At 71.3% G+C, this 228,981-nt stretch carries 208 protein-coding genes, 1 tRNA gene, 2 pseudogenes and 2 riboswitches (2 of these 213 running past the window's edge); of the genes and pseudogenes, 114 read left to right on the top strand and 97 right to left on the bottom strand.

Translation table 11 applies throughout. The features are described from left to right. The 4 genes and pseudogenes from IFU19_RS01790 to IFU19_RS01775 all read right to left on the bottom strand — a co-directional run. Positions 1-976: pseudogene (locus IFU19_RS01790) on the bottom strand (DUF222 domain-containing protein) (its annotated part extends 41 nt beyond the left edge of the window); the annotation flags it as partial. 262 nt (positions 977-1,238) lie between these two features. Next, on the bottom strand, positions 1,239-2,393 hold the full coding sequence (locus IFU19_RS01785) for a Gfo/Idh/MocA family protein (protein ID WP_192012758.1): 1,155 nt from the start codon (positions 2,391-2,393) through the stop codon (positions 1,239-1,241). Then, entirely contained in the window at positions 2,366-3,073 is a 708-nt protein-coding gene (locus tag IFU19_RS01780; RefSeq protein WP_192012757.1) for a ThuA domain-containing protein, read from the bottom strand. Before IFU19_RS01780 ends, IFU19_RS01785 begins: the two co-directional genes overlap by 28 nt. A 190-nt stretch (positions 3,074-3,263) precedes the next feature. Next, on the bottom strand, positions 3,264-3,836 hold the full coding sequence (locus tag IFU19_RS01775) for a hypothetical protein (protein WP_192012756.1): 573 nt from the start codon (positions 3,834-3,836) through the stop codon (positions 3,264-3,266). Between the two features lie 158 nt (positions 3,837-3,994). Between IFU19_RS01775 and IFU19_RS01770 the strand changes: the two genes are divergently transcribed. From IFU19_RS01770 to IFU19_RS01760, 3 genes are all read left to right on the top strand, one after another. Next, the gene (locus IFU19_RS01770) at positions 3,995-4,384 is read left to right on the top strand and encodes an ester cyclase (protein WP_055832614.1); all 390 of its coding nucleotides are present in this window, start codon (positions 3,995-3,997) and stop codon (positions 4,382-4,384) included. Between the two features lie 162 nt (positions 4,385-4,546). Further along, positions 4,547-4,831 (top strand): hypothetical protein, encoded by a 285-nt coding sequence (locus tag IFU19_RS01765; RefSeq protein WP_055832616.1) that lies wholly within the window; start codon positions 4,547-4,549, stop codon positions 4,829-4,831. Next, positions 4,831-5,268 (top strand): BLUF domain-containing protein, encoded by a 438-nt coding sequence (locus IFU19_RS01760; protein WP_191925297.1) that lies wholly within the window; start codon positions 4,831-4,833, stop codon positions 5,266-5,268. Before IFU19_RS01765 ends, IFU19_RS01760 begins: the two co-directional genes overlap by 1 nt. Positions 5,269-5,332: 64 nt before the next feature. On the opposite strand, the pseudogene IFU19_RS01755 reads toward IFU19_RS01760, so the two are convergent. From IFU19_RS01755 to IFU19_RS01750, 3 genes and pseudogenes are all read right to left on the bottom strand, one after another. Further along, positions 5,333-5,872, bottom strand: a pseudogene (locus IFU19_RS01755) (SGNH/GDSL hydrolase family protein); the annotation flags it as partial. A 15-nt stretch (positions 5,873-5,887) separates the two neighbouring features. Then, positions 5,888-6,031 carry a hypothetical protein gene (locus IFU19_RS16530; RefSeq protein WP_249405302.1) on the bottom strand — a complete coding sequence of 48 codons (144 nt, stop codon included), beginning with the start codon at positions 6,029-6,031 and terminating at the stop codon, positions 5,888-5,890. An 82-nt stretch (positions 6,032-6,113) separates the two neighbouring features. Continuing rightward, positions 6,114-6,722 carry a YdeI/OmpD-associated family protein gene (locus tag IFU19_RS01750; RefSeq protein ID WP_192012755.1) on the bottom strand — a complete coding sequence of 203 codons (609 nt, stop codon included), beginning with the start codon at positions 6,720-6,722 and terminating at the stop codon, positions 6,114-6,116. Between the two features lie 160 nt (positions 6,723-6,882). On the opposite strand from IFU19_RS01750, the gene IFU19_RS01745 reads away from it, so the two are divergent. Then, positions 6,883-7,212, top strand: coding sequence for a hypothetical protein (locus IFU19_RS01745; RefSeq protein WP_342343361.1), 330 nt, complete (start codon positions 6,883-6,885; stop codon positions 7,210-7,212). Positions 7,213-7,440: 228 nt separating this feature from the next. Here IFU19_RS01745 and IFU19_RS01740 read toward each other — a convergent pair whose 3' ends face one another. Beyond that, complete coding sequence (locus tag IFU19_RS01740) at positions 7,441-8,004, bottom strand: TetR/AcrR family transcriptional regulator (protein WP_192012753.1); 564 nt, start codon at positions 8,002-8,004, stop codon at positions 7,441-7,443. A gap of 76 nt (positions 8,005-8,080) precedes the next feature. On the opposite strand from IFU19_RS01740, the gene IFU19_RS01735 reads away from it, so the two are divergent. Continuing rightward, positions 8,081-9,220, top strand: a complete 1,140-nt coding sequence (locus IFU19_RS01735; RefSeq protein WP_192012752.1) for a zinc-binding alcohol dehydrogenase family protein — start codon at positions 8,081-8,083, stop codon at positions 9,218-9,220. A gap of 111 nt (positions 9,221-9,331) precedes the next feature. Here the strand turns inward: IFU19_RS01735 and IFU19_RS01730 are convergent. Then, positions 9,332-9,405: transfer RNA gene (locus tag IFU19_RS01730), tRNA-Gly, on the bottom strand. A gap of 105 nt (positions 9,406-9,510) precedes the next feature. Here IFU19_RS01730 and dcd point away from each other — a divergent pair. Then, the gene (dcd, locus tag IFU19_RS01725) at positions 9,511-10,116 is read left to right on the top strand and encodes a dCTP deaminase (protein WP_192012751.1); all 606 of its coding nucleotides are present in this window, start codon (positions 9,511-9,513) and stop codon (positions 10,114-10,116) included. A gap of 60 nt (positions 10,117-10,176) precedes the next feature. Here the strand turns inward: dcd and IFU19_RS01720 are convergent, their stop codons facing one another. Beyond that, complete coding sequence (locus IFU19_RS01720; protein WP_192012750.1) at positions 10,177-10,884, bottom strand: hypothetical protein; 708 nt, start codon at positions 10,882-10,884, stop codon at positions 10,177-10,179. Positions 10,885-10,990: 106 nt separating this feature from the next. Here IFU19_RS01720 and IFU19_RS01715 point away from each other — a divergent pair, with 106 nt between their 5' ends. Continuing rightward, positions 10,991-11,512: a MarR family winged helix-turn-helix transcriptional regulator gene (locus IFU19_RS01715; protein ID WP_070409022.1), complete on the top strand. Its 522-nt coding sequence runs from the start codon at positions 10,991-10,993 to the stop codon at positions 11,510-11,512. Between the two features lie 29 nt (positions 11,513-11,541). On the opposite strand, the gene IFU19_RS01710 is transcribed toward IFU19_RS01715, so the two are convergent. Then, positions 11,542-12,915, bottom strand: coding sequence for an MFS transporter (locus IFU19_RS01710; RefSeq protein ID WP_055832704.1), 1,374 nt, complete (start codon positions 12,913-12,915; stop codon positions 11,542-11,544). A gap of 127 nt (positions 12,916-13,042) precedes the next feature. Between IFU19_RS01710 and IFU19_RS01705 the strand changes: the two genes are divergently transcribed. From IFU19_RS01705 to IFU19_RS01685, 5 genes are all read left to right on the top strand, one after another. After that, a complete protein-coding gene (locus tag IFU19_RS01705) occupies positions 13,043-14,818 on the top strand; it encodes a DEAD/DEAH box helicase (RefSeq protein ID WP_070409023.1) in 1,776 nt (591 codons plus the stop codon). Between the two features lie 445 nt (positions 14,819-15,263). After that, entirely contained in the window at positions 15,264-17,138 is a 1,875-nt protein-coding gene (gene dnaK, locus IFU19_RS01700) for a molecular chaperone DnaK (RefSeq protein ID WP_055832706.1), read from the top strand. A gap of 9 nt (positions 17,139-17,147) precedes the next feature. Then, positions 17,148-17,762 carry a nucleotide exchange factor GrpE gene (locus IFU19_RS01695; RefSeq protein WP_192012749.1) on the top strand — a complete coding sequence of 205 codons (615 nt, stop codon included), beginning with the start codon at positions 17,148-17,150 and terminating at the stop codon, positions 17,760-17,762. Positions 17,763-17,773: 11 nt separating this feature from the next. Continuing rightward, positions 17,774-18,769, top strand: coding sequence for a DnaJ C-terminal domain-containing protein (locus IFU19_RS01690; protein ID WP_055832708.1), 996 nt, complete (start codon positions 17,774-17,776; stop codon positions 18,767-18,769). 96 nt (positions 18,770-18,865) lie between these two features. Then, positions 18,866-19,303 carry a heat shock protein transcriptional repressor HspR gene (locus tag IFU19_RS01685; protein ID WP_055832709.1) on the top strand — a complete coding sequence of 146 codons (438 nt, stop codon included), beginning with the start codon at positions 18,866-18,868 and terminating at the stop codon, positions 19,301-19,303. A gap of 87 nt (positions 19,304-19,390) precedes the next feature. On the opposite strand, the gene IFU19_RS01680 is transcribed toward IFU19_RS01685, so the two are convergent. Then, entirely contained in the window at positions 19,391-19,984 is a 594-nt protein-coding gene (locus IFU19_RS01680; protein ID WP_192012748.1) for a hypothetical protein, read from the bottom strand. Between the two features lie 127 nt (positions 19,985-20,111). On the opposite strand from IFU19_RS01680, the gene IFU19_RS01675 reads away from it, so the two are divergent. The 4 genes from IFU19_RS01675 to IFU19_RS01660 all read left to right on the top strand — a co-directional run bounded on the left by IFU19_RS01675 (position 20,112) and on the right by IFU19_RS01660 (position 26,695). Beyond that, positions 20,112-21,839, top strand: a complete 1,728-nt coding sequence (locus tag IFU19_RS01675) for an ABC transporter ATP-binding protein (protein ID WP_192012747.1) — start codon at positions 20,112-20,114, stop codon at positions 21,837-21,839. Then, positions 21,836-24,013: an ABC transporter ATP-binding protein gene (locus tag IFU19_RS01670; RefSeq protein WP_249405301.1), complete on the top strand. Its 2,178-nt coding sequence runs from the start codon at positions 21,836-21,838 to the stop codon at positions 24,011-24,013. Before IFU19_RS01675 ends, IFU19_RS01670 begins: the two co-directional genes overlap by 4 nt. Before the next feature lie 197 nt (positions 24,014-24,210). Further along, positions 24,211-25,467, top strand: coding sequence for a glycosyltransferase (locus tag IFU19_RS01665; RefSeq protein ID WP_055832712.1), 1,257 nt, complete (start codon positions 24,211-24,213; stop codon positions 25,465-25,467). A 4-nt stretch (positions 25,468-25,471) separates the two neighbouring features. Beyond that, positions 25,472-26,695, top strand: a complete 1,224-nt coding sequence (locus IFU19_RS01660; protein ID WP_192012746.1) for a glycosyltransferase — start codon at positions 25,472-25,474, stop codon at positions 26,693-26,695. Positions 26,696-26,759: 64 nt separating this feature from the next. Here IFU19_RS01660 and IFU19_RS01655 read toward each other — a convergent pair whose 3' ends face one another. Further along, the gene (locus IFU19_RS01655; protein ID WP_192012745.1) at positions 26,760-27,017 is read right to left on the bottom strand and encodes a hypothetical protein; all 258 of its coding nucleotides are present in this window, start codon (positions 27,015-27,017) and stop codon (positions 26,760-26,762) included. Between the two features lie 86 nt (positions 27,018-27,103). Here IFU19_RS01655 and IFU19_RS01650 point away from each other — a divergent pair, with 86 nt between their 5' ends. Continuing rightward, complete coding sequence (locus tag IFU19_RS01650) at positions 27,104-28,117, top strand: GlxA family transcriptional regulator (RefSeq protein WP_192012744.1); 1,014 nt, start codon at positions 27,104-27,106, stop codon at positions 28,115-28,117. A 192-nt stretch (positions 28,118-28,309) separates the two neighbouring features. Further along, positions 28,310-30,508, top strand: coding sequence for an ATP-dependent Clp protease ATP-binding subunit (locus IFU19_RS01645; RefSeq protein ID WP_192012743.1), 2,199 nt, complete (start codon positions 28,310-28,312; stop codon positions 30,506-30,508). A 290-nt stretch (positions 30,509-30,798) separates the two neighbouring features. On the opposite strand, the gene IFU19_RS01640 is transcribed toward IFU19_RS01645, so the two are convergent. Together IFU19_RS01640 and IFU19_RS01635 are read right to left on the bottom strand one after the other, a co-directional pair. Then, a complete protein-coding gene (locus tag IFU19_RS01640) occupies positions 30,799-31,383 on the bottom strand; it encodes a nitroreductase family protein (protein ID WP_192012742.1) in 585 nt (194 codons plus the stop codon). Positions 31,384-31,770: 387 nt separating this feature from the next. Then, complete coding sequence (locus IFU19_RS01635; protein WP_192012741.1) at positions 31,771-33,132, bottom strand: glucose-6-phosphate dehydrogenase; 1,362 nt, start codon at positions 33,130-33,132, stop codon at positions 31,771-31,773. Positions 33,133-33,245: 113 nt separating this feature from the next. On the opposite strand from IFU19_RS01635, the gene IFU19_RS01630 reads away from it, so the two are divergent. From IFU19_RS01630 to IFU19_RS01620, 3 genes are all read left to right on the top strand, one after another. Further along, positions 33,246-35,027 (top strand): glycoside hydrolase family 15 protein, encoded by a 1,782-nt coding sequence (locus IFU19_RS01630; RefSeq protein ID WP_192012740.1) that lies wholly within the window; start codon positions 33,246-33,248, stop codon positions 35,025-35,027. Between the two features lie 119 nt (positions 35,028-35,146). Then, positions 35,147-35,854: a hypothetical protein gene (locus tag IFU19_RS01625; protein WP_192012739.1), complete on the top strand. Its 708-nt coding sequence runs from the start codon at positions 35,147-35,149 to the stop codon at positions 35,852-35,854. Positions 35,855-35,870: 16 nt separating this feature from the next. Beyond that, complete coding sequence (locus tag IFU19_RS01620) at positions 35,871-36,251, top strand: VOC family protein (RefSeq protein WP_192012738.1); 381 nt, start codon at positions 35,871-35,873, stop codon at positions 36,249-36,251. Positions 36,252-36,338: 87 nt separating this feature from the next. Here IFU19_RS01620 and IFU19_RS01615 read toward each other — a convergent pair whose 3' ends face one another. From IFU19_RS01615 to IFU19_RS01600, 4 genes are all read right to left on the bottom strand, one after another. Beyond that, positions 36,339-37,457, bottom strand: coding sequence for an ABC transporter permease (locus IFU19_RS01615; RefSeq protein WP_055832721.1), 1,119 nt, complete (start codon positions 37,455-37,457; stop codon positions 36,339-36,341). Next, complete coding sequence (locus IFU19_RS01610) at positions 37,454-38,338, bottom strand: ATP-binding cassette domain-containing protein (RefSeq protein ID WP_192012737.1); 885 nt, start codon at positions 38,336-38,338, stop codon at positions 37,454-37,456. The genes IFU19_RS01615 and IFU19_RS01610 overlap by 4 nt, the downstream gene beginning before the upstream one ends. A gap of 111 nt (positions 38,339-38,449) precedes the next feature. Beyond that, positions 38,450-39,121, bottom strand: coding sequence for a response regulator (locus IFU19_RS01605; RefSeq protein WP_192012736.1), 672 nt, complete (start codon positions 39,119-39,121; stop codon positions 38,450-38,452). Beyond that, positions 39,114-40,373, bottom strand: a complete 1,260-nt coding sequence (locus IFU19_RS01600) for a sensor histidine kinase (RefSeq protein ID WP_192012735.1) — start codon at positions 40,371-40,373, stop codon at positions 39,114-39,116. The genes IFU19_RS01605 and IFU19_RS01600 overlap by 8 nt, the downstream gene beginning before the upstream one ends. Before the next feature lie 143 nt (positions 40,374-40,516). Here IFU19_RS01600 and IFU19_RS01595 point away from each other — a divergent pair, with 143 nt between their 5' ends. Next, a complete protein-coding gene (locus tag IFU19_RS01595; protein WP_192012734.1) occupies positions 40,517-41,089 on the top strand; it encodes an NAD(P)H-dependent oxidoreductase in 573 nt (190 codons plus the stop codon). Between the two features lie 172 nt (positions 41,090-41,261). On the opposite strand, the gene IFU19_RS01590 is transcribed toward IFU19_RS01595, so the two are convergent. Together IFU19_RS01590 and IFU19_RS01585 are read right to left on the bottom strand one after the other, a co-directional pair. Beyond that, the gene (locus IFU19_RS01590; RefSeq protein WP_191925329.1) at positions 41,262-41,687 is read right to left on the bottom strand and encodes a YciI family protein; all 426 of its coding nucleotides are present in this window, start codon (positions 41,685-41,687) and stop codon (positions 41,262-41,264) included. A 252-nt stretch (positions 41,688-41,939) separates the two neighbouring features. Continuing rightward, the gene (locus IFU19_RS01585) at positions 41,940-42,785 is read right to left on the bottom strand and encodes an exodeoxyribonuclease III (protein WP_055934866.1); all 846 of its coding nucleotides are present in this window, start codon (positions 42,783-42,785) and stop codon (positions 41,940-41,942) included. Positions 42,786-42,902: 117 nt separating this feature from the next. Between IFU19_RS01585 and pyrE the strand changes: the two genes are divergently transcribed. After that, positions 42,903-43,481, top strand: coding sequence for an orotate phosphoribosyltransferase (pyrE, locus tag IFU19_RS01580; RefSeq protein WP_055832727.1), 579 nt, complete (start codon positions 42,903-42,905; stop codon positions 43,479-43,481). A 153-nt stretch (positions 43,482-43,634) separates the two neighbouring features. Here the strand turns inward: pyrE and IFU19_RS01575 are convergent, their stop codons facing one another. The 3 genes from IFU19_RS01575 to IFU19_RS01565 all read right to left on the bottom strand — a co-directional run bounded on the left by IFU19_RS01575 (position 43,635) and on the right by IFU19_RS01565 (position 44,903). Continuing rightward, positions 43,635-43,784: a hypothetical protein gene (locus IFU19_RS01575; RefSeq protein ID WP_156458661.1), complete on the bottom strand. Its 150-nt coding sequence runs from the start codon at positions 43,782-43,784 to the stop codon at positions 43,635-43,637. 25 nt (positions 43,785-43,809) lie between these two features. Further along, positions 43,810-44,640: an HAD-IIA family hydrolase gene (locus IFU19_RS01570; protein ID WP_191916117.1), complete on the bottom strand. Its 831-nt coding sequence runs from the start codon at positions 44,638-44,640 to the stop codon at positions 43,810-43,812. A 92-nt stretch (positions 44,641-44,732) separates the two neighbouring features. Continuing rightward, positions 44,733-44,903, bottom strand: coding sequence for a CsbD family protein (locus IFU19_RS01565; RefSeq protein ID WP_055832729.1), 171 nt, complete (start codon positions 44,901-44,903; stop codon positions 44,733-44,735). A 192-nt stretch (positions 44,904-45,095) separates the two neighbouring features. On the opposite strand from IFU19_RS01565, the gene IFU19_RS01560 reads away from it, so the two are divergent. Both IFU19_RS01560 and IFU19_RS01555 read left to right on the top strand, forming a co-directional pair. Continuing rightward, the gene (locus tag IFU19_RS01560) at positions 45,096-46,043 is read left to right on the top strand and encodes an SDR family NAD(P)-dependent oxidoreductase (RefSeq protein ID WP_055832730.1); all 948 of its coding nucleotides are present in this window, start codon (positions 45,096-45,098) and stop codon (positions 46,041-46,043) included. A 42-nt stretch (positions 46,044-46,085) separates the two neighbouring features. Next, positions 46,086-48,521: an HAD-IC family P-type ATPase gene (locus tag IFU19_RS01555; RefSeq protein ID WP_192012733.1), complete on the top strand. Its 2,436-nt coding sequence runs from the start codon at positions 46,086-46,088 to the stop codon at positions 48,519-48,521. A 9-nt stretch (positions 48,522-48,530) separates the two neighbouring features. Here IFU19_RS01555 and IFU19_RS01550 read toward each other — a convergent pair whose 3' ends face one another. From IFU19_RS01550 to IFU19_RS01540, 3 genes are all read right to left on the bottom strand, one after another. Then, positions 48,531-48,962: a hypothetical protein gene (locus tag IFU19_RS01550; RefSeq protein WP_192012732.1), complete on the bottom strand. Its 432-nt coding sequence runs from the start codon at positions 48,960-48,962 to the stop codon at positions 48,531-48,533. A 68-nt stretch (positions 48,963-49,030) separates the two neighbouring features. Then, positions 49,031-49,666 (bottom strand): iron dependent repressor, metal binding and dimerization domain protein, encoded by a 636-nt coding sequence (locus IFU19_RS01545; RefSeq protein ID WP_192012731.1) that lies wholly within the window; start codon positions 49,664-49,666, stop codon positions 49,031-49,033. A gap of 9 nt (positions 49,667-49,675) precedes the next feature. Next, the gene (locus tag IFU19_RS01540; protein WP_055832734.1) at positions 49,676-50,953 is read right to left on the bottom strand and encodes an Nramp family divalent metal transporter; all 1,278 of its coding nucleotides are present in this window, start codon (positions 50,951-50,953) and stop codon (positions 49,676-49,678) included. A 77-nt stretch (positions 50,954-51,030) separates the two neighbouring features. Between IFU19_RS01540 and IFU19_RS01535 the strand changes: the two genes are divergently transcribed. Both IFU19_RS01535 and IFU19_RS01530 read left to right on the top strand, forming a co-directional pair. Beyond that, complete coding sequence (locus IFU19_RS01535; protein WP_055832735.1) at positions 51,031-51,693, top strand: TrmH family RNA methyltransferase; 663 nt, start codon at positions 51,031-51,033, stop codon at positions 51,691-51,693. A gap of 20 nt (positions 51,694-51,713) precedes the next feature. Continuing rightward, positions 51,714-52,154 (top strand): RidA family protein, encoded by a 441-nt coding sequence (locus tag IFU19_RS01530; protein WP_192012730.1) that lies wholly within the window; start codon positions 51,714-51,716, stop codon positions 52,152-52,154. Positions 52,155-52,228: 74 nt separating this feature from the next. Here IFU19_RS01530 and IFU19_RS01525 read toward each other — a convergent pair whose 3' ends face one another. Then, entirely contained in the window at positions 52,229-53,557 is a 1,329-nt protein-coding gene (locus IFU19_RS01525; protein WP_192012729.1) for an MATE family efflux transporter, read from the bottom strand. 99 nt (positions 53,558-53,656) lie between these two features. On the opposite strand from IFU19_RS01525, the gene IFU19_RS01520 reads away from it, so the two are divergent. The 4 genes from IFU19_RS01520 (at position 53,657) to IFU19_RS01505 (ending at position 57,937) form a co-directional block, all read left to right on the top strand. Next, complete coding sequence (locus IFU19_RS01520) at positions 53,657-55,636, top strand: M13 family metallopeptidase (RefSeq protein WP_192012728.1); 1,980 nt, start codon at positions 53,657-53,659, stop codon at positions 55,634-55,636. A 48-nt stretch (positions 55,637-55,684) separates the two neighbouring features. Continuing rightward, positions 55,685-56,650 carry a serine hydrolase gene (locus IFU19_RS01515; protein ID WP_070409946.1) on the top strand — a complete coding sequence of 322 codons (966 nt, stop codon included), beginning with the start codon at positions 55,685-55,687 and terminating at the stop codon, positions 56,648-56,650. Positions 56,651-56,759: 109 nt separating this feature from the next. Continuing rightward, on the top strand, positions 56,760-57,032 hold the full coding sequence (locus IFU19_RS01510) for a hypothetical protein (RefSeq protein WP_055832739.1): 273 nt from the start codon (positions 56,760-56,762) through the stop codon (positions 57,030-57,032). Positions 57,033-57,046: 14 nt separating this feature from the next. Next, positions 57,047-57,937 carry an FHA domain-containing protein gene (locus IFU19_RS01505; RefSeq protein WP_249405300.1) on the top strand — a complete coding sequence of 297 codons (891 nt, stop codon included), beginning with the start codon at positions 57,047-57,049 and terminating at the stop codon, positions 57,935-57,937. Between the two features lie 159 nt (positions 57,938-58,096). Here the strand turns inward: IFU19_RS01505 and purU are convergent, their stop codons facing one another. Continuing rightward, positions 58,097-58,978 carry a formyltetrahydrofolate deformylase gene (gene purU, locus IFU19_RS01500; protein WP_055833210.1) on the bottom strand — a complete coding sequence of 294 codons (882 nt, stop codon included), beginning with the start codon at positions 58,976-58,978 and terminating at the stop codon, positions 58,097-58,099. Between the two features lie 172 nt (positions 58,979-59,150). On the opposite strand from purU, the gene IFU19_RS01495 reads away from it, so the two are divergent. After that, entirely contained in the window at positions 59,151-60,479 is a 1,329-nt protein-coding gene (locus IFU19_RS01495) for an MFS transporter (RefSeq protein WP_055934829.1), read from the top strand. Positions 60,480-60,520: 41 nt separating this feature from the next. Here IFU19_RS01495 and IFU19_RS01490 read toward each other — a convergent pair whose 3' ends face one another. Beyond that, positions 60,521-60,925: an MFS transporter permease gene (locus tag IFU19_RS01490; RefSeq protein WP_192012727.1), complete on the bottom strand. Its 405-nt coding sequence runs from the start codon at positions 60,923-60,925 to the stop codon at positions 60,521-60,523. A gap of 174 nt (positions 60,926-61,099) precedes the next feature. On the opposite strand from IFU19_RS01490, the gene IFU19_RS01485 reads away from it, so the two are divergent. Next, positions 61,100-61,786: a GNAT family N-acetyltransferase gene (locus tag IFU19_RS01485; RefSeq protein ID WP_192012726.1), complete on the top strand. Its 687-nt coding sequence runs from the start codon at positions 61,100-61,102 to the stop codon at positions 61,784-61,786. A 45-nt stretch (positions 61,787-61,831) separates the two neighbouring features. Here IFU19_RS01485 and IFU19_RS01480 read toward each other — a convergent pair whose 3' ends face one another. From IFU19_RS01480 to IFU19_RS01445, 8 genes are all read right to left on the bottom strand, one after another. Beyond that, positions 61,832-62,041: a hypothetical protein gene (locus IFU19_RS01480; protein WP_055832745.1), complete on the bottom strand. Its 210-nt coding sequence runs from the start codon at positions 62,039-62,041 to the stop codon at positions 61,832-61,834. 5 nt (positions 62,042-62,046) lie between these two features. Beyond that, entirely contained in the window at positions 62,047-62,856 is an 810-nt protein-coding gene (locus tag IFU19_RS01475) for an SDR family oxidoreductase (RefSeq protein ID WP_192012725.1), read from the bottom strand. A gap of 63 nt (positions 62,857-62,919) precedes the next feature. Beyond that, positions 62,920-64,146 carry a hypothetical protein gene (locus IFU19_RS01470; protein ID WP_342343360.1) on the bottom strand — a complete coding sequence of 409 codons (1,227 nt, stop codon included), beginning with the start codon at positions 64,144-64,146 and terminating at the stop codon, positions 62,920-62,922. Between the two features lie 242 nt (positions 64,147-64,388). Further along, a complete protein-coding gene (locus IFU19_RS01465) occupies positions 64,389-64,778 on the bottom strand; it encodes a PH domain-containing protein (RefSeq protein WP_342343359.1) in 390 nt (129 codons plus the stop codon). 311 nt (positions 64,779-65,089) lie between these two features. After that, entirely contained in the window at positions 65,090-65,626 is a 537-nt protein-coding gene (locus tag IFU19_RS01460; protein WP_249405299.1) for an ABC transporter permease, read from the bottom strand. Between the two features lie 199 nt (positions 65,627-65,825). Further along, positions 65,826-66,761 carry an ABC transporter ATP-binding protein gene (locus IFU19_RS01455; protein WP_192012722.1) on the bottom strand — a complete coding sequence of 312 codons (936 nt, stop codon included), beginning with the start codon at positions 66,759-66,761 and terminating at the stop codon, positions 65,826-65,828. Positions 66,762-66,844: 83 nt separating this feature from the next. Further along, a complete protein-coding gene (locus tag IFU19_RS01450; protein ID WP_083285806.1) occupies positions 66,845-67,039 on the bottom strand; it encodes an aureocin A53 family class IId bacteriocin in 195 nt (64 codons plus the stop codon). 550 nt (positions 67,040-67,589) lie between these two features. Beyond that, positions 67,590-68,252: a response regulator gene (locus IFU19_RS01445; RefSeq protein ID WP_070409066.1), complete on the bottom strand. Its 663-nt coding sequence runs from the start codon at positions 68,250-68,252 to the stop codon at positions 67,590-67,592. Between the two features lie 243 nt (positions 68,253-68,495). Here IFU19_RS01445 and menC point away from each other — a divergent pair, with 243 nt between their 5' ends. From menC to IFU19_RS01425, 4 genes are all read left to right on the top strand, one after another. Then, on the top strand, positions 68,496-69,629 hold the full coding sequence (gene menC / locus IFU19_RS01440; protein ID WP_192012721.1) for an o-succinylbenzoate synthase: 1,134 nt from the start codon (positions 68,496-68,498) through the stop codon (positions 69,627-69,629). Between the two features lie 77 nt (positions 69,630-69,706). Beyond that, positions 69,707-71,095 carry a glycine--tRNA ligase gene (locus tag IFU19_RS01435; protein ID WP_055934809.1) on the top strand — a complete coding sequence of 463 codons (1,389 nt, stop codon included), beginning with the start codon at positions 69,707-69,709 and terminating at the stop codon, positions 71,093-71,095. A 155-nt stretch (positions 71,096-71,250) separates the two neighbouring features. Next, positions 71,251-72,261 (top strand): ATP-binding cassette domain-containing protein, encoded by a 1,011-nt coding sequence (locus IFU19_RS01430; protein ID WP_055934806.1) that lies wholly within the window; start codon positions 71,251-71,253, stop codon positions 72,259-72,261. Further along, positions 72,258-73,061 (top strand): ABC transporter permease, encoded by an 804-nt coding sequence (locus tag IFU19_RS01425; protein WP_055832750.1) that lies wholly within the window; start codon positions 72,258-72,260, stop codon positions 73,059-73,061. Before IFU19_RS01430 ends, IFU19_RS01425 begins: the two co-directional genes overlap by 4 nt. On the opposite strand, the gene IFU19_RS01420 is transcribed toward IFU19_RS01425, so the two are convergent. Then, entirely contained in the window at positions 73,058-75,928 is a 2,871-nt protein-coding gene (locus IFU19_RS01420; RefSeq protein ID WP_192012720.1) for an AAA family ATPase, read from the bottom strand. The two genes, IFU19_RS01425 and IFU19_RS01420, sit on opposite strands and share 4 nt — an antisense overlap. A gap of 203 nt (positions 75,929-76,131) precedes the next feature. Here IFU19_RS01420 and IFU19_RS01415 point away from each other — a divergent pair, with 203 nt between their 5' ends. Then, the gene (locus tag IFU19_RS01415; RefSeq protein ID WP_192012719.1) at positions 76,132-80,673 is read left to right on the top strand and encodes an SCO7613 C-terminal domain-containing membrane protein; all 4,542 of its coding nucleotides are present in this window, start codon (positions 76,132-76,134) and stop codon (positions 80,671-80,673) included. A gap of 46 nt (positions 80,674-80,719) precedes the next feature. Here the strand turns inward: IFU19_RS01415 and IFU19_RS01410 are convergent, their stop codons facing one another. From IFU19_RS01410 to IFU19_RS01380, 7 genes are all read right to left on the bottom strand, one after another. Continuing rightward, complete coding sequence (locus IFU19_RS01410; protein WP_192012718.1) at positions 80,720-81,169, bottom strand: hypothetical protein; 450 nt, start codon at positions 81,167-81,169, stop codon at positions 80,720-80,722. Continuing rightward, positions 81,166-81,879, bottom strand: coding sequence for a hypothetical protein (locus tag IFU19_RS01405; protein WP_191915388.1), 714 nt, complete (start codon positions 81,877-81,879; stop codon positions 81,166-81,168). The genes IFU19_RS01410 and IFU19_RS01405 overlap by 4 nt, the downstream gene beginning before the upstream one ends. Before the next feature lie 43 nt (positions 81,880-81,922). Then, entirely contained in the window at positions 81,923-82,252 is a 330-nt protein-coding gene (locus tag IFU19_RS01400; protein ID WP_192012717.1) for a hypothetical protein, read from the bottom strand. Continuing rightward, positions 82,249-82,974 (bottom strand): hypothetical protein, encoded by a 726-nt coding sequence (locus IFU19_RS01395; protein ID WP_192012716.1) that lies wholly within the window; start codon positions 82,972-82,974, stop codon positions 82,249-82,251. The genes IFU19_RS01400 and IFU19_RS01395 overlap by 4 nt, the downstream gene beginning before the upstream one ends. A gap of 204 nt (positions 82,975-83,178) precedes the next feature. Next, positions 83,179-83,754: an HhH-GPD-type base excision DNA repair protein gene (locus IFU19_RS01390; protein WP_192012715.1), complete on the bottom strand. Its 576-nt coding sequence runs from the start codon at positions 83,752-83,754 to the stop codon at positions 83,179-83,181. A 94-nt stretch (positions 83,755-83,848) separates the two neighbouring features. Further along, positions 83,849-84,130: a hypothetical protein gene (locus tag IFU19_RS01385; protein ID WP_055832758.1), complete on the bottom strand. Its 282-nt coding sequence runs from the start codon at positions 84,128-84,130 to the stop codon at positions 83,849-83,851. 52 nt (positions 84,131-84,182) lie between these two features. Then, positions 84,183-85,526 (bottom strand): glutamyl-tRNA reductase, encoded by a 1,344-nt coding sequence (locus tag IFU19_RS01380; protein ID WP_192012714.1) that lies wholly within the window; start codon positions 85,524-85,526, stop codon positions 84,183-84,185. A 100-nt stretch (positions 85,527-85,626) separates the two neighbouring features. Here IFU19_RS01380 and hemE point away from each other — a divergent pair, with 100 nt between their 5' ends. From hemE to IFU19_RS01355, 5 genes are all read left to right on the top strand, one after another. Then, on the top strand, positions 85,627-86,664 hold the full coding sequence (gene hemE / locus IFU19_RS01375; RefSeq protein WP_192012713.1) for a uroporphyrinogen decarboxylase: 1,038 nt from the start codon (positions 85,627-85,629) through the stop codon (positions 86,662-86,664). Next, positions 86,661-88,172 carry a protoporphyrinogen oxidase gene (gene hemG, locus IFU19_RS01370; RefSeq protein WP_192012712.1) on the top strand — a complete coding sequence of 504 codons (1,512 nt, stop codon included), beginning with the start codon at positions 86,661-86,663 and terminating at the stop codon, positions 88,170-88,172. Before hemE ends, hemG begins: the two co-directional genes overlap by 4 nt. A gap of 111 nt (positions 88,173-88,283) precedes the next feature. After that, positions 88,284-88,685, top strand: a complete 402-nt coding sequence (locus tag IFU19_RS01365; protein ID WP_055832761.1) for a hypothetical protein — start codon at positions 88,284-88,286, stop codon at positions 88,683-88,685. 3 nt (positions 88,686-88,688) lie between these two features. Then, entirely contained in the window at positions 88,689-89,099 is a 411-nt protein-coding gene (locus IFU19_RS01360) for a phage holin family protein (RefSeq protein WP_192012711.1), read from the top strand. After that, positions 89,089-89,367 carry a hypothetical protein gene (locus tag IFU19_RS01355; protein WP_055832763.1) on the top strand — a complete coding sequence of 93 codons (279 nt, stop codon included), beginning with the start codon at positions 89,089-89,091 and terminating at the stop codon, positions 89,365-89,367. The genes IFU19_RS01360 and IFU19_RS01355 overlap by 11 nt, the downstream gene beginning before the upstream one ends. An 85-nt stretch (positions 89,368-89,452) precedes the next feature. On the opposite strand, the gene IFU19_RS01350 is transcribed toward IFU19_RS01355, so the two are convergent. Then, positions 89,453-90,241 (bottom strand): bestrophin-like domain, encoded by a 789-nt coding sequence (locus tag IFU19_RS01350; RefSeq protein WP_055832764.1) that lies wholly within the window; start codon positions 90,239-90,241, stop codon positions 89,453-89,455. A gap of 140 nt (positions 90,242-90,381) precedes the next feature. On the opposite strand from IFU19_RS01350, the gene hemQ reads away from it, so the two are divergent. The 6 genes from hemQ (at position 90,382) to cofD (ending at position 96,531) form a co-directional block, all read left to right on the top strand. After that, on the top strand, positions 90,382-91,053 hold the full coding sequence (gene hemQ / locus IFU19_RS01345; RefSeq protein ID WP_055832765.1) for a hydrogen peroxide-dependent heme synthase: 672 nt from the start codon (positions 90,382-90,384) through the stop codon (positions 91,051-91,053). Further along, a complete protein-coding gene (hemC, locus tag IFU19_RS01340) occupies positions 91,050-92,048 on the top strand; it encodes a hydroxymethylbilane synthase (RefSeq protein ID WP_192012710.1) in 999 nt (332 codons plus the stop codon). Before hemQ ends, hemC begins: the two co-directional genes overlap by 4 nt. Beyond that, complete coding sequence (locus tag IFU19_RS01335; RefSeq protein ID WP_192012709.1) at positions 92,045-92,860, top strand: uroporphyrinogen-III synthase; 816 nt, start codon at positions 92,045-92,047, stop codon at positions 92,858-92,860. Before hemC ends, IFU19_RS01335 begins: the two co-directional genes overlap by 4 nt. Continuing rightward, positions 92,857-93,840 (top strand): porphobilinogen synthase, encoded by a 984-nt coding sequence (hemB, locus tag IFU19_RS01330; RefSeq protein WP_192012708.1) that lies wholly within the window; start codon positions 92,857-92,859, stop codon positions 93,838-93,840. Before IFU19_RS01335 ends, hemB begins: the two co-directional genes overlap by 4 nt. Before the next feature lie 103 nt (positions 93,841-93,943). Beyond that, a complete protein-coding gene (hemL, locus tag IFU19_RS01325; RefSeq protein ID WP_192012707.1) occupies positions 93,944-95,284 on the top strand; it encodes a glutamate-1-semialdehyde 2,1-aminomutase in 1,341 nt (446 codons plus the stop codon). A 281-nt stretch (positions 95,285-95,565) separates the two neighbouring features. Beyond that, a complete protein-coding gene (gene cofD / locus IFU19_RS01320; protein WP_192012706.1) occupies positions 95,566-96,531 on the top strand; it encodes a 2-phospho-L-lactate transferase in 966 nt (321 codons plus the stop codon). 98 nt (positions 96,532-96,629) lie between these two features. Here the strand turns inward: cofD and cofC are convergent, their stop codons facing one another. The 4 genes from cofC to cofG all read right to left on the bottom strand — a co-directional run bounded on the left by cofC (position 96,630) and on the right by cofG (position 102,504). Further along, a complete protein-coding gene (gene cofC, locus IFU19_RS01315) occupies positions 96,630-97,259 on the bottom strand; it encodes a 2-phospho-L-lactate guanylyltransferase (RefSeq protein ID WP_249405298.1) in 630 nt (209 codons plus the stop codon). Between the two features lie 282 nt (positions 97,260-97,541). Next, the gene (gene fgd / locus IFU19_RS01310) at positions 97,542-98,552 is read right to left on the bottom strand and encodes a glucose-6-phosphate dehydrogenase (coenzyme-F420) (protein WP_055832771.1); all 1,011 of its coding nucleotides are present in this window, start codon (positions 98,550-98,552) and stop codon (positions 97,542-97,544) included. Continuing rightward, positions 98,549-100,039 carry an NAD(P)-binding domain-containing protein gene (locus tag IFU19_RS01305; protein WP_192012704.1) on the bottom strand — a complete coding sequence of 497 codons (1,491 nt, stop codon included), beginning with the start codon at positions 100,037-100,039 and terminating at the stop codon, positions 98,549-98,551. The genes fgd and IFU19_RS01305 overlap by 4 nt, the downstream gene beginning before the upstream one ends. Further along, positions 100,036-102,504: a 7,8-didemethyl-8-hydroxy-5-deazariboflavin synthase CofG gene (cofG, locus tag IFU19_RS01300; RefSeq protein ID WP_192012703.1), complete on the bottom strand. Its 2,469-nt coding sequence runs from the start codon at positions 102,502-102,504 to the stop codon at positions 100,036-100,038. The genes IFU19_RS01305 and cofG overlap by 4 nt, the downstream gene beginning before the upstream one ends. Before the next feature lie 141 nt (positions 102,505-102,645). On the opposite strand from cofG, the gene IFU19_RS01295 reads away from it, so the two are divergent. Next, positions 102,646-103,035, top strand: a complete 390-nt coding sequence (locus IFU19_RS01295) for a hypothetical protein (protein WP_055832773.1) — start codon at positions 102,646-102,648, stop codon at positions 103,033-103,035. Between the two features lie 44 nt (positions 103,036-103,079). On the opposite strand, the gene IFU19_RS01290 is transcribed toward IFU19_RS01295, so the two are convergent. From IFU19_RS01290 to IFU19_RS01280, 3 genes are all read right to left on the bottom strand, one after another. After that, entirely contained in the window at positions 103,080-103,898 is an 819-nt protein-coding gene (locus tag IFU19_RS01290) for a sulfite exporter TauE/SafE family protein (protein WP_055832774.1), read from the bottom strand. 104 nt (positions 103,899-104,002) lie between these two features. Further along, positions 104,003-104,821, bottom strand: a complete 819-nt coding sequence (locus tag IFU19_RS01285; RefSeq protein ID WP_070409079.1) for an ABC transporter permease — start codon at positions 104,819-104,821, stop codon at positions 104,003-104,005. Beyond that, a complete protein-coding gene (locus IFU19_RS01280; protein ID WP_192012702.1) occupies positions 104,818-106,095 on the bottom strand; it encodes an ABC transporter ATP-binding protein in 1,278 nt (425 codons plus the stop codon). Before IFU19_RS01280 ends, IFU19_RS01285 begins: the two co-directional genes overlap by 4 nt. Before the next feature lie 87 nt (positions 106,096-106,182). Here IFU19_RS01280 and IFU19_RS01275 point away from each other — a divergent pair, with 87 nt between their 5' ends. The 5 genes from IFU19_RS01275 to IFU19_RS01255 all read left to right on the top strand — a co-directional run bounded on the left by IFU19_RS01275 (position 106,183) and on the right by IFU19_RS01255 (position 110,049). Next, positions 106,183-107,247 carry a 3-hydroxyisobutyryl-CoA hydrolase gene (locus tag IFU19_RS01275; protein WP_191915401.1) on the top strand — a complete coding sequence of 355 codons (1,065 nt, stop codon included), beginning with the start codon at positions 106,183-106,185 and terminating at the stop codon, positions 107,245-107,247. 120 nt (positions 107,248-107,367) lie between these two features. Then, the gene (locus IFU19_RS01270; protein ID WP_191915402.1) at positions 107,368-108,219 is read left to right on the top strand and encodes an LssY C-terminal domain-containing protein; all 852 of its coding nucleotides are present in this window, start codon (positions 107,368-107,370) and stop codon (positions 108,217-108,219) included. Beyond that, entirely contained in the window at positions 108,216-108,743 is a 528-nt protein-coding gene (locus IFU19_RS01265; RefSeq protein WP_055940929.1) for a hypothetical protein, read from the top strand. The genes IFU19_RS01270 and IFU19_RS01265 overlap by 4 nt, the downstream gene beginning before the upstream one ends. Before the next feature lie 87 nt (positions 108,744-108,830). Beyond that, the gene (locus tag IFU19_RS01260; protein ID WP_191915403.1) at positions 108,831-109,757 is read left to right on the top strand and encodes a DnaJ domain-containing protein; all 927 of its coding nucleotides are present in this window, start codon (positions 108,831-108,833) and stop codon (positions 109,755-109,757) included. A gap of 106 nt (positions 109,758-109,863) precedes the next feature. Next, positions 109,864-110,049 carry a DUF5302 domain-containing protein gene (locus IFU19_RS01255; protein ID WP_055832781.1) on the top strand — a complete coding sequence of 62 codons (186 nt, stop codon included), beginning with the start codon at positions 109,864-109,866 and terminating at the stop codon, positions 110,047-110,049. A 40-nt stretch (positions 110,050-110,089) separates the two neighbouring features. Here IFU19_RS01255 and thiD read toward each other — a convergent pair whose 3' ends face one another. From thiD to IFU19_RS16955, 8 genes are all read right to left on the bottom strand, one after another. Beyond that, entirely contained in the window at positions 110,090-111,529 is a 1,440-nt protein-coding gene (thiD, locus tag IFU19_RS01250) for a bifunctional hydroxymethylpyrimidine kinase/phosphomethylpyrimidine kinase (protein ID WP_192012701.1), read from the bottom strand. Continuing rightward, entirely contained in the window at positions 111,526-112,170 is a 645-nt protein-coding gene (gene thiE / locus IFU19_RS01245; RefSeq protein WP_192012700.1) for a thiamine phosphate synthase, read from the bottom strand. Before thiE ends, thiD begins: the two co-directional genes overlap by 4 nt. Continuing rightward, positions 112,167-112,979 (bottom strand): hydroxyethylthiazole kinase, encoded by an 813-nt coding sequence (thiM, locus tag IFU19_RS01240; RefSeq protein WP_192012699.1) that lies wholly within the window; start codon positions 112,977-112,979, stop codon positions 112,167-112,169. Before thiM ends, thiE begins: the two co-directional genes overlap by 4 nt. Continuing rightward, positions 112,971-113,062, bottom strand: a riboswitch (TPP riboswitch). (Overlaps the previous gene by 9 nt.) A gap of 70 nt (positions 113,063-113,132) precedes the next feature. Further along, a complete protein-coding gene (locus tag IFU19_RS01235) occupies positions 113,133-113,798 on the bottom strand; it encodes an SDR family oxidoreductase (RefSeq protein WP_191915407.1) in 666 nt (221 codons plus the stop codon). A 128-nt stretch (positions 113,799-113,926) separates the two neighbouring features. Continuing rightward, positions 113,927-115,258, bottom strand: a complete 1,332-nt coding sequence (locus IFU19_RS01230) for an HNH endonuclease (protein WP_191915408.1) — start codon at positions 115,256-115,258, stop codon at positions 113,927-113,929. A gap of 132 nt (positions 115,259-115,390) precedes the next feature. Then, positions 115,391-115,699, bottom strand: coding sequence for a hypothetical protein (locus tag IFU19_RS01225; protein WP_191915409.1), 309 nt, complete (start codon positions 115,697-115,699; stop codon positions 115,391-115,393). A 227-nt stretch (positions 115,700-115,926) separates the two neighbouring features. Beyond that, positions 115,927-116,283, bottom strand: coding sequence for a GntR family transcriptional regulator (locus IFU19_RS01220; RefSeq protein ID WP_191915410.1), 357 nt, complete (start codon positions 116,281-116,283; stop codon positions 115,927-115,929). 5 nt (positions 116,284-116,288) lie between these two features. Next, positions 116,289-117,902, bottom strand: a complete 1,614-nt coding sequence (locus tag IFU19_RS16955; protein WP_192012698.1) for a D-alanyl-D-alanine carboxypeptidase — start codon at positions 117,900-117,902, stop codon at positions 116,289-116,291. 36 nt (positions 117,903-117,938) lie between these two features. Beyond that, positions 117,939-118,049, top strand: a riboswitch (TPP riboswitch). On the opposite strand from IFU19_RS16955, the gene IFU19_RS01210 reads away from it, so the two are divergent. From IFU19_RS01210 to IFU19_RS01180, 7 genes are all read left to right on the top strand, one after another. Beyond that, entirely contained in the window at positions 118,041-118,682 is a 642-nt protein-coding gene (locus tag IFU19_RS01210; RefSeq protein ID WP_191915412.1) for an ECF transporter S component, read from the top strand. Its footprint overlaps the riboswitch before it by 9 nt. Further along, complete coding sequence (locus tag IFU19_RS01205; RefSeq protein ID WP_192012697.1) at positions 118,682-120,130, top strand: ABC transporter ATP-binding protein; 1,449 nt, start codon at positions 118,682-118,684, stop codon at positions 120,128-120,130. The genes IFU19_RS01210 and IFU19_RS01205 overlap by 1 nt, the downstream gene beginning before the upstream one ends. Continuing rightward, positions 120,127-120,912: an energy-coupling factor transporter transmembrane protein EcfT gene (locus tag IFU19_RS01200; RefSeq protein WP_191915414.1), complete on the top strand. Its 786-nt coding sequence runs from the start codon at positions 120,127-120,129 to the stop codon at positions 120,910-120,912. Before IFU19_RS01205 ends, IFU19_RS01200 begins: the two co-directional genes overlap by 4 nt. A gap of 372 nt (positions 120,913-121,284) precedes the next feature. Further along, a complete protein-coding gene (locus IFU19_RS01195) occupies positions 121,285-122,244 on the top strand; it encodes a hypothetical protein (protein ID WP_192012696.1) in 960 nt (319 codons plus the stop codon). 45 nt (positions 122,245-122,289) lie between these two features. After that, on the top strand, positions 122,290-123,051 hold the full coding sequence (locus tag IFU19_RS01190) for an SDR family NAD(P)-dependent oxidoreductase (protein ID WP_192012695.1): 762 nt from the start codon (positions 122,290-122,292) through the stop codon (positions 123,049-123,051). Next, positions 123,048-123,824: an enoyl-CoA hydratase/isomerase family protein gene (locus IFU19_RS01185; RefSeq protein WP_192012694.1), complete on the top strand. Its 777-nt coding sequence runs from the start codon at positions 123,048-123,050 to the stop codon at positions 123,822-123,824. The genes IFU19_RS01190 and IFU19_RS01185 overlap by 4 nt, the downstream gene beginning before the upstream one ends. Further along, complete coding sequence (locus IFU19_RS01180) at positions 123,821-124,675, top strand: SDR family oxidoreductase (protein ID WP_192012693.1); 855 nt, start codon at positions 123,821-123,823, stop codon at positions 124,673-124,675. Before IFU19_RS01185 ends, IFU19_RS01180 begins: the two co-directional genes overlap by 4 nt. Positions 124,676-125,096: 421 nt before the next feature. Here the strand turns inward: IFU19_RS01180 and IFU19_RS01175 are convergent, their stop codons facing one another. Genes IFU19_RS01175 through IFU19_RS01150 form a run of 6 tightly spaced genes read right to left on the bottom strand, consistent with a single transcriptional unit; the run spans position 125,097 to position 132,321 of the window. Further along, complete coding sequence (locus IFU19_RS01175; protein ID WP_156459345.1) at positions 125,097-126,086, bottom strand: ornithine cyclodeaminase family protein; 990 nt, start codon at positions 126,084-126,086, stop codon at positions 125,097-125,099. Next, on the bottom strand, positions 126,086-127,309 hold the full coding sequence (locus IFU19_RS01170; RefSeq protein WP_192012692.1) for an amidohydrolase family protein: 1,224 nt from the start codon (positions 127,307-127,309) through the stop codon (positions 126,086-126,088). Before IFU19_RS01170 ends, IFU19_RS01175 begins: the two co-directional genes overlap by 1 nt. Then, positions 127,306-128,844 carry an ABC transporter substrate-binding protein gene (locus IFU19_RS01165; protein ID WP_055832797.1) on the bottom strand — a complete coding sequence of 513 codons (1,539 nt, stop codon included), beginning with the start codon at positions 128,842-128,844 and terminating at the stop codon, positions 127,306-127,308. The genes IFU19_RS01170 and IFU19_RS01165 overlap by 4 nt, the downstream gene beginning before the upstream one ends. Then, a complete protein-coding gene (locus IFU19_RS01160; protein WP_192012691.1) occupies positions 128,841-130,511 on the bottom strand; it encodes a dipeptide ABC transporter ATP-binding protein in 1,671 nt (556 codons plus the stop codon). Before IFU19_RS01160 ends, IFU19_RS01165 begins: the two co-directional genes overlap by 4 nt. Further along, positions 130,508-131,407, bottom strand: a complete 900-nt coding sequence (locus tag IFU19_RS01155) for an ABC transporter permease (RefSeq protein WP_055832798.1) — start codon at positions 131,405-131,407, stop codon at positions 130,508-130,510. Before IFU19_RS01155 ends, IFU19_RS01160 begins: the two co-directional genes overlap by 4 nt. Further along, positions 131,404-132,321 carry an ABC transporter permease subunit gene (locus IFU19_RS01150; RefSeq protein WP_192012690.1) on the bottom strand — a complete coding sequence of 306 codons (918 nt, stop codon included), beginning with the start codon at positions 132,319-132,321 and terminating at the stop codon, positions 131,404-131,406. Before IFU19_RS01150 ends, IFU19_RS01155 begins: the two co-directional genes overlap by 4 nt. Before the next feature lie 187 nt (positions 132,322-132,508). Here IFU19_RS01150 and IFU19_RS01145 point away from each other — a divergent pair, with 187 nt between their 5' ends. Beyond that, positions 132,509-133,210, top strand: a complete 702-nt coding sequence (locus tag IFU19_RS01145; protein ID WP_055832800.1) for a GntR family transcriptional regulator — start codon at positions 132,509-132,511, stop codon at positions 133,208-133,210. 159 nt (positions 133,211-133,369) lie between these two features. Here the strand turns inward: IFU19_RS01145 and IFU19_RS01140 are convergent, their stop codons facing one another. The 7 genes from IFU19_RS01140 to IFU19_RS01110 all read right to left on the bottom strand — a co-directional run bounded on the left by IFU19_RS01140 (position 133,370) and on the right by IFU19_RS01110 (position 141,372). Continuing rightward, a complete protein-coding gene (locus IFU19_RS01140) occupies positions 133,370-134,212 on the bottom strand; it encodes an HAD family hydrolase (protein WP_191915423.1) in 843 nt (280 codons plus the stop codon). A 64-nt stretch (positions 134,213-134,276) separates the two neighbouring features. Next, the gene (locus tag IFU19_RS01135; protein WP_192012689.1) at positions 134,277-135,692 is read right to left on the bottom strand and encodes a glycoside hydrolase family 1 protein; all 1,416 of its coding nucleotides are present in this window, start codon (positions 135,690-135,692) and stop codon (positions 134,277-134,279) included. Positions 135,693-135,711: 19 nt separating this feature from the next. Further along, the gene (locus tag IFU19_RS01130) at positions 135,712-137,571 is read right to left on the bottom strand and encodes a beta-glucoside-specific PTS transporter subunit IIABC (protein ID WP_192012688.1); all 1,860 of its coding nucleotides are present in this window, start codon (positions 137,569-137,571) and stop codon (positions 135,712-135,714) included. 190 nt (positions 137,572-137,761) lie between these two features. Then, positions 137,762-138,670 carry a PRD domain-containing protein gene (locus IFU19_RS01125; protein ID WP_191915426.1) on the bottom strand — a complete coding sequence of 303 codons (909 nt, stop codon included), beginning with the start codon at positions 138,668-138,670 and terminating at the stop codon, positions 137,762-137,764. 22 nt (positions 138,671-138,692) lie between these two features. Next, entirely contained in the window at positions 138,693-139,922 is a 1,230-nt protein-coding gene (locus IFU19_RS01120; protein WP_342343358.1) for a type II toxin-antitoxin system HipA family toxin, read from the bottom strand. Positions 139,923-139,933: 11 nt separating this feature from the next. Continuing rightward, complete coding sequence (locus IFU19_RS01115; RefSeq protein ID WP_191915428.1) at positions 139,934-140,221, bottom strand: helix-turn-helix domain-containing protein; 288 nt, start codon at positions 140,219-140,221, stop codon at positions 139,934-139,936. Positions 140,222-140,307: 86 nt separating this feature from the next. Next, positions 140,308-141,372: a hypothetical protein gene (locus IFU19_RS01110; protein ID WP_191915429.1), complete on the bottom strand. Its 1,065-nt coding sequence runs from the start codon at positions 141,370-141,372 to the stop codon at positions 140,308-140,310. Between the two features lie 249 nt (positions 141,373-141,621). On the opposite strand from IFU19_RS01110, the gene rlmN reads away from it, so the two are divergent. The 8 genes from rlmN (at position 141,622) to IFU19_RS01070 (ending at position 150,073) form a co-directional block, all read left to right on the top strand. Beyond that, positions 141,622-142,905 carry a 23S rRNA (adenine(2503)-C(2))-methyltransferase RlmN gene (rlmN, locus tag IFU19_RS01105; protein WP_191915430.1) on the top strand — a complete coding sequence of 428 codons (1,284 nt, stop codon included), beginning with the start codon at positions 141,622-141,624 and terminating at the stop codon, positions 142,903-142,905. Positions 142,906-143,172: 267 nt separating this feature from the next. Then, a complete protein-coding gene (locus tag IFU19_RS01100; RefSeq protein ID WP_192012687.1) occupies positions 143,173-144,048 on the top strand; it encodes an ABC transporter ATP-binding protein in 876 nt (291 codons plus the stop codon). Further along, the gene (locus IFU19_RS01095) at positions 144,045-144,848 is read left to right on the top strand and encodes an ABC transporter permease (protein WP_055832808.1); all 804 of its coding nucleotides are present in this window, start codon (positions 144,045-144,047) and stop codon (positions 144,846-144,848) included. Before IFU19_RS01100 ends, IFU19_RS01095 begins: the two co-directional genes overlap by 4 nt. Next, positions 144,845-146,095: a histidine kinase gene (locus IFU19_RS01090; protein WP_191915433.1), complete on the top strand. Its 1,251-nt coding sequence runs from the start codon at positions 144,845-144,847 to the stop codon at positions 146,093-146,095. Before IFU19_RS01095 ends, IFU19_RS01090 begins: the two co-directional genes overlap by 4 nt. After that, a complete protein-coding gene (locus IFU19_RS01085) occupies positions 146,092-146,724 on the top strand; it encodes a response regulator transcription factor (RefSeq protein ID WP_342030246.1) in 633 nt (210 codons plus the stop codon). The genes IFU19_RS01090 and IFU19_RS01085 overlap by 4 nt, the downstream gene beginning before the upstream one ends. 74 nt (positions 146,725-146,798) lie before the next feature. Beyond that, positions 146,799-147,812 carry an aldo/keto reductase family protein gene (locus IFU19_RS01080; RefSeq protein ID WP_055832810.1) on the top strand — a complete coding sequence of 338 codons (1,014 nt, stop codon included), beginning with the start codon at positions 146,799-146,801 and terminating at the stop codon, positions 147,810-147,812. Positions 147,813-147,935: 123 nt separating this feature from the next. Beyond that, complete coding sequence (locus IFU19_RS01075; RefSeq protein ID WP_192012686.1) at positions 147,936-149,594, top strand: DUF4407 domain-containing protein; 1,659 nt, start codon at positions 147,936-147,938, stop codon at positions 149,592-149,594. Beyond that, positions 149,594-150,073: an NUDIX domain-containing protein gene (locus tag IFU19_RS01070; protein ID WP_192012685.1), complete on the top strand. Its 480-nt coding sequence runs from the start codon at positions 149,594-149,596 to the stop codon at positions 150,071-150,073. Before IFU19_RS01075 ends, IFU19_RS01070 begins: the two co-directional genes overlap by 1 nt. 496 nt (positions 150,074-150,569) lie before the next feature. Here IFU19_RS01070 and IFU19_RS01065 read toward each other — a convergent pair whose 3' ends face one another. Then, positions 150,570-151,544 (bottom strand): zinc-binding dehydrogenase, encoded by a 975-nt coding sequence (locus tag IFU19_RS01065; RefSeq protein ID WP_192012684.1) that lies wholly within the window; start codon positions 151,542-151,544, stop codon positions 150,570-150,572. A gap of 100 nt (positions 151,545-151,644) precedes the next feature. On the opposite strand from IFU19_RS01065, the gene IFU19_RS01060 reads away from it, so the two are divergent. After that, a complete protein-coding gene (locus IFU19_RS01060; RefSeq protein ID WP_055832814.1) occupies positions 151,645-152,232 on the top strand; it encodes a TetR/AcrR family transcriptional regulator in 588 nt (195 codons plus the stop codon). Positions 152,233-152,317: 85 nt separating this feature from the next. Here the strand turns inward: IFU19_RS01060 and IFU19_RS01055 are convergent, their stop codons facing one another. Further along, the gene (locus IFU19_RS01055) at positions 152,318-152,632 is read right to left on the bottom strand and encodes a YbjQ family protein (RefSeq protein ID WP_055832815.1); all 315 of its coding nucleotides are present in this window, start codon (positions 152,630-152,632) and stop codon (positions 152,318-152,320) included. Positions 152,633-152,844: 212 nt separating this feature from the next. Between IFU19_RS01055 and IFU19_RS01050 the strand changes: the two genes are divergently transcribed. The 6 genes from IFU19_RS01050 to IFU19_RS01025 all read left to right on the top strand — a co-directional run bounded on the left by IFU19_RS01050 (position 152,845) and on the right by IFU19_RS01025 (position 159,404). Next, the gene (locus IFU19_RS01050; RefSeq protein ID WP_192012683.1) at positions 152,845-153,474 is read left to right on the top strand and encodes a GntR family transcriptional regulator; all 630 of its coding nucleotides are present in this window, start codon (positions 152,845-152,847) and stop codon (positions 153,472-153,474) included. Beyond that, positions 153,471-154,997, top strand: coding sequence for an MmgE/PrpD family protein (locus IFU19_RS01045; protein ID WP_191915439.1), 1,527 nt, complete (start codon positions 153,471-153,473; stop codon positions 154,995-154,997). The genes IFU19_RS01050 and IFU19_RS01045 overlap by 4 nt, the downstream gene beginning before the upstream one ends. 76 nt (positions 154,998-155,073) lie before the next feature. Beyond that, complete coding sequence (gene prpB, locus IFU19_RS01040) at positions 155,074-155,973, top strand: methylisocitrate lyase (protein ID WP_192012682.1); 900 nt, start codon at positions 155,074-155,076, stop codon at positions 155,971-155,973. A gap of 219 nt (positions 155,974-156,192) precedes the next feature. After that, entirely contained in the window at positions 156,193-157,377 is a 1,185-nt protein-coding gene (locus IFU19_RS01035; protein ID WP_055832819.1) for a bifunctional 2-methylcitrate synthase/citrate synthase, read from the top strand. Next, positions 157,377-158,555, top strand: a complete 1,179-nt coding sequence (locus IFU19_RS01030; RefSeq protein ID WP_192012681.1) for a thiolase family protein — start codon at positions 157,377-157,379, stop codon at positions 158,553-158,555. Before IFU19_RS01035 ends, IFU19_RS01030 begins: the two co-directional genes overlap by 1 nt. Before the next feature lie 132 nt (positions 158,556-158,687). Further along, positions 158,688-159,404, top strand: a complete 717-nt coding sequence (locus IFU19_RS01025) for a Type 1 glutamine amidotransferase-like domain-containing protein (protein ID WP_192012680.1) — start codon at positions 158,688-158,690, stop codon at positions 159,402-159,404. A 106-nt stretch (positions 159,405-159,510) separates the two neighbouring features. Here IFU19_RS01025 and IFU19_RS01020 read toward each other — a convergent pair whose 3' ends face one another. Then, complete coding sequence (locus tag IFU19_RS01020; protein ID WP_192012679.1) at positions 159,511-163,008, bottom strand: choice-of-anchor I family protein; 3,498 nt, start codon at positions 163,006-163,008, stop codon at positions 159,511-159,513. Positions 163,009-163,172: 164 nt separating this feature from the next. On the opposite strand from IFU19_RS01020, the gene IFU19_RS01015 reads away from it, so the two are divergent. From IFU19_RS01015 to IFU19_RS01005, 3 genes are all read left to right on the top strand, one after another. Further along, positions 163,173-163,892 (top strand): VIT1/CCC1 transporter family protein, encoded by a 720-nt coding sequence (locus tag IFU19_RS01015; RefSeq protein WP_192012678.1) that lies wholly within the window; start codon positions 163,173-163,175, stop codon positions 163,890-163,892. Between the two features lie 81 nt (positions 163,893-163,973). Then, positions 163,974-165,152, top strand: coding sequence for an acyl-CoA dehydrogenase family protein (locus IFU19_RS01010; RefSeq protein WP_191915444.1), 1,179 nt, complete (start codon positions 163,974-163,976; stop codon positions 165,150-165,152). Between the two features lie 80 nt (positions 165,153-165,232). Then, positions 165,233-166,021 carry an enoyl-CoA hydratase-related protein gene (locus tag IFU19_RS01005; protein WP_055940711.1) on the top strand — a complete coding sequence of 263 codons (789 nt, stop codon included), beginning with the start codon at positions 165,233-165,235 and terminating at the stop codon, positions 166,019-166,021. Positions 166,022-166,109: 88 nt separating this feature from the next. Here IFU19_RS01005 and IFU19_RS01000 read toward each other — a convergent pair whose 3' ends face one another. Then, positions 166,110-166,637 carry a MarR family winged helix-turn-helix transcriptional regulator gene (locus tag IFU19_RS01000; RefSeq protein ID WP_070409122.1) on the bottom strand — a complete coding sequence of 176 codons (528 nt, stop codon included), beginning with the start codon at positions 166,635-166,637 and terminating at the stop codon, positions 166,110-166,112. A 174-nt stretch (positions 166,638-166,811) separates the two neighbouring features. On the opposite strand from IFU19_RS01000, the gene IFU19_RS00995 reads away from it, so the two are divergent. The 3 genes from IFU19_RS00995 to IFU19_RS00985 are packed head-to-tail and all read left to right on the top strand — an operon-like array spanning position 166,812 to position 170,362. Beyond that, positions 166,812-167,588, top strand: a complete 777-nt coding sequence (locus tag IFU19_RS00995; RefSeq protein WP_192012677.1) for an electron transfer flavoprotein subunit beta/FixA family protein — start codon at positions 166,812-166,814, stop codon at positions 167,586-167,588. Next, positions 167,588-168,553, top strand: a complete 966-nt coding sequence (locus IFU19_RS00990; RefSeq protein ID WP_192012676.1) for an electron transfer flavoprotein subunit alpha/FixB family protein — start codon at positions 167,588-167,590, stop codon at positions 168,551-168,553. Before IFU19_RS00995 ends, IFU19_RS00990 begins: the two co-directional genes overlap by 1 nt. 27 nt (positions 168,554-168,580) lie before the next feature. After that, the gene (locus IFU19_RS00985; protein ID WP_192012675.1) at positions 168,581-170,362 is read left to right on the top strand and encodes a cytochrome b/b6 domain-containing protein; all 1,782 of its coding nucleotides are present in this window, start codon (positions 168,581-168,583) and stop codon (positions 170,360-170,362) included. 164 nt (positions 170,363-170,526) lie between these two features. On the opposite strand, the gene cofE is transcribed toward IFU19_RS00985, so the two are convergent. Both cofE and IFU19_RS00975 read right to left on the bottom strand, forming a co-directional pair. After that, on the bottom strand, positions 170,527-171,303 hold the full coding sequence (gene cofE, locus IFU19_RS00980; protein ID WP_192012674.1) for a coenzyme F420-0:L-glutamate ligase: 777 nt from the start codon (positions 171,301-171,303) through the stop codon (positions 170,527-170,529). A 1-nt stretch (position 171,304) separates the two neighbouring features. Then, positions 171,305-171,811, bottom strand: coding sequence for a GNAT family N-acetyltransferase (locus tag IFU19_RS00975; protein WP_192012673.1), 507 nt, complete (start codon positions 171,809-171,811; stop codon positions 171,305-171,307). Positions 171,812-171,952: 141 nt separating this feature from the next. Between IFU19_RS00975 and IFU19_RS00970 the strand changes: the two genes are divergently transcribed. Further along, complete coding sequence (locus IFU19_RS00970; protein ID WP_055940718.1) at positions 171,953-172,513, top strand: acyl-CoA thioesterase; 561 nt, start codon at positions 171,953-171,955, stop codon at positions 172,511-172,513. 41 nt (positions 172,514-172,554) lie between these two features. Here the strand turns inward: IFU19_RS00970 and IFU19_RS00965 are convergent, their stop codons facing one another. Then, positions 172,555-173,532, bottom strand: coding sequence for an acetylxylan esterase (locus IFU19_RS00965; protein WP_192012672.1), 978 nt, complete (start codon positions 173,530-173,532; stop codon positions 172,555-172,557). A 189-nt stretch (positions 173,533-173,721) separates the two neighbouring features. Between IFU19_RS00965 and IFU19_RS00960 the strand changes: the two genes are divergently transcribed. The 7 genes from IFU19_RS00960 (at position 173,722) to arfA (ending at position 184,881) form a co-directional block, all read left to right on the top strand. Further along, complete coding sequence (locus IFU19_RS00960; protein ID WP_192012671.1) at positions 173,722-177,543, top strand: proline dehydrogenase family protein; 3,822 nt, start codon at positions 173,722-173,724, stop codon at positions 177,541-177,543. A gap of 229 nt (positions 177,544-177,772) precedes the next feature. Next, on the top strand, positions 177,773-178,783 hold the full coding sequence (locus IFU19_RS00955; RefSeq protein WP_192012670.1) for a LacI family DNA-binding transcriptional regulator: 1,011 nt from the start codon (positions 177,773-177,775) through the stop codon (positions 178,781-178,783). Positions 178,784-178,919: 136 nt separating this feature from the next. Further along, positions 178,920-180,179, top strand: a complete 1,260-nt coding sequence (locus IFU19_RS00950; RefSeq protein ID WP_249405297.1) for an ABC transporter substrate-binding protein — start codon at positions 178,920-178,922, stop codon at positions 180,177-180,179. Positions 180,180-180,249: 70 nt separating this feature from the next. Then, on the top strand, positions 180,250-181,212 hold the full coding sequence (locus IFU19_RS00945; protein ID WP_192012669.1) for a carbohydrate ABC transporter permease: 963 nt from the start codon (positions 180,250-180,252) through the stop codon (positions 181,210-181,212). Next, the gene (locus IFU19_RS00940) at positions 181,209-182,102 is read left to right on the top strand and encodes a carbohydrate ABC transporter permease (RefSeq protein WP_055832837.1); all 894 of its coding nucleotides are present in this window, start codon (positions 181,209-181,211) and stop codon (positions 182,100-182,102) included. Before IFU19_RS00945 ends, IFU19_RS00940 begins: the two co-directional genes overlap by 4 nt. Positions 182,103-182,113: 11 nt before the next feature. After that, positions 182,114-183,370 (top strand): family 1 glycosylhydrolase, encoded by a 1,257-nt coding sequence (locus IFU19_RS00935; protein WP_192012668.1) that lies wholly within the window; start codon positions 182,114-182,116, stop codon positions 183,368-183,370. Beyond that, entirely contained in the window at positions 183,367-184,881 is a 1,515-nt protein-coding gene (arfA, locus tag IFU19_RS00930) for an arabinosylfuranosidase ArfA (protein ID WP_192012667.1), read from the top strand. The genes IFU19_RS00935 and arfA overlap by 4 nt, the downstream gene beginning before the upstream one ends. 184 nt (positions 184,882-185,065) lie before the next feature. Here arfA and IFU19_RS00925 read toward each other — a convergent pair whose 3' ends face one another. The 9 genes from IFU19_RS00925 to IFU19_RS00885 are packed head-to-tail and all read right to left on the bottom strand — an operon-like array spanning position 185,066 to position 194,299. Continuing rightward, a complete protein-coding gene (locus IFU19_RS00925; RefSeq protein WP_192012666.1) occupies positions 185,066-185,647 on the bottom strand; it encodes a 1,2-dihydroxy-3-keto-5-methylthiopentene dioxygenase in 582 nt (193 codons plus the stop codon). Between the two features lie 43 nt (positions 185,648-185,690). After that, a complete protein-coding gene (gene mtnB / locus IFU19_RS00920) occupies positions 185,691-186,323 on the bottom strand; it encodes a methylthioribulose 1-phosphate dehydratase (protein ID WP_070409132.1) in 633 nt (210 codons plus the stop codon). Continuing rightward, on the bottom strand, positions 186,320-187,024 hold the full coding sequence (gene mtnC, locus IFU19_RS00915) for an acireductone synthase (RefSeq protein ID WP_055832842.1): 705 nt from the start codon (positions 187,022-187,024) through the stop codon (positions 186,320-186,322). Before mtnC ends, mtnB begins: the two co-directional genes overlap by 4 nt. Next, positions 187,021-187,989 (bottom strand): NAD(P)-dependent oxidoreductase, encoded by a 969-nt coding sequence (locus IFU19_RS00910; RefSeq protein ID WP_192012665.1) that lies wholly within the window; start codon positions 187,987-187,989, stop codon positions 187,021-187,023. Before IFU19_RS00910 ends, mtnC begins: the two co-directional genes overlap by 4 nt. Beyond that, positions 187,986-189,641: an FGGY family carbohydrate kinase gene (locus IFU19_RS16950; protein ID WP_192012664.1), complete on the bottom strand. Its 1,656-nt coding sequence runs from the start codon at positions 189,639-189,641 to the stop codon at positions 187,986-187,988. The genes IFU19_RS00910 and IFU19_RS16950 overlap by 4 nt, the downstream gene beginning before the upstream one ends. After that, a complete protein-coding gene (locus IFU19_RS00900; RefSeq protein ID WP_192012663.1) occupies positions 189,638-190,750 on the bottom strand; it encodes an ABC transporter permease in 1,113 nt (370 codons plus the stop codon). The genes IFU19_RS16950 and IFU19_RS00900 overlap by 4 nt, the downstream gene beginning before the upstream one ends. Beyond that, entirely contained in the window at positions 190,747-191,748 is a 1,002-nt protein-coding gene (locus IFU19_RS00895) for an ABC transporter permease subunit (RefSeq protein ID WP_191915462.1), read from the bottom strand. Before IFU19_RS00895 ends, IFU19_RS00900 begins: the two co-directional genes overlap by 4 nt. After that, positions 191,745-193,289: an ATP-binding cassette domain-containing protein gene (locus tag IFU19_RS00890; RefSeq protein ID WP_199858523.1), complete on the bottom strand. Its 1,545-nt coding sequence runs from the start codon at positions 193,287-193,289 to the stop codon at positions 191,745-191,747. The genes IFU19_RS00895 and IFU19_RS00890 overlap by 4 nt, the downstream gene beginning before the upstream one ends. Further along, positions 193,286-194,299, bottom strand: a complete 1,014-nt coding sequence (locus IFU19_RS00885) for a sugar ABC transporter substrate-binding protein (protein ID WP_198424671.1) — start codon at positions 194,297-194,299, stop codon at positions 193,286-193,288. The genes IFU19_RS00890 and IFU19_RS00885 overlap by 4 nt, the downstream gene beginning before the upstream one ends. Positions 194,300-194,502: 203 nt before the next feature. Between IFU19_RS00885 and IFU19_RS00880 the strand changes: the two genes are divergently transcribed. The 3 genes from IFU19_RS00880 to rocD all read left to right on the top strand — a co-directional run bounded on the left by IFU19_RS00880 (position 194,503) and on the right by rocD (position 197,859). Then, a complete protein-coding gene (locus tag IFU19_RS00880) occupies positions 194,503-195,477 on the top strand; it encodes a carbohydrate kinase family protein (RefSeq protein WP_191915465.1) in 975 nt (324 codons plus the stop codon). Between the two features lie 271 nt (positions 195,478-195,748). Continuing rightward, entirely contained in the window at positions 195,749-196,645 is an 897-nt protein-coding gene (gene ddaH / locus IFU19_RS00875; protein WP_191915466.1) for a dimethylargininase, read from the top strand. Then, positions 196,642-197,859 carry an ornithine--oxo-acid transaminase gene (rocD, locus tag IFU19_RS00870; protein WP_191915467.1) on the top strand — a complete coding sequence of 406 codons (1,218 nt, stop codon included), beginning with the start codon at positions 196,642-196,644 and terminating at the stop codon, positions 197,857-197,859. Before ddaH ends, rocD begins: the two co-directional genes overlap by 4 nt. An 85-nt stretch (positions 197,860-197,944) precedes the next feature. On the opposite strand, the gene IFU19_RS00865 is transcribed toward rocD, so the two are convergent. After that, entirely contained in the window at positions 197,945-199,498 is a 1,554-nt protein-coding gene (locus IFU19_RS00865) for a molybdopterin-dependent oxidoreductase (RefSeq protein WP_191915468.1), read from the bottom strand. A gap of 129 nt (positions 199,499-199,627) precedes the next feature. Here IFU19_RS00865 and IFU19_RS00860 point away from each other — a divergent pair, with 129 nt between their 5' ends. From IFU19_RS00860 to IFU19_RS00790, 15 genes are all read left to right on the top strand, one after another. Then, on the top strand, positions 199,628-200,665 hold the full coding sequence (locus IFU19_RS00860) for a LacI family DNA-binding transcriptional regulator (protein WP_244630593.1): 1,038 nt from the start codon (positions 199,628-199,630) through the stop codon (positions 200,663-200,665). Between the two features lie 100 nt (positions 200,666-200,765). Continuing rightward, on the top strand, positions 200,766-202,013 hold the full coding sequence (locus IFU19_RS00855) for an extracellular solute-binding protein (RefSeq protein ID WP_192012662.1): 1,248 nt from the start codon (positions 200,766-200,768) through the stop codon (positions 202,011-202,013). A 27-nt stretch (positions 202,014-202,040) separates the two neighbouring features. Next, positions 202,041-203,015 (top strand): carbohydrate ABC transporter permease, encoded by a 975-nt coding sequence (locus IFU19_RS00850; protein WP_192012661.1) that lies wholly within the window; start codon positions 202,041-202,043, stop codon positions 203,013-203,015. Beyond that, positions 203,015-203,830 (top strand): carbohydrate ABC transporter permease, encoded by an 816-nt coding sequence (locus IFU19_RS00845; protein WP_191915471.1) that lies wholly within the window; start codon positions 203,015-203,017, stop codon positions 203,828-203,830. Before IFU19_RS00850 ends, IFU19_RS00845 begins: the two co-directional genes overlap by 1 nt. Before the next feature lie 29 nt (positions 203,831-203,859). Next, a complete protein-coding gene (locus IFU19_RS00840) occupies positions 203,860-205,617 on the top strand; it encodes an MGH1-like glycoside hydrolase domain-containing protein (protein WP_191915472.1) in 1,758 nt (585 codons plus the stop codon). Then, positions 205,614-207,671: a glycoside hydrolase family 31 protein gene (locus IFU19_RS00835; RefSeq protein ID WP_191915473.1), complete on the top strand. Its 2,058-nt coding sequence runs from the start codon at positions 205,614-205,616 to the stop codon at positions 207,669-207,671. The genes IFU19_RS00840 and IFU19_RS00835 overlap by 4 nt, the downstream gene beginning before the upstream one ends. Then, positions 207,668-207,940 (top strand): type II toxin-antitoxin system Phd/YefM family antitoxin, encoded by a 273-nt coding sequence (locus IFU19_RS00830; RefSeq protein WP_191915474.1) that lies wholly within the window; start codon positions 207,668-207,670, stop codon positions 207,938-207,940. Before IFU19_RS00835 ends, IFU19_RS00830 begins: the two co-directional genes overlap by 4 nt. 348 nt (positions 207,941-208,288) lie before the next feature. Then, positions 208,289-212,182, top strand: coding sequence for a LamG-like jellyroll fold domain-containing protein (locus IFU19_RS00825; protein WP_197978734.1), 3,894 nt, complete (start codon positions 208,289-208,291; stop codon positions 212,180-212,182). A gap of 99 nt (positions 212,183-212,281) precedes the next feature. Next, on the top strand, positions 212,282-212,905 hold the full coding sequence (locus tag IFU19_RS00820; protein ID WP_191915476.1) for a hypothetical protein: 624 nt from the start codon (positions 212,282-212,284) through the stop codon (positions 212,903-212,905). 55 nt (positions 212,906-212,960) lie between these two features. Continuing rightward, the gene (locus tag IFU19_RS00815; protein WP_191915477.1) at positions 212,961-214,280 is read left to right on the top strand and encodes a COG1470 family protein; all 1,320 of its coding nucleotides are present in this window, start codon (positions 212,961-212,963) and stop codon (positions 214,278-214,280) included. Positions 214,281-214,446: 166 nt separating this feature from the next. After that, on the top strand, positions 214,447-215,616 hold the full coding sequence (locus IFU19_RS00810) for an alpha/beta fold hydrolase (RefSeq protein WP_191915478.1): 1,170 nt from the start codon (positions 214,447-214,449) through the stop codon (positions 215,614-215,616). A gap of 91 nt (positions 215,617-215,707) precedes the next feature. Next, positions 215,708-216,754, top strand: a complete 1,047-nt coding sequence (locus IFU19_RS00805) for an acyl-CoA dehydrogenase (protein WP_342030247.1) — start codon at positions 215,708-215,710, stop codon at positions 216,752-216,754. Further along, complete coding sequence (locus IFU19_RS00800; RefSeq protein WP_191915479.1) at positions 216,748-218,118, top strand: PIG-L family deacetylase; 1,371 nt, start codon at positions 216,748-216,750, stop codon at positions 218,116-218,118. Before IFU19_RS00805 ends, IFU19_RS00800 begins: the two co-directional genes overlap by 7 nt. Then, complete coding sequence (locus IFU19_RS00795; protein ID WP_191915480.1) at positions 218,115-218,834, top strand: glycosyltransferase; 720 nt, start codon at positions 218,115-218,117, stop codon at positions 218,832-218,834. Before IFU19_RS00800 ends, IFU19_RS00795 begins: the two co-directional genes overlap by 4 nt. 86 nt (positions 218,835-218,920) lie before the next feature. Beyond that, complete coding sequence (locus IFU19_RS00790; protein ID WP_055832851.1) at positions 218,921-220,102, top strand: zinc-dependent alcohol dehydrogenase; 1,182 nt, start codon at positions 218,921-218,923, stop codon at positions 220,100-220,102. A gap of 79 nt (positions 220,103-220,181) precedes the next feature. Here the strand turns inward: IFU19_RS00790 and IFU19_RS00785 are convergent, their stop codons facing one another. Continuing rightward, positions 220,182-221,405, bottom strand: a complete 1,224-nt coding sequence (locus IFU19_RS00785; protein WP_055832852.1) for a carbamoyl phosphate synthase large subunit — start codon at positions 221,403-221,405, stop codon at positions 220,182-220,184. 118 nt (positions 221,406-221,523) lie between these two features. Between IFU19_RS00785 and IFU19_RS00780 the strand changes: the two genes are divergently transcribed. The 4 genes from IFU19_RS00780 to IFU19_RS00765 are packed head-to-tail and all read left to right on the top strand — an operon-like array spanning position 221,524 to position 225,712. Beyond that, entirely contained in the window at positions 221,524-223,239 is a 1,716-nt protein-coding gene (locus IFU19_RS00780; RefSeq protein WP_055832853.1) for a circularly permuted type 2 ATP-grasp protein, read from the top strand. Continuing rightward, positions 223,233-224,165, top strand: a complete 933-nt coding sequence (locus IFU19_RS00775) for an alpha-E domain-containing protein (RefSeq protein WP_055832854.1) — start codon at positions 223,233-223,235, stop codon at positions 224,163-224,165. Before IFU19_RS00780 ends, IFU19_RS00775 begins: the two co-directional genes overlap by 7 nt. Further along, on the top strand, positions 224,162-225,007 hold the full coding sequence (locus IFU19_RS00770; protein ID WP_055832855.1) for a transglutaminase family protein: 846 nt from the start codon (positions 224,162-224,164) through the stop codon (positions 225,005-225,007). Before IFU19_RS00775 ends, IFU19_RS00770 begins: the two co-directional genes overlap by 4 nt. Positions 225,008-225,064: 57 nt before the next feature. Continuing rightward, positions 225,065-225,712: a type IV toxin-antitoxin system AbiEi family antitoxin domain-containing protein gene (locus tag IFU19_RS00765; RefSeq protein WP_156784874.1), complete on the top strand. Its 648-nt coding sequence runs from the start codon at positions 225,065-225,067 to the stop codon at positions 225,710-225,712. A gap of 254 nt (positions 225,713-225,966) precedes the next feature. On the opposite strand, the gene IFU19_RS00760 is transcribed toward IFU19_RS00765, so the two are convergent. The 4 genes from IFU19_RS00760 to IFU19_RS00745 all read right to left on the bottom strand — a co-directional run. Beyond that, entirely contained in the window at positions 225,967-226,527 is a 561-nt protein-coding gene (locus IFU19_RS00760; protein ID WP_192012660.1) for a hypothetical protein, read from the bottom strand. A 476-nt stretch (positions 226,528-227,003) separates the two neighbouring features. Then, entirely contained in the window at positions 227,004-227,633 is a 630-nt protein-coding gene (locus tag IFU19_RS00755) for a hypothetical protein (protein ID WP_191915482.1), read from the bottom strand. Between the two features lie 166 nt (positions 227,634-227,799). Beyond that, positions 227,800-228,759, bottom strand: coding sequence for an alpha/beta hydrolase (locus IFU19_RS00750; protein ID WP_070409148.1), 960 nt, complete (start codon positions 228,757-228,759; stop codon positions 227,800-227,802). A 28-nt stretch (positions 228,760-228,787) separates the two neighbouring features. Continuing rightward, positions 228,788-228,981, bottom strand: the 3' end of a protein-coding gene (locus IFU19_RS00745; RefSeq protein ID WP_070409149.1) for a serine hydrolase domain-containing protein. It continues 949 nt past the right edge of the window; 194 of the gene's 1,143 nt are visible here — the last part of the coding sequence; its start codon lies beyond the right edge, outside the window; its stop codon occupies positions 228,788-228,790.

The following is a 228,981-nucleotide window of genomic DNA, read 5'->3' as shown; positions in this document are numbered from 1 at the left end:
CGTGCAGCACGGCCCCGGTGATGGGGTGGGTGATCACGCGGTCCCACGGACGTGTGGTCGACTCGGCCAGCCGGCGAGCGGTGGCGGCGTCGATGGGACCGTGCCCCACCAGCTCGGCGGGGTCGGCGTTCTCTCGGCCGGGGTCGAGCATCGTCAGGGCCGGAACAACGACCTGTACCCGGGCGCGGATGGCTCCGAGGGTCCCCGGCCCGTCGTCGTCGCGGGTCGGGTCGGACAGGGGCGCTGCCGTGAGGAGCAGGTCGGCGAGCAGGTCGGCCCGCACCTGATCAGGCGTGCGCACGTCGGGCGCGGGTGGCGCCTGCGGCGTCCGGCCGCTCACGGGGGCGCCGCCGGCGGGCGCGCGGCTCGCCTCGCCGCTGTCCCGTGTCGCGGTGCCCGGGGGCCGCGCGTCACGGGCGTCGACGAGTGCTCGGCTCTGCTGCATCAGCCGGTCGTAGATCCCGACCGCGAGCACCGTCGGCAGCGTCGCAATGAGATCGGACATGCCGTCGCCGCCCCGGACGACCCGCACGTTCCGCCGCGCGCGACCGGCGCGGTGGCGTTCGGTGAGGGTGGTCGGCTGCAGTTGCTCGGCCAGTGCCGCCAGGCGCGTCCGGAGCAGGCCGGGACTGAGCCCCTCGGCCTCCGAGGCGGCGAGGGCGTCGAACTCCCGGTGCCGTTCCGCGGGCAGCGTCGCGCCGATGTCGGTGATCACGTGGACGTGCGCTCGCGCCAGAGCGCCCGACTGCCAGGCGTCGAGCGTCGCCGGAAAGCTCTCGGCGATCAGCATCGCGTGTCGGATCTGCGCCTGCACGGTGCGATCCGACAGGTGCTCGGCCGCCCCGATCTCGGACGCCACCTCCCGGAGGGCCAGATCGGCCTCCCGCGACGACGCCGGGCGCCCTGCGCGTCCCATGATGGCGAGACGCCCCGCTCGAGCCAACGCGCGCACCCGCCGGGCTTCGACGGATGCCATCGCGGCATCCAGATCGAGCACGTCGGTCACCACCGACGCGAGAGCCGGAGCCCCGTGATCGGGTTCTGGTGACGAGGCCGGCGGTTGCATGTGTGCACGCTAGCGGGGGCCTCCGGCCCCCTGACGAGGTGTGCGGCGAAATCGGGATGGATGACGGGACTCGGCCGATGGGGAGGAGTGGCGGGGTATCACTCGGCGCAAGGAGATGTCGCGCGCACGCCGCGCGATTCGCGAAGGCCCACGGGTTCCGCGGGCGCCTTCGCTACCCGGCCGCGCCGCGCGCAGGGAAGCCCCGCCACACCTCCACCGGCGTCAACGGAACGAGCGGTGGCACCAGAGCCGTGGTCTCGAGCACGATGCGTCGCCCTTCCCTCGCGGACAGCGGCAGTGCCGTCATGATCTCGGTCACGTGCAGCGCCATCGCCCCACTCGCGCGCCCGGGCGAGGACGCGCCACCACTCGCCGCGCCGTCGGGCTCGGCGCCTCCGCACACCATGTCGACCACGCCGATCCCGCGCCCCGCGGCAACGTACCCGGCGGTCGGCGGCAGCTCGACCCAGTCGCGGGCGCCCGGCGCCAGGTGCCGTACGACCCCGTCGAAGTTGTTCGGATCCGGCACCGCCAGCGAACCGGCCTCACCGTGCACTTCGATCGGGCTCGCCGTGGACCCGGCCGCGTCGAAGCTGAAGGTCACCGTCGACAGTGCGCCGGAGGCGTGCCGGAGCGTTCCGGTGACGTGCGTGTCGACCTCGATCGCGATGCTCTCGCCCGCGCGAGGCCCCGATCCGATGACGCGTTCGCTGCGTCCGCGTGAGACGTCGCCGGTGACACAGGCGACGGGCCCCAGCAGGTGCACCAGCGAGGTCAGGTAGTACGGCCCCATGTCGAACAGCGGCCCGCCGCCCTCGCGGTAGTAGAAGTCGGGATTCGGATGCCAGTGCTCATGGCCCGCCGACACCCACGTCGCCGTGGCGGCGGTGGGCGTGCCGATCAGGCCGCTCTCGACCGCGGCGCGCGCCGTCTGGATGCCGGTTCCGAGCACCGTGTCGGGCGCGCTGCCGATCTCGACGCCGGCCGCTTCGGCATCCGCCACGAGCTGTTTCGCGTCGTCGAGGGTCGTCGCGAGAGGCTTCTCTCCGAACACGCGTTTGCCGGCGGCGATCGCCGCGCGGGCGATGTCGGCGTGCGCGGCCGGGATCGTGAGGTTCACGACCACGTCGATGTCGTCGGCGGCGAGCAGCGCGTCGACGCTCAGCGCCCGCGCGTGGCCGAGCGACGCCGCCACCTCGGCGGCGCGTTCCGCCCGCAGATCGGCGACCGCGGCGATGCGCACGGCGGGGTGCTCGCGCAGCGTGTCGAGGTACTGCTCGCTGATGACCCCGAGGCCGATCAGACCGATGCGCGTCGGCTCGCCCACAGCAGCCCCCTCTCGATGATGGTGCGCACGTTGTCGTCGGCCAGCACCGAGGGGTCATGGCCGGGGGTCGCGACGAACACCCGTCCTTCGCCCCAGGCCCGCGTCCACACGGCGGGAGACACGATCGGTCGGTGCCACGGCTCGTCGACGCGAACCGGGTGGGTGGTGGTGGCGAGTACGTCGTTCAGATCGTCGTGCAGCACCCAGTACTGCTCCGTCGTGAGCGAGAAATCGACGATCCCGCTCATGATCTGGTGCGTGCGGCCGAGGTCGGTGAGCTCGATGCGGTGGTCGAGGAACACGTCGGTCCCGTCTCCGACGCGGTCGCCCGGATCCTTGGACGGGTGGGCGGCGAACTGGCCGCCCACCAACTGCAGGTAGTCCGCGTCGTGGCGGTACGAGTCGACGATGCCGCCGTGCCATCCGGCGAGACCGGTTCCGGCGGCCACCGCGCGCCGCAGACCCTGGATGCTCTCGCGATCGGCCTCGCTCATCGTCATGGACTGCACGACGAGATCGACGCCCCGGATCAGGTCGTCGTCGGCGTAGACGCCCGGTCCGTCCTCGATGCGCACGTCGAAGTCGTTGTCGCGCAAGAACGGCACGAACAGGTCGGTCGCCTCGATGGGATGGTGGCCCTCCCACCCCCCGCGCACGATCAGAGCTGTGCGTGACGTCATCGTCGCCCCCTTCGGCATCCGGATGCCATCGACCCGACGACGGCATCGACGGTCACGCTACCGTCGACCCCCGACATCGCCCGCGTGATCTGCGCGAACCGGACACGCTGGCCCGCGCTGCCTGCTCCGCCATCGCGCCTCCGACCCCGGAGCCCTCCGGTGGTTGTCCGCACGGGCGAGCCCGTACCCCTCACTCCGCGCGTTCGACGCCCTCGTCGTCCAGGGGGCGACGCCTCGATCGGGACACGCGCCACCAGCCGTAGTCGACCGAGGCTGCGGCGACGATCACGACGACCACTGTCTCCGGGAGCGTGGGCGGGCCGTCGTCGGTCACGAGCGCGGAGAGCCCCACGACGAGCAGTCCGGCGAGGGCGCCGAAGGCGGTCCAGACCGTGAGTTGCACGCCCGTCGAACCCACCCGGCGCAGGGCGCTCGCGACGAGCCATGCCGGCCCGACCGCCACGGCCGCGACGGCGACGGTCAGTGCGCCCCCGACGAGTCCCACGACCGCGGTCAGAGTGATGGCCAGGGTGGTGAACGCGTGCACCGGGCTGACGCCGAGCGACGGGGCCTGCTCGACGGCCTGCACGCTCGTGTCGATCACGATGACGACCAGCATGGCCAGGAGGAACATCGCGCAGGCTCGCGCCGCCGCCCGCAGGACGTCGCGCCAGCGGGCGCCCGCCCGCGAACCGCCGGCCCGCGAACCGCCCGGTCGCGCGTCGCCCTCGCGACCCGACCGCGTGCGATGTGCGTCATCCATGAGGCGAGCCTAGAGCCGCGCCGCCGCGGTCCTGGCGCCCTCCCCCGCAGGGCAGTACGCCCCGCGCTCCGCCCGCGAGGTGTCGAACCCCTCCCCGCGCCCCGCCTCGAACCCGGCCCGCCGATCCCCGCCCGCCCCACCCCGCCGATAATGGACGGGTGGAATCCTGGGAGACGCGAGAGTGGTTCGCCGACTTCCTCGACGCCCTCAACCGCCACGATCTCGACGACGTGCGGGGCTTCCTCGACCCCGGAGTCCGTCGTGCGCACCTCCCCGCGGGCGCCGACGCGTGGATCGCCGACTACGCCGACCTGCTGCGGGGCTTCCCCGACTGGCAGTGGAAGCGCATCCAGCTGCTCGTCGAAGACGATCGCCTCGCCGTGCACCTGCGCGGGGGCGGGACGCACACCGGCCCGTACGGGCACCTAGCGCCCACGCGTCGGCGCGCCAGCATCGCCGCGTTCGCGATGTACCGGATCGAGCGGGGGCGTGTCGTCGAGGCATCCGGAACCGATGACGCTGCCCAGGTGCGCGCGCTCCTGGGCTGAGGATTCCCACTGCCATCGCCGGAGTGGGCGCGGCGACGGGTCCGGATGCCGCGCCGGCGGCGGACGGGTCGCGGTTCGCCTGTCAAGGGCGCAGCGGTGTCGGAGGTGCCGGGTAGCTTCGCTCATGCCCGGTCATTCAACGGGCAGAAGGAGCGGTGTCCCATGCACGCGACTGAACGCCCCGGCGCGGGCGTCGTGTGGGCTCGTGTCGAAGACGGGTTCCACGTCGGCAGCCGCAACGGCGCCTTCCTCGGGTACATCGATCGCCAGGCCGACGGGGGCTTCCTCGCCTTCGACGGTCGCTCCCGCGTCGTCGGACGCTTCGACGCGCTGACCGCCGCGATGGCGGCCGTCACCAACGGGCAGCCCCCGCAGGACGCCGAGATCACCCTGCAGCAGGTTCGAGTGCCGGCCCCGCGCGGGCTCGGCCAGGGCGGGGTGCGCTGATGGCGGCTCCCCTCGTCTCCGTCTCGTACGTCAGCACCGAGACCGACCCCTTCGACGACGAGCGTCTGGCCGCGCTGCTCGCGCAGAGTCGGCGCTCCAATCACGAGCACGACCTCACGGGCATGTTGCTGCATCGCCGCGGGCGCTTCTTCCAGGTGCTGGAGGGGCCGCAAGACGCGGTGGACGCCCTGATCGCGAAGATCCGTGAGGACGCGCGGCACCACGACATCCGCATCCTGCTCCGTGAAGACCTCGACGACCGCCGCTTCGACGAGTGGACGATGGGCTACGAGCCCATCGGCGTGCCGTCGACGCCGCCCCCCGAGGGGTTCCGCGACACCTTCGACGACCTCGAGTCCGCCGACGACGAGATCAGCTCGCGGGCGGTGCGCGAGTTGACGGTCTGGTTCCGGGCCCGCACGGCGGGCGACCGCTGATCCCTTCGCCGCCGCGACGGCGGTCGAGTCGTTCAGCAGAGCGGGCGGGTGATCGCCTTACCGGTCACAGCGGCGGGTCGAGGGCGCGGAGCGCGGCATCCATCTTCTCGGCCATGACGGCGTATCCGGTGTCGTTCGGGTGCAAGCCGTCCGTCGCCATCCAGCTGTCGGCGTCGTCGGCGTAATGCCCGTCGAGCCAGTGGCTCGCTCCCTCGATGTGGTCGGCGCCGATCCTCTCGGCCGCGTCCTCGACCCACCCGGCGATCACGTCGACCGAGGCGGGGCGTTCCGCGGTGTACCAGAACGGCTCCACGACGACGATGCGCGCTTGCGGCAGACCGTCGTGCAGGCGCTGCAGGTCGTCGTCGATCGTCGCGCGGATCTGGTCGGCCGCGCGGTCGTAACTGAAGTTGTCGTTCAGGCCCATCGTGACGAACACGATGTCGGGCTGGTCGTCGATGACGAGGGCGGGAATGTCGTCGAGACCCGCCCCCATCGTGGCTCGGCGGTTGACGAAGCCGAGGCCGTTCTCGCTGCGGTTGATCTCCTGCCACCCGCGCTCGACCGAGACGATGGTCGACCACCGGTGGTCGGACGAGCTCGCCCCGGTCCCGCGCGTTTACGAGTCGCCGTAGAACGACACGACAGGTCCGTCGCCCGTCGGAGCGGGGACGGGGGCGGGGGAGGTCTGCGCCGAGCAGGCCGTGCCCGCCAGGATCGCGGATGCCACCACCACGAGGCTGAGCAGTCGTCGCGCGCGCATGCTCTCATTGTCGGCGCGGATGCGAGGGGCGGGGCCGTCCAGGGCGAACCGTGCCGGATCGCGCCGGGCGCGTGCCGTCGCGTCATGCGCCGAGCGCGGACCCGCTTTCGGGGGTCTCGGGGTCGTCGGCGGCCGGCGCCGCGAGCCGCGCGACGTGGCGTGCGATGCGCGCCGCGCGCGAGGTCTCGGACGTCGCCGTGACGACGGGGTGCAGCACGGAGTATCGCTCCGACTTGTTCAACGCCGCGAAGCGACGCGCGGCCGCGGGCTCGGCATCCAGTGCCGCCTGCAGCTCGGCGGGGACCTCGATCGCCGCCGACCCCGCGTAGGCGCGCTCCCAGCGGCCGTCGGCCTGTGCGCGCCGGATCTCGGCGGCACCGCGTTCGCGCATTCGCCCCTCGTCGGCGAGGCGGTCGACGATTCCGACGTTGCGCGTCGACCACATCGACCGCGCGCGGCGCGGGGTGAAGTGCTGGCGGAACGTGGCCGCGTCGCGCGACTGCTTCCGCCCGTCGATCCAGCCGCTGCACAGTGCTTCGTCGAGGGCCTCCGCGTATGTGAGCGAGGTCGGAGCGGTGGTGCCCTTCTTGGCGAGCACCAGCCACACGCCGTCGTTCGTGCTCTCGTTCTCGTCGAGCCAGGCCCGCCAGGCGTCGGCGTCGACGACGGTGAGTTCGAGGGGGTCGGTCATGTGGAGTGCCTCCTTCGCGCGGGCCGCACGAGCACGATAACGCGCACCTCCGACACGGCGCCCCTATCGGAGCGGGCACGTGCGAGGCAAGCGGCCCCCGGCGGCCTTCGGCATCCGGTGTCATGGATGCATGCGATGTGTGACCTATGCGGGCGAGACCGTGACCACGACCGACGACGTTGCCGAGGCGCTGGTGCAGCTGACCGCGTCGATCGCCGCCGACGGGCAGGCCGAAGCGGTGAGCATCCCGATCGTCACCGACGACGGCGAGACCGAACAGGCGGAGCTCGTCATCGGTGTGGGCAACGATGTGCTGAGCGCTCCGGCGGCGTGGGAGCGCGAGGAGCCCGACTTCGGCTGGGCCGCCGAGCAGCTCCGTCAGCACCGGCGCTACCCCCAGTCGACCGCCGTCGCCCACGAGCAGACGAGCGACGACACCAATCTCGACGCTTTCTGGGACCCCGACCTCGAGGGGTTCACGCGCGCCTGAGCCCGCACCCGAGGGGGGAGCTCGTCAAGCCCACCCTCGCCGCTGCGCGCCGTCGTAGCGTGAAGCATCCACGCCGACGGCGGCCGGTTTACCGTCCCGGCGTGTGAGCCCCGGACAGTCCGGGCGGCTCCGCCGTTTCGCGGGCGCCGCCCGGACGCCGGGGCGCCTCATGGTCATCGGATGCCGGACGCCCACGTGCTCCGCTGGCATTTCGAGATGTGCGCCCTGTCATCCGGTGAACCATTCCCGCATGTCGGTCCACACCGTCGTCAGGGCATCCTCGAGCGGGAGATCGGCGGAGCCCTGCAGCCACCGGTCCACCGCGAGGTCGAAACAGGTCACGGCGAGGGCTGCCCAGGCGTGCGCAGGCCCGGGGGAGATGCCCCGTTGGTTCAATGATTCTTCGATGGCGCGTGCGAGGTAGTGACTGCGGAGAAGATCGCGCTCGTGCAGCGCCGGTTCGCTCTGGATGATGCTGCGTCGACGTGCGATCTGTTCTCGCCAGCCCTGGATGCCTCGGCATGCGGCGGCGAGACCCTCGCGAACGGTGGCCGCTGCGCCGCGTTCCTGCGGGATGGATGCCATGAAGTCGCTCACCGCCTGCGGGAACTCGCGATCCCGGAGGAACAGCACATCGCGTTTGTCGGCGAAGTGGCGAAAGAACGTCCGCGTGGTCAGCCCCGCCGCCTCGGCGATCTGGGGGACCGTGGTCCCCGCGTACCCCTGGTCGGCGAACAGGGTCATCGCCGCGGCTTCCATCCGCAAGGCAGCATCCGGTGACCATCGAGGCATGGACCCATGATGACACGAACTGTCGTAAGATCGGTCACGATGACACGCAATGTCATCAGAATCGGAGAGCGGAAGAATGAGCGACAACTCGGCGGCGTGGATCGATTCTCCTTATGCAGACCTGACGGTCCGAGCTGCGCCGATGCCGAAGCCGGGGGTGGGGCAGCTGTTGCTCGAGGTCCGCGCGGTGGCGGTGAATCCGCTCGACGCGATCATCCAGTCCAACGGCACCGTCATGTACGGGTGGTTGCGCTACCCGGTGGTCCTGGGGGAGGACGTCGCGGGCGTCGTCGTCGAAACCGGTGCCGGCGTGGACGACTTCGCCGTCGGAGACCGCGTCGTGGCGTACGCGATGGGCCTGGAGAAAGGACGGGACGCCGTCTCCGAGAGCGGTTTCCAGGCCTACGTCGCGGTCGATGCGAGCCTGGCCGCCGTCCTGCCGGCCGCCGTCACCTTCGAGGAGGCCGTCGTCCTGCCTCTGGCGATATCCACCGCGGCGGCCGGCCTGTTCGAGAAGGACCAACTGGGACTGGACTACTCCCGTCTCGGAAACTCGGCGCCTCGCGACGAGGTCGTCGTGATCTGGGGCGGCGCGACGGCGGTCGGAGGCAATGCGATCCAGCTCGCCCGAGCGGCCGGCTATCGGGTCATCACGACAGCCTCGGCGAAGAACCACGAACGGATGAGGCGGCTGGGAGCAGAAGCCGTCTTCGACTACCACGACCCGGACGCTGCGAATCGGATCATCGACGAGGTCGGCGGCTCCGCGGTGGCGGGGATCCTCGCCGTGGCGACGGGGTCGGCCGAGCCCTGTCTGAGGATCGCGCGCGCAACCGGTGCCACGCAGATCGCGATGGCGAGCCCTCCCGTCTCGTTCTACGATCAACCCCGCCGTCGAGGCCTCTCCCTCGCTCGCGTCCGCCTCTTCCTGAAGCTTGGAACGCGGACGGCTCTCCTCCAGGTGCGCAGTCGCGCCCGCGGTATCGGAGCATCGTTCATCTGGGGAAGCGCCATCGCCACGTCTCCCGTCGGCCCGGCCGTCTGGGGCGGGTATCTCCCCGCCGCTCTCGCCTCGGGCAGCCACCACCTCTACCCCGAGGCCCACCTCGCGGGGCACGGCCTTACGGCGATCCAGGGAGCCATCGACACCCTTCGCCTCGGCGTATCGGCGCGGAAACTCGTCGTCACCCTCGACCACGCACCGACGGGATCGTGATCGATCCACGAGGAGGCGTCGGAGCGCGGCGCGGGAACAGCGAGCGCCGGGCGAAAGGGCGTCAGTCTGAAGCGACGCGGGAGAGTCCGGCACAAGTCCGGGAGTCACACATGGAGGGGCTGACGGGAATCGAACCCGCGCTATCTGCTTGGGAAGCAGAAGTTCTGCCATTGAACTACAGCCCCGTGCGCCTTGCGGCAGCCCGGCCAGCATAACAGCGTCCGGTCGTCGTGCTCCCCGTCGTCCGTCACAGACCCCCGCGAAAACGACCCTCGCCCTAGGCTGGGGCCGTGCTGCTCTCCGATCGCGACATCCGAGCCGAACTCGACGCGAAACGCCTCGGGCTCGACCCCTTCGACCCGGCCATGGTGCAGCCCTCGAGCGTCGATGTGCGCCTCGACCGCTACTTCCGGCTGTTCGACAACCACAAGTACCCCTTCATCGATCCCGCCGAGGAGCAGCCCGAGCTGACGCGCCTCATCGAGGTCGCTCCCGACGAGCCGTTCATCCTGCACCCGGGCGAGTTCGCTCTCGGGTCGACCTTCGAGCGGGTGAACCTTCCCGACGACGTCGCCGCGCGCCTCGAAGGCAAGTCGTCTCTCGGCCGCCTGGGGCTGCTGACGCACTCGACCGCGGGGTTCATCGACCCGGGCTTCTCGGGCCACGTCACGCTCGAGCTCTCGAACGTCGCCACGCTGCCGATCAAGCTCTGGCCGGGGATGAAGATCGGGCAGGTCTGCTACTTCCGCTTGACCTCGCCCGCCGAGAACCCGTACGGCTCGGGCCCGTACGGCAACCGCTATCAGGGTCAGCGCGGGCCGACGGCTTCGCGCTCCGCGCTCAACTTCCACCGCACCGACGTCGGCTCGACCGAGGCCGGGTCCGTCGGACGCTGACCCGACGACGAAGCGGCGAGGCCCCCTCGGGAGTCCTCGCCGCTTCGTGATTTTGCGGGATCATTCGGATGCCGACGACTCGCGGCCGCGGCGGAACCCGGCGTCGAAGCCGCGCTCGAACGCGTGCTGCGCGGCCTGGTGACCACGGTGGTGGCCGTGGCCGTCCCGGCCGAAGCCTCGGCCGCCGTGGGTGCGCTCGTCGCCCGCGCACGGCCGATCCGCGGTGTGTCCGCGGTGACCGCCGTGCTCGGCCTCGTGATCGCCGTGGCCGGAACCCCGGCCGAAGCGTGCACCGAACCCGCGCGGGCCGGGGCCGAAACCGGGGCCGAAACCGCCGCGTCCCGGGCCGCGGAAGCCGCGCTCCGGTGACGTCGCGGTCGCGTCGACTCCCAGCGCGTCCGAGAGGGCATCGAGAGCCGTCGCCAGGCGCTCCAGCTGCTCGGCCGGCACGTCGGCCAGCAGGGCCGCGCGGTCGGCATCCACCCGGTCGAGGATCTCGCGACCCCCGGCGGTCAGTCGCCAGCCGTCGTCGCCGCGCTCGATCCAGCCGCGCTCGGCGAGAGCGTCGACGCGCTTGCCGCCGCGGGCGAGACGGTCGTGCACCCAGGGCGCGTCGATCCGTCCGTCGATGGCGCTGAGGATCATCACGGTCTTGGGGTGCAGCTCGCTGTCGCGTAGCTGCGTGAAGAGGCGGTGGTGCAGCGCGTGACCGACCGTCGTGAGGCGGTGGGCGAGGCTGCGGGCATCAGGTGATGTGGAGGTGTTCATGGGGTGTCCTTTCGGGGCGGTCCATCCGCCGATACATGTCATGTGACAACAGATGTACTGTGACATGTATCTCTGATGCTTGTCAAGCGACATGTAAAATTCCCGCATGGCCACTGACCCCGCCGACGAGATCGCCGCCGCTCTCGGGCGCTTGCGCGGACGCCGCCCGCGCCCGCCCTTCGGCGCCGAGGGGCACCATCACCCGCACGTTCACGGCGAACGCGGGGGATTCGGCGGACCCTGGGGGCGCGGCACCCCGCCCTGGGCCGACCCCGCACAGGGGCGCTTCGGCGGACCCGCACGCCTGCGCCTACTCGACGCTCTGATCGCGGCATCCGGATCGCTGTCGGTGAGCGAGATCGCCGAGGCGGTGGGCGTCGACCAGCCCCGCGCCTCGCGGCTGGTTCAGCAGGCGGCGCAGATGGGTCTGGTCGCACGCGAGCCCGACCCCGACGACGCCCGCCGCACGCGCGTGCGCCTCACACCCGAGGGCGAGGGGATGGTCTCGGGTTTCCGCGGTCGACGACGGGATGCCGTGCGCTCCGCGCTGGAGTCGTTCACCGACGACGAGCGCGTCGAGTTCGCCCGCCTGCTCGGCAAGTTCGCCGACGCCTGGCCGCGCGACTGAGCTGACGGCGTGCCGGGCCCCGGCCCGCCTCAGCGGATGACGGCCGGCCGCGCCTTCACCGGAACCATCAGCACCAGCCCGACCGCCAGGATCAGCACGATGCCCACGATGCCGAGGCGGGTGTCGCCGGTGATCCCGACGAACAGGGCGAACAGGCCCGGCGCGAGGAACGAGACCGCTCGGCCCGTTGTGGCGTAAAGGCCGAAGATCTCACCCTCGCGACCCTCCGGAGCCACCCGGGCGAGGAACGACCGGCTGGCCGACTGCACGGGTCCGACGAACAGGCCGAGCCCGAGGCCCGCCACCCAGAACGCCGGCACCGAGGTGCCGATGAAGAGGATGACGCTGCCCAGGACGATCAGGCCGATCAGCGAGACGACGATCACGCGCTTCGGTCCGAAGCGGTCGTCGAGGCGCCCCGAGAAGAACGTGCTGATACCGGCCACCACGTTCGCCGCGACCGCGAAGTAGAGCACCTCCGTCGAGCTGAAGCCGAACACCTGCGCCGCGATGATCGCGCCGAAGGTGAACACGCCGGCGAGGCCGTCGCGGAACACCGCGCTGGCGACCAGGAAGAGCAGCACCTGCCGGCTGTCGCGCCACAGCGAGCGCAACGTGCCCCACAGCACCACGTACGAGCGGAAGAAGCCGACGCGCACCCGGCGCTGCTGCGGCGGGATCTCGGGAACGCGCAGCAGAACGGGAACGGCGAACACGCCGAACCAGACCGCGGATGCCAGGACCGCGAGGCGGATGTTCAGCCCGCCCTCCTTCGGCACGGCGAGAAGCCCCCCGGCATCGGGTGCGCCGAAGCTCTGGATGAACAGCACCAGCAGCAGGAGCAGCAGCACGATGCCGCCCACGTACCCCATGCCCCAGCCGAAGCCCGAGACGCGGCCGATGTTCTCGCGCGTGGAGACCTGCGTGAGCATCGCGTAGTAGTTGACGCTGGCGAATTCGAAGAAGACGTTGCCGACCGCGATGAGGGTGGCGCCGAGCACGAGGAACTCGGGCGTGCCCTCGACGAAGACCATCGCGGCCATCGACAGCACGATGAGGCCGGTGTTGATGCCGAGCCAGAGCTTGCGGCGCCCCGTGCCGTCGGAGCGCTGGCCCAGCACGGGGGCGACGAGCGCCACGACGATGCCGGCGATCATCAGCGCCACGCCGACCAGGCTCGCGTTGTCGGCGAGGGCGCGCACGAGGGCGGGGTCGTCGTCGTTGCCGTTCGCCGCGGCCACCACGGCGGGATCGACGAACAGCGAACTCGCCAGGTAGGTGCTGAACACGAACGTGGTCACGACCGCGTTGAAGGCGGCGGATCCCCAGTCCCACAGGGCCCAGGCGAGCACCGGCCGACGGAGGGTGCTGACGGGGGCGGAGGCGGGCTCGGGAGGGGTCATATGGGTCACGCTAGGCCCCTCCGGTGAACGCCCGGTACCCCCGAGGCGACGCCGCGCCACCCTTGGCGCGCTCATTCAGGCTACCGCCGAGCCCGCACGGCGGCGCGGAGCCGACTACCGTGGAGTCATGGCATCCGAAAACCCCGTCGACTCCGCTGAGGCGGAGACCACCCCCGCCCCGCTCACCTTCTCCGACCTGGGTCTGGATGCCAACGTGCTCAAAGCCCTCAAGGACGTCGGGTATGAGACCCCGTCGGCCATCCAGGCCGCGACCATTCCCGTGCTCCTGCAGGGTCGCGACGTCGTCGGTCTCGCGCAGACCGGTACCGGCAAGACCGCGGCGTTCGCGCTGCCGGTGCTGTCGCAGATGGAGACCGGCCACAAGAACCCGCAGGCCCTCGTGCTCGCCCCCACCCGTGAGCTCGCGCTCCAGGTGTGCGAGGCGTTCGAGAAGTACGCCGCCCACATCAAGGGCGTCTCGGTGCTCCCCGTCTACGGCGGTCAGGGCTACGGCCAGCAGCTGTCGGCGCTGCGCCGCGGCGTCGACATCGTCGTGGGCACCCCGGGTCGCATCATGGACCACCTCGACAAGGGCACCCTCGACCTGAGCGAGCTGAAGTACCTCGTGCTCGACGAGGCCGACGAGATGCTCAAGATGGGCTTCGCCGAAGACGTCGAGACGATCCTCGCCGACACCCCCAAGACGAAGCAGGTCGCGCTGTTCTCGGCGACCATGCCGGCGCAGATCCGCCGCATCTCGGCTCAGTACCTGAACAACCCCGAAGAGATCACGGTCAAGACCAAGACCGCGACCTCGACGAACATCAGCCAGCGGTATCTGATCGTGTCGTACCAGCAGAAGATCGACGCCCTCACGCGCATCCTCGAGGTCGAGAACTTCGAGGGCATGATCGTCTTCACCCGCACGAAGAACGAGACCGAGACGGTCGCCGAGAAGCTGCGTGCCCGCGGGTACACCGCCGCCGCCATCAACGGCGACGTCGCCCAGGTGCAGCGCGAGCGCACGGTCAACCAGCTGAAGTCCGGCAAGCTCGACATCCTCGTCGCCACCGACGTCGCCGCGCGTGGTCTCGACGTGGATCGCATCAGCCACGTGGTCAACTACGACCTGCCGATCGACACCGAGTCGTACGTGCACCGCATCGGCCGAACCGGTCGCGCCGGCCGCACGGGCGACGCGATCAGCTTCGTCACCCCGCGCGAGCGCCGCATGCTCACCGCGATCGAGAAGGCCACGCGCCAGCCGCTGACCGAGATGTCGCTGCCGAGCGTCGACGACGTCAACGCCACGCGCCTCACCCGTTTCGACGACGCGATCACCACCGCCCTCGAGGACACCGCCGCCATCGCGACGTTCCGCGACGTCGTGGCCCACTACGTCGAGCACCACGACGTGCCCGAGGCCGACGTGGCCGCAGCGCTCGCCGTGGTCGCCCAGGGCGACACCCCGCTGCTGCTCGAGGCCGAGGCCTTCCGTCAGCAGCGCTTCGACAGCGAGCGTCCCGCGCGCGACGGCGCTTCCCGCGACGGTGGTTCGCGTGACGGTGGATCGCGCGACAGCGGTCCACGCCGCGACACCTCGGGGCGCTTCTCGACTTACCGCATCGCGGTCGGTCGTCGCCAGCGCGTCGAGCCGCGTCAGATCGTCGGCGCTCTCGCGAACGAGGGTGGGCTGCGTCGCAACGACTTCGGTGCGATCCAGATCCGCCAGGACTTCTCGCTCGTCGAGCTGCCCGCCGACCTGTCGAGCGACACGATCGGCCGCCTCGCCGACACCCGCATCTCGGGCCAGCTGATCGACCTGCGCCTCGACGGTGGCGGACGCTCCGCCAAGCGCAGCGACCGCCCGCAGCGCCGTGAGAGCGACCGCGATCGCGACTGACCCCGCGGCATCCGTCCGACGCCCCCGCTGACCTTCGGGTCGCGGGGGCGTCGTGCGTGCAGCGGGCCCAGGCGCGGCCGCCGCCCGGTGTCGTCCTCACGCCGCGCGCGTGCTGTGGCGCGGGGCATGTCCCACTTCGTGCTGCCTGGGCCCTTCGGGGCTGCACATTTCGGGACACGGTTTGCGCTGCGCGAGACGCTGGGGACGCTGTGGGGCGGGGCATGTCCCACTTCGTGCTGCCTAGACCCCTCGCTGCTGCACATTTCGGGACATGGCCGGCGGCGTGCGACACACGGTATCCAGAAGTTGAGCCAATTCATATCAACTCGGCTTGACCTCGATGCAGAGCCCCGATAACGTTGAGTCATCGGGGCTCAACCCCCGCAGAGACTTCATAAAACCCCGAGTCGTGGCATCCGTCCGGCTCACAAGCAAGGAGACACATATGCCCCGTGCAGTGGGAATCGACCTCGGTACGACCAACTCCGTCGTGAGCGTGCTCGAGGGTGGCGAGCCCAAGGTCATCGCCAACGCCGAGGGTTTCCGCACGACCCCCTCGGTCGTCGCCTTCACGAAGGACGGCGAGGTGCTCGTCGGTGAGACCGCCAAGCGCCAGGCCGTCACGAACGTCGACCGCACCATCTCCAGCGTCAAGCGCCACATGGGCACGACCTGGTCGTTCGACGTCGACGGCAAGAAGTGGACGCCGCAGGAGATCTCGGCCCGCATCCTGCAGAAGCTCAAGCGCGACGCCGAGGAGTACCTGGGCGACACCGTGACCGACGCGGTCATCACGGTCCCCGCGTACTTCAACGACGCCGAGCGTCAGGCCACCAAGGAGGCCGGTGAGATCTCGGGCCTCAACGTGCTGCGCATCATCAACGAGCCCACCGCCGCGGCTCTCGCCTACGGCCTCGACAAGGGCAAGGAAGACGAGCTCATCCTCGTCTTCGACCTCGGTGGCGGAACGTTCGACGTCTCGCTGCTCGAAGTGGGCAAGGACGACGACTTCTCCACCATCCAGGTGCGCTCCACCTCGGGCGACAACCGCCTCGGTGGCGACGACTGGGACCAGCGGGTCGTCGACTACCTCATCAAGCAGTTCAAGGACACGACCGGTGTCGACGTCTCGGGCGACAAGATCGCCCTGCAGCGTCTGAAGGAAGCGGCCGAGCAGGCCAAGAAGGAGCTTTCGAGCTCTACCTCGACCTCCATCAACCTGCCCTACCTGTCGCTCACCGACTCGGGCCCCGTCTCGCTCAGCGAGACCCTCACGCGCGCCAAGTTCGAGGACCTCACCAAGGACCTCCTCGACCGCACGCGCAAGCCCTTCTCCGACGTCATCCGCGAGGCCGGCGTCAAGGTGGAGGACATCGCGCACGTGGTGCTCGTGGGCGGCTCGACCCGCATGCCCGCGGTCGCCGAGCTCGTGAAGAAGGAGACCGGCAAGGACGCCAACAAGGGCGTCAACCCCGACGAGGTCGTGGCCGTGGGCGCAGCCCTGCAGGCCGGTGTCCTCAAGGGTGAGCGCAAGGACGTGCTGCTCATCGACGTCACCCCCCTGAGCCTCGGTATCGAGACCAAGGGCGGCATCATGACCAAGCTCATCGAGCGCAACACGGCCATCCCGACCAAGCGCAGCGAGACCTTCACCACCGCCGACGACAACCAGCCGTCGGTCGCGATCCAGGTCTTCCAGGGCGAGCGCGAGTTCACCCGCGACAACAAGCCGCTCGGCACGTTCGAGCTCACCGGCATCGCCCCGGCTCCCCGTGGCATCCCGCAGGTTGAGGTCACCTTCGACATCGACGCGAACGGCATCGTCCACGTCTCGGCGAAGGACAAGGGCACCGGCAAGGAGCAGTCGATGACGATCACGGGCGGCTCGTCGCTGCCCAAGGAAGACATCGAGCGCATGGTGCGCGAGGCCGAAGAGAACGCGGCCGACGACAAGAAGCGCCGCGAGTCCGCCGAGACCCGCAACCAGGCCGAGACCCTGTCGTACTCGATCGAGAAGCTGATCAAGGAGAACGAGGACAAGCTCCCCGCCGAGGTCAAGACCGAGGTCCAGGGCGATGTCGACGCGCTCAAGACGGCACTCGCCGGCGATGACGACGACGCGGTCAAGACCGCGTTCGACAAGCTGAACGCGAGCCAGGGCAAGCTCGGCGAGGCCATCTACGCCTCGTCGCAGGCCGCGGGCGAGCCCGCCGACCCGAACGTCGGCCAGCCCGGCAACGGTGAGACGCCGAACCCCGAGGAAGACGTCATCGACGCCGAGGTCGTCGACGACGAGCCGACCGACGAGACGAAGAAGTAAGCAGAGACCATGGCACACAAGGACGACGAACAGCCCACGGGCTCGGGCGCCGGTCCTGACGAGACGGGGCCGGAGGAGAACACCTCCGGCCCCGCGCCGTCGGGCGAGCAGTCCGAGACACAGGACCCGGATGCCGAGGGCCTGACCATCGACGACATCCTCGGCGCCGAGCAGACGCCCGAGGCCGCGGCAGAGGGGGCTTCCTCCGACAAGGAGGCCTCACTGCTGATCGACCTCAAGCGGCTGCAGGCCGAGTACGCCAACTACCGTCGGCGCACCGAAGACCAGCGCGAGCGCGAGATCGAGCGGGCCAAGGGCGAAGCCGTGAAGGGCCTGCTGCCCGTCATGGACGACCTCGACCGCGCGGTCAAGCACGGCGACCTCGTCGAGGGCACGCCCTTCGCCGCCATCGGCGACAAGGTGCGGGCCGTGGCCGAGCGCCTCGGCGTGGTGTCGTACGGCGCCGTCGGCGAAGTCTTCGACCCGCAGCAGCACGAGGCCATCTTCCAGGCGCCCACCCCCGGCGTGACCGAGACGACGATCCTCGAGGTCGTCGAGGTCGGTTACCGCCTCGGCTCGATCGAGCTGCGACCGGCCAAGGTCGTCGTCGCCGTGCCGGCCTAAGAGGAGGACACATGGCGAGTCAGGACTGGTTCGACAAGGACTTCTACAAGGTCCTCGGCGTCGACAAGAGCGTCAGCGCGGCCGATCTGAAGAAGACCTACCGCAAGCTCGCGCGCCAGTACCACCCCGACTCGAACCCGGGTGACGCGAAGGCCGAGGCCAAGTTCAAAGAGATCAGCGAGGCCTACTCGGTGCTCAACGATCCGGAGCAGCGCGAGGAGTACGACCAGATCCGGGCCATGGGCTCGGGGGCGCGCTTCTCGGCACCGGGTACCGGCGGCGGGGGCGGTTTCGACGACGTCTTCAGCCGGTTCGGTCAACCGCGCAGTGGCGGCGCCGGGGCCCCTCCGGGGGGCTTCGACGACTTCTTCTCGATGTTCGACCAGCAGGGCGGCGCCGGTTTCGGTTCCGGCCGGTTCGGTCAGACCTCGGGCGGATACCGCGGTTACGGCGGACCGCAGCGCGGATCCGACGTCACGGCGCGCACGACGATCGACTTCGTCACGGCGGCCAAGGGCGAGACGATCACCCTGCAGGGCGAAGACAACGTCCCGTTCAAGGTGAAGATCCCGGCCGGGGTGTCGGACGGGCAGAAGATCCGCCTGCGCGGCCGCGGACGCAAGTCGCCCGACGGCGGCGAGAGCGGCGACATCGTCGTGACCGTCGCGGTGCGTCCGCACCCGGTGTTCACGCGCGACGGCCTCCACCTGCGGGTCACGGTGCCGGTCACCTTCACCGAGGCGGCTCTGGGCGCCACGATCGAGGTCCCGACACTCGGGGGGGAGCCGGTGCGACTGCGCGTCGCCCCCGGCACCCCGTCGGGACGGGTGCTGCGCGTCAAGGGACGCGGGATCGAGTCGACCAAGGGCGTCGGCGACCTGCTCGCCGAGGTCCAGGTCGCGGTGCCCACGCACCTCGACGACGCGGCCCGCGAGGCCCTCGAGCGTTTCCACGAGCTCGAACCGAAAGAGAACCCGCGCGCCGACCTGATGGCCAAGGCGCGCTGACGCATCCCACGCGCGTCGTCGCGGTTCTCGGCATCCGATACGTCAGGATGCCGAGAACCCGGCACTCGCACCCGGCACGACGAAAGAGGTGAAGACGTGTCCGAGAGAGAGATCGACGAAGACGCCCCGATCTTCGCCATCGCCGCCGCCGCCGAGCTGTCGAACATGCACCCGCAGACGCTGCGGCAGTACGACCGGCTCGGTCTCGTCGTGCCCGCGCGCACCCAGGGCGGGTCGCGTCGCTACTCGAGCCGCCACGTGCAGCAGTTGCGCGAGGTCGCCCGCCTGTCGGGGGAAGGCATGAGCCTTCCCGCGATCGCGCGCCTCCTCGCCCTCGAGGAGCGCGTGCACGATCTCGCCCGCCGCGTGAACGACCTCGAGCGGCAGCTCACGATCGAGCGGCAGTCCCGCCCCGGTGCGCGCGTCTTCGCCGCCGGCGCGACCGGCTCGGTCGTGACGCTCCGCCACGGCTCGCGCGTGCGTCGCGCGACCGACATCGTGCTCTGGCGCCCGCGCGACATCCACGACGACTGACACCCCGCCGCCGCCCCGAGGTCCCGAGCTCCTCGAAGGGTCTGCGTGCACGGTGCCCCGACGGCTCGGCCGGAGCGGGGCAGCGGCTCAGGCCGGATCGATCCGCAGCACCGTCGGCGTCTCTCCGACCGAGAGGTCGTCGACGACGCGGAGCGTGCGTGCGATGTCGTCGACCGCGCCGATGACGGTGCCGAACCGCTCGCGGTCGGCGCACACCGCCGTCACCGTGACGAAGTGCGAGCCCGTGTCCCACGTGTAGGTCGCGAACGGGGGAGTCTTCGGATCGATCGGCAGCGGCATCGCGAGCTTCTCGCCGACGCCGAGGTGCGGATTGCGGAACGACTCCGTGTCGTCGTACTCCATCGGCATCATCGCGCGCGCGGTGCGCAGCTGCGCGGTGGCCTCTTGCAGCTGTGCCATCACGACGAGCAGCTCGGGCGCGCTCTTCCACACCCACACCAGAACGCGGCCACCGGCGCGACGCATGAGCAGCGGAGCGGCTTGACTCAGCATCCACGCGAAGGCGCCGCCGCCGGGGCGGGGGGCGGTGCCCGTCGTGCGGGCGGCCTGGCCGAGCAGCATGCCGAGGGCGGCCTTGCGGTGTCGTCGGCCGCGGAGGCCGAGTGAACCGGTCACGGGCACCCAGAGGTCGGCGGCGGCGTCGGCCTGCAGTCGAGACATGGCTCCACCCTACGAGCCGCGACCGAACGGGCGCTGAGTTGCAGAAATGGTTCCCCGGTGTCGGAGGTTGGTGCCAGGCTGGTCTTCGCGGTCACGGCGGCCGCGTCAGACCTGCTCCGGAGGTCCCATGCTCGGCAAGATCCTCGTCCGCTACCTGTCCCGGTACCGCTGGCTCCTCGTGGCGCTGCTGGTGTTCCAGTTCGTCGCGGCGATGGCATCCCTCTATCTGCCGCGCCTGAACGCCGACATCATCGATCGCGGCGTCGCCCAGGGCGACACGGGGTTCATCTGGTCGCAGGGCATGATCATGCTCGGCATCTCGCTCGGGCAGATCGTCGCCTCGGTCGTCGCGACCTACTTCGCCGCGCGCGCCGCCATGGCCGCGGGCCGCGACATCCGGCTCGATCTGTTCGAGAAGGTCAGCGGCTTCTCCGAGCGTGAACTGTCGCAGTTCGGCGCCGGTTCCCTCATCACGCGCAACACGAACGACGTGCAGCAGGTGCAGATGCTCGCGATGATGGGCGCCACCATGCTCGTCAGCGCCCCGCTGCTCGCCCTCGGCGGCATCTTCATGGCGTTGCAGCAAGACGTCGGTCTCAGCTGGCTGCTCGGCGTCGCCGTTCCGATCCTGCTGGTCGCGGTCGCCCTCATCATCGCCCGCATGGTGCCGCTGTTCCGCAGCTACCAGTCCAAGCTCGACGCCGTGAACCGGGTGATGCGCGAGCAGCTGACCGGAGTGCGTGTGGTGCGCGCCTTCGTGCGCGAGCGCATCGAAGAAGAGCGCTTCCGCGAGGCGAACACCGACATCATGGACGTCGGTCGCAAGGTGGGCTCGCTCTTCGTGCTGCTGTTCCCCCTGGCGATGCTGGTGCTCAACGTCACCGTCGTCGGAGTCATCTGGTTCGGCGGCATCCAGGTCGACGCCGGCGGCGTGCAGATCGGTACCCTCTTCGCGTTCATGCAGTACGTGGCGCAGATCCTCATGGGCGTGCTCATGGCGAGCTTCATGACGGTGATGATCCCGCGCGCGGCCGTGTCGGCCGAGCGCATCGGAGAGGTGCTCGACAGTCACTCGACGCTCGAGCGTCCGGCGAACCCGGTGACCGTCTTCCCCTCGGTCGGAACCGTCGAGTTCGACGACGTCGCTTTCGCGTACCCGGGAGCCGAGTCGCCCGTGGTGTCGGGCGTCACGTTCGCGGCCCACCCCGGCGAGACCGTGGCGATCGTCGGATCGACGGGGGCGGGAAAGACGACCCTCGTCTCCCTGCTCCCGCGTCTGTTCGACGTGACGGCGGGTGCCGTCCGCGTCGGCGGCGTCGACGTGCGCGAGGCCGACCTCGACCTGCTGTGGAAGAGCATCGGCCTGGTGCCGCAGCGCCCGTTCCTGTTCAGCGGCACGGTGGCGTCCAACCTGCGTTTCGGTCGCGAAGACGCCACCGACGACGAACTGGGGCACGCGCTCGAGATCGCCCAGGGTCGCGACTTCGTCGAGGCGATGGAGGGCGGCCTCGACGGCAAGATCGCCCAGGGCGGCACCAACGTCTCGGGCGGGCAGCGCCAGCGCCTCGCCATCGCCCGAGCGATCGTGCACCGGCCGGCGGTGCTCGTCTTCGACGACTCGTTCTCGGCCCTCGACCTCAGCACCGACGCCCGATTGCGGCAGGCGTTGTGGCAAGAGCTCCCCGAGGTGACGAAGATCGTCGTCGCGCAGCGCGTCTCGACCATCACCGGCGCCGACCGGATCGTCGTGCTCGAAGACGGACGCATGGCCGGCGTCGGCACGCACGAGGAGCTGCTGCAGTCCAGCACCACCTATCGCGAGATCGTCGAGTCGCAGCTGGGGGTCGAAGCATGAGCACCCCCGACACCCGCACCGAAGAGGAGCGCGCCGAACTCGAGCTCGCCGAACAGGCCCGTCTGAACTCGGGCGACTGGGACAGCGTCGCGCCGGGCAAGGCCTCGGACTTCGGCTCGAGCTTCCGCCGGCTGATCGGACTCCTGCGTCCCCACGCCGGGGCCTTCGGGCTCGTCTCGGTGCTCGGGGCCCTCGGCGTCGTGCTGGCGGTGCTGGCCCCGCGCGTCCTCGGCAACGCCACGAACATCATCTTCGAGGGCGTGGTCTCGCGCGGGCTCGCCGAGCAGTTCCCGGCCGGCACCCCGAAAGACACCGTCGTCGACGCCCTGCGCTCCGCCGGGCAGGGCGACATCGCCAACATCGTCGGCGCGATGGACAACTTCCAGGTCGGCGCGGGCGTCGACTTCGATGCGCTGCGCATCGTGGTCGTGACCGTGCTGGCCATCTACGTCGGCTCGTCGCTGCTGTCGTGGATCCAGGGCTACGTCATCAACATCATCATGGTGCGCACGATGTGGCGCCTGCGTGAAGACGTCGAGGCCAAGGTCAACCGGCTCCCCCTGTCGTACTTCGACAAGGTGCAGCGCGGTGAGCTCATCTCGCGGGTCACGAACGACATCGACAACATCACGCAGACGATGCAGCAGTCGCTCTCGAGCGCTCTCACCTCCGTGCTCACGGTCGTGGGCGTGCTCATCATGATGTTCACCATCTCCTGGCAGCTGGCCCTCGTCGCGCTCATCTCGCTCCCGCTCATGGCGGTCATCTTCGGGGTGATCGGCCCGAAGTCGCAGAAGGCCTTCGGCGAGCAGTGGAAGAAGGTGGGCCGTCTCAACGCCCGCGTCGAGGAGTCGTTCTCGGGTCACGCGCTGGTCAAGGTCTACGGCCGCGAGAAAGACGCCCGCGAGAAGTTCGAGGTCGAGAACGAAGAGCTCTACCAGGCTAGTTTCCGGGCCCAGTTCCTCTCCGGCATGATCATGCCGGGCATGATGTTCGTCGGAAACCTCACCTACGTCGGCATCGCGGTGCTCGGTGGGCTCATGGTGGCCGGCGGGCAGATCCGCCTGGGCGACGTGCAGGCGTTCATCCAGTACTCGCAGCAGTTCACGCAGCCCCTGTCGCAGCTGGGCGGTATGGCCGCGGTCGTGCAGTCTGGTACGGCCTCGGCCGAGCGCGTCTTCGCCCTGCTCGATGCCGACGAGCAAGACCCCGACGCCCCCGACGCCCCGCGCCCGGGCGACGGACGCGGGGTCATCGAGTTCGAGAACGTCCGCTTCGCGTACTCGCCCGATCGCCCGCTCATCCGCGACCTGTCGTTCCGGGTCGAGCCGGGTCAGACGGTCGCCATCGTCGGACCGACGGGGGCCGGCAAGACCACGTTGGTCAACCTGATCATGCGGTTCTACGAGCTCGACGGCGGGCGCATCCTGCTCGACGGTCAGGACATCGCCGAACTGCGCCGCGACGACGTCCGCTCGCGCACCGGCATGGTGTTGCAAGACCCGTGGCTGTTCGCGGGGACGATCCGCGACAACATCCGCTACGGCCGCGAGACCGCCACCGACGACGAGATCCAGCAAGCCGCCGTCGCCACCCGCGTCGACCAGTTCGTGCACTCGCTCCCCGAGGGGTACGACACCGTCCTCGACGAAGACGCCGCGAACGTCTCGGCGGGTGAGAAACAGCTCATCACCATCGCGCGGGCGTTCGTCGCGCGTCCGTCGGTGCTCATCCTCGACGAGGCGACCTCGTCGGTCGACACACGCACCGAGCTGCTGCTGCAGCAGGCCATGGCCGCGCTGCGCGAAGGACGCACGTCGTTCGTGATCGCGCATCGCCTGTCGACGATCCGCGATGCCGATCTCATCCTGGTCATGGAGCACGGCGACATCGTCGAGCAGGGGACGCACGACGAGCTGATCGGCACCGAGGGGGCGTACTACCGGCTCTACCGTTCGCAGTTCGAGCAGGCCACCGCCGACGTCGATCTCGCGGCGGCCGAGGTCCCCCGCGCCGCTGATCCCCGGCAGGCGCCGGCCACCGACGACGCCGTGGTGGTGTCGGCGATGGCGGCCGCGGCATCCGAGGTTGCCGCCCCCGCCGGGACCGACGGGCCGCCGCGCCCCGCGCACGGTGCTCCGTCGCCCGACCCGCGGCTCGACGGTCGGGACTGACTCCGCCCGCGCCGATCCGCCCGCCCGGTGCCGCGCCGGGCGGGCGGTGCCGCGTCCGGCGCGCTTCGGGCGCCCACGCCCCCGTCCTCCACACCGCGAGACGGCTCCGGGTTCGCGAAAACCGCTCGGGTACAGTGGTGCGAGCGCATGAACCGCACCGTGCGACCCGTCCGCCGCATAGATAGGCCTCACCACCCGTGACCACTTCTGCGACGCCCGCCGACCATCCCGTATCCGACGACGCGCACGATCCCGCCGTCTCGCGCGAGACTCCCGCCCCGGCCGAACGTCCGCTCACGGTCCTCATCGGCGCCGACACGTTCCTGCCCCACGTCAACGGGGCCGCCCGCTTCGCCGAGCGCCTCGCCGCCGGTCTCGTCGCCCGCGGTCACGACGTGCACGTCGCCGCGCCCAGCATCGGCCGTGGCCACGCGGGCACGGCGACCGAGGTGATCGAGGGGCAGCCGATGACGCTGCACCGTCTTCCGTCGTACCGCTTCCTTCCGCACGACTGGCTCACGTTCGTATGGCCCTGGCGCGCGAAGCACTACGCGCGACTCATGCTCGACCAGATCCGGCCCGACGTCGTGCACATCCAGTCGCACATCATCATCGGCCGAGGACTCGCCCGCGAGGCGCGCAAGCGCGGCATCCCGGTGATCGCCACCAACCACGTGATGCCCGAGAACATCCTCGATTTCACGACCCTGCCCGACTTCCTCGACCGCATCATGCTCAAGCTGGCCTGGGCCGATGCCAAGCGCACCTTCGTCATGACGCGCGCCGTCACGACGCCCACGCGTCGGGCCGCCGACTTCCTGCAGGCGACGATCGGCATCGAGGGTGTCATCCCGATCTCCTGCGGTATCGACCGCTCGAACTACACGCCCGACCTCGAGCCGCGCGACGCGAACCGCATCCTCTTCGTCGGACGCCTCACCACCGAGAAGGGCATCGACGTCATCCTGCGCGCGATGACCAAGATCGACCCCGCCCTCGACGTGACCTTCGACATCGTCGGTGGCGGCGACCAGCGCCGCAACCTCGAGCAGCTCGCCGAGCAGCTCGGTCTCGCGCACCGCGTGACCTTCCACGGCCACACGTCCGAAGAAGAGCTGCGCGCGCTCTACTCCCGCGCGTCGGTCTTCGCGATCGCCTCGATCGCCGAGCTCCAGTCGATCGCGACGATGGAGGCCATGGCCTCCGGCCTGCCGATCGTCGCCGCCAATGCGGTCGCACTCCCGCACCTCGTGCACGACGGCGAGAACGGGTACCTGTTCGAGCCCGGAAACGCCGACGAGCTCGCGGCCCGGTTGACCGACGTGCTCACCGCCGCCCCCGACGAGCGTCGGCGGATGCAGCAGGCGTCGCTCGACGGCGTGATCGTGCACGACATCGGCCGCACCCTCGACACCTTCGAGGCGCTGTACCGCGGACGACCGCTCCCGGAGTGACCTCGTGCACGTCGTGATGTTCGCCGACCAGCACCTCGAGTCGCTGGGCGGCGCGCAGGTGTCGATGCGGTTGCAGAAGCGCTTCCTCGAGCGCGCGGGCCACGTCGTCACCGTCGTCGCTCCGCGCCTGCACCGCCCTGCGCCCGACGACACCGCCTACCTCGACCTGCCCTCGATCCCCCTCACGCTCGATCGCGAGTACGCGCTCACCTGGCCCGGTGCCCGGACCGACCGGTTCGTGGACTCCGAGATGGGCGCGCGCCTGCCGGTCGACGTCGTGCACGTGCAGGCCGACTTCTGGGGCGCGTACATCGGGCACCGTTTCGCGGCGCGGCACGGCCTGCCCGTCGTGCACACGATGCACAACCGCGTCGACGTGGGCATCGAGGCGACCGCCCCGTTCCCGGGCCTGGTACTGCGCGCGCTGAACGCGTGGGCGCGACGCGCGTTGCCGCGACAGGTCGCCGCGCCGGTGGCGGGACGCGATATCGCACCGGCCGGCAGCGACATCGACGGCTGGGCGTACCTTCGCCGTCTGGCCGCGGTGTCCCGCGCCGTGACCGCCCCCTCGGGTCACTTCGCGCGTCGTCTGGAACGGCACGGTGTCGCCGACGCGGTCGACGTGATCTGGAACGGCATCGACGACGACGCGCTCGACGCCGCCCTCGCGGCCGGACCCACCGAGCGTCGCCCGGGCCGTCCGCGTTTCGTCTGGCTCGGCCGCATGAGCCCCGAGAAGCGCCTGCTCCCCTTCCTCGAGGCGGTCGCCGAGTCGGGGATCGACGCCGAGGTCGAGATCATCGGCGGCGGCGGTCAGCTCCGTGCCGCGCAGCGGCTGATCGAGCGCCGGGCGCCGGTGGCATCCGTCACGTTCGCGGGACGCCTGTCGTACGCCGAGACCCTCCGCCGGCTCGCCGACGCCGACGCCGTGGTGCAGACGTCGATCGGCTTCGAGACGCAGGGCATGACGGTGTTCGAGGCCGCCTCGCTCGGCACCCCCGCCGTCGTCAGCGACCCCGACATCGGCGCCGAGCTCGGCGCCGGGATCTGGACGGTTCCGGATGCCACGGTCGCGGCGCTCTCGCAGACCCTCCGCCGCGCGGCCGCCGACATCGCCGCCGGGTCGCCGGTCACGCCCGACGCGAGCGTCGCGGAGCGGTTCCGGCAGTCGTCGCGCACGGCGGCGATGGTCGCCGTGTACGAGCGGGCGGTCGCCGCGGGGCGCTGACCCGGCGGGTCCCACGCCCGCCGAGCCTCGGCCGTGCCGGGGCGGCGTGTGCCGCGTCGTCGGGTCACTCCGTTCCCACGATGCGCAGCGGAGCGGTGGCCGTCGAGGCCGACGGCAGGGTGACGTGCATGCTCGGGCGTGCGGCTTCGACCGCGGGAGCGGCCTGGATCGTCTTCTCCCGCGAGTGGGTCGAGCGGTGCGATGAGGGGGCGACGCGCGAGGGGTCGGTGGGGATGCGCCCGTACCCGTCGGTCCGCACGAGCCACACGGTGCCGACGATGCCGGCGAGCGAGAGGATGCCGAGGGCGATGAAGTAAGCCATGGCAGAGACGCTACGAGTAGAGGGAAAGTGTCACGAGTGGCATGATGGACGGTGTTCGTCATATTTCTGCCACACCGGAGGTTCGCATGCGCTCGGTCGCCGTCGTCATCCAGCCCGGCTTCGCCCCGTTCGAGTTCGGCCTCGCGTGCGAAGCTTTCGGCCTCGACCGCAGCGACGACGGCATCCCGAATTTCGACTTCCGCATCGTCGCGCCCGAACCCGGGGTCGTGCCCTCGAACATCGGTTTCTCGGTGAACGTCGATCTCGGTCTCGAGGCGGCGTCCGACGTCGACATCCTGGTTCTCGCCCCCATCCCGCGGGATCAGTGGGGCACCGTCGACCCGCGCGTGGTCGAGGTGGTGCGCGCCGCCCATGCCCGCGGCGCCTGGTTGCTGAGCGTGTGCAGCGGGTCGTTCGTCATCGCCGCCGCCGGGGTGCTCGACGGAAAGCGCGCCACGACGCACTGGCGTTACGCCGATGTCATGGCGCGGATGTATCCGGAGATCGAGGTCGACCCCGACGTGCTCTACGTGCAGTCGGGCAACATCGTCACGAGCGCCGGAACCGCAGCGGGACTCGACGCGTGCCTGCACCTGCTGCGCCAGGAGCTCGGTTCGGAGCTCGCCAACCGCATCGCGCGACGCATGGTCGTCGCGCCGCAGCGCGACGGGGGCCAGGCGCAGTTCATCGCCTCGCCGATCCCGATCGACTCGTCGCTCTCGCTGGCTCCGGTGACCGAGTGGATGCTGCAGAACCTGGATGCCGAGCTCTCGGTCGATCGACTCGCGGCACGCGCGCACATGTCACCGCGCACCTTCGCCCGCCGCTTCAAGGCGGATCTCGGCGCCACGCCCGCGGCCTGGCTCGCGCGCCAACGCCTGCTGCACGCGCAGCGGCTGCTCGAAGAGACCGATCTGGGGCTGGACCGCATCGCCGCCGAGTGCGGCTTCGGTTCGGCGGCGGTGCTGCGCCAGAACTTCGCCCGAGCGATGGGACTCACCCCGACCGCTTACCGCACGCGCTTCTCGTGCAACGCCGATGAGCGAGTCGCCTCCGCGACCGTGTCGGCCCCGGCGGCGGCGGAGCCGATCCCGGCCTGAGGGCCGCGCCGCGCCCGCTCTCACACCGCCACCGCTCCCGCGCTGCCCGCGCCCGCGCCCGCGCTCACGCCGCGCCCGCGTCCGCGCTACCGCCTGTGCCGCGGCATCCATTGTTCTCTCGCCGGTGCACTGCTAAACTTGAGTCCACGCAACTCAAGTTTTTGAGACCGCGAACAGATTTTGGGAGAACACATGAACGCCACTCAACAGCCGGGGCAGGAGGACGCGCGCAGCGCCCTCGAGCAGTTCGGCATCAACCTCACCGACCGGGCGCGGCAGGGCAAGCTCGACCCCGTGATTGGGCGCGACGGCGAGATCCGCCGCGTCAGCCAGGTGCTCACCCGCCGCACGAAGAACAACCCCGTGCTCATCGGCGAACCCGGCGTCGGCAAGACGGCCGTCGTCGAGGGACTCGCGCAGCGCATCGTCGCGGGCGACGTGGCCGAGAGCCTCAAGAACAAAGAACTCGTGTCGCTCGACATCTCGGCGCTCGTGGCCGGCGCGATGTACCGCGGGCAGTTCGAGGAGCGCCTGAAGAGCGTGCTCAAAGAGATCACCGAGTCCGATGGGCGGGTCATCACGTTCATCGACGAGCTGCACGTGCTCATGGGCGCGGGTGGCGGCGAGGGCTCGGTCGCGGCCAGCAACATGCTGAAGCCGATGCTGGCCCGCGGCGAACTGCGCCTGATCGGCGCCACCACGCTGGATGAGTACCGCCAGTTCATCGAGAAGGATGCCGCTCTCGAGCGCCGCTTCCAGCAGGTCTACGTCGGCGAGCCCACGGTCGAAGACACCGTGGCGATCCTGCGCGGTCTGAAGGAGCGCTACGAGGCGCACCACAAGGTCGCCATCGCCGATGCGGCGCTGGTCGCGGCGGCGTCGCTGTCGAACCGTTACATCCCCGCGCGCCAGCTGCCCGACAAGGCCATCGACCTGATCGACGAGGCGGCCTCGCGTCTGCGCATGGAGATCGACTCCGCGCCCCTCGAGATCGACGAGCTGCGCCGACACGTCGATCGCCTCAAGCTCGAAGAGCTCGCGCTGAAGAAAGAGAAGGACGCCGCCTCGAAGGAGCGTCTCGCCACGCTCCGCGACACCCTGGCCGGCGAGCAGGCCAAACTCGACGAGCTGCAGGCCCGGTGGGAGCGCGAGCGCGCCTCGCTCAACCGCGTCGGCGACCTGAAGACCCGTCTCGACTCGGCCCGGGTGGATGCCGAGCGCGCCCAGCGCGAGGGCAACCTCGAGCGCGCGTCGCGGTTGCTGTACGCCGAGATCCCGGCGCTCGAACGCGAACTGATGACGGCCGAGCGCGAAGAGCCCGCGGGCGACCGCATGGTCAACGACCAGGTGACCGACGAGGACATCGCGGCGGTCATCGCCGCCTGGACCGGCATTCCGGTCGGGCGCCTGCTGCAGGGCGAGACCGAGAAGCTGCTGCACCTCGAGCGCGAGCTCGGCAAGCGCCTCATCGGGCAGCGGGAAGCCGTGAAGGCCGTCTCCGACGCCGTCCGCCGCTCCCGCGCCGGGATCAGCGACCCGAACCGCCCGGTCGGCTCGTTCCTGTTCCTCGGCCCGACCGGTGTCGGCAAGACCGAGCTGGCGAAGTCGCTCGCCGACTTCCTCTTCGACGACGAGCACGCCATGGTGCGCATCGACATGTCGGAGTACGGCGAGAAGCACTCCGTCTCGCGCCTGGTCGGTGCTCCTCCGGGCTACATCGGGTACGAGGCGGGCGGGCAGCTGACCGAGGCCGTTCGGCGTCGGCCGTACTCGGTCGTCCTGCTCGACGAGGTCGAGAAGGCGCACCCCGCGGTGTTCGACGTGCTGCTCCAGGTGATGGACGACGGTCGCCTGACCGATGGCCAGGGGCGCACGGTCGACTTCACGAACGTCATCCTGATCCTCACCTCGAACCTCGGCTCGCCGATCCTCATCGACCCGACCCTGTCGATCGACACCAAGCGCGAGCAGGTGCAGGCGCTGGTGCGCCAGGCCTTCAAGCCCGAGTTCGTGAACCGCCTCGACGACATCGTCATCTTCCAGGCCCTGAGCCAGGACGACCTGGCGCAGATCGTCGAACTCGCCGTCGACGCCCTGCACAAGCGACTGCGCGAGCGCCGGCTGTCCCTCGCGGTCACGCCCGATGCCCGCTCGTGGCTCGCCGAACGCGGGTACGACCCGGTGTACGGCGCCCGGCCGCTGCGTCGCCTGATCCAGACCGAGATCCAGAACCGCCTCGCAATGGCGATCCTCGCCGGCACGGTGCGCGACGGCGATGTGGTGCGGGTCGACGTGGCGAGCGACGGCGACTCGCTCGTGCTGGCGAGCGCGGGCCCCGCCCAGCCCGAGCCGGGCGACGACGACGTGATCGAGGCGGAGATCGTCGAGTAGTCGAATGCGAGAGGGGGATGCGGCGCGCGGTGCGCGGCATCCCCCTCTCGTGTGCGGTCGGCCGCGCATCGCGCGGTGCCGGTCTCCGCGTCCCGGCCCCTCGCCCATAAACGCTGTTCGTGCGCATAAACGCGCTGGCTGAGCGTTTCTGCGCAGGATGAGCGTTTATGCACATGAGGGCGTCGGCAGAGCGCATCGGCCGAGCGCCGACGCCATGAGGAACGCCCGCCGCACCGGGACGACCCTCAGCGGGGTCCCGGTGCGGCGGGCGTTCGCCGCGGGCGGGCCGCTCAGTCGTCGACGAGCAGCGAGTCCGCCACGGAGCGGCGCTCGCGGGGGGCGAGCTCGCGCTGGCGCAGGCCCTCTTCGGCGGCGTCGATGTCGCCGAGAGCGCCGACCGCGATGACGGTGACGGGGGTGAAGCGCGCCTCGATGTCGAAGGCGGCACGCAGGTCGTCGGCCACGAAGCCGCCCATCTGGTGCGTCGCGAGACCCTCGGCGTGTGCCTGCACGGTGAAGTGCGCGGCGGCCTGGCCGGCGTCGTAGAGCGCCCACGGGCGCGCGTCACTCTCGGCGGTCTCGTGCTCGGCGAGCACGACGAGCAGGGCGCCGGCGGCGGGGGCCCAGGCCTGGTTGAAGCCCATGAGGGCCGACACGATCTTCTCGTGCGCCGCCGAACCGCGACGGGCGAGGATCAGGCGCCAGGGCTGGTGGTTCATGCCCGAGGGTGCCCAGCGGGCGGCCTCGAGGGCGGAGCGCAGCGCGGTCTCGTCGATCGGCGTCTCGGGGTCGAAGACGCGGGTGCTCCAACGCTCGGCGAGCACGCCGAGGATCGGCGCGTCGGTGGGCGCGGTGCGGTCGAGGGTGAGGGACATGGCTACTCCTGAGAACGGGGACAGATCCGGTCGCCATTGACCTCCACCATTGAACACACCCGGCCTCTTTCGTGTTCCCTCGTGACGGTATGGGTCGTCCAGCCTCGGTCCCGGTAGCCGTGCACAACGGCGGGGCCAGGCCGCAACACGCCGGTTCGGGATGCCGGTACCCCGGCGCGTTTGCCCCGGCCCCCGCCGTTGTGCACGCGGCGGCGCAGGCGGCCGTGCATAACGTCGACCCCTCGGCAACCCGTGCACAACGGCGGGGCCAGGCCGCAACACGCCGGTTCGGGATGCCGGTACCCCGGCGCGTCTGCCCGGCCCCCGCCGTTGTGCACGCGGCGGCGCCGCGGCGAGGTGCCCCGACGGGACCTCAGCCCCTCGGCGTCACAGCTTCCAGGACTCGGGGCCCGTGGAACCGGCCGGGTACTCGTCGAGCGGCACCCGGTTCTGGCGCCACGCGTCGATGACGGGCTGCACGATGCGCCAGCACTGCTCGGCCGCGTCGGCGCGCACCGCGAGCATGGCGTCGCCGTCGAGGATGCCCGAGAGCACTTCGCCGTACGCCTTCAGTCCGCCGACGCCGAGGTCGGCGGCCAGCGTCACCCGCTCGAGTTCGAGGGGATCGTCGGCGCCGTTGACGTTGAGCCCGAGGCTCATGGTGTCGGGGCCGAGTGAGAAGACGAGCACCGACGGATCGCTCTCGCCGACGAAGCCGCCCGGAAGGTGCCGCACGGGCTTGAAGGTGACGGTCGCGGCCGGGTCTCCGGCATCCAGCGCCTTGCCCGACCGCAGTGTGATCGGCACCCCCTGCCAGCGGGCGGTGCGCACCTCGACGGTCATCTCGGCCAGTGTCTCGGTGCCGCGCGACGCATCGACGCCCGGCTCGTCGACGTACGAGGGGAAGTGGCGGTCGCCGACGTCGCCCGCCGTGTACCGCGCGCGCCGGGAGTTCTTCACCGGGTCGTCGTCGAGCACGTGGGTCGCCCGCAGCACCGCCGAGGTGGCATCGCGCAGGTCGAGCTGGTCGAGGGTGGAGGGCGGCTCCATCGTGACGAAGGCCATGACCTGCAGCAGGTGGCTCTGGATCATGTCGACGAGCGCGCCGGCGGAGTCGTAATACCCCGCGCGGCCCTCGAGGCCGAGCTTCTCGGGGAAGTCGACGGTGATCGACGCGATGTCGTCGGCCGACCACACGCTCTCGATGATGCGGTTGGCGAAGCGCGCGCCGAGCAGGTTGAGCACCGTGGAACGCCCGAGGAAGTGATCGATGCGGAAGACCTGGTCCTCGGGAACGAGCGTCGCCAGCTGTTGGTTGAGCGTGTGCGCGCTGGCCTCGTCGGTGCCGAACGGCTTCTCGAGCGCGAGGATCGTTCCCTCGGGAATGGTCACGTCACTCAGCGCGAGGCACGACTTCTCAGCCACGGCCGGCGGGACGGCGAAGTACAGCGCCGGACGCCCCTCGGCGTCGTCGAGCAGCTGCTGCAGGTCGGCGGCCTTCGTGATGTCGGCTCGGGAGTAGGTCGTGGCCGAGACCGAGTCGAAGGCGGCCTCGGCGTCCATCGTCTGGAACGCCCGGTGCACCACCTCGCGCCAGTGCTCGTCGGTCCAGTCCTCCATGCCCGCGCCGTGCAGGCGCACCGACCGCCCGGGCTCGCGCACGAGCAGTTGGCCCAGGGCCGGGAGGAGCAGTCGAGAAGTGAGGTCGCCTGAAGCGCCCAGGATGATCAGGGTGGTGTCCGCCGCCATGCCGCTCAGCGTAGCGACACCTTCCGACCTCGCCCCGCCCTTGCGGATGACCCAGGGATGCCACTCATCGAACCCGGAGGTGCGATGCGGGTGTTTGCTGCCATGATCCGAGGGTGACCACTCCGATCGAGGACTACGCCGTCCTCAGCAACTGCCGGTCCGCCGCCCTCGTCTCCTCGCGAGGGAGCATCGACTGGCTCTGCCTGCCGCGGTACGACAGCGGCTCGATGTTCAGCGCGCTGCTCGGCGACGAGTCGCACGGCGCGTGGTCGTTGCGCCCGGCCGACCCCGAGGCGCGCGCGACGCGTCGGTACGACGGCGACACGTTCGTGCTCGTCACCCGCTGGGAGACCGAGACCGGCGTCGCCGAGGTGTACGACGCCATGCCCGTCGACGAGGGGGTGGAGGCCGTCATCCGCCGCGTGGTCGGGGTCTCGGGCCAGGTCGACTTCGTCAGCGAGGTGCGTCTGCGCTTCGACTACGCCCGCGCCGTGCCCTGGGTGCGGCAGATCGGCCACGCCGACGAGCACGCGATCCTCGCCGTCGCCGGCCCCGACGCCGTGACCCTGCGGGGCCCCCGTCTCATCGCCGTCGGCACCGCCCACCGCGGCCGGTGGACGACGCGCCCGGGCCACCGCGTCGACTCGGTCCTGTCGTGGGGGCCGTCGTGGCAGGACCCGCCGGTGTCGTTCGACGTGTCGGCGGCGCTGGAGCGCACGCGCGAGTGGTGGTCGTCGTGGGCCGACCGCGTGCAGTCCGCCGGCACGCACGCCGCCCTCGTCACCCGTTCCCTCATGGTGCTGCGCGCGCTCACGCACTCCGAGACGGGCGGCATCGTCGCCGCGGCCACGACTTCGCTGCCCGAGGCGTTCGGAGGCTCGCGCAACTGGGACTACCGCTACGTCTGGCTGCGCGACGCGGCCCTCACACTGAGCGCGTACATCGACCACGGCTACCTCGACGCCGCACAGCGCTGGCGCACCTGGTTGCTGAGGGCGATCGCCGGGGACCCCGCCGACGTGCAGATCATGTACGGCATCGCGGGCGAGCGCGACCTGCCGGAGCGCGAGATCACCAGCCTCCCCGGGTACGGGGGAGCCGCCCCCGTGCGCATCGGCAACGGCGCCGTCGACCAGTACCAGGCCGACGTGATCGGTGAGGTCATGGTGGCGCTCGAGGCGGCGCGGAACGCCGGCGTCGAAGAGACGACGTTCTCGTGGTCGCTGCAGCGGGCGTTGCTCGACCAGCTCGCGAGCGAGGTCGACCGGCCCGACCTGGGCATCTGGGAGATGCGCGGCGAGCCGCACTTCTTCACCCACTCGCGGGCGATGGTGTGGGCGGCGTTCGATCGCGGCATCCGCGCCGTCGAAGAGGGCGGGCGCGACGGCGACGTCGACACCTGGCGCACCCTGCGCGATCGGGTCCGCGCCGACATCGACGCGCACGGGGTGCACGAGGGCGGATGGTTCACGCAGCACTTCGGCACCGACGAGGTCGATGCCTCGCTGCTGGTGCTGCCCCAGGTCGGGTTCTGCGCGTACGACGACCCCCGCATGCTCGCCACCGTCGCCCGCATGGAAGAGACGCTCATGCCCGATGGGTGGCTGCTGCGCTACCGCACGACGGGTGTCGACGGCCTCACCGGGGACGAGCATCCGTTCCTCGCCTGTTCCTTCTGGCTGGTCGGGCAGTACGCGCACAGCGGTCGCCGCGACGAGGCCGTGACGCTGATGCACCGGCTCACCGCCGTCGCGAACGACCTCGGCCTGTTGTCGGAGGAGTACGACCCCACCACCGGTCACCAGGTCGGTAACACCCCGCAGGCGCTGTCGCACCTCGCGCTGGTGGGGGCGGCCGATGCGCTGGATGCGACGGCGCCGCGCCCCGGCGCCTGATCTCGTCGCGGCGTCGGGTCGCTCGACCTGCACGGCGCGCGCCTGACGTCGCGGAGGCCCCGATGGTCTCGACCCGGCTTCCCGCCCCCGCCGCCCCGGCGCGGCTCTAGAGTCAACGCATGGACGACGACGTCGAGCTGCGGCACCTGCGCGAGCGGGTCTACGGCGCCGACGGCGCCGCCGCGACGCCGGCCATGATCGAGCGTCTCGGTGAGCTCGAAGAGCGGGTACGCCGCACCGGGAGCGGCGAGCCCGAGCGTGCGCCCCGGCGTGCCCCCGACGCGTCGGACGACCCGACCCCGGATGCCGCGCCCGAGGGCGCCGAGCCCGCGGACGCCGATGCCCGCTCACCGCGCCCCGCCCTGCGGTGGGCGCTCGCCGCGGTCGGCGCCCTCGCCCTGCTCGGCGTCGGCGCCGCGATCGGCGCGGGGCTGTCGGCCGTGCCCTCGACCGCCGCGACCCCGGACCCCGCGGCGGCGAGCCTGCCCGAGCTGACGTTCCCGCAGACGGTCGAAGACGTGATCTCGGCCGACATCCTGCGCGACAGCGGCATCGACCCCGCCAGCACGCGCTACATCGCGACGGTGAGCGACTTTCGCATCTACCTCGCGCAACCCGACGACGGCGACGGGCGCTGCATCGCGACCTTCACCTCGACGGACAACAGTCCGTGGTCGGCGGGGTGCGCGAGCGGCGCGCAGACGGGGGCCGCGGTCTTCGGCGTCGACGAGAAACTCACCGTCGCGATCGGGGAGCCGGTGCGGTCGGTGATCGACGGCATCCCGATCCGCCTGTCCGACAGCGTCACGGCCTTCGTGGCGCGCTGAACGAAGGAGCACGATCATGTTCGATCCCGCCGGTGCCTTCTCGGGTTTCGCTGTCGACGACCTCGACGCGGCCCACCGGTTCTACGCCGACACCCTCGGCCTGACGGTGGAGGTATTCGAGGACACGGGCTTCCTCTCGCTCCAGCTCGGATCGGGCGGGAGCGTGCTCGTCTACGGCAAACCGCATCACGAGCCCGCCACGTTCACGGTGCTGAACTTCCCCGTCGCCGACGTCGAGGCCGCCGTCGACGACCTGCGTTCCCGCGGCGTCGACACCAAGATCTACCCCGACGCCGATATCCCCACCGATGAGCGCGGCATCATGCGCGCGGGCGGCCCGCTCATCGCCTGGTTCCGCGACCCGGCGGGCAACGTGCTCGCCGTGCTCGAGGAGTGACGGCGCCGAGACCGGGTGATGCGGCGCGAAGAGGGGGATGGATGCCGAGCCCCTGGCATCCATCCCCCTCCGACGTGAGCCGCGCGATCAGCCCTTCAGCGCCTCCGCCAGCTTGACGCGTGCGCCCATGCGCAGCAGCGAGTTGCGGTAGATGCGCGAGCCGACGCCGATGGCCGCGATGCACGAGACGAGCAGGATGAGCAGCGAGAGCACGGGCTCCCACCACTGCGCGTCGCCGAGGTACATGCGCAGCGGCATCCCCACCGGTGCCGAGAACGGCACGTACGACATGACCGTCAGCACGACGGGGTTGTCGTTGAAGAAGATCACGAGGAAGTACGGTGCCATGATCAGCATGGTGATGGGGGTGGTCGTGGCGCCGATGTCCTCCTGGCGCGAGACCATCGCGGCCGCCGCGGCGAACAGCGCCGCCAGCAGCACGAACCCGAAGAGGAAGAAGATCGCGAACCAGGCGATCGGTGCCCCGAGGGCGCTCAGCACCCCGGCCTGATCCGTGACGGCGAGACCGATGACGGCCACGGCCGCCAGCAGCACGATCTGCGCCATCGCGAGCACCGTGTTGCCCAGCACCTTGCCGGCGAGCAGGGTGCGCACGGGGATCGCCGAGATGAGGATCTCGACCACGCGCGTCTGCTTCTCTTCCACCACGCTCTGAGCGATCGTGCCGCCGAAGGTCGAGGCGGCGATGAGGAACACCAGACCGAAGCCGAGGGCGATGAGGTAACGCAACGCGCTCGCCGCTCCCGCACCCGGTTCGAGCTCCTGCACGGGCGGGGTCTCGCTCAGCATCTGCAGCAGCGTCGAGGGCACGCTGTCCTTCACCACGACGGTGTAGTCGAACGCGGCATCCGACGAGCCCGAGACCAGGGCGGCATCCACCGTCCCGTCCTCGACGAGGGCGGTCGCGGCACCGTCGTCGGCGGCGACGGTGACCTCGAGCCCGTCGAGGCTCGACACGGCGCTCTGCGTCTGGGAGGTGACGGCGACGGGGATGCCGCTGCCGCTGGCGTTGCCGGCGGCGAACCCGCCCCAGATCACCGAGGCGAGGGCCGCGACGACGAGGATGGCGGTCGAGATGACGAAGGACTTGCTGCGCAGCTTCGACCCGATCTCGCGCTCGGCGACGAGCCAGACGCTCTGCAGCTCGCTGGGAGCGTGGCGGGGAGTGGGCGACGGGGTGCTCACTGGATGACCTCCTTGAAGATCTCGGCGAGGGTGGGACGCTGGGGCGCGAAGCTGACGACGTCGCCCCGCGACACCGCGCCCCGCAGCACGCGTTGAGCGGCGCTGTCGTCGTCGGCGTCGAACAGGGCGTAGCCGCCGTCGAAATCGAGCACCGTGATGCCGGGCTCGTCGCGCAGCCAGCCGGCGTCGCCGCGCGACACCAGCTCGTACCGGTGGGTGGCGTGCTGGGCGCGCAGTTCGTCGCGCGTGCCCGCCGCGCGGATCGTGCCGCCGGCGATGATGACGAGGTCGTCGCAGAGGCGCTCGACGACGTCGAGCTGGTGCGATGAGAAGAGCACCGCGGCGCCCGCCGCCGCCTTCTCCTGCAGCACGCCGGCGACCACGTCGACCGCCAGCGGGTCGAGGCCCGAGAACGGCTCGTCGAGGATGAGCACGTCGGGCTCGTGCACGAGCGAGGCGGCGATCTGCGCGCGCTGCTGGTTGCCGAGCGACAGGGTCTCGACGAGATCGCCGAGGCGCTCGCCGAGTCCGAGCCGCTCGAGCAGGGCGGTGGCCTTCTCGTTCGCCTCGGCCTTGCCGAAGCCGTGCAGGCGAGCGAGGTACGCGATGTGCTCGGCGACCTTCATCTTCGGGTAGAGCCCGCGCTCCTCGGGCATGTACCCGAAGCGGCGCCGGTCGGCGGTGGTGAGGGGCGCGCCGTTCAGCGCCACCGTGCCGCCGTCCTTCGCCAGCACGCCCAGGGCGATGCGCATGGTGGTCGTCTTGCCGGCGCCGTTGCCGCCGACGAAACCCGTGAGTCGCCCGGGGGAGACCCCGAAGCTCACGTCGTCGAGCACACGGCGGTCGCCGTACCTCTTGGTGATGCCGTCCAGCTCGAGCACGGTGCGTCCCTTCTTCTCGGTGCGTCCCACGCTACGGAGGGCGGGTGTCCGGCGCCTCCGCCCTGGGGAGGGTCGGGCGGCTCCCCCTCGCGGGGGACCGGTGGGGGCGGCTCAGGCCAGGCCGTGCCGATGCGCCAGCACCACGGCCTGCACGCGGTCGCGCGCGCCGAGCTTCTGCAGCACGTTCGACACGTGCGTCTTCACCGTCGCTTCGCCGATGAACAGGCGGGCGGCGATCTCGGCGTTGCTCAGGGCCTCGGCGACCAGCCGCAGCACCTCCGACTCCCGCTCCGTGAGGGACTCGGCGAGAGCGGGCGGGGGGACCGGAAGAGGGGATGCCGCCGGCTCGGGCGCACCGGTGGCGAAGCGTTCGATGACCCGACGGGTGACCTCGGGGGCGAGCAGGGCGTCGCCGGCACCCACGATCCGCACGGCCGTGACGAGCTCCTCGGGACCGGCGTTCTTCAACAGGAACCCGCTGGCGCCGGCGGCGAGGGCGGCGAAGAGGTAGTCGTCGCGGTCGAAGGTCGTCACGATGAGGATCGCGGCGTCGGAGTCGGGGTCGGCGGTGAGTCGGCGCGTGGCGTCGAGACCGTCCATGTCGGGCATCTGCACGTCCATGCAGATCACGTCGGGACGCAGCGCGCGCGCCGCGGCGAGGGCCTCGACCCCCGACGCCGCCTCGCCGACGACGGTGATGTCGTCTTCGAGCGACAGGATGGTGCGGAAGCCCGCGCGCATCATCGCGTGGTCGTCGACCAGCAGCACCCTCAGCTCAGACATGCGCCACCTCGGCGTCCACGACCGGGACGCGCACCCGCACGAGGTACCCGCCGCGCGAGCGCGGGCCGATGTCGATCGTTCCGCCCGAGACGGCCGCGCGCTCGCGCATGCCGAGCTGGCCGAGCCCCGACGCCGCCGACCCGGCGCGCCCCGTGTTCGCGACCTCGAGCTCGATGGCATCCGGATCGAATCGCAGGCGCACGTCGGCGGTGGCACGGGGGCCGGCGTGCCGACGTGCGTTCGTGAGGGCCTCCTGGGCGATGCGGTACAGGTTGACCTGCACCAGAGGCGCCGGATCGCGCGTGGGCTTCCCGATGATCGTGAGGGTGGTGGGCAGTCCGGCGGCGGAGGCCTCGTCGACCAGCGCCGAGATCGACGTCAATCCGTGCGTGGTCGGCGCGGTGTCGGGGGCCGCCTCGCTGCCGGGGGTGCGGAGGGTCTCGAGCAGCTGACGCAGCTCGTGCAGCGACGTGCGCGCCGACACCTCGATGCCCGACAGTACCTCGCGCGTCTTGTCGGGGTCTCGCGCGAGCAGTGACCGGGCGACGCCCGCCTGCACCCCCATGAGCGACACGTGGTGCGCGACGACGTCGTGCAGTTCGCGCGCGATGCGCACGCGGTCGAGGGCGACGGCCTGCGCCGCCGTGACCTCGCGTTCGGCCTCGAGCTCGGCCGTACGCTCCTCGAGTGCGGCCCGCTGGCGCATCTGCTGGAACGTGCGGTTGCCGAAGTAGTAGGCGCCGCCGAAGTACAGGGCGTTCACGCCGATCATCAGCAGCTGGTAGGCCACGAAGGGCGAGAAGGCTCCGGCGCGCGAGAACGCGCCCTCGACGGTCGGATCGACGGGCTGCGTGGCGTCTTGGAACATGACCACGAACAGCCACGCGAACATGCCGACGATGATCGCGACCCGCACGATCGTGGCGCGGCGACGGTGGGGCTCCCAGGCGCCCACGGTGTACAGCGCGATGAACATCGCGATGTTGCCGGCGTACAGCTCGGGAATGCGGAACGTCACGGCGAAGAAGTACGCGACCGAGACGACGACCGCCGCCACCGACGGCCAGCGCCGGCGGAACGCGAGCGGGATCGCGAGCACGGCGACGTACCCGAGGGCGATAGCGAGCGAGCCCTGCTGGTCGCCGTAGATGCCCGAGACCGACGACAGCACCGCGCTGAGCAGCCCGCCGAGCAGCAGCACGACCGCGAGCACGATGTCGTTGCGCTGCTGGGTGCGGGTGAGCCGGGGCATCCCTCCACGGTAGGGGTGAGCCGCGGCACACGCATCCCCCGCGCGACGGAGCACGCGACCCGGGGAATACCGGGGCGTTCACGATGCTTGCACGTGAATGAACCTGGGCGTTCGGCGCCCCCGTCATCCCAGAGAGGATCACCGTGACCGAGTACACGATCGGCTACATCGTCGGAAGCATCTCCAGCACCTCGATCAACCGCCGTCTCGCGAAGGCGCTCGAGAAGGTCGCCCCCGCGGGCGTGACCCTGAAGGAGATCCCGATCAAGGACCTCCCCTTCTACTCGCCCGACTACGACGGCAACTTCCCCGAGGTGGCGACGGAGTTCAAGAAGTCCATCGAAGACGCAGACGGCATGTTCATCGTCACCCCCGAGTACAGCCGCTCCATCCCCGGCGTGCTCAAGAACGCCCTCGACTGGTCGGCCCGCCCCTACGGCGAGGCGTCGTTCAACGACAAGCCGACCGCCGTCATCGGCACCTCGCAGGGCGGCGTCGCAACCGCCGCGGGCCAGCAGCACCTGCGCTCCGTGCTCCTGCACTACAACGCCCTCGTCCTGGGCCAGCCCGAGGGCTACATCCAGTCGACCCCCGGCCTCTTCGAGGAAGACGGCACCGTGACCGACGAGGGCACGGCCGCGTTCCTCCGATCGATCATCGAGGCGCTCGTGACGCTCATCGAGCGCACCGCGCCCGCCGAGGTCCCCGCGGCCTGACGATCGGGCATCACGGCGGGGTCGGGGTTCGCTCCGGCCCCGCCGTCGTTCCGGCGCGGGGCGGTCAGGGGTGTGGGGCGCGTTCTGTGCACGGGGGCGGACGATGCACGCCCCGATGCACAGAAGGCGCCCCGAACGACGCGACGCGAGACGTCGGTGTTCACCGCGGTGGTCAGCGCGAGGACTGCTCCTCGCGCCAGCCCTCCTCTTTCTGGATGTACTCGTTGTCGGCGAACGCCGCGAAGTCGGTCTCGTCGGTCACGCGACGCACCTCGAGCTTGTTGCCGGCGATGAGCGGTGCGCGCCGGGCCCACTCGACGGCCTCGTCGCGCGTCGACACCTCGATGATCCAGAAGCCGTTGAACAGCTCGTGCGTCTCGCCGTACGGGCCGTCGGTGACGACCGGCTCCTCGCCTCCGAACTCGACGACGAAGTTGGCGCTCATGTCCTCGGCCAGACCGTCGCCGGCGACGAGCACGCCCGCGGTGATCATGGACTCGTTGTACGCGCCCATCTCGTTGATGACCTGCTCGAAGGGGATCTCTTTGTACGCCGCGTACGCCTCGTCGGTGCCGCGCATGATCAGCATGAACTTCATCGTGGACTCTTCTCGTGGGTGCTCTCGCGAGCGATCTGAGGGGAGCGAATGCCTTCCCCTACTATCGCGTCGAACGGTGCCGGGCGGAATCGTCAGGGGCCGAGAGAATTTCCGGATGCCGCGGACGTGGTGCGGCGCGGAATCGCGGAAGTGCCCCGGAATCAGGGCCCGCGGCGGCACGGAGAAGATTCCGGTGCGCGCGTTCGATGCCGCGCCGCCGCCCGAGCGGTCGGGTGCCCGCTGAGCCGGCGCTCAGCCGAAGATCATCGGCAGGTCGTCGTCATCGTCGGCGCCCGAGAGGTCGAGGTCGGCCACCACGGGAACGTGATCGCTCGGAACCTCGCCCTTGCGTTCGTTGCGGTGGATCTCGGCGCCCTGCACGGCGTCGGCGAAGGCGCGCGAGCCGAGGATGAAATCGATGCGGAGCCCCTCGTTGCGGGGGAAGCGCAGCTGCTTGTAGTCCCAATACGTGTAACCGGTGGGAAGGAGGGGCCGCACGACGTCGGTGAGTCCGGCCGTCTCGAAGGCGGAGAACGCCGCCCGCTCCGCGGGAGAGACGTGCGTGCTCGCGCCCTGCACGATCGTCGGGTCGCCGTTGTCGGCATCGGTGGGCGCGATGTTGAAGTCGCCCGTCAGCGCGAGGGGCAGGTCGGGGTCGCCCGCGAGGGTGTCGGCGGTGTACTGACGGAGCTTGTCGAGCCAGTCGAGCTTGTACGTGAAGTGCGGGTCGTCGAGCCCGCGCCCGTTGGGCACGTACAGGCTCCAGACGCGCACGCCGCCCACGGTCGCACCGATGGCCCGGGCTTCCTGGGGAAGATCGGGGCCCTCTTTGCCCTTCTCGAAACCGGGCATGCCGGGGAATCCGATCTCGACGTCCTCGAGGGGCTCGCGGCTGGCGATCGCGACGCCGTTCCACTGATTCAGGCCGTGCGCGGCGACGTGATACCCCGCCTCTTCGAACGCGGCGTAGGGGAACTGCTCGGTCTTGCACTTGATCTCCTGCATCGCCAGCACGTCGATGTGCTCGCGCACGCAGAACTCGACGGTGCGGGTGACGCGGGCGCGGATGGAGTTGACGTTCCAGGTGGCCAGGCGCATGGCATCCAGCCTACTTTCGTGCACCGACATCGATGAGCGTGCGACAGGTGCCACACGGTCACCCCGCGACGTCCCCGTGCCCGCCCGCCGTGTGCCCGCCCCTCTAGACTCGACGCCGTGACCACCGCCTCCACTCCCGAGCTCGAAGCCGACCGTCAGGCGCTCATCCGCCTCATCTCCGACGAGGCGGTGTTCCACGGCGACTTCACCCTCTCGAGCGGCAAGAAGGCGACGTACTACGTCGACATGCGAAAGCTCACCCTCGACCACCGTGCCGCCCCCGCGATCGGGCGTCTCGTGCTCGACCTCGTCAAAGACCTCGACGGCGTCGTCGCCGTCGGCGGGCTCACGCTCGGCGCCGACCCCATCGCCAACGCCGTCATGCACGAGTCGGTGCACGCCGGCCGTCCGCTCGACGCGTTCGTCGTGCGTAAAGAGGCGAAGGACCACGGCCGCGGTCGTCAGATCGAGGGGGCCGACATCGTCGGCAAGCGCGTCGTCGTCGTCGAAGACACCTCCACCACCGGTCAGTCGGCGCTCAAGGCCGTCGAGGCGCTGCGCCGCGAGGGTGCGGAGGTCGTGGCCGTCGCCGTGATCGTCGATCGCAAGACCGGCGCACAGGCCGCGATCGAGGCCGAGGGCCTGCAGTGGCTCGCCTCGGTCGACCTCGACGACCTGGGGCTCGCGCCGCAGTAGTCGGATCGCCGCGCCGCCCGTCCGCGCCCGTCACGAGAACGGGGCCCACGACGCGAACACGCCGCCGAGGCGTGAGTCGGTGGCGCCGCCTGTCTCCTGACGCGGTCCGACCCACGGATGCCGGGCACCCGGCGCGCCGCCTCGATCCCGCCCTCAGGGCGAGTCGTCTCCCGGCCCCGGCCCATCGAACGGATCGCGGCCCCCGCCGCCGCGGCGCGACCGTCTCCACTGCACCACAAACGCGACGAGCGTTCCCAGCGTGATGAAGAAGGCGACGATCAGCCAGAGCGTGCGGTCGTCCATGCGGTCGTCCTCTCGGTGGGGCGGCTCAGAGACCCGCTTCGAGGCCCTCTTCGCCGTCGGCGAGGTCGGTCTCGAGGGGCTCCTGGCGCACGAGTTCGGCGACGGAGCCGAGGATCTCGTCGGGGCGGAAGGGGTAGCGCTCGATCTCGCGCTGGTCGCTGATGCCGGTGAGCACGAGCACGGTGTGCAGGCCCGCCTCGATGCCGGCGACGATGTCGGTGTCCATGCGGTCGCCGATCATGCCGGTGTTCTCGCTGTGCGCGCCGATCCGGTTGAGCGCCGAGCGGAACATCATCGGGTTCGGCTTGCCCACGATGTAGGGCTCTTTGCCGGTCGCCTTGGTGATGAGGGCGGCGATGGCCCCCGTGGCGGGCAGGACGCCCTCGGTCGACGGGCCCGTGGCGTCGGGGTTCGTCGCGATGAAGCGGGCTCCGCCGCGGATGAAACGGATGGCCTTGGTGATGGCCTCGAACGAGTAGTTGCGCGTCTCACCGACCACGACGTAGTCGGGAGCGGTCTCGGTCATGATGAACCCGGCTTCGTGCAGGGCCGTCGTCAGACCCGCTTCGCCGATGACGAAGGCGGATCCACCGGGCATCTGCGACTTGAGGAAGTCGGCCGTCGCGAGCGCCGACGTCCAGATCGACGCCTCGGGCACGACCAGGCCGGAGGCCCGCAGCCGCGCGCTGAGGTCACGCGGGGTGAAGATCGAGTTGTTGGTCAGCACGAGGAACGGAGTGCCCTCGGAGCGCCACTGCGCGAGCAACTCGGACGCTCCCGCGATGGGGGTGTTCTCGTGGACGAGAACGCCGTCCATGTCGGTGAGCCAGCACTCGATGTCGCCTCGGGTCCGCATGCGGCCAGCCTAGCCCCGGCCTCCGACACGCCGCCGGAACGAGCGCGGGCGGGCACGGCCGAAGCCGATGCCCGCCCGTCCGCGGTGGCGGATTACTTGAAGGTGTCCTTGACGTTCTCGCCGGCCTTCTTGGCATCCGCCTTCACCTGGTCGGCCTTGCCCTCGGCGGCCAGCTTGTCGTTGTCGGTCGCGTTGCCGATGGCTTCCTTCGCCTTGCCGACGATGTCCTGAGCGGCGTTCTTGATCTTGTCGTCGAGACCCATGGCCTGACTCCTTTACCTGTCGTGACGGCGTCGGCGGCGGGTGTTCGTCGCGACGGAGCGGGTGCGCTCGGGGATGAGACGAGACGACGGGACGATTCGTCACGCGATGTTCGGAAAATTTTCCCGCGTGCCGATATTCCTCGCACGGAATGCACCCGTGACGGCGGCGCGCGATCTGGTTAGGGTCGAAGGGTGGCGCGCACCGAATGGGACCCCGAGAACCTCCCCGACCTCACGGGGCGCTCCTACCTGGTCACGGGAGCCACCCGCGGCCTCGGCTTCTTCTCGTGCGTGCAGCTCGCCGCCGCCGGAGCCCACGTGGTGCTGACCGGACGCAACCCCAACGCCCTCGCCGCGGCGAAGGCCGCCGTCACGCGCGGTGATCCGGATGCCGACATCGAGACGCTGCTGCTCGACACCAGCAACATGGGGTCGGTGCGGGCGGCGGCCGCCACCGCCCGCGCACGCGGCCGGCTCGACGGTCTGCTGCTGAACGCCGGCGTGGTGCATCCGCCCAAAACCCGCGAGATGGCCGGCGGGCACGAGCTGGTGTTCGCTACCAACGTGCTGGGGCACTTCGCCCTGGCGGGCGAGTTGCTCAAGCCCCTCGCCACCGCGCGGGGCCGCATGGTCTGGGTGGGGAGCATGTCGACCTCGCTGTGGCGGCACGTTCCCACCGACCCCGAGCTCACCGAGGGCTACACCCCGTGGCGCGCGTACGTGCAGTCGAAGGCGGCGACGACCGCCCTGGCGCTCGAGGCCGACCGGCGGCTGCGGGCCCACGACGTGCCCGTCGAGAGTCTCGTCGCGCACCCCGGTTACTCCACGAGCGGGCGCACCCGCGGCATCCGGGGCGTGAACGAGCCGACGCGGCTCGAGCGCTTCCTCGACAACCTGCAGGCGCCCATCACCCAGTCCAAGGAGCACGGCGCCTGGGCGCTGGTGCGGGCGCTCGTCGACCCGCACGCCGAGGGCGGGGCGATGTACGGGCCGGCACTCGTCGCGCGGGGCGCCCCGCGCCCGGCCACGCCCGCGCGCCGCATCCGCGGGAGCGAACTCGGCGCCGAGCTGTGGCGCGCGTGCGAGACGGCGACGCACGTGCGCTGGCCGTTCGACCGCGCGCGGCGCGCGGCGTCGTGATCCGCCCCCGTCGATGTCGCCGGCGGGCCCTACAGTGATCGCATGGACCAGGCGATCGCCGACAGCATCGAGTTCGACGACGCCCGCGGCTTGAGCGCGGCCGAGGTGGGCGAACGGGTCGCCTCGGGGCAGACCAACGCGTTCACCGCCGACAGCAGCCGCAGCGCGTGGAACATCGTGCGGTCGAACGTCTTCACGCTCTTCAACGGGATCGTCGGCGCGTGCTTCCTCGTTCTGCTGCTGCTCGGCCGGTGGCAGGACGCCCTGTTCGGCGTGGCCGCGTTGTCGAACGCCGTGATCGGATGCGTGCAGGAGTTCCGCGCGAAGGCGGCGCTCGACCGGCTCGCGCTGCTCAACGCACCGCGCGCCCGGGTGCGCCGCGACGGGGTCGACGTCGAGATCGCCCCGTCCGAGGTCGTGCGCGACGATCTGCTGGTGCTGCGCGCCGGCGACCAGGTGTCGGCCGACGCCGTCGTCGTCGACTCGGGGGCGCTGCAGATCGACGAGTCGATGCTGACCGGCGAATCGGATGCCGTCGACAAGAGGCCCGGTGACGAGGCGCTGTCGGGATCGATCGTCGTGGCGGGCGAGGGCACGGCCCGCGTCGTGCGCGTCGGCGCCGAGTCGTACGCGAACGCCTTCGCCACCGAGGCGAAACGCTTCCAGCTCGTCTCGAGCGAACTGCGCACCTCGATCGACCGCGTGCTGCGGTGGGTCGGCTGGGGCGTCGGTCCCATCGGACTGCTGGTGCTGAACGCCCAGATGATGGTCGCCGGCGGGTGGGTGCAGGCGTGGCAGCAGGGCACCTGGTCGCAGGCCGTCGTGAACACGATCGCCTCGCTCACCGCGATGATCCCGCTGGGGCTCGTGCTGATGACCTCGATCGCGTTCGCCGTCGGGGCGGCCCGGTTGGCGGGGCAGAAGGTGCTCGTCAACGAGCTGCCGGCGGTCGAGGGCCTCGCGCGCGTCGATGTCATCTGCCTCGACAAGACGGGCACGCTCACCGCGGGCGAGATCCGGTTCGACGCCGCGCTGCCGCTGGCCGAACGGGCGGGGTGGCAGCAGACCCTGGGGTGGTACGGCGCGGCGCCCGACGCCAACGCCACGGCGCAGTGCCTGCGCGAGCCGTTCCCGGTCGAGGCCCCGCTCGACGCCTCCCGGCGCATCCCGTTCTCGTCGGCACGCAAATGGAGCGCGGTGTCGTTCGCCGCAGGCCCGTCCGGCACGTGGGTGCTCGGTGCGCCCGAGATGGTCTTCGGCGACGTCGCGGGCGACGCCGGCACCGAGCTGGGTGCGGCCGTGACCCGCTTGGCGTCGTCGGGGCGCCGCACGCTCGTTCTCGCCCACACCGACGCACCGCTCGACGACGCCGATGTCGAAGCCGAACGTTTTCCCGACTCGCCCGTGGCCGTCGCCGTGCTCACCTTCGTCGAGGCGGTGCGCCCCGACGCCGCCGAGGCGCTGGCCTACTTCCGCGACCAGGGCGTGGGCGTGCGCGTGATCTCGGGCGACAATCCCCGCACCGTGGCCGCGATCGCGCGCGAGGTGGGGCTCGAGGTCGACGAGGGCTACGACGCCCGGCGCCTCCCCGACGACGACGTCGAGCTCGGCGAGATCCTCGAGCAGCACACGGTGTTCGGCCGGGTCACCCCCGACCAGAAGAGGCGCATGGTCACCGCCCTCCAGGCGCGCGGGCACGTCGTGGCGATGACGGGCGACGGGGTCAACGACGCACTCGCGATCAAGACGGCCGACATCGGCATCGCGATGAACTCGGGCGCGGCGGCGACCAAGGCGGTGGCGCGTCTCGTGCTGCTCGACGGTCGGTTCTCGCACCTGCCGTCGGTGGTCGCCGAGGGTCGTCAGGTGATCGCGAACATCGAGCGCGTGTCGATGCTCTTCCTCACCAAGACCGTCTACGCGACGGGTCTCGCCGTGCTGTTCGGGGCGCTGGTGATGGAGTTCCCCTTCCTCCCGCGGCAGTTGTCGATCACCGATGGCCTCACGATCGGCATCCCGGCGTTCTTCCTCGCCCTGCTCCCGAACACCCAGCGCTACGTGCCGGGCTTCTTGAAGAGGTCGCTGAGCTTCGCGATCCCGGCCGGGATCGTCATCGCCATCGCGCTCACCGTGTACACGCGGTTCGCGCTGGGCATGGGGCTGAGCGTCGAGCAGCTGCGCACCGGGGCGACGATCATCCTCGCCATCGTCGCGATCTGGGTGCTGACGGTGCTCTCGCGGCCGGTCACGCGGGTGAAGGTGCTCGTCATCGGGGCCATGTTCATCGCCCTCACGGCGATCTTCACGGTGCCGGCGCTGGGCGACTTCTTCCAGCTGCGCGACCCGGGCGAAGACGGAGCGGTGCTGATCACGATGATCGTCGTGGTCGCGATCGCCGCGATCGAGGCGGTGCGCGTCGCCCATCGCCGGTTCGTGCGGCGTCTGCTGCGGGCCGATGCCGAGGGGCCTCGACGCTGACGCGACGGGTCAGATCATCGGCGTCGAGGCCGCAGACTCGGCGCCCGTGCGCGCGAAGTAGCGTCGGGCGTGCGGGGGGATCCACATCGCCGCGATGACCGTGAGCGCCGCGATCAGCGCCACGATGATCGTCGGGTCGAGCTCGGTCAACGCCAGCGCCGCGGCCTGCAGGACGACCAGGACCGTCAGGTAGGTGGTGAGCAGGGTGCGGGCGAGGCGACTGCCGCGCGCGAGCGCCGAGCCGCCGGCGACGGTGAGCAGGCCCAGCAGGATGGTCGCGGCACCCACGAGCGAGACGGGGAGCACGAGGTCGTCGGTCACCTCGTAGCGGGTGAGCAGCACGAGGATGCCGAGCGCCGTGTTGAGCAGCCCGCCCAGATAGACCAGCACGATCGCGACCGTGACGGCGACGGGGCGGCGCGCCGTGGCGGGAGTGGTCATGGGGGCCTCACGATCGACGGCGGGGCAGGGTGCCGGTGGGGTCAGCGTAGCGACAGCGGGGGCGATCCTCAGCGCGTCAGCCAGACCGAGGTGCCCGCGTCGTCGGGAAGCGTCACGTCGACGCCGTCCGCGCGCACCACGGCGTCGGAGACGACCTCGATCTCGTGCCCCACGTCGATGCCGCGCTCCACCAGCGCCCGCAGCAGCTCGGGGTCACGGTCGCTCACCCGCAGCACGCGCCCGGTGTGGCCCGTCGGCGCCTGGGCGAGCAGCACGAAGGCTTCGCGGTGCACCGTGCCGTCGGCATCCGGGATCGCATCGCCGTGCGGGTCGAAGCGCGGTCGCCCGAGCCGGGCGTCGATGCCCTCCAGCAGTCGGTCGCTGAGCGCGTGCTCGAGCACCTCGGCCTCGTCGTGCACTTCGTCCCAGGCGTAGTCGAACTCGCGCACGAGCCAGGTCTCGATCAGGCGGTGGCGTCGGATCACCCCGGCGGCGCGGCGGTCGCCCGCCGTGGTGAGCGAGACGGGACCGTACGGCCGGTGCGTCACGAGGCCCTGGGCGGCGAGCTTCTTCACCATCTCGGTCACGCTCGACGGGGCCAGGCCCAGCACGGCGGCGAGCTGCGAGGGCGTGATCGGGGAGTCCTGCCACTCGGTGTGGTGGTAGATCGCCTTGAGATAGTCGTCGGACACGGGCGATTCCACGTCGTCAGCCTATCCGCCGGCGAAGACCAGCCACAGGAGCACGGCGTTCAAAGTGACCAGGAACACCGATGCCAGCACCCCGCCGGCGGTGGTGAGCGGCCGGTTGCGGTGCGCGCCGAGCAGATCGCGCCGCGCGGTGAGGGCGACGAGGGGGATGAGCGCGAACGGGATGCCGAACGACAGCACGACCTGGCTGAGCACCAGGGCGAGCGTGGGGTCGACGCCGAGGGCCAGGATGACCAGTGCGGGGATGAGGGTGACGAGCCGCCGCACCAGCAGGGGGACGCGCACGCGCAGCAGGCCGTGCATGATCTCGGCGCCGGCGTACGCACCGACCGAGGTCGAGGCGAGCCCGCTCGCGAGCAGCCCGACGGCGAACATGGTCGCCACGACCGGGCCGAGTCCGTCGCGGAGAGCCGCGTAGGCGCCCTCGAGGCTGTCGGTGCCGTCGACGCCGGCGAGGTTCGCTGCGGCCAGCAGCAGGATCGCGAGGTTGACGGTTCCGGCGACCACGAGGGCGATGGTGACGTCCCAGCGGGTGGCGCGCAGCAGTCGGAGCGTCGAGATGCCGCGGGCCTGCTCGAGGTCGGCTGCCGCCGTCGGCGACCCGGGGGCGAAGCGGTCGCGGCTGAGTGCCGAGTGCGCGTAGATGGCGTGCGGCATGATCGTCGCGCCCAGGATCGACGCGGCCAGCAGCACCGAGTTCGTCCCCTCGAAACGCGGAACGAGCCCCTCGACCACGCCGGCGGGGTCGGGCGGCGCGAAGAACAGGCCGAAGGTGAATCCCGCGGCGATGATGAGCAGGAGCCCGATCAGCACGGTCTCGAACGCCCGCGCCCCCCGCCGGGACTGCACGACGAGCAGCAGCATCGACACGACGCCGGTGATCGCGCCGCCCCACACGAGCGGGATGCCGAACAGCAGGTTCAGGGCCACGGCGCCGCCGATGACCTCGGCGATGTCGGTGGCCATGGCGACGAGCTCGGCCTGTACCCAGTAGAGGCGTCGGGCCCAGGGCCGCTGGATGCGGCGTCCGAGCACCTGGGGCAGGCTCTCGCCGGTGACGATGCCGAGCTTGGCCGAGAGGTACTGGATGAGCCACGCCATGACGTTGCCCAGCACGACCACCCACACCAACAGGTAGCCGAAGGTCGCGCCGGCGGTCATGTTGCTGGCGACGTTGCCGGGGTCGAGGTAGGCGACCCCCGCGACCATCGCCGGTCCGAGCAGCCACAGCCCACGCCCGGGGGTGTGGCGTCGGTCGGCGACCAGGTCATTTTTCGGCATGCCGAAACCCTATCGATATTTCGGGTGACCGAAAAGCGGGGGAGTGGTCGCGGGTGCGGCCCGGGTAGCCTGAACCGGTGACGGATGCCGCTGACCCCGCGCCCGAGCCCCGGGTCGCGCCGGAACCCGACGGGGGCGCCGCCGCCCCGACCCACGGCGTCGGACCCTGGCCCGGGGAATGGCCCGACGACCCGCGGTACGACCCCGATCTCCTCGCCCACGGCGACACGCGCAACGTCGTCGACGGATACCGCTACTGGTCGATGGAGGCCATCGTCGCCGACCTCGACGCGCAGCGGCATCCCTTCCACGTCGCGATCGAGAACTGGCAGCACGACCTCAACATCGGATCGATCGTGCGCAGCGCCAACGCCTTCCTGGCCGCCGAGGTGCACATCGTCGGCAAGCGCCGGTGGAACCGCCGCGGCGCGATGGTGACCGACCGCTATCAGCACGTGCGGCACCACGAGGACGTCGCGGCGTTCACCGCCTGGGCGCGCGAGGCGGGTCTGCCCGTGATCGCCGTCGACAACGTCGAGGGATCGGTGCCGGTCGACCGGGCCGACCTGCCCGAGCGCTGCGTGCTGCTGTTCGGCCAGGAGGGCCCGGGTCTGTCGCCCGAGGCGATCGAGGCCGCGACCGGCGTGGTCGAGATCACGCAGTACGGGTCGACGCGGTCGATCAACGCCGCGTCGGCGGCCGCCGTGATCATGTACGAATGGTGCCGTCGCTGGGCGTGAGCCCGTGCGAGGGTGGAGGGATGCCGCAAGCCGTCACCCTCATCCGTTCGGCCTCGCTGTCGAGCGTCGCCGAGTACGCCTACGCCGCGACAGCCCCCGCCGAGGCCCGATTGATCTTCCTCGCGGGCTCCTGCCCCCTCGACGCCGACGGCGCGACCGTCGGGGTGGGCGACGTCACGGCGCAGGCCCGGAGGTGCGTCGACAACCTCGTCACCGCGCTCGCCGACGCCGGGGCGCAGCTCACCGACGTCATCTCGACGCGGGTGCTCGTGGCATCCACGCGTCAGACCGACCTGGTCGCGGCGTGGGACGTCGTGCGCGCCGCGTTCGGCGACCACGACGTGCCGAGCACGTTGATCGGGGTCACGGTGCTGGGCTACGACAGCCAGCTGGTCGAGATCGAAGCCGTCGCCGCGGTGCTCGACGAGGTCGCGGCCGAGGGCGTCGACGCCCGCGGCTGAGCCCCGACGCGGGTCGGGTGGCTGCCCTCACCGGCTCCGCGGCGAGGTCGGCCCGGGGGATCGAGGGGCGGGCGTCACCCGCCCGCCGTCATCCACCTCTGCCCGCGCACGCGGAGCCCCAGGGTGAGCGCGCGCGCGAGCATGTAGACGCCGAAGAACGACGCGGCCAGCCAGGCGAGCCCCGTGGCGCCGCCGCCGGCGAAGAGCGCCACGAGCACCAGCGCGGGCACGTACGGCACCAGGTTGAGCACGCCCGCGAGGGCGAGGTAGCGCGCGTCGCCCGCGCCGATCAGCACCCCGTCGAGCACGAACACGAAAGCGGCGAGCGGCTGTGCCAGGGCGAGCACGAGCAGCGCCGGCTGGATGAGGGCGGCGATCGCGGGATCGCCGGTGAAGACGAGCCCCACCACGCCCGACGCGGCGGCCACGATCGCCCCCACGGCGAGGCCGAACCACACACCCCAGGCGCTCGTGCGCCGCAGCACCCGGCCGACAGTCGGGGAGTCACCGGCGCCCAGGGCGCTGCCGATCAGCGCCTGCGCGGCGATCGCGAGCGCGTCGAGGGCGAACGCCGCGGTCGAGAAGATGGTGAACGCGATCTGCCACCCCGCCAGCTCCGCCGAGCCGAGACCGGTCGCGACGGCGACGGTGGCGAGGAACGCCACGCGCAGGCTCACCGTGCGCAGGAACAGCCAGCCGCCCGAACGGGCCGTGCCGCTCAGCCCCGCGCGCTCGGGGCGGATGGACGCCGCATGCCGACGGGCCAATCGCCGCACGACCAGCACGTACGCGCCCACCATTCCCCACTGCGCCACGACCGTTCCGGCGGCGGAGCCGGCGATCCCCCAGCCGAAGCCGTAGATGAAGACGGCGTTGAGCAGCGCGTTGGCGCCGAAGCCGAGGCCGGCGATCCACAGCGGCGTCACGGTGTTCTGCATCCCGCGGAGCAATCCGGTCGCCGCGAACACGACCAGCATGGCGGGCAGGCCCCACATCGAGATCGACAGGTACGTGCGCGCGTTCTCGGCGACGTCGGGGGCGGCGCCGAACACGTCGACGATCGCGGGCGTCGCCAGTACGCCGACCGCCGCGAGCAGCGCGCCGAGACCCACGGCGAGCCACATGCCGTCGATGCCCACCGAGACCGCGCGACCGAACTCGCCCGCGCCGAAGCGGCGTGCCACGGCGGGGGTCGTCGAGTACGCGAGGAACACCATGAGCCCGACGACGGTGTGCAGCACCGCTCCCGCGATACCGAGACCGGCCAGGGGCGCCACGCCCAGGTGCCCGACCATCGCCGCGTCGACGATGAGGAACAGCGGCTCGGCGATGAGCGCGCCCAGCGCCGGAACGGCGAGCCTGAGGATCGCGCGGTTCAGCGTCTCGGGTGGGCGGGTGGTCACGCTCCGAGCCTAGGGCGGGGGTGCGACACCGCCCGGGAGCGTGCGGTCATCGACCGCCGTTCCGAGCCCGCACCGATGTGGGGCACTTATCCTGACTGCATGACCGACAACCTCCGTTCCGGTCTCGCGCTCGAAGAGCTCAGCGACGAGATCCGCCCGCAGGACGACCTGTTCCGCCACGTGAACGGCCGCTGGCTGGAGCGCACCGAGATCCCCGACGACAAGGCCCGCTGGGGCTCGTTCCACCTCATCGCCGAGCAGGCCGAGGCGAACGTGCGCACCATCGTGCAGGAGTCGCAGGATGCCGAGCCCGGCACCGAGGCCCGCAAGATCGGCGATCTCTTCGCGAGCTTCATGGACACCGAGCGCATCGAGCAGCTCGGCCGTGCGCCCATCGAGGCCCGCCTGGAGCGCGTCGACGCCGTGACCGACATCGCCTCGTTGCTGCAGCTCATCGGCGACCTCGAGCGCGACGGCGTCAGCGGTCTGCTGGCGCTGTTCGTCGAGCCCGACCCCGGCGCGCCCACCCGCTACGTCCCGGTGCTGTACCAGAGCGGCATCTCGCTGCCCGACGAGAGCTACTACCGCCTCGAGAACTTCGACGAGACCCGCACGGCGTACCGCGGCCACATCGAGCGCCTGCTCGACCTGGCCGGCGTCGCCGAGGCCGCGGCATCCGCGGACCGCGTCTTCGCCCTCGAGACCGAGATCGCCACGCACCACTGGTCGCGCGAAGACAACCGCGACGCGGTCAAGACGTACAACCTGAAGTCGTGGGACGACACCGTCGCCCTGGCCGGGCTCGACCTCGAGCCGTGGCGTTCCGCCGTCGCGCCGGGGCACGAGAACGCGCTCGCCGAGGTCGTCGTCTATCAGCCGAGCTTCATCGAGTCGCTCGGGGGGCTGCTGGTCGAGGAGCGCCTGGACGACTGGAAGGCGTGGGTGCGGTTCAAGATCGTGCACTCCGCGGCGTCGTTCCTCTCCGACGACTTCGTCGCCGAGAACTTCTCCTTCTACGGCACCCAGCTGACGGGCGTGCCGGTCAACCGCGAGCGCTGGAAGCGCGGGGTGGGTCTCGTCGAGGCCGCCCTGGGCGAGGCGATCGGCAAGGTCTACGTCGAGCGGCACTTCCCGCCGGCGGCGAAGGACGCCATGGACGGCCTGGTCGCCAACCTCATCGAGGCGTACCGTCGGTCGATCCGCGGCCTCGAGTGGATGACCGAAGAGACGCGCGAGCGCGCCCTCGCGAAGCTCGACGCGTTCACGCCGAAGATCGGCTACCCCGTGCGCTGGAAGGACTACGGCGAGCTCGAGGTCGTCGCCGACGACCTGATCGGCAACGTACGCCGCGCTCACCTGTGGGAGCACGACCGCCAGCTCGCGAAGGTCGGCCAGCCGATCGACCGCGACGAGTGGTACATGACCCCGCAGACCGTGAACGCGTACTACAACCCGCTCATGAACGAGATCGTGTTCCCCGCCGCGATCCTGCAGTACCCGTTCTTCGACGCCGACCGTGACGCCGCGGCCAACTACGGCGGCATCGGTGCGGTGATCGGTCACGAGATCGGACACGGCTTCGACGACCAGGGCAGCCGTTTCGACGGTGACGGGTCGCTGCGCGACTGGTGGACGGATGCCGACCGCGCGGCCTTCGAGGAGCGCACCAAGGCCCTCATCGCCCAGTACGACGCGCTCGTGCCGCAGGGCCTCGCCGACGAGCACCACGTCAACGGCGCCCTCACCATCGGCGAGAACATCGGCGACCTGGGCGGCCTCGGCATCGCGATCGCGGCATACCGCCTCTTCCTCGAGGGACAGGGTGAGACGGCGGATGAGGGCCCCGACGTCGACGGGTTCACCGGCATCCAGCGTCTGCTGCTGAGCTGGGCTCAGATCTGGCAGCAGAAGGGGCGCGACGCCGAGACGATCCGGCTGCTCACCATCGACCCGCACGCGCCGAACGAGTTCCGCTGCAATCAGATCGTGCGTAACATCGACGCATTCTACGAGGCGTTCGGAGTCACCGAGGGCGACGCCCTCTGGCTCGACGCCGACCAGCGCGTCACCATTTGGTGAGGTCGCGTTTGTTGCCCTCCTGACCCGGAAGGAGCCACGCTCGTGGGCATGCCCCCGGTTCCCGAGCCCGCCGTGCCCGACCCCGTCGGCGGGCCGGTGGAGTCGTCGTCTCGTCGCGACGCCCCCGCCCTGCGCGGGGCGGGACGCAAGGGGCCCAAGCGCCTCCCCCGTCGTGCCGCGGCCGGTCGTCGGTCGTTCACGGCGACGCTGCGCTCGCTCGACGAGCTGGCGGCGTCGGGGGCCAAGGTCTCGGTGCGCATCGACGATCTCGACGGTGGGGCGGAGGTGCTCTCGGGCGACGACTTCGTGACGCTGCCCGTCGGCGGTCTCGGCGTGGTGCCGCTGCTGATCGAGGTCGCCGCCGCGATCGAGGCGGGGCGCCTCGACCCGCTCGAGATCGTCGACCGCGCGTCGGTGCACGACGCCGCCCAGGGCGGGGTCTGGCAGCACCTCAAGGCCCCGGCGCTGCCCGTGGCCGATCTCGCGGCGTTGGCCGCGTCGTCGGGCGACGCTCTGGCGGTCAATGCCCTCGTGCACCGGGTGGGGCTGCAATCGGTGCGGGCGCGGGTCGAACAGCTGGGCCTGCGGCGCACGGCGCTGCTCGACCGTTTTCGCGACGCCCGCGGACCCGATGACGCCCCCCATCTGGCCCTGTCCACGGCGCGCGAGATGGCGCACGTGTTCGCCGGTCTGGTGAACTCGACCATCGTGTCGCCGGGGGTCAGCGCGCAGGTCGCGGAGTGGCTGAGCCTGAACCACGACCTGTCGCTCGTGGCATCCGCCACCGGCCTCGATCCCTTCGCCCACGAGAACGATCAGCACGGTCTGCTGTTCGTCAACAAGACGGGTCGCGCGGCGGGCGTGCGCGCCGAGGCCGGCGTCTTGGGCGGACCGCGCGCGGGCGTCGCGTTCGCGCTGATCGTCAACTTCGACGACCTCTCGATCGCCCACCGTCTGCGGGCGCACGACGCCTTCCGCGTGCTGGGTGTCGAGCTGATGGAGTACGTGTACTGACGGGCGGCGAAGAATGCTCCCCCACCGGGGGCGCGAACGCAATCCCTTCCCCGGTGCGGAGGGTCGCTGGGACGCTATTGGCCTCCACACGAAAGAAGGGACCGGGGCCATGTCCGACTCCTCCACCACCGACCCGTTCGCCGACAACGCCGGCCCCGAGGGCCACTCGATCACCGACTGGACCGACCTCGGTCGCGAGATGTGGTCGTACCTGACCGGTCGCGGAGCGGCCGTCAACTACTCGTTCGTCGACATGACCGTCGAGGTTCCCCGCGACATCGGCCCCGACGCCCCGCGCGCGACCTGGAAGCTCAACGGCACCCTGCGCGTCACGACGAGCGACGACACCGCGGCCGGGTCCGACCCGCACCGCGGCAGCTGAGGGGCGGCGCCGTCATGGTGCGTCTCGACATCGACCTCGCCTTCTCGGAGCGCGACGAGACGGAGGATGCCGGGTCGCCTCCGTTCGAGGGCACGGTGACCGCCGAGGGCTCCGAGGTGCGCGTCTTCGTGAGCGACCCCTCGCGCCTGCCGGGCCGCGGTCGGCGCACCCTGGGCGAGTTGTCGACCCTGGCCGACGCCCTGGCATCCCGGGGCATCTCGGTGCGCGTGGAGGGGCCGGACGGTCCGATCCTGCACCTCGGCGACGTCAAGCGCAGCGTCCTGCAGCGGGCGGTCACGGGGTCGGCGCACATCCGGCTGGGTTCGGTCGCGGCGGTGGCACCGCTGCTGATGAAACGGAACGGTCGGGGGTCGGTCTTCCCGATCCCGCCGGGCACCCCGATGCCGCTGGTTCCCACCGTCAACCGCACGGTACGTCGCCGCATCACCACGACGCACTACACGCCCGGCTCGGGGCGGCCGCGCCTGATCTTCGCGGTCGGCGACGCGACGTGGGACGGCTCGCGGCCGCGCGAGTTCGACCTGCTGCCCGAGAAGACCGTGATCGGTTCGGGTGAAGAGGTCGACCTGCGCCTGCCCGGCTTGGCGCCGGTGCACGCCGAGATCCGCCACGAGGGCGACGACGAGTACGTGCTGTACGGCTTCGACGAGGTCGGGGGCGGCGGGGCGCGGGAGCAGGGCCCGGGTCGTGACCGCGGCGGGCGCATCCTGCGCACCGGTGCGCGTATCGAGCTGGGCGACTGGCGGCTCGCCTACTTCCGCGCTGAGTTCGCCGATCACGGCCGACCGTACGGCGGGCGCGTCGGCGGCGAGTTGGCGCGTCAGCGCAAGCAGCCGCCGCGGGGTGGGAGCGGCCCGCTCAGCCGCGCGAGCGATCCCGACTGAGACGGTGGACGGGCTGGGCGCCGTCGAAGCGGCATCCGTTCGTCGAGGACGCATCCGTTCGTCGAGGCCGCACGTGAGTGCGCTCGATCGGATGCGGTCTCGACGAACGAATGCGTCCTCGGTCGGGCGTGGCGGTAGCGACGCCGCCTCACGACCGCGTCAGAAGACGATCGTGTGGTTGCCGTCGCGCAGCACGCGGTCTTCGGCGTGCCACAGGACCGCGCGCGAGAGCACCTGGCGTTCGACGTCGGCGCCGCGACGGGCGAGCTCGGCCGCCGAGTCGGCGTGCGTGACGCGCACGGTGTCCTGCTCGATGATCGGGCCCTCGTCGAGGTCGCTCGTGACGTAGTGCGAGGTGGCGCCGATGAGCTTGACCCCGCGCTGCTTGGCCTTCTTGTACGGCTCCGCGCCGATGAAGGCCGGCAGGAACGAGTGGTGGATGTTGATCACCGGCACCCCGATCTTCTCGAGGAAGTCGGGCGAGAGGATCTGCATGTACCGCGCCAGCACGATGAAGTCGACGTTGCCGACGAGCAGCTCGAGGATGCGGGCCTCGGATGCCGACTTGTCGGGCCCGGGCGTCGAGGGGACGTGGAAGAACGGAACGCCGAAAGAGCGCACGTCGTCGGCCGAGGAGGTGTGGTTCGACACCACCATGGGGATGCTCACGGGCAGGTCGCCACGGCGGTGACGCCACAGCAGGTCGAGAAGGCAGTGGTCCTGCTTCGACGACAGGATCGCCATGCGCTTCGGCGTCGAGAGGTCGGTGAGGGTCCACTCGAGCTCGAAGCCGTCGCCGAGCGTCTTCGCGAGGTCGGCCTCGATCTCGGGCAGGGCCGCGGGCAGGTCGGGGCGGTGGAACACCACGCGCTGGAAGTACGCGCCGCCGCGCAGCTGGTCGGAGTACTGGTCGAAGGCGACGACGTTGCCGCCCTGTCGCGCGATGAGGGCCGAGACGGCGGCGATGATGCCGGGGGTGTCACTGCCGTGCACGATGAGACACGCGTGATCGGGCTGCAGGTGGGGGCTCGCGGAGACCATCGGACCATTCTGCCGTGCGCCGACGCGGTCGCCGACCAGGTTGCGGCGCACAGCGGGGCGCTGTTCGTGCACCGGGGCGGTCACCGTGCGCCCCGGTGCGCCGATCGCGCCCCGGTGCGCCGGGCTGACCGCACCAGCCTCGATGTCGGCGGGCGGGGCTAGCCTGGGAGACGTGAACAACGCCCTGCGCCTCGACCGGCCGGGGTGGCGCACCTGGGTGCTGTGGGGCGTCGGCCTGCTCGCCTACGTCGTCTCGATCGTCAACCGCACGTCGCTCTCGGCGGTGGGCGTCGATGCCGCCACCCGCTTCCACGCCGATGCGTCGGCGCTGTCGATGTTCGCCGTCATCCAGCTCTTCGTCTACGGCGCCATGCAGATCCCGGTGGGCCTGCTGCTCGACCGCTTCGGCGCGCGGCCCATGATCGCGATCGGCATGGTGCTCATGGCGCTCGGCCAGCTGGTGATGGCGTTCGCCGATGCGGTGGGGATCGGGATCCTGGCCCGCGTGCTGATCGGGGCGGGCGACGCCGCCATCTTCCCCAGCGTGCTGCGCGTGATCGCGACCTGGTTCCCGGCGCAACGGGCGCCGCTGCTGGTGCAGCTCACCGGCATCATCGGCCAGTTCGGCCAGATCATCGCCGTGGTGCCGCTCGCCGCGCTGCTGCACGCCACGAGCTGGAGCGTCGCCTTCGGCAGCGTCGCGGGACTCGGGGTGCTGTTCGCGGTGCTGACGTACGCGATCATCCGCAACCGCCCGCCCGAGCGTCGTACCGACCCGGTCGACACCTCGGTCGACACGCAGACCGGCGCGATCCGGGTCGTGACCTCGGCGGCCGACCTGCGGCAGGGGTTCCGCGAGTCGTGGGCGCACCCCGGCACCCGCCTCGGCTTCTGGTCGCACTTCGCCACCCCCTTCGCGGGAACGGCGTTCATGCTGCTCTGGGGCTTCCCGTTCCTCACCGCGGGCGAGGGGCTGCCGGCGGCGACGGCGTCGTTGATCATGACGACGCTCGTGCTGTTCGGCATCGTGTGCGGTCCGGTCATCGGCGCGTTGTCGAGTCGGCATCCCACCCGTCGTTCGCGTTGGCTCGTGCTCCCGGTCGTGGTGTTCCAAGCGCTGGTGTGGATCGCCGTGATCGCCTGGCCGGGGCCCGCCCCGGTGTGGCTGCTGATCGTGCTGATGTTCGCGCTGTCGACCGGGGGACCCGCCTCGATGATCGCGTTCGACCACGCGCGCACCTTCACTCCCAGCCACCGGCTCAGCACCGCGACGGGCATCGTGAACGGCGGCGGCTTCCTCGCCGCGCTCCTCGCGATCCTGTTCATCGGCGTCGCGATGGACGTGCAGGGGGCGGGGACCCCGGCGACCTATTCGCTGGATGCCTTCCGCCTGGCGTTCCTCACCCAGGTGCCGCTGTGGCTCGTCGGGGGGATCGCGATCGCCGTCGAGCGCGGGCGCACGATCCGTCACGTGGGCGGGTTCGACAAGCTGCCGCGCTGACGCCCGCGGCGAGGTCGGCAGGGGAGGACGGATCGCTCCGGTCAGCCCAGGCCGGTCACCCGCTGCCAGAGGTCGATGAGCAGCGGCACCACGTCGGAGGCCCGGTCGGCCGAGCCGACGGCCACCGCGACGAGGGGATACACGGTCGTCGCGAGGGCGGCGAGCACGGCGACGACCGCGAAGGTCCACGCGAGCCAGACGCGGCGGCGCGTGACCGCCACCAGCAGGGCGCCCGCGGCCACGACGACGCCGAGCAGGGTCGCGAGGGCGACACCGCCGACGGGGAACGGAACGAGGCCCGCCGTGCCGGCCGTGGTCGCGGCGAGGAAGCCGACGAGGGGCAGGTACAGCGCGAGGGCGATGATCACCGTGAGGGCCGCACCCACGCCGGTGGCGATGAGCACGCCGCGGGGCCGGCGACGGGCACCCGAGGTCGCGCGCCTCACGGGTGCACCTCGAGCGACGTGACGCGGGAGTCGATGATCGTGGATGCCATGTCGATGTCCTCTCGTGAAGGTGACGGTGTCGTCACGGAGGAGACGTGCCGGGCGGCGGAATCGTCACGCCCCGACGGGGTTTCCCCGGCACGCACCCGGCGGGCCCGGTGCGAGACTCGGAGCATGAGCGAGATCGACATCCGCACGCTGGGCGACATCGACGGCATCCACCGCGCCGCGGGGGTACTCGACGAGGTGTGGGGCGAGCGCGGCACGATGCCGGCGAACATCCTGCGCGCCCTCGAGCACGCGGGCAACTACGTCGTGGGCCTGTTCGACGGCGATCGCATGGTCGGCGCGTCGGCGGCGTTCTTCGCGCCGCCCGCCGAACGCTCGATGCATTCGCACATCACCGGCATCGTGCCCGGGTACCAGGGCCGCGGCCTCGGTCGCCAGCTGAAGGAGCACCAACGGGTCTGGGCGCTGGAGCGCGGCGTCGGGCACATCACCTGGACCTTCGACCCGCTCGTGGCGCGCAACGCCCACTTCAACCTGGCCGTCCTCGGCGCCCGCGTCACCGACTACCTCGTCAACCAGTACGGCGAGATGGACGACGCCGTGAACCGCGGCGACGAGTCCGACCGTCTCATGGTCGCGTGGGCGCTCGCCGAGCCGCCCGCACCGACCCCCGCGGATGCCGAGATCCTCGCCGCCGTGGCCGTGCCCGACGACGTCGCGGCGCTCCGCCGCAGCGACCCGGTGGCCGCCGCCGAGTGGCGCGTGCGCGTGCGCGACGAACTGCGGGAGCACCGGGCATCCGGTCACCGCGTCGGCGGTTTCGATCGACGCGGGTACCTCATCGTGCGGTGACGCCTCGCGTCGCCAGCTCCGTGGGGGCGGGCGACGCGGCAGGGATCACTGCTCGGTGATCGGGGTGTCCTTCTCGGCCGCCGGGTCGCCCTGACCGGGGCCCGGGCGCACGGCCGCGTCGTCGCGCACGTCGATGCGCGTGACCCCGTCGTGCTCGGTGACGTCGAAACGCGGGGCGGCGTCTTCTTCGGTCGCCTTCGGTGCGCTCGTCAACTGGTCGTGACGGTTCTCTTCGAAGCTCTTCTCGTCGCTCATCGCGCTCACTCCTCGCCCGCCGAACGCCAGGCGTCCGACTCCATGTGGGAGCCCGCCTGCGGGCCCATCTGCAGCATTCCGCCGTCGACGACCCAGCTGGCGCCCGAGACGTACGATCCCGAGGGCGACGCGAGGAAGCGGATCACATCGGCGACCTCGCTCGGCTTGCCGGGGCGGCCGAGGGGGATGCCCGGGCGATGCGTGCGCTCCGCGTCTTCGGCCGACATGTCGTTGATGGGCGTCGCGATCTCGCCCGGGGCGACGGCGTTCGCGGTGATGCCGTACTGGCCGAGTTCGAGCGCCATCGTCTTGATCAGGCCGCCGAGACCGTGCTTGGCGGCGACGTAGGGGGCGGAGCCCACGCGGGGCTGGTGCTCGTGCACGCTCGACACCGCGATGAGGCGACCGCCGTTGCCGGCCTGCACCATGCGGCGGGCCGCGGTGTGCAGGGCGAGGAACGCTCCGTCGAGGTTGAGGGCGATGTCGGTGCGCCAGGTCTTCAGGTCGAGGTCGAGGAACGTGCCCCCGATGCCGCCGCCCGCGTTGTTGACGAAGACGTCGAGTCCGCCGAGCTCGTCGGCCATGGCGTTCACGGCCCCGGGGACGGAGTCGAAGTCGGTGGCGTCGAACTGCGCGACGATCGCGCGGGCGCCGCGGCCGCGGACGGCCTCGGCGGTCTCTTCGGCGCCGTCCTTGTCGGAGTGGTAGGTGATCGCGACGTCGATGCCGGCGTCGGCCAGGGCGAGGGCGGTGGCGGCACCGATGCCCGAGTCGGAGCCGGTGACGATCGCGTGGCGCGGGGTGAAGTCGCTCATGCGACCGACGCTACGCGTGCGCCCCGGCGCGGTCGGCGGCCTTGCCAGCGTCGGACGCGGGCGTTACGGTCGCCGGCGCGTCCGCGGTGGCGGAACGCCTCGAACCATACGAGTGGACAGCGCGTCGACCTCCCGCACAGAGAAGAGAGGCGCGCGGAAGGTGCGTGGCATGCCTGCGTAGTAACTCAAACAGACCAGGAGGGGATGGCTCAAAAAGCGGGTTGTCGCGATGACGTGTACAGCCCCGGCGGACAGAATCGTTTGCCGTTGGACCAGGTGGCTGATGAGAAGGGCGACTCGGTCGGACTCCGGATTGGCGTGCAGCCGTGAGCAGAGAACCCTGCTTGCGGGCCAGACCAGCGCGATAGCGAACCCCCCCGCTGCGAGAATCAGTGCAGGCGACCACCCCCAACCAGAGGTAGTCCACCCGGCGAGCACCGCTGCGGCGCTTATCGATGCGAGCACTGCAACGCCCGTGCCGACTGCGCGCAAGCCACGGTCCGCCGTGAGCAGTGGTGTCGACGGATCCTCCCCGAACGCTTCGTGCAGGAGACGCTCCACGCTTCGTCGTGGGAGTGACGGAAGCACGAGGTTCGTTCCGGCTTGCGCTGCCGAGTCCGTCGTCAACAAAGACAGTCGAACCCGGCCGAGTGCCGTCTCGACAATGTTGCGCTGAAGAACGACACCGATGGTCGCCTGCGGCGAGACACTCCGAACGTGGGTGGAGAGAAGACCGTAGGAGATCACGAGGCGTCCGTCCCCGGCCCGCCGCACCTCGAAGTTCGCGTATCGGAACACTGTCAGAAGAACTCCGAGGGTGCCGATGACTCCGATGAGGACGAACGCCCACGCGGCCGGCGTGAGGCGGATCCATCCTGCGATCACCTTGTCGACCGAAAACGTCTGCAACCACTCAGAAAAGGCCATCGCCGCTCCACCGCCGATGAGTGCAAACTGCCCGTAGACCACGCTGGCCAGAAGCAGTTGGCCGATTCGCGCGCGGTACAGAAGAAGGTCTTCGGTCTTCGCGTCCCCGACCGCCTCCGTATGCCCGTCGCTGACTGCCCGCTGAGCGGCGTGCACCGTTCGGTGGATGGATGCTGTCACGTCGTGGTGAAGAGCGTCGTCGGCGGCCCACAAAGACACTTTCGTCCGCTCATCTCCTGCCTGGGACAACGTCATCGCGCGCAGGCGCCACGGGACAAACGCCCAGGGCTGGCGGCTGTCGACAGTGCCGACGTCGGTCCACGCGAGGGTCTGTTCTCGGCGGTGGACGGCGCCGGTTCGCACGACCAAATGTGTGGGAGTAAGGGTGATGCGAGTGAACGCCCAACGCCAGGCCGGTTCAAGGGCGAGCACGCTGATCAACGGACCCAACGCGAGCCACGCCCACGCCCCGGGCCAGACTCCCGGCGCGAAGATGGCGATTGCGCCCGCCGAGAGCCCGCCGATCAGTTTCGGTGCAGCTTCTAGATATGCCGCCGGGAGGTAATGCCGTGGCAACCGCCGGGTTGCCGTTTCAGTCCGTTCACTCATTCGAGTGGCTCCGCACGGGTCAGCAGCACCGTGGTACGCGCGAGCTCTGCGGCGCTCCACTCGAGCGGACGCAAGGCTTCGACTTCGGAGATGCACGTGAACCTGACGCTTACGACGTCGAACATACGGAGTAGGGGCCCTTGGACAATCTCGACGTTCAGAATCTGCGCGGTGGGGATCGTCGTGCTGCGGCGCCAGAGCCAGCCGCGACTGATGTAGACGAAGTCGGGAGTCACCGTGTAACTACAACTCTGCACTTCTTTGCGGTTGAGCCACGGCAACTCGATGCACAAGGAGATGATGGCGAGCGCGGCGACGACCGAGCCAAGGATGCCGCGCCACATCACATCAGGGAGGAAGCAGATTCCACCGCCCAGCACTGCCACAGCCGCGGCTGTGCTGAACCCCGTCCGGACGTTGAGGTAGTTGAGCGCGCGAGGAGCCAGCGAACTGTTGCCCGGTGCGTTCTGCGTCGGTGGCGGGCCCTGAAGAGGAAGCTGCGTCGGCCGTACGGATGGCGACACGGCGCTCCTTTCGCGTCGTCGGGCTGAGGAAGGTGCGGGGGTCTGCGACTCCCAGTCAGTTTCGAGAAGCGGGCGCGTAGCATCAGGATGCTTCCTCTCGATCCGATTGGAGCACCTGGCTGGCGCCTTGACCGAGGCGCCAGCCAGACTTTTCTCGTGGCAAGATCTCGTCCTCACTGCACGTCGGCCCTCTGGTGGCGAACAAAACCTGTGGTGAGCGGAACGACAAGCCAGAGCACACCAGCACTGATCGCAGGTGTGAGCTGTCCGCTTCCGCTGACGAATTCACTGATCGCGGCCAGGCGGAACCACGAGCCGGCGCCGTGAGGGACGAGCATCAGGAGCGGATCGAGAGCAAAACCTTGAATGAGAGAAAAGACGATGGCGATGACGACGCGCTGCGTCGCGGCCGCGTAGGCAAGGCCCGAGATCATGCCGACAGTCGTACCGCCGAGCAGAAGCGCGACGGTGGAGGTATCGGTGTTCCATCCAACGCCGGAGCCTGTCGCCAGCGCAAGCGATACCGCCAAGACGACCACGAAGACGGCGGCGAAGATCACGAGCGCCAGGCAGACGATGAGCACCGTCACAGCTTTCGCGAAGAAGACGATGTGACGTCGTGGTTCGAGGGTGAACGTCGTCATCACGTCGCGTGACTGCCAGTCGGCCGCAACGATCAAGATCGCCAGGATCGGAACGAAGACGGTCACAGCAGAACCAACGCCTAGGAGTGCGCCTGCGATGCTTACCGACCCCGGGTCGAGCAGGAGATTGATCGCGGCGACTCCTGCCCCCACGACAACCCATAAGGACACCGTGATGCCGAGAGTCCAACGGATCCCGCGCGTCGTCCGCACGTTGCGGAGCTCGGCATGCAGGCAACGGGTGAAGCGAGCTGTCGACACTCCACTACTGGTGAGTAGCAATGGCGTCTCCTTCGACTCGGTACTCGCCTCGTGTGAGGCGGCGGTACACATCGCTGATGGACTCACGGTCTTCACCGAGCTCGTCGATGAGGATGCTCTCGGAGATGCAGATCTTGCTCAGGGACCGGGGGTCGGTTCCGACGAAGAACCGGCTCGACCCCCGATCGAATCTGAATGACAGCGCGCGAGACTGCAGCGCCCGCATCATGGCCTCGGGGTCAGCGGCGACGACCCTCGTGCCCGTCTCGGGGCTGAGCTGATCGACTTCGCCAACGTATCGAATCGTCCCCTCGCTGAGTACGACGATACGGTCGGCGAAGGTCTGGAGTTCTTCGAGGAGATGCGTCGAAACGAGCACAGAGCCGCCGGTCGCGTGCGCGTGCTGTATCAGGGTCGTTCGAAGCCAGTCCGCGGTTTCGATATCAAGACCGTTCATCGGCTCATCGAGGATGAGGTGCCGAGGACTGCCCATGAGAGCCAAGGCCAGGGCGAGGCGTTGCTTCATCCCCAGGGAGAGCGCGCCGAATCGACGATGCGAAGCTGAGGCGAGGCCGAGAATGGCGATCAGTCCACGCGCGCGTTCTATCGGGACGCCAGCCAGTACTGCGGCGCTGGAAAGAGTGTCTTCGACGCTGCGTCCCGGGTGGTGGGCTGTGGGGTCGAGGAGTGCCCCGACACAGCGCCCGGGCTGCGGAAGGTCGCGGTAAGGAATGCCATCAAACGTCGTCGATCCTGAGTCCGTGAGGGTCAGCCCAAGCATCGCGCGCATAACCGTGGACTTCCCGGACCCGTTCGGGCCGAGGAGACCCGTGATGGTCCCGGCGGGGACATCGAAGGTGATGTCATCGAGGACGCGCTTCTTGCGGTAGCTCTTGCTGACACCCGTCACTCGTATGCCTGTGTCGTGCTCGCGCGGCATGCGTTGCTCCTCATTTCTCTTGGGGGCGAAGTGATCAATCCGGATAGGACGGCACATATGATGCCGCCCCATCCGGATGCCCCTCAGCCGATACCGAGGCTGCGGAGAATCCACTCGACGATCGTGCCGAAGGAGATACCCGCATTGATCCACTCGAGCACGCGACGCCAGTTGTTACGTGCCCACGCGACGATCCGTTCTACTTGGCTGGCTACCCATCTGCCCCAGCGGCCGATGTTTGCCCAAACCCAGGAGATGAACCGAAGAACTGCCCCCATGATGTTTCCTCTCGATCCGTTGATTTCTGTCAACGGCGATGCGTTCGTGACCGCGATCGCAGCGCCGAGGGTGACGCTAGCCAGGCCGTCGAAGGCCTTTCTTGACCTGAAAGACCCACGGTTGGACGCGGGGGGCGCAACCTGAACCCACCGAAAGGCGCAACCGCAGGGTGGGTGATACCGCCCCGGGACTGAACAGACCTGGGGCCTCTGTCGACCGACGCGCGCCGCGATTACGCTCCGAGGGGTTGTGACCCTTGGGTGCGGACGCCTGCAGCGCGGCGCCAGGGCACCCGTGACGGAAGGACTCTTGTGGCCGGAATGAAGCGGACCATCGCAGACGGCGCAGCGCTCGTCGCCCTGTGCGTAGTAGCAGCGGCAGTGAACATCGCGCTCGCGGTCTTCACCGATGTCGATGCCCCAATACGGTGGGGCGCCACCGTTTCTTGTGGCGTGGTCGCCGCCGCGACGACGTTCGCCATTGTTTCGCGAGTGAAGCGCTCACGCCGCGGGCAGTAGGACCGGTCGCAGTCGACCTGCGCGTCAGTGCTCAGGGAATGCGAACGACGCCCGTTGATGCCGCGTAGAGAAGAACCTGGATACGATCGCGAGCGCTCCACTTCGTCATGATGCGACGCAGATGCGACTTAACCGTGGCTTCAGACAGAAAGAGGCTTTGACCGATCTCGGCGTTGGACATGCCCTGGGCGAGGAGCTCGAGTACATCGCGTTCGCGACGTGACACCTGCTCGCCCTCGCTCAGAGTACGACTCGGCTGATTGTCTGCTGACGTACCAATTCGCCGGATGAGCGCGCGGCCGGCGATGGGTGAGAGCACGAATCCACCGTGATGGGCGCTGCGTATCGCCGCCGTGATGTGCTCCGGCTCCGAGTCCTTCACGAGAAAGCCGACCGCCCCGGCACGGAGAGCAGCTACCACCGTTTCGTCGGACCGGTACGTGGTGAGAGCAACGCAGCGTGTCAGCGGGAGGGCTGTTGCGACCCGTTCAATCGCAGTTATTCCATCGCCGCCCGGCATCCGGACGTCCATCAGCACTACGTCGGGACCGAGGGCGATGCTCTGATCGACGGCACTCGGCCCGTCGCTCGCCTCACCGACGACTTCCAACTCGGACTCAGCGTCGACGAAGAGGCGAAGCGCACGGCGGACAAGCGCCTCGTCGTCGGCGATGAGGACGCGGATCGGTTGCATTCGAGCAGCGTATGTGGCGGCTTCTCGGCGGCCGTCGCAAAATCTCTGCCGCCCGGCGCGTGTCCCTGATGGGGCAACGCGTGACGCACGCGACAACCGCAGCGTTCTTCCCTTAGTTCATCCCGGTCGTCACCCCGGACTCGATCTCGGCATCGCCTCCGGGCGAAGCGAGTTGAGGACGCGGCGCTGGTGAGGGTGCCGGTCGATGCCTCCGGCGCCCGCACCGGCGGCTAGCCTGCCCTCATGCCGCTCACCCGCGCCGCCACCCCCGTGACCCTGGATGCCATCGAGCTGCGCGTGCTGCAGATCCCGCTCGTCTCGCCCTTCACGACGTCGTTCGGCACCGAGACCGTGCGCGAGGTGATCGTCGTCGCGGCCGAGACCCCCGACGCGCGCGGGTGGGGCGAGGTGGTGACCATGGCCGCTCCGCTGTACTCCAGCGAGTACACCGCGAGCGCGTGGGACGTGCTGGCGAGGTACCTGGCGCCGGCGTTGCTGGAGCGCCGCGCCTTCGCGCCCGAAGAGGTCCCCGGCATCCTGCGTCCGTTCGTCGGGCACCGCATGGCCAAGGCGGGGCTCGAGCTCGCGGTGATCGACGCCGCCCTGCGCGCCCAGGGGCGCAGCTTCGGGCAGTACCTCGGCGCCGAGAGGGACAGGGTGCCCTCGGGCGTCTCGGTCGGCATCCAGCGCGACCCCGCGGCGCTCGTCGACGTCGTCGGCGGGTACCTCGACGAGGGCTACGTGCGCATCAAGATCAAGATCAAACCGGGGCGCGACCTCGCCGACACGGCCGCCGTGCGCGAGGCCTTCGGATCCATCCCGCTGCAGGTCGACGCGAACTCGGCCTACACGCTGCAGGATGCCGACACCCTCGCCGAACTGGACCGCTTCGACCTGCTGCTCATCGAGCAACCTCTGCAGGAAGACGACCTCGTCGACCACGCGACGCTCGCCGCGCGGTTGCGGACCCCCGTCTGCCTCGACGAGTCGATCGTGTCGGCGAAGGCGGCGGCCGACGCCCTGGCGCTGGGCTCGGGGTCGATCATCAACGTCAAGGCGGGTCGGATCGGCGGGTATCTCGAGGCCGTCGCGGTGCACGACCTGTGCCGTGACGCCGGCATCGCCGTCTGGTGCGGCGGCATGCTCGAGACGGGCATCGGCCGTGCCGCCAACGCCGCCCTCGCGGCCCTGCCGGGCTTCACGCTGCCCGGCGACATCTCGGCATCCGCCCGCTTCTACGAGCACGACATCGTCACCGAACCCGCCGTGCTCGACGACGGACACGTGCGCGTGCCGACAGGTCCGGGCCTCGGCGTCGAGATCGACACGGCGGCGCTGGAGCGCTTCACCGTGCGCCGCGAGAGGCTCACACGGTGAGCAGGGCCGACGCTCGATAAACTGGAGCCGCGCACTCGCGCCGCATCCCCACAGCTTTCCCGACCATTGGAGCCACCGTGGCCGAACAGTCCCGCCTCGACAAGGTCATCGCCCTCGCCCGCCACCGCGGGTTCGTCTTCCAGGCCGGTGAGATCTACGGCGGTTCCCGCTCCGCGTGGGACTACGGCCCCCTCGGCACCGAGCTCAAAGAGAACATCCGCCGGCAGTGGTGGCAGACGTTCGTGCGCGGGCGCGGCGACATGGTCGGGCTCGACTCGAGCATCATCCTGCCCAAGCGGGTCTGGGAGGCCTCGGGGCACGTCGCGACCTTCACCGACCCGCTGGTGGAGTGCCTCAGCTGCCATAAGCGCTTCCGCGCCGACACGCTCATCGAGGACTTCGAGGCGCGCAAGGGCCGCGCGGCCGAGAACGGTCTGGCCGACGTGCCCTGCCCCAACTGCGGCAACAAGGGGCAGTACACCGAGCCGAAGTCGTTCTCGGGCCTGGTGAAGACCTACCTCGGGGTCGTCGACGACGAGTCGGGCCTGTACTTCCTGCGTCCCGAGACCGCCCAGGGCATCTTCGTGAACTTCTCGAACGTGCTCACGGCATCCCGTCGCAAGCCCCCGTTCGGCGTCGGCCAGGTGGGCAAGGCGTTCCGCAACGAGATCACCCCCGGAAACTTCATCTTCCGCACGCGCGAGTTCGAGCAGATGGAGATCGAGTACTTCACGCCGCCCGCCGAGGCGAACGAGTGGTTCGAGCACTGGGTCGAGGCGTGCTGGAACTGGTTCCTCGACCTCGGGATCGATCCCGAGAACATGAAGCGCTTCGACGTTCCCGAGGACGACCGTGCGCACTACTCCGCCGGCACGATCGACGTCGAGTACCGCTTCGGCTTCCCGGGCAAGGAGTGGGGCGAGCTCATGGGCGTCGCCAACCGCACCGACTACGACCTCAAGAGCCACTCCGAGGCGTCGGGCCAGTCGCTCACCTTCTTCGACCAGGCCTCGGGTGAGAAGTACACGCCGTACGTGATCGAGCCTTCGTTCGGTCTCACGCGCGCCATGATGGCGTTCCTCGTCGACGCCTACCGCGAAGAAGAGGTGCCCAACGCCAAGGGCGGCACCGACACCCGCACGGTGCTCAAGCTCGACCCGCGCCTCGCGCCCGTCAAGGTCGCCGTGCTGCCGCTCTCGCGCAATGAGCGCCTGTCGCCGCTGGCGCGCGAGGTCGCCGACACGCTGCGTGCGGCCGGGTGGAACATCGACTTCGACGACGCCGGCGCCATCGGCCGCCGCTACCGCCGTCAGGACGAGATCGGCACCCCGTTCTGCGTCACGGTCGACTTCGACTCGCTCGACGACAACGCCGTGACCGTGCGCGACCGCGACACGATGGGCCAGGAGCGCATCGGCCTCGACGCCCTGCACGGCTACCTCGCCGAGCGCCTGCGCGGAGCCTGATCCCTCACGCACGACTGACCGGATGCCGTGACCTCGAGGTCGCGGCATCCGGTCTCGTCGTTTCACGGGTCCGTGACAGCGCCGCGACAGTGCCGTGACGGCGTTCCCGTCCCCGTGACAGGGGCGCGACAGAGCCCCCGGCGCATTCTTGCGTCATGACCACTTCATCCACCCGCGTCCCGGCGGTCCGCGCCGAGGGCCTCGTCAAGACGTTCGGCTCGAACCGGGCCGTCGACGGCGTCGATCTCGTCGTCGAGGCGGGCACCGTCTACGGCGTGCTCGGCCCCAACGGCGCCGGCAAGACCACCACCATCAGCATGCTCACGACGCTGCTGCGTCCCGACGGCGGTCGCGCCGAGATCTTCGGCCACGACGTCGCTCGAGAGCCCCACGTCGTGCGCCAGCTCATCGGCCTGACCGGGCAGTTCGCCTCGGTCGACGAGAAGCTCTCGGCCACCGAGAACCTCATGATCTTCGGCCGGCTGCTCGGCCTCTCGCGCCGCGATGCGCGCCGCAAGGCGAGCGACCTGCTCGAGGAGTTCGGCCTGACCGAGGCGGCCTCCCGCCCCCTGGCGAAGTTCTCGGGCGGCATGCGTCGCCGGCTCGACCTCGCGGCCTCCCTCATCGCCCAGCCGCCGCTCATCTTCCTCGACGAGCCCACCACGGGCCTCGACCCCCGCACCCGCGGGCAGATGTGGGACACGATCCGGCGGCTCGTGTCGTCGGGTTCCACCGTCGTGCTCACCACCCAGTACCTCGACGAGGCCGACCAGCTGGCCGACCGCATCGCCGTCATCGACCGCGGCCGCGTCGTCGCCGAGGGCACGGCCCTCGAGCTGAAGGCGTCGGTCGGTCAGGCCTCGCTCGTGCTGCGGCTGCAGCCCGGTTCCGACCTCGACCTCGCCCGCACGACCGTGGCCCGGGTGCTCGACGCGACGGCGATCGTCTCGCCCGAGGCGGCGCGCCTCACCGTGCCGATGTCCGACCCCGACCGGGTCACCGATCTGCTCGTGGCCTTCCGCGAGGCGGGCGTGCACCTGAGCGAGTTCAGCGTGCAGCAGCCCACCCTCGACGAGGTCTTCCTCACCCTGACCGGCGCCGGAGTGCCGGCCGACGACGCCGGCGCGCACGAGAGCGCCGCCCCTCTCGAAGGAGTCCGCGCATGAGCGCCCTCACCCTCTCGCGCGACCTGCCCCGCACCGCGGGTCTCGCCCAGACCGTCCAGAACACCCTCACGATGGCGGGCCGCGGTCTGCTGAAGATCCGCCGCACGCCCGAGCAGCTCATCGACGTCACGGTGCAGCCGATCCTGTTCACCCTGATGTTCACGTACATCTTCGGCGGGGCGATCGCCGGCGACGTGCAGAACTACCTGCCCATCATCATTCCGGGCATCCTCGTGCAGACCGTGATCACGACCTCGGTCGTGACGGGGACGCAGTTGCGCGAAGACATGGACAAGGGCGTGTTCGACCGGTTCCGCTCGCTCCCGATCGCGCGCATCGCGCCGCTGTCGGGCGCCCTGCTGGCCGACACCGTCCGCTACGCGATCGCCACCACGATCACCTTCGCGATGGGCTACCTGATGGGTTTCCGTCCGGCCGGGGGGCTCTGGGCCGTGGTCGCTGCGGGACTGCTCGTCATCGTCTGCTCGTGGGCGATCAGCTGGATCTTCGCCTTCTTCGGCGTCATCGCGCGCAGTGCATCGAGCGTCCAGGGCATCTCGATGCTGATCCTGTTCCCCCTGACGTTCCTCTCGAACGCCTTCGTCCCCTCGAACACCATGCCCTCGTGGCTGCAGTGGTTCGTCGACGCGAACCCGGTGTCGCACCTGGTGTCGGCGGTGCGCGACCTCGTCAACAACGGCGTCGTCGGCTCCGACGTGCTCGTGTCGCTGCTCGGCGCCGCGGTGATCGTGGCGGTCTTCGCCCCGCTCACGGTGCGCGCCTACATGCGCAAGGCCTAGTCGAGCAGGGCCGTGAGGGTCTCGGCATCCACGTCCGACAGGGCGGTACGGATGCCACCAGCGGGCGCCGAGGTCTCCTCGGCGCCCGCTCCCGTGCGTGCGCTCACCCACACGTGGAACGGGTCGTGCACGTCGGCGGCCCCGCGCACCGCGGTGGCGCGGGCGAGGGCCTCGCGCGCTCGGGCGGAGCGCCCGGTGACGGCGTTCCACCCCGCGATGGCGAGCAGCACCGACGCGATGATCGGGTGATCCTGCGACGAGATCGCCGCCGAGAGCGCGGTGCGCAGCGTCACGCGGGCCTCGTCGTCTCGGCCGAGCAGCAGCAGGGCCTGGGCGCGCTGCGCGTCGAGCCACGCCGAGAACTGCTCGGGGATGCCGGGCTGCCCGCGCAGATCCACCAGGCCGACCACCCGCAGGGCGGCCTCGCCGTCGCCCGCCGCGACCTCGACCTGGGCCGCGGTCATGTACGCCTGGGCGAGCGAGCGCACCGATCCGTCGGCCTGGGCCGCGTCGTCGATCGCGCGCGCGCGGACCCGTGCCTCGTCGAGGCGGCCGAGTCGCAGCAGAATGCCCACCGCCTGCGACTGCTGCTGCAGAACGTCGGGGACCGACGACAGGCCCTGCACGGCCGCCGCCGAGCGGTCCGTGACGGCCAAGGCATCGTCGAGGCGGCCGGCGAGCGAGAGCCATTCCGCGCGCGACTGGCTCGCGAAGCCCGTGCCCCACGGGTCGCCGATCGTCTCGAACATCGCGAGCGCGCGTTCGCTCTCACGGTCCAACGCGGTCATGTCGCCGGAGTTCTGCGCCGATCCCGCCCGCAGCGCGTGCAGGATCGCCCGCGTCCACGCCGGGGCGGCGGCGAACTCCTCGTCGGTGACGTCGACGTGCCACGTGCGCGCGGCGTCGCCGGCGCCGCTGCGCAGCACCGTCTGGGCCAGGCGCAGCAGGGGCGGCACCAGCGCGGTGACGTCGGATCGATTCCGGTGAGCCGCCTGCTCGAGTTCGGCGCGGCGGGCGGTGTAGCTCTCGAGGGTCACCGTCGACGGCCGACCCGGCGCGGGGAACGCCGCGGCGAACAGGGCGACCGCCTCGACCACCACGCGGGGCTCGTCGTCGAGTGCGGCGGTGGGATCGGCGAACTCGGCGACGGCGCGGCGCAGGTCGTCGGTGCGTTCGCGCACGGCCCACGGCCACACGAGACTCCGCAGCAGGCGCACCCCCGCGCGCCGGTCGTGCGCCTCGGCGCAGACGCGCAGGGCCGCGGTGAGGTTCTCGTCGTTCTCGTCGAACCAGGCGAGGGCGTCGCGCAGGCCCGGTCCGCGGGTGCGCGCCTCGCGGGCGGCGGCAAGCTCCGTCAGCACCACGGCCGCGCGCAGGCGGTACGTCTCGGCGGCGCCGTCGGTGCGCAGGCGGTCGAGCCCGTACTCGCGCACGGTCTCGAGCATGCGGAAGCGGGCGTCGCGACGCACGAGCAGCGAGCGGTCGACGAGGGCGTCGAATTCCTCGGCATCCACCTCGAAGGCGGCAGCCACGGCCGCCGCGTCCCCGGCGCCGATGCCGTCGGCGAAGACGGCCGAGGCCTGCAGTGCGATGCGTTCGCCCGCAGAGAGGGTGTCCCAGCTCCAGTCGATGAGGGCGCGCAGGGTGCGGTGGCGCTCCACGCTCAGGCGGGGACCGTGCGACAGCAGCGCGAACCGGTCGTCGAGGCCGGCGTCGATCTCGGCGAGGGTGAGTGTTCGAGTGCGGGCGGCGGCGAGCTCGATCGCGAGCGGCAGGCCGTCGAGGCGCTGCACGATGCGCTCCGCCGTGGCGCGTTCGTCGTCGTCGGGCAGGCGGCCGCGTGCGGAGCGCACGCGCTGGGCGAAGAGCATCCGGGCATCGGTCGGCGGCAACGGCCCGAGATCGACGAACGCCTCGCCCGGGATGCCGAGGGGCTCGCGGCTGGTGGTGAGCACGCGCACGCCGGGACTCATGCGCAGCAGCGCCAGGGCGGCCTCCGCGGCTTCGCGCACGAGGTGCTCGCAGTTGTCGAGCACGATCACGACGTCGCGGCCGGCCACGGCCTCGGTGACCCGGTCGAGCGGAGAGGCCGGGGTGGCCGCGGTCTCGGGCAGGCGGATGCGACGGCCGACGGCGCCGGCGATCGCGGTCCACACGTCTCCGGCGGCGGCCGGGGCGAGCTCGACGACGATCGAATCGGCGACCGCGCGGGCGGTCTCGATGGCGAGCGTGGTCTTGCCGGCGCCACCGGGGCCGATGACGGTGACGAGGCGGTCGGTGCGGAGCCGCTCGCGGATCGCGTCGAGCTCGTCGCCGCGGCCGACGAGGGCGGTCAGCGCGGCTCCGACGGGCGACGCCGCCTGTGCGGACGCGGTGGGCGTGGATGCCGTCGATGTTTTCGCGGCGGCGGCGATCAGGCCCTCGGCGTGGGCGCGGTCTTCGAGCAGGTCGCGCACCAGCCAGTCGAAGCCCTCGTGCGGGGTCCATACGTCGCCGGTCCACAGTGCCAGCGCCGCGCGAGCGCGCTCGGGGTCGTTCGCCGCTCGGGCCTCGGCGACCAGGTCGGCGAAGCGGGTGACGTCGACATCGTCGCGTGTGAGCTCGAGCCGGTACCCGCCGGGGGTCGACGTGACGAGCCCCGCCGGCAGCGACCCGCGCAGGCGCGAGACGAGCGACTGCAGGGCCGCGCGGGGATCGTCGGGGGCGTCGCGCACCCAGACGTCCTCGGCCAGCGCGCGGGTGCCCACGGTCGTCCCGGCATCGATGGCGAGGCGCAGCAGCAGGGCCTGTCGCGCACGCCCGGGAACGACGACGGCCTCGCCGTCGTCGGATGTCACGGCCAGGCCGCCGAAGAACCTCACCCGCACGGTGTCCAGACTAGGTCGCGCGACACGGTCCCCGCGGAGCGCGGGGGGGCGGCGGAGGGGATCGGGGAGTCGATGGCGGGCCGCGCGTTCGGTCGGTGGCCGCACTGCGCCCCCCACTGGGGAGGATGGGCGCCGTGGACAACCCGGGCCGGGAGCAGGGACTTCGTTAGCCTGGGGTCGACGACCGACGCCGAGGGGGCACGATGACGGAAGTCGATGGTGGACGAGAGTTCTCCGGTCCTGCCTGGCCGCCGGGGTCGGGAGCGCTCGTCGACACCTCGCGCTGCCCGTCGTGCTTCACCCCGATCACCGCGACGCCGTGCGTCTCGTGCGGACTGAACCTCGCCGACTCGCGCACCGCGCGCGTGCTCGAGCTGTCGCAACGCATCGTCGAGCTCGTCGACGAGCGCACCGACGTGCTCCTGCGGGTCCACCGCGAAGCCGCGGAAGCGACGGCTGCGGCCGCTCCGGCTCCGGCTGCGGGGGAGCGGACGCCGGCGGGGCCGGCCCCCACCGAGGTGCCCCGTGCCCCTGCCGCGACCAACGTTGCAGCCAAGACTGACGCCGCAGCCACCACCGACGCCGCAGCTGCGGCCCCGGTGGCGGCGGAGCCCTCCGCGGCGGCCTCGGCTCCGGTCGCGGCGACCGAGGTGGTCTTCGCGCCGCCGTCGGGGGCGCCGGTTCTTCCTGTGCCCCTCGACCCGTCGCCCGCCCCCGCCCCGCCGTTCGTCGGGGGCCCGCCCTCCGCCGTGGCGGCGCCGACGGGGTCACCGCCTGCCGGGTCCCCGCCGGCCCCGTCCCCGCCGGCCCCGTTCCCGCTGGCGAAGCCGCGCCGCTCGAGCGTGCAGGTGTTCCTGCTGTCGGTGGGCGTGGTGCTGCTCGCGGTCGCGGCGGCCTTCTTCCTCACCGTCGCGTGGATCAGCGGTGGCCTCGTGCTGCGGTCGATCATCATCGGTCTGGTGACCGCCGCGATCATCGCCGCCGCGTCGATCCTGCGCCGACGCGGTCTCGGCGCCACCGCCGAGGGCATCGCTCTGCTCGGCATCGCCTTCGTCGCCCTCGACGTCTGGGCCGTGCGCGCCAACGACCTGGGCGGGGCGATGAATGTCGAGCCCCGCGTGTTCTGGGGAGTCACCTCGATCGTCGCGGGCGGAGCCTTCGTCGGGTGGGCGCGGCTCTCGCGGCTCCGTGCCCCGCTGTCGACCGCGGTCGTGTCGCTCGCGATCGGCCCGGCGGTGCTGGTCACCGGCCTGGTCGAGCGAGATGCCGCCCTCGGCGGGTACGCCGGGGGCCTCGCGCTCCTCGTCGTCGCCCTGGCGGCCCCGTTCGCCCCGCTCCTCGCCCGCCGCCCGCGGCCCGCACTCGCTGTCGAGATCGCCGTCGTACGGGGACTCGCCGCCGTCGGGGCGGCCGTCGCGGTGACCGCCGCCCTGCTCGTCGACCCGCGGAATGCCGCGAGTCCCGCTCTGCTGTCGGCCGCCCTCGCGGTGGCTCTCGCGCTGCACGCCCGCTCGCTCGCCCGGCGCGGTGCCGCGCGTCTCGCCCCCACCGCGGCCGTGCTGTCGGTGCTCGTCCTGGGCGTGGGCGTCGCCGCCTCCGCCGTCCGCACGGCCGACGCCGCGCTGTCGGCGACGGTTCCCGTGCTCATCGCCGCCGCTCTCGCGCTCGGTCTCGACGCCGCTGCGCGCCGCGCCACCCCCGGCGTGGGTCGGACCACCGTCGTGACCGCTGCCTGGGCGGCCGCCCTCGCCGCCGCGCTCGCCGCGGTCGTCCCGTTCTTCTGGGCGCTGACCGCCTTCGGCGCCCCGGTGCGCTCGATCATCTCGACGTTCGGGCAGTCCGCCGTCGACACCACAGCTCCGGATGCCACGAGCACCGCCGCCGTCATCGCGCTCGCCGCCATCGTCGCCCTCGCCGCCGTCGTCTGGCGCCTCTCGGGGTCGTGGCCGCAACGCCGATCGCCCGCGCTCATCGCCGCGGCGACCGTCGCCCTGCTCGTCGGGCCCCAGCTGCGGGTGCTCCTGCTCGTCGTCGGCTGGTACCTCGTGCTGGCTGTCGTCGCCCTCATCGTCCTCCGGCGCCGGCGCGGCGACATCGCGCTCGCCGCGGTGGCCGGGTCGATGGCCCTCGGCATCGGCTGGCTGCTGTCGTTCTCGTCTCCGCTCGCCTGGGGGCTCGCTTCGATCGTCGTGGCCGCCGTCCTCGCGGCCGCCGCGGGCGTGCACCCGGGGCTCCGCGTGCCGTCCACGGTGTCGGTCGTGCTGTTCGTATCGGGGAGCGCTCCGTTCGTGCCCCCGGCGATGCGCATCGGCGCCGATGTCGTCATCGAGGGGTTCTCCCTCTTCATCGCGTCGCTCGTCATGGCCTCCCTGTGCCTGATCGTCCTCGTGCTCCCGCTCGTCCGCGGGGTGGGGCTCACCGCGGCGCAACGCCAATCCGGAATCGTCTCGGCCCTCGCGGTGATCGCTGCCGTGGGACCACTGGCGCTCTTGTTCCGCACGGGGGTGGCGGCCGACGTCTGGATACTCGCTTCGGCGGCCGTTTCGGCGGGGGCGTCGGCAGCCGTGCTCACGGTGCCCTACCGGTCGTGGCGTGTGGCGAGGCCGGCCGCGGCCCTCCTGGCCCCGCTGCTCGTGGCGGGCGCGGCCGGGGCGGCACTGCGTCTCGTCGACGCGGCCCCTCTCGCGCGCGTGGTCGTTCTCGCGGCGATCGCCCTCGTGGCCGCTGCGGCGGCGCTCCGCCTGCTGCGCGCCGACGCTCTCACCCGCGCATTCCTCGACGCCGGAACGGCGATCGTCGTGGCCCTGTCGATCGCCGATGCGCCGTCGCAGGGCGTGCGGTGGATCCCCCTCCTGCTCGCCGCGGTGACCGCGATGATCTGGGCGACCGACGTCGATGGCCTCTTCCGTTCTCGTGGCCCGCGGCGTCATCTCGTCTGGCTCGCGCTCCTGCTGGGAACGCTGGCCCTGTGGACCCGGCTGTTCTGGCAGCAGACCGAGGCCGTCGAGGCGTTCACGGTGCCCGTCGGCGTTGCGCTCCTCGCTCTGGCCGCCGGTCACGAGCGTGCGCGACGTCTCGTCGACGGTCGCTCCGTGACCGGTCCCGCGGTCATCGCCGCCGCGGGAATCACCGTCGCTCTCGCCCCCGGCGCCCTGGCCACCCCCGACGACACCGTCCGCACTCTCGTCGTCGGCGCTGTCTCGGCCACGGTGCTCGTCGCCGGAGCCTGGGTGCGCCCCGCGCGCACTCCCGACGAGCTGCCCGTCGCCGTCGGTGCCTCGGGAGCGCTCGCCCTCGTGCTGCTGACGGTCTCGCAGCTCGGGCACGCGGCCGGTCGCGGGGGCATCGGTCTCGCCGATCTCGTCTTGATGGTCACGGCGGTCGCGATCGGGGTGGCCGCGCGGGGAGTGACCCGTCGCCCCGCGCCGTGGGCGCCGGCATCGGCGCGCATCGCCGCGGTGACGGCGGCCGCGATCCTCGCCTTGGGCTCGACGGCGCTCGTCGCCGCCGACGGGGGGCCGATCGTCCGCACGGTGGGAGCGATCGTCGTACTCGGCGCCCTCGGCGTCGGCGCTCTCCGATCCGCATCGCCGCTGCTCGGCATCCCTCTGTCGATCGCCGGACTCGGCGGCGCGGGTCTGGTCGCCGTCGCCGGGGTGGGAGTCGACGTGCGCCCGATCGAGTGGACGACGATCCCGCTTGCCCTGGCCTGGATCGTCGCCGCCCTGCTCGAGCGCCGCCGCCCGATCACGCCGCCCTTCGTGCTGCTCGCCGCGGCGGGGCTGACCGTGGGACTGCTGCCCTCCGCCGTGCTCGCCGACACGTCGCCGGCCCGGGCGATCGGCGTCGCCGTCGCGGCGATCGCCGTGCTCGTGGGGGCGGTGCTCCTTCTGCGGCACGCGTTCGCCCCGCTCCTGACGCCCGTCATCGCGGTCGCGGGACTGGCGCTGATCGTCGCCGCGTCGCTCCGCGCCCTGCGCGAACTCGCCACACCGCTCTTCGACGTCTGGATGCTCCTCGCGACCGTCCCGCTGGCGGGTGCGGCCGTGCTGCTGCTCCGGCGCCGCGCAGCCGTCGCCTCGTGGATGCCGGTGGTCCTCGCCCTCGCCGCCCCCTCGGTCGCGGTCGCGCTGACCTCGGCGCGTCTGTCGGCGACGGGGGAGGGCGCTGTGCGCCTGGTCGTGACGCTCGTCGCCGTCCTGACCCTGGGGCTGTGGTGGCGCGGCCGGATCGTGTTCTGGGCCGTGATCGCCCTGTCCACCGTCCTCGCCCTCACCGCGATAGTCCTCGGAAGCGCCGACCCCGTCGAGGCGGCCACCGCTCCTCTCGCCGCAGCCGTCGTCTTCCACGGCATCCGGTCCCTGCATCGGCATCCCGAGCTGCGCACCTGGCCCGCCCTGGGGATCGGTCTCGGGCTGCTTCTCGTCCCCTCGCTGCTGTTCGACTTCGGCGCCGACAACGCCCTCTGGCGCGTCCTCGCGCTCGGCGTCGTCGCTCTCGCGGTGCTCCTCATCGGCGCACGGTTGCGCTGGCAGGCCCCCGTGCTGCTCGGCGGGGTGGTGCTCATCGTCCACGCCGTCGCCCAGCTGTGGCCGGGGATCACCGCGCTCTACGAGAGCGCGACGGGTCTCTGGTGGCTGTGGCTCGGCATCGCCGGCGTCCTGCTCATCGTGGTCGCCGCGACGTACGAGCGTCGCATCCGCGAGGTGAAGGCGGTGGCGCTGGCGATCCGCTCCCTGCGCTGAGCGCGCTTCGGGGCGACCGACAGGTCGCCCCAGTCGCCCGGAGGGTTCAGATCACGGGGCCGTGGGCGGCGAGCGGAGCCCCGGAAGAGGGGGTCCTCCAGTTCGAGCGGCAGAGGACGACCAGGACCGCGGTGATCGCCACGGCGTAGATCGCCACGGCGATACCGCCGGGGGCACCGAGCGCCGTGAGGGCGGGAAGCACCAGCATGAAGCCGCCGACGACCAGGCAGACGAGCACGAGCGCGCGATCGGTGGACGCCCCCCGCTCGGTCTGCGCACCTCGACGGGCCAGGAGGAACGCCCGAATCGCCACCACGGCGAAAAGCACGGCGAGAAGCAGGTTGCCGGGGAGGGCGAGGAAGGCCGCACCGACCGAGGCGCGCCACACGTCGAGAGCCACGAGCAGGGTGACGAGCGTGATCGGAACGAGAACCGCGGCGATCACGCCACGCCAGAGGGCGGAGCGCGTGATCGCCCGCTGCACCGGATCGCTCACTGGCTCGCGAACCCGGGCCACGCGGTCGCGCGCTCAGCGACGCCCTCGATCTGGCTCTGTGCGGCGCTGACCGCGTTGTCGAGTTGCACATTGGCGCTGATGATCTGCACGAGAGCGCCCGCGATCGCCGTGACCATCGCGATGATCGCGGCGGGTGCGGTCACGATGCCCGCCAGGCATCCGATGCCGGCGATCAATCCGCCGATGAGGGTGCCGAGCGTGGTGTACATGAGGGTGGTGAACACGTCGAGGCCCCCGGCGAGCTTCTCGAGCGACGCGGTCACCGGCGTCGAGATGGCGGACTCGAAACCGGTCAGCGTGGTTCGCTGCGCGGCGACGGCCTGCTGATACTTCTCGGCGCCTTTGCCCGCCCATTCGTCATCGGTGGCGAGGGTGTTCGGATCGATCCGCCGGGTGAGGTTCGCCAGCTCCGAGGCGGCCTCGGTCCGCCAGCGACCGATCATCAACCGGAGCTCTACACGGTTGCCGGGCCGGCGGTACGGGTCGCTGATGACCTGCCAGAATTCGTCGGCCCGGTCCATCAGCCAGTTCCACGCGTCCTGGACCGCGTCGGCTGCCCAGCGAAAGACGACCGGGACGTTCGACAGGATGCCGTTGACCGTGGAGCGGGCGTCCTCGAGGTGCCGCTCGATGTCGCGGACGAGTTCGACCCATTCGGGGGTGTCCGCGCCGCCGGTGACCGTTGTCATGTGTTCATCCTTCCGCTGTCCCGACGGTGTCGGGAAGTGTGTGTCAGTACTGCGCTTCCCAGAGACCGGTCGTGGTGCTCACGTTGTCTTCTTCGTTTCGGATGTACATCTCCCGGACGTTGCGCAACTCTGTCGCGCCAGCGGTCGCGGTGGTCGACCCGTCTTGAAGATAGGCGCTCACCGCGTCGACGACGGTTCCATAGCTCGCGAAGAGCGCGTCGCCTTTCCAACAGAACACGGCGTCGCTCGAGCGCAGGCCGATGACGGCGTTGGCGGCTGTCGTGAGTTTCTCTCCCACCTCATCCCAGACGGCGGCGTCGTTCTGGAGCGCGTCGGCGGCGACGGCGATCTGGTCCGGATCGGCCATGGTCACTCTCCCTTGGTCAGCAGGCGAACGAGCTCGACCGGATCGGCCAGCTCGGTGGCGTACACGTCCAACGGCGTCCCGTCGAAGAGCCCGTGCGGCGTGGAGTCTTCCGGCGCCACGCGTGCAGCCGCCAGGGCGGCGCGCAGAGCCGTTGTCACCTCTGCGCCGTCGGCTGAGGCGAGCCACTCGCGATCGAACTCCAGTTCGCGCAGGTCGTCTGCCGGTCCGATGACCACGCGGACGTGCCCCGCCTGGTCGCTCGCCGTCGTCACGCTCGACGCGCGTTCTCTCACGATCTGGAGGCTGGCACGCAGGCGCTCGGAGTAGTCCTCGAGGAAACGGTTGACGTTTCGGTGCAGGACGTCACCGTCGGCGTCTTCGATGAGGCGATCGATCTCTCCTCCGCGTTGCGTCGCGGCGAGGGTGGAACGGGTGGGGACTGCCGGTGCGTCCGCTCCGAAGGCCTGCGTCCAGGCCGCGAGACGTTCGATCGCGGCGGTACCGACCGTCGTGAGGATGACGGTGGCGAGTTCGTCGGGACCGATCGCAGATCGCCAGAACTGTCCGACCTCGATCTCGGGGCCGTCGTCGACCCAGTGCACGGCAACCTGGTGGTGCGGATCTTCCGTCACCGTCGACTGTTCGCCTGACAGCGCGGCCTGCATCTGATCCGCTTTGCGCGTCACCTCGTCATGGAGCGCGAAGAGATGCTCATTATCCGCCGACATGGTCCCCCAACCTTTTCGTCGCACACCCCGGGCGGCCATCGCCCGATGTCTACAGCGGTCCAGGCTAGTGAGTGAACATCGCGGTGGCGAGGCCTATGAGAGAACCCTCATGTGAGTGTCCGCGGTGTGCCGAGCGGGATCAGCACGTCCAGCCAGCCGAACGCGAGGAACAGCAGACTGCCCCTCGGTGCCCGCGGGCGAGCCTCAGGCCTTCGCTTCCTTCGCCGCCGCTTTCGCCGCGCGCTTGTGCTCGCGCACCCGGGTGAGCGATTCCGGGCTCGTGATGTCGGCGACAGAGCGGAACGATCCGTCCTCCCCATAGGGCGCTGAGGCCTCACGCCACCCGGCCCCGTCGAAGCCGCACTGCTTGCCGAGCAAGGCGAGGAAGATCTTCGCCTTCTGCTCGCCGAAGCCGGGAAGCGCCTTCAAGCGCTTCAGCACCGTGGCGCCGTCGGGGTCGTCGCGCGTCCAGAGGTTCTCGGCGTCGCCGCCCCAGTCCTCCTCGAGGGCCGCGCACAGCGCTCGCACGCGCCCCGCCATCGAACCCGGATAGCGGTGCACGGCGGGCGACTGCGAGAAGGTGGCCGCGAAGTCGTCGGGGTCTTCGTGGGCGAGGGTCGCGGCATCCATCGATCCGACGCGCTCCTGGATCTTCAGCGGACCGGCGAACGCGGTCTCCATCGCGACCTGTTGGTCGAGGAGCATGCCGATCAGCAGCGCGAGCGGGTTGCTCGACAGCAGCTCGTCCGCGGCCGGGTCGTCGGTGATGCGCAGGCTCATGCGTTCATTCTCGCGCGTTCCCCGCGCGAGGGGTGCGGCCCGGGAATCGTGCACCCGAGGTATCAGCGGGGGCGGTCTCGCGGTCGGTCTCCGCTCACGCCGGCTCGGCGATCCACTTCTCGGCGAAGGGCACGGCGGACATCGTCGCGAGGTCGGCCGTGATCTCGTTCAGCTGCGCGGTGAAGTCGTCGACGTCACCGGGAGGCAGGCGTTTCACGATCGACCCGTCGACGCGCCGGATCACGACCTCGCTCACCGATGGCGCGACGCTGCCCGCGTCGAAAAGGCCGAGCACCACGGTGCTCGCCCACCGCAGCCCGTTGCGGGCGCGATCCTCTCCCGCGACGACGTAGACCTCGGATGCCGGTGTGCTCACGGCATCCATCCTGCCTGACGGGCGCCCGCGCCTCAGCGCGAGCCGGCGTGCCTCAGCCCGCGTCGGCGATGTCGTCGGGGCGGGCGGTGCCGCGCTCGACGAGGGGCTCGGTGACCTCGATGCCGAACAGCGCCGACAGGGCGTCGACGTACTCGTCGGCCCGGCCGGTCTCGGCCAGCTGGTGCGCGCGGGTCGTGGGGGTGTGCAGCAGCACGCCGACGAGGTGGCGGAGCGCCTGCTCGGTCTGCCCGCCCTCGTCGCCGCGGGCGCGGACGCGCGCCACCTCGGCGTCGAGCACGCCGAACACGTGGGCGCGCAGGGCGACGACGGCGGGGGTGATGTTCTTGCGTTCGCCGACCGAGACGAAGCGGCGGGCGGCGTCGCGCACGAGGTCGCGCGCGGCGTCGGTGGCCTGCAGTTCTTCGAGTGGGGCGTGCAGGCGGATGGTCTCGAGGTCGAGCAGGTCGACGCCCGGCACGGTGGCGACGTCGGGGTCGACGTTGCGGGGCAGGCCCAGGTCGATCACCAGGCGCCGCGCGGTGTGGTCGACGGGGCATCCGCCGGCGGTCGCCTCGACGGCGGCTTCGGCGCGGGTGCGGCCCGCGGCGAAGGTCGCGGCGCTGACGACGTGGTGCTCGCTGGTGGTGCAGGTGATGACGAGGTCGGCGTGGGCGACCGCCATCGGGAACGTCTCGGCCGAGACGGCGCGCAGGCCGTGCTTCGTCGCGAACTTGGTCGCCCGACCCGAGGGGGAGTGCACCGAGATGTCGGCGGCGCCCTGATCGCGGAGGGCGGCGACCGTGGCCGCGGCGTACGCGCCGGTCCCGACGAGCAGCACTCGCTGCGTCGACCAGTCGGCGATGCGGCTGTCGGCGAGCTCGAGGCCCAGGCGCACGAGCGAGCGGCCGGCGCGGCCGATGGCGGTGGAGTTCTTCACGCCGCGCTGCGCTTCGGAGGCCCGCTGGAACAGACGCTCGAGTTCGGCGGAGGTGGTGCCGAGGGCGCGGGACTCGGTGAGCGCGCGGCGCACCTGACCGGCGATCTCGCCCTCGCCGACGACGACGGATTCGAGACCGGATGCCACCGAGAACAGGTGCTCGGCCACGTCGCTTCCGCCCAGCACGGTGTACGAGCCCTCGAGTTCGCTGACCGGAACGCCGGTGGCGGTCGCGATGGCGGCGAGGGTGGCCTCGATGCCCAGGGCGACGCCCGCGGTGACGGGCTCGTCCATGTCGACGTACGCCTCGAAGCGGTTGCAGGTCGCCACCACGACGGCGCCCTGAACGCACTCGTCGTGCTCGGCGATCAGAGGCGCGACCGGGGTCGCGGGTACGCTGAGCCGCTCGAGGAGCTCGAAGGACGCGGTCTTATGACTCGCGCTGACGCACAGCAGCACGTTCATATTCTACGCCCGCGCCCCGTGGGGTATTCCGGTGGGCCGCTCGACGTCGAGGCATCCCCCTGGTCGGCCGTCGCCCAGTGGGAGGATGGATGCCATGGCCTCCCTCGACGCGCCCCTGCTCCGTGCCCTCCGCGGCGACCGCCCCGAGCGGCAGCCGGTGTGGTTCATGCGACAGGCGGGGCGCTCCCTGCCCGAGTACCGCGAGCTGCGCGTGGGCACCCGCATGCTCGACGCGTGCCTCACCCCGCACCTCGCGGCCGAGATCACGCTGCAGCCCATCCGCCGACACGACGTGGACGCCGCCATCTTCTTCAGCGACATCGTCGTACCCCTGCGGCTCGCGGGCGTCGACGTCGTCATCGAGCCGGGCCGCGGGCCGGTGTTCGCCGACCCCGTGCGCACGGCCGACGACGTGGCGCGGATCACCGCGATCGACCCGGCCGAGGTGGCCTCCGCGGCGGAGCCCGTGCGCGAGGCCGTGCGCCTGGTCACCGCCGAGCTCAGCGACGCGGTGCCCCTGATCGGTTTCGCGGGGGCTCCCTTCACCCTCGCCGCCTATCTGGTCGAGGGTGGTCCGTCGAAGGAGCACCTGCGGGCTCGCGGGATGATGCACGCCGACCCGGCGTCGTGGCACCGCCTGGCCGGCTGGCTCTCCAAAGTCTCGCGCGCCTTCCTCGACGCGCAGATCGACGGGGGAGCGCAGGCCGTGCAGCTGTTCGACTCGTGGGCCGGATCGCTCTCGCCGGCCACGTTCCGCGAGTTCATCGCCCCGCACTCGCACGCGGCGCTCGAGGGCATCGACGTGCCGCGCATCCACTTCGGCGTGGGCACCGGAGCCTTCCTCGACGACATGCGCCTCGGCGGGCTCGCCGACGCGGTCGGCGTCGACTGGCGCATGCCGCTCGACGAGGCGGCGGCCCTGGTCGGTCCCGACGTGACCCTGCAGGGCAACATCGACCCGGCACTGCTCGGCGCGCCCTGGCCGGTGCTGGCCGCGCACGTCGACGACGTGCTGGCCCGCGGCCGCGCGGCCCGCGCGCACGTACTCAACCTCGGCCACGGTGTGCCCCCCGACACCGATCCCGAGGTGCTGACGCGCATCGTCGCCCGCGCGCACGGCGCAGACGCGTGAGCGAGCCCCTCGAGCGGCTGGCGCGTCACGCGCACGAGACGCACGTGGTCGTCGTGGGCGGGGGGGTGTCGGGTCTCGTCGCGGCGCGGGAGTGCGCCAAGGTCGGCCTGCGGGTCACGGTGCTCGAGGCGTCCGACGCGGTGGGCGGCGTCGTGCGTTCCGCCGAGGTCGGCGGCATCACCCTCGACGTGGGGGCCGAGAGCTTCGCGACGCGCGGCGGCATCGTGCGCGAGCTCCTCGACGACCTCGGCCTCGCCGACGACGTCGTGTCGCCGAATCCGGCCGGTGCGTGGGTGGTCGGCGTGCCGGGCGTCGGGGCGGCCCCGCTGCCGAAGGGCGGGGTGCTCGGCATCCCCGACAATCCCTGGGCGCCCGACGTGCGCCGTGTCATCGGATGGTCGGGGGCGTGGCGTGCCTACGTTGACCGCCTGCGGCCCCCGCTCACCATCGGGCACCAGCACAGCCTCGGCAAGCTCGTGCGCTCGCGTCTCGGCGCACGCGTGCTCGACCGCCTCGTCGCCCCCGTCACGAGCGGGGTGTACTCCGCCCGCCCCGACGACATCGACGTCGACCTGGCCGCCCCGGGCCTGAACGCCGCCCTCACCCGCGTCGGTTCGCTCACCGGCGCCGTCGCCGACCTGCGGGCGCGTCGTTCGGCTCCGCGGCCCGCCGATGCTCCGGCATCGGATGTCCCCGTCGCCGGCGGTCCCGCGTCGAAGACCGCGGCGCCCGGCGGGGCGGTCGAGGGGATCGCGGGCGGCATGTCGCGCCTCGTCGACGCGCTCGTCGATCAGCTCGTCGAGCGCGGGGTCGAGCTGCGCACCGGCGTCGCCGCCGAGCGTCTCGACCCGCGCGACGGCGGCGAATGGACCGTGGCGACCTCGGCCGACGACGAACCCCTCCACGCGCACGCCGTGATCGTGGCGCTTCCCGAGGGCGCCGCCCGCGCCCTGCTCGCCCCGGTCGTCCCGGGTCTCGACCTGGGCGACCCCGTGGCGCCGGTGGTCGAGGTCGTCACGCTCGTCGTGCACGCGCCCGAACTCGATCGCGCGCCGCGCGGCACCGGCGTGCTGACCGTGCCCGGCAGCCACATCGCCAAAGCGCTCACCCACTCGAGTGCGAAGTGGGACTGGGTGCGGGATGCCACCGAGCCCGGCGTCCACGTCGTACGGGTCTCGTTCGGAGCACAGGGTGAAGAGCCCGCCACCTCCGCCCTCGACGACGATGCCGCCGCCGCCCTCGCCCTCTCGGAGGCCGCCGCCCTGCTCGGCGTCGAGCTGCCGAGCTCGACCCTGCGTGCCGCGCACCGGGTGCGCTACGTGCAGTCGCAGCCGGCGGCGACCATCGGACGGGCCGCCGAGACGGCCGCCGTGCGCGGGGCGATCCGCTCCGTCGCGGGGCTCGGGGCCACGGGCGCGTGGATCTCGGGCACCGGGCTGGCGCAGGTGATCCCCGATGCGCGCGACGAGGCCGACCGTGTGCGCAGCGACGCGCTCTGGCGACACTGACGGGCGCCGTTCTTCGTCATCCGCCGCCGTGTGTCAAGGGTGGATGCCGTAATGGGAATACATGGCTACTGTGAGAGTCGACCAGCACTCGTTCGAGCGTGAGGAGACCCCATGAGGGGCAAAGCAGCACTCGTCGTCGGACTCGTGGCGGGCTACGTGCTCGGTGCACGCGCAGGCCGCGACCGGTACGAGCAGATCAAGACGCAGGCCGAGAAGGTCTGGGACCAGCCCGTCGTCCAGGGACAGGTCGAGAAGGTCAAGGCGTTCGGCGTCTCGGCCCTCAAGTCCGTCCCCGGTGTGGTGTGGAAGGGCGCGAAGTCGGTCACCGGCGCCGCGACCCAGTCCGGCACCGCCCAGGAGCGCGCGGAGCGCGCCACGCGGGCGGCGAAGCAGTCGGCCTCCGAGGTCGCCGACGTCGTCGAGGATTCCGTCGACGACGCCAAAGAAGCCGAGAAGGCCGCGACCACGCGTGCGCGCGCGTCCAAGAGCGGCTCCACCTCGTCCGGGAGCTGAGGCATGACCACTCCTCGCGGGTTCCGCGATCGTTCCGACGACAGCCTGTTCACGCTGGTCGGCGACATCCCCGAGCTCGTGCGCAACCTCGTCGTCGCCGAGACCAACGGCGCCAAGGCGTGGGCGCAGCGCACGGCCAAAGACGCCGGGATCGGCGCCGGCTGGTTCGTCGGTGCGCTCATCGTGCTGTTCTGGGCCGTGCCGGTGTTCTTCGCGTTCGTCATCGCGGGACTGTCGTCGTGGTGGCCGGTCTGGCTCTCGGCGATCGTCGTGTTCGGCGTGATGATCGTCATCACCGCGATCCTGGCTCTGCTGGGTTACCTGCGCTTCAAGAAGCTGTCGAAGCGCGAGAACCCCGGCGAAGCGATCGCCGAAGACGTCCGCATCGTCAAGGAGGCCCGCGATGAGTATTGATCGTCCCGTTCCCGTGCCCCGCACCGCCGTGCCACTGGGGATCACCGATCCCGTCCAGTCGGCCCGCGCCGAGTTGAAGGCTGCCCTGGCCGCCCTCGAAGACAAGGCGAACATCCCGCGCCGCGCGAGCGAGGCCGTCGACGACAAGGTCCGTGAGGTGCGCGAGAGCGCGCAGCGCAATCCCGCCGCGGCTGCCGCCGTCGTCGCGGGGGTCGCGAGCCTCGTCGGCCTGGCCGTCTGGAGCATCGTCCGCGCCTACACGCGCTGACACTCATCGAAGCGGCCCGTCCCCGTCGGGGCGGGCCGCTTCGTCGTTCGCAGGATGACCGGCCCGAGCGCCGATCCGAGTCCGTCTACGGCTCGTTCGCGAACAACCCGTCCAGAAGATCCTGGAAGTACTCCGGCGTCACCGCGATCGGACCGGCGTACGCGTGGTCGAACCCGGCGATGGCGTACAGCAGCAGGGCGACGAACAGCGCCAGCATCCCCGACATCAGCAGGTGCACGCGCAGGTTCCGCACCTCGATCAGCCCGATGAGGATGGCGTTGAGCACCGCGCCCACCCCGAGCACGATCCACAGCACGCTCGGAAGGGCCAGGTGGGTCAGCGCGATGCGGTCGCGCCGGTCGTGCACCAACTGCTGGAACTGCTCGAGGGCCTCTTGCACGTAGACCACCTCGACCGCCGAGGTCGGCTCCACGGCCTCGATGGCGCTCTGCATGGCGGTGATGTTGGCATCCGTCTCCATCGGGATCTCCAGGTGCCGCTGCATCGGCCAGTCCTCGTCGATGACGTTGCGCGTGTACTGCACGATCTGCTCCTGCAGCTCGTCGGCCTGCGGCTCGGGCAGCAGCGTGGCGCTGCGGTACAGCGTGGCCAATGACGACGACTCATCGAGCACGACGCCGTCGACCTCGGTGAAGTTGCCGTACGCGGCGGCCGCGATCAGGGCGAGCGTCACGCCGTAGAAGACGCCGTAGGCGCCGACCGCGTAGCTGAGCACGCGGTCCCACTCGTCACCCTGCGGGGCGACTCTGAAGACCCACTTGCGCAGCACCAGCAGGATTCCGCACGAGCCTCCCACCACGAGCAGGATGAACATCGGCAACCCCACAGCCATGGGGAGGTCGTACAGCCACATCGGGCACCCTTTCGCGGGCGGCGTCCCCCGACGCCGTCGACGCACATTATCAATGCGCGTCGACGCCTGCACGCAAGAGTGTGCTTCGGCGGCGAGTCAACCGGTTTGGCCCCCCGCCCCGACGGGACGAAACTGGAGGCATGTCCCACGACAGCTCCTCCTCCGTGTACACGCTGTGGGCGGTCTTCCGCCGCGATCCCGAGAACCCGGTCACCGCCACCGAGGCGACCGAGCTCGCCGACCTCGTCTCGCTCGTCGAGGCCGACGGCGTCACCGTCCGCGGTTTCTACGACGTCAGCGGCCTCCGCGCCGACGCCGACCTCATGGTCTGGCTCCACGGTGAAGACCCCCAGGCCCTTCAGCGTGACCTGCGGCGCCTGCGCCGCACGGAGCTGCTGAAGAACCTCCTTCCCACTTGGAACGCCATGGGCGTGCACCGCGACGCGGAGTTCAACCGCTCGCACGTGCCCGGTTTCCTCCGCGGCATCGAGGCGCAGCAGTGGCTCTGCCTCTACCCCTTCGTGCGCAGCTACGAGTGGTACCTCCTCCCCGAGGAGGAGCGCCGCGAGATGCTCATCGAGCACGGCAAGAAGGGGTCGCAGTACCGCGGCGTCATCGCCAACACGGTGGCCTCGTTCGCCCTCGGCGACTACGAGTGGCTCCTGCCGATGGAGGCCGACGTGCTCACCGACCTCGTCGACATGATGCGCGACCTCCGCTACACCGAGGCTCGTCGCCACGTGCGCGAGGAGGTGCCGTTCTACACCGGCCGTCTGGTCGCGCTCGACGAGATCCCCGAGATCCTGCAGTGAGCGCGCCCCTGCGGCTGGGGACTCGTCGCAGCACGCTGGCGATGGCGCAGTCGCAGATGGTCGCCGACGCCGTGGCCGCGGCATCCGGTCGCCCCGTCGAACTCGTGCCCATCGTGTCGGAGGGCGACGTCAACCGCGCCTCGCTGTCTCAGCTGGGCGGACGCGGCGTCTTCGCGAACGGTCTGCGCGAGGCTCTCGCCGCCGACCGCTGCGACTTCCTCGTGCACTCGCTCAAAGACCTGCCGACGGCGCAGCCCGACGGTCTCGTCATCGCCGCCACGCCCCCGCGAGAAGACGCGCGCGATGTGGTCGTGACCCGCGACGGCGCGCCCCTCGGCTCACTGGCCGCGGGTGCTCGGGTGGGCACCGGTTCGCCCCGCCGCATCGCCCAGGCCAAGCGGCACAACCCCCGTCTCGACATCCGCGACATCCGCGGCAACGTCGACTCGCGTCTGGGGCGCGTGCGCGATGGGGAACTGGATGCCGTCATCCTCGCCGCCGCGGGCATCTCGCGCCTCGGGGGCGACCTGGGCGGGCTGCACGCCGAGGCGCTCGGGCTCGCGGAGTGGCCGACGGCCCCGGGGCAGGGCTCGCTCGCCATCGAGACGCGCGACGACATCGATCCCGACATCCTGGTTGCGCTCGTTCAGCTCGACGACGAGGACACCCGCGTCGCGATCACCGCGGAGCGCACCGTGCTCTCGGCACTCGACGCGGGGTGCAGTGCTCCCGTCGGCACGCACGCCGCCCTCGCCGACGGGGACCTGCGGCTGCGCGCGGTGGTCTACGCGCTCGACGGTGCACGAAGGATCGGCATAGACCGAACTGTGCGTCTCGCACCGGGGTATGGTGGGGAAACGGGCAGCGGCAATGGAGCGGATGCTGCCGACGACGGGGGTCCGATCGCGCGAGCGACGCGAGCGGGCCGAGAAGCCGCGCGTCGGTTGCTCGAACGTGGGGCGGCCGACCTGGTACCACGAGAGTCGACCACATGAATGAAGGCCACCGGCACACGCCGCACCCCACGACGGGCAGCACGCCCAAGCCCCTCGCGGGCCGGCGCGTCCTCGTGCCGCGCGGTGGTCCCTGGGGTGATGGCGTCGCGGCGAGTCTGCGTCAGCGCGGGGCCGTTCCCGTCATCGCGCCGCTGATCAACTTCGCGCCCACGAACGACCAGGCCACCCTCGAGCAGGCGCTCGCCGAGCTGGCCGACGGGGTGTTCGACTGGCTGACGCTCACCAGCGCCACCACCGTCGACGTCCTCTACGCCTACAAGGCCGTCATCCCCGCCGGCACCAAGGTCGCCGTCGTCGGCGAGACCACGGCCGCGGCGATGCAGGCCGTGGGCTACCACGTCGACCTCGTCCCCGAACGCGACAACTCGGCCCAGGGCATGGCCGAGCAGATGATCGACCTCGAGTCCGAGCCGCGCAAGGTGCTGACCCTGCGCAGCGAGATCGCGAAGCCCGTGCTCACGCGCCTGCTGATCGAGGCCGGGCACGACGTGCGCAGCGTGGTCGCCTACCGCACCGTCGGTGTGCCGGTGTCCGACAAGATCGCCGGCGACGTGCACTCCGGTCGCATCAACGCCATCCTCGTCACCAGTGGTTCGGTCGCGGAGCAGGTGGTCGATCAGTTCCCCGAGATCCCGGCATCCACCGTCATCGCGGCCATCGGTCCGCGCACGGCCAAAGACGCCAAGCGCGCCGGTCTCAGCGTCGACGTCGTGGCCGACACGCAGACGGTCGAGTCGCTGATCGAGGCCGTCGCCCGCTTCACCCTCGGCCCCGACGAATCGACCTCATGAGTTTTCCCGAGCACCGCCCGCGGCGCCTGCGTCGCACCCCCGCCGTCCGTCGTCTCGCGCGCGAGACCCACCTCGTGCCGTCGCAGCTCGTGCTGCCGATGTTCGTGCGCGAGGGCATCGCCGAGCCGAGTCCGATCGGCTCGATGCCCGGCATCGTGCAGCACTCGCTCGATTCGCTCCGCCGCGCCGCGGCCGAGGCGGCCGAGCAGCGCATCGGCGGCGTCATGCTGTTCGGCGTCCCCGAGACGCGCGACGCCGTGGGCTCGGGAGCCGACGACCCCCGCGGCATCCTGAACGTCGCGACCGAGGCCGTCGTGGCCGAGGTGGGCGACGCGCTGGTCGTGCAGACCGACCTGTGCCTCGACGAGTTCACCGACCACGGGCACTGCGGGGTGCTCCGCGACGACGGTGCCGTCGACAACGACGCGACCCTCGAGCGGTACACGGCCATGGGTCTCGCGCAGGCGCGGGCGGGCTCGGCGATGCTGGGCCTGTCGGGAATGATGGACGGCCAGGTCGGCGCGGTGCGCGAGGCGCTGGATGCCGAGGGCTTCACCGACACGCTGATCCTCGCCTACTCGGCCAAGTACGCCGGAGCCTTCTACGGCCCCTTCCGCGAGGCCGTCGACTCGCAGCTGACGGGCGACCGCCGCTCGTACCAGCTCGACCCCGGCAACGGGCGCGAGGGCGTGCGCGAGGCGCTGCTCGACGTCGAAGAGGGCGCCGATGTGGTCATGGTCAAGCCCGCGCTGCCGTACCTCGACGTTCTCGCCGACGTGAAGGCCTCGGTTGACGTGCCGGTGTGGGCCTACCAGGTGTCGGGCGAGTACGCGATGGTCGAGGCCGCTGCGGCGCACGGCTGGATCGACCGCCGCGGTGCCATCCTCGAGAGCCTGCTCGGCATCCGCCGCGCCGGCGCCGACGCGATCCTGACGTACTGGGCCGTCGAGGCGGCCCGCTGGCTGCGCGCCGAGCTCTGAGCCCCCCTTCTTTTCGCGTGAGTCGCCACGATTTGTCGCTTCGCTGTCCGCGGAAGCGACAGATCTTGGCGACTCACGCGCGTGCACCCGGGAGAATTGACGCATGACCGATCTCAACGACCAGTGGTTCGCCCGCGCCAAAGACGTCATCCCGGGCGGCGTGAATTCACCCGTTCGCGCCTACGGGTCCGTCGGCGGAACGCCGCGGTTCATGCAGTCGGCGTCGGGGCCCCGCATCACGGATGCCACGGGTCGCGAGTACGTCGACCTCGTCGCCTCGTGGGGTCCGGCCCTTCTCGGCCACGCGCACCCCGAGGTGGTCGAGGCGGTTCGGTCGGCGGCATCCCGGGGTCTGTCCTTCGGCGCGCCGACGGGGGCCGAGGTCGAGTTGGCCGACCTGATCGCCCACCGCGTGCAGGTCGGCGATCTGGCACCGATCGAGAAGGTACGCCTGGTCTCGACCGGCACCGAGGCGACCATGACCGCCATCCGACTGGCGCGCGGAGTCACCGGCCGTGACCTGCTCATCAAGTTCGCCGGGCACTACCACGGTCACTCCGACGGGCTGCTGGCGGCCGCCGGATCGGGGGTCGCCACGCTCGCCCTGCCCGGCTCGGCCGGCGTTCCCGCGCCCATCGCCGCGCAGACGCTCGTGCTGCCCTACAACGACCTCGACGCCGTGCGCGAGGTGTTCGCGGTGCACGGCGAGAACATCGCCGCGATCATCGTCGAGGCGGCCTCGGCCAACATGGGCGTCGTGCCGCCGCTGCCGGGCTACAACGCCGCGCTCGCCGAGATCGCACACAGCCATGGCTCGCTGCTCATCATGGACGAGGTGCTCACGGGCTTCCGCGTGCACCCCGCCGGCTTCTGGGGGCTCCAGGCCTCGCGGGGCGAGACGTACCTGCCCGACATCCTCACCTACGGCAAGGTCGTCGGCGGGGGCATGCCGCTGGCCGCCCTGGCCGGTCGCGCCGAGATCATGGACCACCTCGCGCCCCTCGGCCCGGTGTACCAGGCGGGCACGCTGTCGGGGAACCCGTTGTCGGTCGCCGCGGGCCTGGCGACGCTGCGCCTCGCGACGCCCGAGGTCTACGCGACGGTCGACGCCGCGGCCGAGCGGGTCGCCGACGCGCTCGATGCCGCCCTGAGCGCCGAGGGGGTCGTGCACGCGATCCCGCGCGCGGGCTCGCTGTTCGGCGTCGCGTTCCTGCCCGAGATCCCCCTCGACTACGCCACGGCGCTCACCCAGCAGTCGTGGCGGTACGCCGCGTTCTTCCACTCGATGCTGGATGCCGGCATCTCGCTGCCCCCGAGCGTGTTCGAGGCGTGGTTCCTCACCGCGGCGCACGATGACGACGCCCTCGCGCACGTGGTCGACGCCCTGCCGGCCGCGGCGAAGGCGGCGGCGGAGGCCTTGGACCCGACGCTGCTCGCCCAGTAAGGGCGGCCGCGCCGGGGTCATCCTCGCGAGGGAGCGGTTTCGTCCTTCGTGATGATGTGCGGGCGGACCCGGGCGACGAGGCTGGGATCATGCTCCCCGCCCACGCCGCCCCGCCCTCCTTCTCGGCGTTCCTCTCGCGACTCGCGGCGTGGTGGCCCACGTCGATGGCCCCGCGGCGTCGGCGCGCCACCTGGCAGCCCTGCCCCCGCGGAGGGGGCGGCGCCCGACCGAGTTGAGCTCGACGACGGACTCGTCCCCGGGCCCGGTGGAAGACTGGACGCATGACTTCTCCCCAGCCCCGTGTCGTCGTCCTCGCCGGTGGAGTCGGAGGGTCGAAGTTCACGCTCGGCGTCCGCGCGGCGCTGCGGCGCCTCGGCGCCCCGGACGCGACCGTCGTCGTCAACACGGGCGACGACCTGTGGCTGTCGGGTGTGCGCCTGCAGCCCGATGTCGACTCCCTCGCCTACGCCCTCGCCGGGGTCAACGACACCGAGCGCGGGTGGGGACGCGCGGGCGACACGGAGCGGGTCAACGAAGAGCTCCAGGCCTGGGGGGCGGGCTGGCCGTGGTTCACGCTCGGCGACCTCGACCTGGGCACTCACCTCGCCCGCACCGGCTGGCTCCGTGACGGCCTCACCCCCACCGAGGTGCTGGCCCGCATGGCGCAGCGCTGGCCGCTCGGCGTGCGGCTGCTGCCCATGACCGACACCGAGGTCGACACGCACGTGCTGCTCGAGGACGGAGGACGGCTGCACTTCCAGGAGTGGTGGACGCGGCACCGTGCCACGCTGACTCCGCGGGCCTTCGAGAATCCCGGGATCGCCGACGCCGTGCCCGCCCCCGGGGTCGTGGATGCCATCGCCCAGGCAGACGTGGTGCTGCTGGCGCCGTCGAACCCGGTGGTGTCGATCGGTCCGATCCTCGCGGTCCCCGGAATGCGCGAGGCCCTGCGGGCGACCTCGGCGCGGGTGGTGGGCGTCTCGCCGATCATCGCCGGGCGAGTCGTGCGCGGCATGGCCGATGTCTGCCTCACGGCGATCGGCGTCGAGACCTCGGCATCGGCCGTCGCGCGGCACTACGCGGCACGGTCGGCCGGTGGTGTGCTCGACGCGTGGCTGCTGGCGGAAGAAGACGCCGCCGCCGCGCCCGAGGTCGAGGCGGCGGGGATCCGCACGGTGGTCGCGCCGCTGTGGATGCGCGACGAGACGACCTCGGCCGCGATCGCCGAGGCGGCGCTGCGCGCCTGAGCCGCCGTTCGCGGTGGGCGCTGCGCGCGAGCGCTGCGCGCTGCGCGCGGGGCGTGGGCGCGGGGCGTGGGCGGGCGCGTGGGCGCGCGGGCGAGCGGTCAGGCCGCCGCCGACGCCAACACGGCCGACGTGCGCGGGCCCACGCCCAGCGCGACCGCCTGCGAGAGCTGTTCGGCCGTGTCGACGTCGCGGCGGAGCGACGACGCACGCTCGACGGCCAGGTCGGTGCACCCGAGCAGGCGGTGACGGGCGGCGGAGTCCTCGCCGAACGCCGAGACCCACACCGCCCCCGCTCGGGCGGTGACGAGGGTGGACCCGGTGGTCTCGGCATCCGGAACCACTCCCCGCTCGACGGATGCCGCGAGCTCGAGGGCCGCGTCGAGATCGGCGGGACGCAGGGCCGGCAGATCGCCGAGCAGGGCGGCGCGCGCGGTGGCGACACCGGCCGCGGCCGCACCGAGGGCGATCGCGGCGTCGAGACCGCGGGTGTCGCCCTCGGGCACGACCTCGACCTTGCGGGCGCGGCGGAGCTCGGCGCGCACCCCTGCGTCGTCGGTCACGACGATGACACGGGCGACCCCGGCCGCCGCGGCTGCCGCGGTCACGGTGTCGAGCGCGATGGCGCGCGCGAGCGCCTCGCGGTCGACGCCGACGTCGGTCAGGCGCGACTTGCCCACCGCGGCGGGTTTGACCGGCACGATGATCGTCCAGGCGGGGACGTCAGGCATGTTCATCGCCTCCATTGTGTGCCGAACTCCTGAGATATCTGGCTGGGGGTCGTGCTTTCGGAGGGTGGGGGGCAGCGTGGGGACCTTTTCTCAGGAGTGTGGCCCACCGGCGCCCCGCAAGCGGGCTGCCCGCGCGGCTCCCGTCAGCGGCGCCGCAGATCCGCCGGACCCCGCGGCGCCGCAGATCCGCCGGACCCCGCGGCGCCGCTGAGCCGCCGGGCCCCGCAGCGTCGCCGGACCCCGCAGCGTCGCCGGACCCGCCGCGTCGCCCGCCGATCCGGCTCAGGCGAAGCGTTTGCGCAGGCGCGGCAGGATCTCCTCGCCGTACATGCGCAGGAACTCCTCCTGGTCGTGGCCGGGGTCGTGGAACACGAGGTGGCGGAAGCCGAGGTCGACGTATCGCGCGATGCGTTCGACGTGCTCGTCGGGGTCGGTCGAGACGATGAACCGCGACGCGACGCGCTCGATCGGCAGTTCGGCGGCGAGCCGTTGCATCTCGAGGGGGTCGTGCACGCTCATCTTCTCGTCGGCGCTGAGCGCGAGCGGGGCCCAGAACCGCGTCTTCTCGAGCGCAGTGTCGTGGTCGGGGTGGTACGACACCTTGACCTCCATGAGCGTGTCGACGTCGTCGCGGGTGCGGCCGGCCTTGCCGAGACCGTCGTCGAGCGCGGGCAGCAGCGTGTCGGTGTACAGCGCGGGGTCTTTGCCGCTCGTGGTGATGTAGCCCTCGGCGATGCGTCCGGCCAGGCGGGTGGCCGCGGGGCCGGAGGCGCCGATGTAGATCGGCACCTTCTGCTCGGGGCGGTCGTAGATCGTGGCATCCTTCACCGAGTAGTAGGTGCCCTCGTAGGTGACCCGCTCGCCGGCCCAGAGCTCGTTGATGATCGCGATGGCCTCTTTGAGGCGCTGGAAACGCTCCGGCGCCTCGGGCCAGTCGAGGCCCAGGGTCACTTCGTTGAGGGCTTCGCCCGTGCCGACGCCCAGCACGACACGGCCGGGGTACATCACGCCGAGGGTGGCGAACACCTGGGCGATGACGCCGGGGTGGTAGCGGAACGTCGGGGTGAGCACGCTCGTGCCGATGATGACGCGCTCGGTGCGCGCGCCGAGGGCGCCGAGCCAGGGCAGTGCATTGGGGGCGTGTCCGCCGTCGTGCATCCACGGCTGGAGGTGGTCCGAGAGGAAGACCGAGTCGAAACCCATCTTCTCGGCGAGCACGCCGAAGTCGAGGAGCTCGTTGGGTCCGAACTGCTCGCTCGAAGCCTTGTATCCGAAACGCAGGGGAACGGTCATTTCTCTCCTTCAACGTCGCCACCGCGCACGGGGGTGCGCGCGGGTTCGAACTCCGACCCGTCGGTGCCGGCCAGCCGTTCGTGGAACGCCTGCACGGTGCCCGGCCACAGCAGGGTCAGCCGCCCCGACCGGTCGTCGACGTACCAGTTGCGGCATCCGCCGGTGAGCCAGGGGGTGGATGCCGCGGCCGCGGCGATCTCGTCGGTGTACGCGGCCTCGACCTCGGGGCGTACCCGCAGCACCCGCTCGGGTCGGCGGTCGCGCTCGGCCAGGGCCCGCACGACGTACGCCGACTGCTCCTCGGCCATGAGGACCGAGGAGTTGTGCCCGAGACTCGCGTTCGGGCCGTTCAGCACGAACAGGTTGGGGAAGCCGGCGACCACCGTGGAACCGAACGAGGTCATGCCCTCGGCCCAGTGCGCGGCGAGGGTGCCGTCTTCGCCGCGCACGAGGTCGGCGTAGGGCTGCTCGGCGGCGGTGAACCCGGTGGCCAGCACCAGCACGTCGGCCTCGTACGTCGCGCCGCTCTGCGCCGTCAGCGTCGAGCCGTCGACCGCGGCCAGGGCGGTGGGCTCGAGGCTCACGGCCTCGGACGCGACGGCGGGGTAGAACGCATCGGACAGCAGTACGCGTTTGCAGCCGAAGGCGTAGTCGGGGGTGAGGGCTGCGCGCAGAGCCGGGTCGGCGACCTGAGCGTGCAGGTGCGCGAGCGCGTGGGCGCGGGCGTCGGCGGAGGCCGCGGCGTCACCCGAGCGCGACGCGAAGCGCGCCTCACCCTCGGCGTACAGCTCGGCGCGCAGGCGCGCGAGATCCCCCGGGTGCGCGGCGAGGTGCGCGCGCTCGGCGGGCGCGATGTCGCCTCCGCCGCGCGGCACGATCCACGCGGGGGTGCGCTGGAAGAGCGTCACGTGGGCGGCACGGCGGGCCAGTTCGGGAACCAGCTGCACGGCGCTGGCGCCGGTGCCGACGACCGCGATCCGCATGCCGGCGAGGTCGGTGCCGTGGTCCCACCGCGCGGAGTGGAAGAGGGGCCCGTCGAACGACTCGAGGCCGTCGATGGCCGGCACGTGCGGCTCGGTGAGGCGTCCGCAGGCCAGGACGAGGGAGCGCGCGGCGAGGGTCTCGCCGCCCGTGTCGAGGTGCCAGACGGCGTCGGCGGCATCCCATTCCGCTCCGAGCAGGGGCGTGCGCAGCCGCAGCCGATCGCCGAGGTCCTCGCGATCGGCGACGTCACGCAGGTAGGCCTGGATCTCGCCGCCGGGGGCGAAGGTGCGCGTCCACCCGGCGTTCGGGTGCGCGGCGAGGCTGTAGAGGTGCGCGGGCACGTCGCACGCGACGCCGGGGTAGGTGTTGTCGCGCCAGGTGCCGCCCACGTCGTCGGCGCGCTCGAGCACGACGAAGTCGTCGCGCCCGGCCCGGCGGAGCGCCCCGGCCATCGCGAGGCCGGCGAAGCCTGCGCCGACGATCGCGACGTCGACGACCCTCACGCGCGGGCCCCGCCCTCTGCGGCGACGCGGTAGTCGGTCGTGCGCAGGCGGAACGGTCGCATAAGGCTGCGGGCGATGCGCTCGGCCGCCGCGACGGGGAGCTCGAGTCCCTGCTCGATGCCCGTGTCGGGCCGCACGCGTCCGTCGTACAGCGTGCCGCCGAGGTCGTCGCCGCCGGAGCGCAGCAGCACGGCGGCGGTGTCTCGGCCCACGCGGGTCCAGGGGATCTGCACGTGCGGGATGCTGCCCGACAGCATCAGCCGTGACACGGCGACCATCGCGCGATGCTCGTCGATCGGGGCGCGGTCGGCGACCAGCGGCACGTCGCCGCCGGGCAGGGGGATGGGCACGAACTCGGCGAAGCCGCGGGTCTCGGTCTGGATCTCGCGCAGGCGCCGCAGATGCGCGATGCGCTCCTCGGCAGTCTCGACGTGGCCGTAGAACAGCACCGAGGTCGAGCGGAAACCGGCGCGGTGAGCCGCGGTGATGCCCTCGACCCAGTGGTCGATCTCGAGGTCGCCCGGCGCGACGAGGGCGCGCACCCGCTCGCTGAGAACCTTCACGCCGGTGCCCGGCACGGTGTCGACGCCCGCTTCGCGCAGGGCCGCGAGGGCGCCCGCGAGACCGAGTCCGCCGCGGTCGGCGAGGTCGCGCACGTCGAGCGGACGGTAAGCGTGCACGTGGATGCCGGGAGCCCCGCGCTTGACTGCCCGCACGAGGTCGAGGTAGCCGGCGGGGTCTTCGTCGCCGCGCAGAGCGCCCTGGATGCAGATCTCGGTCGCGCCGAGGGCGGCGGCGTCGGCGGCGATGGCCGTGGCGTCGTCGAGGTCGAACTCGCCCGGCGCGGTGCGGCCGGTGCGGCGCAAGCCCGTCGAGGTGAGGTTGCGGTTCTGCACGAGGGTGATCGGCTCGCCGACGGTGTAGCGGCGCGCGTCGTCGGCGGCGGCGGTGAGGTCGTCGAGCTCGGCGCCGGTCGTGCGCAGCAGGCGCACCCAGTCGGCGTCGTCGAGGGACAGGGGGTCGGATGCCGCCCGCTCGGCGAGACGGCGGACGCCCAGGTCGCTGCCGGGCACTCCGCCGGGGCTCCCGGGGTGGGCTGAGGGTGTCGAGCCGGGATGGGCGGAGGACGAGGGACGGGCGGAGGACGCGACGTCGAGAGGGAGTCCTCCCTCCGTCCCTCGTCCTCCACTCGTCACGGCGTGCGTGCCCTCGGGCAGGCTGGCGTGCGGCGTCACGTCGGCCGCGAGCCCCTCGGCATCGGCCAGTGCCCGCAGGGGAGCGTGCAGGGCGGGGTCGATCCAGCGCGCCGCGTCGCGCACGAACTCCGGATGCGCGGTGAGGCGTTCGCGCAGCGTGTAGCCGTGCGCGGCCGTCTGGGCGGCGAGGTCGTCGATCTGCGGCCAGGGACGCTCGGGATTGACGTGGTCGGCCGTGAGCGGCGACACGCCGCCCCAGTCGTCGATGCCCGCCGCGATCAGCAGACCCAGCTCGCCCGGGTCGGACAGGTTCGGCGGCACCTGGATGCGCATGCGCGGACCGAACACGAGCCGGGCGGTGGCGACCGCCGCGACGTACTCGGCCAGGTCGGCGTCGGGCACGCCCTGCATGGCCGTGCGGGGCTTGGCGCGGAAGTTCTGCACGATGACCTCTTGCACGTGCCCGTGCCGGTCGTGCCTGTCGCGCATCGCCACGAGCGATTCGGCCCGGTCGCGCACCGTCTCGCCGATGCCCACCAGGATGCCGGTGGTGAAGGGGATGCCGGCGGCGCCGGCGTCGTCGATGACGCCGAGGCGCAGGTCGGGGTCTTTGTCGGGCGAGCCGAAGTGCACCTGGCCGGGCTCTTCGAACAGGCGTCGCGACGTGGTCTCGAGCATCATGCCCATCGAGGGCGAGACGGGCCGCAGCGCCGCCAGCTCGTCGGGGTGCATGACGCCGGGGTTGGCGTGCACCAGCATGCCGGTCTCGGCGGTGATGAGACGCGCGATGTGGGCGACGTAGTCGATGGTCGAGGCGAAGCCGTGCGCGTCGAGCCAGGCGCGGGCCTCGGGCCACCGCTCTTCGGGGCGGTCGCCGAGGGTGAGCAGCGCCTCTTTGCAGCCGAGGGCCTGTCCCTGCCGCACGACGGTGAGCACCTGCTCGGGGCTCATGTACGCGGGCTTGCGCAGTAGGTTCAGCTGGCCGGGGGTGTCGACGAAGACGCAGTAGTGACAGCGGTCGCGACACAGGGTCGTCAGCGGCACGAAGACCTTGCGCGAGTACGTGACCACGCCGGGGCGGCCGGCGTCGATGAGCCCCTCGTCGCGGAGCGCCGCGGCGACGGGCAGCAGGCTGTCGAGCGGTGCGTGCAGAAGGGCGTCGGTCTCGTCGACGTCGGGGCGGTGCCCGGCGCGGATGCGCGCGAGGAGATCGTCGATCGACGTGCCGCGGGCCGGTGCGACTCGCGGCGCAACACTGCCCGTACTCATCGTCCCAGGCTATCCCTCGCCTCCGACATCCGGGCCGGTGAGGCGGGGCCTCGCGCGGCGCGTGCGTGCGGCGGGTGATCGTTGCGCTCTCGTGAGGTGCCGAGCCCGTCGCGCCCCGTCGACGCTGGCAGGATGGAAGGCATGGTGACCCTGCTGCTCGACTCGACGCAGCTCGAAGTCGTGCTGTCGCCGACCGAGCGAGCGATGTCTTTCCGCAAGACCAACATCGTCGTGCCGCGCGAGCACATCGAGCGCGTGCAACTGACCGACGACGCCTGGACGTGGCTGCGCGGCGTGCCGAATCCCGGCATCAACCTGCCGGTGGCCGTCGGGATGGGCACGTGGAAGTCGGCGAGCGGCAACGACTTCGTCGTCATCCGCGGTCGCAAACCCAGCGTCGTCGTCGACCTCACGGGTCACGACGAGTACGAGCGTCTGGTGCTCACCACCAAGCACGGGGTGGCGCTGCTGCGGGCGCTGCGTCTCGACGTGGCATCCGAGCCCGAAGACGTCGCCGACATCGTCCGCTGACGCGCCCGGTACACGCGCCCGCTACACGCGCCCGGCGTTCGGGCTCACGCCGTGAACTGCACCACGGTGTCCCACGCGAGCTTCACCACGAGCAGCGACAGGGTCACCAGGAACACGATCCGCACGAAGCCGCTGCCCTTGCGGGTGGCCATGTGCGCGCCGATGAATCCGCCGGTGATGTTCATCGCGGCCATGGCGAAGCCCAGGGCGAGCAGGATCTCGCCGTGCACGCCGTAGACGGCCAGGGCGGCGAGGTTGGTGGTGAGGTTCGCGATCTTGGCGTTCACGCTCGCCTGCAAGAAGCCGTACCCCAGCACGGCGACGATCAGGATGACGAAGAACGACCCCGTCCCCGGACCCAGGATGCCGTCGTAGAAACCCACCAGCAGACCGATCACGCCCGCCCGCCAGGCGATGGCCGCCGGTCGGGTGTGCCGCGGCTCGTGGTGCAGTCCCATGCGGGGCTTGAAGAGCGTGTACAGCGCCACCGCGATCACCGCGACGAGGACCACGGGCGTCAGCACCTCGCGCGGGACGAAGCGCGAGAGGGCGGCACCGACCGTGGAACCGGCGTACGCGCCGGCGACCAGCGGCAGCAGGAGCACGAGCTGCACCCTGATCTTGCGCAGGTACACCCCGCTCGCCGAGAGCGTGCCGAAGAACGACGACAGCTTGTTCGTGCCCAGGATGAACGGGGTCGCGACGTCTTTCGGCACGGCGATGACCAACGCCGGCAACTGGATCAGTCCGCCGCCGCCGACGACCGCGTCGACCCATCCGGCGACGCCCGCGGCGACCAGCAGCAGCAGGAGGGATGCCACCGACACGGGGAGCCATTCGGCGATCACCGGTCCATCGAGCACGGTTGATTCTCGCCGGTGCCGGCGGCGGCGCCAAATGCGCGGCGTCGCCCGTCACGGGCGCGGCGGTCGGCGAGCGGCGTCGGTGCGCGCCGGGCGATCGCCGATCAGTCGATGTCGCGGCGCCAGGTGGTCAGCATCCCCACGACCACCAGCACCACCGCGTACCCGAGCAGCACGAGGCCGCCGACCCACCAGTCGAGCGTCGACGCCCCGGTGGTCGACACCGAGCTGAAGATCGTCTGGCCGACCAGGGCATCGCTCGCGGCGCTGGGGAACCACTTCACGACGTCGTCGAAACCCTCGACCACGCCGCCGATGGTGCGCACGATCGGCTCGATGAAGAGGGTGATGGCGAGCACGATGACGATGGCGGCGACCTGGTTGCGCACAACCGTGCCCACGCCGATGCCCACCAGTGCCCACAGGGCGAAGGCCAGCAGCATGCGGCCCACGAGCTCCCAGGTGTCGGCGGAGCCGAGGGCGGTGTCGATGCCGAAGATGCTCAGCACTCCGGCGCCCGCCCCGATCGCGGCGGCCGAACCGAGGATGCCGTAGAGCAGGCCCACCAGCACGCCCACGACGAACTTGCCGCCCAGGATCACGCCGCGGCGCGGGGTGGCGAGGAACGTCGGCGTGAGCGTCTTGTGACGGAACTCGGTCGTGACCATGAGCGTGCCCACGAGGAGGGGGAACACGTACCCGACGGCGCTCGCCGAGCTGTAGACGAGGCCCGGAACGCCCTCGGCCGACATCGCGGGGCCGGTGGCGCCGCCGAGGCGACCCGAGGCGACTCCGCCGAAGACGAAGGCGAGCACGCCGGCCGTGAAGGCGACGTAGGCGACGAGGACGATCGCCAGCACCCACCAGCCGGCGGTGGTGAACTGCTTGGTGTACTCGGATCGTGTCGCTGCGACGAGGCTCACCGCTGCACCCCCGTGTGGTCTGTCTGGTCCGTGTGGTCGAGGTCGGCGGTGGGCACGATGTCGATCACTCCGGTCGAGGCGACGGAGTACGAGCGGCGGGGTGAGTCGTCGCTCGAGGATGCCCCGTCGGACGCCGTGAGGCGCGCGGATCGCGGCGGGGCCATGACGGCGACCATCGCGGTCGAGGGGCGGGGATCGTCGTCGTCGAACTCGTCGGGTCGGGGGGAGACCTCATCGGCTGTGGCAGTCGTCGCCGTCGCGGCCGCCGTCGGTGCGAGCACGGGCTCGGGCGCCGGCGTGGGCGCGGGGGCGGGGGTCTCGGCATCCGGAGTCGAAGCAGGAGCCGCCGCAGCGCCGCCCGCCGCAGCGCTCGCGTGCACGCGCACGCCGCTGACGAGCTCGAGGAAGATGTCTTCGAGGCTGGCGCCCTTGCTCTGCAGGTTCGACAGGGCGATACCGGCGCCCGCGGCGAGGGCGCCGATCTCGACCGGCTCGTGGTGGCGGATCGTGTAGCCGTTGCGCAGCAGCTGGTAGTCGATGCCGCGCTCGTCGAGCACGCTCGACAGGGCGGTGCGGTCGGGGGAGTCGACGACCGTGGCGTACTCCTCGGGGTCGGCGAGGTCTTCGACCCCGCCCTGGAACACCAGGCGACCGCGCGAGATGATCAGCAGCGCGTCGACGGTCTGCTGCACCTCGGCGAGCAGGTGGGACGAGATGAGCACCGTGCGTCCCTCTTCGGCGAGGTGACGCAGCAGCGAACGCATCCACCGGATGCCCTCGGGGTCGAGGCCGTTCGACGGCTCGTCGAGCACGAGCACACCGGGGTCGCCGAGCAGCGCGGTGGCCAGGCCCAGGCGCTGGCGCATGCCGAGCGAGAAGCCGCCCACGCGGCGTCCGGCGACGTCGGCGAGACCGACCAAGCCCAGCACCTCGTCGACGCGCGAGACGGGCAGCGACGCCGCGCGCGCGTAGACCTTGAGGTGGTTGGCGGCCGAGCGGCCGGGGTGGAAGCTCGACGCCTCGAGGGCGGCGCCGACGCTCTGCAGCGGAGAGGCGAGGTCGGCGTAGCGCTTGCCGCCGATGGTGGCGGTGCCCGCGGTGGGTTGCACGAGGCCCAGCAGCATGCGCAGCGACGTGGTCTTGCCGGCGCCGTTCGGGCCCAGGAAGCCGGTGACCTGGCCGGGCTCGATGCGGGCGTCGAGACCGTCGACCGCCGAGACGGCTCCGAAGCGTTTGGTGAGCCCGTTGAGCTCGAGCACCTGTCCGTCGGGCATCGGGCACCTCTCGTTCGATGGGCGTTCCGCCTATCTTCCCCGATCCGAGGCCGAAAACCCATCTCGGGGCGTGTGTAACGTGGCACCGTGCACGCTCAGCGAACCGATGACGACAGCGTCCTCGTGCGGTCGAGGCGCGGCCTCGGTCGTCTGACGCTGAATCGTCCGCGCGCGATCAACGCGCTCGACCTCGACATGATCCGCGCGTTGACCCTCACCCTCGACCGGTGGCAGCGCGACACCGACGTCGACGTCGTGCTGCTCGACGGGGCCGGCGAGCGTGGGTTCTGCGCCGGCGGCGACGTGCGCGCTCTGCACGAGATGGTCGTCGGAGGGCGCGGCGACGAGGTGCACGCGTTCTTCCGCGAGGAGTACGCGCTCGACCAGCTCATCGCCACCTCGGCCAAGCCCGTCGTCGCGATCGCCGACGGCGTGTGCATGGGCGGCGGCATCGGCCTCGCCGGCCACGCGGCCATCCGCGTCGTCACCGAACGTTCGCGGCTCGCCATGCCCGAGACGCGCATCGGCTTCACTCCCGACGTGGGCGGCTCCTGGTTGCTGGGTCGCGCGCCCGGTCGCCTGGGCGAGTACCTCGGGCTGACCGGGGGGTCGATGGATGCCGCCGACGCGATCTACGCCGGCTTCGCCGACCACATGGTGCCCGCCGCCCACCTCGAGGCCCTGTACGAAGCCCTCGAGAACCGCGCCGACCCGTCGAGCCCGACCGAGCTCGTGCTGTTGTTCGACGAGAGCCCCGAGCCGTCGAGGCTGATCGCGGCGAGGGAATGGATCGACGACGCGTTCGCGGCCGACGACGTTCCCGCCATCGTGGACCGTCTGCGTGCGCGGCCCGAGCCCGAGGCCCGCGAGACGGCCGAGCTGCTGGCCGCATCGGCGCCGACCGCGCTCGCCGTGACGCTCGAGGCGGTGCGTCGGGCGCGTGCCCTGCCGTCGCTGCGCGCGGCCCTCGCCCAGGAATACGGCCTCGTGATGTGGTTCGCCCAGACGCAGCCCGACCTGGTGGAGGGCATCCGCGCGCAGGTCGTCGACAAGGACCGCTCGCCGTCGTGGTCGCCGGCCCGCCTCGACGATCTCCCCGCCGACCGCGTGGCCGAGGCCTTCGCGTACGAGCCGAACCCGGCGCTGTGGTGACCCGGCCATGATCTCTCTTTCTCCCGTGATCGCCGTGCCCTCGGCCGTGACGTCTTCTGTTCCCGTGATCGCCGTGTCCCCGGCCTCCGGCGCGGGGAGCGACCCGCGGGCGGCGACGAGATGACCGCGCCGCGACGACGCTGGTCGTTCGGACACGCCCTCGACGGGTTCTTCTTCGTCTTCGCCGGTCTCGCCGCGATCTGGCTGGCCTACCTGAGCTTCACGCAGTCGTTCCGGCTCGGGTGGGGCGGGGTGCTCATGGCGATCGCGTTCTGGGGTCTGCTCGCCTACCTGGTGCTGCCGCGACTGCACCGGATCCTCACCGCGATCTACGTGCCCGACTACTTCATGGGCCGCACCCGCACCTCCGACGGTCTGCTCGGCGACCCCGTCAACCTCGCGTTCCAGGGCGACCGGGCGCGCATCGAAGCGGTCATGGCCGAGGCCGGCTGGATCCCCGCCGACCCGGTCAGCCTGGGTTCGTCATGGCGCATCATCGCCTCGACGCTGCGGCGCCGCAGCTATCCGCGAGCCCCCGTCAGCCCGCTCTTCCTCTTCGGACGCATGCAGGACCTGGCCTACCAGCAGGAGGTCGCGGGCTCTCCCGCCCAACGCCACCACGTGCGCCTGTGGAGGTGCCCCGAGGGATGGCTGCTGCCGGGAGGGCGCCGGGTCGATTGGCTCGCCGCCGGCACGTTCGACCGGGCCGTGGGCCTGTCGCTGTTCACGCTGCAGGTGACCCACCGCATCGACGCCGACACCGACATCGAGCGCGACCACATCGTCGCCAGCGTCACCGCCGTGCCCGCGGTGGCGGTCGACGTCATCCGCGACTTCGCGACCGGGTACCACTCGCGCAACGGCGGCGGCGACAGCATCACCACCGACGGCGACCTGCCGATCGTCGACGTGCGGGCCGTGCAGATCCCGGATGCCGCGACCCCCGCCGCGCCGACGGAGGTGCGACCGTGATCACCCGGCACCCCCGCAAGCGCGCGGCCTTCGAACCCCTCGCCGCCCCCGTGCCCGTCGACCCGGCCATGCGTCGCCCCGTCGCGACGGTCGCCGGTGCGGTGCTGGTGCTGCTGCGAGCGGTGGCCGGGGTGCTCTGGGGGGCGACCGTCGTGTTCGGGCTCCCCTCGTGGATGCGGGCGGTGGCGGGAGCGGCGAACGGCTCGGCCATCGAGCCCGACACCCTGACCCTGTCCGACCTCGACGTCGGTTTCGGTCTGTTCGCGGGTGTGCTCGCGACGATCTTCGTGGTGCAGGTGGTGTTCGGCATCCTGCTGCTGTGGGGGAGCAACCTCGCCCGCGTGGCCGTGATGCTCATCTCGGTGGTGTCGATCTCGGCGGCGTTCACCGGCTGGTGGCAGCTGGGGGAGGAGATCACGGTGCGCACGACGCTGGCGACCCTGAGCCTCGACGTGCTCGTGCTGCTGGCCCTATCGAGCCGCGATGCGGCGGCGTACGCGCGACGGAAGGATCGGCGGCGCTGAGCGAGCGGGTGGCGCTCGCGACCCCGGGGGATCTCGGCGGGTTAGCCTGAGAGGTGCCGCTCGCCCGCGGCGGAACGGAAGACGGACGTGTTCGACAGCCCCATGTCGTCCTCGGCATACGAGGTGCTCCGCGTGGCGCCCGACGTCGACGACGAAGGCCTGCGTCGCGCGTATCGCGTGCGCCTGCGCGAGACGCACCCCGACACGGGCGGCGACGCGGCCCTGTTCGTGCAGGTGCAGCGCGCGTGGGAGCTCATCGGCACGCCCGAGGCCAGAAGCGCCTACGACCGCGGTCGCGGGACGGTGACCGGGGAGTGGGGCGGCGGGGTCTCGGCATCCGGTCCCTCCCGCCCCGCCGACACGCGCCCGCGCGCCCGATCGCACGGTCAGCCCGGCGGATGGCGGCGCGAGAGGTACCTCGACCTCATCCGCGAGTGGGTGGGCCGCGGCGTCGACATCGCCGACCCGTACGACCCGGCGCTCGTGCGCTCGGCGCCGCCCGAGATCCGGCACATCCTCGCCGACGCGCTCGCCGAGGAAGAGACCGCGCGTCTCGTCTCGGAGCTCGGCATGGGCTACACGGTGTGGCACGACGTGTTCGCCGATCGTGACGGGCGCGATCCCGAGCAGAAGCTCGACCATCTCGTGCTCGGCCCGAGCGGCCTGTACGCCCTGCTGAGCGAGGACTTCGGCGGCCCCGTCGGGGTGCGCCGCGGCGAGATCTCGGGGGCCCACGTCATCGGGTCGCCCGTGACCGAGCTCGTGTCGCGCGCCCGCGTGATCGCACGGGCGGCCGGTGTGCGCTTCAGCGGCGCGATGGTCGTGCTGCCCGACGACGCCGTGCTCGACGCCATCACCGAGCTCGGCAAGGTGCGCGGAACGCCCGTCGCGCTGGTGACGCGCAGCGCCCTCACCACCCTGCTGCGGCGCGGCATCACCGGGGCGCGCGAGGTCGGCGGCACGGAGCTGTTCGACATCCGCACGCGGTTGCAGCAGCGCGTGCGTCACGTCTGAGGGGCGTCTCCCGAGGGGCTCCCGGGGCTGTCCCGCCGCTCCGCCGGTCGCGACGTTCTCGCCCGGCCCGCGAGACACCCCGCGCGCACGTGCCTAGGGTGGAGGCATGAGTACCGACGAGACATCGGACGCCTCGGCATCCGACGACATGAAGCGCAAGTTCAAAGAAGCGCTCGAGAAGAAGAACGGCCAGCACCGTTCGGGTCAGGCGCACCTCGACGGAAACTCCGCCGTGCAGGGAACGCACGGAGCCGTCACCAAGAGGGAGTTCCGCCGCAAGAGCGGGGGATGATCCCATCCCGCGTCGCGTGCGTGTGAGGGGCCCCGGCCCCTCACACGAGCGGGGCCTCGAAGAACGCCAGCTCGAGGAGCATCGACCGGTCGTACGCGGCGGCCATCGCCGCGCGGGTGCGGGCGGAGGCCTCGCGGGCCGCGGCATCCACGATGAGCGACGCCTCGGCCGACGACGTCTCGAACGTCTCGTCGCCGTACGACGTGAGCCAGTCGGCGTAGGGATGCCCGTCGGTGAACGTGCCGCGCCAACGCACGCCGATGTCGGTGTACAGCACGAAACACGGCAGGATCGCGGCGACCAGCACCGCGTAGGACCCGGCGGTGGATGCCGCGTGCAGATGGTCCGTGTACGCCGAGGTCGCGGGAGCGGGAGCGAGACCCGCGGGGTCGACGTGCGACTGGTGTAGCGCCGCCTCCTCGACCAGGCACGACACCGACGCCGTGGCCCAGAAGCGTTGCTCGTCGACCGTGGGGGCGAGGGCCGCGGCGCGCGCGAGCACCCGCGCGTACTCGCGCAGGTACAGCAGGTCCTGGCCGAGGTACCACTCGAAGGCGCCGCGGTCGAGGTCTCCGGATGCCAAGCCCTGAACGAACGCGCACGCGTCGACGTCGGCGCGGGTCGAGGCCGTGGCCTCCCACCGCTCGCTGCTCCACGAGCGGCCGAGGTCGATGTGCGGACGGAGCTCGTGCAGGTGGTCGATGGGGCCGTTCCCCGCGCCGACGTGGAGCGCCTCGGCGTGCTCGAGCGCGCCGGTGAGCCACCGCTTCGCCCGCGTCAGGGCCTCGGGCCAGCTCAGCCCGTGAGCGGCCAGGGTCGCCATCGCCGACGACAGGGAGCATCCCGTGCCGTGGGTGTGGCGGGTGGCGACGCGGGGGCCGGGCACGACGTGCACGCCGGTGGCGTCGACGATGGCATCCGGGCTCTCCGCACCGCCGAGGTGCCCGCCCTTCAGCAGCACGGCGGTGTCGGCGCGGGCGGCGAGCGTCTGCGCCTGGACGACGGCGGCCTCCCACGTCGTCGCGACGGGCTCGTCGACGAGCACCGCGAGCTCGGGGAGGTTCGGGGTGACGAGGTCGGCGCGTCGGCACAGGGCGCGGACGGCCGCTTCGGCATCGGTGTCGAGCAGGCGGTCGCCGCTGGTGGCGATCATGACGGGGTCGAGCACGACGACGGGCGGACGCACGTCGGCGAGCCACGCGTCGACCGTCGCGACCACCTCGGCCGAGCCGAGCATGCCGATCTTTACCGCGTCGATCTCGACGTCGTCGCTCACGGCGCGGAGCTGTGCGTCGAGGAACGCCGTCGGGGGCACGTGCACGTCGCGGACGCCCGAGGTGTTCTGCGCGACGAGCGCCGTCACCGCCGCCATGCCGTAGCCGCCGAACGCGGCGATCGATTTGAGATCGGCCTGAATGCCGGCGCCGCCCGTCGGGTCGGTGCCGGCGATGCTCAGCACGCGCGGGCTCGACCCGTTCATCCTTCGGCTCCCCACGCCGCACGCAGTCGGCGCACGACGGCGCCCGGGTCGTCGGCCGCGCACACGGCGGACACCACCGCGACCCCCGCCGCTCCCGCCGCGCGCAGGGCGGCGACGTCGTCGACGTCGATCCCGCCGATCGCGACGCACGGCGACGCGGTCGAGGCCGCCAGCTCGGCGAACCCGTCGATGCCCAGCGGTCGCGGATGGTCGGGCTTCGTCGTCGTCGCTCGGATGACGCCGACGCCGAGGTAGTCGACCGTGCCCGCGGGCAACGCCGCCGCGGCGGTGAGGTGCGCGGGGGTGTGAGCCGTCCATCCGATCAGGGCGTCGGCTCCCAGCAGGGCGCGCGCCGAACCGATCGGCACGTCGTCCTGGCCGAGGTGGATGCCGTCGACCCGGGCGCCGCGGTCGCGGGCGGCCAGCACGACGTCGAGGCGATCGTCGACGATGAACGCGCAGCGACCGGCCACCACGTCGGCGAGGTCGAGGGTGCGGGCGAACAGCTCACGGCCCGAGGCGACCTTGTCGCGCAGTTGCACGACGGTGACGCCCGCGTCGACGGCCGCGTCGACGATGTCGCGCAGTCGAGCGAAGGGCACGCGGTGGTCGGTGACGAGGTGGAGCGACAGGTCGCTCACGAGAGTCGCACCCGGCCGTCGAGATTGGCGGGGCGCACGGCGGCCAGCTCATCGAGGAACGCCACCGCGAACGACCCGGGTCCCCGGCTGTGCGCTGCCGCGCGTTCCGACGCGACGGCCCAGACCGCGCTCGCCGCCACGGCCGCGTCGAAGGGCGGCACGACGGCGACGAAGGCCGCCATCGCCGCCCCCAGGGCGCAGCCGCCGCCGGTGACCCTGGTCAACAGGATGCTGCCGCCGGGCACCGACGCCGTGCGCTCGGCATCCACGATCAGGTCGGTCTCTCCCGAGACGGCGACCGTGCCGCCGGTGCGGAGGGCGAGCGCGCGAGCGGCCTCGAGGGCGTCGTCGGTCGAGTCGGTCGCATCGACGCCCCGCCCGCCGGCGCCGGATCCCGCGAGGGCGAGGATCTCGGACGCGTTGCCGCGGATGATCGCCGGGCGTGCGTCGAGCAGCTCGTGTGCGAGTGCCGTGCGCACGGGCAGCGCACCGACCGCGACCGGATCGAGCACCCACGGGGTTCCCGCCCGAACGGCTTCGCGGGCGGCTTCGCGCTGCTCGGCGGTGGGGGTGCCGAGGTTCACGAGCACTCCGCCGGCGATGCCGGCGAACAGGCCCGCCTCGCCCGGAATGTCGCACATCGCGGGGGCGGCGCCGAGGGCCAGCAGGGCGTTGGCGGTGAAGCCCGTCACCACCGCATTGGTGATGCACTGCGTGAGCGGCGCGGCTTCGCGCAGCGCCGCGAGCGCCTCGGCGGGGGCGGGGGCGGTGAGAGGGGCGGACGGAGACGACGACGTGCGAACGACCATTCGCGACATCCCTTCGCTAGTACGAACTAGATCAGGTTCGACGGGTGTGTTCTCAGCCCCGAAGGGCACCCCGTGTCACTGCCGGTGACGCTAGCACAGGCGCGACGGTCGGTACCGCGACGGCCAGTGACGCGACGGCCAGTCCCGCGCCGCTCAGTATCGCGCGGAGAACCCGCCGTCGGTCTGCAGCAGCTGACCGCTGATCCAGCGCCCCGGCTCCGAGAGCAGGAAGGCCGTGACACCCGCGACGTCTCGCGGGGTGCCCATGCGGCCGAGCGGGTGGTACCCGGTCAGAGCGTCTCGGGTCTCGGCATCCATCCATCCGGTGTCGATGGGGCCCGGGTTCACGACGTTGGCCGAGATGTTGCGGGGTCCGAGCTCGCGGGCGGCCGAGATGACGATGCGATCCAGGGCGCCCTTCGATGCGCCGTAGGGAAGGTTGCCCGTGGTGTGGTCGCTCGTGAAGGCGACGATCGCGCCGCCGCCGGCATCGACCTGGCGGGCGAACGCGGCGATCAGCAGCAGTGAGGCGCGGGCGTTGACGGCGACGTGGTGGTCGAAGCTCTCGGCGGTGGTGTCGAGGATGCCGGTCTCCACGTCGTGCGCGTGGCTGAGCACGAGCGCGTGGAGGGGGCCGCGTTCGCTCGAGATCCGGGCGACCAGGTCGGTCGGGGCGGTGGGGCTCGACAGATCGCACGGGTAGTCGCCGGTCGCGAGGTCGCTCGTGACGACCTCCCATCCGTCGGCCTCGAGGCGTGGGACGATGCCCGCGGCGATGCTGTTCGCGCGCGCGGCGCCGGTGACGAGGGCGAGGGGCATGGAGTCGAGCGTAGGGCGGGTGCTCGGGGGTGCGCGAGCACTCGGGGGTGGGGCGTGGGCGCTGGGGAGTGCGGCTCGTCGGTTCGGGTGCGGAGACCGGCGGGCAGTGGGCGTGCACCCCAGAGGGCTCAGAAGGGGGCGCGTTCTCGTTCGGGCGGGGAGGGGTCGTCGGGCAGGAACCTCACCGCCGGCGAGTAGGGGAGCGGTTCGTCGCTGTAGACCCGGCCGGTCGGACTCGTCCATTCGAGCACCCCGCCGGCCAGTTGTCTGACCGTCCAGCGGGTGAACTGTTTCTGCGTGTGATGTCGCTGGCAGAGGTGACTGAGGTTGCTCACCTCGGTGGCGCCGCCGAGGGCGTAGTCGTGGGTGTGATCGACCTCGGAGCGGACCGCGGGGACGGTGCACCCGGGCCAGCGGCAGTGTCGGTCGCGGGCCCGCAGGAACCGGTCGATCGCGGAGGTGCGCTGGTAGGTGTCGGTGCACAGCACGGAGCCCGTGACGGGGTGCGTGATGAGGCGGTCCCACGGAACGGTCGTCGACTCGGCCAGGCCGCGTGCCGTGTCGGCGTCGATGGGGCCGTGCCCGACGAGTTCGGCGGGCTCGAGGTTCTCGTTGCCCGGATCGATCATGGTGAGCGCGGGCACGACGACCTGCACCCGAGCGCGGATCGCCCCCAGGACACCGGGGCCGTCATCGCCCCGCGTCGGATCGGCCTCGGGTGCGGCGGTCAGCAGCAGATCGGCCAGCACATCGGCCCGCACCTGCGCCATGGTGCGTTCGTCGGCGACCGACACCGTGGTCTCGCCGCGCGCGTCGATCAGCGCCCGACTCTGCTGGGTGAGCCGGTCGTAGACGCCCACGGCCAGAACGGTCGGCAGGGTCGCCACCAGATCGGACATGCCGTCGCGACCGGTCACGATGCGCACGCCCCGCGTCTCTCGACCCCGTTGATGGCGCTCGGTGAGGGTGGTCGGCTGCAGCCGCTCGGCGAGAACAGCAAGACGCGAACGCAGGCGCCCGGGGCTCAGTCCCTCGGCGGTCGCCACGGCCAGCACGTCGAACTCGCCGCGGACGTCGGGAGAAAGGGGCTCGCCGGCGTCGAGGATCGTGCGGACGTGAGGTCGACCGATCGCGCCGGCCTCCCATGCCGCGAGGGTGGCGGGGTAGTCGTCGACCAAGGTCATCGCCGCGTTGATCTGCGTCTGCATGCTGCGGTCCGAGAGATTCTCGGCGGCGGCGAGCTCGGACGCCACTTCGCGCAACGCCATCTCGGCCACCCGCCCCGACGGGGGTCGGTCGGCCATGGCGCCGAGCGCGAGGTGCCCCGCTTCGGCCAGCGCGCGGGTGCGCTGAACCTCGGCCGCGGCCAGATCGGCACCGGTACGGAGCACCTCGGCGAGCACCGCGGAGAGGGCTTTCGCCCCGCCTTTCGGGTCCGTCGGTGAGGTGTCGATGTGCATGTGTGCATGCTAGCGCGGACCTCCGACATTCGGCGGTCCGCGAGGAGCGTTCCGGGGACGGATCTGCACTTTCCTCGCCTGTGGAGGACAGGTGCGTGGCCGGGCTGGGGCGTCGTCCGTCTCGTGCGGCCGTCAGAGCATGCTCGACGCCACGAGCCAGACGACGACGAGGACGGCCGCGGCCAGCGAGGCGAGGAGAAGCGCCCGTTGCCAGCGGCCCGGGCGTCCCCCCACGGGCCCCAGGGGTCGTTCGGGCTCGCCGAGTTGCGACCGGATGACATTGGCGCGCGCCTGCAGCTCGTCCTGGTGGATCGCGAACCGGCGGCTGTGGGGATAGCGCAGGGCGGCCTCGACCGATTCCGAGAGCTGGCGCTCGATGCGCGCCAGTTCTGCGCGCCGTTCCGGCTCCGTGCCGCTCCCGGGCTCGTGGTGATCGGGCATGGGAGATGTCTATCGCAGGAGGCGGGCTTCAGGTGCACCGCGGACCTCGGGATGCCGGGGCGAGTCCGGTCCCTTCGGCGCGCTCCGGGACCGCCACGACGACACGAGCCGCGCGGCAGAGCCCCCGCCACGCGGGAGCGGGGCGACAGGTCCTCACGCGCGAACGAGCCGGGCAACAGACCCCGCGCAGCGTACGCTCCGCCCCGGGGCCGAGCGCCGCGATCCCGTCAGCCGTCGCGCAGGGCCGCGCGCACGAGTTCCAGCGCGTCGCCCGGATCCACGCCGAGGCGGCGCACCGTCTCGGCGTACGTCCGTGCCGCCTGGGCGGCGCGCGACGATGCGGCGTCGGTGCCCTTGACGAGCGTGCCGGCGCGGCCGCGCGTCTCGACGTACCCCGCTTCTTCCAGCTCCTTGTAGGCGCGGGCGACGGTGTTCGCCGCGAGGTTCAGGTCGCCCGCCAGAGTGCGCACCGGAGGCAGCCGGGTGCCAGCGACGAGCGTTCCGTCGTCGATCGCGGCGATGATCTGCGCGCGCACCTGCTCGAACGGCGGGGTGGGGGAAGCGGCATCCAGTCGAAAGTCCATGACCGTCAGCCGTTCAGTCCGAAGAGGTCGAGGGGGTGGGTGAGGCGCCACCACGGGTCGGGTGGTTCGATCTCGCCCGTGAGCTGCGCGTCGACGGTGTCGGCGTCGACGGGGCCGGTCACGGTCAGCGTGCCGATCGTGGTGCCGGGCTCCCGCGCGTCGCCCAGGTCGAAGTCGACGGTGTGCTTCGCGGCGCCGCCGTTCCACAGCACGACGGTCGCGTCGGCGTCGGTGACGACGTCGATGTCGGGGCCCCACAGTGTCTCGACCTTGCCGACGACGGTGCCGGCGGTCACCGAGGGGCTGGGCTGCAGTTCCTGCTCGATGCGCGTGAACAGGTCACGCGCCGCCTGATTGCGCGTGTCGGGTCCGGGCTGGCCGAGCACCGCGGCGTAGGCGCGCACCGTCGTGCCGCCGACCGCGATGTCCTTGGCGGTGAGCAGGTTCCACGCGTCGAGGGTGCCGGTCTTCACCCCGACGATTCCCGGATCGGCCAAGAGTGCATTGCCGTTCTTGAACGTGCCCGCACCGGGGAGCGTCAGTTCGGGGGTCCGCACGATCTCGGCGATCACGGGATTGGCCAGTGCCCGTTCCGCCAGCGCGATGAGGGCGGCGGGGGTGGCGGTGTTGCCCGCCTCGATCCCCGTCGGGTTCACGATGGTGACTCCGGTGATGTCGCGCTCGGCGAGGTACGCGTTCGCGGCGGCCGCGAACTCGGCATCCGAGGGGAAGAGGTCGGATGCCAACCGCTGGGCGTAGTTGTTCGCCGAGGCGATGAGCATGCCCTGCAGCATCTGCAGCTCGGTGAGACTGCCGTCGACGGGAACGTCGAGCGACGATTCGCCGCGGGCGCGGTACTGCCAGTAATCGGCGCTGTCGGCCTGAGTGAACGCGTACGACTTGCCCTGCTCGCCGGGAGCCAGGGGGAGTCGGTCGAGCACGACGAGGGCGGTGACGACCTTGGTGATGCTCGCGATCGACTCCGGTGCGCTCGCCGACGACGACAGCGTCTCGGGCACGCCGTCGATGGCGATCGCGGCTTCTCCCTGTGCGGGCCAGGCGGGCACGGCCGAGGGGGCAGCCGTGGGCTGTAGGGCCACGGCGCGCACGGTGGGGGCGACGGCGGTCAGCGGCCACAGCAGGGTCGCCGCCGCGTAGCCGGCGACGAGCAGGATCAGCAGCACCGTCGGCACGACGGTGGCCGGTCGCAGGATGCGGCGGCGGGTGCCGGCGAGCAGGTCGGCCTGACGCACGGTCGCACCCGAGACCACGAACGCCGGTGCGGGTCGCGCGGCGCCGGCCTCGGCGGGATCGACCCAGCCCAGGGCGGCGAAGGCGGCCGAGGTGGGCTCCGCGGCCGGTGAGTCGGAGGGCGGTGCGTCGGAGGGCGGTGCGTCGGAGGTCGGTGCGTCGGAGGGCGGCGTGGATGCCGGGTCCCCGGCCGCGACGGGAGCTGACGTGTCCGAGCCGGAAGAGGCTGCCTCTGCACCGGGCCCTGCGGTGGCCGTGCCGTCCGCCGTCACGGGCGGGATCCCGGCATCCGGTATCGCTTCGCCCTCGGGCGCGGGGTCCGCCGGGTCACGCCGCGCGCGCCGTGTCTCCGGGGTCTGCTCGTGCACCCGCCCACGCTACCCCGGGCGCACCCCTATACTCGTCACGACAACCACGGGAGTCCGGTGAGCCGGGCTGAGAGGAAGCGAATCCACGCTTCGACCGTCGAACCTGATCCGGATCATGCCGGCGCAGGGAGGAGCACAATGCACACGTCTACGTCTGCCCCCGCGAACCGCTCGGCGGTCGCCCCGGCGAACCGCTTCCAGTGGCGCGTCGTCGACATCGTCGTCGCCGCCGTGCTGGGCGTGGCGATCGGTCTCGTGTTCTGGGGCTGGAACACCGTCGGAGGGCTGTGGTTCGCCGCCATGGACGGCCTCACCCCCGGCCTCGGCGGCATCGCCGTCGGCATCTGGCTGATCGGCGGGGTGATCGGCGGGCTCATCATCCGAAAGCCCGGCGCCGCCCTTCTCGTCGAGCTGATCGCGGCGGTCGTGTCGGCCCTGATCGGCAACGTCTGGGGCATCGGCACGATCTTCTCGGGCCTCGCGCAGGGCCTCGGTGCGGAGCTGATCTTCCTCGCCTTCCTCTACCTGCGCTTCACGCTCCCCGTCGCGATGCTCGCGGGCGTCGGCGCCGGTGTCGGCGCCTGGGTGTTGGAGTTCTTCGTCGGCAGCTCGCCGAACATCGCCAAGACCGTCGAGTTCAACCTGCTGTACCTCGGCACCCTCGTGATCTCGGGCGCGCTGCTGGCGGGCCTCGTCGGCTGGCTGCTCGTGCGTGCGCTCGCCGCCACCGGGGCGCTCAGCCGATTCGCCGTGGGGCGGGAACTGCGCCGCGACGTCTGATGACGGGCCCCGCCCGCGTCGACGTCGAGGGATGGGGCTGGCGCTACGCCGGCCGCAAGCTCCCCGCCACCCGCGACGTCGACCTGATCGTCGAGCCCGGCGAACGCGTGCTGCTGCTCGGTGCCTCGGGGGCCGGTAAGTCGACGCTGCTCGCGGGACTCGCGGGCCTGCTCGGCGGCAGTGACGAGGGCGAGCGCACGGGGCGCATCCTCGTCGACGGCGCCGCCCCCGAGTCGCAGCGCGGCCGCATCGGCCTGGTGCTGCAAGACCCCGAGGCGGGGATCGTGCTGTCCAAGGTGGGCGACGACGTCGCCTTCGGGTGCGAGAACCTCGGCCTCCCCGCGGCCGAGATCCCCGCGCGGGTGGCCGAGGCCGTGGCATCCGTGGGTCTCGACGTTCCCCTCGACCGCCCCACCAAGGCGCTGTCGGGCGGGCAGAAGCAACGTCTGGCGCTGGCGGGCGTGCTCGCGATGCGTCCCGGACTGCTGCTGCTCGATGAGCCGACGGCGAACCTCGATCCCGACGGCGTGGCCGAGGTGCGCCGGGCGGTCGAGCACATCGCGCGCAGCGACGGGACGACCGTCGTGCTCATCGAGCACCGCACGGCCGTCTGGGCCGACCTGATGACGCGGGTGGTGGTGCTCGCCCCCGGCGGCGGAGTGCTGGCCGACGGCCCGCCGGCGCGGGTGTTCGCCGACCACGGCGACGCGCTCGCCGCGGCGGGCGTCTGGGTGCCCGGTCGCCCGGTCGACCTCCCCGTGCTCGCTCCGATCGAGACCCCGGATGCCGTGCTCTCGGCCGCGGCGCTGTCGATCGGGCGCGAGAAGCGCACGGTCGTCGCATCCGGGCTCGACGTGGTCGTCCCTCGTGGCGCGGGCACGGTCGTGACCGGCCCCAACGGCGCGGGCAAGTCGACGCTCGCGCTGACGCTCGCGGGACTTCTGCCCGAGCTGTCGGGCGAGGTCGTCGCCGCCGAGTCGCTCGCCGCCCGCGGGGTGCGACGGCCCTCGCGGTGGCGGTCGACCGAGTTGCTCACACGGATCGGCACGGTCTTCCAGGAGCCCGAGCACCAGTTCCTCGCGGCGACCCTGCGCGACGAGCTCGCCGTCGGACCGAGAGCCCTGCGGATGCCGGCGGCCCAGGTCGACGCGATCGTCGACGAGCTGTTGGAGCGGTTGGATCTAGCATCCCTCGCCCTGGCCAACCCCTTCACCCTGTCGGGCGGGCAGAAGCGGCGGCTGTCGGTGGCGACGGTGCTCGCGGCGTCTCCGGAGGTGATCGTGCTCGACGAGCCGACGTTCGGGCAGGACCGCCGCGGCTGGAGCGAGCTGGTGGGACTGCTGCAGCGCGAGATCGCGCGCGGGCGCACGGTGGTCGCCGTCACGCACGACGCCGACGTGGTGCGCCACCTCGGGCAGCACCGCATCACGCTCGGGGGCGCGGCGTGACCGGCGCAACCGTCGAGGTGCGCAGGACAGCCTGGCTCGACGGCGTGAACCCCGTCACGAAGATCGCCATCGCCCTCGTGCTGTCGGTTCCGCTGCTCGCCTCGATCGACGTGGTGAGCGCCGCGACCGCGATCGTGCTCGAGCTGCTGCTCGTGCCGCTGACGGGCGTGGGCTACCGCACGCTCGCGAAACGCCTGCTGCCGATCGCGCTGTTCGCCCCGGTCGCTGCGGTCAGCATGCTGCTGTACGCCCGTCCCGGAGGAACGGTGTACGGCTCGTTCCTCTTCGCCACGATCAGCGACGACTCCCTCTCGCTGTCGGTGGCCGTGCTGCTGCGCGTGTTCGCCCTGGCTCTACCGACCCTGCTGCTGTTCGCCCGCACCGACCCGACCGAGGTCGCCGACGCCCTCGCCCAGATCGCCAAACTGCCGAGCCGTTTCGTGCTGGGCGTGCTCGCCGGAGCCCGCACGGTCGGACTCTTCGTCGACGACTGGCGCACGATGACCCTCGCCCGCCGTGCCCGCGGTCTGGGCGATCGCGGGGCCGTGCGCCGCTTCTTGTCGATGGCGTTCGTGCTGCTGGTCTTCGCCGTGCGCCGCGGCACGACCCTCGCCACGGCCATGGAGGCCCGCGGCTTCGGCGCCGACGTCGAGCGCACGTGGTCGCGCGCGTCGACGTTGTCGGGTCGGGATGCCGTGGCCCTCGCCGGCGCGGTCGCACTCATCGCCGTCGCGCTGGCGGCGGCGGCGGTGACGGGGGCGTTCCGCGTCGTGGGGACGTGACCGACTTCCGTTGAGTGTCCAGGACACGCCGCGGCCCGGGGGCCCCGCGCGGCGTGTTTTGGACACTCAACGGGGGGTGAGGGGGGAAGAGAACGCTCAGGTCGCGTGCCGTTCTCCGACAACGGGGATGCTCGTCGCACGACCCTCGCGTGCCCGGCGCACCCCCGCGACCCGCGGACGGCGGCGATGCCGTCGAGTGTCCAGAACACGCCGGGGTGGGCCCGGGCGGCGCGGCGCGTCTTGGACACTCGACGAGGGAGCGGGCGGGGCGCTGGGCGGGGCGCGGGCGGGGACAGAGCGGGGAGAGAGCGGGGCGGGGCGGGGGGTACGTGCGGCGGGTCGGAGCGCGGCAGAATGAGCACGGGGGATGCCATGGAATTGTCGATCGGATTGTTGGCGGTCAGCGTCGCGGTCGCGGCCGCCGTGCTGTTCGTGGCGTTGCCGCGGGTCGCGACCCCCGGGGCGATGACCCTCTTCCTGCGCTTCGCCGCGGTGTCGGGAGTGTGCGCGGTCGGTTCGAGCGCGATGTACCTCATCTACGGCACGGGCGGCGGCATGATCGCCCTGGTCGCGGGAGACGTGGCGATGGTGCTCGCGCCGGCCCTGCTCCTGGTGGCGGTGCGCGTGCTCGACGGGTCCCGGGCGCTGCGCACCTCGATGGCGACGCTCGTCCTGGCGCTGCTGGTGGCCACGGTCACCGCGACCGTGCCGTTGCCGACGTCGCTCGCGGTGAAGGCGTTGGCGTTGACGGTGGTCAGCGGGGCCTGCGCGTGGGCGGCGATCCGCGCTCGCGTGGAACCGTCGGGGCCGTTGCGCATCATCGCCGTCGTCACCGCGGTCTACGCGCTGTACAGCCTCGCGCGCGTCGTGGTCGGGTTCGGCGCGGGCTGGGACTCCCCGCTGTACCTCACGGCCTTCTCGTTCGCTCCGGCCACCGTGCTGGGCGCGCTCGCCGTGCTGCTCAACGGCGCGTCGGTGGTGCGTCTGCGCTTCGGTCCCCGGGTCGCCGAGCCCCCGACGCGGTGCGCACCCGGCGCCGCCGTCGTCATCGGCGATTGGGATCTGGCATCCGCGGCGTACGGGCCCGACCGCATGCGCGCTCTTCTCGTCGACCTGCGCGCCGCCGCGCGCGACCTCGATCCCGAGGCGGCGGACGTGGCGGGCGGGGTGGAGACGTCGGTGCCGAACGCGACGACGGCGCTCGGCGAACGCTTGCGCACCGCGTACGACTGGAATCCCGAAGAGGTCATCCTGCTCGTCGACGGAGCGGCGACCGCGGCCATCCGCACCCACCCCGGGCGCACGCGCGGGCGGGGCTCGTCGCGATCCTGAGTCTCGACTAGGGTGGGACCCGGTTTCAGCTTCGAAGGAGAACGCATGGATATCGCAGGAGCCTCCGCCCTCGTCACCGGCGGTGCCTCGGGCCTGGGCCTGGCCACCGTCCGCCGCCTCACCGCAGCGGGCGCGAACGTCACGATCGTCGACCTGCCCTCCTCGAACGGTGCCGCCGTCGCCGAGGGGCTCGGTGGCTCCTTCGTCGCCGCCGACGTGACGGATGCCGACCAGATCGCGGACGCCGCCGCCCGCGCCGCCGAAGCGGGCCCCCTGCGCGTGGTCGTCAACTGCGCCGGCATCGCGCCTCCCGCCAAGGTGCTCGACCGCGAGGGCGCGCCCACCTCGCTGCAGGACTTCGAGCGCGTCGTGCGCGTCAACCTCATCGGCACCTACAACGTCGTCGCGCAGACCTCGGCCGTCATGGCGAAGACCGAACCGACCGAGAGTGGGGACCGCGGCGTCATCGTGAACACGGCGAGCGTCGCGGCCTTCGACGGACAGATCGGCCAGCCCGCCTACTCCGCCAGCAAAGGCGGCGTGCACGCGATGACGCTGCCCCTCGCGCGAGAGCTCGCCCGCTACGGCATCCGGGTGGTCACGATCGCCCCCGGAATCATGGAGACCCCCATGCTGAAGGGTCTCCCGCAGGCTGCGCAGGACTCGCTCGGCCAGCAGGTGCCCTACCCCTCCCGCCTCGGAACCCCCGACGAATACGCGCGTCTCGTGCTCGCGATCGCCGACAACGGCTACCTCAACGGCGAGACGATCCGCCTCGACGGCGCGATCCGGATGGCGCCGAAATGACCGACGGCATCCTGCTCCACGTCGAGGACGGGCTCGCGCGCGTCACCTTCGACCGCGCCGCGTCGCTGAACGCGATGGACTTCCCGATGGCGCGCCGCTGGCGCGAGGTCGCGCACGAGGTGACGTCGGACGCGTCCGTCGGAGCGGTGATCCTGGATGCCACCGGCCCCGCGTTCTGCGCGGGCGGCGACGTGGTGGCCATGGCGACGACCGGGGCGTCGGGGCGCGAGGTGACCGAGACGGCCGAGGCGATCCACGACGGCATCCGCACCTTCGCCGAGGGGCCGCTGCCGATGGTCGCCGCCGTCCAGGGTGCCGTCGCCGGTGGCGGGCTCGGCCTCATGCTCACCGCCGACTACGTCGTCGCGAGCGAGAACGCCCGCTTCGTCAGTCGCTACGCCAACATCGGCCTCACCCCCGACCTCGGCGTCTCCACCCTGCTGCCCGCGGCGATCGGTCAGCGGCGTGCGCTGCAGCTGCTGCTGCAGGACCGCATGCTCTCAGCCGCCGAGGCCCTGGATTGGGGGCTGTTGGCCGAGGTCGTGGCATCCGGGGATCTGGCGCCCCGTGTGAATGAGATCGCGCGGTTCTGGCTCGACGGCGCGACCGCGGCGTTCGGGCAGGCGACGCGCCTCGTGCGCGTGGGCGCCGGACGCACCCTGGCCGAGAACCTCGCCGACGAGGCCGCCACGATCGGCGCCGCCTTCGACACCCCCGAGGCGAAAGCGCGGGTCGCCGCCTTCGCCGCCGCCTCCGCGAAAGGACGCGCATGAGCACGTCGCCCTCCTCCGGCGCCGCACTGGCCGGAAAGACCATCCTCATGTCGGGCGGCAGCCGCGGCATCGGCCTCGCCATCGCGCTGCGCGCCGCGCGCGACGGGGCGAACATCGCGCTGCTGGCCAAGACCGACACCCCGCACCCCAAGCTCGAGGGCACGGTGCACACCGCCGCGGAGGCGATCCGCGCGGCGGGCGGTCAGGCACTGCCCATCGTCGGCGACGTGCGCGACGAGGAGTCGATCACCGAGGCCGTGTGGCGCACCGTGGGGGAGTTCGGCGGCATCGACATCGTCGTGAACAACGCCAGCGTCATCGACCTGTCGGGTTCGCTCGAGCTCGCGACGAAGAAGTACGACCTCATGCAGGACGTGAACGTCCGCGGCACGTTTCTGCTCTCGCGCTCCGCGGTCCCCTCGCTGAAGGATGCCGAGAACCCCCACATCCTGTCGCTCTCGCCGCCGCTGAACGTCACTCCTCGCTGGCTGGGGGCGCACACCGGGTACAGCCTCGCGAAGTTCGGCATGACGATGGCGACGCTGGGCCTCGCCGAGGAGTTCGCGGGCGACGGGATCGCCGCCAACACCCTGTGGCCGCGCACGACGATCGCGACCGCGGCGGTGCAGAACGTCATCGGCGGCGACCGGCTCATGGCCGTGTCGCGCACGCCCGAGATCTACGCCGACGCGGCGTACGAGGTGCTCACCGCACCGGCACGCGAGCGGACCGGGCAGACGCTGATCGTCGAGGACGTGCTCCTCGCCGCGGGGGTGACGGACTTCTCGGGCTACGCCGCCGTGCCCGGAACGCCGGATGCCGCGATGTACCCCGACATCTTCTTGGACTGAACGGGGCGCCGGTCCCTTCCTCGGGCGGTAGAGGTCGTGCGGTGGGCGTGGGGTCGTGGGGCCCCGCGGTGGGCGTGGCGTCCTCCGTCGGCGCGGGGCGCTGCGGTCGGCATCCATAAACGCTGTTCGTGCGCATAAACGCTCTGTCACCGCGTTTATCGGCACGAATCGCGTTTATGGGCGGGTGCACCGCTCGCACGACAGATCGACGGGCCAGCCCGACGCGAGCGAGGTGCGCGGTGCCGCAATGGCGCACGGCTCCCAGCGGGCGAGGAGTCGCGGTGGTGCAGTGCGTCCATGAACGCGATTCGTGCGCATAAACGCCCCGTCACCGCGTTTATGCGCACGAACAGCGTTTATCGGCATCGCGGATGCCGAGCGGGCGCCGCCGCGCGTGGGCGCCGCCGGGACGACGGGTCGCTCAGGCGCTCAGGTCGACCGTCGTGCCGAGGCCCTGCGCGCGGGCGGCGCGGATGAAGACGTCGGCGACCGCGACGTCCTGCGCACCGATCCCCACCGAGTCGAACAGCGTGATCTCCTCCGGCGACCGGCGGCCCCGCGCGAGACCGGCGACGACCTCTCCGATCGTGCCGACGACGTCGGCCTCGGAGATCGCGCCCTCGGCGATCGCCCGCAGCAGGTCGCCCGACTTCGTGCGCGCCGTCGCCCGGTCGTCGACCCAGATCGAGGACCGGGCCATGGCCGCACCGTCGACCTCGCGCTCATCCGCGCGCGGGCGGGCGCCGACGACGTTGAGGTGCTGCCCCGGGCGCAGCCACGCGCCCTCGACGATCGCCTCCACCGACGGGGTCAGGGTGCAGACGACGTCGGCCTCCTCGAGCACCTCGCGAGGGGATGCCACGACGTCGATCGTCGTGGGCCATCCCTCGTCTCGAAGCTCGGCGGCGAGGCCCTCGGCGCGCTCGCGCGTGCGCGACCACACCACGACGCGGTCGAAGGGCCGCACGTCGCGCAGCGCCAGGGCGTGCTCGCGGGCCAACGCCCCGGCGCCGATCAGGCCGAGGGTCCGGCTGTCGGGGCGCGAGAGCGTGCGGGTGGCCACCGCGCTGGCGGCGGCGGTGCGCACCCGGGTCGGCACGGCGCCGTGCAGCAGCGCGACCGGCGACCCGTCGACGCGATCGACGACGAGGATCATCGAGCGCTGGGTCGGCAGCCGGCGCCCCGCGTTGTCGGGGACGTCGGCGAGGAGCTTGACGCCCGCGAGGTCGGAGGCCTCGGACACCGCCGACATCAGGATGAAGCGGTTGGAGTCCGCCGGCGTCGACATCGAGGTCGGGCCGGGCTGATCGGCGCGGCCCTCGGCGATCTCGGCGAACCCGCGGGAGACGGCCTCGGCGATGGCCTCGCGGTCGACGAGACCCTCCAACTGGGGCGTGCTCAGCAGCAGCATCAGGCGCGGCTCCCGTCGGTCAGCTCGAGGGCGTCGGCGACGACGACACCGCGGAAGAGCACGGTGCGGTCGATCGGGCGGTCCATCACGGCCGCCGTCACGGTCTCGCCGGCGACCAGCACGAGGTCGGCGGGGTCGCCGATCCCGACGCCGGGGTGCTCGGCGCCGTGGGCCGGCATGGCCGCCCGGCCCATCACCGCGCGACCCCCCACCGTGGCGATCGCGACGCAGTGCTCGATGTCGTCGTCACGGCGGAAGCCGTTGGTGAAGGCCAGCTGCCAGGTGCGGTCGAGCATGTCGGTGTTGCCGTAGGGCGACCAGTAGTCGCGCTGGCCGTCCTGCCCGAGGCCCAGCGCGATGCCGTACTCGTCGAGCAGGTGCGTGGGCAGCGGCGACGGGGGGGCGATCGTGGCCATCGAGATGCCGAGGTCGCGGAACTGCTCGAGCAGCGCCCGCAGTTGCGCCTCGGGCAGGCGCCCCAGGCCGTAGCCGTGCGAGATGGTGACGCGGCCGCGCATGTCGAGGGCGCGGGTGCGCTCGACGATCAGCTCGGCCGAGAACTTCGCCAGCTGGTCCGGTTCGTGCAGGTGGATGTCGATGGGGGCGCCGTAGCGCTCCGCGATGGAGAACACGGCGTCGAGATGCCGGACCGGGTCGCGATCCAGGGCGCACGGATCGATCCCGCCGACCACATCGGCACCGCGGGCCATCGCCCGATCGAGCACCTCGATCGATCCCGCCTCGCGCAGCAGACCCGCCTGCGGGAACGCGATGATCTCGACCTCGCACCGGTCGAGGTTGGCTTCGCGCGCCGCGAGCACGGCATCCAATCTCTCGAGATCCGCGTCGACGTCGACCTGGGCGTAGGTGCGCACCTGGGTCGTGCCGCGCGCGATCGCGCCCTCGAGCGTCGTCGCCACGCGGTGCTCCATGCTCCGCTCGGCGTGGCGCCAGTTGTCGCGGTCGTTCAGCATCATGCCCCACACCCCGGGCACCCCGGTGTGGGGCCGGAACGGCAGGCCGATGCGGGTCGAGTCGAGGTGCACGTGCACGTCGGCGAACGACGGCAGCAGGATGCGTCCGCGGCCCGACACCGTCTCGGTCGCGGGGTCGATGGGTTCCGTGCCCGCCGGATGGATGCCGGCGATGAGACCGTCGGCGAGGACGACGTCGGAGAGGGGACCGCCCCAGGGGCGGACGTCGGTGAGGACGGTGGAGGTCACTCGAAGCTCGTTCCGGTGAAGTCGTACAGACCGTCGGCGCGCGGGGTCCAACGCAGTCCGCTCACGGCGGCGAAGTTGTTGAAGGGCACGTACAGCGGAACGAAGTAGCCCTGCGTGTTGCTGTAATCCAGCAACTCCTCGAAGACCTGCTGGCGTGCGTCGCCCTCGACCCCGCGCTGCTCCGCCGCCCAGGCGGCGGTGGCGGGATCCTGCGCGTAGTTGTTGTTGCCGGCCGTCTCATAGAAGTCGGTGAGGGGCAGGTCGCCGTCGAGCGTGGAGGGGGCCCAGGTGTTGAGGTAGACGCCCTGCATCTCGCGGCCGCGCACCTTCAGCGTGTGGCTCTGCTGGTCGGCGCCGCGCATGTCCACGGCGATGCCGACGGCCTGCAGGTAGCCCTGGATGCTCTGGGCCACCTCGCTCGAGAGCGGGATGCGACCGTCGGTGGCGTAGTCGAACGGGATCGGCGTGCCGTCGTAGCCGGCCTCGGCCAGCAGCGCACGCGCGCCGTCGGGGTCGTAGCCGACGGGCTGGACGGAGTCGGAGAAGCCCTCCACCGCCGGCGCGATCATGGCCTTCGCGGGCTCGGCGAGTCCCGACAGCAGGGAGTCGACGATCGCCTGGGTGTCGACGGCCTTGGCCACCGCCTGGCGCACGCGCACGTCCTGCAGGGGGCCGGCGGTGGAGTTCACGCCGAGGAAGACGACCCCGTTCGAGGCGGCCGAGAAGGTCTGCGCCGACGGCGCGGCCTGCACCGAGGCCACCTGCGTCGGTCCGATCTGGGCGACATCGAGGCTGCCCGAGAGCACGCCGTTCGCGCGCGATTCGGTGGACGACACCGGCTGCAGCGAGATCTCCTCGATGACCGGGGCCGGACCCCGGTAGTCGTCGTTGCGCTTCAGGTCGTACGACACGCCCGTGGTGATGTTGTCGAAGACGTAGGGCCCCGATCCGATCGGCTCCCGGGCGTAGGCGTCGGCCCCCATCTGCTGGTAGGTGTCGGCGGGCACGATCGAGATGAGCGAGGTGTTGCGGGGGAAGGCCGAGAACGGCTGCTTGAGGGTGAAGCGCACGGTGGTGGCATCCACCGCCTCGACGCTGTCGAGGGACGAGAGGTAGGCGTAGTTCTCGCCGCTCGGATCGCCCAGGATCGTCTCGTACGTGAAGACCACGTCGTCGGCGTCGATGGCCTCGCCGTTGCTGGCGGTCACGTCGGGGGTGAGCGTGAACTCCCACTGGGTCAGGTCGTCGTTGGCTTTCCAGTCCGTCGCGAGCTTCGGCTCGAGGGTGCCGTCGGCGGCGATCTTCACCAGCTGATCGTGGGTGTGGAAGAAGACCGACAGTACGACCAGCGCGCCCGAACGGATGGGGTCCATGGAGCTCGGATCGGTGGGCAGAGCGGCGGTCAGGCTCGTGCGGGCGGTCTCGCCCGAGCCGGTGGGGGAGTCGAATCCGCCGGCGCATCCGGCGAGGATCACGCTGCCGAGGGTGAGGGCGGCGGCGCCTGCGAGGGCGCGGCGGGCTGTCGAGCGGGTCATGAGAGGGCCTTTCGGGTGGGCGACGCAGAGAGGGCGGGTGAGTCGGCGAGGGTGGGTGACGCGGGCCGGGTGGGTGAGTGGGAGAAGAGGTGCGGGATGGCGTCGAGCAGGGTGCGGGTGTACGGATGCCGCGGCTCGGCGAAGACGCGCTCGGTCGGGCCCTCTTCGACGATGCGTCCGGCCTGCATCACGACGACGCGGTCCGCGATGCCGCGGACGACGCCGAGGTCGTGCGAGACGAAGAGGTAGGCGAGTCGCTGCTCGCGCTGCAGACCGCCCAGCAGGTCGAGCACCTGCGCCTGGATCGAGACGTCGAGCGCCGAGACGGGCTCGTCGAGCAGCACGATCGCCGGGTCGAGGGCGAGAGCGCGGGCGATGCCGACGCGCTGGCGCTGCCCGCCCGACAGACGGGTGGGAAGACGGTCGTCGAACGAGCTGTCGAGGCCGACCCCGTCGAGCAGCGTGCGCACGCGCGCCGAAGTGAAGCTCCGGCGGATCTTCAGCGGTTCGCCGACGGAGCGGGCGACGCTCATGCGCGGGTCCAGCGCCGACGACGGGTCTTGGAACACCACCTGGGCGCGCGAGCGGATCTCGGCGCTACGTCCGGCGATGTCGGGGGACACGGTGCGCCCCTCGAAGCGGATGGTGCCCGCGCTCGCCGGGGTGAGGCCCAGGATGGCGCGCAGCAGCGACGACTTGCCGCATCCGGACTCCCCGACGACGGCGACGGTCTCTCTGGCGCGGATGCGCAGGGACACGCCGTCGACCGCCCGGGTGCGTCGGCCTCGTCGACCGGGGTACTCGACGACGAGGTCGGTCACCTCCAGGGCGGGCTCCTCGGCGGTTTCGACGAGCGCCGGGCGGTCCGCCCCGGTGCGGGTCGACGGCGCCGCCGCGAGCAGCCGCCGCGTGTACTCGTGAGCGGGGGCCGACAGCACCGCGCGGGTCTCACCGTGCTCGACGACTCGTCCCGACCGCATCACGACGAGGTCGTCGGTGTGCTGAGCCACGAGGCCCAGGTCGTGGCTGATGAGCGCCAACGCCGACCCGGTGCGTTCGCGCACGTCGTCGAGCAGGGCCATGACCTGCGCCTGGACCGTGACGTCGAGCGCCGTGGTGGGCTCGTCGGCGATGAGCAGCAGCGGGTCGTTGGCGATGGCCATGGCGATGACCGCGCGCTGGCGCATGCCGCCCGACCACTGGTGGGGCCGCGACGCCGCGCGGTCGGCGGCGTCGCGGACGCCCACCGATTGCAGCAGCTCGACCGCGCGTCGGCGGGCGGCGGTGCGCGAGGTGGCGGGGGAGTGGGCGCGCACCGCGGCGGCGACCTGCGCACCCACCGAGCGCAGCGGGTTGAGCGCCGACATCGGGTCTTGGAACACCATCCCGGTCACCCGGCCGCGCATGCTGCGGAGCTCCCGCTCGCTCATCGACGTCACGTCGCGGCCGTCGATGCAGACGCTCCCCGAGGCGACGCGCACGCCCGGGGGCAGCAGGCCGAGGGCGGCGAGCATCGTGAGGCTCTTGCCGGAGCCGGACTCGCCGACGACGCCGAGCGCGGACGAGGGCGCCACCTCGAACGAGACGTCGTGAACCACGGTGCGGTGGCCCTCGTCGGTCGTGGCATCCAGACGCAGGTTCTCGACGGACAGGACGGGACGGGTCATCGTCGGGCTCCCTTGCGCAGGAAGGCGCCACGCGCCTCGGCGGTGAACTGCTGGCTGAGGAACTGCACGCCGCCCACGGCGAGGAACATCGCGATCCCGGGCAGGATCACCAGCCAGGGGTCGGTGGCCAGGTACTTCTGGCCGTCGTAGATCATGGCGCCCCAGCTGGGCGTGGGCGGTTGCACGCCGAGACCGAGGTACTCCAGAGATGCCTCGACGAGCACGATCGTGGCGATGTCGGTCGCGGCGATGATGAGCGTGTGCGGCCAGACGTTCGGCAGCACGTGTCGGGTGAGAGACCAGAAGCGATCGGCACCCTGTGTGCGCGGTGCCACGACGAAGTCCTGCGCCCGAAGGGCCGCGGCGACGTTGCGGGTGACCCGGGCGTAGCCCACCCACCAGGTGCAGCCGACGACGAGGATCGTAAGCCCCGCGCTGGGCGGGACGACGGCGCAGACGGCGATGAGCAGCAGCACGACGGGCATCGCCAGCACGGTGTTCGACAGCACCGACAGAGCGGACTCGATCCGCCCTCCGAAGAAGCCGGCCAGGATGCCGACCGTGGTGCCGATCACCGCGTTGAGGCACACGATGGCCACCGTGATGCCGAGGGTGACGGCGGAGGCGAGGGCGATCCTGCTGAACAGGTCGCGCCCGAGCGGGTCGGTGCCCAGCGGGTGCGCCGGGTCGACGAAGGGCGGGAGAAGGACGCGCGACAGGTCCTGCCCGAACGGGTCGAAGCCGGGCAGCACGGGACGCAGCGCGGTCGCGCCGACCACGACGGCGAGCATCACGATGCCGACGACGGCCGAGGGGCGCAGGCGCCGACGACGGGGCCGAGGGGGCGGTGCCGAGGTCGCGGCCTCGGGGAGCGGGGGCAGGGCGACGGTGGTCATGAGGTGGCCGTTCGGGGGTCGATGCGGGCGACGAGCAGGTCGACGAGGGTGTTGACGACGACGAAGGCGACGGCGACGAAGAGGAGCCCCGCCTGGACGATCGGGAAGTCGCGCTGACTCACGGCGGCCGTCAGCAGGCTGCCGAGCCCCGGCCAGGCGAACACCACCTCGACCACGACGGTGCCGCCGAGCAGACCGCCGAGGTTGAGGCCGGCCATGCCGAGCACCGGCGGCAGGGCGTTGGGGAGCATCTGCGTGAACAGGATGGTCGGTCGCGACTGGCCGATCGCGAAGGCCGTGCGCACGTAGTCCTGCTCGGCTTGATCGCTCAGCGCGGCGTCGAGCAGGCGGAGATACATCACGAACTGGCCGGTGGCGAGGGTCACGACCGGGAGTACGAGGCTCGCCGGACTCGTGCGGCCCAAGGACGGCAGCAGGCCGAGCGTGACCGAGAAGATCAGCACGAGCAGCAGAGCGAAGAAGAAGTCGGGCACCGCCTGCCGGGTGGCGCCGAGCCAGCCGACGACGGCGCGCAGGACCCGGCTGCCACTGAGGTGGATGACGACGGCTGCCACGAGCGCGAGGGCGAAGCCGGCCAGGAACGCCCAGAAGGCGAGTTCGACCGTGGCGGGGAGGCGTTCCCACACGAGCCCGAGCGCGGACTCGTGCAGGCGGTACGAGTCGCCGAGGTCGCCGACGACGACTCCGCGGAGGAAGTCGAGGTACTGCACCATGACCGGGCGGTCGAAGCCGAGGCTGGCGTTGAGCGCGTCGACGTCGGCACTGCTGGCGTTGTCGGGGAGCAGGAGTGCGCCGGGGGCGCCGGTGAGGCGACCGAGGACGAAGCCGATCGTGACCACGAGGAAGACCGTGGCGCCGGCCAGGGCGAGGCGGCGGAGGAGGAAGGCGAGCACGGAGGTGACGCTACGGCGCGCAACGGGTATACCAAGGCGATGTAACGAACACGCAATGTGATCCTTACGCGGGCGTCACTTTGGAGTACCAAATTGCGATTCAAGCCATTTGAGCGACCCATATTGCGTCGTTTGGAATACCAAACGACGGTTTCCTCCCACGTCTCACCCCTGTCAGGATGGAGGCGTGGACGACGACATCGACGCGACCGGCCGGCGCATCGCGCACATCCTGCGCGAGCGCATCATCACCGGTGAGATCGACATGGGCGACAAGCTCGGCGAACGCGACATCGCCGAGGAGCTCGGCGTTTCGCGGGTGCCCGTCAGAGAGGCGCTGCACGTGCTCGAGGCCGAGGGGTTCGTGTCGTCGGCCCATCGCCGTGCGGCCGTCGTGCACCGCTTCACGGTCGACGACGCGAGGGAGCTGTTCGACATGCGCATGCACCTCGAGCCCTTCGCCGCGGCACTCGCCGCGGAGCGCGCCGCCGCGGGCGCCGACACCGCAGCGCTGCGGGCCGCGCTCGACGTGGCGCACGTCGCGTCGGTCGCCGCGGCGTCGGCCTCGTCGCGCAACTCCGATCTGCACGACGAGATCTTCGCCCTCGCCGGTCACGCGCTGCTCTCGCGGATGAGCGGTCTGCTCACGGGGCGCACGCGATGGCTCTTCCGTCTGACGCCCGAACGCGACACCCCCGGTCGATGGGATGAGCACGCCGAGATGGTGGAGGCGATCGTGGGCGGGCACGTCTCGCTCGCGCAGACGCTCGCCGCCGCGCACGTCGAGCGGGCCCGCGTGGAGTCGATGCCGGGTCTGGTCGAGCGGCTTCCCCCCGTCGAGCGGGCGGAGCGTCGCCGGCGGTCGCGCCGGGTCACGTCGGGGGCCTGACCGCGCCGAGAGGGCGCCCGCGCTGCTCCACCCGGCTGCGAGTAACGCGATCCGCGGGTCCATCTGCATGACCGGTGTGGCGCATGTGCTGTCGCGCGGCGTGTGAGGCGCCGCACGAACCCACGCTCCTGCATGTGGACCGCGTGGGCCCACGACCCGTCAGATCAGGCCCAGCTCCGCGAACGCGTTGTGCACGCCGTCGTCGAGCACGGCGGTGGTCACCCGGCCGGCGAGGCGCTGCAGTTCGGGCACGGCGTTGCCCATCGCGACGGGGGTGCCGACGACCTCGAACATCTCGACGTCGTTCCAGCTGTCGCCGATGCCGATGGCGTCCGTCGCCGACAGGCCCAGTTCGGCGAGCACGTCGGTGATCGCGGAGCCCTTGGTGACGCCGGCCTGGCCGATCTCGCCGTTCGAGCCGCCGGGCAGCGGGATCGAGCCCGGGATGACGTGGAACCCGTCGCCGAGCTCGGCGGCGGCGTGGGCGACGGTGTCGGTCGAGGGGCTGACGAAGACGGCCTTGGCGACGGCGTCGCGGTCGACCTCCGACACCGGGCGGGGCTCGCGCCACAGCGGCTGCTCGGGGGGCAGGCCCTGGGCCTCGAGCTCGGCCGCGCGCTGGGCGTGACGCTCGCGCCGGTACTCGTTCATCACGGCGCCCATGCCGGGGCTGGCGAAGACGCCGCCGTGGGTCTGCAGGAAGTAGTGGATGCCGTGGGCCTCGAAGTACCGCTCGAGGGTGTCGACGTCGGCGCGGGGGAGGGGGCGTTCCACCAGCGTCCGATCGGCCTGGGTCGCATACGCTCCGCCGTTGGTGATCGCGCCGTCGAAGCCGATGGCGAGCACGTCGGGGTGGATGTCGCCGGCGGAGCGGCCGGTGCTGAGCCACACGAGGTGCCCGTTCTCTCGCGCCTGTCGGATGGCGGTCGCCGTCGAGGGCGCCATCACCGAACCGTGCTCGAGGATCGTGCCGTCGACGTCGAGGAAGGCGATGCGGGTCATAGATGTACTCCAAGAGATCGGCCCCGGGCCGTGAGGACCCGGGGCCGATCCGATCAGGGGGGGGTCAGCGCGTCAGCGACGCGCCATTGGTGCGGATGACGTCGGCGTACCAGCCGAACGACTTCTTCCGGTAGCGGTCGAGCGTTCCGGTGCCGTCGTCGTTGCGGTCGACGTAGATGAAACCGTATCGCTTGCTGAGCTGAGCGGTGCTGGCGCTGACGATGTCGATGCAGCCCCACGAGGTGTAGCCGAGCACGTCGACGCCGTCTTCGAGCGCCTCGCCGACCTGCACGAGGTGGTCGTTGAGGTAGGCGATGCGGTAGTCGTCGACGACCGTCTTCTCGCCGTCGACCTCGACGAGCTGGTCGCGCGCGCCCAGGCCGTTCTCGACGATGAACAGCGGCTTCTGCCACCGGTCCCAGAACTGGTTCAGCACGAGGCGCAGGCCCACGGGGTCGATCTGCCAGCCCCACTCGCTCGCTTCGAGCGTGGGGTTGGCGATGCCGCCCATGATGTTGCCCTCGCCCTCGGCGCGCTTCGCGGGGTCGGCGGTCTCGGCGATCGACATGTAGTAGCTGAACGAGACGAAGTCGACGGTGTTCGTCAGGTCGTCGCGGTCCTGATCGGTGATGTCGAGGGCGATGCCCTTCTCGCGCAGCGTCCGCAGGAAGTACCCGGGGTACTCACCGCGGGTGTGCACGTCGCCGTAGACGAGGTTGCCGTGGTCGGCGTCCATGACGGCGCGGGCGTCGTCGGGCGACGGGGTGAGGGGGTAGATCGGCATCGACAGCACCATGCAGCCGACCTTCGCCTCGGGGGCGACCTCGCGGGCGATGCGCGTGGCCCGGGCCGATGCCACGAGCTCGTGGTGCATCGCCTGGTAGAGCTGCTGCTCGGGAACGCCGCCCTCGGGGATCGGGATGCCGCCGCTCATGAACGGGGCGTGCAGCAGCGAGTTGATCTCGTTGAACGTCAGCCAGTACTTCACGCGCGAGCCGAAGCGCTCGAGGAGCGTGCGGGCGTAGCGCTCGTAGAACCCGATGAGCTCGCGGTTCGTCCAGCCGCCGTAGGCCTCGGCCAGGTGCAGCGGCGTCTCGTAGTGCGAGATCGTCACGAGCGGCTCGATGCCGTGCTTCTCGAGCTCGTCGAGCACGCGGTCGTAGAACGCCAGGCCCTCTTCGTTGGGCTCGGTCTCGTCGCCCTTCGGGAAGATGCGGCTCCACGCGATCGAGAACCGGTAGACGCCGAAGCCCATCTCGGCGAACAGCGCGATGTCCTCCGCGTAGCGGTGGTAGTGGTCGATGCCGACGAGCTTGAGGTTGTCGGGCGTGGGCTGGTCGCTGCGGGAACCCGAGATGCCGCGGGGCATCACGTCCTGCACCGAGTACCCCTTGCCGTCTGCGTCGTACGCGCCCTCGATCTGGTTCGCGGCGGTCGCGCCGCCCCAGAGGAAGCCGTCGGGGAAGGAAGTGGTCGTCATGGTCTGTGCCTCCAGGGGGTCAGCGGGCGGTGGAGAGGGAGTCGACCGAGATGGCGCGGAACAGCGTCTCGCCGTGCGAGAGGGGTCCGGATGCCACGTCGGCGACGTCGGGATACAGGTCGCCGTTGGTCACGATGACCGGGGTGATCAGGTCGTACCCGGCCTTCTCGATGGCGGCGCCGTCGAATTCGAGCAGCAGGTCACCGGTCTTCACCTCGGCGCCGGACTGCACCTTGAGGGTGAAGTGCTGGCCGCCGAGCTTGACGGTGTCGAGGCCGACGTGGATGAGCAGTTCCACGCCGTCGACGCCGCGCAGGCCGATCGCGTGACCGGTGGGGAAGGCGGCGACCACGGTGGCGTCGAACGGCGCGTAGACCGCGCCCGAGGTGGGCCGGATCGCGACGCCCTTGCCGAGCGAGCCGTCGGCGAAGGCGGCATCCGGAACCTCGCTGAGGGCGACGACCGTGCCGTCGACGGGGTTCGAGACCTCGGTGTCGGTCGCCGCGGCCGGGGTCGCGGGGGCGGCGGTGTCGACGGGGTCCGTGAAGCCGATGAGCACGACCAGCAGGAACGGGATGACGATCGCGGCGGCGAGGCCGATCGCGAGCATGACCATGTTGCCGTTGCCCAGCAGGGCGGGGAGCGCGAGACCCGAGGGGACGACGAACGCCTTCGAGAAGACCCCGCCCATCGCGATGAGCGCGCCACCGACGGCGCCGCCGACGATGCCGAAGGCGAAGGGGCGCTTCAGCGGCAGGTTGATGCCGTAGATCGCGGGCTCGGTGATGCCGGCGAGGAAGCCCGACAGCGTCGCCGGGGCGGCGAGCGAGCGGAGGCTCTTGTTGCGGGTGCGAACGAGCACACCGGCGACCGCGGCGGCCTGGGCGAGCACGGCGGCGAAGACGGGTCCGATGAGCAGGATCATGCCCGTGGTCTGGTACTCGAGCTGGAAGAGCGGCACGAGACCCCAGTGCAGGCCGAAGATCACGAAGACCTGCCAGAGGCCGCCCATGATGGCGCCACCGGCCCACGGCACGGTCTGGAACACCCAGCCGATGGCCGAGGCGAGTCCGCCGCCCACGAGCGCCGACAGCGGACCGATGACGACGAAGATCAGCGGCACGGCCACGAGCACGACGAGCATCGGGGTGACGAAGCGACGAATGGCACCGGGCAGCTTCGCGTAGAGGAAACGCTCGGCGTAGCTCTGCAGCCACACGATGATGATGATCGGGATGACGCTCGAGACGTAGCTGACCATCGTCACCGGGATGCCGAAGAACGTCACGTCGGGAACGCCGGTGAGGGCCGTGATCGAGGGGTAGACGAGCGCTCCCGCGATGGCGAGCGAGGTGAACTCGGCGGCCTTGAAGTAGCGGGCCGCGGTGATCGCCAGGGCGAGGGGGAGGAAGTTGATCAGCGCATCGGAGAGGGCGTTGAGGATCGTGTACGTGGTGGTCGTGGCATCCATCCACCCGAAGGTGACGGCCGCGGCGAGGAACGCCTTGAGCAGACCGGTGCCGGCCAGCGCCCAGAGGATCGGCGTGAAGATGGCCGAGATCATCGAGATGAACCGGTTGAAGAGGTTGCCCTTCGGGGTCTTCTCGCCGGTGTCGTCGGAGCCCGCGCCGAGCTTCGTCTGCGACTGGATCGCCGCGAACACCTCGGGCACGTCGTTGCCGATGACGACCTGGTACTGCCCGCCCGCCTGGGCGGTGGTGATCACGCCGGGGGTGGCGCGGAGGGCTGCGGCACTCGCCTTGCTCTCGTCTTTCAGCACGAATCGGAGCCTCGTCGCGCAGTGCACGAGCGAGGTGACGTTGCCTTCCCCGCCGACGCCGGTGAGAACCGCCGCCGCTGTCTTCGCGTAATCCGCCATCGGAATCCGCCTGCCTTTCGCCGCATCCATGCGGCCCGTCGAATGTTCTGTGGCGACGACCCGGATTGTTTTCGGGCAATAAAAAAGACCCGAATCCGTTCATCGCTCGTCAGCGATGTGGATTCAGGTCTTGCCCGCTCGCGCGGTAACAATCCGGAAATCGTCGGCAGGTGTGAACCTGCGTCCGCGACTATAGCACCGGCGCGTCGGGTGCGCCAGAGGTGTCGGCGCGCCCCATGCTCGTCGCCAATCGCTCGACGTGCACGGTCAGGTAGAGCACTTCCTCGTCGGTGAGGGTCGAGCTCGTCGCCGCGAGTACGTAGGCCTTCACGGCCTCGGCGATGCCGAAGGCGCGGGGGTAGCGGTGCTTCGCGAACTCGAAGAACGACGAGTCGCCGCTCGTGAGCATCGAGCGGTCCACGAGCCGCTGCAGCAGGAACCGCACGTGCAGGATGAACCGCGCGTAGTCGGGGCCGGCGGTGTCGAGGGTGACGCCGAGGCCCGTCTCGACCGTGCGCACGACGTGCTGCACGCGGCGGAACAGCAGGGCCGCGGTGCCGTTGGGCTCGTCGCGCGTCGCGTTGAGCAGGTGCATCGTGAGGAACACGCCCTCTTCGGGCGGAAGGTCGCGATCGAGGGATGCCGCGATCGAGGCCGCCATGCGCTCGGCGACACGCGATTCGTCGGGGTGGAGGATCCGCAGCTCGGGCATCGAGGTGACGGGGATGCGGATGCCCTGGTCGAGGCGCTCGATGACGTAGTTGACGTGGTCGATGACGGCGAGCGGCAGCCGACGCCCGAGGTCGCGGCCCAGTTCGCGCTCGGCCTCGTCGACCGCGCGCAGCACCGCCTGCACCAGGGCGTAGGGCGCGTCGGTGAGGAGCTTCTGCGCGTGCGCGGTGTCGGTGGCCTGGTCGAGCACGAACGTCTTCTCGACCTTGGCGGGGTCGACGTGCCCCTCGTGCTTGAGCTGGAAGCCGATACCGCGTCCCATGAGCACGCGCTCGCGGCCGTCGGCGTCGATCGCCACGACGACGTTGTTGTTCAGAAGTTTCTGCACGCCGCCGGGCGGGATGGGGGCATCACCGGCACCGGGCATGGGATGCATCATAGGGCCGCTCTCAGACGGATGCGGTCGAGGCCACCCTTGTGACGGACTCCAGACGAGGGCGGATGGATTGACCCATGATCTGGATTTCACGGGAGGGGATGCCGTTCGCACGCGCTCCGCGTGCCCATCCGGCGAGCGCGGTGGCGACGGAGGCCATCCGCTCGCGGGCGACCGAGATGTCGAGGTCGCATTCGTCGGCGAAAGCCAGAAGACTCTCGGCCTCATCCGGCGGAGTGTCTGCGCCCATCACCGTCGTGGCGCGGGGCCTCAGGGCATCCGGTTGCGGGTTGACGTCGAATGCTGGGCTGAGGGTCCATGTGCTTCGCTCCGCGAGGAACCCGTGATTTCGCAGGTGATCGTCGGTGTTGCCGAGTGCGACGTTGGCGACGACGCGGCTGAACAACTCTCGAAGTTCCGCGCGCGGTGAGTCGGACAGGTCGCGGGTGGCCTCGGCAATCTCGGCGTAGTCGCGGTGCTCGCCGTCGTTCGCGCCGACCGCGGTGAGTGCGCTGATGTAGCCGATGCGCGTACCGGGTGCGCGATCGAAGCGGCGCAGGACGAGCACGGACCGGTTTCCGATCTTCATCAGACGACGATCCGGGGTGCGGATACCGGCGGATTCGAGAAGATCCAGCGCCGTTCCTTCCCACGCCATGACGTCCCACTCGTCGCTTGCGTGGGGGAACTTGGCAATGGCCAGCTCGCCGTTATCCAGTCGGACGGAGGCCTTGGGCCGTGCTCCTCCGAGACCGGTGGTCCCGGTGTCGAGGAGCTGCTTCACCGCCTGCGCGGAGTCATCGCCACTCGACAGGTCATCGGCTGCGCGAAGCAACTCGGGCAGAGAGACCAACGGTGGAACATGGGCCGCCTCGCCGAGAAAGACTGCGCTCCCATGCGTGCGGAACCGGAGCGCTCCCTGACGGGCGTCATCACTGACTCCCAAGAGAAAGTCCACGTCGTCGAGACGGCGCGGGGTCCGCTGCTCTTGCCGAGCCCGCAGGCGTTCCGCCTTCTCGATGAGGTTGCGTCCCCACCGATCCGGCGCACTGTCGGCGAAGGCGCGTACGAGGCCTCGTTGGTGTTGACTCCCCGATACCAGCGGAAGGGAGGGATCGATGCTCCCTCCGCCGCCGGCAAGGTACTCGGTGTCATAGACGAACGTCGTGGACACCTCCCCGCGGCTGCGGGTGAAGTAGGCCTGCCCCACCAGGCGGTCGGTTCCGCCATCGTCGACGAACACATCCAGCGAAGTCATCGCACCCGCCTCCTGGAGAGATTGCCGGCGCGCAAGCGCCCGATGTCGCTGGACAGCGGGTCGATCGCCTGCACCGTCTGGCTCAGAACGCCGAGGGCGCGCAGGACCTGAGCGACGTTGCGGAAGCTCACGCCGGGGTCACCCGTCTCGATCTTGCGCAGGGTGTCGCGGGTGATGTCCGCGCGTTCGGCGACCTGCTGAGCAGTGAGACCGAGGACCATTCGCCAGCCGTGGACGTGCTCGCCGAACTGTACGATCTCGCGATCGATCTTGTAGCCCGTCACGTGCGCCACCTCCTGTGACGAGATTACTCGCCAGGAGAGGCGATTGTGACGATCTTTATCGCCTTAAAGCGCTCTCATGGCCTGTATCATCGCCCACGCAGCAGAGCTCGAAGCCTACGAAACGCAGAACGCTCCGCACGACGAGAGTCGCGTTCGGCCTGAGCTTCGCGAAGCTGCGTGACAAATGACTCGCGTCTCCGAGCGCGCAGACGGTAGCCGATCGTCGCCCATGAGTTCTTCCCGCGTCGACTCTTGAGCACTGCGATGGACACAGCGACCGTTCCGCCCAGCAGAACGGCCGCGAGTCGAAGCCGAGCCTCCGCCGTCGCCGGATCGGAGTCGATGAACAGAACGGCGGTCAGAGCAACCGACGAGCAGATCGAAAGGCCACCCAACGCAGCAGTGGCGCCGATGAGCCAGCGGCCAAGGGGGGTGAGGCGGCGTCCCGACCGTTCCCTCCGCTGCCAGATTCGTCCGGTGGGTTGATTGAACGTTATTCGTAGCAGTCCGAGAGCAAGGGCGCAGGAACCCCACACCATTGAGAAGACGATGACGGCGAAGGCGGTCGATCCGGGCGCCGTCGTTCCCTCTGCGGACAGGATTGCGAGGAGGACGCTGGTAGCGGCCACCCACGCGGCGACGGGCGGCATCCACGCGTGACATCGTGCGCGGGTGAGACTCCACAGTTCGTGGACTCGCCAGCGCGTTTCGCCGAGTTCGCGATCGAGTACCGGGATCGCTCTCTCGGCGACGGCGATACGGACGTCGGGACCCACCCTCGTGAATCTCCCCGCGAAGACGGCCGCGCCGATGATGACGGGACCGGCTACGAATACCACCCCCCAGAGTTGGCTGCGCTCGATTGGCTCGCTGACGATGTCCGGCACAGTGGCCCCCACCAGTGCGGTGACCATCCACAGAGCCGTGCCTACAGCGATCGCCTGCGCGCAAAGAGTGAGGGCCAATCCGAGAATCTCGTCCTTCGCCAGCGGGGAGTTGGACAGCGCGGCGAGAGCGCCAACGGTCGTGACGAGCAGAGATGCGGACCAGGGGACGTGCCCGCTGCTGCTCGCGCCCCACTCCGCGATGACGCGGAGCCAGACAGTCGGGTCGATGGATGCAGACGTCGTCACCGCGGTGAGGACGAGCACGTACAGCCCAGCTGTCACGGTCACGGCGGGGTATAGCAGGCTGAACTTCCAGTTCGTGCGCTCGGGCGTCTGGCGTGAAGGGAAGTGGACAGGAGGAGATGGTGTGATTCGCACGGGGCGAGCATGTCAGGGCGCTCCCGCAGCATCTTTGGTTCAAAGACCGGCGGCGTCCGGGTGAGTGTGCAGGAGTTGTGCACGCCCGATGGCGCGCCCAGCCGCGACGCAGACGCGCCCGGTACCCTGGAAACCATGACCGATCAGCCCCCCGTGCGCACGACGACGCCCCGGCAAGTGCGCCCCGCAGGGGCCCCGGCCGACACAGGCGTCCGCCAGGTGCGCCCCGCGACCGAGGGATGGAAGCAGGCGAAAGACGAGACCGGTCGTCCGCTGCTGCAGTTCGCCAGCCCGAAGCGCGGCAAGCCCCCCGTGCACCTCGCCGACCTCACCCCCGCGGAGCGGGTCGAGAAGGCCAAGGAGCTGGGCCTGCCCGGCTTCCGCGCGAAGCAGCTCGAGAAGCACTACTTCACGCACTACACGTCGGACCCCGCCGACATGACCGACCTGCCGGCATCCGGTCGCGAAGAGCTCGTCGCGGGAATGCTGCCGCCGCTGCTCACCGAGGTGCGCCGGCTCGAGACCGACCGCGGCGACACGATCAAGTTCCTCTGGAAGCTGCACGACGGCGCGCTCGTCGAATCGGTGCTCATGCGCTACCCCGGCCGCATCACGCTCTGCGTGTCGAGCCAGGCCGGGTGCGGCATGAACTGCCCCTTCTGCGCCACCGGCCAGGCGGGTCTGACCCGCAACATGTCGGCGGCCGAGATCATCGAGCAGATCGTCCGGGCCAACGCCCTCATCGCCGCCGGCGGCCTGGGCGGCAAGAAGCACGACGACCACTCGCTCGACCGCGTCAGCAACATCGTCTTCATGGGCATGGGTGAGCCGCTCGCCAACTACGCGCGGGTCATGCAGGCCGTGCGCGTGATGGTCGACAAGGACCACGGCCTGGGCATGAGCGCCCGCGGCATCACCGTCTCGACCGTCGGACTCGTGCCCGCGATCAAGAAGCTCGCCGACGAAGACATCCCGGTGACGTTCGCCCTGTCGCTGCACGCTCCCGACGACCACCTGCGCGATGAGCTCATCCCGGTGAACTCCAAGTGGAAGGTCGACGAGGCACTGGATGCCGCGCGCAACTACTTCGACAAGACCGGCCGCCGTGTCTCGATCGAGTACGCCCTGATCAAGGACATGAACGACCACGCCTGGCGCGCCGACCTGCTGGCCGAGAAGCTCAACGCCCGCGGTCGCGGCTGGGTGCACGTGAACCCCATCCCGTTGAACCCGACTCCGGGGTCGATCTGGACGGCATCCGAGGTGCCCGTGCAGAACGAGTTCGTGCGCCGGTTGAACGACGCGGGCATTCCGACGACCCTCCGCGACACCCGCGGCAAAGAGATCGACGGCGCCTGCGGTCAGCTCGTGGCGACCGAAGACGACGCGGTGGCGGCCGCGGCGACGCCCGTCGGCTGACGCCCGCCGGCTGACGCCCGCCGGCTGACGCCCGCCGGCTGACGCCCGCCGGCTGACGCCCGCCGGTCCGTTTGGCGGTGCCCGTCGAGCGCTCTCGCCGCCCCGGGCATAAACGCTCTTCCTGCGCAGAAACGCGCTCGCTGAGCGTTCATGCGCAGGATCGGCGTTTCTGCGTGGGGGTGGCGGCCGCGCGTCCACCGATCGGTGGATGCCGAGTCCACCGGTCCGTCGTTCCCGGCCGGGGCCGCGCGCGGTCAGACTGAGGGCATGAGCGAACACGTCGTGCGGGTGCAGAACCTGCGCAAGACCTACCGCGGAGGCGTCGAAGCGCTGCGCGGAGTCTCGTTCGACATCCGACGAGGCGAGACGTTCGCGGTGCTCGGCCCCAACGGCGCCGGCAAGAGCACCGTCATCGAGATCCTCGAGGGCTACCGCGACCGCACGAGCGGTGAGGTGAGCGTGCTCGGCGTCGACCCGCACCGCGGGGGCCTCGACTGGAAGGCGCGACTCGGCATCGTCCTGCAGAACACCGGCGAGGCGCCGACCGCGACCGTGCGGGAGCTCCTCGCCCACTTCGCCTCGTTCTACCCGCGCCCGCGGGACGTCGACGAGGTCATCGCCGCGGTCGGTCTCACCGAGAAGGCCACGGTCAGCGTGCGCAAGCTCTCGGGTGGGCAGCGTCGCCGCGTCGACGTGGCGCTGGGGATCATCGGTCGCCCCGAGCTGCTGTTCCTCGACGAGCCCACCACCGGCTTCGATCCCGAGGTGCGACGGCAGTTCTGGGACCTCATCCGCCTGCTCCAGGCCGAGGGCACCACCATCCTGCTCACGACCCACTACCTCGACGAGGCCGCCGAGCTCTCGGAGCGCGCGGCGATCATCGTGGCCGGGCAGGTGGCATCCGTGGGCCGCATCGACGAACTCGGCGGACCCGACGCCCGCGTGCCGTTCGTGCGGTGGCGCGAGGGCGGGGTGACGCGCGAGCAGCGCACCGACGACCCGGGCGCGTTCGTCGCGGCCCTCTACGCCCGAGGCGGAGAACCCGAGCGGCTCGAGGTCGTGCGCCCGAGCCTCGAAGACGTGTACCTGTCGTTCCTCGGTGCCGATGAGCGCCGCACCGAGGCTGCGGGGGGTGCCGCGTGAGCCGGGTGCTGCGGCTCGGTGCCGCACGCGTGGGGTTCGAGGTGCGCGCGTACTTCCGCCAGGGCGACTCGGTGTTCTTCACCTTCCTGTTCCCCGTGATGATCCTGCTGATCTTCGCCGTCGCGTTCGACGCGCAGACCTTCGGTCCCCCGGGCGCCGAGGTGAAGGCCGCGCAGTTCTACCTGCCCGCCATGCTCGCCGCGGGCGTGCTGCTGTCGGGTCTGCAGAACATGTCGATCGACATCGCGATGGAACGCAGCGACGGCACCCTCAAGCGCCTCGGTGGCACTCCGCTCAGCCCCGTGTCGTACTTCATCGGCAAGCTCGGGCAGGTGCTGGTGACCGGCTTTCTGCAGTCGGTGCTGCTGATCGTCGTCGCGGCGGTCTTCTTCGGCGTGCCGCTGCCCACCGAACCGGAGCGCTGGCTGACCTTCGCGTGGGTGTTCCTGCTGGGCGTCACCACCTGCGCGATCCTCGGCATCGGGCTCTCGGCCCTCCCGCGCACCGGTCGCAGCGCCACGGGCGTCGTCATCCCGATCGTGCTGCTGCTGCAGTTCATCTCGGGGGTCTACATCAACTTCGCCGCCCTGCCGGAGTGGCTGCAGAACGTGGCGAGCGTGTTTCCGCTGAAGTGGCTGGCGCAGGGCTTCCGCTCGGTCTTCCTGCCCGAGGGCTTCGCCGCAGCCGAGCCGTCGGGGTCGTGGGAGCACCCGCTGATCCTGCTCGTGACGGGACTCTGGCTCGTCGTGGGGCTCGCGGTGGTGCGGGCGACGTTCCGATGGATCCGGAAAGACGCGTGAGGGGCGCGGGAACCGTCGCCTCCGGCGGCGCCGTGGTGACCGGGACCGATGGCCCGCACGGGGAGCGGGAGCGGGCGGATGCCGTGGCCTCGGCCGTGCGCGGATGGACCCTGGTCTACGGCATCGCGGGTGCCGCGGGCATCGCGATCGCCCTCGTGGCCGGGAGCATCGGGGCGGCCCCGTGGGGGCCGGCGCTCGTGGCGCTGGGAGCCGTCGTCGTGCACGCCGCGCTCGTGCTCGTCGCCCTCCCTCGCGTGCTGAGCGAGCAGGGAGCGCCGCGGGTCGCCACGGGGCTGGTGGTGTCGACGCTGCTGCTCCTTCCCCTGGCCATCGCGTGCGTGCCGTGGATCGCGATGCTGCAGTTCGCGGCGTACCCCCTGCTCTGGGTGATCTCGTCGCGCCGGCGCACGGCGATCGCCTGGACCGCCCTGTCGAGCGTGCTCGTGCTCGTCGCGCTGGCCTGGGGCGGCGACGGCGGCGCGTGGGAGCGCGCCGCGATCATCCAGGCGACGTCGTTCGCCGGCAACATCGGCCTCGGTCTGTGGTTCACCGCCGTCTACCGGCACGCAGCCGAGACCCAGGGCCTGCTCGATCGACTCACCGCCGCGCAGGACGAACTCGCCGCCCTGCACCGCGATACGGGCGTCGTCGAGGAGCGTGGACGTCTGGCCGCCGAACTCCACGACACCATCGCGCAGACGCTGGCGGGGACGGTGCTGCTGGTTCAGCGCTCGCGCCGGGAGCTCGCGGCGGGGGTCTTGGCCGACTCCACCCTCGGCCTGGTCGAAGAGGCCGCGCGCGAGGCCCTCACCGAGACGCGCACCCTCGTCGCGGGCGGGGCGCCCGTGTCGCACGGCGAGGGGCTGGTCGCCGCCCTGACGGTGCTCGTCGACCGTCTCGGCCGCGAATCGGGGCTGCGCATCGACCTGCGCGCCGACGCCGTCACGGGCCTCGACCGTGAGAGCGAGGTCGCGCTGCTGAGGTGCGCCCAGGAGGGCCTGTCGAACGCCCGCCGGCACTCGGGCGCACGACGTGTCGAGGTGACGCTGACCGAGCTCGACGACGGCGTGGAACTGCGCATCGCCGACGACGGCGCCGGCTTCGACCCCGCCGCCCGGGCGCAGGGGTTCGGGCTCGAGGGGCTCCGCGCGCGGCTCGGGCACCTCGACGGTGACCTGCTGATCGACGGCAGCCCCGGGGCCACGGTGCTCACGGCCCGCGTTCCGCGCTCGGCGGTGCGCGCGTGACCGGCCGTGTGATCCGCGTGGTGGTCGTCGACGATCATCCGATCGTGCGGGCCGGGCTCACCGGCATCCTGGATGCCGCCGACGACATGTGCGTGGTGGGCGTGGCCGCCGACGGGATCGAGGCGGTGACCGTCGTGGAGCGCGAACGCCCCGACGTGGTGCTGATGGACATGCGGATGCCACGCCGCGACGGCGATGAGGCGACGGCGATGCTGCGCGAGAGCGTGCCGACGGCGCGGATCATCGTGCTGACGACCTACGAGAGCGACGACGTCATCGTGCGGGCCATCGCCGCCGGGGCGAGCGGCTATCTGCTGAAGGCCGCGCCCGAGCAGGAGCTGCTGGCGGGGATCCGCGCCGTGGCCGCCGGCGAGGTGGCCCTCGCGCCGAGCGTGGCGCGCGTGCTCGTCGCGCAGACCGGGCGACCCGCCGAGAGACCTGCGCTCACCGCCCGCGAGGTCGAGGTGCTCGGTCACGTCGCGCAGGGACTCAGCAACCGCGAGATCGGGGTGCGCCTCCACCTCGGCGAGGCCACGGTCAAGACGCACCTGCTGAAGGCGTTCGCCAAGCTCGACGTCGCCGACCGCACCCGCGCGGTCACGCGGGCGATGGAGCTCGGCATCCTGTGACGCGGTGCGCGCGGCCGATTTCGCCACCAGGGGATTCGGGCCCCGGTGTCGGAGGCCGCGGCTAGCGTGGAGTGATGGTCGGTTATCGCTATCTCGGAAACAGTGGATTCAAGATCTCGGAGATCACCCTCGGCAACTGGGTGACGCACGGGTCGCAGGTCGCAGACGATGCGGCCATCAAGACGGTGCACGCCGCGCTCGACGCGGGTATCACGACGTTCGACACCGCCGACGGCTACGCCAACGGAGCGGCCGAGACGGTTCTCGGAAAGGCCCTCGAGGGTCAGCGGCGCGAGTCGCTCGAGATCTTCACGAAGGTGTACTTCCCCACCGGTCCCGCGGGTCCGAACGACACCGGGCTCAGCCGCAAGCACATCATGGACTCCATCAACGGGTCGCTGAAGCGCCTCGGCACCGACTACGTCGACCTGTACCAGGCCCACCGGTTCGACTACGAGACCCCGCTCGAAGAGACCTTCCAGGCCTTCGCCGACGTGGTGCGGCAGGGTAAGGCCCTCTACATCGGTGTGTCCGAGTGGACCGCCGAGCAGCTGCGCGAGGGACACGCGCTGGCGAAGCAGCTCGGCATCCAGCTCATCTCGAACCAGCCGCAGTACTCCATGCTGTGGCGCGTGATCGAGGGCAAGGTGGTTCCCGCCAGCGAAGAGCTCGGCATCTCGCAGATCGTCTGGTCGCCCATGGCACAGGGCGTGCTGAGTGGCAAGTACCTGCCGGGCCAGCCGGCGCCCGAGGGCTCGCGCGCCACCGACGAGAAGAGCGGCGCCACCTTCATCAAGCGCTTCTTGAACGACGACACGCTCGAGGCCGTGCAGCGCCTCAAGCCCATCGCCGACGAGGCCGGACTCGCCATGCCGCAGCTCGCGATCGCGTGGGTGCTGCAGAACCCCAACATCGCCGCGGCCCTGGTCGGAGCCTCCCGTCCCGAGCAGCTCGCCGACACGGTCAAGGCGTCGGGCGTCACCCTCGATGCCGACACGCTCGCCGCCATCGACGCGGCGCTCGGCGACGAGGTGTTCTCCGACCCCGAGAACACGTACGAGGTCTCGCCGAAGCAACGCCTGGTCTGACGACCGTACGGGCGGGGCGGACGTTCGCGTCCGGCCCGCCCGACTCATTCCGGGGCTGTGGGACCCGCGCGCGCCCCCGGCCTCGCTCATCTGATCGACAGGAACGCGTCTTACCCTCATCGAATGTCCTTTTCCGATCATCGACCCGGCCGCTTCGGCTCCGACGGTCGCATCGAGTTCACGACGGACGAGGAACGCGCGCAGTACCTCGACGACATCCTCGCCGCGCAGACCGCGGCGGCCCGTCCCGCGCCGCACGACCACACGTCCGAGCCGTGGGGAGCCCCACCCGCCGACGACGACCCGACGCTCCCGATCGAGCGCCGCCCCGCCGAGCCGCGTGAGGCGGATCGCGCGGGCGCCGAGAGCGGGACCACCCCGCTCCCGGCCGCAGACGCCGGCGCCGACAAGACGGTCGTGCTCGACCGCGAGGTCGACGCGGCGCCCGCAGCGCACGACGAGCGCTCCCTGAACGACGAGCCCGTCGCCGTCGCCGCCCCGGTGGCATCCGATCCCCGCCCGCCGCGCCTGCGCCGGCACGACCCGCGGCGTCCGCGCCTGTCGCTCGTGCGGCGGATGGCGGTGCTGGGCGGGGCCGACAACGACGTGCTCGACGAGGTTCCCGAAGAGGTGCCGCGCTTCGTCCAGATGTTCCTGGTGCTCGCGGGAACGGCGCTCGTCTCGTCGCTGTCGATGATGTTCGCCCTGCTCACCGGGGTGCGCGTCAGCATCTTCCTCGCGATCCCGCTGGCCCTGATCTGGGGCCTCATCATCTACAACCTCGACCGCTTCCTCACCTCGACGATGCGCTCGACGAAGAACGTCTTCCGCCTGCTCGGCCTCGCGTTCCCCCGCATCATCATGGCGGCGCTCATCGGCATCGTCGTCGCCGAGCCGCTCGTGCTGCAGGTGTTCCAGAACGACATCGCCCGCGAGGTGAACTCCACGAACGTCACCCAGGCGTTGACCGATCAGGATGCCGTGACCAGCGGTCCCGAGAAGCAGGCCCTCGACGCCGCGAGCGCCCAGGTGTCGGCCCTCGAGAACCAGGCGGCCACCGGCATCGTCAGCGGAACCTCGTCGACGTCGGCCGAGTCGGCCGCGGCGCAGCAGACGGTCGACCAGCTCACCCAGCAGCTCGCCGCTCAGCAGAGCGTCATCGACCAGGCGCGGGCGGTCTACCAGTGCGAGCTCACCGGCCAGGGCGCGGGCACCGTGCCCGGTTGCACCGGTCTCGCCGGCACCGGCGCGAGCTCCGAGGCCGCCCAAGCCCAGCTCGCCCAGGCGCAGTCGTCGTACGACGCGCTGTCGACGCAGCTGCAGCAGGCGCAGTCCACCCTCGCCGCCGCCAACACCTCGGGCGCCGAGGCTGCGGCATCGTCGGCCGACCAGAACAAGCAGCAGGCCGAAGACCAGCTGCCCGCTGCCCGCACCCAGTACGAGTCGGCGTTGGCCGCGTACAACGCGCGCGCGTCGTCGATCGCCGACGGCAATGCGGGCGCCGTCGGACTGCTCAGCCAGATCACGGCCCTCGAGCGCCTGTCGGACCGCGAGCTCGCCCTGCGCTGGGCGCACTACCTGATCGCGGCGCTGTTCTTCATGATCGAGCTGCTCCCCGTGCTCGTGAAGGTGCTCACCGGCTTCGGCGGCCCGTCGCTGTACGAGAAGGCCGAGAAGATGCGCGGGCAGATCGCCCTCGACCGCGTCACCGCCCGTACGTTCCGCAAACGGGCCGACGTGATCGCCGACGAGGCCGCCCGCGTGCCGGTGGCGACGGCCTGATGGTCGTCTGGAGCGCGGGACTGCTGCTGTACCGGCTGACCCCCGCGCCCGAGGTGCTCGTCGCGCACATGGGCGGGCCCTTCTGGGCGAAGAAGGACGCGGGTGCGTGGTCGATCCCCAAGGGGGAGTTCGACCCCGAGACCGAGGGCGCTCTGGATGCCGCCCACCGTGAGTTCCGCGAGGAGCTCGGCGTCGAGCCGCCCGAGACGCCGTGGGCCGAGCTCGGCACGTTCGCGTACTCGTCGGGCAAGAAGGTCGTCGTGTTCGCGGGAGACGGCGCCGGGTTCACGGCATCCGGCTTCACGTTCGGCACCTTCGAGATGGTCTGGCCACCGCGCTCGGGAAGAACGGCCGCGTTCCCCGAGGTCGACCGCGTCGAATGGATGGGCCTGGATGCCGCCCGCGACGCCCTCGTGAAGGGCCAACGCCCCGCGATCGACGCGCTGGCCGCGGCGCTGGAGGCTTCGCGCGGCGCGTGAGGCGTCTCGCCGTCGCCCGTGCGGGTGAGGTGTCTCGCCGCCGCCCGGGCAAGGACCGTTCAGTGTCCGAGACACGCCGTGTCCCCGGTGCGCGGTGCGGCGTGTTCTGGACACTCAACGTGGTGTTGGGGGCAACGCGGGCGTGGGCGTGGGCGCGGGTTCGGGCACAGGCGCGGAGCGTGAGGCGTCCCGCCGTTGCGCGCGCGGGTAAGAACCGTTGAGTGTCCAGTACACGCCGTGTCCCCGGTGCGTGGTGCGGCGTGTACTGGACACTCAACGCCGGGCTCGGGCGTGGGCGCGAGGTGCCCCGCCGCCGCCCGGGCGGGCAAGGACCGTTGAGTGTCCAAGACACGCCGCGTCCCGCGCGCGCGGTGCGGCGTGTTCTGGACACTCGACGTCGGGTTCGGGCATCGCGGGCGCGGGCAACGCGGGCGCGGGGCGCGGGGCGGGCGCGCCGCGGTGCCCCCGCGAGGGCGGGCACCGCGGCGCTACCGGGTCACGGGCGCAGCAGCACCTTGCCCACGCGCGGGGCGTCGCTCGCGGTGACGGCTTCGACGATGTCGTCGAAGCCGAAGGTGGCGGCGACGGGGAGCGTCAGCGTGCCGTCGGCGAGGTAGCGCGACAGCTCGCCGAACAGGGCGCCGCGGGTCTCGGCATCCATCGTCTTGCTGACGACGCTGCCCCAGAAGCCCTTCACGGTGGCCTGGCGGAAGATGAGGTCGCCGGCGCCGAGCTCGAGCGTGCCCGCGCCCATCGAGCCGAAGATCACGAGGGTGCCGTTCTCGCTGAGCAGCGACAGCACCTGGCCCGCGGCGGGTCCGCCGACGGAGTCGACGCCCGCGACGACCTTTCCGTCGCCGACGAGGGCGAGGGCCTTGTCGCGCCAGTCGTCGGTGTCGGTCGACACGACGTTGTCGATGCCCTGCTCGGCGAGTTCGTCGACGGCGCTCTGGCGACGCACCAGGCCGACGACGTTGACGCCGCGCGCCCGGGCGATCTGCGCGACCATGCGGCCGACGGCGCCGTTGGCGGTGTTCTGCACGATCCAGTCGCCGGGCTTCAGGTCGAGCGAGTGCAGCAGGCTGATGGCGCTGAAGGGCATCGACACGAGCTGCGAGGCGACCTCGTCGGACAGACCTTCGGCGACGGGGATGAGCCCGGCGGCCTGGGCGACGACCTGCTCGGCCCATACGCCGAAGGTGCCGCCGGTGGCGACACGCTGACCGACGGTCAGGCCCTCGACGCCCTCGCCGAGCTCTTCGATCACGCCGACGGCTTCGGTGCCGGCGCGCGCGGGCAGCTCGGGCTTGAAGCCGTAGGTGCCGCGGATGGTCCACAGGTCGTGGTTGTGGATGGGCGACAGGAGCACGCGCAGGCGCACCTGGCCGGGGCCGGGGGTCGGGTTCTCGACCTCTTCGACGCCGACGACATCGGCCGGCTCGCCGAACTCGTGGTGGATGACTGCGCGCATGATTCCTCCTGTGGTTATTTTGTAACGACCGGTCTAATATAGACCTCGGGTCTGAGACCGCAACCCCGGAGTTCGTGAGCGGCGCGAGAGAAGGACACCCATGGGCAGGATGCCGAGCTTCGAGCGCTCCGTCGTGATCGACGCCGCGCGCGACGTGTTCTGGCGGCGCGGGTACGCCGAGGCGGGCATCGCCGAGCTCGAGGAGGCGACCGGCCTCACCCGCTCGAGCATCTACCACGCCTTCGGCAGCAAACGCGGTCTGTTCGATGCCGTGCTCGCGGGTTACCTCGACGACGTCGTGCGCACGCGTCTGCGCCCCCTGGGCGGGGGAGACCCCGGTGCCCTCGAGGCGTACGTCGACGAGATGTGCGCGGCGATCGAGGCCGACACCCCGCGCGCTCGACTCGGCTGCCTGCTGCTCAACGCCGGGTCGTCACCGCTCGCCACCGACGACGCCGAGGTGCGCACCCTCGTGTCGGACTACGCGGCCGAGATGCGCACCGCCATCCGCGCGGCGGTCGCCGATCGTCGCCCGGATCTGGCCCCGGATGCCGTGGACGCCCTCGCCGCGGTCTGCGCCTCGCTCGTGGTGGCCGGGCTCACCCTCGCGCGCGCCGACCGTGACGCGTCGCTGGCGACCCTGGCATCCATTCCGACGACCCTGGAGTCGTGGCAACGAAGCGCGTGAGTCGCCGAAGATCGTCGCTCGCGCGACCACCTCAGCGACACAATCCGGCACCTCGCGCGTAAGGAGCGCGACGGGTGCGGCGGGATCAGGCCAGCTTCACGGCCGTGCCGTAGGCGACGACCTCCTGGAAGTTCTGCGCGACCTCGCTCGTGTCGAATCGCATCGCGATGACCGCGTCGGCGCCCAGGGCCTGCGCCTGCTCGACGAGGCGCTGCTTGGCCTCGTCGCGGCTCTGCTGCAGCTGCTTCGTGAGGCCCTCGAGCTCGCCGCCGAAGATCGACTTGAGGCCGGCGCCGAACTGCACGCCGATGTTGCGGGCGCGCACGGTGAGGCCGGTCACCTCGCCGTACACCTCGACGATCTGGCGGCCGGGGACATCGTTCATGGTTGTGACGAGCATGAACCCAGTGTGGCAGCGCGGCGGGCGGGGGCGCCAGTGCGGATCCGCGCCCCGCGGACGGTGAGTCGAGCGGATGCCGAGCGGTGCGGCGGTGAGCGAGAGGGCGGCCGCGATGCGCCCGCTGGCGACGTGGTGTGTATACCCAGGGGGCTCCTGTCGGCTGGCCACCCACCCAAATAGCGCGTAATGTATACACGACGAGGGGGTGCGGTATGCGAGCGGGAGAACGGGCCTACGCGACCCTCCTCGACGAGATCCAGACGGGCGCTCTCGCCCCCGGAACCGTCCTCGGCGAGGTGGAGCAGTCCACCCGCCTCGGTGTCAGTCGCACCCCCCTGCGCGAGGCGTTGCGTCGGCTGGCATCCGATGGTCTCGTCGCCCAGGCCTCGCCGCGCGTCACCGTCGTGGCCGGGATCGACGCCGACGACATCCGGGCTCTGTTCGAACTCCGCCGCGCCCTCGAGACCCAGGCGGCGCGCAGCGCCACGGTTCGGGGCGACGGTCGCCTCTTCACGGCGCTCGCGGGCGAGTTCGCCGCCGTCGACACCGCCGATGCCGACGCGTACTACTCCCTCATCGCGCGCTTCGACGTCCGGATCGACGATGCCGTCGCCAACCCCTACCTCTCGGCGGCCCTCCGCAGCGTCCGCACCCACCTCGTGCGCGTGCGGCGCATGGCACGCGACAACCCCCTCCGCCTCTCGGCCTCCGCCGGGGAGCATGAACTGATCGCGCGAGCGATCGGCGCCGGCGATCCCGAACTCGCCGCCCACGCCACCCACGTGCACCTGCACAACGCCCTCACCACCATCCTCGAAGCCCTCACGGAGGACCCCTCATGACGATCACCCACCACGTGCGCGTACACCGCAGCGACGAGAACCTCGCTCGCGAGGGACAGCTCGCCTGGGCGCTCGCCCGGGTCGCCACCGACGCCGTCGCGGTCGACGACGACGTGATCGACATGATCGTGAACCGCCTCATCGACAACGCCGCCGTCGCCGCCGCGTCGATCACGCGGCAGCCGGTCAGCGCCGCGCGCCAGCAGGCACTCGATCACGCCGTGTCGATCGGCGGGTCCGGCGCCACGGTGTTCGGCTGCGCGCTCGAACGCCGCTCCAGCCCCGAGTGGGCCGCGTGGGCGAACGGGGTGGCCGTGCGCGAGCTCGACTACCACGACACCTTCCTCGCCGCCGACTACTCGCACCCGGGCGACAACATCCCGCCCGTGCTCGCCGTCGCGCAGCACACCGGACGTGACGGCGCCGCCGTGGTGCGCGCCCTGGCCACGGCGTACGAGATCCAGATCGACCTCGTGCGCGCGATCTCGCTGCACAAGCACAAGATCGACCACGTCGCCCACCTCGGACCCGCCGCGGCCGCCGGTATCGGCACCCTGCTCGACCTGGATCAGGAGACGATCTACCAGGCCATCGGTCAGGCCCTGCACACCACCACCGCCACGCGCCAGTCGCGCAAGGGCGAGATCTCGACCTGGAAGGCGCACGCCCCCGCCTTCGCGGGGAAGATGGCGATCGAGGCCGTCGACCGCGCGATGCGCGGCGAGACCAGCCCCTCGCCCATCTACGAGGGCGAGGACGGCGTCATCGCGTGGATGCTCGACGGCCCCCAGGCCTCGTACGACGTGCCGCTGCCCGGCGAGGGCGAGAGCAAGCGCGGCATCCTCGACTCGTACACGAAGGAGCACTCGGCCGAGTACCAGGCGCAGGCCTGGATCGACCTGGCCCGCCGCCTGGGCACGGAGCGTCCCGACCTGCGCGACCCCGCGAACGTGGCATCCATCGTGCTGCACACCAGCCACCACACGCACTACGTGATCGGCTCGGGGGCGAACGACCCGCAGAAGTACGACCCGACCGCGTCGCGCGAGACGCTCGACCACTCGATCCCCTACATCTTCGCCGTCGCCCTGCAGGACGGCGCGTGGCACCACGTCGACTCGTACGCGCCGGAGCGCGCGGGCCGGGACGACACGGTGGCCCTCTGGCACAAGGTCACCACCGCCGAGGACGCCGAATGGACGCGCCGCTACCACTCGGAGGATCCCAACGAGAAGGCGTTCGGCGGCCGCGTGGTCATCACGCTGACTGACGGTTCGACGGTGCAGGACGAGATCGCCGTCGCCGACGCCCACCCGCTCGGTGCCCGTCCGTTCGCGCGTGAGGACTACATCCGCAAGTTCCGCACGCTCGCCGAACCGGTGCTGCAGCCGGAGGAGATCGAGCGCTTCCTCGAGCTCGTGCAGCGTCTGCCCGAACTGACTCCGGCCGAGGTCATGCAGCTCACGATCGTGGCGAAGCCCGGCGTGCTGGCCCTGGCCCCCGCCCCGAAGGGGCTGTTCTGATGCGCGGCGGCGGATGCGCGCCCGAGAAGCCCGAGCCGCCGGTGCGCGAGCTCCACACCCCCGAGGGAGCCCGCTGATGCTGTACGCCCAGACCACCCCGCAGCAGAAGCGTCGCGCGCTGCGCGAGAAGCTGGCATCCGGAGAACTCGTGCGGATGCCGGGAGCCTTCAACCCGCTGTCGGCTCGGCTCATCGAGCGCGAGGGCTTCGACGGCGTCTACATCTCCGGGGCCGTCATCTCGGCCGACCTGGGCCTGCCCGACATCGGCCTGACGACCCTCGCCGAGGTCGCCGGACGCGGGCAGCAGATCGCGCGCATGACGGAGCTGCCGGCGATCATCGACGCCGACACCGGGTTCGGTGAGCCGATGAACGTCGCCCGCACGATCCAGACGCTCGAAGACGCGGGGCTCGCCGGCACGCACATCGAGGACCAGGTGAATCCGAAGCGCTGCGGGCACCTCGACGGGAAGAGCGTCGTGGATGCCGACACCGCGATCAAGCGCATCCGCGCGGCGGTCGATGCCCGGCGCGACCCCGACTTCCTCATCATGGCGCGCACCGACGTGCGGGCCGTCGAGGGGCTGGATGCCGCGATCGACCGCGCGAAGGCCCTGGTCGACGCAGGCGCCGACGCGATCTTCCCCGAGGCGATGCGCGATCTCGGCGAGTTCGAGGCGATGCGCACCGCGCTGGACGTGCCGATCCTGGCCAACATGACCGAGTTCGGCAAGAGCGAGCTGTTCTCCACCGCCCAGCTGCAGGACGCCGGGGTGAACCTGGTCATCTGGCCGGTGTCGCTGTTGCGCCTCGCGATGGGCGCCGCCGGTCGGGGCCTGGATGCCCTGGCATCCGAGGGGCACCTGCGCGAGCAGCTCGGCGAGATGCAGCACCGCGCCGACCTGTACGACCTCATCGACTACGAGGGCTACACGCGCTTCGACGCCGACGTGTTCGACTTCACCGTCGAGCGCTGAGGCGGCGGGGCCTCCGGTCGCAGCGGCCCGGCGAACCGTGTCCCGATTTGTGCAGACAGCGTCCCGATTTCGGCTGTCTGGGGCGGCTCCAGACAGCCAGAATCGGGACATGGCTCGCCTCGCCGGCCACCCTGGCAGCCGAAAGGGGGACGAAGTTCCCCGCACCGTGCCCGCAGAATCCGGCAGCATGGACACCGAGCACGACTCGAGGGAGAGACGATGACCGACATCAAGAAGGGCCTCGCCGGCGTCACGGTCGACGAGACCGCCATCAGCAAGGTCAACCCCGACACCAACAGCCTGCTGTACCGCGGGTACCCCGTGCAGGAGCTCGCCGCGACGCAGCCGTTCGAGGCGGTGGCGTACCTGCTGTGGAACGGTGAGCTTCCGGATGCCGCGCAGCTCGCCGCCCTGCGCCGGACCGAGCGTCAGCACCGGGCGCTGCCCGACGACGTCCGCGCCGCGATCGACCTGCTGCCCACCTCGGCGCACCCGATGGATGAGGTGCGGACGGCCGTGAGCGTGATCGGCGCGCGCGAGACCGCGGGCATCGCGAACGTGATGGATGCCGTGGGCACCCCCGAAGAGAACCTCGAACGCAGCATCCGCCTGTGGGCGCAGCTGCCCGCCGTGGTCGCGTACGGTCAGCGCCGCCGGCGGGGCGAGGAGCTCATCGAGCCCCGCGACGACCTGGACTACTCGGCCAACTTCCTGTGGATGACGTTCGGCGAGGAGTCCGACCCCGTCGTCGTCGACGCCTTCAATCGCTCGATGATCCTGTACGCCGAGCACTCCTTCAACGCCTCCACGTTCACCGCGCGCGTGATCGCGTCGACGCTCAGCGACCTGTACTCCGCCGTCGTCGGGGCGATCGGCGCGCTCAAGGGGCCGCTGCACGGCGGCGCCAACGAGGCCGTGCTGCACGTGTTCGACGAGATCGGTTCTGCCGAGAACGTCGGCCCCTGGCTCGACACCGCCCTGGGCGAGAAGCGCAAGATCATGGGCTTCGGTCACCGCGTGTACAAGCGCGGCGACTCGCGTGTGCCCACGATGAAGGCCGCGCTGGACACCCTCGTCGCCCACTACGACCGCCCCGACGTCGCCGCGCTGTACGACGCGCTCGAGAGCCAGTTCGTGGAGCGGAAGGGCATCTACCCCAACCTCGACTACCCCTCGGGTCCGGCGTATGCGCTGTTGGGCTTCGACACGCTCACCTTCACGCCCCTGTTCGTGGCCGCGCGCATCACCGGCTGGACGGCGCACATCCGCGAGCAGCAGGCGTCGAACGCCCTCATCCGGCCCCTGTCGGAGTACGTCGGCCCCGATGAGCGGCACATCGCGGGGTACGTCCCCGACGAGGCCGTGATCGACGCCCAGGAGCGCCCCGAAGAGGCGGCGGGCTGATGACCGCACCGCGCATCGTCGTCGTGTCGGGGGCGCGCACGCCCATCGGCTCCTTCGGCGGGGCGCTGTCGGGCGTCGATGCCTTCGAGCTCGGCGCCGTGGCCGTGACCGAGGCGCTCCGGCGAGCGGGCGTCGACAAGGATGCCGTCGACGAGGTCGTGATGGGCTGCATCGCCCAGAACGGCCCCGACGCCTACAACGCTCGCCGCGTGGCCCTCGCGGCGGGGCTGCCGACCCGCGTGCCCGCGTTCACGGTGAACCGCCTCTGCGGTTCGGGCCTGCAGGCGATCTGGTCGGCGGCGCAGGAACTGCGCTGGGGTGGCATCGACGTCGCGGTGGCCGGCGGCGACGAGAGCATGTCGCGCACCCCCTTCCTCGAGTACGGGGCCCGCGGCAACGCCCGCCTCGGCGACCGCACACTGCTCGACGGCACGCTCGCGATCCTCACCGACCCCTTCAGCGGCCGGCACATGGGAACGACGGCCGAGGTCGTGGCATCCCGGTACTCCGTCTCGCGCGAGGAGCAGGACGCCTTCGCGGTCGAGAGCCAGCGCAGGGCGGCGACGGATGCCGCGCGCGCGGCCTTCGCCGAGGAGATCGTGCCCGTGACCACCGGCGGTAAGCGGCCGGTCGAGGTCTCGGTCGACGAGCATCCGCGACCCGGCACCACGAGGGAGGCGCTCGCGGGGCTCCGCCCGGCATTCGAGAAGGACGGGTCGGTGACGGCGGGCAACTCGTCGGGCATCAACGACGGCGCCGCTGCGACCGTGCTCATGCGCGAGGACGACGTGCGCGAGCGCGGCCTGACGGGACTGGCGACCCTGGAGGCCGTGACGACCGCGGGCGTCGACCCCGAGATCATGGGCTACGCCCCCGTGCTCGCGCTGCAACGGCTGTGGGAGCAGACCGGGCTCACCCCCGCCGACGTCGACGTGATCGAGCTGAACGAGGCCTTCGCCGCTCAAGCGGTCGCCGTGATCCGCGACGCCGGACTCGACCCCGAGAAGGTGAACCCCTACGGAGGCGCGATCGCCCTGGGCCACCCGGTGGGCGCGACGGGCGCCATCTTGACCGTGCGGGCGGCCCTCGACCTGCAGCGCCGCGACCTCGAGTACGCGGTCGTGACGATGTGCATCGGCGGCGGCCAGGCGCTGGCGGCGCTGCTGCGGCGGTACTGACGCCCCGGCGTGCACAACGGCGGGGCCGGCTGGCGGCGCGCCGTCGTGGGGGTGGGCTGATCGGCGTGTCGGCTGTGTCGTCCGCGGTTGTGCGCGCTCCGGCGGCGCCTCGGGGCCGCGATACTGGGGCGCATGAGCGTTCACCTTCTCGGCGGCGGGCGCGACGTCGCGCGCTGCGGCGCGCTGTTGCGTCCCTTCGTCGTCGAGGCGCGGGCGCGGGCCGACGACCGCCCTCCCGTGATCGCCGTGCTGCTCGTACTCGAGGCCGACGATGACTCCTCGGTCGCTCGCTTCGCAGCGGTGCTCGAGGCGGCGGGGGCGGCGGCCGCCGAGCTGCGCGTCGCGGCGATCGTCGAGGGTGGGACCTTCGACGCCGAGGTGTCGAGGGCCGATGCGGTGTTCGTGGGCGGGGGCCTCACGCCCGCGTACCTCGACGCTCTCGCGCCGATCCTGGTTGCCGTGGCGGGCAGCGTGCGCGACGGCATGCCCTACGCCGGGTTCTCGGCGGGCGCGGCGATCGCGGCGGGACAGGCGCTCGCCGGCGGCTACCGGCTGGGCGGAATCGAGGTGGCATCCGAAGATGCGGGTGAAGAGCTCGACGAACTCGAGATCCGCGACGGTCTCGGCCTGGTGTCGTTCGCCGTCGACGTGCACGCGGCGCAGTGGGGAACCCTGTCGCGTCTCGTGGCCGCGGTCGATGCGGAACTCGTGACGGAGGGCGTGGCGATCGACGAGCACACGGCGCTCATCGTGGATGCCGAAGGCGCGAGCACCGTGTCGGGTTCGGGGCACGTCTGGCACGTCACCGCGGCGTCCCCCGGCGTTCGCGTCGCCCTGCGTTCTGCCTGATGCTCGTCGGCCTGTCGACGGCCGGCTCGTGGGATCCCCGCGTCGACAAGCCCTGACCAGAACGGCCCCCACCCGTGAGGGTGAGGGCCGTTCCGACGTCCGTGCGTCAGACGGTGCGCCGCCGCAGGGCGAAGGCCAGGCCACCGGCCACCACGAGGAATCCGCCGGCGAGGGCGAGTCCCCACGGTGCCTGTGCGCCGGTGTTCGCGAGGTCGCTGCCGGGGCGGTCGCCCGACGGCTGGCCCGGCGCGGGCTGACCGGGTGCCGGCTGGCCGGGCGCGGGAGTCGGCTCGGTGCCGGGCTGGCCGGGGTCACCGCCGCCCGGGTTCTCGGCCGAGGCCACGATCGCGCGACCGAGCGGCGCGGGGTCGACTACCGGCGTCGCGGCGAAGTACGCGAGCGTCGCGTCGAGGTCGATCTGACCGGTGTCGGTGCGGTCGGTGCCGGCCGCGAAGGTCGGGAAGCCGTCGCCGCCGTTCGCGAGGAACGAGTTCGTCACCACGGTGAACGTGTCACCGTCGGCGATCGCCGTGCCTTCGTACGCCATCGAGACGACCGAGCCCACGCGGGGGTTCGCGGCATCCTGCGTGTACTCGTAGGTGAAGCCGTCGGACACGCCCAGGTGCAGCTTGGGGCGGTCGCCCTCGGCCTTCCACTGCTCGTTGAGGACGTCGCGGATCTGCGCACCCGTCAGCGTCACCGTCACGAGCGTGTTGGCGAAGGGCTGGACCAGTGCCGCTTCCTTGTAGGTGACCACGCCGTCGTCGCCCTCGAGCAGGTCGGCGCGGAGGCCGCCCGGGTTCATCAGGGCGATCTGCGCCTTCGTGCCGGCGAAGGCGGGGTTCTGCGACGTCGCCCAGAGGTACACGTCGGCGACGGAGTTGCCCATCGACGACTCCACGCCTCGGTCGCTGCCCGACGGGATGCCGCCGCGCAGGATGTCGCCGCTGATCTCGCCGACGGGCTTCGCGCCGATGACGTCGGCCTGCGCGACGTACTCGGCCACGCGCGCCTCGATCGCGGCATCCGGGGCGAACGCGCCCTCGAGGGGGAAGGTCGTGCCGGTGACGGATGCCAGCGAGCCGGTGCGCGTGTCCCAGCTCAGCGAGAGCTGACCCATCGCCTTGCCGTACTCCGACGCCTGGATCACCGGACGCGTGCGGTCGGTTCCGGCCACGGGCAGGTCGCAGGCGTACGTCTGGTGCGTGTGCGCCGAGACGATCGCGTCGATCTCGGGCGAGGCGTTCACGGCCAGGTTGCCGAAGCCGGCCTGGTCGGCCGCGATGGCGGCGCAGTCGTCCGACACCGCGGCGCCCGAGTGGGTGAGCAGCACGATGACGTCGGCGGAGCCCGCGGCCGTGATCTCGTCGGCGACGCGGTCGGCGGCCTCGAGCTGGTCGCCGAACTCCAGGTCGGCGACGCCGGCCGGGTCGACCATGGTGGCGGTGTCGGGGGTGACGGTGCCGATGAAGGCCACGCGCACCCCGTCGACGACCTTGATCGCGTACTCGTCGAGCACGGGCTCTTTCGTGCCCTTCTTGTAGACGTTCGCGCCGAGCCCGAACTCGCCGCCGCCGTACTCGGGCAGCACCCGGTCGGTCAGGTCGGCGAAGCCGCGGTCGAACTCGTGGTTGCCGACGGCCGAGACGTCGAGGCCGGAGGCGACGAGGGTGTCGATCGTGGGGGAGTCGTCCTGGATGAGCGAGGTGAACGTCGAGGCTCCGATGTTGTCACCGGCCGAGACGAACACGGTGTTCGGGTTGGCGGCCTCGGCGGCCTTCACCGCTCCGGCGATGACCGCGGCGCCGGCCTCGCCCTGGGACCCTGCCTCCAGACGACCGTGGAAGTCGTTGATCGTGAGGATGTCGATGTTCTTCACGTTCGGGTTCTCGACCGCGAACAGCGTCGTCGTCCCCGACACCTCGTTGCCGACGGCGACGAGGGGACGACCGGTGGGCGAGGCGTCGGCGGGGATGAAGTCGATGCCCTCGGGGCCGAGGTCGCCGGCGTTCGAGAGCAGCGCGCGGTCGGCGGTCTCGTCTCCGGTCAGCTGGTCTTCGACCGACACCGAGAAGTCGCGGTTGTCGACGTATCCGGCGTAGCTCGCGGCGGCGGGGTCGGTGATGTCGTAGGTCATCACGCCGCCCACGCGCTCGAGACCGATGAAGGCGTAGGTGCGTCCGTCGACCTGCCCGATGGCGAGGTTCTCGGGCTCGGGGCCCTTGTCGTCGCTGCGGCCCTCGAGGTTCGACTCGGAGTGGTTCGAGTTGAAGAACTCCGGGTTGGCGTCGTGCGTGATCCGCTCGAAGTCGGAGCCCGAGTCGAACACCTGGGTGCCCTCGGTGGTCCACACCGAGAAGCCGCGGCCGCCGAACGTGTACAGCTCGGAGTAGCAGGTGCCGTCGGCGTTCAGCCCCATGTCGGTGGCGACGTTGAGGCGGCCCAGGTCGGCGTCGCCGAGCGAGCCGGCGAGCGGGCTGTCGGCGCAGACGGGGGCGAGGCCGTCGTCGCCGAGGTCCTTCACCCGGGCGGTGTCGTTGTACGCGCCCCACTCGCGGCCGTCGCCCTCGTTGGCGGTGACGAGGAAGGTCTCACCGTTCGCCTCGTAGGCCTGGATGCCGTCGGGCATGTACATGCCGAACAGGCCGGGGTAGGTCTTCTGCGTGTAGGTCGGCGCGTCCTCGGGGTCGCGGTCGCTCGCGTCGAGGGTCTCGACGCCGTAGTCCTTGAACCCGAGGGGGCGGATGCCGGTGACCGAGGCCGACGCCAGGTCGACGGTCGCGACGGCGTTGGCCTCCTGCAGGGCGACGTAGGCGGTGCCGCCGGCGAGGGCGACGTACTCGGGCTCGAGGTTGCGGCTGACGCGGTTCGCGTCGAGCGGGGTGTCGCCCTGGTCGGGGGCGGCGACGTCGGGGCCGAAGACGCGGACGGCGGGGTCGAGGGTCATCGACCCGCCCTGCTCGAAGGCTCCGAACCCGGCCGTGCGCACGGCATCCTGGCTCGGGGCCGCCTTCTCGGCGGGCAGGGTGACGATACCGACAGACCCCTCGGGGTCGACCGTGAAGTCGTCGGCGGGCTCGCCCTCGTTGGCGACGACGGCGACCGTGCCGTCGGCCGAGAGGGTGACCATGTCGGGGAGGGCTCCGACGGTGACCTCGCCGAGCACGGTGGGCTCGGCGGCGTCGGCGTCGAAGAACACCAGGCGACCCGGGGCCGTCTTGTCGACGTTCTCGAGGGCGACCACGCCGAGTCCGTCGGCGCGCACGGCGAGCGAGTTGGCGACGCCGGTCCCGGTGATCGAGTACAGCTTGGCGGGAGCGGTCGGGGTGCTGCTGTCGAGCACGTCGACGGCCCCGGCCTGGGCGTTGACGACGAACAGGCGGTTCCTGTACGCGTGCACGATCTCGGCGGCCGACTGGTCGAACACCCCGGTCTCGTAGGTGCCGATCGGGCGCAGGCTCACCGCGCTGTCGGCGGGGGAGTCGCGCACCGGATCGGCGACGATGGCGGCGGACGCCGCGGTGACGCTCGACAGGGCGAGCGCGCACACGGCCGCCGCGGTCGCGGTCAGCGCGACGGTACGGCGAAGGAAGGGCGAAGGCATGGCTGTGTCCTCGGGGCAGGGGTGGCGTGCGGTGGGGCGGCACGGGCACGCCGCGGGGGCGGCGAACGGGGCGAGTCTGCCCGGGGGCGGTGTCCCGCGGGTGAACGCGGGGCGAACGGCGACGCGGCCCTCCCGTCGCGGCCGAGCCGGTCTAGCCTGAGCGCATGACCACGCCGTCCGGTGCCCACCCCGACGAACCGCACCGTCAGGGCCTCGCGCAGCGACTCAACGGCCTGCGCGCCGGGGTGCTCGGGGCCAACGACGGCATCGTGTCGACCGCCGCCGTCGTCGTGGGCGTGGCCGGGGCGACGAGCGAGGTCGCTCCCGTGCTCGTGGCGGGCATGGCGGCGCTGGTCGGTGGGGCGGTGTCCATGGCGCTCGGTGAGTACGTCTCGGTCTCGAGTCAGCGCGACAGCGAGCACGCGCTCATCGAGAAGGAGCGCCGCGAACTGGCGGAGGCCCCGGATGCCGAGTTCACCGAGCTCGTGGGACTGTACGAAGCCCGGGGACTGTCGACCGAGACGGCGACACGGGTGGCGACCGAGCTCACGGCATCCGACGCCCTGAAGGCGCACCTCTCGGTCGAGCTGAACATCGACGCCGACGACGTGGTGAGCCCGTGGACGGCGGCGTTCGCCTCGGCGGTGGCCTTCACGGTCGGGGCGTTGCTGCCGTTGCTCACGATCCTGCTCCTCCCGGTCGAGGTACGCGTGGCGGCGACGTGCGCGGCGGTCCTGCTCGCGCTGGCCGTCACCGGGTACGTCGCCGCCTGGATCGGCGGAGCCCGCCGGGGGCGCGCGGTGGTGCGGATGGTGGTCGGCGGGGCGCTCGCGCTCGGGGCGACGTACGTCGTCGGCTCGCTGTTCGGCGGCCTGGCAGCGTAAGTCGACCCCCCTATCAATTACAAGGACGTCCAGGTAATCTGAGGAAGGCGACGACGCCGTCGCTCCACGAAGGAGAGCCGCATGGACACCACCCCTGCTCCCGCGCTCGCCGCCGCACCCGCGGGCGCGCTGTCGGCAGAAGAGCGCACCGCCATCCTCGACGCCGTCCGCGACTTCGCCGCGACGGAGTTCGCTCCGCACACCCTCGAATGGGATGCCGAGAAGCACTTCCCCCGCGACGTGCTGCGGCGCGCGGGAGAGCTGGGTCTCGGCGGCGTCTACGTCAGCGAAGACGTGGGCGGCGCCGGGCTGTCGCGGGCCGACGCCGTGGCGATCTTCGAGGAGCTCGCGTACGGCGACCCGACGGTGACGGCCTACATCACGATCCACAACATGGTCGCGTGGATGATCGACGCCTACGGCGACGAGGCGCAGCGAGCGCGGTGGCTCCCCGGCCTCGTCGCCATGGACGACCTGGGTGCGTACTGCCTCACCGAGCCGGGTGCCGGCTCCGACGCCGCGGCGATCACCACCTCGGCCATCCGTCACGGCGACACGTACGTGCTCACGGGCGTGAAGCAGTTCATCTCGGGTGCCGGCGAGGCCTCGGTCTACGTCGTCATGGCTCGCACGGGCGAGCCGGGGGCGCGCGGGATCAGCGCGTTCCTCGTGCCCGCCGACGCCGAGGGACTGTCGTTCGGCGCGAACGAGAAGAAGATGGGCTGGAACGCCCAGCCCACCCGTCCCGTGATCCTCGACGAGGTGCGCGTGCCGGCCGAGAACCTGCTCGGGGGCGAGGGCCGGGGGTTCTCGATCGCCATGACCGCGCTGAACGGCGGGCGACTCAACATCGCGACCTGCTCGATCGGTGGCGCCCGCTGGGCCCTCGACCGCTCCGTCGCGTACGTGCACGAGCGCTTCACGTTCGGCGAGGCGCTCGCCGAGAAGCAGTCGGTGGTGTTCGCCGTCGCCGACATGGCCACCGAGCTCGAGGCCGCGCGGCTGCTCGTGCGCGACGCGGCGCGGGCCCTCGACGCGAAGACCCCCGATGCCGCGACCCGCTGCGCGATGGCGAAGCGCTTCGCGACCGACGTGGGCTTCCGTGTCGCGAACGAGGCCCTGCAACTGCACGGCGGCTACGGCTATCTGCAGGAGTACGGGATCGAGAAGGTCGTGCGCGACCTGCGCGTGCACCAGATCCTCGAGGGCACCAACGAGATCATGCGTCTGATCGTCGGCCGGAGCGTGCTGGCCGCCTGACGCCAGAGGCTCGCCCGATGTCGGGGGAGCGTGCGAGCATGCCGGTGCGGGGTCGTCCGCGCCGACACGACGGGAGTGACATGACGGAGCAGGATGCCGGGTACGAGACGATCCGGGTCGAGCGGCGAGGTCGCGTGGGGTGGATCACGCTCGACCGCCCCGAGGCGCTCAACGCCCTGAACACCCAGACGATGCGCGACGTGGTCGCCGCCGCCGAAACCTTCGACGCCGACACGGGTATCGGCGCGATCGTCGTCACCGGCAGCGAGAAGGCCTTCGCCGCGGGCGCCGACATCAAAGAGATGGAGCAGATGTCGGGACTCGACATGACGCTCACCGACCACTTCGGGGCGTGGAGTCGGTTCGCCGCCGTCCGCACCCCGGTCATCGCCGCGGTGTCGGGGTACGCCCTGGGCGGCGGGTGCGAGCTCGCGCTCATGTGCGACGTGATCCTGGCCTCCGATCGCGCGAGGTTCGGTCAGCCCGAGGTGCAGTTGGGGGTCATTCCGGGCATGGGCGGAACGCAGCGGCTCGTGCGGGCGCTCGGCTACTACAAGGCCGCCGAACTCGTGCTGACGGGCCGCATGATCGACGCCGCCGAGGCCGAACGCGCGGGACTGGTGTCGCGCGTGGTGCCGGCCGCCGACCTGCTCACGGAGGCCGAGGCGGTCGCGACGGCGATCGCCGAGAAGCCGCTGCCCGCCCTGTACGCGGCGAAGGCCGCCCTCGACGTGGCGATGGAGTCGACCCTCGCCGAGGGGCTGCGCTTCGAGGGACGGGCGTTCGCCGCCCTCTTCGACACCGCCGACCAGAAAGAGGGGATGGCGGCGTTCCGCGAGAAGCGGGCTCCGTCGTTCACCCACCGATGAACGGCGTGGCGCGGCGGGATCTCGCGGCGGGCGTCCACCGCGTGCTGCTGCCGCGCGGGACGACCGCGGCACGGGGCCTCGGCGAGATTCAGAGCGGGTCGGGCACGGGCGCGGGGTCGGCGAAGTCGCCGGCACCCTTGCGGAAGCGCGCGATGATCCGCACCAGCGCCGTCGCGTCGTCGTCCTCGAGCCCCAGGTCGGCGAACACCGCGTTCAGCGCGTCGGTCGCCTCGTCGACGCGCCGCCGACCGGCCTCGGTGAGGGACAGCAGCGCGGCCCGGCCGTCGGTCGGGTGCGGTTCGCGGGTCACGTATCCGTCGCGCGCGAGTCGCTCGACCGTGTTCGTCACGCTCGTCGGATGCACCTGCAGACGCGCGATGGCGCTGGCCATCGGCATTCGTCCCTCGCGGGTGAAGGCGAGCAGCCGCAGCAGCTCGAACCGCGAGAACGACAGGTCGAAGGGCTTCAGCGCCCGGTCGATGGATGCCATCAGCAACTGGTGCGCACGGATCACCGAGGTCACGACCGTCATGCCGTCGGCGGCGTCGTCCCACCCGTGCGCCAGCCACTGCCGCTTGGCCTCGGCGATCGGGTCGGCGGGCAGTCGTCGCGTCATCGGTCCTCCTCGCGCTTCACGGTACCCCTCGCGCGCGGCCCGCGCCGGGCGGCGGTGCGCCGCGCGGCGGGTTCTCGTCCCCTCGACGGACGCGAGGGCCGTGCATTCCCCGCCACCACTTTCCGACCGCGGCGAGGCCGCGGCATCCGTCCCCCGACCGAAGGAGCCGCGTCGATGAAGATCGTGGTCGCGATCAAGGAAGTACCCGACACCTGGGGGGAGCGTCGTCTCGACCTCGAAACCGGTCTGACCGACCGGGGAGCGTCGGCGCCGGTGCTCGACGAGATCGGTGAACGCGCCGTCGAGGCCGCCCTCGCTTACGCCGACGCGCACGAGGGAACCGAGGTGGTGGTGCTGACGATGGCGCCCGCCTCGGCGACCGCGACCGTGCGCAAGGCCCTCGCGATGGGGGCGACGTCGGCCGTGCACGTGGTCGACGACACCCTGCGCGGCGCCGACCTGCTGCTGACCGCCGAGGTGCTGGCCGCCGCGATCCGACGCACCGGGTTCGACCTCGTCATCGCGGGCAACCTGTCGACCGACGGCGGCGGAGCGGTCGTTCCCGCGATGATCGCCGAGATACTCGGGGTGCCGCAGCTGACCGCCCTGTCGAGCGTCGACGTATCGGAGGCCGCGGTGGCCGGTGATCGCGTGAGCGACGCGGGGACGATGCGGGTGTCGGCGGCGTTGCCGGCGGTCGTCTCGATCACCGAGGCGCTCCCCGAGGGGCGTTTCACCACGTTCAAGGGCATCATGGCGGCCAAGAAGAAGCCGTACGAGACCCTCGATGCCGAAGCGCTCGGCGTCGAGGCCGAGAACCCCGCCGTGCCGCGCTACATCATGCTCTCGGTCGCCGAACGTCCGCCCCGCACGGCGGGCACGAAGATCGTCGACGAGGGCGATGCGGGCGAGAAGCTCGCCGCGTTCCTCGTGGCCGAGGGCGTGGCGTGATGGGCGCGGCGCTGGTTCTGCTGGAGGTGCTTCCCGGGGGCGCGCTCGCCGCATCGGCGCCGGGGCTGCTGACGGCGGCGGCCGCGGTGGGGGATCCCGTCGCCCTGATCGCCGCCCCCGAGGCGGCGCTCGAGGGCGCCGCCGCCGAGGCGGCCGAGCTCGGGGCCGTGCGCGTGCTCACCGCAGGCACCGACGCCGACGCCCTCACCGTGCCGGTCGTCGATGCGCTGGCGGCGGCGGTGGCGCGCGAAGACGTCGCCCTCGTGCTGGCCTCGAACGCCGTCGAAGCGCGCGATGCCGTCGCGCGACTGGCGGCGCGCATGCGGCTCCCGCTCGCCACCGACATCGTGGGCCTGGGCCGCGACGACCTCGGCGTCGTCGCACGGCACTCGGCCTTCGGCGGCGGTTTCACCGTCGAGGGTGCTCCGACCTTCGGCCCCCTCGTCGCGACGCTGCGCCCCGGCGCCGTCGACGGGCGCCTCGACGCGCAGCCCCTCGTCGTCGACCGGCTCGAGGTGACGGCATCCGGTGCCCCGGCGGCCCGGATCGAGCGCTTCGCCGAGACCGCCGCGCCCTCGTCGCGCCCCGAACTGCGCGGAGCCGCGGCCGTCGTCGCGGGCGGACGCGGGGTGGGCTCGCGTGAGGACTTCGCTCTCGTCGAGCAGCTCGCCGACGCGCTCGGAGCGGCCGTCGGCGCCTCGCGCGCGGCCGTCGACGCGGGATATGTGCCGGCGGCGGCGCAGGTCGGGCAGACGGGGGTGTCGGTGTCACCGCGGCTGTACGTCGCCCTGGGAATCTCGGGCGCGATCCAGCACCGCGCGGGCATGCAGACCGCGCGCACGATCGTCGCGATAGACAAAGATCCCGACGCGCCCATCTTCGCCATCGCCGACTTCGGTATCGTCGGAGATCTGTTCACCGTCGTCCCGCAACTCCTCAGCGCGCTCGCCGCGCGCAAGAAGTAGCCCGCGAGAAGTAGCCCCACGAAGTAGATGGCGTCCACATCACCCACCCCGCGTCGCGGGCTGCCGCGCATCCCCGGCGGGGAGCCCTGGCCGCCCGCGGCGTCCGGCGCGCCCGGGCAGGACTCCGCCGACGCGTCGGCGGCACCGCTCGGCACCGGATCGGCCGAGCCGGAGCAGGCCGCGTCGCACCAGCCGGAGTCACAGTCCGACGCCGCGCTCCCGACCGCGACCCCCGCCACCGGCGGCCCCGCGGTTGCGGATACCGCGCGTGCGAGCACGCCCGAGGTGCGGCGGGGGCTGCCGCGGGAGCCGGGCGGCGAGCCCTGGCCGCCGGCTCTCGCGCCGGCGCCGACCGACATCACGCCCGAGACCGCGGCGGAGCCCACCATCGCCGGAGCGCGTCCGCGCGTGGGCGCCGCGGCGGCCGAGACGGTCCCTCCGTCCGGGTCGACCGGTGCCGGCGACGACACCGTCGCGAAGGCGTCGGGCGAAGCCGCGTCGGGTGACGCCGCGTCGGACGTGCGCCGGGGACTGCCGCGCGAGCCGGGCGGCGAGCCCTGGCCGCCGGCATCCGTGCGCCCGTCGTCCGCGCCGTCGGAGCCATCGCCCGCCGCGGCGGTGCCTGCGGAGCAACCGCGCTCCGATTCCCCCTCGACGCCGACCCCGCCCGCCGCGGCGCTGCCCGCGGAGCAACCGCGCTCCGATTCCCCCTCGACGCCGACCCCGTCCGCCGACCAGGCGCCCGCGTTCGCTCCCACCGACGCGGCGATGCCGTCGCCGGATGCCGTCACCCCCGCCGCGCCTCGACCGCCGCTGACCGTGCCCCGAACCGTCTGGCCGGGGGCCGCGGCATCCGCACACCGGTCGAAAGGCGCGGAGCCGAAGCGGCTCGGTCCGTACACGGCGGTGCAGTGGCTCGGATCGGCCGCCGTGCTGGGCGTGTTCGCGCTCGCGCTCGCGGCCATCGTGGTGCTGCTCGCGCGCTTCGTCCTGGCGCTCGAGCCGGGGCGGGAGTTCCTCGCGGCGTTCCCGGGCGAGTACCCGCTGCCCGAGGGGGCGCCCGTCGGTCTGCCGGTGTGGCTGAACTGGTCGCACTTCCTCAACAGCTTCTTCCTGCTGTTCATCATCCGCACCGGCTGGCAGGTGCGGCGCGAGAAGCGCCCCGCGGCGTTCTGGTCACCGCGCAAGAACAAGCGGCGCCGCATCAGCCTGGGCCTGTGGTTCCATCAGGCGATCGACATCCTGTGGATCGCCAACGGCGTGATCTTCGTGGTGCTGCTGTTCACCACGGGGCAGTGGATGCGCATCGTGCCCACCTCATGGGAGGTCTTCCCCCACGCCCTGTCGGCGGCCCTGCAGTACGTGTCGCTCGACTGGCCGACCGAGAACGGCTGGGTCAACTACAACAGCCTGCAGCAGCTGTCGTACTTCGCGATCACGTTCGTCGCCGCGCCCCTGGCCATCATCAGCGGTGTGCGACTGTCGGGCGTATGGCCGAAAGACGCCGAGCGTCTCAACCGGCTGTACCCGGTGGAGTGGGCGCGCAAGATCCACTTCCCGGTGATGCTGTTCTTCGTGGCGTTCATCGTGGTGCACGTCGGCCTCGTGCTGGCCACCGGCGCCCTGCGCAACCTGAATCACATGTACGCCGCCCGCGGGTCCGTCGACCCGGGCGAGTACACCAGCGATCCGACCGGTCTGATGATCTTCGCGGCATCGCTGCTGGTGATGGCCGCCGGATGGGTGGCCGCCCGCCCGCGCGTGCTCGTGCCGATCGCCCGCCTGTTCGGCGACGTCAAGCAGCGCTGATCCGGGGTGGGGTGCCGAGGCCGCACTCGATCGCCCAGGACGTATGTGTTCGTTGACGAACGGGTGCGTCTTCGACGATCAACTGCGGTCTCGCGACGCCCGCCCCTCGCCCGTCCCCGCCGCCCGCACCTGCGCCGCCGCGCGGTGGCCGCGCGGGCGGGCGGTCAGACCGCCGTCGCCCGACCCGCGGCGAAGCCCTCGGCGTAGGCCTCGTCGGCGCCCTGGCGGAACATGTCACGCGCCGGGTCGCGCACGATCGAGCGGGCACCGGGCAGGTCGAGGTCGCCGACCAGGTCGGCGCGACCCCGCACGATGGCCACGGGGCGGCGGGCGGCCTTGCCCTTGACCAGGTCGGTGGCGGCCGCGAGCTCGTCGGCGACGCACGGCAGGGTCACCACGAGCGGGCGGCCCTCGGCGTCGGTGGTTCCGCGGAGATCCTCGAAGACATGGATGCCACCCGCCCCGATCGCGTGGTCGGTTTGACCCTCGCGCCATGCGCGGCCGAGCGTGTCGGTGATGATCACGCCGACGTGGGCACCGGTGGCGGTGCGCAGCCCGGTCGCCAGCGCCCGCGCCGAGGCGTCGGGGTCGACCGGCAGCAGCAGCACCGTGCCCTCGGGGGTGTTGCTCGCATCGACGCCGGCCGCGGCCGACACGATGCCCAGCGGGTTCTCGACGATGCGCGTCACGTGTCCCGCCGGCGAGGTGCGCGAGGCCACGAGACGCACGGTCTCGCGCGTGATCGCGTCTTCGCGATCCGACGCGTGGATGATGCGGCCCTCGGCCTTCGACACGATCTTGCTCGTGACCACGACGATGTCGCCGTCGCGCAGGGCCGTCTCGTCGCCGGGCGTCGAGGTCACGGCATCGAGGATCACCCCGACGAGGTCGTCGCCCGGGGTGATCTCACGGATGCCGTCGAGGGCCCAGATCTGCAACACGTCAGCGGACGAAGCGCACCTCGGTGAGCTCCTCACCGAGGAACGGCTGCACCTGCGAAGCGCCGTCGAGCGAGAACCCGTTGCGGGCGTAGAAACGGTGCGCGCGCGGGTTGTCGTCGGCGACCCACAGGTACACGCCTTCGCCGTCGTCGATGGCGGCGTCGAAGAGCTGCTGGCCGATCCCGGTGCCATGGAAGGCGTCGAGCAGGTAGATGAAGTACAGCTCGCGCTCGCGCGGGGCGTCGTCGTCGCGGGCGGGACCCGAGCCGACGAAGCCGACGATCTCGCCGTCGACGAGGGCGGCGTGCATGCGGTAGTCGTCGCCCTGCGAAGCCCAATGGGTCCAGAGCTCGGCCATGCGGCGGGGGGAGACCGCTTCGAGGGCGGCGGTGCTGATCAGGTGATCGTAGGTCTCGTGCCAGCAGGTGGCGTGCACGCGGCCCAGGGCCTCGGCATCCACGTCTCGCACCGGACGGACGACGATGTCGGTTCGGGATTCCGCAGTCATGGCGCGACTCTACGCGGGGGCTCGGCGCGCGGGAAATCGGGCGAGGACGCGCCGCGGATGCCGGAGGGGCACGCCGCGCGTGCTGTGGTGAATCGACAAAGCAATCGCCGGTTCGTCGTCGAATCGCTACGCTCGCCCCTCGTGAACGTCCTCTGGCGCACCCTTCTCGTGCTCGTCCGTGCCCGCCGTCGCCTGCGGCGTGAGGGACCCCTCGATCCGAACACGGTGACGCGGCTGCGCATCCGCGTGCTGCCCACCGACATCGACCTGCTGCGGCACCTGAACAACGGTCGGTACCTGTCGCTGTTCGACCTCGGACGGTGGGACCTGCTGACCCGCGCGGGCCTCGTCTCGGCGATGACCGCGCAGGGCTGGTACGCCGTGGTGGCGGCCGAGACGATCACGTTCCGCCGCTCGCTCGAGCTCTGGCAGCGCTTCGACCTCGAGACGCGTCTGATCGGCCACGACGACCGCGCGGTCTACCTCGAGCACCGCGCGCTCGTGAAGGGCGAGATCTACGCGCGCGCGATCATCCGCGCCCGCATCCTGCGACGCACCGGCGGAACGGTGCCGCACGACGAGCTCTTCGCCGCGGTCGGCCGGCCCGAGGGGCTGCCCGACATCGAGGAGTGGGTGCACGAGTGGGCCGACGGCTCATCGCTGCCGTCGACGAAGCGTCCGGCGCCCAGCGTCTGGGAGTGACGTCAAGGCCGGTTCCGCGGCCCGACCCGACCCGGCCTGGCTCAGCGCGCGAAGCGCACGTCGAGCCAGGCGACCTGCCGCATCCAGTGGCGGTACCCGCCGCCCTCGTGCCCGTTGTACGGGTACACCTCGATCGCCGCGTCCTCGGATGCCAGGGCGTGGAACGCCGCGAACACGCCCGAGGGCAGCACGACGTCGTCCATCAACGCGACCGAGAAGAGCGCCGGCGCCGTGATGCGCCGGGCGAGGATGGCGCCGTCGACGTACGACAGGGTCTCGAGCACGCGGGCGGCGTCGTCGCGGTGCACCGAGAGGAACCTCGTGATCTCGGTGAAGGGGGCCGACGGCGTGCGCACGATCGCGTTCGGGAAGTCGCACAGGAACGGCACGTCGGGAAGCACCGCGGCCACGGCGTCGCCGGCGAGGGCCGCGGCGGCGATCGAGAGTCCGCCGCCCTGGCTCACTCCGGTCACCGCGATGCGTGAGGCGTCGACCCCCGGCATCCGCCCGACCTCGTCGACGAGACGCACGGCGTCGGTGCAGAGGCGGCGGTAGTAGTAGTCGCGGGGATCGCGGATGCCGCGGGTCATCACGCCCGGGAACGCGGCGGCCGAGCCGTGGGGATCGGGGGTCTCGCCCACGCTCCAGGCCGATCCCTGGCCGCGGGTGTCCATGATGACGTGGACGTACCCGGCGGCGGCCCAGTTCGTGCGCTCACCGGGGAGGCCGCGGCCTCCGCCGTAGCCGATGTACTCGATGACGGCGGGGAGCACCTCGTCGCCGTGCGGACGCACGACCCAGCCGCGGATCTCGTCGCCACCGAAGCCTGTGAACGTCAGGTCGTACACGCTCAGGGCGCGCACGGGGCCGTCCACCGGGGTCAGGACCGTGGGGCCGGCGGCATCGCGGGCCGCGGCGAGCGTCTCGCCCCAGAACGCGTCGAGGTCGGCGGGTGCGGTGAGCGCCGGGCGGTACTCGCGCAGCAGCTCGAGCGGCAGGTCGGTGAAGGTCTGAGCCATGCGTGGTCTTTCGTTGGTGAAGGGGTGACCCGACAGTAGCGAACCGGCGGCGCCTCGACCCGCGCCGCGACCAGCCGCGCAACGAAGCGTGCGCCGCGAGCGCCGCGCCGCGACCCGTGAGCCGTGCCGATCCGCGGGTTGCGCGGCGGGCCGTCGGGATGCCACGCGCGCGATCCCTAGGCTGGCCGCATGAGCACGAAAGACCCGCGCGCCACCGGTTTTGCGCTCTCCTCCGACGTTCCCGCCCGGGCAGCCGCGCGCGCGGCGACCTTCGTGCCGCGCCACCCCGCTCCCGCCGCGCCGACCCGCCGTGGCGAGATGCCGCTCGACGCCGAGGCCGCGGAGTTCACCGCCGCGGTGGCCGACGGCGTGCTGCGCCCCGAGAGCACGACGGCCGCGGCCGCGGCGCTGCACCGCCTCGCCGAAGACGTGCCCGCGACCCTGCCCTGGTTCGTGCGGGGAGCGATCCAGCTGGGCGGGGCGGTGGCGCCCGTGCTGCCCACGCCCGCCGTTCCCCTCGCCCGCCGCGCGCTGCGCGATCTGCTCGCGGGCCTCGCGCTCGACGCCCGCCCCGAACGCCTCGGTGCCGGCATCGGCGCCCTCCGTACCCCCGACGCCGCGGTCGACGTGCGGCTCGTCGGCCCCGCCGTGCTCGGCGAGGCCTCGGCGCGGCGCCGACTCGACGGCATCCGGGCCCTCGCCGCCCGCGACGACGTAGACCGCCTCTCGCTCGCGGTGGCCGATGCGGTGGCGGGGCTCTCGCCCTGGGCGTTCGACGCCGACGTCGAGCACGCCGCCGAGCGGCTCCTGCCGCTGTACCTCGATGCCGCCGCGACCGGCACCCACCTGACGCTCGTCGTCGAGGGCCGAGACGACCTCGACCTCACCGTCGCCGTACTGACCCGCGTGCTCGAAGAGCCCCGCCTGCGGGATCTCACGGCGGGGATCGCGCTGCCGGTCGCCGTCGTCGAGAGCCTCGACGCGGTGCGCGAGCTGGCGGCGTGGGCGCGCGTGCGCGTCGCCGACGGCGGTGCCCGCCTGACGGTGCGTTTGAGCGATGCGCCCTCGCAGACCCCGGATGCCGTGACCGCGGCCCGACACGGGTGGGCCGCCCCGGCGGTGACCGGGCGCGACGACGTCGATGCCCTCGCCGTGCGCGCGCTCCGCGACGCGGTGAGTGCGCGCGGCCGCGAGGGTCTCACCGTCGAGTTCGCGACCGCCGATCCCGAACGCGCCGCCCTGGTGCTCGCCGTCGCCTCGGACGCGGGGGTCGAGCCGACCCTGGTGCTGCCCGCCTCGGCGTCGTGGTTCCCCGACGCCGCGCACGTCGTCGCGGCCGCAGCCGTGCACCCCGACGACCTCGACGCGGTCGCTGCCCGCCTGGCCTCGGCGTACGCGCGCGTCGTGGCGAGCGCTCCCGCGCTGCCCGTCGCGGCGCCCGCCGCCCCGCGCCCGGCCGCGGGAGCGGAGCGCGCGGAAGACCCCGACGACGCGGGCGACGCCGTCGCGGCGGATTCGTCCGCCGAGCGGGACCCTTCCGACGCAGCCGACACGGCCCCCCTCGACGACGTGTCACGGCCCGACGCGGTCGTGCCCGAGACCGCGGCCGTGGCGGCCCGCGCACGTCGCGCCCTCGCCGCCGCCGACGCTCCGGCACCCGCGGGGCGCGCCCCGCACCGCAACCTCGCGCCCGACCCCGCGATCCTGCGCGAGCGCGCCGACGACGACGCCGCCGAGCCCGGACTCACCCAGGCCGTGCTCGGTATCGCGCGGGAGGCCGCGGCATCCGGAGACACCTCGGCCCTCGGCCCCGACGTGCAGCAGATGCTCTTCGGTGGGCAGGCGTTCGTCGACACCGCCGTCTTCTCGGCGCGCGAGAGCGCCGAGCTCGCCGGCGGAGCGCCCGGTTTCCGCAACGTCGCCGACACCGACCCCACCGTGCCCGACGACCGTGCCTGGGCGCTCGCCGCCCTCGGTCGTGCCGACGGGTCGACCGCCGGAGACGCCACCGCCGCGGCGGGACGCATCGACGACGAACCCGGCCCCGACGCCGTGATCGAGCGCGTGCGCACGGCCGCCGCGCCCTGGGGAGCGCTCGCGGCGGTCGATCGCTCCGCCGTGCTGCTGTCGGCGGCACGCGCGCTCGAGGAACGCCGCGCCGAGCTCATCGAGGTGCTGGCGTCGGAGGGCGGAGCCCTCGTCGCCGAGGCCGACGCCGAAGTGAGCCAGGCGGTCGATGCGGCCGGGTACTACGCCTCGACGGTGAAGGAACTCGACCGGGTGCCGGGAGCGGTGTTCGTCCCCGATCGGGTCACCGTCGTCGCCCCGCGGTGGAACGCCCCCGTGGGGCTCTGCGCCGCCGAGACGCTCGCCGCGTTGGCCGCCGGCTCGGGGGTGCTGCTCACCCCGTCGCCGCGGGCGCGTCGCAGCGGCGCCGTCGTGGCCGAGGCCCTGTGGGCAGCCGGTGTTCCGCGCGACCTGCTGGCGTTCGTCGACCTCAACGAAGACGCCTCGGGGCGCGCGCTGATCGTGCACCCCGGTGTCGACCGCGTGCTGCTGTCCGGTGCCCGCTCGACCGCCGAGCGCTTCGCCGCGTGGCGCCCGGCCCTGCCGGTGCAGGCGTTCACCGCCGGACGCAATGCCGTGATCGTCGCGCCGTCGGCCGATCTCGACGAGGCCGTCGCCGACATCGTCGGCAGCGCCTTCGCACGCGCGGGCCAAGCGGCCACCGCCGCCTCGCTCGTGATCCTCGTGGGCGCCGTGGCTCGTTCGTCGCGCTTCACCGACCAGCTGAAGGATGCCGTCTCGTCGCTGCGCGTCGGGCCGGCGGTCGATCCGTTGTCCGACGTCGGCCCGCTCGTCGAAGAGCCCACGGGCGAGGTGCGCCGCGCGCTGACCGTTCTCGGCGACGGCGAACGGTGGCTGGTGCAGCCGCGCGAACTCGACCTCGGACCCGAGACGGCCGGACGCTTCTGGACGCCGGGCGTGCGCACCGGTGTCACCGCCGGGTCGCACCTCACCCGTGCCGCGATCGCGGTCCCGGTGCTCGGCATCCTGCACGCGCCGACCGTCACCCGTGCGATCGAGATGCAGAACGAGATCGGCTCGGGCTTCATCGCCGGGCTCCACACCCGCGACGCGGCCGACCTCGAACTCTGGCTCGACACGGCCGAGGCGGCCGTGCTGCGCGTGAACCGTCCGACCTCGGGCGCCGTCGTGCAGCGCGAGCCCCTCGGCGGCTGGGGTGAAGCCGCGGTCGGCACCGGCGCGATGTCGGGCGGACCGCACCGCCTCGTGACGCTGGGGTCGTGGCGGCCGTCGTCGGGCGGGGCCGCATCGTCGACCCTGCACCTGCGCGGGCTCGACAGTCGCATCACCGGGCTCATCGAGGCGGCGCAACCCACGCTGTCGTACGAGGCCTTCGATTGGCTGCGGCGCGGCGCGCTGTCGGACGCCGTGGCCTGGGACCGCGAGTTCGGTCGCGTGAAGGACGTCTCGCGCCTCGGCGTGGAGCGCAACCTCTGGCGGTACCGCCCGGCCGACGTCGCCATCCGCGCCACCGCCGACGCCGCGTGGCAGGCGGTGCTGCGCGTGCTGGTCGCCGCGGTGCGCTCGGGGTCGACATTCACCCTCAGCTCGCCCGTCGGCCTTCCCGCGGCGGTGCGCCACCTGCTCAGCGAGAGCAACGTCGCCGTCTCGGTCGAGAGCGACGCGGAGTGGTTGCAGCGGTTGGCGGGGGGCACCCCGGAGGCCGCCGAGACCGAGGCCACCGACCTGATCGCCGCCCCGCGGCTCGCCCGTGTGCGACTCGTCGGCCCGGCGGCGACCGTGTCGACGCTGCGGGCGGCCGCCGCCGAGACGGTCGCGGGCGACGTGTCGCTGACGGTCTACGCCGACGAGGTGACCACGGCCGGGCGCCTGGAACTGCTGCCGTTCCTGCGCGAGCAGTCGGTGTCGATCGGCGCCTTCCGCTTCGGCCGGCGCGACGCGTGGAGCGCCGAGGTCATCTGAGTCGAGGCCGCGGCCCGGGCGCGGCGGCGCGGCGCGCGCCATCGCGCACGCCGGACGGGCTCGGGTCCTACTGGCTGCCCCCGCGCACGAGCCGCCACTGCTGGCACGCGAGACCGTTGGCGGTCCACTGCTGCGCGGCGGAGTCGTCGGCGGGGAACGGCCGCGAGCTTCGCCGTCAAGGCTTTCTTGTGCAACGTTGTAGAGTCTCGACCAGAACGAGGGGGATGCCATGACGGCGACGCTGCACGACGTGGCCCGCGCGGCCGGGGTGTCGATCAAGACGGTCTCGAACGTGATCAACAACTATCCGCACGTGCGCGACGCGACACGAGAGCGGGTCGAAGCGGCGATCGACGAGCTTCGGTATCGACCCAACCAGGCCGCCCGCACCCTGCGATCGGGGCGCACCGACATGATCGGCCTGATCGTGCCGGATCTGCGCAACCCGTACTTCGCCGAACTCGCTGACGATGTCATGCGCGCGGCGCGCGCGCACGGGTTCTCGGTGCTCATCGAGCAGTTCGACGCGGATCGCGACAGTGAGCTCGCGGCCCTGCGTGGGGCGCGTCGCCGGGGTCTCGACGGCGTGCTGTATTCGGTGCTCTCCCTCGGGGAGGACGACGCGCCCCTGCTCGACGAGGTCGGCATGCCCATGGTGCTGCTGGGGGAGCGGATCTTCCACTCCGCCCACGACCACGTGACGATGCGCAACACCGAGGCGGCTCGCGCGGCCACGGCGCACCTGCTTGCCGCGGGGCGTCGACGCGTGCTGGCTCTCGGCTCGCACCCGGGAGAGATCGTCGGGTCCGCGGGGCTCCGCCTGCGCGGCTACGAGGCTGCTCTCGCCGACGCGGGACTCGAGGTCGATCCCGTCCTGGTGGTGCCCGTCGACCGTTGGCATCGCGTCGACGGTGCCGATGCGATGCGCGCGGTGCTCGATACGGGCCTCGATTTCGACGGCGTCGTCGCTTTCAACGACTCGATCGCGCTCGGGGCGATGCGCGTGATGCTCGAACGGGGTATCCGCATCCCCGAGGAGGTCGCCCTCGTCGGCTTCGACGACCTCGACGAGACCCGCTATTCACTGCCGGCGCTGACGACGATCGATCCTGGCCGCTCCGAGATCGCGCGCGTGGCGGTCGACCTGCTGGTCCAGCGCATCACGGGTGACGCGGTCGCCGAACCGCGCGAGGTGCTCGCGGACTTCCGCCTCGTCGAGCGCGAATCCACGGCGGGCTGAGATCCCGCCCTTGACATCCCACGACGGTGGGGTGATCATCCATTTACAACGTTTACCTCCATCGTTGTAAATTGCTTTGCACCAGACTCGGCGCCCGAGCCGAGAAGACGACGCAGTCACACGAAAGGCATCGAAGATGATGAAGCGCAGCTTGCCCGTCCTCGCGACGGTGGGGGCCGCGGCCCTGCTCCTCGCGGGTTGTTCCGGCTCGTCGAGCCCCGCGGCCGACGGCCCCGCCGAGATCACGTTCTGGCACGGCTACACCGAAGCCGACGGCAAGGTCCTCGACCAGATCGTCGCCGACTTCAACGCCTCGCAGCAGAAGTACAAGATCACCACCGAGACCAAGACCTGGGCGGTCATCGACGACACCCTGCTGCCCGCGCTCAGTTCCGAAGAGGGCCCCCAGATCGTCGCCATGCCGGCGGAGCGCATGCCCGTCTACGCCGATCGCGGCGCCTTCGCCGACCTGAGCGACTTCTACGCGTCGTCCGCCGGCATCACCGCCGACCTCGTGCCCCAGGCCGTCGACATGATCACGGTCGGCGGGACGCCCTACGGCGTCCCCACCGGGTTCGTGCCGCTGGCCATGTTCTACAACAAGACCCTGTTCGCCTCCGCCGGCATCACCGAGGCCCCCACGACGTGGGACCAATGGGTGGCGGATGCCAAGAAGCTCACCGTGGACGAGAACGCCGACGGCACGCCCGAGCAGTACGGCGTCGCGATCCCCGATCACGCCACGGTGGCCAACGGCCTGTGGCCGAGCCTGCTCCTCAGCGGCGGTGGTCAGATCGTCGACGGCGACAAGGCCGTCATCGACTCGCCCGATAATGCGGAGACCATCCAGTACTGGACCGACGCGATCACGAAGGACAAGATCTCGCCCACGGGTCTCGACGGCATCGCGGCCGACCAGCTGTTCAGCTCGGGCAAGGCCGCCATGCACGTCGGTGGACCGTGGATGGCATCCATCGCCAAGGACAACAACATCGACTACGGCATCGCCGCTCTCCCCGCCGGTCCCGCCGAGCAGGCGGCCTCGGCGATCGGTGTCGCGATGGGCGTCACCGAGTCGGCCGACGACGCGCAGCGTGCGGGTGCCGAAGCGTTCTTCACCTACTTCTTCCAGAAGGACGTGGCGACGCAGTGGTCGCTCGCCTCGGGCTGGCCTCCGCTGCGCACCGACATCCCGCTCAGCGACGTCGCGTCCAACCCGGTCGTCGCCGCCCTCAGCGAGATCGCCCCGACGGGTCGAGCGCTGCTGCCCGGCGTGGTCAACAGCACCGACGTCATCTCGGACGTCGACGAGCTCACCCAGAAGGCCATCGCGGGTGGCGACGTCACCGAGCTGCTCTCGACGGCCCAGACCAAGATCCAGCAGGCCATCGAGTGACCAACGCACGGGAGGGGCGCCCGCGTCGCCCCTCCCGTGTCCTCGCCCCCGCTTCTCGAACAGGACGACCATGACCACTCACGCCCCGAGCGCGCCGCCCCGTCGGCGCGGGGCCTACCGCCCACCGGCTCCGCTCGGCGGCCGCGGACCCCTCCGGCACAGCCCCCGCCACCGCCTCACGGTGGTCGCCTTCCTCGCCCCGGCCATCGTCATCCTGACGGTCTTCGTGGCCTGGCCGATGGTCTCGGCCCTGCGTCTGTCATTCACGGATGCCAGCGGCTTCGGCCGCGAGAAGTTCGTCGGCCTCGAGAACTACGCGCGGGTCTTCACCGACCCCGACATCGTGCGCGCGATGGGGAACACGGCTCTGTATGCCGTGCTGTTCACCCCGATCGCGATCGCGCTCGCCCTCGGCTTCGCGCTGCTGCTGAACAACCCGCTGCTGCCGCTGCGCGGCCTGTTCCGCACCGCCCTGTTCACGCCGTTCATCGTGTCTCTCGCGGTCGCCGCCTTCGCGTGGTCGTACCTGCTCGACCCGCAGGTCGGTCTGCTCAACTACTGGCTGCGGGGCCTCGGCATCCAGCTCGGAAACGTCCTGCAGGACCCCAACCTCGCCATGCCGGCCGTCGTGCTCGTCGCGGTGTGGAAGAGCTTCGGCTTCTACATGGTCATCTTCCTCGCCGGGCTCCAGGACATCCCGACGAGCCTGTACGAGGCGGCCCGCGTAGACGGCGCGAGCGCATGGCAGCGCTTCCGCAGCATCACGTTCCCGATGCTCGGCAACACCATGGGCTTCGTCGTGATCGTCGCGCTCATCGCGGCCCTGCAGGCATTCGACCAGATCTACGTCATGACCGGCGGTGGCCCCTACGGCACCACGCAGACGATCGTCATGGAGATCTACCAGTCCGGCTTCCGCAAGCTCGAGCTCGGCTTCGCGTCCGCCCTGTCGTACGTCCTGCTGCTCGTCACCCTCGTGCTGAGCCTGACCCAGTTCCTCTTCTTCTCACGACGAGAGCAGGATGCCGCATGACCGCCCTCGCTCCCGCGCCCGCCGCCCCGGCATCCGCGATCCCCGTCCGTCGGAACTCGCCGCAGGCCCGTCGCCGCCGCCTCGTGTCGGCGACCCTGCTCGTCGTGGTCGCCGCCTCGACCCTCGTGCTGATGCTGCCGATCCTCATCATCGTGTTCACGGCCTTCAAGCCCGTGGCCGAGGTGAATGCGTATCCGCCGACCCTGCTGCCGGGTCAGTGGACGCTCGACAACTTCGCGCGGATCTTCACCGAGCTGCCCTTCGCCCGCCTCATCGCCAACAGCTTCGTCTTCGCGGGCGGGGTCACCCTATTCGCGCTGGTGTTCGACTCCCTCGCCGCCTACGCGCTGGCCCGCCTGGACTTCCGGGGCAACAAGATCCTGCTGATCGCGATCATCGCGAGCCTCATGATCCCGTTCCAGGCGACCCTGATCCCGATCTACCAACTCGTCTCTGACCTGGGATGGGTCAACTCCTACGCCGGGCTTATCGCCCCGCGCGCCGCGGACGCGTTCGGCATCTTCTTCCTGCGGCAGTTCTTCCTGTCGCTGCCCCGCGACCTCGACAACGCTGCGCGTATCGACGGGGCGAGCGAATTGCGCATCTTCCGCAGCATCGTTCTGCCCAACGCGGTGCCGGCGCTGCTGACGCTCGGCATCTTCACGTTCGTCAACAACTGGAACGACCTGCTCTGGCCGCTCGTCTTCACGACCGACTCCGAGATGGGCACGGTGACCTCCGGCTTGACGCTGCTGACCGGGCCGGGCGGGATCATCCCGCAGGGCGTGATGATGGCGGGCTCGCTGATCGCGGTGCTGCCGCTGGCGATCCTGTTCCTGCTGATCCAGCGGCGGTTCGTCGAGAGCGTCGGAACGTCGGGACTGAAATGAGAGAGACCCCCATGTCGACGACCCCCTGGTATCGCGACGGCCGGCTGCACTTCGGTGCCGGCATCGAAAACACCTTCGTGCCGCAAGAACGCCCGGGCGAGCGCGCGATCGACGAGTACGCCCTCACCGAGCATTACGAGCGCTGGAGTGACGACCTCGACCTGGCGGTGTCGGTGGATGCCGAGTTCTTGCGCTGGGGGATCCCGTGGCACGTCGTGTCGCCCGAGCGCGGGACGTGGGACTGGTCGTGGACCGACCGGGTGCTCGACGGCTTCGCCGCTCGCGGCATCCGGCCGATCGTCGATCTGCTGCACTACGGCACGCCGACGTGGATCGAGGGCGAGTTCGCCCACCCCGACTACGCCTCGTTCGTCGCCGAGTACGCCGCGCGCGCCGCGGATCGTTATCGCGACCTCGCCACCGACTACACCCCCGTCAACGAGCCGATGCTGCACTCCCTGTTCAGCGGCGAGTACGCCTACTGGCCCCCGTACCGTCGGGGCCTCGCCGGACTCGTCGAGATCTCGACCGCGATCGCCCGCGGCTTCGTCGAGACCCAGCGGGCGGTGGCCGAGGTGCTCGGCGATCGCGCCACCTTCGTGCACGTCGACGCGTCGATGCGGTACGCCGGTGACATCGATGCTCCCGAACACCGCGAGACGGCCGAGCGATACCGCCACCAGGCTTTCCTCGTCGAGGATCTCGTGACCGGTGCGGTCGGGGCGGACCATCCGCTCCTCCCTCTGCTGCGCGCGCACGGCACCTCGGACGAGACGCTCGCGTGGTTCGCCGAGAACGCCGTGCAGCCCGATGTGATGGGCGTCAACTACTACCCCCGGCACTCGACGGAACTGTTCGAGAGCGGCATCCATCACTCCGGCGGCTTCGCCGACCCCCGTCCCACGCGTGACGACGGGGTCGAGGGGCTCGCCGAGATGCTGCGCACCTACGCCGCCCGCTACGGCGCGCCGGTGATGCTCGCCGAGACCTGCGTGACCGACGACGTCGCCACGCGCCTGCGGTGGCTGGACGATTCCGTCGCCACCGTCCAGGGGCTTCGCGCCGACGGGGTCTACGTCGTCGGCTACACGTGGTGGCCGCTGTTCGACATGTACGAGTGGACCTACCGGCACAGCGACGAGACGCGGTCCGCCCATCTTCTGACCATGGGGCTCCACGACCTCGTGGAGACCGAGACCGGGCTCGCGCGCCGCCGCAACCCCGTCGCCGACCGATTCGCCGAGTACGCATCCCGAGGAGCACGATGACCACCGCCCGCCTGACTCTCGACCCCCGCTTCCCGATCGGGGCCGTCCGTCGCCGTCTGTTCGGCGGTTTCGTCGAGCACCTCGGCCGCCACGTCTACGACGGCATCTACGAACCCGGCCACCCCGAGGCAGACGAGCAGGGCTTCCGTCGCGACGTGCTGGAGCTCGTGCGCGAGCTCGGGGTCTCGACGATCCGTTATCCCGGCGGCAACTTCGTCTCGGGCTTCCGGTGGGAGGACAGCGTCGGACCGCGCGCACAGCGCCCGCGCCGCCTCGACCTCGCGTGGCACTCGACCGAGACGAACGAGATCGGCCTGCACGAGTTCGCGGACTGGCTCGACAAGGCCGGCAGCGACCTCATGCTGGCCGTCAACCTCGGCACCCGGGGCACGCTCGAGGCCCTCGACCTGCTCGAGTACAGCAACGTCCCCGGGGGCACGGCCCTGTCTCAGCAGCGCATCGACAACGGTCGGGCGGAGCCGTTCGCCGTGCGCGTGTGGTGCCTCGGCAACGAGATGGACGGGCCCTGGCAGCTCGGCCACCGTTCGGCCGATGACTACGGCAAGATCGCTTCTCAGACCGCGAAGGGCATGCGCCAGCTGGACCCCTCGATCGAACTCGTGGTGTGCGGATCGTCGGGAGCGTCGATGCCGACGTTCGGCGAATGGGAGCGCGTCGTGCTGGAGCACACGTACGACGACGTCGACATGATCTCGTGCCACGCGTACTACCAGGAGCACGACGGCGACATCGACTCGTTCCTCGCCTCGTCCGTCGACACCGACCGCTTCATCGAGGCCGTCGTCGCGACCGCCGACCACGTCGGCGCCGTGCGCGGCAGCGCGAAGAGAATCGAGATCTCGTTCGACGAGTGGAACATCTGGTACCAGACCCGCTTCCACGACGTCGACCAGATCACCGGCGTCGATAACTGGCCGGTCGCCCCGCGCCTGCTCGAGGACGTGTACTCGGCTCTGGATGCCGTGGTCTTCGGCAGCCTCATGATCTCGCTGCTCAAGCACGCCGACCGCGTGGCATCGGCGTCTCTGGCCCAGCTCGTCAATGTGATCGCCCCGATCATGACCGAGCCCGGCGGACCGTCCTGGCGCCAGACGACATTCTTCCCCTTCGCGATCACCTCGCGGCTCGCGCAGGGCGACGCGGTACGCCTGCAGGTCGAGGCACCGCTCATCGGGACCGAGAAGTTCGGCGCGGTCCCGGCGGTGGACGCGGTCGCCACCCACGATGCCGAGACCGGTGCCACCGCGATCTTCGTGGTGCACCGCGGTCGCGAAGAGGCCGTCGACCTCGCGATCGACGTCAGCGGGCTGGGCGACGTCGAGATCGTCGAGACGCACCTGCTCCACGACGACGACCCGTACGCACGCAACACGCTCGACGAGCCCGAGCGCGTGCAGCCGGGAACCGTCGCGGCTCGGCTGGACGGCGGCATCCTGCACGTGAGCCTGCCTCCCATCGCGTGGGCTGCGCTCTCGCTCGCGCGGGCATGATCGCCTGACGAGCGCGAGGGGCTCGTCGCGACAGCGCGATCTCTTCGGTCGCCGTGCCCGGGTCGTCACGGCGACCCGGGCACGCAGAAACGCCCGTTCCCCGCAGAATCCGTGGGGAAGACTGCGGGGATCGGGCGTTTCTGCGAGGTGCGACCGGCCGGGGCCGGCCGGCCCGAGCGGAAGCTCAGGCGAGCTGCGCGCGACGCTCCGCGAGCTGGTCGAACGACGCGAACGACTCGGCGATCGGGCTGCCGGTGAAGTGGCCGACCCAGCCGTCGTCGTCGTGGAAGAAGCGCACGCTGACGTAGTGGGGCGAGGTGCCCATGTCGAACCAGTGCGTGGTGTTCGCCGGCACCGAGATGAGGTCGCCCGCCTCGCAGTACACCGCGTGCACCTTCTCGTTCGCGTGCAGGTAGAACACGCCGGCACCCTTGGCGAAGTAGCGGTCCTCGTCGTCGTCGTGCGCGTGCTCCGACAGGAACTTCTCGCGGAACGGCGTCTTGACCTCGTCGTAGTCGTCCTGCGCGGGGTCGAGGGCGACGACGTCGACGAGGGTGTAGCCCTCGCGCTCCTTCACCTCGCCGATCTCGTCGGCGTACAGCGCGAGCACCTCGTCCTGCGAGGCGCCGGTGGGCACGTCCTTGACCTCCCAGCGCGAGAAACGGGCGCCGAGTTCGGCGAGGGCCTCGCGGATGTCGCTCTCTTCGGTGGTCTCGAGCACGGGCGTGCTCGGGTCGGTCGCTTTCCAGACGGTCAGCAGGGTCATGGCCGCTCCTTTCGTTGGGGGTGGGGAAGAGGGATGCCGAAGCTCAGCGCGTCGCGACGGCGAAGCGCAAGAGCCACTCGGTGATCTCGAGGTGGCGACGGGCCGCAGCCACATCGGCACCCCAGGCGTACATGCCGTGGTTCGCGACGATCAGAGCGGGGACCTCGGGCACCGAGGCCGTGGCGGGTCGGTAGACCTCGTCGAACCAGCCGGCCTCGACGGTCATGTCCTGGTGGTTGCGGATGACGGGGATGGTGACCGTCTCGTCGTCGGCGAGGTGGCCGATGCCCTTGAGCATCTCCATGTCGCGGATCTCGACGCCGCTCGGCCACCGATGCCCGGCGACGACGGCGTCGAACGCGTGCACGTGGAACACGGCGTTCGCGCCCGTGCGGGCGGCGATGTGCGCGTGCAGGCCCGACTCGGCCGACGGGGGTCGGGGGTCGTCGGCGTCGATGGCGTGACCGGCGGCGTCGATGAGCACGACGTCGGCGTCGGTGAGCAGCGACTTGTCGAGGCCCGAGGCGGTGACGGCGAGCACGAGCGGGTCGCGGTCGACGACGACCGAGAGGTTGCCCGAGGTCCCGCGCATCCAGCCGTAGCCCGAGAAGCGCGAGGCTTCGGCGGCGAGGGCGGCCCCGGCGGCCTGCACGCGGTCGGCGGCGGGAAGACTCATCGGGTGACCTCGATCTCGTCGAAGGACGCCACGGCGGGCGCGGCGAAGTCGGCGCCGGCCCACGGCTCGCCCGCGCGGTCGAGGGCGACGACCTGCCAGCCCGCGGCGAGGGCGGCGGTCACCTCGTCGGGGTGGTCGGTGAGGAACAGGGCGCGCTCGGGCGAGACGTCGAGGGCCGCGGCGATGGCGTCGAACGACGCGCGCTCCTTCTTCGGCCCGGCCTTCACGGTGTCGAAGAAGTCCTCGACGAGGGGGGTGAGGTCGCCCTGCGGGGCGTGGCGGAACCACGGCACCTGCGAGGCGATCGAGCCCGAGGAGTACACGGCGAGACGGATGCCGTCCTCGTGCCACGCGTGCAGGCGTGGCGGCACGTCGTCGAAGAACTGCGAGTGGATCTCGCCCGCGGCGAAGCCCTCGGCCCAGATGATGCCCTGGAGCGTCTTCAGCGGCGTCGACTTGACGTCTTTCGCCATGAGTCCGCGCAGCGCCTCGGCGATCTCGGCGTCGGAGGCATCGGCATCCAGGCCCGTCTCGACGATCGCGTCGGCGCGGGCGGCGCGGACGGTGTCGTCGTCGCGACCGAGCACCTCGTCGAGGCGCGGGCGGGCGTAGTCGTAGAGGTCGCCGAGGATGAAGCCGGCGGCCGAGGTCGTGCCCTCGATGTCGAGCACGACGACGTCGGCGGTGGGGGTGACGGTCATGAGGTCTCTTTCCGGGAGAAGAACGATGCCACGGCCGCGGCCGCCAGGCGGGAGTGCTCGACGACGACGTCGTCGGAGGCCCCGGCGATGTGCGGGGTGAGGGTGACGTTCGGCAGGCTGAGCAGCTCGTCGTCGGGCGCGAGGGGCTCGTCGTGGAACACGTCGAACCCGGCGCCGGCGATGCGTCGGTCGCGGAGCACCGCGAGCAGCGCCTCACGATCGACGAGGGCGGCGCGCCCGGCGTTGATCAGGTAGGCGTCGGAGCGCAGGAGCGCCAACTCGCGCGCCCCCAGCAGCCCCGTCGTCTCGGGCGTCAGCGGGACGTGCAGGGTGACGATGTCGCTCTCGGCGAGCAGGTCGTCGAGCTCGACGTGCTGTACGTCGTCGCCGAGGGCGCCGGGGGCGAGGAACGGGTCGTACACGGCGATGCGCAGGCCGAAGCCCTGGGCGCGCCGGACGACGCGGCGGCCGACCGCTCCGCCGCCGACGACGCCGAGCCGACGGCCAGACAGCCCGATACCGCGGAAGCGCGCGTAGGGCTCGAACACGTCGTCGGCGCTCCAGTGGCCCTCGCGCAGCCACGCCGAGGCGGCGGGCACGTGGCGCACCGTCGCGAGCAGCAGCGCGAGGGTGAAGTCGGCGGTGACGTCGGCGTTGCGGCCCGGGGTCGTGCGCACCTCGACCCCGCGCGCGGCGCACGCGGCCAGATCGACGTTGGCGGGGTTCGCGCGGCACGCGACGACGAGCGCGAGGCGGGGGGCGGCCGCGAGGGCCGCGTCGTCGATGCGGTCGAGCTCGGCGATCACCACGTCGGCGTCGGCCAGGGCGGCGGCGAAGGCGGGGTCGGCGGCGGCGCGGGCGCCGAGCGACTGGCCGGTCTCGGCCTCGGATGCCACGAGCACGTCGCCCGCGATCTCGGCGGCGGTGCGCGGGTCGAAGGGGGCCGTGATGACGATGCGGGTCACGCGGGTGTCCTCTCGGGGGTGGGGGATTCGAGGCGGGATGCGTCGAGGTGGGCGGCGGGGGCCGCGGCGTCGGTGCGCTCGGTCTCGGCGAGGTCGGTGGCGGGGCGCGTGCCCTCGCGTGCGGGATCGGACGCGGCCGTCTCCGCCGGGGGCGACAGCCGACCCAGCACGCGCAGTGCGGGCCACTCCGGCCGCAGCGCCGCGCGCACGCGCGCGAACACGTCGCGCGCAGCCCCCAGGGCGAGGGAGAGGTGGGGGGTGAACTCGACCGTGTCGGCGGGGAACACCCGCACCGCGGCCGCCAGGTCGTCGGCGAGCCCGGCCGCCACGAGGGCGATGGTCGCGGCTCCACGCGCGCCGATCTCGGGGTCGGCGGTGCGCACGATGGTGCGTCCCGACACGTCGGCGAGCAACTGGCAGAGCAGGTCGCTGCGCGCGCCGCCGCCGCACACGGGCACCCGGTCACCGGCATCCAGCAGGTCGAGGCTCTCGGCCACGGTGAACGCGAGTCCCTCGAAGACGCTGCGCAGCAGCTGCGCCGGGGTGGTCGTGACGCTCATGCCCACCCACGAGGCCGAGGCCGCGGCGTCGACGAAGGGGGCGCGCTCGCCGCTCGGCGATCCGTAGGGCAGGTAGACGACGCCCCCGCTGCCGTCGGTCGCGGTGCGGGCGAGGCGCTCCAGCTCGCTCCATCCGCGATCGGACAGCCCGAGCGAGTCCCGCACCCAGTCGAGGTTGGGGGTGCCGACCATCGACGACAGGGCCTCGATCACCTGCGTGCCGCGGCCGGTGGGAAGAAGGATGCCGATCCCGCTGTCGGCGGCGGCCCGATCGGCGCGGTTGACGGCCACGGTGGCGGTGGTGCCGAGCACGACCCAGCCGTCTTGATCGGCGAGGGCGCCCAGGCCCACCGGGCACGCGGCGGAGTCGACGAGCCCCACGGCCACCGGGACCCCGGCGGTGAGGCCGAGCTCGTCGGCGGCCGCGTCGGTGAGCGGTCCGGCGACCTCGTGCGGGGCGCGCACCGGGGCGAGGAGGTGCGTGAAGCGGCGGTGACCGAGCGCGTCGATCATCTCGTCGGAGTACGCCAGAGTCGCCGGGTCGAGGTAGGTGCGCGAGGCCTCGGAGGGATCGGTGGCGACCTCGCCGGTGAGGCGGTGGCGCACCGCGTCCTTGCAGTTGAGGTGGTGGGCCGCGCGGGCGAGCGTCTCGGGCTCGGTCTCGGCGAAGCCGTCGAGCAGCACGGGCAGGGTGCCGGGGAAGCTGGCCGAGCCGGTTGCGGCGACGACGGCGGCGTCGCGCCCGTCGCGCTGCCAGGCGGCGACGCGGTCGGCGCCTCGGCCGTCGAGCCACAGGGCCGCGGGGCGCACCGGGCGTCCCTCGCCGTCGACCAGCCAGGCGCCGTCGCCCTGGCCCGTGACGCCGATCGCGACGACATCGGGCTGGGCGCTCCGCGCGAGCGACAGGGCCTGGCGGACGGCGCCGACGACGGCGTCCCAGACCGCGTCGATATCGCTCTCGGCTCCGCCGTCGGGGGTGCGCACGACGCCCACGGCCCGGTGGCCGGCGGCGAGCGTCTCGCCCTCGAGCGAGTACAGCACGGCCTTGACCGCGGTGGTGCCGGCGTCGATGCCGAGGACGGCGGGGGTCACGCCGTGCCGCCCGAGGTGGTGTCGGTGGTCGAGGGCGGGATCGTGGTGCGCTCGCCGGCCGGGGCCGAGCCCACGGTGCCGGCGGCGGGGGCCGCCGGGGCGGGCCGGCGCTCCGCCGCTGCCCGCGCGCGCTGCGCGACGGTGTACGCCAGCACGAGGGCGACGAGCAGCACCACGCCCTGCACGGCGGCCTTGACGTTGAAGTCGAGGCCGAGCAGGTCGAGGCCGTTCGCGAGCACGCCGAGGAACAGTACTCCCACGACGGTGCCGGGGACGTTGGGCCTTGACCGCGGGTGCATCGAGGCGCCGATGAACACCGCGGCGATGGCGTCGAGCAGGTAGCTGAACCCGGCGAGCGGGGTGTACAGGCGCAGCGACGCGCTCAGCAGGATGCCGCCCGCCGCGCACAGCACGCCCGCGCCGACGTACACGAGCACGCGGATGCGGCGGGTGCGCAGCCCCGCGACGACCGCCGCGCGGTCCTGCAGGCCCATCGCCTGGATGCGCACGCCCGCGGGGGTGCGGTGCAGCAGGATGCCGACACCCACCGCCGCGACGGCGGCGATGATCACGGGGATGCCGATGCCCAGCACGTCGCCCGAGCCGAGGAAGGTGAAGCCCTCGGGGGCGGCGCGGAAGCTCACGCTGGCCCCGCCGTTGGTGCCGATCTGCTGGGCGCTGCGGCCGATGAAGAAGGCGCCGAGCGTGGCGAGGAAGGGGGTGACCCCGAGCCCCACGATGAGGAAGGCGTTGAGCGCGCCGATGAGCGCGCCGCCGAGGAGTCCGAGCAGCACGGCCACGGGCCACGGCATCCCGAACGACATCATCGACACGATCGCGAACCACGCGCCGAAGTCCACGGCGACCGCCGCCGACAGGTCGATTCCGCCCGACGACACCACGACGGTGAGGGCCAGGGCGACCAGCAGCAGGATCGCGACGCCGTCGAGCACGTTGAGCAGGTTGCTCGGGCGCAGGAACGCGTCGCTCGCGAACGAGAAGAACACGATGAGCACGGCGAACGCGGCGACGAAGCCGTAGCGGGTGACGGTCGCGGCGGCCGAGCCGGCGACGCCCGACCACCGGGCGCGGGGGGCGGTCGTGCTCATGCGCGGGCCTCCTCGTTCTTGCGCGCGGCGGCCGCGGCCACGACGAGCAGGATCAGCACGCCCTTGAACCCGTCGACCCAGGCGTTGGCGACCCGCGAGAGGATCAGGCCGTTCGACAGCAGCGCCACGAACAGGGCACCCAGCACCGAGCCGAATACGGTGACCGTGCCGCGGCGGGTGAAGGCGGCGCCGAGGAAGGTCGCCAGCACCATGTCGACCATGAGGCGCTCGTCGATCCCCGGGCTGCTGCCCGAGCCGCGCGCGACGAGCAGCAGCGAGCTGAGCCCCGCCACGACGCCCGCGATGACGAACGTCGACATGATGTAGCGCTGAGCGGGGATGCCGGCGAAGGTCGCGGCATCCCGGTTGCCGCCGACCGCCTGCAGGCGCAGGCCGTAGGGCGTGCGGGCCAACACGAACACGAGCACCGCGGCCACGATCAGCATGAGCACGGCGGCGAGGGGGATGCCGGCGATCCGCGTATCGCGCACGGCGACGACGAGCGGGTCGGTGACGTCGATGCGGCGGTTGCCGCTGACCACGCGCGTGATGCCCACGACCGCGACGTACACGGCCAGCGTCGCCAGGATCGACGACAGTCCCACCCAGCCGACGAGGATCGCGTTCAGCACGCCGAACAGGGTCGTGACCAGGATGCCGAGGGCGAAGGCGACCGCGAACGGTGTGCCGTACGAGGTCAGCTGATCGCTGACGATCGCGGTCGCCAGCGCCGCGGTGGCGGGGATCGACAGGTCGATGCCGCCCACCACGACGTCGTCGCCGCCGCCGATGACGACGATCGCGAGCCCCATCGCGACCAGCGCGACCGGGGCCGCCTGGGTGAGGCTCGCGGTGACGTTGGCGAGGCCGAGGAAGCCCTTCGCCGTCACGGCGAGGTACACCGTCATCGCGAGGACGACGAGCAGGGGACCGCGCCGGGCCAGCAGGCTCCGGATGCGGGGAGCGAGCGCGGGGCGCTCGACGGCGAGGGCGCTCACGCGGCATCCCCTTCCGATCGTGCGTCACCGCTGCCGGTGACGAGGGCGCTGAGGTGTTCGAGGGTGAGACCGTCGGTCGACACCTCGTGGGCGACGCGTCCGCGCTCGAGCACCACGATGCGGTCGGCGAGTCCGAGCACCTCGGCGGGGTCGGTCGAGACGACCACCACCGCGGTCCCGGATGCCGCGAGCTCGGCCAACAGGCGGTAGATCTCCTGCTTGGCGCCGATGTCGACGCCGACGGTGGGCTCGTCGAGCACGATGACGCGCGCGCCGGCGGCGAGGCTGCGGCCCAGCACGACCTTCTGCTGGTTGCCGCCGCTGAGCAGCCGCGTCTGGGCGGTCGTGTCGCGGGGGCGGATGTCGAGGCGCTCCGACAGCTCGTCGGCGCGCGCGCGGGCGGCGGGGGCGTCGAGGAGCCCCGCGCGGGCATCGATCGCGAGGGTCGACAGCGTGAGGTTCTGCTGCACCGAGAAGTCGAGCACGACACCGTCGTGACGGCGGTCGCGGGGCACGAGCACGACGCCGGCCTCGAGGGCGGCGGCCGGGCTCGACGGACGGAAGCGGCGCTCGCCGAGGCGCAGCTCGCCGGTGTGGCGGTGAAGGCCCACGAGGGCCTCGCCGAGCTCCGAGGCGCCGGAGCCGAGAAGCCCCGTCACCCCGACGATCTCGCCCGGGCGCGCGTCGAGGTCGACGCCGTGCACCACGGTGCCGACACCGAGGCCGCGGGCGCTCAGCACGGCCGGCGCGGTCACCGGCGGACGGCGGGCGGGGTAGAGGTCGTCGATCTCGCGCCCGATCATGAGGCGGATCATCTCGCGGCCGCTGTCGGGGCCGACCGCCTCGAGGCGCCCCACGTCGAGGCCGCCGCGCAGCACGGTCACGCGGTCGCAGATGCGCGTGACCTCGCCGAGGTAGTGCGAGATGTACAGGCTCGAGATGCCGCGTTCGCGCAGGCGCCCGATGATGCCGAGCAGCTGCTCGGCCTCGGCGCTCGCGAGAGGGGCGGTCGGCTCGTCGAAGACGATGACGCGCGCGTTGTCGTCGACGAGCGCGCGGGCCACCTGCACGAGCTTGCGTTCGGCGGGCCCGAGGTCGCGCACGAGCCGGGTGGGAGCGAGGTCGATGCCGAGCACGTCGTGCAGCACCTCGGTCACCCGCGCCCGCATCGCGCGGCCGCGGAGCACCCCGCCCGCGCTCCGCTCGTTGCCGAGCCACACGTTCTCGGCCACCGTCATGTCGGGCACGAGCTGCAGCTCCTGGTGCACGAACCGGATGCCGGCGGCGTGCGCATCGGAGGGGGTGAGCCGCTCGGTCTCGGTGCCGTCGATGACGACGGTGCCACCGTCGCGCTCGTACAGCCCCGCGAGGATCTTGATGAGCGTGGACTTGCCCGCGCCGTTCTCGCCGACGAGGCCGTGCACCTCGCCCGGGCGCACGTCGATCGAGGCGCCCCGGAGAGCCGGGACGCCCGCGAACGCCTTCGTGACGCCGGTCATGCGGAGCACCGGCGTCACGAGGGGGGAGGAGCTTTCGATCACTGGGTGTAGCCCAGCTCCTTCGAGACCTTCTTCGCCTCGTCGGGACCGGCGACGGGGATCGTGTCGACGTAGCTGACCTTGTCGACCGTCTCGCCCAGGAAGTACTTGCCGACGTTGTCGGCCGAGATCGTGGCGATCTTGCGCGGAAGCTGTGCGATGTTGCCGACGAACGGGCTGTTCGGCTCGCTCATGATCTCGAGGGTGTCGGGGCCGGCGTCGAAGGCCGTGACCTTCACGTCGGTGCGGCCGGAGTCCTCGATGGCCTGCACCACGCCGATGGCGGGCTGGTCCCAGCACGCCACGTGGATGCCCTGGATCGTTCCGACCGGGTACTTCTCGAGCAGCGCGAGCGTCTGCTGACGCGCGTCGTCGGGCGCGTTGGCGAACTGCTCGGCGAGCTCGGGCTCGATGAGCTTGACGCCGGGGTAGTCCGTCGAGAGCTCGTTCTTCCACGCGTCGTAGCGCTCGCCGCAGAACGACAGGCTCTGGCCGAACGCGTTGAACACGGCGACGTTGCCCTGACCGCCGAGGGCGTCGCCGGTGATCTTGCCGAGGGCCTCGCCGCCGACCTGGTTGTCGGACTGCGCGTTGTTGACGGCGTACTCCGAGGCGTGGTCCACCCCGAAGACGGGGATGCCGGCGTCGTGCAGCTGCTGCAGCTTCGGGTCGACCGAGGCGTCGCCGAGGATCGTGATGACCGCGTCGACGTTCTGCGCGAGGAAGATGTCGTGGTTCTGCGCGTGCAGGGTGTTGTCGCGGTTGCCGTCGGTGGTCAGCGGCGTGCCGCCGAGCTTGGTGACCTCGTCGACCGCGCCCTGGAAGGCCTCGCGGTCCCAGAAGTGCTGCGTTCCGACGACCGCGATGCCGATGGTCTTGCCCGCGAGCGGCTGGCTGGCGTCGACGCCCTCGCCGTTGGGGGCCGCGCCGTCGGACGAGACGGTCGAACAGCCGCTGAGGGCGATGCCCGCCGCGACGACGAGCGCCGGAAGGGCGAGGAGGGACTTTCTCACGGTGGGGCTCCTGTGGGCCGGAGGGCGCTCGCGTCGGGGTGCGCGTCGCCGCTGATGCTGTGTGGGGTGCCGCCGGGGAGCGGACTCTCGAAGCGTAGGGAGGGGGCGAGACAACGTTCGACTCGGGCGTCACACGGTGAAATGAAGTCGTCACCGGTGACCGCGTCAGTAGGCTTCGGCCGTTCCCGACACCGAGGAGACCCATGTCGCAGTCCACCCGTGCGCTCGGCGGCCGTCGCGTCCTGACCGTGGGCCTCCACGTCGCCGACGTGCTCGGTCGCTACGTCGACGCCATCCCTGCCGGTCAGGGACTCGCCCTGCTCGACGAGATCCGCCTCACCGTGGCGGGCACCGCCGCCGCGACCGCCGTCGACCTCGCGCGCCTGGGCGTGCCCGTGGCCACGGTGGGAGCGGTCGGCGACGACGCGCTGGGCGTGTTCCTGCGTTCGACGATGGCGGCCGAGGGCGTCGACGTCGACGCCCTGGCGGTGCGGTCCGCGCACCCCACCTCGGCGACGATGCTGCCGATCCGCCGCGACGGCAGCCGACCGGCGCTGCACGTCATCGGGTCGAACGCCGCGATACGCGCCGACGACCTGGCCGCCGTCGACCTCGACGATGTCGCCGTGCTGCACCTGGGCGGTACGTGCCTGCTGCCCGGCATCGATGGGGCGCCGAGCGTCGAGCTGCTCCGCCGTGCGCGTGCGGCCGGTGTCGTGACGACGATGGACTTCATCCCCACCGGCGCTCCCGCCGATCGTGACGCCGTGCTGCCGTGTCTGCCGTTGGTCGACTACCTCTTCCCCAGCGAAGAGGACGCGCTGTCGTTCGCCGGAGCGGCGACGCTCGACGAGGCGATCGCGTTCTACCTGGATGCCGGTGTCACCACCGTCGTGATCACGCGCGGCGCCGCGGGGGTCAGCATCAGCACGCGCGAGCGGCGCGATATGCGTCTCGCGGCATACGCGGTCGACGTGGTCGACACGACGGGCTGCGGCGATGCGTTCAGCGCGGGGTTCATCTGGGGGCTGGTCGACGGCACCGACATCGTCGAGGCCGCCGAGCGAGGGCTGGCGTGCGGCAGCCTGGTGGCGACGGGCCTCGGGTCCGACGCGGGCCTGCACGGTGCGGCCGACGTCGCGCGGCTGCGGGCCGAGGGCGTACGCGGCGCCGTGTAGGCGGCATCCGGGTTGTTCGCGGGGGCGCATCCTCCGCGATGCGCGCAACCTCCGTGGTCCGGCGTCGGATGCCGCGGAGGTTCTGCACATCGCGGAGCGTGTGGCGCACGCCCCCGCGCAGCGCCGCTCGCGCCCTTCCGCGCCCGCGTGCGAGAATGGCCGCGGCGTGCTCGGATCGACCTTTCCCCGCACGGCGCCCCGGCGTCGTCGAGTTGAAGGGCCACCAGGCCCCAGGACAGCGTCCGCCGCACCTTTTCTCCGAGGAGCAGAGATGTCCGCTACCCCCACCGCCGCCACCGACTCGACCGCCGCCTCCGCGGCCGGAACCGAGCGCGTGCAGCAGCGCCGTCGCTATCTGATGTGCCGGCCCGAGCACTTCACGGTGAGCTACAGCATCAACCCGTGGATGGAGCCCTCGCGGCCCACCGACACCAACCTGGCCCTGACGCAGTGGCAGGCGCTGTACGACACCTACGTGTCGCTCGGGCACGAGATCGAGCTGATCGACCCCGTCGAGGGACTGCCCGACATGGTCTACACCGCCAACGGCGGCTTCGTCATCGACGGCGTCGCCTACGGCCCCAAGTTCCGCTTCCGCGAGCGCGCCGCCGAGGCGCCCGCCTTCATCGACTGGTTCGCAGCGTCCGGCTTCGAGGTCGCCGAGCCCGTCGAGGTCAACGAGGGCGAGGGCGACTTCCTGCTCGTGGGCGACACCATCCTCGCCGGGACGGGCTTCCGCTCGACCGGTGACAGCCACCGCGAGGTGGGCGAGGTGTTCTCACGCGAGGTCGTGTCGCTGACGCTCACCGACCCGCGGTTCTACCACCTCGACACCGCGATCGCGGTGCTCGACCCCGTGGAAGGACCGGGGGGCGCCGAGAAGGCCAACATCGCCTACCTGCCGAACGCCTTCGACGAGAAGAGCCAGGCGACCCTGCGCGAGCGCTACCCCGACGCGATCCGGGTCTCGGATGCCGACGGCTCGGTGTTCGGCCTCAACTCGGCCAGCGACGGCAAGAACGTCATCATCTCGCCCCGCGCCGTGGGCTTCGAGGCCCAGCTGCGCGAGCGCGGCTACACGCCCGTGAAGGTCGACCTCTCCGAGCTGCTGCTCGGTGGTGGCGGCATCAAGTGCTGCACGCTGGAGCTGCGAGGCGGATCCCGATGAGCACCGCCGTCGACGACCTCGGCGCGCACCTGATCGCCGAAGAGGGCGCGCACCTCGCGCACAACTACCACCCGCTCCCCGTCGTCGTCTCGCGCGCCGAGGGCGTGTGGGTCACCGACGTCGAGGGCAAGCGCTACCTCGACCTGCTCTCGGCCTACTCGGCTCTCAACTTCGGCCACAGTCACCCCGCGATCCTCGCGGCGGCGCGCGAGCAGCTCGAACGCCTCACCCTGACCAGCCGCGCGTACCACAACGACCGTCTGGGTCCCTTCGCCACGGCGCTCGCGCAGCTCTGCGGCAAAGACCTCGTGCTGCCGATGAACACCGGGGCCGAGGCCGTCGAGACCGGCATCAAGGTCGCGCGCGCCTGGGGCTACCGCACCAAGGGCATCGCTGCGGATGCCGCGACGATCATCGTCGCGAACGGCAACTTCCACGGCCGCACGACCACGATCGTCGGCTTCAGCGACGACCCCACGGCGCACGACGACTTCGGCCCCTACGCGCCGGGCTTCGTGCACGTGCCGTACGGCGACGCCGAGGCCATCGCGGCGGCGATCGACGAGAACACGGCCGCGGTGCTCCTCGAGCCCATCCAGGGCGAGGCCGGCGTCGTCCTCCCGCCCGAGGGGTTCCTGCGACGGGTGCGCGAGATCTGCACCGCGAACGATGTGCTCTTCATCGCCGACGAGATCCAGTCGGGTCTCGGCCGGGTGGGGACGACCTTCGCGTGCGACCGCGAGGGCGTCGTACCCGACGTCTACCTGCTCGGCAAGGCGCTCGGCGGCGGCATCCTGCCCCTGTCGGCGGTCGTCGCGAACGAGGACGTGCTCGGCGTCATCCGGGCGGGGGAGCACGGCTCGACGTTCGGAGGGAACCCGCTGGCGGCCGCCGTGGGCCTGCGGGTCGTCGAGATGCTGGCCTCCGGAGAATTCCAGACCCGGGCCGCGGCGCTCGGTGCGCACCTCGAGACCGCGCTGCAGACGCTCGTCGGTCGCGGCGTGACGGCGGTGCGCATCGCCGGGCTCTGGGCGGGCGTCGACATCGATCCGGCGGCCGGAACCGGCCGCGAGATCGCCGAGAAGCTCCTCGCCCGCGGCGTGCTCGTCAAAGACACGCACGGGCAGACCATCCGCATCGCTCCGCCGCTGACGATCCGCGCGACCGAGCTCGACTGGGCGGTCGAGCAGGTGCGGCACGTGCTCACGGCCTGACCGCCCTCGCCATCCCGCGAGGTGCCACGAATCGTCGCTTCGGAGCCTGCTCAGGCGACAACTTCCGGCACCTCGCGCGTGAGGGTCACGCGACCGAGATCGTCGCCTCGTCCCAGCCCGTCGCGCCGTCGGGGGCGGGCGGGGCGGAGTCGGACGTCTGCGTGCTGCCGTCGGCTGAGATCGCGCGGCAGCGTGCGGCGTGCAGGCCGCTGGTCGCCTCCCACGGCAGGCTCCACTGCACCCAGGTGTCGGCGGAGATCGCGGTCGCCAGCGTCGCCGCCTGCCACGGACCGTCGTCGATCTGCACCTCGACACCGGCGACGCCGACGTGGTTGTGCCAGGCCACCCCGGCGATCACGGTCGAGCCGGCTTCCACGCGCGCCCCCGCGCGCGGGACGTCGATGCGCGACTGCAGCTTCACCGGCCCGCGCTCCGACCATCCGCGCGGCGTCCAGTACCCCTCGGCGCGGTCGAAGCGCGTGACTTCGAGCTCGCTCACCCACTTCGTCGCCGAGACGTAGCCGTAGAGCCCCGGCACGACCAGACGGACCGGGAAGCCGTGCTCGATTGGCAGCGGTTCGCCGTTCATTCCGATGGCGAGGAGGGCGTCGCGCCTGTCGGTGAGCGCCTCCAGGGGACTGGATGCCGTGAACCCGTCGACGGAGCGCGAGAGCACCATATCGGCCTCGGCGGTCGGCTTCGCACGGGCGAGGACGTCGCGGATCGGAACGCCGAGCCACCGCGCGGTGCCGATAAGCGAGCCGCCGACCTCGTTGGACACGCAGACGAGGGTCGCCACCGTCTCCTTCTGGGACAGGGCGACGAGGTCCTCCCAGCGCAGCACGACCTCCTGCTCGACGAGCCCGTGCACGCGCAGCGTCCAGGTCGCAGGGTCGACCTGCGGCACGACGAGGGCGGTGTCGATGCGATAGAAATCCGCCGAGGGCGTGATCACGGGGGAGAGTCCGTCGATGCTGAGCTCCGCGGCATCCGGAACCGTCGCGATGGTGGCGGGGGTCGGCAGACGCAGGGCGGCGCGCACGGCGCTGATCGCCCGGGCCCCGCCGCTGAGCGCCACCGACCCGAAGGCGGCGAGGGCGCCCGCCATGACCGCGACGCCCGAGAGGGCGAGCACTCCGCGGCGGGTGATGCCCTCGTCGGCGGGCGCGCCCTCGGCGACGGGGCGCCGGGGCCCACGCCGCGGGCGGCCGATCAGCAAAGCCCCCGCGATCGCGGCTCCCGCCCCCGCGATGAGCGACGGCACCGGTGACAGCAGCCCCGCATCGGCGCGGGTCGTCGACACCACGGCGCCGAGGACGCCGAGGCCCGCGAGCACCACGCGGCCCCACGGGGGCCGGCGGTTCTCGATCGCCCCGGCCACCCCGGCGACCACCAGCAGCAGGACGGCGATGCCGACGAGCAGCGCGGCCTTGTCGCCGGTGCCGAAGAGGTCGATGGCCAGGTCTTTCGCCCACGCCGGGGCGAGGTCGATCATCGCGCCCCCGATGACCGCGAAGGGGCTCGCCGAGGGCGCCACGAGGGCGGCGGCGAGTTCACCGAGGCCGGCCCCGAGCACGGTCGCGGCGATCCCCGCGACGACGGCCGGAAGATCGCGGAGACGAGAAGACACAGGGGCCACGTTCGGAGCCTAGAGAGCGCTCGGCCAAGGGGCGCCGCCGCCGGCGGAACTCACAGCCAACCGCCATCCGGGGGAACGACAGAGGTGCGCGAGCGAGTGTTGCGCTTTCGGCTCCACGTCGCTAGTGTCATGTCGAACCAGTTCGACGGGGAGGGGGATGCATCGATGGTAAACATCGCCGACGTGGCAAAAGCAGCGGGAGTATCCCGAAGCACGGTCTCCTATGCCCTCTCCGGCAACCGTCCGATCTCCCGCGAGACACGAGATCGTATCGATGCGGCCATCGACCAGCTCGGCTTCACGGTGAATGCCGGTGCCCGTGCCCTCGCCACGGCGCAGACCATGGTGATCGGCTTGCTCCTCCAGTTCCACGAAGACGAATTCCCTCCGGCGATGTTGCAGTACATCCTCGCGATCACCACTGCGGCGCGCGAACTGGGCTACGACATCCTCATGGTGACCGACGATCACGGCCCCGATACGATTCGTCGGATCACTTCCTCGAACATGGTCGATGGCGTCGTCTTGCTCGACGTGTTGCACGACGACCCGCGGCTGCCTCCTCTGCGAGAGGCGCGACAGCCGGGCGCGCTGGTGGGCCTGCCGAAGGACACGGAGGCGCTGGACGTCTTCGACCTCGATTTCGGTGAGGCTGCACGCCTTCTCGTCGATCACCTTCACGGCCTCGGGCATCGAGAGGTCGTCCTCATCTCGCCACCGCGACACGTGTTCGAGCGGGGAGGAGCCTACGCGTGGCGCTTTCGCGACGCGGCCCTCGAGCGCGCGGGTCGCCACGGGATCGTTCTGTCGGCGCACTACGGCGAGTCGCAGCAGCCCGCCATCGAGCGCAGTCTCAACACGATCCTCGACTCTCAGCCTCGGGCAAGCGCCCTCATCGTGCACAACGATGCGTCGATCGCGGCGCTTCCGTCCGTCTTGCGTGAGCGAGGGACCGTCGTGCCCCGCGATCTCTCGGTCGTGAGCCTCTACTCGCGGGACTTCGGACGCACTTTCCTCCTGCCTTACACGGCGGTCGAGACATCCCCAGACACGCTGGGCCGCGCAGCAGTCCAGCACTTGGTTCGGCGTATCGCTGACCCGAACGGCGGCCCGCCCGTCGTTCGGTTCATCGCGCCGGAGCTCACCGACAGGGGGAGCACCGCCTGAAAGGGCGTTACGCGCGGCCGTCTTCGTCGTCATCTATCGAACCGGTTCAACGCGCTACCTGCATGTACGACAACGCAGTCACATTCAGAAAGGAATCGCAGTGAGCACGAAAATCACCCGTAACCGAGCTCTGGGCGCTATCGCCATCGGCGCGGTCGCCGTCGGCGTTCTCGCCGGTTGTGCCGGAGGTGGCACGAACGACGCCGGCAATACCGACGGATCCGCCGAAGCCTTCACCTTCTGGGACCCGTACCCCCAGTACGACGAGACCTCCGACTGGGCGAAGGTCATCGACGCATGCGCGGCAGACGCCGGGGTCACCGTCGAGCGCACCGGATTCGACACCAGCGACCTGACCAGCCGTGCGCTGCTGTCGGGTCAGCAGGGCGACTCGCCCGACATCCTGCTCATCGACAATCCCGCCGTCTCCACGCTGGTCGAGGCCGGCCTGCTGACCTCGACTGCAGACAACGGACTCGATGCGGGGGACATCGCCGAGAACATCCTCGGTGCTTCGGTCGTCGATGGTCAGACCTACGGCGTGCCGATCGGTGCCAACACTCTGGCGCTGTACTACAACCCCACCGTTCTGAGCGCCGCCGGGGTAGAGATCTCGTCGGTCAAGGACTGGGCGAGTCTGAACGCAGCGCTCGAGAAGGTCGTCGCGGCAGGCAAGAAGGGGATCACTTTCTCGGGCATTGGCACCGAGGAAGGTAGCTTCCAATTCCTTCCGTGGTACTGGGGCTCCGGGGCCGAGCTCACCGAGCTCGACTCGGCCGACGCCGTTTCGGCCGTCGAGCTGTGGACCGGCTGGGTCGACAAGGGGCTCGCGCCCAACTCGGTGATCAACAACACTCAGACCACGAGCTGGGAAGAGTTCCTCACCGGCGAGTACGCCTTCGCCGAGAACGGCACGTGGCAGAAGGCCGCGGCCGCGGAGGCGGGGTACGACGTCATTCCGATCCCTGGGAAAAACGGCGGGGCCGCAGCGGCTCCCACCGGTGGCGAGTTCCTCACGCTGCCCGTGCAGAGCGACACCGCGCGCTACGAGAAGTCGGCGGAGATCGTGTCCTGCCTCACCGCCACTGACAAGGTCGTCGCCACCGACAACTCGCTGAACTACATCGCGGCCACGCCCGCCGCGCAGGAGGCTCAGCTGGCCGAGGATCCCACGCTCGAGCCGTGGGTCGAAGCCGTCAATGCCGCTCAGGCGCGTACCGGTGACAACCTCGGCACGAAGTACCCGGTGATCTCCGAGCAGTTGTGGACCGCGGTGCAGAACGCCCTCACCGGAACGCAGTCGGCGAAGGACGCCCTCACCGCCGCTCAGCAGAGCGCCAACAGCTGATCCAGCCACGAAGAATCGAGTACCGACATGACCCTGGCACAGTCTCCTCCTGAGTCAGCGGCTCGCGGTGGTCGAGGGAGGGCGGCGTCACCCGCCGCCCTCCCGGGCCCCGCCCGCCGTCCCCGGCGGCGGGGCCAATGGGCGGCCTGGGCGTTCATCGCCCCGGTCGTTGTGTATCTGGCCGTCTTCTACGCCTACCCGCTGTACCGCAACCTCGATCTGAGTTTGCGTGACTACACGGTGCGATCCTTCATCGACGGAAACGCCCCGTTCGTATGGTTCGACAATTACGTCGCCGTGTTCCAGGACGCGACCTTCTGGCCGGCGCTGATGAACACGGCGACCTTCACCCTCGTGTCGATCGTCTTCCAGTACTCCATCGGTATGGCGCTGGCGGTGTTCTTCTTCCAGCGGTTCCCGCTGTCGGCGACGCTGCGCGCCCTCTTCCTCGTGCCCTGGCTGCTGCCGCTGCTCGTATCGGCCTCGGCGTGGTCGTGGATGCTGAACTCCGAGTCGGGGGTGGTCAACTTCTTCCTGACCTCGATCGGTCTCGGTCAGGTCAACTGGCTCACGTCGCCGCAATGGTCGCTGGTCTCGGTGCTCATCGCGAATATCTGGATCGGTGTCCCGTTCAACCTCGTCATCCTGTACAGCGGCCTCCAGAACATCTCGACCGACATCTATGAAGCGGCGTCGATCGACGGAGCGAACGCGTGGCAGAAGTTCTGGCGCATCACCTTCCCGCTTCTGCGTCCGGTCTCGGCGATCACGATCCTGCTCGGCCTGGTGTACACCCTGAAGGTCTTCGACATCATCTGGATCATGACCCGCGGCGGTCCGGGCTCGACATCGACGACGTTCGCCATCTGGTCCTACCGGCTGGGCTTCGGCTCGGCGCTGCCCGATCTGAGCCCGGCAGCGGCGGTCGGCAACCTTCTCATCGTCATTGCGCTCGTCTTCGGGCTCATCTACATCCGCGCTCAGCGCCGTCTGGAAGTCTGATGAAACGTCGTCCCTGGTGGATCACACTGGTCGGGGTGGTGCTGACGGCCGTCATGCTGTTCCCCGTCTACTGGATGGTCAACGTCTCACTCACCCCGCAGAGTGACATGCGCAAGTCGCCGCCCGATCTGTTCCCCCTCACCCCCACGTTCGAGGGATACGAGAAGGTGCTGTCGGACCAGCTGCCGTTCCTCGGCACCAGCTTCGTCATTGGGTTCGGCACGGTGATCCTCACCCTGGCCCTGTCGGCACCCGCCGCCTTCGCCCTGGCGAAGCTGAACCCGCGGGGCGGGAGCGCGCTGAGCTTCGCGCTCCTGATCGCGCAGATGATCCCGGGGATCATCATGGCGATGGGGTTCTACGCCATCTACCTCAACCTCGGCATCCTGAACACGATCCCCGGTCTGATCCTGGCCGACTCCACTCTGGCGGTGCCCTTCGGCGTGCTGATCTTCACCGCGTTCATGCGGGGGATCCCCGACGAGTTGCTCGCGGCCGCGCGCATCGACGGGGCGGGCACCTGGCGGACGTTCCGCTCGATCGTCCTGCCGGTCAGCCGCAACTCCATGGTGACGGTCGCGCTCTTCGCGTTCCTGTGGTCGTGGTCGGACTTCATCTTCGCGTCGACCCTGAACAGCGGCGGAAAGGTGCAGCCCATCACGATCGGCATCTACCGCTACATCGGCAACAACAACCAGGAGTGGAACGCCATCATGGCCACCGCCGTGGTGGCGTCCATCCCCGCCGCTGTCCTGCTCGTCCTCGCTCAGCGATATGTCGCCGCCGGCGTCACCGCCGGTGCCGTCAAGGACTGACCTCTCTCCCCCTGCCCGGAAAGGCTCTCGTGACCGACTTTTCTCTGCCCTCTTTCGACGTGCGCGAGATCCCGTTCAGCCATCGCGGTTCATGGCTGAACCTCTCGCCGGTCGTGGGGCTGCACGCGCATTCCGAACACATCCACCTCGTGTCCCATGTGACGGGAATGCACGCCGTTCTGCGGCTCGGGCCCTCCCTTCGCGGCGAGGTCCTTCCGTCCGAGGTTCAGGCGGATGCGGCGACCCTTTCGTGGCTGGTGGACGGGGTGCCGGTGGCGCGTGCGGTCTTCGAGTCGGGCGAGGTGGTGCGACTGGCGGGAGACGCGGGGGAGTTCACCATCGCGGATGCCGCGGAAGTGCTCACCCCCTTCACGGGTTCGTACTTCTTCCGGTCTCCCGTCGACGGTGCCTTCGTGTTCACGTCGTACGAGACGGGCCGCCGGTACCGCGTGACGGTGCTCGCGGGAACCGCCACGGCCGAGGGGGCCGAGGCGCTGGGCGACGACGCGCGCTCGCTCACCGTCGGCGGCGACGGCGGCTGGGAGGTCGCGATCGAGCAGATCGAGGCCGCGGCGCTTCCGTACGCAACGGTCGAACCCTTCGACGACATCCGACGTCGTGTAGCGGCGGAGTTCACCGCCTACCTCGATGCCGTCGCGGGCTGGCGCACCGAGCAGACGGGGCCGGCCGCCCTCGCCGCATACACCCTGTGGTCGGCGACGGTCGCGCCCGCGGGGTTCCTCACGCGCGAGTCCGTCCTCATGTCCAAGCACTGGATGGACAAGGTCTGGAGCTGGGACCACTGCTTCAACGCGTTGGCCCTGGCCCCCGGGTTGCCCGATCTCGCCCTGGATCAGTTCTTGGCTCCGTTCGATCATCAGGATGCCGCGGGGGCGATGCCCGACTCGGTGACCCACTCCGAGGTGCTCTACAACTTCGTCAAGCCGCCCATCCACGGGTGGGCCTTCTCGCGTCTGCGCGAACGACTCGGCCGGCCGTTGCGCCGCGACGAGCTGGAGGCCGTCTACCACCACCTCGCCCGCTGGTCGCGTTTCTGGTTGGACCACCGCCGGGCGCCGGGCCGCGTCGTGCCCTACTACGAGCACGGCAACGACAGCGGCTGGGACAATTCGACCGCCTTCGATCACGATCGGGTCATCGAGGCCCCCGACCTGGCGGCCTTCCTGGTCATCCAGCTGGGCGTGGTCGCGGACCTGGCCGATGAGCTGGGTCACGGGGGTGGCGAGTGGCGAGTCGAGCGCGACGGCCTCGAAGAAGCGATGCTGCGCGAGTTGCGCGATGCTGACGGTTTCTTCGCCGTGGGGAGCTTCAGTCGCCGGGAGAGCAAGCGCACGAGCCTGCTCACCCTGCTGCCGATCCTGGCATCCGACCGTCTCCCCGAGAACGTCGGTGCGCAGCTCGCAGCGCAGATCGAGCGTCATCTGACTCCGTGGGGGCCCGCGACGCAGCTCATCGGCACGCCCGAGTACGAAAGCGATGGGTACTGGCGCGGACCCATCTGGGCCCCCTCGACGATGATCATCGAGGAGGGCCTGCGACGCGGCGGGCACGTCGCCCTCGCCGACGCCGTGAATGAACGCTTCCGAGCCCTGTGCGAGGAATCGGGCTTTGCGGAGAACTTCGACGCGATCACGGGGGAGGGGCTCCGAGACCGGGCCTACACCTGGACGGCCAGCGTGTACCTCGTCTTCGCCGACGATCACGTGCGTCGCGCGGCGTTCACGTCGCCCGCGGGCGCGGCGAGCAATGAGGGTGTTCGGGCATGAGCGGTGACTTCACACACTTCCACGTCGATGGTGAGCGGCTGACATGGCGCGGCGACGGCGAGACCCTGGTCGTCGAAGCCTGGGGCCGCGACAGCGTCCGGGTCCGGGCGCGGCTCATGCACGACGTGATCGACCACGACTGGGCGCTGCTGCCGGCCCCCGTGGGCGACGCGGAGATCGAGGTCGACGGCGCCACGGCCACCCTGACGAACGGGCGCCTGCACGTGGTCGCGACCTCGCGCACCGGCATCCAGTTGCAGACCGGGTACGACCGCAACTTCTGTCACCTCGCGTTCTTCGACAGCGACGGGCGCCTGCTCTTCCAAGAACGGGATGCCGGGGGATCGCTGGCACTGGTGGCGCGCGAGCACCGGCCCATTCCCGGGGGCGATGTGCGGCTCACCGCCTCGTTCGAGAGCGCGGCCGACGAGCACCTGTTCGGCATGGGCCAGTATCAGCAGGACGTGCTCGACCTGAAGGGCTGCTCGTTCGAGCTCGCCCACCGCAATTCGCAGTCGAGCGTTCCGTTCGTGGTGTCGAGTCGCGGCTACGGCTTCTTCTGGCACAACCCCGCCATCGGCCGCGCGACGTTCGCGGCGAACACCACGCAGTGGTTCGCCGAGGCGACCCAGCAGTTGGACTACTGGGTGACGGCGGGCGAGACCCCGCGCGACATCGCCCGGGCCTATGCCGATGCCACCGGACACGCGCCCCTGATGCCCGAGCGCGGCCTGGGGTTCTGGCAGTGCAAACTGCGGTACTCGTCCCAGGAGGAACTGCTGGAGGTCGCGCGCGAGCACAAGCGTCGAGGACTGCCCCTCGATGTGATCGTGGCCGACTTCTTCCACTGGCCGAAGATGGGCGACTTCCGCTTCGAAGAAGAGTTCTGGCCCGATCCGGCCGCGATGGTCCGCGAACTCGACGAGCTCGGCGTGGAACTGATGGTCTCGGTCTGGCCGCAGGTGTCGCTGGAGTCCGAGAACTACGCGCAGATGAAGAAGGAGAACCTCCTCGTCCGGGCCGAACGGGGTCTCGACGTCCACATGTCGTTCGAGGGGCCGAGCGCCTTCCTCGACGCCACGAATCCCCGCGCGCGGGAGTTCGTGTGGCAGCGATGCCGCGAGAACTACGGCCGATACGGCATCCGCACCTTCTGGCTCGACGAGGCCGAACCGGAGTTCGGCCTGTACGACTACGACAACTATCGCTATCACGCCGGGTCGGTGCCGCAGGTCGGAAACGTGTACCCGCAGCACTTCGCCCGCGCCTTCGCCGAGGGGCAGTGGGGCGACGGTGAAACGGAGGTCGTGAACCTCCTGCGAACGGCCTGGGCGGGGAGCCAGCGGTACGGCGCCCTGGTGTGGTCGGGAGACATCGCCTCGACCTTCGACGCACTGCGAGCGCAGGTGACCGCGGGCATACACATGGGAGTCGCCGGCATTCCGTGGTTCACGACCGACATCGGCGGGTTCCATCACGGGGATCCCGACGACGAGGGGTTTCGTGAACTGCTGGTGCGATGGTTCCAGTTCGGCACCTTCTGCCCGGTCATGCGCCTGCACGGTGACAGGCTGCCGACGACACCGGTGTTCGCCGTCGACGGCTCGCGACGATCGCCCTCGGGCGGCCCCAACGAGGTGTGGAGCTTCGGGGATGCCGCGACGCCGATCCTGGAACGCTACCTCCGTGTGCGCGAGGCCTTGCGGCCGTATCTGCGGCAGGTCATGCGCGAGGCGCACGTCGACGGACAGCCGGCGTTGCGCGGGGTCTTCCACGAGTTCCCCGCCGATACCCGTAGCTGGGAGATCAAGGATCAGTATCTGCTCGGCTCGGATCTGCTCGTCGCGCCGGTCATGGAACCGGGCGCGCGCACACGTCGCGTGATGCTACCGGCGGGTGCGGCGTGGATCGACCTCTGGACCGGCACCCGGACGGAGGGCGGCGGAGAGATCGAGGTCGCCGTGCCGTTGGAGCGGATCCCGTTGTTCGTGCGCGAGGGTGCGGACGGCGGTTGGCAGGTCGTTCGCGAGGCGCTGGGGAACCTTCCGTCATGACGCGGGTGCCCGCGCCCGGACGGGGGACGAGCGTGCACCGTCTCGCCATCGAGGCCGCGCGCGGGCGCCTGTCGACCGTCGTCGACAGCGTGCAGGAGCACCCGGTACTGCTGACGCGGCGCGGACGACCGGTGGCTGCGGTGATCACGATGGATCAGTACGAGGTGCTGATCGCCGCGGAGGCGCGCGCTGCACGTCATCACGCTCCGGTCGAGGTGCGTGGCGTTGCGCCCGTTTCGGCGCCCCACGCGGGCGGGGACGCCGCGTAGATCGAACCCACATTCACCGTCCGGCGACGATGCCGTTTCGGCCCGCGTCCGGTCGAAACGGCCCCGGGTGATCGGGAACGATCCGGTGCCCCGGAGGGCGCGTCGTCCACACCGCTGACCGCGTGGTTCCGGTTGGCGGCTATGGCGACGTGAACATCGCGGGCGCTTCGAATCCGGCGGATTCAGCGCATTCCCCTGTAGCGGATTGCGTCTTGCCAGGTTTCGCTTCCTGGCCTATCGTGTGGTCGAACCGGTTCGATGTCGCGAGCCGGTATCTCTCAACGACGAGGAAGAGAACCACTCATGAGGTCATCTCCGCGGCTTGCGTCCTGCAAGCCCATCGCAGCAGTGACGGCCGGACTGGCCGTCGCCGTTCTCGCCATCGGCCAGCCCGCTGTTCCCGACAGTGCAGCCGCCGCGTCGACGGCTCCATCGGCCGCCGATCACCTGATCCTGGATTACGACTTCGACGGGGTCGACGCGGTCACCGCCACCATCGAGGACAAGTCCGGAGACGGCCGGAACGCCACCCTCACGAACCCGAGCTCGGCGAAGCTCGTGGACCGCGAGGGTGGCGGCAAAGCGCTGCAGCTCAGCGGCGGTGCTCGCGACTCCCGTGTCGCCCCGTACCTGACCGTTCCGGCAGGCCTGTTCAAAGACCTCCAGGGCACCACGGTCTCGTCGTGGGTCAAGTGGGAGGGCTCTCAGGTGTTCGAGTGGCTGTACACGCTCGGCAAGGACGCCTCCAGCGCCACGTTCTACACGCCCAAGTTCAACGATGGCACGGCCCGCTCCAGCGCCAAGCCCGCGTCCGCGGGGCAGGAGATCGGCGCCCGCGCGGCGACCGCCCTCCCCACAGACGGCTGGCATCTGGTGACCACGACCATCGACCAGAACAACCTCATCTACTACCTCGACGGACTCGAAGTGAGCCGCACCGATGTCGGGATCAACGTCGGCCAGGCGCTTTATGGAGCCTCGTCGGCGAACTCGGGATACATCGGTCAGCCGTTCTGGACGGGTGCGCACCCGTTCTTCCAGGGCTCGATCGACGACTTCCAGGTTTACGACACCGTCCTCACCTCCGCGCAGGTGCGGTCGCTCGCGGGCAACGCCGCCCCCGCCCTGACGGAAGTACTCGAGACCGCCACCCGCACCAAGACGAACGTGGGGACCGCCCCGTCCCTCCCCGGTGTGCGTGCGAAGTTCAGCGACGGCCAGGAGCGGCTCGCCGCGGTGACATGGGAGGCCGTGCCCGCGTCGGCCTACGCCCAGCGGGGGTCGTTCACCGTGCGCGGAGTGGTCGATGGCACCCAGACCGCGGTGACGGTCGAGGTGCGTGTCGTGGCTCCCGGCGAGTTCGCCATCGACGCCGCCGATCGCACCGGTGCGTTCATGGGCGGAGCCTCCGGCACCCTGTACGGCCTCTACGGCCCGGGGCTGCCCTCGAACAACCTCATCGACGGCATTCAGCTGCGCACCGTTTCCACGAAGGCGCAGGACGGTCCGCAGCATCCCGGTGCAGACGCTCTCGAGGTGGTCAAGCCGCTCGCAGATTCGTCGGATGGCGAAGTTTACATCTACATGACCGACGTCAACCGCGGCTTCCCGTACGAGGTGCCCGGGGCGAACGGCACCGAGAAAGAGGCGTGGTACCGCGACAAGATCCGCGAGCAGGTCGAACAGGTCCTCACCCTGCCGAAGGAGTACCAGGACAACATCGTGTTCGTGCCGTACAACGAGCCCGAGGGCAACATGTACGGCAACGGGCCGCAGTCGTTCTGGGGTGTCAACTGGCGCAACGATCCGACCAAGTTCTTCGCGGCGTGGGACGACGCATACCGCCTCATCAAGGGCCTGATGCCAGATGCCCGCATCGCCGGACCGAACACCGAGGCGCTGCACTCGGAGATCCAGGGCTTCCTGAAGCACGTGCGCGAGCAGAACACCGTGCCCCAGGTCATGACCTGGCACGAACTGAGCAACCCGGCCACGATCCGCGGCTCGGTGGCACGGTACCGCCAATGGGAGGCGCAGTATCTGGGCGCGGACGTGCACCTGCCGATCAACCTCAACGAGTACGCGTTCAACTACCACACGTCCGTCCCGGCGCAGATGATCCAGTGGATGTCGGCCATCGAGGACACCAAGGTCGACGGCGACATCGCCTACTGGAACATCGACGGCAACCTGAGCGACTCGGCCGTCCAGGCCAACCGTGCGAACGGGCAGTGGTGGCTCTTGAACTCCTACGGCAACATGACCGGCGACACCATCCGTGTCACGCCGCCGCAGCCCGACGTCAGCTACACGCTGCAGGGTGTCGCAACGATCGATGATGCGAAGCAGCAGGTGAAGGCCATCATCGGCGGTTCCACCGGTGCGCAGAAGGTCTACGTCGACAATGTTCCGTCGTACCTCGGCGGCAGCGCTCACGTGCTGATCCGCGACATCCGATGGACCGGACAGATCGGCGACTCGGCGGAGCCGCAGACCGTGAAGGAGTTCGAGGCACCCGTGCGCGGAGGCTCCATCGAACTGGCCTTCGGGGAGGGCGACCTCCCCGCGCTCGGAAAGGACTCGGCCTACGAGATCGTGGTGACGCCGGGAACGGACACGACCTCTTCATCGCAGTCGGCAACGTCATGGCGTGGCATCTACGAGGCCGAGGCCGCCTCGCACACCGGTTCGCCGTTCTACAACAACGGCCCGGAGGGCTCACCGTCCAATGTCGGCAAGTTCTACACCTCCGGTGAACGCAACGTCGGTGGCATCGAGACGAACTCGACCCTGGAACTGAACTTCGAGGTCGATGTTCCGCAGGCCGGCAGCTACGACCTCAGCGTCCTCGCCAACGCCTACAACAAAGAGGCGCGCAACGAAGAGCAGGGCCCGGTCAACATGTTCCTCCGTGTGAACGGCGGGGCGGAGCAGGAGATCTACGCCAACCTCGGATACAAGTGGGTCGTCTGGGATCACACCGACACGAAGGTCACCCTGAACGCCGGCAAGAACACCATCACCCTGGCGGCACGCAGCCTGGATGGGACGAAGGGGACGAAGGGCGCCGCCATCATCGACAAGATCGATGTGACGCTGCCCAACGCGAACTACACGCCGATCTACGAGGCCGAGAACGCGGTCCTGCACGATGCGCAGGCCGCCTACGACCGCGGGGGAGTCTCCGGGTCGGGCTACGTCAAGGTCGCAGCGAACCAGTCCGCCACGTTCTGGGTCTACAACAAGGACGACTCGGAGAAGTCGCTCGAGGTGAAGACGCTCGGCGGCGGCACCGGCACGGTGAAGGTGAACGGCGTCGAACTCGGCAGCGTCACCGACACGGTGAGCGTTCCTGCCTTCCTGGTGGGCGGTATCAACAAGGTCGAGATCGTCGGTGGCACGGGCACCCTTGCCGTCGATCGCGTCTCGGTCGGCGCCTCGGTCGGCAAGCTCGCCTCGCAGACCGTCGAGGCCGAAGCCGGCGTCGTCAACGGCCAGGCCAAGGTCCAGGATCTCTCGCTCGCCAGCGGAGGAAAGGCCATCGTCGGCATCGGCGGTGCCCAGAACAACACGAACACCCTCACCCACAAGGTGACGGTGCAGGAGGCGGGTACCTACGCCATGACGGTGCGCTACTCGAATGAGGAGCAGGCACCCTCGTCGCACTACAACCCCGACCCGGTCGCCCGCCGCGCGGACATCTCGGTCAACGGGGGACCCGTGCAGCAGGTGCTCTTCCCGCAGAGCTACAACGCCAACCAGTTCTGGGACCTCACCGTCCCCGTTCAGCTGAAGGCGGGGGAGAACACCGTGTCGTTCGCCTCGAAGGAGGCGCCCGACTTCAACGGGACCACCTTCATCTCCGAGCGGTTCCCCACGCTGGGGCTGCGTTCGCAATGGGCGCCGAACCTCGACAAGCTCACGTTCACCGCGATGAAGCCTGCCGCACCGGCCCCCGCGCTCAAGGTGGATGCCACGGCATCCACTCGGAAGATCGGCGGCAAGGCCTACGTCACGGTCGAGGCGGTCAACCGTTCGGAGGTGCCGGTGCGGATCGATGTCGTCACCGCGTACGGCAAGAAGACCTTCACGGCGGTACAGCCGGGCAAGAAGGTCAGCGTGTCGATCAACTCGACGAAGGCGTCCATCCCCGCGGGTAAGGTCACGGTCACGGCCACGGCCACGATCGACGGGAAGACAGTCACCTCGAGCGTCGAGGCGTCCTACGCGGCGCGGAACTGACATACCGGGTGGGGGCGGGAACGCCCGCTCCCACCCCTCCCACCCCATCCCTCTGTCGAGGACGTCATCGTCTTCGACGCCCTACCCGAAGGAAGAGAAATGAGAAAGACCACTCGCCTCGGCGTCGCGGTCCTGGCCGCCACGCTGATGACGACCGGCGGTGCGGCGGTCGCCGCCGTCGCCGCCGATCCGATCGACGACAGCCAGATCGGCATCGACGTGGAGGTCACGCCACAGGAAGGCCCAGGCAGCCTGATGCTGACGGTTGCGCCGGGGCGTGCGACTCTCACGGAACAAGGATCGACCGGAGAGGCGCGCCAGTTCACCGGAACGCTGCCCCAGGTGACGGTGACCGACACCCGCAGTGCAGACGACGTGGCAGAGGGCGCGCAGTGGTCTGTCCTGGGATCGGCCAGCGACTTCACCAACGCCGACGGCGCCGTCATCGAGGCGAAGTACCTGGGGTGGAGCCCGCGTCTGGTCGCGGGTGACGAGAACACGATCTCCGTCGGCGGCGACGTCGACGGAGCGCTCCCGTCGCAGCCGGACAGCGACCCGGGTCGGGGACTGAAGGACCAGGAACTGCTGTACCTCAGTGACGCCGCCTCCCTTCCTGAGGGCGGAGCCACGTCCACGGCGACGGCGGATCTCACCCTCCGCGTGCCCGCGACCGTCGCGGCCGGTCAGTACTCCTCCACCATCACCCTGTCGCTCTTCGAGTGAGCTCAGCCCGTCCGGCTCGGTGGACCCGACTGCCGAGCCGGACGATTGGACCGCCATGCCTTTCCTCGCCCTCCCCCGTTCGCAGAATGCCGTTCTCAGCGCGATGCTCCTGCTCGCTTTCGCCGTCGTCGTGCCGGACGAAGCCCAAGCGGCGCCGACACCGACGTCAGCCGCCAGCGTCACCTGGTCGGTGGAACCCGCGGATGCCGACGCCGCTACGGGGAAGGCCTGGACCGAGTTGACTCTCGACGCCGGGCAGAGCGTCACCGAGTACATGCTCATCACCAACCGCGGCCTGAGCGACGTGACCTTCGACCTGTCCGCCGCCGACGGATACTTCACCGACACGGGACGTTTCAACATGCTGGCGAACGGTGAGAAGTCGATGGATGCCGGCACGTGGATCGCGATCCCCGACGAAGTGGAGGTGGGGGCCGGGCAGAGCGTCATCATCCCCTTCGAGGTGTCGGTTCCCGCCAACGCCACCCCCGGTGATCATCCCGCGGGAGTCGCCGCCGGCATCCGCACGGGCGACGGCGTCGTCGGTGTGGAGTCCCGGGTGGGCTTCCGCGTGATGACACGGGTGCGCGGAGAACTCGCACCCGCGTTGACGGTGACGGAGCAGTCGGCGACATACACCCCGTCGTGGAATCCGTTCCTTCCCGGGTCGCTCGCCGTGACCGCCACCGTCGTCAACTCCGGCAACACGCGGCTGGCCGCGCAGCCGACGGTACATGCTTCGGGGCTTCTCGGCGTGCTCGGAACCCACGGCGCGCTGGCGGAACTACCGGAACTCGCGCCGGGGGAATCCCGGATGATCACCGCGATGCTGGCGGATGTCTGGCCCACCTTCGTGACCGATGTGCGAACGGATGTCGTCCCGCGCAGCATCGACGGCTCGGGTCCCGTCGCCACCGCCTCCGCCGACACGAGGATCACGACGATGCCGTTCAGCCAACTCGTCGTCGGGCTCTGCCTCGTTCTCGCCGCCACGCTGTTGCTCTGGGGCCGCAGAAGACGGCGTCGTGCGCTGCAGCGGATGCTCGACGATGCTCGAGAAGAGGGTCGGCGGACAGCGGTGATGGGGCGAGTGGGCCTGGTCGTCGCGTGTGTCGCGGCAGCGGCCGGGACGTGCGTCGTCGGCTCCGTCTCGGTGAGCTCGGCATCCGAACTCACCGCGGGCGTGACGATCGAGGTCGAGGTGACCCCCGCGCCAGCGCGTACGACGTCGTCGACCACCACGTCGCCCGGCTCTCCTCCGGGCGACACCGCGCCGGGCAGCGACCTCGCGTCGACCGGCTTCGTGGCCGATCCCTGGCTGGCCGTCACCGCTGGGGGACTGATCCTGGGGGAACGATCGCGTCCCGGACGGTGAGGCGTCGGGAGGACTCCCGCCGATCATGAGCGACCGCCTCGAACGCCGTCATGGACGCGGACGAAGACCGTCCGCGGGGAACGCGATACCCGCCGAGCGGAACCTCCGCGCGAGCTAACGGTGCGCGTGAAAGCCCGCGTGCGTCTCGGCCGGGTAGCGTTCACGCATGCGCGAGAGCCTGCGGTCCCTCCGGCGTCCCGCCTCCGACGCGGCGCCCGCCTTCGACCTGGCGTACGTGCGGTCGGGACCGCGCGGCGCGACGCCCGCCGTGGTCATTCCCGGGGGTCCGGGACTGGCGTCGGTCCTGCCCTATCGCGGCCTGCGGCGGCGAGCAGCCCGCGGCGGGCTCGACCTGATCATGATCGAGCATCGCGGCGTCGGACGCTCCCGCCGCGACCTCGACGGTCATCCGCTCCCGCCCGCGGCGATGCGCGTCACCGCGGTGCTCGACGACATCGCCGCCGTGCTGGACGCGGAGGGCGTCGACCGTGCGGTGATCGTCGGCTCCTCGTACGGCAGCTATCTGGCGATGGCGTTCGGGGCCCGGCATCCAGAACGGGTGGCATCGATGCTGCTCGACTCCGCCCTGCAGTCGGCCCACGACGTCGACCTCGAACGCGCGTGCGTGCGGCGATTGTTCTGGGATGCCGACGACGACATGGCGCGCGGGGTCCGACGTCTCATCGCGGCGGGTGTCTCGGAGCGCATCGTGCTCGACGTCGTGCGGGCCGCGTACGAACTCGGCGGGACCGACTTCGTCCACCCGCTCGTGCGCCATGAGCCCGGTCTTGCCTGGCGGGCGCTCACCGCCTACGCCACGCGCGATGCCGAGATCGCCGACATTCCGCGCATCTACGAGTTCGACCTCGTGGGCACGATCGCCTTCCGCGAGCTGGGATACGGCGGTGCCCTCGACGGGCACCCGCTGGACCCGGTGCGCACCTACCTGCCCCTCGCCCCGCGCTACGCCGCGTTCGCGGGGGAACCGTACGACCTGCGCGCGGCCGTGCGCGCCTTCGACTGGCCGCTCGTCGTGCTCTCGGGCGACCGCGACCTGCGCACCCCGCCGGCGATCGCCGAGCGGGTGGTCGCCGCGGCTCCGGATGCCACCCTCGTGCGCCTGCACAACGGGCACAGCGCCCTCGACACCCACCCGATGGCGCTGCTGAACGCCGTCCGGCGGCTCGTGCGCGGTCAGCAGGCGGCCCTGCCCGGCGACGAGCCGGCGCTCGACCGGCTGCCGCGCACCGGTCTGTCGGCGTCGTTCCCGTCGCTTCTCGTGCAAGTCGCGCGGCTGGACGCCGTGGTCCGCCGCCGTGTGCTTCGCCGCCGCTGAGCCGCGGCGCCGACGAGCGGCATCCACTGTCCGCCCGCGGGTCGGTGTCAAGGCTCTGTCGTAAAACGTTCCTCGCGCCGAGGGTGGGGCGGTGACAGACGGCGACCATCCCCGCTTCTCCCTGCTCTTCCCGCCCGGCACGGTCGACCTCGACGGCGTCCGCGCCGCTCTCGAGAAAGCGGATGCCGTGGACGGACTCGGCACCGACATCGCCGCCACGCTCGCCTGGGCCACGGGCGTCCCCCGGCCCGCTTCGGTCGCGGCGACCTGGGAACTGCTCGCCTCGGTGGCCGCGCGCGACGTGGCCGCGGCCCGCGTGCTGGAGCCGCACCTCGACGCCCTCGCCATCCTCGACGAGGCCGCCGCGGCCGGATCCGCCCTCGACGTCGAGCCGTCGGGATCGTGGGGCGTCTTCGCCGCGGAGGGCCCGGGCATGCGTCTCGACGCGCGACAGGATGCCGGCACCTGGACCCTGCACGGCACCAAACCCTGGTGCTCGCTCGCCGCCGACCTCGACCAGGCCCTCGTCACCGCCTGGGTCGACGACGAGCGGCGGCAGCTCTTCGCGCTCGATCTGCGCGGCCCCGCCGTGCGGGCGCGGTCGGGACCGTGGCACGCCCGCGGCCTGGACCGGGTCGTGAGCGCCCCGATCGACGTCGACGGCGCGACCGCGCGTCCGGTGGGGGAGCCCGGCTGGTATCTGCGGCGCCCGGGATTCGCGCACGGTGGCGTGGGGGTCGCGGCGTGCTGGTGGGGCGGGGCGCTGCCCCTCCGCGATGCGCTCGCCGCGGCGGCGCGCGGCGAGCGGGCGGATCAGCTCGCGCGCACGCACCTTGGCCGAGCCGACGTCGCCCTCTGGGCCGCCCGCGCCGTCCTGACCGAGACGGCGACGGTGTTCGCGGCCGGGGGCGCGGCATCCGCGGGGCTCCGTGCCGCCCGCGCGCGCTCGGTGGTGGCCGACGCGGTGGAGACGACACTCGCTGAGGCGGCCCACGCCCTCGGGCCGTCGCCGCTCGTCGCCGACGAGGCGCACGCCCGCCGCGTGGCCGACTTGCAGGTCTACGTGCGTCAGCATCACGCCGCGCGCGATCTGGCGAAAATCGGCGGCGACGTCGCGGCGGGGGGCGCCGCGTGGTGAGCTTCGACCACCGCGACGCGGGGACCGACGAGAGCACCTGGACCGCCGCCCTGCGGCGCGAGCTGCCCGCCGTCGACCTCGACGTCGACCGCGTGATCGTCGTCGCGGCGCACCCCGACGATGAGACGCTCGGGGCGGCGGGGCTGCTCGCCACGGCCTCGGCCCGCGGCATTCCCCTCGATCTGCTGGTGGTGACCGACGGTGAGGCGTCGCACCCCGCATCGCCCACGCACACGCCCGCGTCGCTCGCGCTGCTGCGTCGTCGCGAGCTGCACGAGGCCGCCGCGATCGTCGGGATGACCGCGGCGCCGATCTTCCTCGGGCTGCCCGACGGCGGTACCGACGCCCACCGGCCGGCCATCGCCGCGGCGCTCGGCGACGCCCTCGACCGTGCCGGAGCCGACCGCGTGCTCGTGCTGTCGCCGTGGCGCGGCGACGGGCACCGCGATCACCGCGTCGTCGGCGAGATCGTCGACGAGGTGTGCGCGGCCCGTGGCGTGCGCTCGCGCGCTTTCCCCATCTGGCTCTGGCACTGGGGAGGCGCCGCAGACGTGCCCTGGACGCGCGCCGAGCGTCTGGCCCTCGACCCCGCTGCTCGGGATGCCAAGACCCGCGCACTCGACGCGCACGCGAGTCAGATCGCCCCGCTGTCGGCCGCGCCCGGCGACGAGCCGATGGTGCACGCGCGCATGCGTTCGCACTTCGAGCGGGACGCGGAGGTGTTCTTCGCCCCCGAAGACGCCCCCGCCGACCCCACGACCACCGTCGGTCAGGAGTACTTCGACGACATGTACGACCGGCACGACGACCCGTGGGGCTTCGACTCGCGCTGGTACGAGGAGCGAAAGCGCGCCGTGCTGCTCGCCTCCCTCCCCCGACGGCGGTATCGCGCCGCCTTCGAGGCGGGCTGCGCGACCGGGGCGCTCACCCTCGCCCTCGCCGACCGTTGCGATCGGGTGCTCGCCGTCGACCTCGCCCCCGCCGCCCTCTACCGTGCGCGCCGGCGGCTCGCGGAGCGGACGAACGTCGAGCTGCGCCGAGCGACGCTCCCCGGCGAGTGGCCCGAGGGTGACGTCGACCTCGTCGTGCTGTCGGAGGTCGCGTACTACTGGGCCGGTCCCGACCTCGACCGCGGGATCACGGCATCCATCGCGTCGCTGAGCGCCGACGGTCATCTCGCGGCCTGTCACTGGCGGCATCCGGTCGCCGAGTATCCGCGCAGCGGCGACGACGTGCACGACGCGCTCGCGGCCCGTCCCGACCTCGTTCGCCTGGTGCGGCACGAGGAGCGGGACTTCGTGCTCGAGGTCTACGGCCGACCGGGGGCGCGGTCGGTGGCGGCCGAGGCGGGACTCGTGCCGTGAGAGCGGTGGCGGTGGTCATCCCCGCGCACGACGAAGAAGCGCTGATCGGGCGCTGCCTCGCCTCGGTCGTGCGCGCCGTCGCGCAGGCGCGGTCGTTCGAGCCCGACCTCGCCGTGACCGTGGTGGTCGTCCTCGACGCGTGCACCGACACGACGGCGCCCCAGGTGCGACGCTGGCCGGTCGACACGCTCGAGATCGCCGCGCGCAACGTCGGCACCGCCCGCCGGAGCGGTGTCACGCACGCCCTGGCCGCGCTCGCGACCGACCCGCACGACACGTGGATCGCGATGACCGACGCCGACACGGTCGTGCCGCCCGACTGGATCACGCACCAGCTCGCGCGGATGGATGCCGGAGCCGACCTCGTGCTCGGAACGGTGCGCCCCGACTTCGCCGACCTCAGCGCCCGGCATGCCTCGTACTGGCGGGCGACTCATCGGCGGGGTGAGCCCGCCGGGAACGTCCACGGAGCCAACCTCGGCGTGCGGGGGAGCATGTACGCCCGGGCGGGTGGCATCCGGGATCTCATCGAGCACGAAGACGTGGCGTTCGTGCAGGCGGCCCGCGCGGCGGGGGCGGCGGTGCACGTGAGCGACGCGCACGAGGTCGAGACCTCGGGCCGTTTCACCGGCCGCACCCCCGCCGGATACGCCGCGTTCCTGCGCCGGGTGCACGCCTGGGTCGACGCGTCGCCACTCGCGGCTCCGGGGGCCTGACGCACCGACGGGGGGTTCGTCAACCACCTCGGTCGCACGCGACGACCCGTCCCACACTGGAACCCCCCGGAACGAGAGGCACGACCATGAAGGCACTGACCTGGCAGGGCAAGCGCAGCGTGAGCGTCGAGGAGGTCCCCGACCCGCAGATCCTCGAACCCACCGACGCGATCGTGAAGATCACCTCGACGGCGATCTGCGGCTCCGACCTGCACCTGTACGAGCTCTTCGGACCGTTCATCGACAAGGGCGATGTTCTCGGACACGAGCCGATGGGCGTCGTGGTCGAGGTGGGGTCGGCCGTGACGAACCTCGCCGTCGGCGACCGCATCGTCGTGCCGTTCAACATCTCGTGCGGGCACTGCTTCATGTGCCGCCGCGGCCTGCAGTCGCAGTGCGAGACCACGCAGGTGCGCGAGTACGGCAGCGGCGCCGCCCTCTTCGGCTACACCAAGCTCTACGGCCAGGTGCCGGGCGGACAGGCCGAGTACCTGCGCGTGCCGCTCGCCGACTACAACCACATCCGCGTCGGCGACGACCTGCCCGATGACCGCTACCTCTTCCTCAGCGACATCGTGCCCACCGCCTGGCAGGGCGTGAAGTACGCCGACGTCCCCGAGGGGGGCACGCTCGCGGTGATGGGTCTCGGCCCCGTCGGACAGTTCGCCGCCCGCATCGGCGTGCACCTCGGCTACCGCGTGCTCGCGATCGAGCCCGAGGCCGACCGCCGGGCCATGGCCGAACGCCACGGCGTGCTCACCTACGACCTCACCGACACGGTGGTCGACGAGCTCGTCGACCTCACCGAGGGGCGCGGGGTCGACGGTGTCGTGGATGCCGTGGGCATGGAGGCCCATGGCAACGGCGGCATCAAGCTGGCGCAGAGCGCCATCGGCCTGCTGCCGGACCCCCTGGCGCGCACGCTCATGGACAAGGCGGGTCTCGATCGTCTCGCCGCGGTCTACGCCTCGATCGACCTCGTGCGTCGCGGCGGCACCGTCTCGCTCAGCGGCGTGTACGCCGGTGAGGCCGACGTGCTGCCGATGAAGACGATGTTCGACAAGCAGATCAGCTTCCGCATGGGCCAGTGCAACGTCAAGCGGTGGATCGACGATCTGCTGCCCCTGGTCGAGGACTCCGCCGACCCGCTCGGCGTGATGGACCTGGTGACGCACCACGCGCCGCTCGAAGACGCCCCCGGCCTGTACGAGACGTTCCAGAAGAAGGAAGACGGCTGCATCAAGGTCGTCCTGCGCCCCGGTTCCTGACCCGCACCCGTGGCGTGAGTCGCCGAGGTTCGTCGCCCGGCGGATGCCGGAAGCGACGAATCTCGGCGACTCGCGCGCGTCAGGCGCGGCCGGCGTGCACGGCCTCGAGGGCCGAGGCGTCGGCGTCGGACATGCCCTCGATCGGCTCGCCGTTCCACACGATGTCGTCGCCGAGGGCGGCGAGGATCTCTTTGCGGTCGCCGTGCGAGATCTTCGCGCCGTGCACGATGGTCGCGGGGCTCCACAGCATCGCGGCACCGTCCCACCAGCCCGCGCCCACGTCGCGCACGTGCAGTAGGTCGTGCAGCGTCTTCGACAGGTGCGACAGCGGCTCGGTGAAGGCGTCGGCGAGAACCGCGAGGGTGATCTGCCGCTCGGTGCCGGCGATGGCGACGACGGGCTCGTCGAGCCGGCCCTCGATCGCCTTCGACACGTCGGCGGCCTCGAGCAGGATCACGCCGTTGGTGGGACGCGGGTTGCACTCGATGATCTTGTAGTCGGGCGCGGCCTCGCTGCCGTGGTCGACGAAGTCGAACGAGATCTGGCCCGAGAAGCCGGGGTCGAGCGCGTCGACGAGCTGCTGCGTGTAGCGCAGGGTGTCGGTGCTGTCGACGGCGATGAACGCGATGGCCGTGGAGTGCGCCCACTGCTCGGCGGCCTTGTACGTGGTGTGGGCCAGCACCTTGCCGTCGACGACGACGCTGTACGTGCAGACCATGGGTCCGTCGACGAAGGGCTGCACGAGCCACGGCTGCTCGGGGGTGGGTACGCACTCCTCGACGGGGATCTTGCCCGCGAGCGGACCCGTGTTGGTCAGCAGGCCCACGCCGCCGCGCGAGAAGGCCGCGCGGGCGAAGAAGCGGGGGAAGCTGTCGATGGCGGCGCGCAGCTCGTCGGGCGAGGTGACGACGACCGTCTCGGGGATGGGCACCCCGGCATCCTGAGCCAGGCGCTGGAAGCTGGCCTTGTCGTGCAGGCGGGCCAGGTCGGCGAAGTCCCCGGCGAACAGGCGCACGCTCGAGGGCAGGTCGGCCACGCGCGCGGCGAGGTAGAACACCTCCTCGAACGTGGGGATGATCAGGTCGATGCTGTGCTTTTCGACGTAGTCGGAGACCGCGGCGATGAACGCGTCGGTCTCGAAGCGCGGGGAGGGCGTCGCGAGGTGCCCGGCGAGGAAGCGCGAGTGGTTTCCCACGGCCCCGTCGTAGGTGTCGCTGGCGAAGACGGTATGCCCGACGCTGCCGAGCTTGCGGATCAGGTCGAGAGCGAACGTGTTGCGGGAACTGGTGACGAGCACGCGCATGGAGGCACCCTTATCGTGGCGGCGGACGTTGGCGTCACTCTATCGATCGCCCGTGTCCGCGCACGTGTCACCGGCGGAGGAAACGTGTCGGCAACACGGCGCTGAGTAGAGTCATCGCATGGGTGACCTGTTCGACGGTTACGGCTCCACGCTGGCGCCGCGCAAAACCGCATCCGGCGTTCCGGCGTACGACGAGATGTTCGGCGGTCCGGCTGGTCCCGGAGACGCCGTGCCCTCGCGCGAGGCGTACCGGGAGCTGTACCAGACGCTCGCGAAGATGACGCAGCAGGAGCTGCGCGGTCGCACCGAGTCCCTCGCGAGTTCGTATCTTGCGCAGGGCGTCACGTTCGACTTCGCGGGTGAGGAACGGCCCTTCCCCCTGGATGCCGTGCCCCGGGTCATCGCGTACGACGAGTGGTCGCGCATCGAAGCCGGCGTCAAACAGCGCGTCCGCGCGCTGGAGGCCTTCCTCGACGACGCGTACGGCAACCAGCACTGCGTGCGCGACGGCATCCTCCCCGCCGGTCTCATCGCGTCGTCGCAGTACTTCTACCGCCAGGCCGCCGGCATCCGCAGTGCCAACGGCGTACGCATCCAGGTGTCGGGCATCGATCTGATCCGCGACGAGCACGGCGAGATGCGGGTGCTCGAAGACAACGTGCGCGTTCCCTCGGGGGTCTCGTACGTCATCTCGAACCGCCGCGTGATGGCGCAGACCCTGCCCGAGCTGTTCGTCTCGATGCGGGTGCGCCCGGTCGGCGACTACCCGAACAAGCTGCTGTCGGCGTTGCGCGCGTCGGCCCCGCCCGGAATCGACGACCCGAACATCGTCGTGCTCACCCCGGGCGTCTACAACTCCGCCTACTTCGAGCACACTCTGCTCGCGCGCCTCATGGGCGTGGAGCTGGTCGAGGGGCGCGACCTGCTGTGCATCGGCGGCAAGGTCTTCATGCGCACCACCCGCGGCCCCCAGCGTGTCGACGTGATCTACCGTCGCGTCGACGACGAGTTCCTCGACCCGCTGCAGTTCCGCGCCGACTCCATGCTCGGCGCCCCCGGGATCATGCTCGCCGCCCGGTTGGGCAACGTCACGATCGCCAACGCCGTCGGCAACGGCGTCGCCGACGACAAGCTGCTCTACACCTACGTGCCCGAGCTCATCCGGTACTACCTGGCCGAGGAGCCCATCCTCAAGAACGTCGACACGTGGCGGCTCGAAGACCCGGGCGCCCTCGAAGAGGTGCTCGATCGTCTGCCCGAACTGGTCGTGAAGCCCGTCGACGGCTCAGGCGGCAAGGGCCTGGTCGTGGGCCCCGACGCCTCGCCGGCCGAACTCGACACGCTGCGCAAGCGCCTGCTCGCCGACCCGCGCGGGTGGATCGCTCAGCCGGTGGTCATGCTCTCGACCATCCCCACGCTGGTCGAAGACGGCATGCGCCCGCGGCACGCCGACCTGCGTCCCTTCGCGGTCAACGACGGCGACGACATCTGGGTGCTGCCCGGCGGCCTGACCCGCGTCGCCCTTCCCGAGGGACAGCTCGTGGTCAACTCCAGCCAGGGCGGCGGGTCGAAGGACACGTGGATCGTCGGCGGAGCGGCCCCCTCGCACGTCGAGTACGGCCAGGGTCAGGGCGTGTCGGGTCTCGTGGCCGATCAGGCCGCGGTCACCGAGTCGATCCCGATCATCTACGACGGCCAGCCCGCCCCCGCCACCTCGCCCCGCGACCAACGCCCGGGCCGCGATCAGCAGGAGCAGCAGCAACAGGATGCCGGTGTGCAGCACGGCCCCCAGGCCGAGCAGCAGCAGCAAGCGCGAGAGGTGCCGGAATGCTGAGTCGGATCGCCGAGAGCCTGTTCTGGATCGGGCGCTACATCGAGCGCAGCGACGGGACCGCGCGCATCCTCGACGTGCACCTGCAACTGCTGCTCGAGGATCCGTGGATCGACGAGGACACCGCCTGCCGGTCGCTGCTCAGCGTGATGGGCTCGGCCTGGCCCGAAGAACTCGACACCGTGCGTCGCGACGACGTGCTCGCGCGTCTGGCCGTCGACCGCATGAACCCGTCGAGCATCGCCTACTCGATCACCGCGGCGCGCGAGAACGCTCGCCGGGCGCGCGAGATCGTGTCGACGGAGCTGTGGGAGATCCTCAACACCACGAACTCCCGCATGCCGCGCCGCCTGCAGACCGACAAGGTGCACGAGTTCTTCCAGTGGGTGCGCGAACGCGCCGCCCTCGCGATCGGCATCGTCGACTCCTCGACCAACCGCGACGAGGCGTGGCAGTTCTTCACCCTCGGGCGCAGCATCGAGCGCACCGACATGACGGCTCGCCTGCTGGCCACCCGCTCGCTCACCGAGGTGTCGGGTCCGTCGTGGACGACGATCCTGCGCTCCTGCGGGGCGTACGAGGCGTACCTGCGCACCTACCGCGGCATGCCCAGTGCGCGCAACGCCGCCGAGTTCCTGCTGCTCGACCGTCTGTTCCCGCGGTCGATCATCTACTCGATCCAGCGGGCAGAGGACTGCATGAGCGCGATCGACCCCCGCGCCGACCGCGTCGGACACTCCAACACGGTGCTGCGCGCCCTCGGACAGATCCGCAACGACCTCGAGTACCGCCCGGTCAGCGACATCCTCGCGGAGTTGCCCGAACACATGCAGCGCGTGCAGACGGTCTCGCGCGAGGCGTCGGAGGCCATCCGCTCGCGGTTCTTCCCGACGCAGGCCGAGCCCAGCTGGATCGGAGAGATCTCGTGAAACGCCTCCGCATCGAACACCAGACCGGCTTCGCCTACCCGGGCGACGTGTCGGCGTCGTACAACGAGGCGCGCATGCTGCCGCACTCCACCGACAGCCAGTTCGTGCTGAGTTCGTCGCTCGACATCGAGCCCTCGACCTCGGTGAACCAGTACGTCGACTACTTCGGCACGCGCGTCGCGGCGTTCGACGTGCTGTCGCCGCACCAGGCGCTCACGATCACGGCGCGCTCGCTCGTCGAGGTGCGGCCGCGCCCGATCGAGCACGCCGACATCACGTGGGAGCAGTTGGCGTCCGAGTCGGCGCGCTCGATCACCACGGTCGAGCAGCTGACGCAGACCCGCCGCACGACCCCGCACGCCGAGGTGGCCGAGCTCGCCCGTGCCATCGCCGCGCAGCACGACCGCCCGGGTCCGGCCGCGCACGCCATCGTCGAGGCCGTGGGTGACGCGATCGACTACATGCAGGGCGTCACGGGAGTGCACTCCACCGCGGTCGACGCGTGGGAGGCGCGCAAGGGCGTCTGCCAGGACATCGCCCACATCGCGATCGGGGCGCTGCGCGAAGTCGGCATCCCGGCCCGGTACGTCTCGGGCTACCTGCACCCGAAGCCGTCCGCCGAGGTCGGCGAGGCCGTGACGGGCGAGTCGCACGCGTGGGTGGAGTGGTTCGCCGGCGACTGGCAGGGCTTCGACCCCACCAACAACATCGAGATCGGCGACCGTCACGTACTCGTCGGTCGCGGCCGCGACTACAACGACGTGCCGCCGCTGCGCGGCGTGTACGCCGGCCCCGGCAAGAGCAACCTCAAGGTGAAGGTCACGATCACGCGCGAGACCTGACGCTGGTTCCCCGGAAATATACGCAGAGCGTATAGTTCCAGGGGTATAGGAGGGTTCATGGGCGCCGACGTCGACATCGCACGGTCGATTGCTGCGTCACCGTTGCGCACAGCCCGCCTGAAAGACCTCCCTCCGCTCGTTCGGAACACGTGGCGAACCGTTGAGAGGTTGACGGACCGCGGCGCGCTGGTGCGACTGTCTCATGGTGTCTATACCGCTCCCCCCGATGGGGAAGACGGGCGTTCTTGGCGACCGTCGCTCGAGTCCACCGCCTTGGCTATCGCTGCGGCACGGGTGGGCGGCCGGTCGGCCGCCCTGATGGGAACAAGCGCGGCCCGCTACTGGGGAGTCCTTCCCCGAGCGATCGGTGTAGCAACCGTCGCGGTCGACCGGGGGAAGCACTCGGCCTTGGAACTGGATCACGGAGGAACCGTCCTCTTCGTCCCGCGGCGTTTTGATCTGCTCGATCTCGTCTTGGAGCGCACGAGTCTTGGGCGTGGGCTCGTCACGACGCCGGCGCAGACGCTTTTCGATCTGCTTTCGCGGCGTCCCGCTGATGGCCTCGAGAAAGAGATCGATGGGGCAGTCGACAATCTGATCGCTCGGGTCGAGGTCCCCGATTACGCGGATGTCCTCGCACGCTCTGCTCGCCCGGGCAAAGCTGCTCGCGCCGCACTCGAACGCCTGCGAGAGAAGTATGAGTGAGGCGCGCCCGACGTTCGGTGGTCGTGGACCTACGGTCGGTGTCCTCGACGAGGAAGAGCGGCGCGCGGTTCAACGGCTCTTCGGTGTCGCCGCAGAGCAGGTGGCCCGAGATCATGTCGTCTCCCATGCGCTGGCGGCCATAGCCGAGCTGAGTACGAACCATGTCGTCTTCTTCGGCGGAACGTGTGGAGTTGCTCTTTCTGTGGCGGCGTTCTGTGATCACTTCGTATCGCAGGGGTAGTGGTCGCTCGCGTCTACGCCTCGGCGTGCAGACCGATCGCGACCAGGTGTGCAGCCGCGTCGCGGACGCGCTTGGGCGCGTCGTCGGCGTGCCCGTGCTGAGCGGTGACGGCCATAGTGAGAGCGTCGCCGTGCAGGCGCGGGTGGTGCCAGATGGTCGCCGCGATCCCGTCGAGCACGTGCACGGTGTCGGCGGCGAGGACGACGACCCGCTGCCCGTCCGTGACCGCGTTGCGCCCGGGGATCTCCGACCAGCGGTCCTCCTGTGCGGGCGGAGTTGCGAGGAGGCCGGCGGTGATCGGGACGAGCTGCTCGGCGTCGCGGTAGCGGACGCGGTACACGCCGCCGATGCCGGCGGCGAGGCGGGCGAGGATCGGGATGCCGTTCTCGAGCGCCGGCAGGGCGCTCGTCTCGGGGACCAGGAGCGGGATCGCGTCGGCCAGGTCGAGGAGTTCCAGCTGCGCCGCCCCGATCAGGTACGGGTCGCGGTCGAGGATCACGAGCGCGGCCAGCCGCGGGTGCGCGGGCGCGGGGAGGAGGCCGAGCGCGTCGGGGGAGAAGGGCCGCTTGGGCATGCCCCCCCGCGGTGCGGAGGAGGAGAGGCTTCTCGTAGGGGAGGATCCGCCCGTCCGGGGTGATCCCGGTGGTCTCGTCGGTGAGGTATCCGTAGGAGCGGCCCAGGGTCGCGGCGGCCGTCGTCTTCCCGCGACCGGACGGGCCGACGAGCACGATCGCCGCGCCGGTCCGGTCCGCGAGGGCGCAGGCATGCAGCATCAGGAGAGAGCCCTGCGCGGCCTCGATCGCCCGCAGCGTCACCTCCGCGATCGCCTGCGCCGCCCGATGCTCGAACGCATCCGGCGTGCTCACCATGGTGAAGGAGCTGTGGCTCGGAAGATCGGGTCTCGCGTGGCGCGTGCGCTGCCATAGGGCGGTCATGCCCTCGCGGTCCTTCGTGGATACCGCGCTGAGGTCGACGCCGATCGATCGACCGAGAGCACGAATCGTGAGCATCACGGCCGGCGAGCTGCGGGACGTGTGCTCCGCCTGCGGATCAGCGACCGTCCGGCATGAACACTGCCGCGAAGGAGGTCTGCGCGGAGGAGTCGGACGCCGTGACGGCGATCGTGGCGGAGTCGCCGCTGCGATTCATGATGCAGAGGAAGCGGAGACTCTGCCCCGCGTCCAGCGGGCTGAAGCCGTAGGTCTCGACAGCATTCGGCTTGCCAGAGCCGCTGAGATTGAACGCTTGGCTTTCCCCTCCACCGTTGTCGACGCCGACGATCAGCGAGCGCCGATCATCCCGTGTCGAGTAGACGAAACGCACCGCGCTGAACACCTGCGTCTCCTGCGAGGTGTTGGTGATGGTGAACACCGCCTGAGTGAGGCCGAACTGGGTCAACTCCGGCGTACTCCAGGTGCCGGTCAGTCTGTCGAACGGCGGCGGCGGGGTCGTGCTCGCGTGCGCGGAGGGCGCGCCGACGGCGGCGATGACGAGAGGCACAGACCAGCCGGCGGCCTGCGCGACACGGCGGCGCGAGGGGCCGGCCTGGTCGGTGGTGGCGTCGTCGTGCTCAGTCGTGGGTGCTGCGCTCCGCAGCGGTCGGTCCGGCATCGGGATCGGAAGGAGCGGCGGCCGCGAGACGTGGGGCGGTCCGGTGTCCGTGCCGCGCAGCGTCGGCACGGTCCGGTCGACGTGCGCGGGGGACGCGACACTCGACGCGCTCAGTGTGACGCATCTCCCATCGATCACCCGAGGATCGGCGTATCCCCCGTTAAGAGCGTGCGCCTGACGGCTACCCGGGGGCCGAGCCGATTGTCCCGTAAGGGGATGGCCAACCGGTCGCGGTTCAGCTCCTGAGTGCGCGTCGAGCGTGGACCGCTCGGAGGGCTTGCAGTCCCTCTTCTCGCCAGGCTTGAGCGGAGGCCATGACTTTCGTGAAGGCGCTGGATCCGTGGATGTGCCCGCGTTGGAGGGAGAACGTGGCGGGTACTCCGGCGGCGGTGAGGCGTTCGGCGTAGCGTGCGCCGTCGTCGGCGATGGGGTCGTATTCCGCGGACATGATGTGCGCCGGGGGCAGGTCGTTGAGGTTCTCGGCGAGGAGTGGTGAGGCGTAAGGGTTGGTCGCGTCGGCCTCGGGCGGAAGGTACAGGCGTCGGCACAGGTGCAGGGTCTGCTCGGTGAGTCCGTAGCCGGTGGCGTTTCGGCGGATGGAGGGGCTGCTGAAGGTGAAGTCGAGCGCGGGGACTTCCAGCAGTTGGAAGGCGATCGCGGGGCCGTTGTTGTCTCGGGCTTTTAGGCAGAGGGCGGCGGCGAGGTTGGCGCCGGCGGATCCTCCGCCGACGGTGATCAGGTCGGCGCGGGCGCCGAGGTTCTCGATGTTCTCGGCGACCCAGAGCAGCGCGGCGTAGCTGTCGTTCAGGGCGGTGGGGAAGGGGTGTTCGGGGGCTTTGCGGTACTCGACGGCGACAACGATGCAGTCTGCTCCGGCGGCGCGTTCCTGGCAGAGGATGTCGATGACGATCGAGTGGATGGTGCCGCCGATCCATCCGCCGCCGTGGAAGTAGAGGTGGATGGGGTGGGGGCCGTCGCTGTCGGGGTGGAAGACGTTGAGGGTGATCTCCCCGTCCTGGACGGGGAGTCTCGCGGTGCGCTTGCTTCGGACGGGTGGGGCGGGTTCGAGCAGCTGCTCGGCGAGTGCGGCGGCGGCGGCGTTCTCCTGCGAGCGGAAGGCGGCGATGTCCTCGATCTCGGCGGGGACGGGCGGCATGGTCTCGAGCAGGGGGACGAGGAATGGGTCGAGCGGCATGGGTCTTCTCCTTCGAAGAGGTGGGGTGTCAGAGACTGTCGCGCAGTGCGCGGCAGAGGGCTTCGGCGCGGTCGTCGGGGTAGCCGCCGGGGCGGACGGTGGCGTATCCGAGGGAGACGCCGGATTCGGGGTGCGCGAAGCCGAGCTGGCCTCCGGCTCCGTCGTGGCCGAAGCTGCCGGGGCCGGCCATGCCTCGGGGGCTGGAGTCGAGCATGAATCCTG

The organism is Microbacterium sp. CFBP 8794 (assembly GCF_014841235.1).
In the GTDB taxonomy this organism is placed as follows: Bacteria; Actinomycetota; Actinomycetes; order Actinomycetales; family Microbacteriaceae; genus Microbacterium.
Note: the sequence above shows the minus strand (reverse complement) of the source record. Positions and strands in the feature narration are given on the sequence as shown.

Excerpts from the sequence above, each read along its gene's own strand:
- IFU19_RS01505 (WP_249405300.1), top strand. The coding sequence starts at position 57,047 with ATGGTGCGTCTCGACATCGACCTCGCCTTCTCGGAGCGCGACGAGACG.
- IFU19_RS00810 (WP_191915478.1), top strand. The coding sequence starts at position 214,447 with ATGCGCGAGAGCCTGCGGTCCCTCCGGCGTCCCGCCTCCGACGCGGCG.
- IFU19_RS00900 (WP_192012663.1), bottom strand. The coding sequence starts at position 190,750 with ATGAGCACGACCGCCCCCCGCGCCCGGTGGTCGGGCGTCGCCGGCTCG.
- IFU19_RS01430 (WP_055934806.1), top strand. The coding sequence starts at position 71,251 with ATGACCACTTCATCCACCCGCGTCCCGGCGGTCCGCGCCGAGGGCCTC.
- IFU19_RS00955 (WP_192012670.1), top strand. The coding sequence starts at position 177,773 with ATGACGGCGACGCTGCACGACGTGGCCCGCGCGGCCGGGGTGTCGATC.
- IFU19_RS01670 (WP_249405301.1), top strand. The coding sequence starts at position 21,836 with ATGAGCACCCCCGACACCCGCACCGAAGAGGAGCGCGCCGAACTCGAG.
- IFU19_RS01445 (WP_070409066.1), bottom strand. The coding sequence starts at position 68,252 with ATGCAACCGATCCGCGTCCTCATCGCCGACGACGAGGCGCTTGTCCGC.
- IFU19_RS01640 (WP_192012742.1), bottom strand. The coding sequence starts at position 31,383 with ATGTCCCTCACCCTCGACCGCACCGCGCCCACCGACGCGCCGATCCTC.
- menC (WP_192012721.1), top strand. The coding sequence starts at position 68,496 with ATGCCGCTCACCCGCGCCGCCACCCCCGTGACCCTGGATGCCATCGAG.
- cofD (WP_192012706.1), top strand. The coding sequence starts at position 95,566 with ATGACTTCTCCCCAGCCCCGTGTCGTCGTCCTCGCCGGTGGAGTCGGA.
- IFU19_RS01135 (WP_192012689.1), bottom strand. The coding sequence starts at position 135,692 with ATGACGACCACTTCCTTCCCCGACGGCTTCCTCTGGGGCGGCGCGACC.
- IFU19_RS01005 (WP_055940711.1), top strand. The coding sequence starts at position 165,233 with ATGACGGAGCAGGATGCCGGGTACGAGACGATCCGGGTCGAGCGGCGA.
- IFU19_RS01515 (WP_070409946.1), top strand. The coding sequence starts at position 55,685 with ATGCCCCCGGTTCCCGAGCCCGCCGTGCCCGACCCCGTCGGCGGGCCG.
- IFU19_RS01205 (WP_192012697.1), top strand. The coding sequence starts at position 118,682 with ATGACGGGCCCCGCCCGCGTCGACGTCGAGGGATGGGGCTGGCGCTAC.
- IFU19_RS01070 (WP_192012685.1), top strand. The coding sequence starts at position 149,594 with ATGGTCGTCTGGAGCGCGGGACTGCTGCTGTACCGGCTGACCCCCGCG.
- IFU19_RS00990 (WP_192012676.1), top strand. The coding sequence starts at position 167,588 with ATGGGCGCGGCGCTGGTTCTGCTGGAGGTGCTTCCCGGGGGCGCGCTC.
- IFU19_RS00760 (WP_192012660.1), bottom strand. The coding sequence starts at position 226,527 with ATGCCCAAGCGGCCCTTCTCCCCCGACGCGCTCGGCCTCCTCCCCGCG.
- IFU19_RS01080 (WP_055832810.1), top strand. The coding sequence starts at position 146,799 with ATGGTCGGTTATCGCTATCTCGGAAACAGTGGATTCAAGATCTCGGAG.
- IFU19_RS01415 (WP_192012719.1), top strand. The coding sequence starts at position 76,132 with ATGACGGAAGTCGATGGTGGACGAGAGTTCTCCGGTCCTGCCTGGCCG.
- IFU19_RS01165 (WP_055832797.1), bottom strand. The coding sequence starts at position 128,844 with ATGACCCGCTCGACAGCCCGCCGCGCCCTCGCAGGCGCCGCCGCCCTC.
- rocD (WP_191915467.1), top strand. The coding sequence starts at position 196,642 with ATGAGCACCGCCGTCGACGACCTCGGCGCGCACCTGATCGCCGAAGAG.
- IFU19_RS01590 (WP_191925329.1), bottom strand. The coding sequence starts at position 41,687 with ATGAAGTTCATGCTGATCATGCGCGGCACCGACGAGGCGTACGCGGCG.
- IFU19_RS00860 (WP_244630593.1), top strand. The coding sequence starts at position 199,628 with ATGTCGAACCAGTTCGACGGGGAGGGGGATGCATCGATGGTAAACATC.
- prpB (WP_192012682.1), top strand. The coding sequence starts at position 155,074 with ATGCTGTACGCCCAGACCACCCCGCAGCAGAAGCGTCGCGCGCTGCGC.
- IFU19_RS01130 (WP_192012688.1), bottom strand. The coding sequence starts at position 137,571 with ATGGCGGATTACGCGAAGACAGCGGCGGCGGTTCTCACCGGCGTCGGC.
- ddaH (WP_191915466.1), top strand. The coding sequence starts at position 195,749 with ATGTCCGCTACCCCCACCGCCGCCACCGACTCGACCGCCGCCTCCGCG.
- hemB (WP_192012708.1), top strand. The coding sequence starts at position 92,857 with ATGAGTTTTCCCGAGCACCGCCCGCGGCGCCTGCGTCGCACCCCCGCC.
- IFU19_RS00790 (WP_055832851.1), top strand. The coding sequence starts at position 218,921 with ATGAAGGCACTGACCTGGCAGGGCAAGCGCAGCGTGAGCGTCGAGGAG.
- IFU19_RS01360 (WP_192012711.1), top strand. The coding sequence starts at position 88,689 with ATGACCACTCCTCGCGGGTTCCGCGATCGTTCCGACGACAGCCTGTTC.
- IFU19_RS01280 (WP_192012702.1), bottom strand. The coding sequence starts at position 106,095 with ATGCCCGACGGACAGGTGCTCGAGCTCAACGGGCTCACCAAACGCTTC.
- IFU19_RS01160 (WP_192012691.1), bottom strand. The coding sequence starts at position 130,511 with ATGACCCGTCCCGTCCTGTCCGTCGAGAACCTGCGTCTGGATGCCACG.
- IFU19_RS01775 (WP_192012756.1), bottom strand. The coding sequence starts at position 3,836 with ATGGATGACGCACATCGCACGCGGTCGGGTCGCGAGGGCGACGCGCGA.
- IFU19_RS01540 (WP_055832734.1), bottom strand. The coding sequence starts at position 50,953 with ATGCCGAAAAATGACCTGGTCGCCGACCGACGCCACACCCCCGGGCGT.
- IFU19_RS00780 (WP_055832853.1), top strand. The coding sequence starts at position 221,524 with ATGGGTGACCTGTTCGACGGTTACGGCTCCACGCTGGCGCCGCGCAAA.
- IFU19_RS01680 (WP_192012748.1), bottom strand. The coding sequence starts at position 19,984 with ATGTCTCGACTGCAGGCCGACGCCGCCGCCGACCTCTGGGTGCCCGTG.
- IFU19_RS00925 (WP_192012666.1), bottom strand. The coding sequence starts at position 185,647 with ATGACCCTGCTGACCGTCTGGAAAGCGACCGACCCGAGCACGCCCGTG.
- IFU19_RS01050 (WP_192012683.1), top strand. The coding sequence starts at position 152,845 with ATGCGAGCGGGAGAACGGGCCTACGCGACCCTCCTCGACGAGATCCAG.
- IFU19_RS00850 (WP_192012661.1), top strand. The coding sequence starts at position 202,041 with ATGACCCTGGCACAGTCTCCTCCTGAGTCAGCGGCTCGCGGTGGTCGA.
- IFU19_RS01180 (WP_192012693.1), top strand. The coding sequence starts at position 123,821 with ATGAGCACGTCGCCCTCCTCCGGCGCCGCACTGGCCGGAAAGACCATC.
- mtnB (WP_070409132.1), bottom strand. The coding sequence starts at position 186,323 with ATGAGTCTTCCCGCCGCCGACCGCGTGCAGGCCGCCGGGGCCGCCCTC.
- IFU19_RS01220 (WP_191915410.1), bottom strand. The coding sequence starts at position 116,283 with ATGGACTTTCGACTGGATGCCGCTTCCCCCACCCCGCCGTTCGAGCAG.
- IFU19_RS01760 (WP_191925297.1), top strand. The coding sequence starts at position 4,831 with ATGGCGGCTCCCCTCGTCTCCGTCTCGTACGTCAGCACCGAGACCGAC.
- IFU19_RS00995 (WP_192012677.1), top strand. The coding sequence starts at position 166,812 with ATGAAGATCGTGGTCGCGATCAAGGAAGTACCCGACACCTGGGGGGAG.
- IFU19_RS01190 (WP_192012695.1), top strand. The coding sequence starts at position 122,290 with ATGGATATCGCAGGAGCCTCCGCCCTCGTCACCGGCGGTGCCTCGGGC.
- IFU19_RS01645 (WP_192012743.1), top strand. The coding sequence starts at position 28,310 with ATGAACGCCACTCAACAGCCGGGGCAGGAGGACGCGCGCAGCGCCCTC.
- IFU19_RS01455 (WP_192012722.1), bottom strand. The coding sequence starts at position 66,761 with ATGCCGCGCGAGCACGACACAGGCATACGAGTGACGGGTGTCAGCAAG.
- IFU19_RS01015 (WP_192012678.1), top strand. The coding sequence starts at position 163,173 with ATGACCACGCCGTCCGGTGCCCACCCCGACGAACCGCACCGTCAGGGC.
- IFU19_RS00845 (WP_191915471.1), top strand. The coding sequence starts at position 203,015 with ATGAAACGTCGTCCCTGGTGGATCACACTGGTCGGGGTGGTGCTGACG.
- IFU19_RS01735 (WP_192012752.1), top strand. The coding sequence starts at position 8,081 with ATGAGCGACAACTCGGCGGCGTGGATCGATTCTCCTTATGCAGACCTG.
- IFU19_RS01605 (WP_192012736.1), bottom strand. The coding sequence starts at position 39,121 with ATGTCTGAGCTGAGGGTGCTGCTGGTCGACGACCACGCGATGATGCGC.
- IFU19_RS01355 (WP_055832763.1), top strand. The coding sequence starts at position 89,089 with ATGAGTATTGATCGTCCCGTTCCCGTGCCCCGCACCGCCGTGCCACTG.
- IFU19_RS01550 (WP_192012732.1), bottom strand. The coding sequence starts at position 48,962 with ATGACCACTCCCGCCACGGCGCGCCGCCCCGTCGCCGTCACGGTCGCG.
- IFU19_RS00985 (WP_192012675.1), top strand. The coding sequence starts at position 168,581 with ATGGCGTCCACATCACCCACCCCGCGTCGCGGGCTGCCGCGCATCCCC.
- IFU19_RS01075 (WP_192012686.1), top strand. The coding sequence starts at position 147,936 with ATGTCCTTTTCCGATCATCGACCCGGCCGCTTCGGCTCCGACGGTCGC.
- IFU19_RS00830 (WP_191915474.1), top strand. The coding sequence starts at position 207,668 with ATGACGCGGGTGCCCGCGCCCGGACGGGGGACGAGCGTGCACCGTCTC.
- IFU19_RS01020 (WP_192012679.1), bottom strand. The coding sequence starts at position 163,008 with ATGCCTTCGCCCTTCCTTCGCCGTACCGTCGCGCTGACCGCGACCGCG.
- purU (WP_055833210.1), bottom strand. The coding sequence starts at position 58,978 with ATGGTCTCCGCGAGCCCCCACCTGCAGCCCGATCACGCGTGTCTCATC.
- IFU19_RS01600 (WP_192012735.1), bottom strand. The coding sequence starts at position 40,373 with ATGCCCCGGCTCACCCGCACCCAGCAGCGCAACGACATCGTGCTCGCG.
- IFU19_RS01390 (WP_192012715.1), bottom strand. The coding sequence starts at position 83,754 with ATGAGCCTGCGCATCACCGACGACCCGGCCGCGGACGAGCTGCTGTCG.
- IFU19_RS01705 (WP_070409023.1), top strand. The coding sequence starts at position 13,043 with ATGGCATCCGAAAACCCCGTCGACTCCGCTGAGGCGGAGACCACCCCC.
- IFU19_RS00950 (WP_249405297.1), top strand. The coding sequence starts at position 178,920 with ATGATGAAGCGCAGCTTGCCCGTCCTCGCGACGGTGGGGGCCGCGGCC.
- IFU19_RS01060 (WP_055832814.1), top strand. The coding sequence starts at position 151,645 with ATGGGCAGGATGCCGAGCTTCGAGCGCTCCGTCGTGATCGACGCCGCG.
- IFU19_RS01295 (WP_055832773.1), top strand. The coding sequence starts at position 102,646 with ATGGTGACCCTGCTGCTCGACTCGACGCAGCTCGAAGTCGTGCTGTCG.
- IFU19_RS01210 (WP_191915412.1), top strand. The coding sequence starts at position 118,041 with ATGCACACGTCTACGTCTGCCCCCGCGAACCGCTCGGCGGTCGCCCCG.
- IFU19_RS00835 (WP_191915473.1), top strand. The coding sequence starts at position 205,614 with ATGAGCGGTGACTTCACACACTTCCACGTCGATGGTGAGCGGCTGACA.
- IFU19_RS01025 (WP_192012680.1), top strand. The coding sequence starts at position 158,688 with ATGAGCGTTCACCTTCTCGGCGGCGGGCGCGACGTCGCGCGCTGCGGC.
- IFU19_RS01425 (WP_055832750.1), top strand. The coding sequence starts at position 72,258 with ATGAGCGCCCTCACCCTCTCGCGCGACCTGCCCCGCACCGCGGGTCTC.
- IFU19_RS01125 (WP_191915426.1), bottom strand. The coding sequence starts at position 138,670 with ATGCCCGGTGCCGGTGATGCCCCCATCCCGCCCGGCGGCGTGCAGAAA.
- IFU19_RS01255 (WP_055832781.1), top strand. The coding sequence starts at position 109,864 with ATGAGTACCGACGAGACATCGGACGCCTCGGCATCCGACGACATGAAG.
- IFU19_RS01485 (WP_192012726.1), top strand. The coding sequence starts at position 61,100 with ATGAGCGAGATCGACATCCGCACGCTGGGCGACATCGACGGCATCCAC.
- IFU19_RS01185 (WP_192012694.1), top strand. The coding sequence starts at position 123,048 with ATGACCGACGGCATCCTGCTCCACGTCGAGGACGGGCTCGCGCGCGTC.
- IFU19_RS01270 (WP_191915402.1), top strand. The coding sequence starts at position 107,368 with ATGACCGCGCCGCGACGACGCTGGTCGTTCGGACACGCCCTCGACGGG.
- IFU19_RS01530 (WP_192012730.1), top strand. The coding sequence starts at position 51,714 with ATGCCGCAAGCCGTCACCCTCATCCGTTCGGCCTCGCTGTCGAGCGTC.
- thiD (WP_192012701.1), bottom strand. The coding sequence starts at position 111,529 with ATGAACGGGTCGAGCCCGCGCGTGCTGAGCATCGCCGGCACCGACCCG.
- IFU19_RS01690 (WP_055832708.1), top strand. The coding sequence starts at position 17,774 with ATGGCGAGTCAGGACTGGTTCGACAAGGACTTCTACAAGGTCCTCGGC.
- IFU19_RS01450 (WP_083285806.1), bottom strand. The coding sequence starts at position 67,039 with ATGGGGGCAGTTCTTCGGTTCATCTCCTGGGTTTGGGCAAACATCGGC.
- IFU19_RS01520 (WP_192012728.1), top strand. The coding sequence starts at position 53,657 with ATGACCGACAACCTCCGTTCCGGTCTCGCGCTCGAAGAGCTCAGCGAC.
- IFU19_RS00785 (WP_055832852.1), bottom strand. The coding sequence starts at position 221,405 with ATGCGCGTGCTCGTCACCAGTTCCCGCAACACGTTCGCTCTCGACCTG.
- IFU19_RS01155 (WP_055832798.1), bottom strand. The coding sequence starts at position 131,407 with ATGACCACCGTCGCCCTGCCCCCGCTCCCCGAGGCCGCGACCTCGGCA.
- IFU19_RS01035 (WP_055832819.1), top strand. The coding sequence starts at position 156,193 with ATGACCGACATCAAGAAGGGCCTCGCCGGCGTCACGGTCGACGAGACC.
- IFU19_RS00945 (WP_192012669.1), top strand. The coding sequence starts at position 180,250 with ATGACCACTCACGCCCCGAGCGCGCCGCCCCGTCGGCGCGGGGCCTAC.
- IFU19_RS01575 (WP_156458661.1), bottom strand. The coding sequence starts at position 43,784 with ATGGACGACCGCACGCTCTGGCTGATCGTCGCCTTCTTCATCACGCTG.
- IFU19_RS01655 (WP_192012745.1), bottom strand. The coding sequence starts at position 27,017 with ATGGCTTACTTCATCGCCCTCGGCATCCTCTCGCTCGCCGGCATCGTC.
- IFU19_RS01045 (WP_191915439.1), top strand. The coding sequence starts at position 153,471 with ATGACGATCACCCACCACGTGCGCGTACACCGCAGCGACGAGAACCTC.
- IFU19_RS01715 (WP_070409022.1), top strand. The coding sequence starts at position 10,991 with ATGGCCACTGACCCCGCCGACGAGATCGCCGCCGCTCTCGGGCGCTTG.
- IFU19_RS01765 (WP_055832616.1), top strand. The coding sequence starts at position 4,547 with ATGCACGCGACTGAACGCCCCGGCGCGGGCGTCGTGTGGGCTCGTGTC.
- fgd (WP_055832771.1), bottom strand. The coding sequence starts at position 98,552 with ATGACCGTTCCCCTGCGTTTCGGATACAAGGCTTCGAGCGAGCAGTTC.
- IFU19_RS01140 (WP_191915423.1), bottom strand. The coding sequence starts at position 134,212 with ATGACCCGCATCGCCTTCCTCGACGTCGACGGCACGATCCTCGAGCAC.
- rlmN (WP_191915430.1), top strand. The coding sequence starts at position 141,622 with ATGACCGATCAGCCCCCCGTGCGCACGACGACGCCCCGGCAAGTGCGC.
- IFU19_RS00965 (WP_192012672.1), bottom strand. The coding sequence starts at position 173,532 with ATGGCTCAGACCTTCACCGACCTGCCGCTCGAGCTGCTGCGCGAGTAC.
- IFU19_RS01475 (WP_192012725.1), bottom strand. The coding sequence starts at position 62,856 with ATGAGCGACTTCACCCCGCGCCACGCGATCGTCACCGGCTCCGACTCG.
- IFU19_RS01620 (WP_192012738.1), top strand. The coding sequence starts at position 35,871 with ATGTTCGATCCCGCCGGTGCCTTCTCGGGTTTCGCTGTCGACGACCTC.
- IFU19_RS01225 (WP_191915409.1), bottom strand. The coding sequence starts at position 115,699 with ATGCCCGATCACCACGAGCCCGGGAGCGGCACGGAGCCGGAACGGCGC.
- IFU19_RS01650 (WP_192012744.1), top strand. The coding sequence starts at position 27,104 with ATGCGCTCGGTCGCCGTCGTCATCCAGCCCGGCTTCGCCCCGTTCGAG.
- IFU19_RS01010 (WP_191915444.1), top strand. The coding sequence starts at position 163,974 with ATGGACACCACCCCTGCTCCCGCGCTCGCCGCCGCACCCGCGGGCGCG.
- IFU19_RS00975 (WP_192012673.1), bottom strand. The coding sequence starts at position 171,811 with ATGACTGCGGAATCCCGAACCGACATCGTCGTCCGTCCGGTGCGAGAC.
- IFU19_RS00940 (WP_055832837.1), top strand. The coding sequence starts at position 181,209 with ATGACCGCCCTCGCTCCCGCGCCCGCCGCCCCGGCATCCGCGATCCCC.
- arfA (WP_192012667.1), top strand. The coding sequence starts at position 183,367 with ATGACCACCGCCCGCCTGACTCTCGACCCCCGCTTCCCGATCGGGGCC.
- IFU19_RS01195 (WP_192012696.1), top strand. The coding sequence starts at position 121,285 with ATGGAATTGTCGATCGGATTGTTGGCGGTCAGCGTCGCGGTCGCGGCC.
- IFU19_RS00935 (WP_192012668.1), top strand. The coding sequence starts at position 182,114 with ATGTCGACGACCCCCTGGTATCGCGACGGCCGGCTGCACTTCGGTGCC.
- IFU19_RS01055 (WP_055832815.1), bottom strand. The coding sequence starts at position 152,632 with ATGCTCGTCACAACCATGAACGATGTCCCCGGCCGCCAGATCGTCGAG.
- IFU19_RS16530 (WP_249405302.1), bottom strand. The coding sequence starts at position 6,031 with ATGCGCGCGCGACGACTGCTCAGCCTCGTGGTGGTGGCATCCGCGATC.
- IFU19_RS01625 (WP_192012739.1), top strand. The coding sequence starts at position 35,147 with ATGGACGACGACGTCGAGCTGCGGCACCTGCGCGAGCGGGTCTACGGC.
- IFU19_RS01335 (WP_192012709.1), top strand. The coding sequence starts at position 92,045 with ATGAATGAAGGCCACCGGCACACGCCGCACCCCACGACGGGCAGCACG.
- IFU19_RS00960 (WP_192012671.1), top strand. The coding sequence starts at position 173,722 with ATGAGCACGAAAGACCCGCGCGCCACCGGTTTTGCGCTCTCCTCCGAC.
- mtnC (WP_055832842.1), bottom strand. The coding sequence starts at position 187,024 with ATGACCGTCACCCCCACCGCCGACGTCGTCGTGCTCGACATCGAGGGC.
- IFU19_RS01065 (WP_192012684.1), bottom strand. The coding sequence starts at position 151,544 with ATGCGCGCAGTCATCCACCACGAGTTCGGCGAGCCGGCCGATGTCGTC.
- IFU19_RS01780 (WP_192012757.1), bottom strand. The coding sequence starts at position 3,073 with ATGACGTCACGCACAGCTCTGATCGTGCGCGGGGGGTGGGAGGGCCAC.
- dnaK (WP_055832706.1), top strand. The coding sequence starts at position 15,264 with ATGCCCCGTGCAGTGGGAATCGACCTCGGTACGACCAACTCCGTCGTG.
- IFU19_RS01720 (WP_192012750.1), bottom strand. The coding sequence starts at position 10,884 with ATGAACACCTCCACATCACCTGATGCCCGCAGCCTCGCCCACCGCCTC.
- IFU19_RS01000 (WP_070409122.1), bottom strand. The coding sequence starts at position 166,637 with ATGACGCGACGACTGCCCGCCGACCCGATCGCCGAGGCCAAGCGGCAG.
- IFU19_RS01555 (WP_192012733.1), top strand. The coding sequence starts at position 46,086 with ATGGACCAGGCGATCGCCGACAGCATCGAGTTCGACGACGCCCGCGGC.
- IFU19_RS00880 (WP_191915465.1), top strand. The coding sequence starts at position 194,503 with ATGTCGCAGTCCACCCGTGCGCTCGGCGGCCGTCGCGTCCTGACCGTG.
- IFU19_RS01570 (WP_191916117.1), bottom strand. The coding sequence starts at position 44,640 with ATGCGGACCCGAGGCGACATCGAGTGCTGGCTCACCGACATGGACGGC.
- IFU19_RS01365 (WP_055832761.1), top strand. The coding sequence starts at position 88,284 with ATGAGGGGCAAAGCAGCACTCGTCGTCGGACTCGTGGCGGGCTACGTG.
- IFU19_RS01695 (WP_192012749.1), top strand. The coding sequence starts at position 17,148 with ATGGCACACAAGGACGACGAACAGCCCACGGGCTCGGGCGCCGGTCCT.
- hemL (WP_192012707.1), top strand. The coding sequence starts at position 93,944 with ATGACCGATCTCAACGACCAGTGGTTCGCCCGCGCCAAAGACGTCATC.
- IFU19_RS00820 (WP_191915476.1), top strand. The coding sequence starts at position 212,282 with ATGAGAAAGACCACTCGCCTCGGCGTCGCGGTCCTGGCCGCCACGCTG.
- IFU19_RS01350 (WP_055832764.1), bottom strand. The coding sequence starts at position 90,241 with ATGTGGCTGTACGACCTCCCCATGGCTGTGGGGTTGCCGATGTTCATC.
- thiM (WP_192012699.1), bottom strand. The coding sequence starts at position 112,979 with ATGGTCGTTCGCACGTCGTCGTCTCCGTCCGCCCCTCTCACCGCCCCC.
- IFU19_RS01230 (WP_191915408.1), bottom strand. The coding sequence starts at position 115,258 with ATGCACATCGACACCTCACCGACGGACCCGAAAGGCGGGGCGAAAGCC.
- IFU19_RS00765 (WP_156784874.1), top strand. The coding sequence starts at position 225,065 with ATGGGCGCCGACGTCGACATCGCACGGTCGATTGCTGCGTCACCGTTG.
- IFU19_RS00750 (WP_070409148.1), bottom strand. The coding sequence starts at position 228,759 with ATGCCGCTCGACCCATTCCTCGTCCCCCTGCTCGAGACCATGCCGCCC.
- IFU19_RS00775 (WP_055832854.1), top strand. The coding sequence starts at position 223,233 with ATGCTGAGTCGGATCGCCGAGAGCCTGTTCTGGATCGGGCGCTACATC.
- IFU19_RS01405 (WP_191915388.1), bottom strand. The coding sequence starts at position 81,879 with ATGACAACGGTCACCGGCGGCGCGGACACCCCCGAATGGGTCGAACTC.
- IFU19_RS01635 (WP_192012741.1), bottom strand. The coding sequence starts at position 33,132 with ATGGCGGCGGACACCACCCTGATCATCCTGGGCGCTTCAGGCGACCTC.
- IFU19_RS01175 (WP_156459345.1), bottom strand. The coding sequence starts at position 126,086 with ATGCTGCTGCTGAGCACGCCCCAGTTGGAGGGTCTCGTCGACCGCGAG.
- IFU19_RS01235 (WP_191915407.1), bottom strand. The coding sequence starts at position 113,798 with ATGCCCCTCGCCCTCGTCACCGGCGCCGCGCGCGCGAACAGCATCGCC.
- IFU19_RS01510 (WP_055832739.1), top strand. The coding sequence starts at position 56,760 with ATGTCCGACTCCTCCACCACCGACCCGTTCGCCGACAACGCCGGCCCC.
- IFU19_RS01740 (WP_192012753.1), bottom strand. The coding sequence starts at position 8,004 with ATGCCTCGATGGTCACCGGATGCTGCCTTGCGGATGGAAGCCGCGGCG.
- IFU19_RS01565 (WP_055832729.1), bottom strand. The coding sequence starts at position 44,903 with ATGGGTCTCGACGACAAGATCAAGAACGCCGCTCAGGACATCGTCGGC.
- IFU19_RS01395 (WP_192012716.1), bottom strand. The coding sequence starts at position 82,974 with ATGTCGGCGGATAATGAGCATCTCTTCGCGCTCCATGACGAGGTGACG.
- IFU19_RS00815 (WP_191915477.1), top strand. The coding sequence starts at position 212,961 with ATGCCTTTCCTCGCCCTCCCCCGTTCGCAGAATGCCGTTCTCAGCGCG.
- IFU19_RS01750 (WP_192012755.1), bottom strand. The coding sequence starts at position 6,722 with ATGACCGACCCCCTCGAACTCACCGTCGTCGACGCCGACGCCTGGCGG.
- IFU19_RS01030 (WP_192012681.1), top strand. The coding sequence starts at position 157,377 with ATGACCGCACCGCGCATCGTCGTCGTGTCGGGGGCGCGCACGCCCATC.
- hemQ (WP_055832765.1), top strand. The coding sequence starts at position 90,382 with ATGTCCCACGACAGCTCCTCCTCCGTGTACACGCTGTGGGCGGTCTTC.
- IFU19_RS01710 (WP_055832704.1), bottom strand. The coding sequence starts at position 12,915 with ATGACCCCTCCCGAGCCCGCCTCCGCCCCCGTCAGCACCCTCCGTCGG.
- hemE (WP_192012713.1), top strand. The coding sequence starts at position 85,627 with ATGGCCTCCCTCGACGCGCCCCTGCTCCGTGCCCTCCGCGGCGACCGC.
- cofG (WP_192012703.1), bottom strand. The coding sequence starts at position 102,504 with ATGAGTACGGGCAGTGTTGCGCCGCGAGTCGCACCGGCCCGCGGCACG.
- IFU19_RS01675 (WP_192012747.1), top strand. The coding sequence starts at position 20,112 with ATGCTCGGCAAGATCCTCGTCCGCTACCTGTCCCGGTACCGCTGGCTC.
- IFU19_RS01100 (WP_192012687.1), top strand. The coding sequence starts at position 143,173 with ATGAGCGAACACGTCGTGCGGGTGCAGAACCTGCGCAAGACCTACCGC.
- IFU19_RS01585 (WP_055934866.1), bottom strand. The coding sequence starts at position 42,785 with ATGCGCCTGGCCACCTGGAACGTCAACTCCATCCGCGCCCGCGTCACC.
- cofC (WP_249405298.1), bottom strand. The coding sequence starts at position 97,259 with ATGCCTGACGTCCCCGCCTGGACGATCATCGTGCCGGTCAAACCCGCC.
- IFU19_RS01480 (WP_055832745.1), bottom strand. The coding sequence starts at position 62,041 with ATGAGCGACGAGAAGAGCTTCGAAGAGAACCGTCACGACCAGTTGACG.